Source organism: Novosphingobium sp. 63-713, from assembly GCF_001898925.1.
In the GTDB taxonomy this organism is placed as follows: domain Bacteria; phylum Pseudomonadota; class Alphaproteobacteria; order Sphingomonadales; family Sphingomonadaceae; genus Novosphingobium.
The window spans coordinates 1-172,177 of record NZ_MKVS01000004.1; the positions used below are offsets into that span (position 1 = coordinate 1).

At 63.6% G+C, this 172,177-nt stretch carries 154 protein-coding genes, 2 tRNA genes and 1 pseudogene; 97 read left to right on the plus strand and 60 right to left on the minus strand.

Going from position 1 to position 172,177, the window contains the following annotated elements; genetic code table 11:
• Positions 1-425 precede the first annotated feature (425 nt).
• From BGP00_RS00375 to BGP00_RS00400, 6 genes are all read right to left on the minus strand, one after another.
• Entirely contained in the window at positions 426-1,649 is a 1,224-nt protein-coding gene (locus tag BGP00_RS00375; protein WP_292692550.1) for an integrase arm-type DNA-binding domain-containing protein, read from the minus strand.
• A 187-nt stretch (positions 1,650-1,836) separates the two neighbouring features.
• Positions 1,837-1,911: transfer RNA gene (locus BGP00_RS00380), tRNA-Thr, on the minus strand.
• A 40-nt stretch (positions 1,912-1,951) separates the two neighbouring features.
• Positions 1,952-2,821 (minus strand): hypothetical protein, encoded by an 870-nt coding sequence (locus BGP00_RS00385; protein ID WP_292692553.1) that lies wholly within the window; start codon positions 2,819-2,821, stop codon positions 1,952-1,954.
• Positions 2,818-4,143, minus strand: a complete 1,326-nt coding sequence (locus tag BGP00_RS00390) for a replication-associated recombination protein A (RefSeq protein WP_292692555.1) — start codon at positions 4,141-4,143, stop codon at positions 2,818-2,820. Before BGP00_RS00390 ends, BGP00_RS00385 begins: the two co-directional genes overlap by 4 nt.
• 290 nt (positions 4,144-4,433) lie before the next feature.
• On the minus strand, positions 4,434-5,606 hold the full coding sequence (locus tag BGP00_RS00395) for a glycosyltransferase family 1 protein (protein WP_246869968.1): 1,173 nt from the start codon (positions 5,604-5,606) through the stop codon (positions 4,434-4,436).
• A 252-nt stretch (positions 5,607-5,858) separates the two neighbouring features.
• Entirely contained in the window at positions 5,859-6,299 is a 441-nt protein-coding gene (locus tag BGP00_RS00400; protein WP_168602316.1) for a hypothetical protein, read from the minus strand.
• A 797-nt stretch (positions 6,300-7,096) separates the two neighbouring features.
• On the opposite strand from BGP00_RS00400, the gene BGP00_RS00405 reads away from it, so the two are divergent.
• Positions 7,097-7,495, plus strand: a complete 399-nt coding sequence (locus tag BGP00_RS00405) for a hypothetical protein (protein WP_292692560.1) — start codon at positions 7,097-7,099, stop codon at positions 7,493-7,495.
• A 167-nt stretch (positions 7,496-7,662) separates the two neighbouring features.
• On the opposite strand, the gene typA is transcribed toward BGP00_RS00405, so the two are convergent.
• Positions 7,663-9,489 carry a translational GTPase TypA gene (typA, locus tag BGP00_RS00410; protein WP_274174009.1) on the minus strand — a complete coding sequence of 609 codons (1,827 nt, stop codon included), beginning with the start codon at positions 9,487-9,489 and terminating at the stop codon, positions 7,663-7,665.
• A 335-nt stretch (positions 9,490-9,824) separates the two neighbouring features.
• Between typA and BGP00_RS00415 the strand changes: the two genes are divergently transcribed.
• The 3 genes from BGP00_RS00415 to BGP00_RS00425 all read left to right on the plus strand — a co-directional run bounded on the left by BGP00_RS00415 (position 9,825) and on the right by BGP00_RS00425 (position 13,519).
• Positions 9,825-12,500, plus strand: coding sequence for a TonB-dependent receptor (locus tag BGP00_RS00415; protein WP_292692566.1), 2,676 nt, complete (start codon positions 9,825-9,827; stop codon positions 12,498-12,500).
• Positions 12,501-12,644: 144 nt separating this feature from the next.
• Entirely contained in the window at positions 12,645-13,103 is a 459-nt protein-coding gene (locus tag BGP00_RS00420; protein WP_292692880.1) for a DUF805 domain-containing protein, read from the plus strand.
• 8 nt (positions 13,104-13,111) lie between these two features.
• Complete coding sequence (locus BGP00_RS00425) at positions 13,112-13,519, plus strand: DUF805 domain-containing protein (RefSeq protein ID WP_246869970.1); 408 nt, start codon at positions 13,112-13,114, stop codon at positions 13,517-13,519.
• 8 nt (positions 13,520-13,527) lie between these two features.
• Here BGP00_RS00425 and BGP00_RS00430 read toward each other — a convergent pair whose 3' ends face one another.
• Positions 13,528-16,029, minus strand: a complete 2,502-nt coding sequence (locus BGP00_RS00430) for an FtsX-like permease family protein (RefSeq protein WP_292692570.1) — start codon at positions 16,027-16,029, stop codon at positions 13,528-13,530.
• Positions 16,026-16,769, minus strand: a complete 744-nt coding sequence (locus tag BGP00_RS00435; RefSeq protein ID WP_292692572.1) for an ATP-binding cassette domain-containing protein — start codon at positions 16,767-16,769, stop codon at positions 16,026-16,028. Before BGP00_RS00435 ends, BGP00_RS00430 begins: the two co-directional genes overlap by 4 nt.
• A 62-nt stretch (positions 16,770-16,831) precedes the next feature.
• Here BGP00_RS00435 and BGP00_RS00440 point away from each other — a divergent pair, with 62 nt between their 5' ends.
• The 8 genes from BGP00_RS00440 (at position 16,832) to BGP00_RS00475 (ending at position 24,816) form a co-directional block, all read left to right on the plus strand.
• Complete coding sequence (locus BGP00_RS00440) at positions 16,832-17,518, plus strand: arylesterase (RefSeq protein ID WP_292692575.1); 687 nt, start codon at positions 16,832-16,834, stop codon at positions 17,516-17,518.
• A gap of 80 nt (positions 17,519-17,598) precedes the next feature.
• Positions 17,599-18,462 (plus strand): hypothetical protein, encoded by an 864-nt coding sequence (locus BGP00_RS00445; RefSeq protein ID WP_292692578.1) that lies wholly within the window; start codon positions 17,599-17,601, stop codon positions 18,460-18,462.
• Between the two features lie 246 nt (positions 18,463-18,708).
• Positions 18,709-20,967, plus strand: a complete 2,259-nt coding sequence (locus BGP00_RS00450; RefSeq protein WP_292692581.1) for a hypothetical protein — start codon at positions 18,709-18,711, stop codon at positions 20,965-20,967.
• Positions 20,968-21,065: 98 nt separating this feature from the next.
• Complete coding sequence (locus BGP00_RS00455) at positions 21,066-21,797, plus strand: hypothetical protein (protein WP_292692584.1); 732 nt, start codon at positions 21,066-21,068, stop codon at positions 21,795-21,797.
• Between the two features lie 18 nt (positions 21,798-21,815).
• Positions 21,816-22,232: a hypothetical protein gene (locus BGP00_RS00460; RefSeq protein WP_292692587.1), complete on the plus strand. Its 417-nt coding sequence runs from the start codon at positions 21,816-21,818 to the stop codon at positions 22,230-22,232.
• A gap of 324 nt (positions 22,233-22,556) precedes the next feature.
• Positions 22,557-23,387: a capsule biosynthesis protein gene (locus tag BGP00_RS00465; protein WP_292692591.1), complete on the plus strand. Its 831-nt coding sequence runs from the start codon at positions 22,557-22,559 to the stop codon at positions 23,385-23,387.
• Positions 23,388-23,389: 2 nt separating this feature from the next.
• On the plus strand, positions 23,390-24,172 hold the full coding sequence (locus BGP00_RS00470; protein WP_292692594.1) for an ABC transporter permease: 783 nt from the start codon (positions 23,390-23,392) through the stop codon (positions 24,170-24,172).
• The gene (locus BGP00_RS00475; RefSeq protein ID WP_168602330.1) at positions 24,169-24,816 is read left to right on the plus strand and encodes an ATP-binding cassette domain-containing protein; all 648 of its coding nucleotides are present in this window, start codon (positions 24,169-24,171) and stop codon (positions 24,814-24,816) included. The genes BGP00_RS00470 and BGP00_RS00475 overlap by 4 nt, the downstream gene beginning before the upstream one ends.
• A gap of 6 nt (positions 24,817-24,822) precedes the next feature.
• Here BGP00_RS00475 and BGP00_RS00480 read toward each other — a convergent pair whose 3' ends face one another.
• From BGP00_RS00480 to BGP00_RS00490, 3 genes are read right to left on the minus strand one after another with little or no spacing between them, the layout of a single operon-like run.
• Positions 24,823-26,571, minus strand: a complete 1,749-nt coding sequence (locus BGP00_RS00480; RefSeq protein WP_292922010.1) for a glycosyltransferase family 2 protein — start codon at positions 26,569-26,571, stop codon at positions 24,823-24,825.
• Between the two features lie 14 nt (positions 26,572-26,585).
• Positions 26,586-27,581, minus strand: a complete 996-nt coding sequence (locus BGP00_RS00485) for a hypothetical protein (protein ID WP_292692602.1) — start codon at positions 27,579-27,581, stop codon at positions 26,586-26,588.
• Entirely contained in the window at positions 27,566-28,486 is a 921-nt protein-coding gene (locus BGP00_RS00490; protein ID WP_292692605.1) for a hypothetical protein, read from the minus strand. The genes BGP00_RS00485 and BGP00_RS00490 overlap by 16 nt, the downstream gene beginning before the upstream one ends.
• Here BGP00_RS00490 and BGP00_RS00495 point away from each other — a divergent pair.
• Positions 28,485-29,558, plus strand: a complete 1,074-nt coding sequence (locus BGP00_RS00495) for a polysaccharide biosynthesis/export family protein (protein ID WP_292925675.1) — start codon at positions 28,485-28,487, stop codon at positions 29,556-29,558. The two genes, BGP00_RS00490 and BGP00_RS00495, sit on opposite strands and share 2 nt — an antisense overlap.
• Before the next feature lie 185 nt (positions 29,559-29,743).
• Here BGP00_RS00495 and BGP00_RS00500 read toward each other — a convergent pair whose 3' ends face one another.
• The gene (locus BGP00_RS00500) at positions 29,744-30,217 is read right to left on the minus strand and encodes a hypothetical protein (RefSeq protein ID WP_292692611.1); all 474 of its coding nucleotides are present in this window, start codon (positions 30,215-30,217) and stop codon (positions 29,744-29,746) included.
• Between the two features lie 188 nt (positions 30,218-30,405).
• The gene (locus BGP00_RS00505) at positions 30,406-31,605 is read right to left on the minus strand and encodes a capsular biosynthesis protein (RefSeq protein ID WP_292692614.1); all 1,200 of its coding nucleotides are present in this window, start codon (positions 31,603-31,605) and stop codon (positions 30,406-30,408) included.
• A 687-nt stretch (positions 31,606-32,292) separates the two neighbouring features.
• Here BGP00_RS00505 and BGP00_RS00510 point away from each other — a divergent pair.
• The 5 genes from BGP00_RS00510 (at position 32,293) to BGP00_RS00530 (ending at position 37,523) form a co-directional block, all read left to right on the plus strand.
• Complete coding sequence (locus BGP00_RS00510) at positions 32,293-33,330, plus strand: sugar phosphate nucleotidyltransferase (protein ID WP_292692617.1); 1,038 nt, start codon at positions 32,293-32,295, stop codon at positions 33,328-33,330.
• 37 nt (positions 33,331-33,367) lie between these two features.
• Positions 33,368-34,180 (plus strand): class I mannose-6-phosphate isomerase, encoded by an 813-nt coding sequence (locus BGP00_RS00515; RefSeq protein ID WP_292692882.1) that lies wholly within the window; start codon positions 33,368-33,370, stop codon positions 34,178-34,180.
• A gap of 87 nt (positions 34,181-34,267) precedes the next feature.
• Positions 34,268-35,281: a KpsF/GutQ family sugar-phosphate isomerase gene (locus tag BGP00_RS00520; RefSeq protein ID WP_292692618.1), complete on the plus strand. Its 1,014-nt coding sequence runs from the start codon at positions 34,268-34,270 to the stop codon at positions 35,279-35,281.
• Positions 35,282-35,593: 312 nt separating this feature from the next.
• Positions 35,594-36,712, plus strand: coding sequence for a DNA polymerase III subunit beta (gene dnaN / locus BGP00_RS00525; protein ID WP_292692620.1), 1,119 nt, complete (start codon positions 35,594-35,596; stop codon positions 36,710-36,712).
• Positions 36,713-36,962: 250 nt separating this feature from the next.
• Complete coding sequence (locus tag BGP00_RS00530) at positions 36,963-37,523, plus strand: hypothetical protein (protein ID WP_292692623.1); 561 nt, start codon at positions 36,963-36,965, stop codon at positions 37,521-37,523.
• Between the two features lie 167 nt (positions 37,524-37,690).
• Here the strand turns inward: BGP00_RS00530 and BGP00_RS00535 are convergent, their stop codons facing one another.
• Complete coding sequence (locus tag BGP00_RS00535) at positions 37,691-38,830, minus strand: diguanylate cyclase (RefSeq protein ID WP_168602340.1); 1,140 nt, start codon at positions 38,828-38,830, stop codon at positions 37,691-37,693.
• A 137-nt stretch (positions 38,831-38,967) separates the two neighbouring features.
• Positions 38,968-40,269 carry an FAD-dependent oxidoreductase gene (locus BGP00_RS00540; RefSeq protein ID WP_292692626.1) on the minus strand — a complete coding sequence of 434 codons (1,302 nt, stop codon included), beginning with the start codon at positions 40,267-40,269 and terminating at the stop codon, positions 38,968-38,970.
• A 225-nt stretch (positions 40,270-40,494) separates the two neighbouring features.
• Here BGP00_RS00540 and BGP00_RS00545 point away from each other — a divergent pair, with 225 nt between their 5' ends.
• Positions 40,495-43,218, plus strand: coding sequence for an EAL domain-containing protein (locus BGP00_RS00545; RefSeq protein WP_292692629.1), 2,724 nt, complete (start codon positions 40,495-40,497; stop codon positions 43,216-43,218).
• Positions 43,219-43,466: 248 nt separating this feature from the next.
• Positions 43,467-45,284 carry a translation elongation factor 4 gene (gene lepA, locus BGP00_RS00550; RefSeq protein WP_168602342.1) on the plus strand — a complete coding sequence of 606 codons (1,818 nt, stop codon included), beginning with the start codon at positions 43,467-43,469 and terminating at the stop codon, positions 45,282-45,284.
• Between the two features lie 115 nt (positions 45,285-45,399).
• On the opposite strand, the gene BGP00_RS00555 is transcribed toward lepA, so the two are convergent.
• Positions 45,400-45,720, minus strand: a complete 321-nt coding sequence (locus BGP00_RS00555) for a DUF779 domain-containing protein (protein WP_168602343.1) — start codon at positions 45,718-45,720, stop codon at positions 45,400-45,402.
• Positions 45,721-45,832: 112 nt separating this feature from the next.
• Here BGP00_RS00555 and BGP00_RS00560 point away from each other — a divergent pair, with 112 nt between their 5' ends.
• The 4 genes from BGP00_RS00560 to BGP00_RS00575 all read left to right on the plus strand — a co-directional run bounded on the left by BGP00_RS00560 (position 45,833) and on the right by BGP00_RS00575 (position 50,885).
• A complete protein-coding gene (locus BGP00_RS00560) occupies positions 45,833-47,032 on the plus strand; it encodes a HAMP domain-containing sensor histidine kinase (RefSeq protein WP_292692638.1) in 1,200 nt (399 codons plus the stop codon).
• Positions 47,032-47,709, plus strand: a complete 678-nt coding sequence (locus tag BGP00_RS00565; RefSeq protein ID WP_292692885.1) for a response regulator transcription factor — start codon at positions 47,032-47,034, stop codon at positions 47,707-47,709. The genes BGP00_RS00560 and BGP00_RS00565 overlap by 1 nt, the downstream gene beginning before the upstream one ends.
• A gap of 118 nt (positions 47,710-47,827) precedes the next feature.
• Complete coding sequence (locus tag BGP00_RS00570) at positions 47,828-50,260, plus strand: TonB-dependent receptor (RefSeq protein WP_292692641.1); 2,433 nt, start codon at positions 47,828-47,830, stop codon at positions 50,258-50,260.
• A 109-nt stretch (positions 50,261-50,369) separates the two neighbouring features.
• Positions 50,370-50,885 carry a hypothetical protein gene (locus tag BGP00_RS00575; protein WP_292692644.1) on the plus strand — a complete coding sequence of 172 codons (516 nt, stop codon included), beginning with the start codon at positions 50,370-50,372 and terminating at the stop codon, positions 50,883-50,885.
• A 77-nt stretch (positions 50,886-50,962) separates the two neighbouring features.
• Here the strand turns inward: BGP00_RS00575 and BGP00_RS00580 are convergent, their stop codons facing one another.
• The 3 genes from BGP00_RS00580 to BGP00_RS00590 are packed head-to-tail and all read right to left on the minus strand — an operon-like array spanning position 50,963 to position 52,984.
• The gene (locus tag BGP00_RS00580) at positions 50,963-51,571 is read right to left on the minus strand and encodes a YceI family protein (RefSeq protein ID WP_168602348.1); all 609 of its coding nucleotides are present in this window, start codon (positions 51,569-51,571) and stop codon (positions 50,963-50,965) included.
• Positions 51,572-51,583: 12 nt separating this feature from the next.
• Positions 51,584-52,168: an NAD(P)H-dependent oxidoreductase gene (locus BGP00_RS00585; protein WP_292692648.1), complete on the minus strand. Its 585-nt coding sequence runs from the start codon at positions 52,166-52,168 to the stop codon at positions 51,584-51,586.
• Positions 52,169-52,207: 39 nt separating this feature from the next.
• Entirely contained in the window at positions 52,208-52,984 is a 777-nt protein-coding gene (locus BGP00_RS00590; RefSeq protein ID WP_292692651.1) for a class III extradiol ring-cleavage dioxygenase, read from the minus strand.
• A gap of 113 nt (positions 52,985-53,097) precedes the next feature.
• On the opposite strand from BGP00_RS00590, the gene BGP00_RS00595 reads away from it, so the two are divergent.
• The 4 genes from BGP00_RS00595 (at position 53,098) to BGP00_RS00610 (ending at position 58,020) form a co-directional block, all read left to right on the plus strand.
• On the plus strand, positions 53,098-54,006 hold the full coding sequence (locus tag BGP00_RS00595; protein ID WP_292692654.1) for a LysR family transcriptional regulator: 909 nt from the start codon (positions 53,098-53,100) through the stop codon (positions 54,004-54,006).
• Between the two features lie 96 nt (positions 54,007-54,102).
• On the plus strand, positions 54,103-54,849 hold the full coding sequence (locus BGP00_RS00600) for a FadR/GntR family transcriptional regulator (protein WP_292692657.1): 747 nt from the start codon (positions 54,103-54,105) through the stop codon (positions 54,847-54,849).
• 182 nt (positions 54,850-55,031) lie between these two features.
• Positions 55,032-55,883 (plus strand): p-hydroxycinnamoyl CoA hydratase/lyase, encoded by an 852-nt coding sequence (locus BGP00_RS00605; RefSeq protein ID WP_168602353.1) that lies wholly within the window; start codon positions 55,032-55,034, stop codon positions 55,881-55,883.
• 25 nt (positions 55,884-55,908) lie between these two features.
• On the plus strand, positions 55,909-58,020 hold the full coding sequence (locus tag BGP00_RS00610; protein WP_292692662.1) for an acetate--CoA ligase family protein: 2,112 nt from the start codon (positions 55,909-55,911) through the stop codon (positions 58,018-58,020).
• A 9-nt stretch (positions 58,021-58,029) separates the two neighbouring features.
• Here the strand turns inward: BGP00_RS00610 and BGP00_RS00615 are convergent, their stop codons facing one another.
• Complete coding sequence (locus tag BGP00_RS00615; protein WP_292692665.1) at positions 58,030-58,881, minus strand: helix-turn-helix domain-containing protein; 852 nt, start codon at positions 58,879-58,881, stop codon at positions 58,030-58,032.
• Between the two features lie 125 nt (positions 58,882-59,006).
• Here BGP00_RS00615 and pobA point away from each other — a divergent pair, with 125 nt between their 5' ends.
• The gene (gene pobA, locus BGP00_RS00620) at positions 59,007-60,176 is read left to right on the plus strand and encodes a 4-hydroxybenzoate 3-monooxygenase (protein WP_292692669.1); all 1,170 of its coding nucleotides are present in this window, start codon (positions 59,007-59,009) and stop codon (positions 60,174-60,176) included.
• 33 nt (positions 60,177-60,209) lie between these two features.
• Here pobA and BGP00_RS00625 read toward each other — a convergent pair whose 3' ends face one another.
• The gene (locus tag BGP00_RS00625) at positions 60,210-60,950 is read right to left on the minus strand and encodes a hypothetical protein (RefSeq protein ID WP_292692672.1); all 741 of its coding nucleotides are present in this window, start codon (positions 60,948-60,950) and stop codon (positions 60,210-60,212) included.
• Between the two features lie 196 nt (positions 60,951-61,146).
• Here BGP00_RS00625 and trxB point away from each other — a divergent pair, with 196 nt between their 5' ends.
• Positions 61,147-62,103: a thioredoxin-disulfide reductase gene (trxB, locus tag BGP00_RS00630; RefSeq protein WP_292692675.1), complete on the plus strand. Its 957-nt coding sequence runs from the start codon at positions 61,147-61,149 to the stop codon at positions 62,101-62,103.
• Positions 62,104-62,123: 20 nt separating this feature from the next.
• Here the strand turns inward: trxB and BGP00_RS00635 are convergent, their stop codons facing one another.
• The 4 genes from BGP00_RS00635 to BGP00_RS00650 all read right to left on the minus strand — a co-directional run bounded on the left by BGP00_RS00635 (position 62,124) and on the right by BGP00_RS00650 (position 65,056).
• Entirely contained in the window at positions 62,124-62,906 is a 783-nt protein-coding gene (locus BGP00_RS00635; RefSeq protein ID WP_310013122.1) for a hydrolase 1, exosortase A system-associated, read from the minus strand.
• Positions 62,906-63,598, minus strand: a complete 693-nt coding sequence (locus tag BGP00_RS00640) for a hypothetical protein (protein ID WP_292692681.1) — start codon at positions 63,596-63,598, stop codon at positions 62,906-62,908. The genes BGP00_RS00635 and BGP00_RS00640 overlap by 1 nt, the downstream gene beginning before the upstream one ends.
• Before the next feature lie 54 nt (positions 63,599-63,652).
• Complete coding sequence (locus BGP00_RS00645; protein ID WP_168602361.1) at positions 63,653-63,916, minus strand: acyl carrier protein; 264 nt, start codon at positions 63,914-63,916, stop codon at positions 63,653-63,655.
• Positions 63,917-64,036: 120 nt separating this feature from the next.
• Positions 64,037-65,056: a GNAT family N-acetyltransferase gene (locus BGP00_RS00650; protein WP_292692685.1), complete on the minus strand. Its 1,020-nt coding sequence runs from the start codon at positions 65,054-65,056 to the stop codon at positions 64,037-64,039.
• Positions 65,057-65,082: 26 nt separating this feature from the next.
• On the opposite strand from BGP00_RS00650, the gene BGP00_RS00655 reads away from it, so the two are divergent.
• The 13 genes from BGP00_RS00655 to BGP00_RS00715 all read left to right on the plus strand — a co-directional run bounded on the left by BGP00_RS00655 (position 65,083) and on the right by BGP00_RS00715 (position 82,606).
• On the plus strand, positions 65,083-66,651 hold the full coding sequence (locus tag BGP00_RS00655) for an acyl-CoA ligase (AMP-forming), exosortase A system-associated (protein WP_292692687.1): 1,569 nt from the start codon (positions 65,083-65,085) through the stop codon (positions 66,649-66,651).
• Positions 66,648-67,877: a pyridoxal-dependent decarboxylase, exosortase A system-associated gene (locus tag BGP00_RS00660; RefSeq protein ID WP_292692690.1), complete on the plus strand. Its 1,230-nt coding sequence runs from the start codon at positions 66,648-66,650 to the stop codon at positions 67,875-67,877. The genes BGP00_RS00655 and BGP00_RS00660 overlap by 4 nt, the downstream gene beginning before the upstream one ends.
• Before the next feature lie 305 nt (positions 67,878-68,182).
• A complete protein-coding gene (locus BGP00_RS00665; RefSeq protein ID WP_168602364.1) occupies positions 68,183-68,827 on the plus strand; it encodes an XrtA/PEP-CTERM system exopolysaccharide export protein in 645 nt (214 codons plus the stop codon).
• 15 nt (positions 68,828-68,842) lie between these two features.
• Complete coding sequence (locus BGP00_RS00670) at positions 68,843-70,372, plus strand: XrtA system polysaccharide chain length determinant (RefSeq protein ID WP_292692695.1); 1,530 nt, start codon at positions 68,843-68,845, stop codon at positions 70,370-70,372.
• 10 nt (positions 70,373-70,382) lie between these two features.
• A complete protein-coding gene (locus BGP00_RS00675) occupies positions 70,383-71,483 on the plus strand; it encodes an AAA family ATPase (protein ID WP_292692698.1) in 1,101 nt (366 codons plus the stop codon).
• 15 nt (positions 71,484-71,498) lie between these two features.
• Positions 71,499-73,520: a preprotein translocase subunit YajC gene (locus BGP00_RS00680; RefSeq protein ID WP_292692701.1), complete on the plus strand. Its 2,022-nt coding sequence runs from the start codon at positions 71,499-71,501 to the stop codon at positions 73,518-73,520.
• A 20-nt stretch (positions 73,521-73,540) separates the two neighbouring features.
• A complete protein-coding gene (locus BGP00_RS00685) occupies positions 73,541-74,749 on the plus strand; it encodes an XrtA/PEP-CTERM system-associated ATPase (RefSeq protein ID WP_168602368.1) in 1,209 nt (402 codons plus the stop codon).
• Between the two features lie 40 nt (positions 74,750-74,789).
• The gene (locus BGP00_RS00690) at positions 74,790-75,692 is read left to right on the plus strand and encodes an XrtA system polysaccharide deacetylase (RefSeq protein WP_292692704.1); all 903 of its coding nucleotides are present in this window, start codon (positions 74,790-74,792) and stop codon (positions 75,690-75,692) included.
• Complete coding sequence (locus tag BGP00_RS00695) at positions 75,689-76,768, plus strand: FemAB family XrtA/PEP-CTERM system-associated protein (RefSeq protein WP_292692706.1); 1,080 nt, start codon at positions 75,689-75,691, stop codon at positions 76,766-76,768. Before BGP00_RS00690 ends, BGP00_RS00695 begins: the two co-directional genes overlap by 4 nt.
• 9 nt (positions 76,769-76,777) lie before the next feature.
• A complete protein-coding gene (locus BGP00_RS00700; protein ID WP_292692709.1) occupies positions 76,778-78,013 on the plus strand; it encodes a TIGR03087 family PEP-CTERM/XrtA system glycosyltransferase in 1,236 nt (411 codons plus the stop codon).
• The gene (gene xrtA / locus BGP00_RS00705; RefSeq protein WP_292692711.1) at positions 78,010-79,551 is read left to right on the plus strand and encodes an exosortase A; all 1,542 of its coding nucleotides are present in this window, start codon (positions 78,010-78,012) and stop codon (positions 79,549-79,551) included. The genes BGP00_RS00700 and xrtA overlap by 4 nt, the downstream gene beginning before the upstream one ends.
• Before the next feature lie 11 nt (positions 79,552-79,562).
• Complete coding sequence (locus BGP00_RS00710; RefSeq protein ID WP_292692714.1) at positions 79,563-81,473, plus strand: XrtA/PEP-CTERM system amidotransferase; 1,911 nt, start codon at positions 79,563-79,565, stop codon at positions 81,471-81,473.
• 197 nt (positions 81,474-81,670) lie between these two features.
• Positions 81,671-82,606, plus strand: a complete 936-nt coding sequence (locus tag BGP00_RS00715; protein ID WP_292692716.1) for a crotonase/enoyl-CoA hydratase family protein — start codon at positions 81,671-81,673, stop codon at positions 82,604-82,606.
• A gap of 48 nt (positions 82,607-82,654) precedes the next feature.
• Here BGP00_RS00715 and zapE read toward each other — a convergent pair whose 3' ends face one another.
• The 5 genes from zapE to BGP00_RS00740 form a co-directional block, all read right to left on the minus strand.
• Positions 82,655-83,794 (minus strand): cell division protein ZapE, encoded by a 1,140-nt coding sequence (zapE, locus tag BGP00_RS00720; protein WP_168602372.1) that lies wholly within the window; start codon positions 83,792-83,794, stop codon positions 82,655-82,657.
• Between the two features lie 18 nt (positions 83,795-83,812).
• Positions 83,813-84,220 (minus strand): hypothetical protein, encoded by a 408-nt coding sequence (locus BGP00_RS00725; protein ID WP_168602373.1) that lies wholly within the window; start codon positions 84,218-84,220, stop codon positions 83,813-83,815.
• A 154-nt stretch (positions 84,221-84,374) separates the two neighbouring features.
• The gene (locus BGP00_RS00730; RefSeq protein ID WP_168602374.1) at positions 84,375-85,157 is read right to left on the minus strand and encodes a succinate dehydrogenase iron-sulfur subunit; all 783 of its coding nucleotides are present in this window, start codon (positions 85,155-85,157) and stop codon (positions 84,375-84,377) included.
• 262 nt (positions 85,158-85,419) lie between these two features.
• Positions 85,420-88,206, minus strand: coding sequence for a ribonuclease E/G (locus BGP00_RS00735; protein ID WP_292692719.1), 2,787 nt, complete (start codon positions 88,204-88,206; stop codon positions 85,420-85,422).
• Positions 88,130-88,567 carry a hypothetical protein gene (locus BGP00_RS00740; protein ID WP_292692721.1) on the minus strand — a complete coding sequence of 146 codons (438 nt, stop codon included), beginning with the start codon at positions 88,565-88,567 and terminating at the stop codon, positions 88,130-88,132. Before BGP00_RS00740 ends, BGP00_RS00735 begins: the two co-directional genes overlap by 77 nt.
• Before the next feature lie 483 nt (positions 88,568-89,050).
• Between BGP00_RS00740 and BGP00_RS00745 the strand changes: the two genes are divergently transcribed.
• Together BGP00_RS00745 and BGP00_RS00750 are read left to right on the plus strand one after the other, a co-directional pair.
• Positions 89,051-90,061: an N-acetylmuramoyl-L-alanine amidase gene (locus tag BGP00_RS00745; protein ID WP_292692724.1), complete on the plus strand. Its 1,011-nt coding sequence runs from the start codon at positions 89,051-89,053 to the stop codon at positions 90,059-90,061.
• Between the two features lie 154 nt (positions 90,062-90,215).
• Positions 90,216-92,699, plus strand: a complete 2,484-nt coding sequence (locus tag BGP00_RS00750) for a transglycosylase domain-containing protein (protein ID WP_168602865.1) — start codon at positions 90,216-90,218, stop codon at positions 92,697-92,699.
• 12 nt (positions 92,700-92,711) lie between these two features.
• On the opposite strand, the gene BGP00_RS00755 is transcribed toward BGP00_RS00750, so the two are convergent.
• Together BGP00_RS00755 and BGP00_RS00760 are read right to left on the minus strand one after the other, a co-directional pair.
• Positions 92,712-93,473 carry a metallophosphoesterase family protein gene (locus BGP00_RS00755; protein WP_292692727.1) on the minus strand — a complete coding sequence of 254 codons (762 nt, stop codon included), beginning with the start codon at positions 93,471-93,473 and terminating at the stop codon, positions 92,712-92,714.
• Positions 93,474-93,483: 10 nt separating this feature from the next.
• The gene (locus BGP00_RS00760) at positions 93,484-94,326 is read right to left on the minus strand and encodes an SGNH/GDSL hydrolase family protein (RefSeq protein ID WP_292692730.1); all 843 of its coding nucleotides are present in this window, start codon (positions 94,324-94,326) and stop codon (positions 93,484-93,486) included.
• A gap of 122 nt (positions 94,327-94,448) precedes the next feature.
• Between BGP00_RS00760 and BGP00_RS00765 the strand changes: the two genes are divergently transcribed.
• The 5 genes from BGP00_RS00765 (at position 94,449) to BGP00_RS00785 (ending at position 99,647) form a co-directional block, all read left to right on the plus strand.
• Positions 94,449-95,003, plus strand: coding sequence for a peroxiredoxin (locus tag BGP00_RS00765; RefSeq protein WP_292692889.1), 555 nt, complete (start codon positions 94,449-94,451; stop codon positions 95,001-95,003).
• A gap of 369 nt (positions 95,004-95,372) precedes the next feature.
• Positions 95,373-96,500: a peptide chain release factor 2 gene (prfB, locus tag BGP00_RS00770; RefSeq protein WP_292692732.1), complete on the plus strand. Its 1,128-nt coding sequence runs from the start codon at positions 95,373-95,375 to the stop codon at positions 96,498-96,500.
• A 29-nt stretch (positions 96,501-96,529) separates the two neighbouring features.
• Positions 96,530-97,420 carry a class A beta-lactamase gene (bla, locus tag BGP00_RS00775; RefSeq protein ID WP_292692735.1) on the plus strand — a complete coding sequence of 297 codons (891 nt, stop codon included), beginning with the start codon at positions 96,530-96,532 and terminating at the stop codon, positions 97,418-97,420.
• A 179-nt stretch (positions 97,421-97,599) separates the two neighbouring features.
• Entirely contained in the window at positions 97,600-99,006 is a 1,407-nt protein-coding gene (locus BGP00_RS00780) for a nitronate monooxygenase (RefSeq protein ID WP_168602382.1), read from the plus strand.
• A gap of 146 nt (positions 99,007-99,152) precedes the next feature.
• Entirely contained in the window at positions 99,153-99,647 is a 495-nt protein-coding gene (locus tag BGP00_RS00785) for an SH3 domain-containing protein (RefSeq protein ID WP_292692738.1), read from the plus strand.
• Between the two features lie 307 nt (positions 99,648-99,954).
• On the opposite strand, the gene BGP00_RS00790 is transcribed toward BGP00_RS00785, so the two are convergent.
• Positions 99,955-101,148: an acetyl-CoA C-acyltransferase gene (locus BGP00_RS00790; RefSeq protein WP_292692741.1), complete on the minus strand. Its 1,194-nt coding sequence runs from the start codon at positions 101,146-101,148 to the stop codon at positions 99,955-99,957.
• Positions 101,149-101,457: 309 nt separating this feature from the next.
• On the opposite strand from BGP00_RS00790, the gene BGP00_RS00795 reads away from it, so the two are divergent.
• The 19 genes and pseudogenes from BGP00_RS00795 (at position 101,458) to BGP00_RS00885 (ending at position 119,674) form a co-directional block, all read left to right on the plus strand.
• Positions 101,458-101,844, plus strand: coding sequence for an NADH-quinone oxidoreductase subunit A (locus BGP00_RS00795; protein WP_168602385.1), 387 nt, complete (start codon positions 101,458-101,460; stop codon positions 101,842-101,844).
• Positions 101,841-102,395, plus strand: coding sequence for an NADH-quinone oxidoreductase subunit B family protein (locus BGP00_RS00800; protein WP_168602386.1), 555 nt, complete (start codon positions 101,841-101,843; stop codon positions 102,393-102,395). Before BGP00_RS00795 ends, BGP00_RS00800 begins: the two co-directional genes overlap by 4 nt.
• An 11-nt stretch (positions 102,396-102,406) precedes the next feature.
• A pseudogene (locus BGP00_RS00805) lies at positions 102,407-103,018 on the plus strand (NADH-quinone oxidoreductase subunit C); the annotation flags it as partial.
• 11 nt (positions 103,019-103,029) lie between these two features.
• Positions 103,030-104,244 (plus strand): NADH-quinone oxidoreductase subunit D, encoded by a 1,215-nt coding sequence (locus tag BGP00_RS00810; protein ID WP_168602388.1) that lies wholly within the window; start codon positions 103,030-103,032, stop codon positions 104,242-104,244.
• Positions 104,241-104,591, plus strand: coding sequence for a nuclear transport factor 2 family protein (locus BGP00_RS00815; RefSeq protein WP_292692750.1), 351 nt, complete (start codon positions 104,241-104,243; stop codon positions 104,589-104,591). The genes BGP00_RS00810 and BGP00_RS00815 overlap by 4 nt, the downstream gene beginning before the upstream one ends.
• Entirely contained in the window at positions 104,591-105,259 is a 669-nt protein-coding gene (nuoE, locus tag BGP00_RS00820; protein WP_292692752.1) for an NADH-quinone oxidoreductase subunit NuoE, read from the plus strand. Before BGP00_RS00815 ends, nuoE begins: the two co-directional genes overlap by 1 nt.
• 3 nt (positions 105,260-105,262) lie before the next feature.
• A complete protein-coding gene (nuoF, locus tag BGP00_RS00825) occupies positions 105,263-106,558 on the plus strand; it encodes an NADH-quinone oxidoreductase subunit NuoF (protein ID WP_168602390.1) in 1,296 nt (431 codons plus the stop codon).
• A complete protein-coding gene (gene nuoG, locus BGP00_RS00830) occupies positions 106,558-108,582 on the plus strand; it encodes an NADH-quinone oxidoreductase subunit NuoG (protein ID WP_292692756.1) in 2,025 nt (674 codons plus the stop codon). The genes nuoF and nuoG overlap by 1 nt, the downstream gene beginning before the upstream one ends.
• Positions 108,579-109,625: an NADH-quinone oxidoreductase subunit NuoH gene (nuoH, locus tag BGP00_RS00835; protein ID WP_168602392.1), complete on the plus strand. Its 1,047-nt coding sequence runs from the start codon at positions 108,579-108,581 to the stop codon at positions 109,623-109,625. Before nuoG ends, nuoH begins: the two co-directional genes overlap by 4 nt.
• Positions 109,622-110,107 (plus strand): NADH-quinone oxidoreductase subunit NuoI, encoded by a 486-nt coding sequence (nuoI, locus tag BGP00_RS00840; RefSeq protein WP_168602393.1) that lies wholly within the window; start codon positions 109,622-109,624, stop codon positions 110,105-110,107. Before nuoH ends, nuoI begins: the two co-directional genes overlap by 4 nt.
• A 21-nt stretch (positions 110,108-110,128) precedes the next feature.
• Positions 110,129-110,746 (plus strand): NADH-quinone oxidoreductase subunit J, encoded by a 618-nt coding sequence (locus tag BGP00_RS00845; protein WP_168602394.1) that lies wholly within the window; start codon positions 110,129-110,131, stop codon positions 110,744-110,746.
• Positions 110,747-110,756: 10 nt separating this feature from the next.
• Entirely contained in the window at positions 110,757-111,062 is a 306-nt protein-coding gene (gene nuoK, locus BGP00_RS00850; RefSeq protein ID WP_168602395.1) for an NADH-quinone oxidoreductase subunit NuoK, read from the plus strand.
• 5 nt (positions 111,063-111,067) lie between these two features.
• A complete protein-coding gene (gene nuoL / locus BGP00_RS00855) occupies positions 111,068-113,110 on the plus strand; it encodes an NADH-quinone oxidoreductase subunit L (RefSeq protein ID WP_292692763.1) in 2,043 nt (680 codons plus the stop codon).
• A gap of 28 nt (positions 113,111-113,138) precedes the next feature.
• Positions 113,139-114,683, plus strand: a complete 1,545-nt coding sequence (locus tag BGP00_RS00860) for an NADH-quinone oxidoreductase subunit M (RefSeq protein ID WP_168602397.1) — start codon at positions 113,139-113,141, stop codon at positions 114,681-114,683.
• A complete protein-coding gene (gene nuoN / locus BGP00_RS00865) occupies positions 114,683-116,146 on the plus strand; it encodes an NADH-quinone oxidoreductase subunit NuoN (protein ID WP_292692766.1) in 1,464 nt (487 codons plus the stop codon). Before BGP00_RS00860 ends, nuoN begins: the two co-directional genes overlap by 1 nt.
• A 14-nt stretch (positions 116,147-116,160) precedes the next feature.
• Positions 116,161-116,868, plus strand: a complete 708-nt coding sequence (locus BGP00_RS00870; RefSeq protein ID WP_292692769.1) for a biotin--[acetyl-CoA-carboxylase] ligase — start codon at positions 116,161-116,163, stop codon at positions 116,866-116,868.
• A gap of 25 nt (positions 116,869-116,893) precedes the next feature.
• Complete coding sequence (locus BGP00_RS00875) at positions 116,894-117,673, plus strand: type III pantothenate kinase (protein ID WP_168602400.1); 780 nt, start codon at positions 116,894-116,896, stop codon at positions 117,671-117,673.
• 115 nt (positions 117,674-117,788) lie between these two features.
• On the plus strand, positions 117,789-119,393 hold the full coding sequence (locus BGP00_RS00880) for a ribonuclease J (RefSeq protein ID WP_292692772.1): 1,605 nt from the start codon (positions 117,789-117,791) through the stop codon (positions 119,391-119,393).
• Positions 119,390-119,674 carry a DUF1467 family protein gene (locus BGP00_RS00885; RefSeq protein WP_168602402.1) on the plus strand — a complete coding sequence of 95 codons (285 nt, stop codon included), beginning with the start codon at positions 119,390-119,392 and terminating at the stop codon, positions 119,672-119,674. The genes BGP00_RS00880 and BGP00_RS00885 overlap by 4 nt, the downstream gene beginning before the upstream one ends.
• A gap of 10 nt (positions 119,675-119,684) precedes the next feature.
• Here the strand turns inward: BGP00_RS00885 and BGP00_RS00890 are convergent, their stop codons facing one another.
• Positions 119,685-122,036 (minus strand): ATPase, encoded by a 2,352-nt coding sequence (locus BGP00_RS00890; RefSeq protein ID WP_292692775.1) that lies wholly within the window; start codon positions 122,034-122,036, stop codon positions 119,685-119,687.
• A gap of 71 nt (positions 122,037-122,107) precedes the next feature.
• On the opposite strand from BGP00_RS00890, the gene BGP00_RS00895 reads away from it, so the two are divergent.
• The 4 genes from BGP00_RS00895 to BGP00_RS00910 all read left to right on the plus strand — a co-directional run bounded on the left by BGP00_RS00895 (position 122,108) and on the right by BGP00_RS00910 (position 126,087).
• Positions 122,108-122,410 carry an Hpt domain-containing protein gene (locus BGP00_RS00895; RefSeq protein ID WP_168602404.1) on the plus strand — a complete coding sequence of 101 codons (303 nt, stop codon included), beginning with the start codon at positions 122,108-122,110 and terminating at the stop codon, positions 122,408-122,410.
• Positions 122,411-122,518: 108 nt separating this feature from the next.
• On the plus strand, positions 122,519-123,754 hold the full coding sequence (locus BGP00_RS00900) for a hypothetical protein (RefSeq protein ID WP_292692778.1): 1,236 nt from the start codon (positions 122,519-122,521) through the stop codon (positions 123,752-123,754).
• 36 nt (positions 123,755-123,790) lie between these two features.
• A complete protein-coding gene (locus BGP00_RS00905; protein WP_168602406.1) occupies positions 123,791-124,723 on the plus strand; it encodes a hypothetical protein in 933 nt (310 codons plus the stop codon).
• Entirely contained in the window at positions 124,720-126,087 is a 1,368-nt protein-coding gene (locus tag BGP00_RS00910) for a HAMP domain-containing sensor histidine kinase (RefSeq protein WP_168602407.1), read from the plus strand. Before BGP00_RS00905 ends, BGP00_RS00910 begins: the two co-directional genes overlap by 4 nt.
• Before the next feature lie 306 nt (positions 126,088-126,393).
• On the opposite strand, the gene gltA is transcribed toward BGP00_RS00910, so the two are convergent.
• Together gltA and gltX are read right to left on the minus strand one after the other, a co-directional pair.
• Positions 126,394-127,677 carry a citrate synthase gene (gene gltA / locus BGP00_RS00915; RefSeq protein WP_292692782.1) on the minus strand — a complete coding sequence of 428 codons (1,284 nt, stop codon included), beginning with the start codon at positions 127,675-127,677 and terminating at the stop codon, positions 126,394-126,396.
• Positions 127,678-127,713: 36 nt separating this feature from the next.
• Positions 127,714-129,168: a glutamate--tRNA ligase gene (gene gltX / locus BGP00_RS00920; RefSeq protein WP_292692785.1), complete on the minus strand. Its 1,455-nt coding sequence runs from the start codon at positions 129,166-129,168 to the stop codon at positions 127,714-127,716.
• A gap of 171 nt (positions 129,169-129,339) precedes the next feature.
• Here gltX and BGP00_RS00925 point away from each other — a divergent pair, with 171 nt between their 5' ends.
• The gene (locus BGP00_RS00925; protein ID WP_292692788.1) at positions 129,340-131,442 is read left to right on the plus strand and encodes a ComEC/Rec2 family competence protein; all 2,103 of its coding nucleotides are present in this window, start codon (positions 129,340-129,342) and stop codon (positions 131,440-131,442) included.
• Here BGP00_RS00925 and lexA read toward each other — a convergent pair.
• From lexA to moaC, 3 genes are all read right to left on the minus strand, one after another.
• Positions 131,436-132,119 (minus strand): transcriptional repressor LexA, encoded by a 684-nt coding sequence (gene lexA / locus BGP00_RS00930; protein ID WP_292692791.1) that lies wholly within the window; start codon positions 132,117-132,119, stop codon positions 131,436-131,438. The genes BGP00_RS00925 and lexA overlap by 7 nt on opposite strands.
• Positions 132,120-132,185: 66 nt before the next feature.
• Positions 132,186-133,391 (minus strand): gephyrin-like molybdotransferase Glp, encoded by a 1,206-nt coding sequence (gene glp, locus BGP00_RS00935; RefSeq protein WP_292692794.1) that lies wholly within the window; start codon positions 133,389-133,391, stop codon positions 132,186-132,188.
• Positions 133,388-133,861, minus strand: coding sequence for a cyclic pyranopterin monophosphate synthase MoaC (gene moaC, locus BGP00_RS00940; RefSeq protein ID WP_292692795.1), 474 nt, complete (start codon positions 133,859-133,861; stop codon positions 133,388-133,390). Before moaC ends, glp begins: the two co-directional genes overlap by 4 nt.
• A gap of 92 nt (positions 133,862-133,953) precedes the next feature.
• Here moaC and BGP00_RS00945 point away from each other — a divergent pair, with 92 nt between their 5' ends.
• A complete protein-coding gene (locus BGP00_RS00945; RefSeq protein ID WP_292692798.1) occupies positions 133,954-134,514 on the plus strand; it encodes an ADP-ribose pyrophosphatase in 561 nt (186 codons plus the stop codon).
• On the opposite strand, the gene trpC is transcribed toward BGP00_RS00945, so the two are convergent.
• From trpC to BGP00_RS00970, 5 genes are read right to left on the minus strand one after another with little or no spacing between them, the layout of a single operon-like run.
• Positions 134,511-135,299 (minus strand): indole-3-glycerol phosphate synthase TrpC, encoded by a 789-nt coding sequence (gene trpC / locus BGP00_RS00950; protein WP_292692800.1) that lies wholly within the window; start codon positions 135,297-135,299, stop codon positions 134,511-134,513. The two genes, BGP00_RS00945 and trpC, sit on opposite strands and share 4 nt — an antisense overlap.
• Entirely contained in the window at positions 135,296-136,291 is a 996-nt protein-coding gene (gene trpD, locus BGP00_RS00955; protein ID WP_292692802.1) for an anthranilate phosphoribosyltransferase, read from the minus strand. The genes trpC and trpD overlap by 4 nt, the downstream gene beginning before the upstream one ends.
• A complete protein-coding gene (locus BGP00_RS00960) occupies positions 136,288-136,881 on the minus strand; it encodes an aminodeoxychorismate/anthranilate synthase component II (protein WP_292692805.1) in 594 nt (197 codons plus the stop codon). The genes trpD and BGP00_RS00960 overlap by 4 nt, the downstream gene beginning before the upstream one ends.
• Entirely contained in the window at positions 136,878-138,404 is a 1,527-nt protein-coding gene (locus tag BGP00_RS00965; protein ID WP_292692807.1) for a chorismate-binding protein, read from the minus strand. Before BGP00_RS00965 ends, BGP00_RS00960 begins: the two co-directional genes overlap by 4 nt.
• Before the next feature lie 27 nt (positions 138,405-138,431).
• Positions 138,432-140,357 carry a peptidyl-prolyl cis-trans isomerase gene (locus BGP00_RS00970; protein WP_292692810.1) on the minus strand — a complete coding sequence of 642 codons (1,926 nt, stop codon included), beginning with the start codon at positions 140,355-140,357 and terminating at the stop codon, positions 138,432-138,434.
• 288 nt (positions 140,358-140,645) lie between these two features.
• On the opposite strand from BGP00_RS00970, the gene tpiA reads away from it, so the two are divergent.
• From tpiA to BGP00_RS00985, 3 genes are all read left to right on the plus strand, one after another.
• Entirely contained in the window at positions 140,646-141,398 is a 753-nt protein-coding gene (tpiA, locus tag BGP00_RS00975; protein ID WP_292692813.1) for a triose-phosphate isomerase, read from the plus strand.
• Between the two features lie 139 nt (positions 141,399-141,537).
• Positions 141,538-141,903: a preprotein translocase subunit SecG gene (gene secG, locus BGP00_RS00980; RefSeq protein ID WP_292692815.1), complete on the plus strand. Its 366-nt coding sequence runs from the start codon at positions 141,538-141,540 to the stop codon at positions 141,901-141,903.
• A gap of 178 nt (positions 141,904-142,081) precedes the next feature.
• Complete coding sequence (locus BGP00_RS00985; protein WP_168602422.1) at positions 142,082-143,713, plus strand: CTP synthase; 1,632 nt, start codon at positions 142,082-142,084, stop codon at positions 143,711-143,713.
• A gap of 226 nt (positions 143,714-143,939) precedes the next feature.
• On the opposite strand, the gene BGP00_RS00990 is transcribed toward BGP00_RS00985, so the two are convergent.
• Genes BGP00_RS00990 through pspA form a run of 9 tightly spaced genes read right to left on the minus strand, consistent with a single transcriptional unit; the run spans position 143,940 to position 147,329 of the window.
• Positions 143,940-144,290 carry a YbaN family protein gene (locus tag BGP00_RS00990; RefSeq protein WP_168602423.1) on the minus strand — a complete coding sequence of 117 codons (351 nt, stop codon included), beginning with the start codon at positions 144,288-144,290 and terminating at the stop codon, positions 143,940-143,942.
• A 7-nt stretch (positions 144,291-144,297) separates the two neighbouring features.
• Positions 144,298-144,705, minus strand: coding sequence for a SufE family protein (locus BGP00_RS00995; RefSeq protein ID WP_292692818.1), 408 nt, complete (start codon positions 144,703-144,705; stop codon positions 144,298-144,300).
• 25 nt (positions 144,706-144,730) lie between these two features.
• On the minus strand, positions 144,731-144,964 hold the full coding sequence (locus BGP00_RS01000) for a hypothetical protein (RefSeq protein WP_292692820.1): 234 nt from the start codon (positions 144,962-144,964) through the stop codon (positions 144,731-144,733).
• Positions 144,965-144,994: 30 nt separating this feature from the next.
• Positions 144,995-145,249 (minus strand): hypothetical protein, encoded by a 255-nt coding sequence (locus tag BGP00_RS01005; protein WP_292692822.1) that lies wholly within the window; start codon positions 145,247-145,249, stop codon positions 144,995-144,997.
• A 27-nt stretch (positions 145,250-145,276) separates the two neighbouring features.
• On the minus strand, positions 145,277-145,570 hold the full coding sequence (locus tag BGP00_RS01010; protein WP_292692824.1) for a hypothetical protein: 294 nt from the start codon (positions 145,568-145,570) through the stop codon (positions 145,277-145,279).
• 21 nt (positions 145,571-145,591) lie between these two features.
• The gene (locus tag BGP00_RS01015) at positions 145,592-145,894 is read right to left on the minus strand and encodes a hypothetical protein (protein ID WP_292692826.1); all 303 of its coding nucleotides are present in this window, start codon (positions 145,892-145,894) and stop codon (positions 145,592-145,594) included.
• A 26-nt stretch (positions 145,895-145,920) separates the two neighbouring features.
• Entirely contained in the window at positions 145,921-146,298 is a 378-nt protein-coding gene (gene pspC, locus BGP00_RS01020) for an envelope stress response membrane protein PspC (RefSeq protein ID WP_168602428.1), read from the minus strand.
• Positions 146,295-146,612, minus strand: a complete 318-nt coding sequence (gene pspB, locus BGP00_RS01025) for an envelope stress response membrane protein PspB (protein WP_290006246.1) — start codon at positions 146,610-146,612, stop codon at positions 146,295-146,297. Before pspB ends, pspC begins: the two co-directional genes overlap by 4 nt.
• A 3-nt stretch (positions 146,613-146,615) precedes the next feature.
• A complete protein-coding gene (gene pspA / locus BGP00_RS01030) occupies positions 146,616-147,329 on the minus strand; it encodes a phage shock protein PspA (protein WP_292692892.1) in 714 nt (237 codons plus the stop codon).
• A gap of 375 nt (positions 147,330-147,704) precedes the next feature.
• Between pspA and pspF the strand changes: the two genes are divergently transcribed.
• The 6 genes from pspF (at position 147,705) to infB (ending at position 155,326) form a co-directional block, all read left to right on the plus strand.
• Positions 147,705-148,730: a phage shock protein operon transcriptional activator gene (gene pspF / locus BGP00_RS01035; protein WP_292692831.1), complete on the plus strand. Its 1,026-nt coding sequence runs from the start codon at positions 147,705-147,707 to the stop codon at positions 148,728-148,730.
• A gap of 51 nt (positions 148,731-148,781) precedes the next feature.
• Positions 148,782-149,552, plus strand: a complete 771-nt coding sequence (locus BGP00_RS01040; protein WP_168602431.1) for an AAA family ATPase — start codon at positions 148,782-148,784, stop codon at positions 149,550-149,552.
• A 142-nt stretch (positions 149,553-149,694) separates the two neighbouring features.
• Entirely contained in the window at positions 149,695-150,267 is a 573-nt protein-coding gene (rimP, locus tag BGP00_RS01045) for a ribosome maturation protein RimP (RefSeq protein ID WP_292692835.1), read from the plus strand.
• 2 nt (positions 150,268-150,269) lie between these two features.
• Complete coding sequence (nusA, locus tag BGP00_RS01050) at positions 150,270-151,922, plus strand: transcription termination factor NusA (RefSeq protein ID WP_292692838.1); 1,653 nt, start codon at positions 150,270-150,272, stop codon at positions 151,920-151,922.
• Positions 151,903-152,655 carry a DUF448 domain-containing protein gene (locus tag BGP00_RS01055; RefSeq protein ID WP_292692841.1) on the plus strand — a complete coding sequence of 251 codons (753 nt, stop codon included), beginning with the start codon at positions 151,903-151,905 and terminating at the stop codon, positions 152,653-152,655. The genes nusA and BGP00_RS01055 overlap by 20 nt, the downstream gene beginning before the upstream one ends.
• A 22-nt stretch (positions 152,656-152,677) precedes the next feature.
• Positions 152,678-155,326, plus strand: coding sequence for a translation initiation factor IF-2 (gene infB / locus BGP00_RS01060; RefSeq protein WP_292692844.1), 2,649 nt, complete (start codon positions 152,678-152,680; stop codon positions 155,324-155,326).
• A gap of 183 nt (positions 155,327-155,509) precedes the next feature.
• Here the strand turns inward: infB and BGP00_RS01065 are convergent, their stop codons facing one another.
• Positions 155,510-155,866 carry an RcnB family protein gene (locus BGP00_RS01065; protein WP_290006241.1) on the minus strand — a complete coding sequence of 119 codons (357 nt, stop codon included), beginning with the start codon at positions 155,864-155,866 and terminating at the stop codon, positions 155,510-155,512.
• A 189-nt stretch (positions 155,867-156,055) separates the two neighbouring features.
• Complete coding sequence (locus BGP00_RS01070) at positions 156,056-156,421, minus strand: RcnB family protein (protein WP_292692847.1); 366 nt, start codon at positions 156,419-156,421, stop codon at positions 156,056-156,058.
• 151 nt (positions 156,422-156,572) lie between these two features.
• On the opposite strand from BGP00_RS01070, the gene rbfA reads away from it, so the two are divergent.
• The 6 genes from rbfA (at position 156,573) to pnp (ending at position 162,050) form a co-directional block, all read left to right on the plus strand.
• Positions 156,573-156,995 (plus strand): 30S ribosome-binding factor RbfA, encoded by a 423-nt coding sequence (gene rbfA, locus BGP00_RS01075; RefSeq protein ID WP_168602438.1) that lies wholly within the window; start codon positions 156,573-156,575, stop codon positions 156,993-156,995.
• Between the two features lie 9 nt (positions 156,996-157,004).
• Positions 157,005-157,586, plus strand: coding sequence for a thymidine kinase (locus BGP00_RS01080; RefSeq protein ID WP_292692851.1), 582 nt, complete (start codon positions 157,005-157,007; stop codon positions 157,584-157,586).
• A 5-nt stretch (positions 157,587-157,591) separates the two neighbouring features.
• Positions 157,592-158,266, plus strand: a complete 675-nt coding sequence (locus tag BGP00_RS01085) for a site-2 protease family protein (protein ID WP_168602869.1) — start codon at positions 157,592-157,594, stop codon at positions 158,264-158,266.
• Positions 158,267-158,270: 4 nt separating this feature from the next.
• A complete protein-coding gene (truB, locus tag BGP00_RS01090; RefSeq protein ID WP_168602440.1) occupies positions 158,271-159,188 on the plus strand; it encodes a tRNA pseudouridine(55) synthase TruB in 918 nt (305 codons plus the stop codon).
• Positions 159,189-159,193: 5 nt separating this feature from the next.
• Positions 159,194-159,463 carry a 30S ribosomal protein S15 gene (gene rpsO / locus BGP00_RS01095; RefSeq protein ID WP_168602441.1) on the plus strand — a complete coding sequence of 90 codons (270 nt, stop codon included), beginning with the start codon at positions 159,194-159,196 and terminating at the stop codon, positions 159,461-159,463.
• Positions 159,464-159,743: 280 nt separating this feature from the next.
• Positions 159,744-162,050 carry a polyribonucleotide nucleotidyltransferase gene (gene pnp / locus BGP00_RS01100; RefSeq protein WP_292692857.1) on the plus strand — a complete coding sequence of 769 codons (2,307 nt, stop codon included), beginning with the start codon at positions 159,744-159,746 and terminating at the stop codon, positions 162,048-162,050.
• 80 nt (positions 162,051-162,130) lie between these two features.
• Here pnp and BGP00_RS01105 read toward each other — a convergent pair whose 3' ends face one another.
• From BGP00_RS01105 to BGP00_RS01115, 3 genes are all read right to left on the minus strand, one after another.
• The gene (locus BGP00_RS01105; protein ID WP_292692860.1) at positions 162,131-163,318 is read right to left on the minus strand and encodes a GGDEF domain-containing protein; all 1,188 of its coding nucleotides are present in this window, start codon (positions 163,316-163,318) and stop codon (positions 162,131-162,133) included.
• A gap of 71 nt (positions 163,319-163,389) precedes the next feature.
• Entirely contained in the window at positions 163,390-165,141 is a 1,752-nt protein-coding gene (locus BGP00_RS01110) for a hypothetical protein (RefSeq protein WP_292692863.1), read from the minus strand.
• 107 nt (positions 165,142-165,248) lie between these two features.
• Positions 165,249-165,950 carry a GcrA family cell cycle regulator gene (locus BGP00_RS01115; protein WP_168602445.1) on the minus strand — a complete coding sequence of 234 codons (702 nt, stop codon included), beginning with the start codon at positions 165,948-165,950 and terminating at the stop codon, positions 165,249-165,251.
• Between the two features lie 111 nt (positions 165,951-166,061).
• Here BGP00_RS01115 and BGP00_RS01120 point away from each other — a divergent pair, with 111 nt between their 5' ends.
• Positions 166,062-166,955: an ABC transporter permease gene (locus BGP00_RS01120; RefSeq protein ID WP_292692867.1), complete on the plus strand. Its 894-nt coding sequence runs from the start codon at positions 166,062-166,064 to the stop codon at positions 166,953-166,955.
• A gap of 79 nt (positions 166,956-167,034) precedes the next feature.
• Here BGP00_RS01120 and hspQ read toward each other — a convergent pair whose 3' ends face one another.
• Complete coding sequence (hspQ, locus tag BGP00_RS01125) at positions 167,035-167,415, minus strand: heat shock protein HspQ (RefSeq protein ID WP_168602447.1); 381 nt, start codon at positions 167,413-167,415, stop codon at positions 167,035-167,037.
• Positions 167,416-167,569: 154 nt separating this feature from the next.
• On the opposite strand from hspQ, the gene BGP00_RS01130 reads away from it, so the two are divergent.
• From BGP00_RS01130 to BGP00_RS01155, 6 genes are all read left to right on the plus strand, one after another.
• A tRNA-Ser gene (locus BGP00_RS01130) sits at positions 167,570-167,659 on the plus strand.
• Positions 167,660-167,818: 159 nt separating this feature from the next.
• Positions 167,819-168,118, plus strand: a complete 300-nt coding sequence (locus tag BGP00_RS01135) for an Arm DNA-binding domain-containing protein (protein WP_292692869.1) — start codon at positions 167,819-167,821, stop codon at positions 168,116-168,118.
• Between the two features lie 317 nt (positions 168,119-168,435).
• Positions 168,436-169,287, plus strand: a complete 852-nt coding sequence (gene hpaD, locus BGP00_RS01140; RefSeq protein WP_292692872.1) for a 3,4-dihydroxyphenylacetate 2,3-dioxygenase — start codon at positions 168,436-168,438, stop codon at positions 169,285-169,287.
• A 192-nt stretch (positions 169,288-169,479) separates the two neighbouring features.
• The gene (locus BGP00_RS01145; RefSeq protein ID WP_216662323.1) at positions 169,480-170,403 is read left to right on the plus strand and encodes a LysR family transcriptional regulator; all 924 of its coding nucleotides are present in this window, start codon (positions 169,480-169,482) and stop codon (positions 170,401-170,403) included.
• A gap of 112 nt (positions 170,404-170,515) precedes the next feature.
• Positions 170,516-171,391, plus strand: coding sequence for a TauD/TfdA family dioxygenase (locus tag BGP00_RS01150; protein WP_168602451.1), 876 nt, complete (start codon positions 170,516-170,518; stop codon positions 171,389-171,391).
• Positions 171,388-172,092 (plus strand): SDR family oxidoreductase, encoded by a 705-nt coding sequence (locus BGP00_RS01155; protein WP_292692878.1) that lies wholly within the window; start codon positions 171,388-171,390, stop codon positions 172,090-172,092. Before BGP00_RS01150 ends, BGP00_RS01155 begins: the two co-directional genes overlap by 4 nt.
• Positions 172,093-172,177 lie beyond the last annotated feature (85 nt).

The window sequence follows — 172,177 nt, forward strand, 5'->3', positions numbered from 1 at the left end:
GACAGCCGCATTAAAGGCCGGACACATGGCCGCACCGACCACCAAGTGCACACGCTCACCAAACCCCTTGCCAACGGAGAGCCGTCCACACATGGGCGTGAGAGGGGAGCTGCCTTTTTGATGAGCTTCGGCGCCCAAGCCTGGATTTCATAAGTGACACTGCGGTCGCCACTTCAAACTTGATACATATTGACACATGGCTTCTGTTATTGACGTTGCCGTCGTGAGGTAGCAGGCTTCCCACATCGGCGGCGAGTTCTTTCGGGTAAGCGCAGAACCATGCGCCCCTCAGCCTTCATCGGCTGGCCGCCGAACCATCATCCTTTCTGTTGACGGGGACGCTCCCCCACAACGTGCTCAACGTGGCAGGAGACGTTCCCCCACGTTGGTTTCGTCAGTTTTGTCAGTTACCCCCAAGGGCGTTTTTACCCCGCTGCGCGATCAGGAAAGGCCAACATGTCAGCCCTCTTGCGCAACGTATCCAGATAATCACTCCACCATTGCGCCATTTCCACGCGCTCTTGCCAATGTGCGCCACGATGATAGGCGGCGCGCACGCTGTCTCTGTCGGAATGAGCAAGGGCGCGTTCAATGGCGTCGGGCGACCAATTGCCGCTTTCGTTGAGAAGAGTTGACGCCATCGAGCGGAAACCATGCCCGGTCATGTCATCTTTGGAATAGCCTAGCCGCCGCAAACCGGCGTTGATCGTGTTTTCGCTCATCGGGCGGGCGTTGGTGCGAACGGATGGGAAAACATAGCCCTTCGCGCCGGTAAGGCCCGCCGCCTCGCGCAGCAGCGCCACCGCCTGCCGGGACAAGGGGATTTGATGGGGCTTGCGCATTTTCATCTTTTCGGCAGGGATGATCCAGATTGCCTTGTCCAGATCGATTTCGCTCCATTCTGCCTGCCGCAATTCGCCGGGGCGCACGAAAACATGCGGAGCCAATTGCATGGCCAGCCGCGTTAAGCCGCCGCCTTCATAGCCATCAATGGCGCGTAGCAGTTTGCCAGCGCCTTCGGCATCGGTAATCGCCGCGTAATGCTTGACCTTTGGCGTGGTGATGGCACCGCGCAGATCGCGGGTTGGGTCGGATGTTAGGCGGGCGGTGGCCACGGCATAGCGAAAGATGCGGCTGGCCAATTGCAGCAGGCGGTTTGCCGTCTCGTGTTTGCCCTGTTTCTCAAAGACGCGCAGCACGGCCAGAACGTCCGAGGCGGTGATGTCGCCAATGGGTAAGCGGCCAAGGGCAGGGGCGAGGCGTGAGAGGTAATAGTCCGCCTTGCCGCTGGTGCTGTCTGAAAGCCCCTCGCGCTTGCGCTTTTCGAGATATTCGGCGCCGATTTCAGCAAAGGTGTTTGCCGCTGCAACTTTGGCGCGATGCTTGGCTTGCTGCTTGTCGCGGGCCGGATCAATGCCAGTTGCCAGCGCTTCCTTCGCCTTGTCTCGTTCTTTGCGCGCGTTGGCCAAGCTGATTTCGGGCCATCCGCCCAGCGATAGCAATTTCTCTTTGCCGTTTACCCGGAATTTGACGCGCCAAAGCTTTCCGCCTGCCGGGGTCACATAGAGAAAAAGGCCGCCCGCATCGCCCAGCTTATAGGGTTTATCCTTTGGCTTGGCATTGCGGATTGCGACATCGGTTAGCGCCATGACTGATTCCCCATTCTGGCTGGTGGGGGTATCTTGAGAGGGGGTATATCGAAATGCCCCCAGATGTACCCCCAAAGCAAAGTGGCTGGCTGCGAACGCGGTTGAACGCCTCCGGCCCCTTATGGGGTGAATATGGCTGATTTCTGGGGTTTGTCCAGACGGGAATGAACGTCTGTGAATGGTCCAATGGTGCCGGATGAGGGGATCGAACCCCCGACCTTCGGTTTACAAAACCGCTGCACTACCGCTGTGCTAATCCGGCCCATGACATGCGCCGCCTTGGGCGCGACAGCCCCATAGCCTTAAAGCGCGCCGAAGGTCCAGCCCTCGGTTTGCGCAATTTTGTCATTCATTATCGCGGGGCGCCACAATTCCCCGCGATGGGCATGGCCGCGCAGCCATGCCGCCGTGATCAGGGCGTCGGCGGCGTGGTCGGAGATCATGTCCGGTATGGCACCCGGCCGACAGCCCAGCGCAGCCAGCGCCTGCTCCAGCGCAGCGCCATCGCGGATCTTGCTGGCGCGGGCGCGGCGCCCGGCGGCGATGGCGGCGATGGTGGTATAGATTTCGACCACCACCTTGCCTCCCGCCGCCGCCGCATCCATCGGCCAGACGGCTATATCGCGCGGCAGGCGGTGCAGCAGGCGCATACCCGAAAGCGATCCCTTGCCCACCTGCGCTGCGCCCACGAGGTTGAAATTGCTGGTCGGGCTGCACCCCATCACGGCCTGAGCGGCCTCGGTCACGCGGAAGCGCCCGCGCCCACCGCCGAACAGATCGCCCTCCCGCCCCGCATGACGGCGGAAATGGCGGGCGATTTCGGGGTGGTCGACAAAGCCGGATACGCCCAGATGCGGATCATCGGCGCAGAATGCCTCCACCATCGCCCAAAGACTGCGCGCATCGGGCGGGCTGTCGGCCCAGCCGGGAAAGAAGGCCCCCGCATCGGCAAAGGGCAGTGACTGGCCCAGATCAAAGCCGAAGATCGTTTGCGGCGGCGTCTCATCGACCAGCCATTCCAGCACCTCGCCCCGCGACCAGACATGGCCGGGGCGGACCAGATGGGGCGCATCATCCTCGGCCGCCATCATCGCCACGGCAATGCCGCGATGGCGCTCTCCGGCCGCGCCGGACCAGTCGATGGCGGCAAAATGGGTGAAGCGCGGCGTCACCCGCCCCGCTCACGCCTCTTGCGCTCCCACCATTCCAGACGCTTGAGGATCTCGCGCTCGAAACCGCGCTCGACCGGGCGGTAGAATTGCTGGGGCGCCATGCCTTCGGGCCAGTAATTCGCGCCGGAAAAGGCGTCGGGCGCGTCATGGTCATAGGCGTAATCCGCGCCATAGCCGATGTCCTTCATCAGCTTGGTCGGCGCGTTCAGGATATTGGCTGGCGGCATCAGCGACCCTGTGGCGCGGGCCGAGGCGGCCGCCTCTTTCCAGCCCTTGTAGGCCGCATTCGATTTGGGCGCGCTGGCCAGATAAAGGCACGCCTGTGCGATGGCCAGTTCGCCTTCCGGGCTGCCCAGAAATTCAAAGGCATCCTTGGCGGCAAGGCATTGCTGCAGCGCCATCGGATCGGCCAGACCGATGTCTTCCGAAGCCATGCGGACAAGGCGGCGAAGCAGATACATCGGATCCTCACCCGCCGTCAGCATCCGCGCCAGATAATAAAGCGCGGCCTGCGGATCGGACCCGCGCACAGATTTATGCAGCGCGGAAATCAGATTGTAATGGCCGTCGCGGTCCTTGTCATAAACGGCCACGCGGCGTTGCAGGAATTGCCCCAATTCAGCCTGATCAAGCGGGGCGGCAATCTGCGCGTTGTAAAGCGTTTCGGCCTGACCCAGCAGGAAGCGGCCATCGCCATCCGCGCTGGCGATCAGCGCCTCGCGCGCAGGCGGCGTCAGGGGCAGGGGTACACCCTCGGCCTCCTCGGCGCGGGCCAGCAGATGGGCCAGCGCCTCGGGCGAGAGGCGGTGCAGGATCAATACCTGCGCGCGGCTGAGCAAAGCGGCGTTGAGGGCGAAGGAAGGGTTCTCCGTCGTCGCGCCCACCAGCGTCACCACGCCCTGTTCGACATAGGGCAGGAAGCCGTCCTGCTGCGCCCGGTTGAAACGATGGATCTCGTCCACAAACAGCAGCGTGCGCCGCCCGGACAGCGCCAGCGCGCCCTCGGCCTCGGCAAACATGCGTTTGAGATCCGCCACGCCGGAAAACACCGCGCTGATCGCCGCGTAACGCATGCCCACGGCGGCGGCCAGCAGGCGCGCGATGCTGGTCTTGCCGGTGCCGGGCGGGCCCCACAGGATCATGCTCGACAGGCTGCCCGCCACCACCATCCGCCCGATCGCGCCATTGGGGCCTGTCAGATGCTCCTGCCCGATCACCTCGCTCAATTCGGTCGGGCGCAGGCGTTCGGCCAAGGGAATCGCGCCCGCCGGAATGGCGCGGGGTGTTGGCGCGGGTTCGTCGGCGGCGAAAAGGTCGGGCATGGGGGGGTATGTAGGGAGGAATGAGGGGAAAAGGAAGGTTTGCCCTAGGCAGGTGGAGGAAGATGCCTCCGGCGGGCAAAGGGCGGGGGCCCTTTGCAATCCCGTTATGGGGTGGTGGGTGGTTTGCGGCGTGGTGCAGATGGGATGATGATAAAAGCCTGCGGCGCAAGCAAATGGGCGCCGCAGGCTTTAAAATTTCAAACGCCGCGTCCGACACCAAACGTCGAACCTTTGGCGCAAACGCAGACAGTAACGGGAGCGCGAGGGTCTAGACCCTCGCATCATCCTTCTTACTTCCCAACCCTAGCCTTCTGCCGGATCAACCGCAGATAAGTATCCGCGACAGACTGATTGATCCGATCCCACGAGAAATCCCGGCTGCGCGCCTCGCCTGCCGCGCCATGGGCGGCGCGTAGGGCAGCGTCCTCGATATAGCCGCGCACGGCTTGGGCAAAGGCGTGGACATGGCCGGGGCGGATCAGGCGACCGGAATGGCCGTTGTCGACAAGGCTTTCCGACCCGGTCGCTTCGGCGCAGACCACCGGCAGCGAGCAGGCCATGGCCTCGAGCGTGACATTGCCGAAGGTTTCGGTGATCGAGGGGAAGAACAGGATGTCCATGCTGGCCACCGCGCGGCCAAGGTCGGTCCCGGCCTGATAACCGGCAAAAACGGCGTTGGACGGCAGGCGGTTTTCGAACCATTCGCGCGCCGGTCCGTCGCCCACGATCAGCACCCGGTGCGGCACGCCGCGCGCCACCAGTTGGTCAATGGTGTCGGCAAAGACATCGAGCCCCTTTTCCATGACGAGGCGGCTGAACAGGCCCACGACTACTTCGTGATCCTCGATGCCAAGGCTGCGCCGCCATGCCATGTCGCGGCGCGATGCGTCGAAGATATGGCGGTCAACGCCCCGGCTCCACAGCGAGATGTCGTAATTCATCCGCTGTTCGCGCAGCACCTGCGCCATGGATTCCGAAGGCGCCACCAGCCCGTCGCAGCGGCGATAGAACCGGCGCAGAATGGCCGTCAGGATCGGTTCGACCCAGGCCAGGTTGTAATAGCGCGGATAGGTGTCAAAGCGCGTGTGAACGCTGCCCAGTACGGGCAGGCCGCGCGCGCGCGCCCATGTCACGGCGCGGTGGGCCGAAGGGTCGGGGCTGGAGACATGCACGATATTGGGGGCAAAAGCCTCAAGATCGCGGCGCACCGCGCGGGGCAGGCCGGTGGCCACCCGATATTCGGCGCGGCCGGGAATGGCAAAGCTGGGCAGGCTGATCAGATCGCCTGCCGGTTCGAAAGCGGGCGCATCGACGGTGGGCGAATAGACGCGCACCTGCGCGCCCTGCGCCAGAAGATAGGCGACCAGACGGTTGAGCGCCTTGTTCGCGCCATCGGTGACCATGTTGTAATTGCCGCTGAACAGGGCAACGCGCAGATCACTGGTTTTGGAAGGGAGTGTCATCGAGCGCGCCATAGCGAAGCCTGTACCTTTTGGCGAGAGGCTGCGCGGTGTGGGACAAAAACGGGCGGCCCTAAACAAAAAGGGCGCATGACGGGCGACCATCCCGAAGGAGGCCGAGGATGCCCGTCATGCGCCCCCAAGGTTTACCCCGCCATGCTGCAGAGGATTGCCGGCGAGGTTCTGGGAGAGGATGTCTGGCGGGATGCCGGTTGCGTAAGGGGAAGGTCAGCACCCCGCCAATTCGGTCAGATGTTACCAGCCGCGACGGCCTTCGTAATAGCCGCGGGGGCCTTCATAATAGCCGCGCCGACCGTAATCGTCGCAGGGGCGGCCATCGCGATAGTAGCGGTTGCCGTGATGGTCCCAATAGTAACCATCGCGCCAGGCCCAGCTGCGGTCCACCACATAGACGGGGGCGGGCGCATAGGCCGGGGCATAGGCCACCGGCGGGGGCGCGTAAACCGGCGCATAGACCGGGCGGCGCTGACGGTCGGAGGCAATTGCGGCACCCAGAGCCAGCCCGATCACGCCGCCGATAACACCGGCCGCAACCGCATCGCCGCCGCCACGGCGGCCGCCGTAATAACCGCCCCGGCCATAGGGATCGGCCATCGCGGGCGTTGCGGCAAAACTGGCAAAAGCGCTGGCGGCCAGAGCCACCGCAGTGATCGTCTTTTTCGTGAACTGGCGCATGGTACACCTCTTCTGAACTTTGGGCTTCATGGAAGTTTCCGGGAAACTCCGTGTCGCCGTTGATTCGTTTTCTACGCCTGGTTTGCTGAATGGAATCGGGATGCGCTTTGCAGGCATTGTTCAGGAATAGGCGGCCTGTCGGAAATTTCGGGCGGACCAACTGGATCATAAACGGAGGCGATCGAGCTGGGCGCGCAACCGGGCTTGGATTAGCCCCATGCGCTCGATGTTTATGAAGAGGAAGGCGGTGGTTGGATGAGTTTGCCCCTCCGCTGGCCAATGCGGATGGTTGGGCCGGCCGGCTTGGGCAGATCAGGCCGACGCTTGGGGCGCCCCGCAGATACGAGGGGCAGGAGGGCCGCGTGCTCGTGCGAATGGCCGGGTAGCCGCTTTGCTTCACAGCCCGGCACGGCCTTGCGTGGATCGGAGGAGCCGGGACATCCAGGCTCGCGGATGATGCCCCAACCGGCTTGGGGATTTTAGGTCCCGGTCCGCCGATCCATCGGTCAGGCGCTGTGTGGCGTGGTCCACGGCTTGGGTCACATCCCGCACCACTCGCCCACAAACGCCGGCCTGAAACACCGACCCCACCCTTGCGCACAGGCGGGAGCGGATGGGGAGGGGTTTAAATGAGGTGATGGGGTGTAGGAAAGGGGAATTTAGGCAGGTTTTGAAAAGATGCCTCCGGCGGGCAAAGGGCGGGGGCCCTTTGCAATCCTTTTAATTTTGATTGTTGATGTATTGGGTATTAGATATTCTGGGAACATAAACGTAAAGCGGCGAATAGGAAATTCGAGATGTTTGGTTGGCTTAAAAGAAGGCGCGTCATTGAGCTTCGAAAGCTAATCATCCAGAATTTCAAGGCTGCGACGGATGCAGAGATATTGTTCAGTTGCTTGATGAAAGGGGGTGTTGATTTAACAAATTTTTATCAAGGATGGGCAAGGCAAGCGAATGAATTTGCAGAAAAATTCGCCCATTGCGGAGCACTGTCCAGTCGTGAGCTAGAAGCTGGTTTGGCGACTAATAAGGATTTGAGGCGCCTCTACGGTCTCTATGGTAGGAAAGAGCGTGGATCTTTCGATCAAGTTTATCAGCCGCTTGGGGGGTGGGACTTTTATTTTGAAGGGAACGAAAGCGATTTGCATTACATAGAAGCATATTGGACTGCTGTTAGGGAGGCTGAAAAAAAGTAAACCTCCCACTAGGCTAATCTGTTCCGTTTGGCGCACTCAATAATTATCGGGATTGCAAAGGGCCCCCGCCCTTTGCCCGCCGGAGGCCCATTGAATTCCCTTAACCCAAACAAAAAACCGGAGACTTTCGCCCCCGGCTTTCGTGTTTCAAAACCGATCCGAAAGGATCAATCCTTCTTGCGCGAGGCTTTTTTGCGCTCGTTGGGATCGAGGATCGCCTTGCGGATGCGGATGTTCTTGGGGGTGACTTCGACCATTTCGTCTTCGTCGATATAGGCGATGGCCTGTTCCAGCGTCATCACCTTGGGCGGGGTCAGACGCACGGCGTCGTCCTTGCCGCTGGCGCGGAAGTTGGTGAGGGCCTTCGACTTCATCGGGTTGACTTCGAGGTCTTCGGGCTTGGCGTTTTCGCCGATGATCATGCCTTCATACAGCGCTTCGCCCACGCCCACGAACAGGATGCCGCGTTCTTCGAGCGGGCCCAGAGCATAGGCATTGGCTTCACCGGCGCCGTTCGAGATCAGCACGCCGTTCTTGCGGCCTTCGATCTTGCCCTTGTAGGGGCCATACTTGTCGAACAGGCGGTTCATGATGCCCGTGCCGCGCGTGTCGGACAGGAATTCGCCGTGATAGCCGATCAGCCCGCGCGAGGGCGCGACGAAGCTGATGCGGGTCTTGCCGCCGCCCGAGGGGCGCATGTCGGTCATTTCGGCCTTACGGTTGGCCATCTTTTCGACGACGGTGCCGGCAAATTCCTCGTCTACGTCGATCAGAACGGTTTCGTAGGGTTCGGTGCGGTTGCCGTTTTCATCGGTGCCGAACAGCACGCGCGGGCGGCTGATGCCCAGTTCGAAGCCTTCGCGGCGCATGGTTTCGATCAGCACGCCGAGCTGAAGTTCGCCGCGACCGGCGACTTCGAAGCTGTCCTTGTCGGCCGATTCGGTGATCTTGATGGCCACGTTCGATTCGGCTTCGCGCTCCAGACGGTCGCGGATCATGCGGCTCGTCACCTTGGTGCCTTCGCGGCCGGCCATGGGCGAGTCGTTCACCGCAAAGCGCATCGACAGGGTCGGCGGATCGATCGGCTGGGCCTTGATCGGTTCGCGCACCGTGGTGTCGGCGATGGTGTTGGCCACCGTGGCCACCGACAGACCGGCAAGGCTGATGATGTCGCCGGCGCGGGCTTCTTCAACCGGCACACGGTCCAGACCCTGGAACGAGAGGATCTTGGAGGCGCGACCGGTTTCGATCACATTGCCGTCCATATCCAGCGCGTGGATCGGCTGGTTGACCTTGACCGTGCCCGAGGTGACGCGGCCCGTCAGCACGCGGCCGAGGAAGTTGTCGCGGTCGAGCAGGGTGACGAGGAAGGTGAAGGGTGCGTCAACGTCGAGCGCCGGCGGCGGCACGTGATCGACGATGAGCTGGAACATGGGTTCGAGCGTGCCTTCGCGACGGTTCATGTCATCGCTGGCATAGCCATTGCGGCCCGAGGCATAAAGAACAGGGAAATCAAGCTGTTCGTCATTGGCGTCGAGCGAGACGAAGAGGTCGAACACTTCGTCCAGCACTTCCTGAATACGCTCGTCGGGACGGTCAACCTTGTTGACGACGACGATGGGCTTGAGGCCCAGCGCCAGCGCCTTGCCGGTCACGAACTTGGTCTGCGGCATCGCGCCTTCCGAGCTGTCGACCAGCAGGATCACGCCGTCGACCATCGAGAGGATGCGCTCCACCTCGCCGCCGAAGTCGGCGTGGCCGGGGGTATCGACGATGTTGATGCGGGTGCCGTTCCACTCGATCGAGGTGGGCTTCGCAAGGATGGTGATCCCGCGTTCCTTTTCCAGATCGTTGCTGTCCATCGCGCGTTCTTCGACGCGCTGGTTGTCGCGGAACGTGCCGGACTGGCGGAAGAGCTGGTCGACCAGCGTGGTCTTGCCATGGTCAACGTGGGCGATAATCGCGATATTGCGAAGCGGAAGCGGGCCGGACATCAAAAAGGCTTTCTGCAACAGCGGGCGGCAAGGCCCGTTTTGGGGGTGGCGCTTTGGTTGCGCCGCAACATGCGCGCGCCCCTAGCTTACGCAGCGGCTTTGGGCAAGACTCGACAAGAGGGATGCTGTCGGAAGGCTATTGTCCACTTATGGGAATTTTGCGGCGGTCTTTGCGTTTTTGATAAGAATTTGTGGGATAAACCGAGGCATGGATCGTTAAAGGATTGAGCCTCATGCCGACAAGGCATAACACAGGGCACGATAAAAAGGAAACCGGGGGTACGACAGGCGGGGGGCTTGTTGGCATGCCGGTTCGTGGGAAGGATGAGGTTTTCATGAACCAGACATCTGCATTGCGCGTGCAGGGGGCCTTGCCCGCGCGTAAAGCAAAAACGCCGGTCTCGTTTTCCTCGCGCCGCCGCATGGCGCTGGCGGCGGGCGGGGCCGGGTTCGCTATGGCTCTGGCCGCTCCGGCCATGGCCGCCGACGACCAGGTCAACAATGAGATCGTCGTCACCGCCACCAAGCGCGAGCAGACCTTGCAGCAGGTGCCTGTGGCCGTGACGGTCACCACGGCCGATGTCATCAACCGCGCCAAGATCCGCGACATCAAGGATCTGACCAGCGTGGTGCCATCACTGCGCGTGTCGGAACACCAGTCGAGCGCGCAGACCGATTTCCTGATCCGCGGCTTTGGCAATGGCGCCAACAACGCCGGGATCGAGCCCAGCGTGGGCGTCTTCATCGACGGTGTCTATCGTTCGCGCAGCGCGGCCCAGATCGCCGATTTTCCCGATGTAAAGCGTGTCGAGGTGCTGCGCGGCCCGCAATCGACGCTGTTTGGCAAGAATGCCAGCGCGGGCGTCGTCTCGATCTCCACGATGGAGCCGCAGTTCAAGCCGGGCGGCAGCGCCGAGGTTTCCTATGGCAATTACAATGCCCTGGTGGTCAAGGGCATGTATACAACGCCTTTGAGCGACACGGTGGCTGTGAGCGTTGCGGGCGGATACAATCGCCGCGATGGCTTTGTCCACGATGGCGCCACGGGCGGCAACACCAACAATCGCAACCGCTGGTTTGCGCGCGGGCAATTGCTGTGGGTGCCCGACAACGGGCCGCGCGTGCGGATCATCGCCGATTATTCGCAGATCAACGAAACCTGCTGCGCGGTGGTCAACCTGCTCTCGTCCTCGAGCACGGCGGCGATTCAGGCGGTGGGCGGCAAGGTTAATGCGCCCGCCAATCCCTATAGCGATGTCTATAACAATTTCGCCTCGACCAACCGCATCCGCGACTATGGCTTTTCGGCCCAGATTGACCATGAAATCCATGGGGTAAAGCTGACCTCGATCACCGCCTATCGCCACAACACCAATTACAACAATCAGGACAGCGACTTCACCTCCGCCGACCTGTTGGGGCAAAACAGCGCCAATGTGCGCATCAACACCTTTACCCAGGAATTGCGCGCCACCGCCAAGCTGGGCGAGAAGGTGAACCTGTTGCTGGGCGCCTATTATTTCAATGAGAAGATCAACCAGACCGGCGCGCTGCTCTATGGTTCGCAAATGCGCTCCTATGCCGACCTGCTGATTCGCGGCGCCAGCGCCAACACGCTCAACGTCGCTTCGCTGGAGGGTACTTTCGGCACGCTTCAGGGCAATCCGGCCAAATATACCGGTCAGTTCTTCAAACAGGGCACCGGCTTGTCGGAGGCCTATCATCTTGCCAATGAGGCGATCTCGATCTTTGGCCAGATGGACTGGAAGATCGCGCCGCGCGTGACGCTGACGGGCGGGTTGAACTATACCAAGGACAACAAGCATTACGCCACCGGCGTGGTGTCGAGCGATGTGTTTTCCGGCATCGACCTGAACGCGATGCGCGCGGCGGCCACCAATGCGGGCATTTCGCAGACCATCGGCGGCCTGCTTTCCGTGCCGGGCGGCTTTGCCTCTCCGGCCCAGATCGCCGCTTTTGCCGGCGCCAACCCCACCGCCTATAATTCGGTGGTGACGGGCGTGTCCAACCAGACCGCGCAATTGCTGGCGCTGCGGGCGCTGCAATTCATGCCGCCTTTCCTCAATGTGCCCAATGCGGTTGAGCCGGGACGGACCAATGACGGCAACCTGTCCTTCACCGCGCGCGTGGCCTATGAGGCCAGCAAGCATATGAATTTCTATGCCAGCATCGGCACGGGGTTCAAGGCCAGCTCGATCAACCTGTCGCGCGACAGCCGCCCGGCCTTGAGCGACGCCGCCGCGATTGCGGCCAGCGGCCTTGCCACGACCAATCTGCGCTATGGCGGGCGCTTTGCCCGGCCGGAAAAATCCACCGTCTATGAAGTGGGGATGAAGGCCAACTGGTCGGTGGCGACGCTCAATTTTGCCGCCTTCTATCAGTCGATCAAGGATTTCCAGTCGAACATCTTTACCGGCATCGGTTTCGACCTGCTCAATGCGGACAAGGAATCGGTCTATGGTTTCGAGTTTGAAGGATCGGTGCGCCCCACACCCGAACTGACGCTGGCCGCCGCCGTCACCTATCTGGTGCCCAAATATAACCGCTTCACCAATTCCAGCTTTGGCGACATTTCGGGCGTGACGCCTGCGGGCATCGCGCCGCTTTCCACCACCATGTCGGCCACATGGGACAAGCCGATCGGGGGCGAGCAGCACATCATCCTGCGCGGCAACTGGCATTACGAATCGCCGGTGCAGAATCAGGACGGCATGCCCGGTTTCATCACCAAGAACCCGCTGACCGGGGCGATCATTTCCTATCAGACCGGGCTGGACGCGGCGCGCCCGTTCAAGCGTACCGTGTCCGAAGTGGACGCCTCGGCCACATGGCAGCTTTCGAAGAAATTCGAGCTGAGCGTGTGGGGCCGCAATCTGACCGACAATCGCTATATCACGGTGATCTTTGACAGCCCGGCGCAATCGGGTTCGATCTCGGGCTATGTCAACACGCCGCGCACTTTTGGCGTGGCCGCGCTGGCCAAGTTCTGAACGCCAATAAAAGGGGCCGCGACTTTGGACGCAGCCCCTTTTATTGGGCAGACCTATGGGATAGCCCTTGGCAGCCGGACAGAAATGTGATGCCTTCGGTAAGAATGAGCGTAAGTTCGTACCGGGGGGATATGCATGGAATGGATGTTTTTGCCTTACAGGCGTTATTTTGAATTTTCCGGGCGGTCCAGCCGCAAGGAATATTGGATGTTCGCCCTGTTCATGTTCCTCGTCTATGTCGTTTTGGGCGGAATTATCGCGGCGCAAATGCCCTGGCAGGCCATGCTCGACAACAGGGTTTCAGGCGCTCTGGCCTTTCAGGATATGATGCGCAGTACCAGCGTCCTGGTTTCCGGCGGTCTGCTGGCGCTGTTCGTGCTGGCCAGCCTTATTCCCGCCATTGCCGTGACCGTACGCCGCTTTCACGATCAGAACCTGACCGGCTGGCTGGTGCTGGTGTTTGCCGTTCTTGAACAAGTGCCCTACATTGGCGGGATCCTTCCCATCGTCCAGCTTGTGATGATGGCGCGCAAGGGTACGGTCGGTGCCAACAAATATGGGGCCGATCCGCTCGATCCCACTTATGCGGGTGTGTTTGAATAATGCATTGGATGTTTCTGCCGCTGCGGCGCTATTTCGAGATTTCGGGCCGTTCGCAAAGGCGTGAGTTCTGGCTCTATTTCATCGCCTTGTGGGTGGTGAACGGGGCGATCATGGCGCTGTTTGGTGCGCCGGTGTCCTATACCAACGGCATGAATTTCTATTGGGGCACCCAGACCAGCCTGACGGGCCAGTTCCTTGTCGGCCTGATCGCCCTGTTCACCCTGATCCCCAGCTATACGGTCAGCATCCGGCGGCTGCATGATATTGACCGGTCGGGCTGGTGGCTGCTGGTGTGGCTGGTGCCTTTTGTCGGCTGGTTCGTGCTGCTGATCTTCTTCTGCCTCGACGGTACCTATGGCCGCAACCGCTATGGCGATGATCCACGCGGCCGCGGCATGGCGGATGTGTTCCGTTAAAGCTCTCCCTAAAGCTCCCTGAGCGCCTCGGCCGGGCGGGTGCGCAGCAAAGGCAGCGACCCGCCCAGCGCAAAACCCAGCACCAGCGCCAGCCCGCCCCCCAGCACGCCCAGCACATAGGTCCATGACGGCAGGAAATCGAAGCTGAAAAGCTGAACCACGATCAGCCAGCCAAGCCCCGTGCCCAGCGCCAGCGCGACCAGCGCCAGCAAGCCGGCCAGCACGCCATATTCGGCCAGCAGCAGCCCCAGCAACTGCCGCTGCCCCGCGCCCAGCACGCGCAGGATCGTGTTGTCATAGGCGCGCGAGGCCCGCGCCGCCGCAATCGCGCCCAGCAGCACCGCCACCCCCGCCAGCACCGCGACGCCCGCCGCCGACAGGATCGCCGCGCTCATCTGCCCCAGCAGGCCCCGCGCATCGCGCAGCAGCGGCCCAACCTCGACCACCGAGGCGGTGGGATAGGCCCGCGTCAGCGCCCGCAGCAAGCCATGCTCGCGCTTGTCCGACAGGCTGATCGTGGCGGCCAGCTTGAAGGGCGCGCCCGCCAGCGCATTGGGCGAAAACACCAGCACATAATTGAACCCGAAGGAATCCCAGTCGATCCGCCGCAAGGAGGCCACCTTGGCGGTCCGCTCCACGCCCAGCAGGCCGACTGTCACACTGTCGCCCACTTTCAGCCCGGTCGATTTCGCCAGCTTTTCATCGACCGAAACCAGCGGTTCGCCCTGATAATCGCGCGGCCACCATGCGCCATCGGTGATGACATTGCCCTCGGGCACGTCCTGCGCAAAGGTCAGCCCCCGCTCGCCTTTCAATTGCCATGCGTCCTCGGGGATATCCTTCATATCGGCCACGCGGGTCTGCGCGCCCGCCGGGCCATAGGCCAGAATTGCCCCGCGCAGCGTCGGCACCGTGCGTACCTTGGCCCCCGGCGCAGCCCCGGCCACGGTGGCGCGGAAACCGGCCTCATCGCCCGGTTGCAGGTCGATGGCGAAATAATCGGGCGCCTTTTGCGGCACGCGCGCGGCAATATTGGCGTCCAGACTGGTCTGCACCACGGCCAGCACGACAAAGGCCGTCAACCCAAAGCCCAGCGCCGTCACCAGCCGCGCGGTCTGATTGCCGGGGCGGTGAATATTGCTCAGCGCAAGGCGCAGGATCGGACTGCGCGGGCGGGGCAGATGCGCGGCCATCCGTGCCAGACCCCAGCCCAGCGCGGAAAGCAGCACAAAGGCCCCCGCCGCCCCGCCAAGGAAGATCGCGGTCGTCTTGGCCGACCCATCGCCCAGAAAGGCCAGAGCGATAATCCCGGCCAACCCCGCGCCCACCCAGCGCCAGCTCTGCCGCCCCGAGACAGGGGCGACCCGCGCGCGCAGCAGCGCCATGGCCGGATAGGTCCGCGCCGCCAGCAAAGGCCCGGCCGCAAAGACCAGCGCCACCAGCAGGCCCCACAGCGCGGCGCGCGCCAGCGCCCATGGCGCCAGCACAAAGCCATCCACCACCGGCAAGACGCCCGCCAAGGCTTTCACCACCAAGGGCAGCACCGCCACCCCGGCCATCAGGCCCGCAAAAGCGCCAACCCCCGCCGCCGCCGCAATCTGCAACACATAGATCCGGGCAATATCGCCGCTGGTCGCGCCCATCACTTTGAGCGTCGCGATCACCCCGCGCCGCGCCTCCAGATAGGAGGCGGTGCCCCCGCCAATGCCGATGCCGGCGATCAGCAGCGCGGCCAGTCCCACCAGCACAAGGAAATCGCCCATGCGCGCGATGAAAGTCTCGGTGCCGGGCGAGGCTTTGTCGCGGGTGCGGACATCAAGCCCGTTTTCCGGGAAACGCTTGGTCAGCCCTTCGGCAATTGCGGCGGCATCGCAGGCCCCGGCGCAATCCATGCGCAAACGGCTGCGATACATCGCCCCCGGTGCGGTCAGCCCAGCGCCATCGGGAAAGCCCATGGGCACGATCACCGTCGGCCCCAGCGCGAAACCTTCGCCAAGCCCATCGGGTTCGACCGCGATGATCCCGCCCACGCGCAGGGGCTTGCCCGCGATGGTGAAGCTGTCGCCCGGCTTGATGCCCAGCCTTTCGGCCGCCCCGCGCGCGATCCATGCCGTGCCCGCCGCCGGGGCGCCTACATGCCGCCCATCGGCCAGTTCCAGCCGCCCGACCATCGGCCAGAGCGCATCGACCGCCTTTAACTGGACCGGAGCGGTGGTATCCCCATTCGAGGCCATCGCCTGCAGCCGCTGACCATCGGAAAGGCGGCCGTAGCGGGCCAGCGCGGCGCGTTCCTCGGCGGAAATCGGGCGCTGCCAGACCGTGATCTGCACATCGCCGCCCAGGATCTGGCGTCCCTTGGCGGCCAGCCCCTCATTGATCGCCTTGGTCAGCGAACCGATCGCGGCCAGCGCGCCGACGCCCAGAAACAGGCAGGCGAGCAGCAAGCGAAGCCCGCGAAACCGCGCCGACAATTCCCGCCGCGCAATGCGCCACGCCGAGGCCCAGTTCACGCCATTTCGCCCGACGCGTATTTGTCCGAAGCATAGGTATCGGATGGATATGTGTCTGATTCTATGCGCCCGTCGGCAATACGAATGATCCGCTGCGCCTTTTGCGCCAGCGCCTCGTCATGGGTGATGATGACCAGCGTGGCCCCGGTTTCGGCGCGGCGGTTCAAAATGAGGTCGATGATCGCCGCCCCGGTCGCGCCGTCCAGATTGCCGGTCGGTTCGTCGGCAAAGAGCAGCGCCGGGCGTGGGGCCAGAGCGCGGGCGATCGCCACGCGCTGTTGCTCGCCGCCCGAAAGCTGGGATGGATAATGGTGCAGCCGGTGGCCAAGGCCCACGGCTTTGAGTTCCTCGGCGGCGCGGGGCCCCGCATCGGCCACGCCCGCCAATTCGAGCGCGGTCATCACATTTTCCTGCGCCGTCATGGTGGGCAGCAGGTGAAACGCCTGAAGCACCACCCCGATCCGCCCCCGCCGGGCCAGCGCCAGTTGATCCTCGGACAGGCCCATGAAATCCGCGCCCGCCACGCTCAATTCGCCCCCGCTGGCGCGCTCAAGCCCCGAAAGCACCGCCATCAGCGAGGATTTGCCCGAACCCGACGGGCCGAGCAGCGCAACGACCTGACCATCGGGCACGGTCAGATCGACGCCTTTGAGGATCGAGGTGGCGCCATCGCCGCTCCCCAAAGAGAGAGTGAGGTTGCGGGCGAGGATCGCGCTCTTGCGGTCAGGGGATTGGGTCACGATATGTTTATGGGTGGCCCGGCCGGATTCGGCAAGGAGGGCCCGCACGAAAGGGCAGGTTGATGAGGGCTTTGGGCGGGATGGCGGCGGTTTTGCTGCCGGTTTTGATGCTGGCGGGATGCGGCGGAGACAAGACGCCCACGCCTGTGCCCAGCGCCTCTGCAGCCGCCGCGCCCGCCCCCCAAGGCCCGCCGGTGCGCATCATCGCCCTGGGCGACAGTCTGTTTGCCGGATATGGTCTGCGCCCCGAACAGGCCTATCCGGTGCGGCTGGAGGCGGCGCTGCGCGCGCGCGGGATCAATGCGCAGGTGGTCAATGCCGGGGTTTCGGGCGATACCACGCAGGATGGTCGCGCGCGGCTGGATTTCACGCTGGCGCAGGGGACGCCGCCCGATCTGGTGGTCATCAGCCTTGGCGGCAATGACATGCTGCGCGGGTTGCCGCTGGCCCAGACGAAGGACAATCTGGACGCCATTCTGGCCGAACTGGAAAAGCGCAAGATCAGGACCGTGGTGATGGGCATGTTGGCCGCGCCCAATATGGGGCCGGATTATGCGCGCGAATTCAACGGGATCTTTCCCGCCGTGGCGGCGCGGCATCATGCCGTGCTCGATCCGTTTTTCCTCAAGCCCATCTTTAACCGCGCCGACCTGCAATTGCCCGATCATATCCACCCCACCGACAAGGGCGTCGAGGCGATGGTGAGCGCGACCGTGGACAAAGTGGAGGGCGCTTTGCCCAAGGCTTGATCAGGGCTGGCTGATATCGGCTCCATTTGCGTGGCAATCGTGCTGGCGGGGGGCCGGGTGGCTCTGTCAAGGCAGGCGCCATGATGGAAACAACTCTCGATTGGCCCCGCGTCGGCCTGTTGCCGGTGGTGCGGGCTGCGCAGGCCGCGCTGACGCAGGGGCGCGGCTTTTCACTGGTCCGGCTGGGCGATGGCGAGGGGGCGATGCTGTCCCACGATGCGCCGCATATGGGCGAGGAGATCGCCTTGTGCCTGCGCATCTGGTTTGGCGATCAGGCGATTGACGGTGATGACCGGCGCGCGATGGCGCGCGGGCTGGAACGTGCGATGCGCGAGGCCAATGTGCTGGCCATCCCCCGCCGCGCCCAGTTGCAGATCTCGATGCGCTATCACGAGGTCTTTGCCAATCTGGAGCGGGTGCTGGGCGAGCGGCGGCCGGTGGTTGGCGATATGGCGCTGCATTTCTATCTGCAATGGTCGGGGGCGCTGGGCGCGCTGGTGCGGGGTGCGCGGCGGCTGGTGCTGATCGGATGCCGCGATGTGGCGGGGCAATTTGCCGCGCATTTCGATGTGCCGGTCGTCCAATGGCTGCTGCGCGGAGAGGCGCGGTTTCCGGGTATTGTGGCCGAGCCACATTGGCCCACCGGCTATGCGCGGATGATGGCGCGGATCGAGGGGCTGGGGCCGGGCGATCTGGTGCTGGTGGGCGCGGGCGTGCTGGGCAAGGCCTATGTGGCGGGCGCGGCGCGGCGCGGGGCTGTGGCGATCGACATGGGCAGCGTGTTTGACGGATGGGCCGGGATCATCAGCCGCGAGGGGCGGATCGGCACCGGCGCGGAATTTTCGATTGCCCATCTGGCGCAGGGCGGCCCGGTGGATGAGGCGATGCGCGAGCGGCTGGGCGCCTATCTGGCGGGCACGAATATTGCCGATGGGATGATCTGAAACGCGCCAATTGCTGCGTGAACGGATGGCGCAGGGATGGCGGCAACGTCATGAAAGTAAACGATGGCCGCAATCGAATCGCGGGCGAATGCGTAATCGCCGCCGAAATGGATAGAGCCTTTGTTGCGCGGGGCAAGGCCCGGTTTTAGCCCAAAGACACACGGCGCGAAGGGATGGGAATGGCCCTCCCGGCGCGGCAAGGTTCGGGGCAGGGATCAGGCAATTATGAACATAGCCACGCAAACCATGGGTGAAACAGCGCTGCGGCCTTTGTCGGAGGTGGGCGGCCCGATCCGGCGGCCCGAAGAGGTGCTGCTGCACGGAGGCGCCCGCAAGCCCGGCGCGGAGCAGGGCCACGCGCCCCGGCCGAGCGCGCGGCGCATGGCGCTGCTGGTGCTGGGCATGCATCGTTCGGGGACCAGCGCGCTGACGCGGGTGTTTGCGCTGCTGGGCGCGGGATTGCCCGCCACGCTGCTGGGCGGCAATCCGACCAACCCCGCCGGCCATTGGGAATCGGATGCGGTGCGCGCCTTTAACGATGCCATTTTGGCGCAGGTCGGGAGCGACTGGTTCGACTGGCTGCCGGTGCATGACGGGTGGCCGCGCTCTTTGGGGTATCAGGGCGATGTGGAAAGGGCGCGCGATGTGCTGCGCGCCGAATTTGGCGATGCGCCGCTCTTTGCGCTGAAGGACCCGCGCATGTGCCGCTTGGCGGGCTTCTGGCTGGATGTGCTGGATGGCGAAGGGGTGGAGGCGGCGATAGTCATGCCGTTGCGCAATCCTTTGGAGGTGGCCGATTCACTGGCGCGGCGCGATGGTGTGGATGCGCAGGTCGCGCTGCTGGTGTGGCTGCGCCATGTGCTGGAGGCCGAGGCGGCAACGCGGGGGCGGGCGCGGCTGGTGGTCCGCTATGATCAGGTGCTGGACCAGTGGGCGCATGTGGCCGACCGGGTGGAGCGCGAACTGGGGGTGGTATGGCCGCGGGTGCCGCTGGGCGTGGGCGAGGAGGTTGAGGCTTTTCTCTCGCAGGATCTGCGCCATCATCGCCGGTCGGACCGGGCGGTGGTGGATAATCCGTTGGTGTCGGCATGGGTGCGGCGGGCCTATGGCGTGCTGCTGGGCTGGGCCCAAGGGGGCGAGAGGGCCTGCGACTATGGCGAATTGGATGCGGTGCGCGCAGCTTTGGACGAGGCCGGGCCGGGGTTTGCGCGGCCGCTGCGCCGGATTGCCCAGCAGCAGCGGGCGCTGGAGGAGCTCCAAGCTCAGCGCGCCGGGCTGGAGGCGCGGGTCGAGGCCCTGACCGAGGAATTGGCCCAGCGCGGGCAAGAGCGGCAGGAGGCGGTCGATGGGCTGGCCGAACTGGCGCGGGCCTATCAACTGGCGCAGGCGCGGTTGGACGAAGCGGCGCTGAGCGAAGGGCGCGGGGGCGAGGAGCGCGCCGCGATGGCGGGTGAGATCGAGCATTTGCGCGCGCAGGCCCCTTTGCAGGAGCAGCGCGTGCAGGAGGCGCAGGCCCGCGCGGCGGTGCTGGAGCAGGAGGTTGAGGCCCTGCGCGCCGCATTGGAGGAACATCGGCAACGAATAGGAGAATGCGAAAGCGCGCTGGCCTGGCGGCAGGATGAGGTGGAGCAGGCCCGGACCGCGCTGGAGCAGGAGCGGGAACAGGCCGGCCGTTTGTCCGCCGAGCTGGAGATCGAACAGCAGAGCGGACTGGAGCTGGCCGGGGAATTGGCCGACGTGCAGGCGCTGTTGCACGACCAAGCCGAACAATTGCGCGCCGCACTGGATCAGGTGGGCGCGATGGCCGAAATGCTGACTGCGCTGCGCGGGGATCTGGCCGATCAGGGCGAGGTGCTGGCCGCCGCGCGGGGCGCGCAGGCCGCATGGGCGGAGGAGGCACGCAAGGCCAAAGCTGCAGCGCAGGACCATCAGGCCGAGGCTACCCGCGAAATTACCGAACTGGCTCGGCTGTTGCAGGAGGCTGAGGGTGAGGCTGCGCTCCGGCAGGGCCATTGGCAGGAGAGCGAGCAGAGCCGCGCCGCCATGGCCACCGGCCATGCCGAGGCCGAACAGGCATGGGGCGAGCAGGCGCGCCAGTTGGAAGAGCAGGTGGCCGAACTGGAGCGGGCGCATGGGCGGGCGGTCGAGGATGCACAGGCTTTGCAGGCCGAGAAGGTCCGGTTGGAGCAGCAATTGAGCGAGCGTTTCGGCGAATTGGCCACGATGTCGGGCCTGTTGTCGGCCGAGAGCGAGAAGGCCTTGCGCGGCGCCGCGCAGGTCGAATGGCTGCGCGAAGTATACCGCGTGACTGCGCGGCGGCCGCGCTGGTGGTGGATGATGCCCTGGCGCTGGCAAAGCGCGCGGATGGCGAAAAAAGTGGCCGAGGCGGGGCTGTTTGATGAGCGGGCCTATCTGGCGCGCTATCCCGATGTGGCGGCGCAGGGGCATGATCCGCTGCGCCATTATATCCTGTTCGGCATGGCCGAGGGTCGGGTGAGAGGCTAAAAAAATGGTATTACAAACAATCGTTTAGTCCGAGACGGTTGGGTAATTGCGCCAGTCGGGCCAATTCGATGCGGCATGGTATGCCGACCGCTATGCCGATGTGGCGATGTCGCGCATGGACCCGGCCGAGCATTACCTGTGGATCGGACGACGGCTGGGACGCCGCGCCGGGCCGGGGGCCGAGGGCCGGGCTGGCCGATACGGCGGCGGCGGCCCCGGCGCGGGCGCGGGCCAAGGGCGATCCGGGGTGGAACGATCTGCCGGTGCATCCCGAAAGGCCCAACCGATGGGTGCATAACACTGCCGCCATCGCCCGCAACCGGGCCCAGCCGTTGGCGCCGTTGACGCGCAGTTTCAACCCGCAATCGATGAACATCCATTGGATCATCCCCGATTTCGGCCCCGGTGGGGGCGGGCATATGTCGATCTTTCGCATGGTCCGCTATCTGGAAAGTTTTGGCCATCGCCAGACGATCTGGATCCAGAACCCCAGCGTGCATCAGGGCGAGAAGCAGGCGTGGGAGCATATCCGCGCATGGTATCAGCCGATTGACCGCGTGATTGTGCGCTTTCTGCCCGAGGAGGTGGAGGGGATTTCGGGCGATCTGGTGATTGCCACCGACATGTGGACGACATTTCCCGCCGCGCAGATGAGCCTGATGAAGGAGCGCTTTTATCTGGTGCAGGACTATGAGGCTTTGTTCCACACGCATGGCACGTTCACCTATGTGGCGGACATGACCTATCGCATGGGGTTCAAGGCGGTCTGCGCCGGGGCATGGCTGAAATCCTTGTGCGAGGAGCGCTATGGGCTTTGGACGCGGGCCTAGGAACTGGCCTATGATCCGATGTATTATTATCGGGGCGATAGGGGGGAGCATGACTCGCCGCGCATCGCCTTTTATGCCCGTGTCAGCACGCCGCGCCGCGCGGTCGAACTGGGGCGCGAGGCGCTGCTGATCCTGCATGAGCGGGGGTACGGTTTCGGGTCGATCTGTTCGGTCAGGACGATTTGGGTGCGGCGCTGCCCTATGAGCATGTCAATCATGGGCTGCTGTCCCCTGCGCAATTGGGCGCCTTTATCGCTCGACCGACATCGGCATGGTCTTTTCGGCCAGCAATTATTCGCTGATCCCGATGCCGCCGTGGCGGGCGTGACGCCCGATGTGCTGGCCCATCAGCAGGTGCTGAACCGCGCCGACGTATGCCGACGCTATCGCGGGCAATTCGATCTGGTCGAACAATGGCGGGCCAAATGGTGCTGAGCGCGCCGGGAGACATCATGTGAAAATCCTGAGCACACACCTGAGCACCCAATGGCTCTGGCGTCAGCGCTGGATTGTGCCGATGGTGGTTTTGCCCACGCTGGCCACGGCGGCCTATGAGGGGCTGTTCGCCTCGGACATCTATGTTTCGGAAAGCCGCTTCGTCATCAAGGCCCCGGCGCAGAAATCGGCGCAGGTCTCCTCACTGGCTAATCTGATCCAGACCACTGGCCTTTCGGGCGGGCAGGAGCAGGCCAATGAGGTGATCGATTATATCCGCTCGCGCTCGGCGCTGGCGGCGTTGAACCGGGGCGGGGCGGGGCGGTGGCGGCCATGTATGGGCAGGCGGGGGTGGATGCGCTGGCGCGCTATCCCGGCGTGCTGCACCGTCCAGGCCATGAACGCCTGTTCCGCTATTACAGCACAATGGTCGATGTGGGCATGGACCATGAAACGGGGCTGGTGGTGCTGAAGGTCAAGGCCTTTGCCCCCGGCGATGCCCAGCATCTGAACCAGCAATTGCTGGGGCTGGGCGAGGATCTGGTCAATGTGCTGAACGCGCGGGCCGAGGGCAAGCAGGTGGCCGAGGCCGAGCGCCGTGTGGGTGCCGCTGAGGCAAGGGTGCAAAAGGCGCGGGCCGCGTTGGGCGCCTATCGCAACAGTGAGGCGCTGATCGACCCCGCGCGTCAGGCGCAGGGCGCGCTGGAGGTGGCCAATCGGCTGGTGGCCGAGCAGGCCTCGGTGCAGGCGCAACTGGATCAGATGCGCGAGGCCACGCCGCGCAATCCGGCCATCCCCGCGCTTCAGGAAAGGGTGGCCGCGACCGGCCGCGCCATCGCCGCACAGAACGGTCGCGTGACGGGCACATCGGGCGGGATCGCCTCCAAAATGGCGGGCTATGAACGGCTGGCGCAGGAGCAGGATTTTGCCGCGCAAAACCTCAATGTCGCCAATGCCGCGCTGGAGCAGGCGCGGGTCGAAACGCTGCGTCAGCAATATTACCTTGAACGCGTGGTCGATCCCGCGCTGCCCGATGAACCGGCGCTGCCGCATCGGCTCAAGATCGTGCTGACGGTGCTGGGCGCCTCGCTGTGCCTCTATTTCGTGGCGTGGATGTTCATCGTGGGCATCCTCGAACATGCGCCGGAGGATTGACCATGGCAGCATTGCACCAGGGCTGGGCGATCCAGACGCGGGTGATACAGGCGCTGATCATCCGCGAATTGACGACGCGGTTTGGGCGGGAAAATATCGGCTTTCTCTGGGTAATGGCCGAGCCTTTGCTCTTTGCGGTGCTGGTGGGCCTGCTCTGGCGCTTTGAAAAGGGGCCGCAGGAGCATGGCGTTTCCATCATCGCCTTTGTCGCCACCGGCTATCTGCCGCTGGTGATGTTTCGCAGCACGGTGCAGCGCGCCCTGGGCAGCTTTTCGGCCAATTCCAGCCTGATGTATCACCGACAGGTCAAGATCCTTGACCTCATCCTCGTGCGCTTTTTCGTCGAGATGATCGGGCATATGATGGCCTATTTGTTTATCGCCACGGTGCTTTATGCGCTGGATGAGTTTCCGTGGCCGCATGATCTTGGCTATCTGCTGCTGGGCTGGTCCTATTATGCGCTCTTCACGCTGACGCTGGCCACGATCGTCGCGCCTTTATCCGAAATGTCCGAGGTGCTCGAAAAGGTCATGCCGGTCACGACCTATCTGATGGTGCCCTTTTCCGGCGCGTTTTTCATGGCCGAATGGCTTGCCCCTGATGTGAAGGCGGCGGTGCTGTGGTCGCCGCCGGTCCATGCGATGGAGATGATGCGTTATGGCGTCTTCGGTGATGCGGTCTATCCCCATTTCAGCTTTGTCTACACGCCGGCATGGTGCCTGCCGGTGCTGATGGTGGGGCTGATGCTGTGTCGGCATGTGCGCCGCGTGATGGTGGTCGAATGATCCGCTGTAGTGGCCTCGTAAAGAGCTATTCGGCCGGGCACAGGCGCAAGATCGTGCTGGGCGGGGTGGATCTGGAAATCGGGCGGGGGCAGAAACTGGGCCTGCTGGGGCGCAATGGCGCGGGCAAGACCACGCTGATCAAGTTGATCGGCGGGGTGGAATTGCCCAATGCCGGGCGGATCGAGCGCAAGATGACGGTGTCATGGCCGCTGGGCTTTGGCGGCGGGTTTCAGGGCAGCCTGACCGGCTATGACAATGCCCGCTTCATCGCGCGCATCTATGGCCGCAACTATCGCGATATTCAGGATTTCATCGAGGATTTTACCGAGTTGGGGCGGCAATTGGCGATGCCGGTCAAAACCTATTCCTCGGGGATGCGCGCACGCCTTGCCTTTGCGCTCAGCCTGGCGATCGAATTCGACTGCTATCTGATCGATGAGGTCATCATGGTGGGCGACCAGAATTTTCAGCGCAAATGCCACGAGGAAATCTTTGTCAAACGGGCCGACCGCGCGCTGATCCTGGCATCGCACAGCGTTGATTTCATCCGCCAATATTGCGACATGGCGCTGTTGATCGACAAGGGCGAGGCCAGCGTCAAAGGCGATATTGACGAGGCCATCGCGCTTTATTCCAATCTGTGATCGGGGCTATAGCGCGATGCGATAGGTTTCCGACGTGGGGTCCAGTGCGGGATGGTGCAGGGGGTCGGCATAGGTGGCCGTACCCCAGCGCTCCTGCAACAGCGCCAATTCGCGCTGATAGCGCTCGACCTGTGTGGCATGGGTGTCGCGCGCGCGGCTTTTGCTCTCATGGTGGACCAGCACCGCGCGCGGTTCATAGATATTGTGATAGCCCGCCGCCTGCAATTTCAGGCACAGATCAACATCGTTGAAGGCGACGGCAAAACCATCCTCGTCCAACCCGCCCACCTGACGGAACAGCGCCTTGCTTACCAGCATGCAGGCCCCCGTTACCGCCGAGACGCGATGCGGCACATGCGCGCGGGCGAAATAGCCCGGTTCGGCATTGGGCTGAAACCGATGGGCATGGCCCGCCGCCTTGCCCAGCCCGATTACCACCCCGGCATGTTGAATCGTGCCGTCGGGATAGAGCAACTTGGCCCCCACCGCGCCAACGCCGGGGCGCACCACCTGGCGCACCATTGTCGAGAGCCAGTTTTCATCTGTGATCTCAATATCGTTATTGAGCAGGCAGAGATATTCGCCCCGCGCCTCGCGCGCGCCCAGATTGTTGAGCGCGGACCAGCTGAAGGGCCTGTCATCCCGGATCACCCGCACGCGCGGATTGCCCGAGACGCGGGCAAAATAATCCAGCGTTTCGGCCTCGACGCTGCCATTGTCGATGATCAGGATCTCGATATTGCGGTATCGCGTGGCGTTCAGCACCCCGGTCACGCATTTGCGCAAAAGCCGGACATGGTCGCGCGTGGGGATGATGATGGAAACCAGCGGCTGCATCTCCGGCATCGGCCAATCGACCGCCACGGTGCCATGGGCGCCGATCCGCGTCGATGCGCCCATGGGCGCGACATGATGCGCGACCGCGGCCGCTCTGGCGGCCAGAGCATCGGGATCATTCGCCCCGGCATTCTGGCGATGGGCAATCACGCGGGGCACATGGACGACCTCGGTCTGGGCCGTCATGTGGATCAGCATGGCATAAAGCCCTGCCGCCGAGAGCGCCGGATGGATCGGCGGCATCGCCAGCGCATCCTCTCGCCGGATCAGACAGGCCCCCGACAGGTAATCATGCGCCAGAAACAGATCGGGGTTCCATCGCGGCTTGAACCACGGATGGCTGCGCAATCCCTTGCGGTTGATCCGATCCTCGTCGCCATAGAACACGCCTGCTTCGGGATTGGCCGCCACCGCCCGCGCCAAATGATAGAGCGCATCGGGCGCCAGCAGCGTATCGGCGCCCAGCGGCAGGATGTAATCGCCTGTTGCGCATTCAATGCCCTGAATCAATGCCTTGGCCGGATTATCCGTCCTCCCGGGCACCAGCGTCAGGCGCGGTACCACCGGCGGGCGGGTCGGCATCGCCGCACGCGATTGGGCCAGCACCATTTCCCATTCGCCATAGGTCTGCGCTTCCAGCGAGGCGAGGCGGCGTTCGACATCGGCGCTTGTTTCGCCCGGCGCCTGATACAGGATGACCGACAGGCGCGGGCGCACCGGCCACTCGGGCCAGTCCTGCGCGGCCTTGGCCACCATTTCCGGGCGCCGTTCGACCAGGGCGATCCAGTCGCGATAGGCATTGGGTCCTTGTTTCAGACAGGCGCGCAATCTGTTTCGCGCGCGCGCTTTTCTGCCGGTCAGACGCCAATAAAGCGCTTCTGCAGCAAGTTTTGGCCTACGCAGGGCCGTGTGAAACAAGATCCTGTAAAAATTCACCATTGCTCTATGGGTAAAATCCTTATCCACATCTCTTGTTGCACTGCAAAAGGATGGACGCAAGGCTGGCTTTTGCTAAAACTTGGCCTCATCCATTGCAATTCATCGCGCCGATGGATGCATTGGGCGATGATTTCGCCCCAATCCTCCGGTCGGTCGGGCGCCAACAGCACGCCTTCGCGCCCCTGCGCCGGGGGCCAGCCCTGCGGATACAGGGCCACCGCGCCCAGAATCGCATGTTCGGTCAACTTGCTGGCCGAACGCGCGCGGTCAAAGGCGGTTTGCGCCAGCGGATAAAGCGCCAGATGAAATCTGTTGCGCGCCATCCAGCGTTGGTATTCGGGCCATGTCATCGGTTCGATCCGCCGGGCGCGGGCGTGGCGTTCCAGTCCTTCGTCGATGGTGCGCGGCGAAAAATAGGTAAAGGTTACAGGCTCATGCCGGTCCAGCAGGTCGCGCATGATGGGGGTTATGGCCATCAGGGCGCCGCGATGGCTGGCGCTGCCCAACTGGACGATATGCAAGGACGCCCCGCGCGACAGCGGAGCGAAATGCGCGCCATCGGCCGCCGCCTGTCGCCACACGGGATCGATCCGCGCAACCGGCCCGGCCCGTTCCTGCGCCAGCATATCCGAGGCCGCCAGCACAATATCGGCCCGTGCCAGCAGGTCGCGGTGAAACTGCCGCTCGAACCGGGCCAGCCGCGCGCGATAGCCATCGGGCAGCAGCGGACACACCGCGCCCGCCGCCACATCATCGTCGATCACATAGATCATCGGCCCGCGCCAATCGAGCGCCGCGCGCATCACATCGGGCGTATCATGGCGGATCAGCACAAATGCATCGCCCGCGACAAAAGCATTGGCCCCCACCGCCCGGATCGGGTTTTTACGCGCGCGCCGGCGCAGGCCAAAACGCGGCCGTACCCATGACGCCATGGTGTTGAGAAAATAGAGGTCGGTGGACGGCAGGCGGTTCACAGCCCCAGCCATCGGGCGCGCTGTTTGCGGGCATAATCAATCGCCCGCTCAACCGGCCAGACCGCCCCGCCGCAGGGATCGACATAGCGCGCCGCCTCGATCATCGCGGCATGGACCAGATCCTCGATGGCCGCCGCGCGCCGCCGCGCCGGGGCGGGCATGGCGTCCCGAGTCAGGCCCCATCCGGCGTAAAAAGGCATCCCGAAACAATGCACCGCCCGCCCATGCATCAAGGCCTCAAACCCGATCAGCGAGGTGACTGTATAGACCGCCGAAGCGCCCCGGATCAGCCGGACGGGATGGCATCCATAATCGATGACCCGGATGCGTGGATGGTCCAACGCCGCCTTTCTCAGCCAACCCGTCTTGCGATGGGTGCGCACATCGGGATGAACTTTGACCAGCACATCGTGGTCGGGCCAGTCCTGCAGCGCGGATTGCAGCATGGCGGCAAAACACGGCCCATCGCCCAGCCCCATCGCTACCGATAGATCGCCATGGCATTGATCTACAACCAGAATATAACGGTCGGGCAGGGGGCCGTCATATTCGCGCGCATGGTTATATTTGGACAGGCCGCTGCCCCGCCACAAAGCGATCAGCGCGCGCGCGCGGCGGGCCTGATCCGGCGCGGCTCCGCGTGCGGTGGCGGCCTCGATCCGGCTGGGGTGCGAGGCATCATAATAGCAGCCCAGATCATCGACGATCAACGAGAGCGGCGGATCATCGCGCCCTACCGAGCGCAGAAAACCGTCCTCCAGCAAGGCAAAGGGCCGCCGCAGCCATTGTGCCGCCATTTCCGCCCGCCGTCCCGAAGGCTTGCGCCCCCATCCCACCATGGCGCGGCCATGATCGGCCAGAAAGGCATCGAGATGGGAAATGCGGCCAATCGCAAGATTGGTGGCGGTCATGCCCATGATGCTGGGCGCCTGCGCGACCCTGCCGGTCAGCGGGCCGACCGGGGGGCAGGTGATGGCGCCGCAGGCCGGGCCGAATTTTCGCATTGTCGCGGTGGATTCGCTGGCCGCCTTGCCGGTGGCCCCGGTTCTGAGCGGTCCGGCGGCGGGGGAGGATGATGGCGCGGCCGCGCCCATCGACATGATCGGGCCGGGCGATATGCTCGATATCCAGATCTATGAGGCGGGCGTCAGCCTGTTTGCGAGCACGCGCCCCATCGCGGCGGCGGGCGGCAATGGCGCGGCGCAGGCTGAGCGCCTGCCCGCGATGCGCGTGGATGACAAAGGGCAGATTTTTGTGCCCTTTGTCGGGCGGATGCGCGCGGGTGGGCTGACATCGACGCAACTGGCCCATGCGATCCGGGCCGAATTGAAGGATCTGTCGCAAAATCCGCAGGTGGTGGTGGGCATCGCCCAATCGGTGACCAACAGCGTCATTCTGGGCGGTGAAGTGGCGCGGCCCGGTCGGCTGGTGCTGACCACGAACCGGGAAACCCTGCCCGAGGTGATCGCTCTGTCGGGGGGCTATCGGGGGGAGGCCAAGGATCTGGCGGTGCAGGTGACGCGCGGGGCGCAATTGCGCGAATTCCGTTTGGCCGATGCCGTGCAGGGCGCGGCGCGCGACTGGCGCATCCGCCCCGGCGATCAGATCGAACTGATCAAAAAACCGCAGACCTTTGCCGTGCTGGGCGCGGCGGGGCGGGTGGAGCAACTGCCCTTTGCCGCCCCTTCGGTCAGTTTGGCCGAGGCGCTGTCGGCGGCGGGAGGGCCGAACCCCAATCTTGGCGATGCCAAGGCGGTGTTCATCTTCCGCTTTGACGCAGGGGACGCGCCCACCGTCTATCACATCAACATGATGAACCCCGGCAGCGTCTTTCTGGCCCAGCGCTTTGCCATGCGCGACAAGGACGTGCTCTATATCGGCAATGCCGCCGCCAATCAGCCGGGCAAGTTGATCCAGTTGTTCAGCCAGTTGTTCAGCCCGATCATTGCTGTGCAGGGGGCTTTGGTGAACACCGGGGTGGTGAGGTAGGGCGTTGGGTTTGCGGGGGTTGGGGTTTTGTATTTTGCCTCCGGCGGGCAAAGGGCGGGTACCCCTTGCAATCCCGGTACTGTCGGCGTTGCGCGGGATGGGCGGCGTGGCGTTTGGCACGACGGGCCGGTTGTGAAGGCTGCTGCGCGGTGGGGATGGGGCGCAAGGTTGGGGAGAGCGAACCTTTATCTTTGAGTTTGCACTTGTGAGATGATGATAAATGGACCGTTGGTATAATGACAGTATCCCATCACCATAATTGCCCCCGGCCACGCCGTTTCGCATTTCTTTATTACGCCTGAAACGACGACCGGCCTTGCTCGCTTTGGTGCAGTGTAAAGTAACCGCTTGCTGGCATAAACACCCAGTCGGTTCTGCGCAAATTCGCCCCTGAAATTTGAACCTTCGCTGTTTGCGGCCTCCCTTGAGCGAAAAATCGCTCGTCGTATCCAATATCCGGTCACAGCCACGCACTTACCGGCGAAGATATCGGGTTTCTGCATAGCATCATCGAAACTGATCGTAGTTGCATTTGCCAAATTGCATTTAGCAGTGTCCAGCGAGACGGTCGTAACTATTCCATCATCCATGGCCTGCGGCGGCGGTGCTGAAGCACTTTGGGCGACGAGAAGTCCAAACGCGATAAATGATTGCAGCATGCACCCTGCTTGCGCCTGTTAACGACTATCCGCAACCGTGCCGTCTACGGAATGCCGCTTTTCAAACCGCCAAACGGCATCATTGAGAACCTCGCCCTTAAACTCCCGGTCTCCCACAAACCACAGTGTGGATAATATCGGGATCGTTAAGGGCCCCCGCCCTTAACCCGCCGGAGGCAAAGCAAACTTCACCCCACCAACCGCTCCACCGCATTGGCGATCAGGATCCGCGTGGCTGATTCGCTGGCCAGTCCGCCGCGCACAAGGCAATGGCGGTGCAGCACGCGGCAGAAGGCGTCATAGAGCGCTTCATCGGGCGGCATGGGGGCGGCCCAGAATTGCGCCAGCGGTTGCTCATCGGTGATGCCGGGAATGGCATAGACCGCGCGGCCCAGCGCCTTGACCGGGATGCCGCCTGCCAAGGCAAAGGTAGCCGAGGTGGAATTGACCACGACCATCGCCCGCGCGCCCTGCGCCAGCGTGTTCAAATCGCCGCCCGCCAGATGGATCAGCCGATCACCCAGCCCCAGCGCCCGCGCCCGGTCGCGCACATAGGCCCCCCATCCGCCCAGCGTGGCATCGAGCGGGTGCTCCTTGATGACAAGGCTGGTTTCGTGCGGGGCGTGGGCGGCAAAGCTGGCCAGCACATAATCGGCGGCCTGACGCATCGAGGAAAAGGGGGAGTGAACGCGGATCTGGTAATCGGATGAGAGTTGCAGCGGAAAGAGGAAATAGCTACGTCCTTCCAGTCGCTCCAACGTCACTTCTGCCTTGGCCGCTTGACGCCCACGCATCAGATATTTGGCGATCCAGCCCAGCCCCTCCATGACGATCGAGCCGGGCCGATGCGAGCGATAGAAGGGATAGCGCAGCGTCACCGCGCCCAGCAGCATATGGCCGAAATAGCCCCATGTGTCGCGCGCCCGCCGCCCCAGCGAGGCGCCGATGGGCGGCATGGGCGCGGGGCCGGGCAATCCGCGCGCGGCGGCCAATATGTCCTGCGGTCTGTGCGGCAGGGGGGAGTGGCCATTGACACCTTCGCGCTCCAGCGTCAGCCAATTCGGACGGATATAGCCTTCCTCGAACACATGGACCCGCACACCGTTCAGGCGCGCCATCTGATGGGCCGTCATATGCATTGACCTGCAATCGCCGAAGAGCACCAGATCGGTTATACCGCTGCGGCGCAAATAGCGGTCGATGAACAGCGGCCAGCCTTCCTGGGTGCCGCGATAAGGGGAGGCGCGATGCGTGCCGGAACGATCGGCGACCGGGCCGGGCCAGTCATGCTCATCGCCGCCGTTCAGATTGATGCGGCGCACTTCCTGACCCTTCTGAGCAAGAGTTTGGGCCAGTTGAAAAAAGAAGGTGCCGGGAGGGCCTTGCAAAAACAGGAAGCGCCGGACCGGAGCGGGCATGGGCAGGACCGGGCGCGCCCATCTGATCTCCGCTGGTAGGGGCGTCGGCTGCAGCCCCGGCGCCGCTCCGCGCCAAGAGGCAGTATCAGGTCCGGCCGGGGCGATGAGGCGGAAGACGCCGAGATCCTGCATGGGCATCCCATTGTGAACAGTAGTTAATGAGAAGAGAATTATAAGCCGTTATTTTCATTAGCTATGGATCCGCAAATTACGCTGGATACCTAGTGCTTTCCATTAGTAACTCCTCCGTATTGGAACTAATGGGAGCGAAGGTGCAGTTTAGGTGTTCCACAATGAATTGGTGCCAAATTGGATTGTAGTGTAAAAAATAATAACCACCGATGGGTGGGCGCTGAGGCTTGGTTCAGGCAATATCCCGACGCTGCCCGCGAACTGACGCTACGCTTGCGGACTGAATGAAGAGCCCTGTTGCGATTGTCTCAGCGCCTATACATCTGAACAGTCCAGCGATTAGGCAGAAATGGTCGGTCCCGCGTCTTCGCATGAAAACACGCCCGCCGGTGCAAAAATCTCTTCGGTTTTGTGGCGCTGTGCGAAATGCAATAAATTGGGAACATCATCAATATGGGTGGATTTACGCGCTTTGGTGTGGCACTCGCCATGCCAATTCTCTTGATTCAGCGGTGGAAGGGCAACATGCAGAAGATTACCCCGGTTATCCTGTGCGGTGGTAGTGGAACCCGTTTGTGGCCGCGCAGCCGCGCTGTAAAACCAAAGCCGTTCCTGCCGCTCGTGGGTGATGTGACCCTGTTCGAGCAAGGCATTGCGCGGGCCAGCGATCGCACCATTTTCGAAGCACCCATGGTGGTGACGGGAACCAGGCATCTCGACCATGTGGAAAGCCAGCTGGACGGGGCCCCGGATGCGCAGATTCTGGTCGAACCTTCGGCGCGCAACACGGCGGCGGCGATTGCGCTGGCCGCTTTGCGGATGGAGCCTGATGCGGTGATGCTGGTTTGTCCCAGCGATCACCATATCGGTGATTCTGCCGGTTTTGTCGCCGCCGCTCAGGCCGCCGGGCGACTGGCTCAGGAGGGCTGGCTTGTCGCTTTTGGGATTGTCGCCACGGCCCCGGAAACCGGATTTGGTTATGTGAAGCGTGGCGAGGCCATCGGCAGCGACGGGTTCAGGGTCGACCGTTTTGTCGAGAAGCCCAATTTGGAGCGCGCGATCGAATTCCTCGCCGAGGGTTCCTATGCATGGAACGGCGGCATTTTTGCGATGCGCGCGGGCGATTTCCTCAAGGAACTGGGCACCCATCGCCCCGCCATTCTCGAAGGCGTGGCGCAGGCGGTGGCGGGCGGCGTGACCGATGGTCAGCGCTTCCACCCCGACGCGGCCATTTTCAACGCGGTGGAAAGCGATTCGATCGACTATGCCGTGATGGAAAAGACCGAACGTGCAGCCGTGGTTCCGGCCAATATGGCCTGGTCCGACATCGGCAACTGGCACGCCCTGTGGGAGGCGCGCGAGAAGGACGAGGCGGGCAACAGCGTTATCGGCGAGGCGGAACTTGTCGGCTGCCGCAACGTTCTGGTGGAAAGCGACGGGCCGAAGGTTTCGGTGGTCGGTCTTGAAGGCGTCATGGTGGTGGTCGATGGCAGCGACGTGCTGGTAACGAGTGTGCCGGGCGTTCAGAAGGTGGGCAAATTGCTGGGCGCGGTGAACCAGTAATCGGGCGGTCATGACGCAGGAGGCGGTTTTGAGCGAGATGCTGTTGCCTGTCAGGCAGGTGGAAAAGCCATGGGGCTGTGATGTTCTGCCGCGGCCTTTTGAGGCGCCCGATGGTAAGCGCATCGGGGAAATCTGGTTCGAGCCTCCGGCGCAGATCCCTGAATTGCTGGTGAAATATATCTTCACCAGCGACAAGCTCTCGGTTCAGGTCCACCCCAGCGACAGCCAGACGATGGCCAAGGGGCTGGGCCGCCAGGGCAAGGAGGAATGCTGGCTGGTCATCGACGCTCAGGATGACGCGCGGCTGGGCATCGGTTTTGACCGGGCGGTGGATACCGAAACGTTGCGGGCGGCCGCGCTTGATGGGCGGATCGAGGATATGCTGGTCTGGCACAAGGTCCGGCCGGGCGATTTCTTTTATATTCCGGCCAACACCGTCCATGCCATCGGCGCTGGCGTCAGTGTGATCGAGATCCAGCAGAACAGCGACATCACCTATCGCCTGTTCGACTATGGCCGCCCGCGTGAACTGCACCTGGATGAAGGTCTGGCTGTCTCGCTGGGTGAGGTTTACGATCTGGCCCGCTGGCACAAGCGCTTGCCCGAAACGGGCACGGTGGCGCTGGTGGACGGGCCTTATTTCCGGCTCGACCGGGTCAATGGTGTGGCCGATCAGGACCTTCTGGCGCGCTATCCAGAGGGGCCGCTGCTGGTGATCCCGGTGGAGGGGCTGGTGATGGTCAAGGGTCAGCCGGTGCCGGCCGGAGCCTGCGCGAAAACGGCCGGTTTGGATGAAATTAGCTGGGAAAGCGATGCGCTTTGGCTCGTCGCCAAGCCGCTCCGGGCGTAAACCCATAGGTCTGAAGGGCGGGAGGAACCGCCCGGCGCTCTGGCCCTGATGAGGGGCCGGGCGCTGCCCAAAGGGTTGCCGGACCGCATGAATCACCCCGCCATTGCCCATTCCATGCCCAGCGCCGCCCAGATCGCGACGATCCGGGGGCGTGGCCGCGCGATCATTGCGCATGAGGCGGAGGCCCTGCGCCATCTGGGCGATGGGTTGGACGACAGTTTTGCGCGGGCATGCTGGCTGATCGCGGGCGCGCGGCGGCGGCTGGTGGTGTCGGGCATGGGCAAATCGGGCCATATCGGGCGCAAGATCGCCGCCTCCTTTTCCGCCACCGGCACGGCGGCGCTGTTTCTGCATCCGGCCGAGGCTTCGCATGGCGATCTGGGCATGATGATGGCGGGCGACGTGTTGCTGGTGCTGTCGAATTCGGGCAATACGGCCGAATTGGGGCCTGTGCTGCGCCATGCGCGGGCGTTGGGGGTGGCGATCATCGGCATGGTGGCGCGCTCGCGCTCTATGGTGGGTGATATGGCCGATGTGCTGCTCCTGCTGCCTGACCGGCCCGAGGCCTGCGAGGACAGTTTTGCGCCGACCACATCGACGGTGATGCAATTGGCGCTGGGCGATGCGCTGGCGCTCTCGGTCATGGACGCGCGCGGGGTGAGCCGCAGGCAGATCCGCGCGCTGCATCCCGGCGGCGCGATCGGTCAGCGCTTGACCCCGGTGGGTGAGGTGATGAGCCGCGCCGGATTGCCGCTGGTTTCGCCCGATGCGCCGATGCGCGACGTGGTGCCGGTGATCACCGACCATCGCTTTGGGCTGGCCGGGGTGGTGGACGCGGCGGGGCGGCTGATGGGGGTGATTTCCGATGGCGACCTGCGGCGGCATTTCAGCGCGCTGGGCAAGGTCAGCGCAGGCGAGGTGATGACGCGCGATCCGCGCTCGCTCTGCCCCGATATGGTGGCCGTGGATGCGCTGCAATGGATGAACGAGGCCAAGATCACCGCCGCGTTTGTCGTCGCGCCCATGGCCGAGGGTGGAGAGATGCCGGTCGGCATTGTCCATATGCATGATCTCTTGCCGATGGGGCTGGAGCCGGCCTGACGCACCGGGGCGGCGGGTGTTGAGGGCAAGGCGTCCGGCCATAAGGGTTATTTCGGGCCGATGGGCGCGGCGCGGGGGCGGCAAAATCGGCCCTAAAACCGCCAAACCTGCAAAACCCCCGGATTTATCCCCAGAATCGCTGCACCTTTGCGATGAAACTCTTGCTGCGCGCCGATGGTGCGTTAGGAAGGTGATCCGAATTGGCGGATGTTTGGACGAATCCGCGCTTTCCCGCCGGTTCGGGCCGGTTTTACGCTTGGGGCCTGTCATCACATACTGGCGGCCTCCACACAGTTTGGGAACAGAAACGCCATGAAAGCCACGATCGAACGCGCGACCTTGCTGCGTTGTTTGAGCCATGTGCAATCGGTGGTGGAACGGCGCAATACCATCCCCATCCTTTCCAACGTGCTGATCGAGGCCAGCGGCACCGGTTCGGTCCGCCTGATGGCCACCGACCTTGATCTTCAGGTCGTCGAGCATCTGCCCGCCGTCAGCGTCGAGGCGCCCGGTGCGATCACGGTTTCGGCGCATCTGCTGTTCGACATCGCGCGCAAGCTGCCCGATGGGGCGCAGGTCTCGCTTCAGACCGCCGACAACCGCCTTGTGATCAAGGCCGGGCGCAGCCGGTTCCAACTGCCGACCCTGCCGCGTGACGATTTCCCCGTCATCATCGAGGGCGATCTGCCCACCAGCTTTGAGGTGCCCGCCGCCACGCTGGCGCAATTGATCGACCGCACGCGCTTTGCCATCAGCACCGAGGAAACGCGTTACTATCTCAACGGCATTTTCCTCCATGTCTCCGAGGAAGAACTGAAGGCGGCCGCCACCGATGGCCACCGTCTGGCACGCTTTACGCTGGCCAAGCCGGAAGGCGCGGACGGCATGCCCGACGTCATCGTGCCGCGCAAATGCGTGGGCGAATTGCGCAAGCTGCTCGACGAACATGCGGACAGCAACGTCAGCATCGACCTGTCGGCCAGCAAGATCCGTTTCTCGCTGGGCGGGGAAGAGGGCGTGGTGCTGACCAGCAAGCTGATCGACGGCACGTTCCCCGATTACAATCGCGTGATCCCGACCGGCAATGACAAGCTGCTGCGTCTGGACCCCAAGAGCTTCTATGAGGCGGTGGACCGCGTGGCCACGATCGCTACGGAAAAGACCCGCGCGGTGAAAATGGCGCTGGAAACCGACCGCGTGACGCTCTCGGTGACTTCGCCGGACAATGGCACGGCGGCTGAAGAACTGCCCGCCGATTACGGTTCGACCGGGTTCGAGATTGGTTTTAACGCGACCTATCTGAAAGACATCCTGAACCAGATCGATGGCGACAATGTCGAACTCCATCTGGCCGATGCCGGCGCGCCGACCCTGATCCGTCAGAGCGACAAGAGCCCCGCGCTCTATGTGCTGATGCCGATGCGGGTGTGATCGGCTCGGGCGATTGAGCAAAGGGGCGGGGGCTTTCGGGCTTTCCCGCCCTTTTGTATTGGGGTTTTGGTGCCTCCGGCGGGCAAAGGGCGGGGGCCCTTTGCAATCCCGATACTGATTTGGGTTTGTCGGTGGCGGAGTGTTTGGGCCGGGGGTGACAAGCCGCTTCGCGGGAAGGACAGGAGACCGTCGGGGAACGACGCCATGGCTGAGGTTTCTTGAACCTGAGCTCATATGCTATCGCACGGGGATGAATGATATAAGTGGAATACCTTTTAAGGAAGTTTTTGATCTGGCGAAAATGCCAGATCGCTGGCGCGTATTTTCTCTTTTTATAATTACAATCCCGGCGCTTGCGCTGGCATTAGCAATTGCGCCGAGAAGATTTCACGATTTCCTTGATCGAATTCCGCTTCAAGGAATAACGGGGTTACCAAGAAGAATTTTTGCACTTTTCGTGTTTACTTTTAGCAGCCTCATTCTTTGGGGTGCAGGGTACGATCACTTTCGCCAAGTGGAAAATGATCTCGCATTGGAACGGTCTGGTAACCTGAGTTTGGTTGAAGGCTGTTTGCAAAGCTTCCATCCGATGCCCGCCGACGGGCATGAAAATGAGCGCATCCTCGTCAATGGCAAAGCTTTTTCTTATTCAGATTTTGATGAGTCCACGCCCGGCTTCAACAACACATTGTCACACGGTGGTCCGATTCACGCTGATAGCGCAGTACGAATCCATTACGTTGGGAACACAATCGTCAAATTGGCTGTTCGGGACCATGCATGTCGGCCCGCTCCAGATTTGCTTCGCTAGGTATCCGCTCCCCTGCTCCTTCCCAACAGAACCCTGCCGCGCAGCGGCCTTCAAAACCTGCGCTTCCCCAAGCCACTATGTTGCCAACCTCACGCCGTCCCATTAACGGGATTGCAAAGGGACGAGTCCCTTTGCCCGCCGGAGGCAAACTTTTCTCCTAAATCCTTTTAAAACCGCCAAATCCTTTGCGGCACCTCACGCGGCGCAGCACGCTTGCGGGAGGCTTTGTCGGCATAGAGGCGGCAGTCGGCGGACTGGATGAGCGCGGCGGCATCGGCGCCTTCGAGGGGCGCGATGGCGGTGCCGAAGCTGGCGCCGATGGGGACGATGATGCCGTTCCACACGATGGGCAGCGAGAGGCCCGCACGCACCGCCGCGACCTCGCCCAGCGCGAGTTGCTGGCCGCGCGAAATGTCGTAGAGCATGGCGAATTCATCGCCGCCCAGTCGCGCCACACACAGTGCCCGCGCGCCGAGGCGCTGCATCCGGTGGGCCACTTCGGCCAGGATGGCGTCGCCCGCCAGATGGCCGTGGGTGTCATTGGCCTGTTTCAGTCCGTCCAGATCGGCCAGCACCAGCATCATCGGCCGGTCCCGCATCAGCCGGTCCTCCAGCATCCGCATAAAGGCGAGGCGGTTGTCCAGCCCGGTGAGCGGGTCGGTCAGCGAGGCGCGGATCGCCTGATGCTGCTGGGTCAGCATGGCCAGCGTTTCGTTGAATTTGGCCAGCACGACATGGATCTGCATCACCGTCATCAGCACCAGCATCAGCGCCAGCGCCCGCATGCCCAGCGAATCATAAAGCGCCAGTTTCAGCGCAATCGGGGCGATCGCGCTCACCATGCCCGCAATGGCCGCGCGCGGCACGCCCAGCAGGCACGAGGCGCTGGTCAGCGCGGCGATGGCGATGAAAACCGGCGCGACCATGCAATATTGGTGAGAGGCATGGGTAAAGGCATTGGCGGCCCAAATCCCGGCGATCAGCCCGACCGGCGCGCTCATCATGCTGGCGCGGCGCAGGTGGCGATAGATCTGGGCGCGCGGAAGCGGGGCCGCGGCGCGATTGCGGCGGCGGTTGCGGATCAGGACATAGAGGCAGGTGGCCGAAATCAGCCCGGCGGGTCCCCATTGCTGCCACAGGGGCAAATTGCCGCGCAGCGCCAGCGCCGTGGCCAGCGAGTGGATCCCCAGCAGCAGGCACAGCCAGGGCAAATGGGCGCTGACCCGCTGATACTGCAGGCGCACCATGGCCCCGGCCACGCGCGGCGGCACGGGGGCGGTAAAAGGCGAAAACAGGCGGCGGCGCATCTTGTGCCATCGCCTGCGCGGGGAGGGGTTTGACAAATCCCGCTTTGGATCAACCGGCAATTAGTCACTCCCCGCTTAGCTCTGCTGACGCGAGAACTAAGTGGAAATGACTAATTCAGGGTTAAGCTAACAAGTTTTTAATGCTTACCGGCGGCGGCAAGCATTTGATCGAAGGCTACGAATTTCTCACGCGGGGCGCCATCGCGGGCGCGGGCGACTTCGGCTTCGTCAATCTTTCGCCAATCGCGGAAAGTTACGAAATCAACCCCGCGCGCGGCGGCCAAAGCCTCGAAACCGGCGCGGCCCTGTTTGTCGCCGGGGGTGGGGAAATCCTCCGCAATGCGATCGACGATGGCGAAGCCGTCCGGGCGATTGGTGCCGATCGTGCCCGAAGGCCCGCGCCGCGCCCAACCGACGCAATAAAGGCCGGGCAGGATGCGCCCCTCCTCATTGGCAAAGCGCCCGGCGGCAGTGTCATAGGGCACGCCCTCGATGGGATTGGTGCGATAGCCGATGGCCGCAATCACCAGATCGGCGGGGACCTGATAGGTCTCGCCTGTGCCCACCGCGCGGCCATCGACCAGCGCGGTGCGTTCGACCTCGACCGCGCGCACCGAGCCATCGCCGATCAGCGCGCGCGGGGCAGCAAAAAAGTCGAAGTCGATGGTGAAGGGTTTGTCTGCACCCCCATCGGCGGCAAAGGCGCGCAGGTGCTGAACCGATTTGCGCATGCCCGGATCGAGCGCAGCGTCCTCGGCTTCGGGCGGCAGGTCGGCGGGATCGACGCGCGGGCGGGCGCGCTCCAGATTGCCCAACTCGCCCAGTTCCTTGGGGGTCATCGCAATCTGATGCGGGCCGCGGCGGCCCAGGATCGTGACCGAGGCGATGCCCGAGCCTTTCAGCGCATCAAGCGCATGGGCGACAATATCGGCGCCCTCAAACTCCTGCGGCACCTTGGCCAGAATCCGCGCAATATCGAGCGCGACGTTGCCGTTGCCGATCACCACCGCATGGGCTCCGGCAAAATCGGGGGCCAGATCGGCGAAGTGGGGGTGGCCGTTATACCAGCCCACGAAGGCTGCGCTGCCAAACACATTGCCCAGATCATCGCCCGGTATGCCCAGCGCGCGATCCGACGGCGCGCCCGTGGCCAGCACCACCGCGTCATACAATTCCTGCAATTCGGCAATCGAGACATCGCGCCCCACCGCCACCTTGCCGATGAAGCGCACATTGGGGGCCTGCGCCACCGCGTCATAGCGTTTTGCAACGCCCTTGATCGATTGATGGTCGGGGGCCACCCCGCTGCGGATCAGGCCAAAGGGCACCGGCTGAAGATCGAATATATCGACATGCACCTCCTCGCCCCAGCGCTTGAGCGCGGCTTCGGCGGTGTAATATCCGGCCGGGCCGGAACCGATGATGGCAAGATGCAGCATGGGTCTGATGCACTCCCTTTTATGGCGCCTTGTTGCGCCTCCTTTTTGTGCGGGCCCGTTCGGCTTGCGGGCGTTCTCGCGTTGATTCTTATCACATACCTGTTTGCTTGCCGTTGCAAGCCCCGATGGGCGCGCGGCTCCGCAGATGTCCTTAACGCGATTTAAAAGCATTTCGGGCATTTCGGGTGCCATGACTTCACCAATTCCCACAGGGGCACATCAGGCGTGACCAAGTCCAATCGGGCGCAAGCCCTGCTGCGAAAAGCCGAAACGCCAGCGCCCGCTCCGGCCATGGAGCGCCGCCGCGCCGCCGCCGCGCCCGAGCCCGAGTCGGCCCCTGTTGATGTCACGCATCTGCGCCGCAAAAGTGATCCCGTGCGCCGTGAAAGCGAGCCCTATCTGGGCTATTTCCTGATTTCCGAAGGCTGGTCGATGACCGCGATCGCGATGGGCATCGCGGCCATGATGCTTTGGCTCAATCAGTTTCGGATGCCGGGGCCGGTGGTGCTCGGCCTGCTGGGCGCGGCGGTGGCGATAGTGGCGGCCGCGCGCCTGTTCGTTTCGTTTGAACGCACCAGTCGCCGCCCGCTGGCGCTGCGCGTGGCCGCGATGGTGGCGGGGGTGGTCGTGCCCATGCTGCTTTACGGCGCGGGTCTGGCCATGTGGTTCGCATCGGGCATGTTGTCCGAACCGGTGCTGCTGATCGGCGCGATGGTGGTGGTTGGGCTGGTGATGGCGGTCACGCTGTCGGGGCGGCTGTTTACGATGGTGGCGGCCAAGCTGGCGCTGTGGACGCCGATCGCGCTGGCGCTGGGCTCGGTCTATACGCTGGTGACGCTGGTGCTGGGCGGGGCGATCGGGCTGGTGGCGGCGCTGCGCCAATTGGGCATCGACCGCGCCGGGCAAGCCGAACAGCGCGAGATGCGCCACGCCCAGATGCGCGCCGAGGAATTGCTGAACGAGTTTGAAAAGACCGGGCAGGGCTGGTTCTGGGAAACCGACCGCAAGGGGGCGCTGACCTATGTTTCGCCCAATATCATCGCCTTGCTGGGCCGCGAGGAGGGCGATCTGATCGGCCGCCCGCTGACCGACCTGTTCGTGATGCAGGAGCAGGAGCAGGTGGGCGAGCGCACCTTGCTGTTCCACCTTAACGCGCGTTCGGGCTTTAACGATCTGGCGCTGCGCGCGGCCAAGGATGGGGATGAGCAATGGTGGGCGGTCAATGGTCGCCCGGTCTATGATGCTTTCAACAATTTCCTGGGCTTTCGTGGCGCGGGCAGCGATCTGACCGAAAAGCGGCGCAGCGAGCAACATGCCACGCGCCTTGCCCATTTCGATTCGCTGACCGGGCTGGCCAACCGGTTCCAGATGAGCCAGACGCTGGAAAAGATCCTGTCGGCGCCCAAGGTTGATCATCGCGATTGCGCGGTGTTCCTGCTCGATCTGGACAGGTTCAAGCAGGTCAATGACACGATGGGCCATCCGGCGGGCGACGCGCTGCTCAAACAGGTGTCGCAGCGTTTGCAGCGCACCGTGGGCGAGGCGGGCCGGGTGGGGCGTCTGGGCGGGGATGAATTCAAGGTCATCCTGCCGGGCCGCATTGCGCGTGACAAGCTGGCCACGCTGGCCACCAGCATCATCGAGAACCTGTCGCAGCCCTATTCGATCGACGGCGCGCGGGTGGTGATCGGGGCCAGCATCGGCATCGCCATGGCCCCCGATGACGGCGTGACCAGCGAGGCGATCATCCGCAACGCCGACCTTGCGCTCTATGCCGCCAAAGATCGCGGGCGCGGCGTCTATCACTTCTATGACGAGGAACTGCATTCCGACGCCGAGGAGCGCCGCCAGCTTGAGCATGACCTGCGCGACGCCTTGGCGCATGGCGGGCTGGAGCTGTATTATCAGCCCTCGGTCGCGCTGAGCCAGCAGAAGATCACCGGGTTCGAGGCGCTGCTGCGCTGGAACCATCCCACGCTGGGCCGCCTGTCGCCCGCCAAATTCGTCGAGGTGGCCGAGGATACGGGCCTTATCACCCAGATCGGCGAATGGGCTTTGCGCACGGCCTGCCATGATCTGGCGCGCTGGCCCGAGCATGTGCGGGTGGCGGTTAATGTCTCGCCTTTGCAATTTGCAAATCCGGCGCTGCCCATGATCATCACGAATGCGCTGGCAGCCGCCGGCGTCGATCCGGCGCGGCTGGAGCTGGAAATCACCGAAAGCGTGTTTTTGAACGACAGCGCCAATACGGATGCGATGTTCACCGCGCTCAAGCGGATCGGCGTGCGTCTGGCGCTCGATGATTTCGGTACCGGCTATTCCTCGCTGGGCTACCTGAAAAAAGCGCCCTTCGACAAGATCAAGATCGACCAGAGCTTTGTGCGCGGCGCGACCATGCCGGGCAGCCGCAATGGCGCGATCATCGCCTCGATCGTCAGCCTTGCCGATGCGCTGGGCATGGAGACGACGGCGGAAGGCGTGGAGACGCTCGACGAACTCGATCTGGTGCGCGAACTGGGCTGCAGCCATGTGCAGGGCTATATCTTCTCCAAGCCCCTGCCGCGCGACGAGGCCGACATGCGGCTGAGCGCGGGCGGCATCATCGAGGCGAGAGGCCCGCGTTCGGCCCGCGCCCCGCGCCGCACGATGCTGCGCAAGGTGATGCTGACCGCGCAGGGCCGCCGCTATCCCGCCACGATCCGCAATATTTCGGAAAATGGCGCGATGTTCGAAGGGCTGACCGATGTGCCGATGGGCATGGAAATGTTGATCGAACTGTCCGACGATCTGGCGGTGGGGGCCACGGTGCGCTGGAGCCGCTATGGCCGCACGGGTGTTGCCTTTGCCGAGCCGGTGGCCTTTGAGGGCAGCGGCGCGATCATCCGCGCCAGCCTGTTCGGCCCGCAGGACCGCGACGGCGAGGCGCCGACCTATCGGCAGGTGGGGTAGGAGGTTAGGGGAACCGCCTTGTACGGTTCCCTCCGGCGTCGGCTCTCTCCCCCGGCCCTGTTACCCTATGGGGTATGCTGTTGGGCGGCAGGTCCGGGGGAGAGGGCCGGTGCCGGGGCAAATCGCGCAGGCGATTTGCCAACCATCATAACGTGACAGGGCGGGCCGGTGCTGCTAACGGCTGCGATTCTATGTGGGGTGGGGATTTACCGCCCTTTTGGCCCGCGCCCTTTTGATAAAGACATTTCATGACCGACCAGTCCAAGATCCGCAATTTCTCCATTATTGCTCATATTGACCATGGCAAAAGCACGCTGGCCGACCGGCTGATCCAGTTCACCGGCGGGCTGACCGAGCGCGAGATGAGCGCGCAGGTGCTGGACAATATGGACATCGAGAAAGAGCGCGGGATCACCATCAAGGCCCAGACCGTCCGCCTGAATTACAAGGCGCATGACGGCGAGGTCTATGAGCTGAACCTGATGGACACGCCGGGCCATGTGGACTTTGCCTATGAGGTCAGCCGGTCTTTGGCAGCCTGCGAGGGCGCGCTGCTGGTGGTCGATGCGGCGCAGGGGGTTGAAGCTCAGACGCTGGCCAACGTCTATCAGTCGATCGAGCATGACCACGAGATCGTGCCCGTCATCAACAAGATCGACCTGCCCGCCGCCGAGCCGGAAAAGGTCAAGGCCGAGATCGAGGAAGTGATCGGTCTGGACGCCAGCGAGGCGGTTCTGGCATCGGCGAAGTCGGGCATCGGCATTGAGGAAATCCTTGAGGCCGTGGTCAAGAAGATCCCCGCGCCCAAGGGCGACCGCTCCAAGCCGCTCAAGGCGATGCTGGTCGACTCCTGGTATGACCCCTATCTGGGCGTGGTCATTCTGGTGCGCGTGATCGACGGCGTCATCAACAAGGGCCTGAACGTCAAGTTCATGCAGGGCGGCACCGAACACCTGATCGACCGCGTGGGCTGTTTCACGCCCAAGCGCGAGGAACTGGCCGAACTGGGGCCGGGCGAGATCGGCTTTGTCACCGCGCAGATCAAGGAAGTTGAGCTGGCCAAGGTCGGTGACACGATCACCACGGTCAAGGGCGGCGCGACCGAGGCCCTGCCGGGTTATAAGGAAGTGCAGCCGGTGGTGTTCTGCGGGTTGTTCCCGGTGGACGCGGCCGATTTTGAAAAGCTGCGCGAGAGCATTGCCAAGCTGCGGTTGAACGATGCATCGTTCAGCTTTGAAATGGAAACATCGGCGGCGCTGGGTTTTGGCTATCGCTGCGGTTTCCTTGGCCTGTTGCACCTTGAAATCATTCAGGAGCGCCTGAGCCGCGAGTATGACCTCGACCTCATCACGACCAGCCCTTCGGTGGTCTATCGCATCCAGTTGCGCGCCAGCCGCACCGACGATGCAGGCGAGATCATGCTGCACAATCCCGCCGACTATCCCGATCCCAGCCGGATCGAACAGATCGACGAGCCGTGGATCAAGGCGACCATCTACACGCCCGACGAATATCTGGGCAGCATTTTGAAGCTGTGTCAGGACCGTCGCGGCATTCAGACCGGCCTGACCTATGTCGGCGGGCGCGCGCAGGTGAATTACGAGCTGCCGCTCAACGAAGTGGTGTTCGATTTCTATGACCGGTTGAAGTCGATTTCGCGCGGCTATGCGTCCTTCGACTATGAACAGATCGGCCTGCGCGAGGGCGATCTGGTCAAGATGGGCATCCTGGTCAACAACGAGCCGGTCGATGCGCTCTCGATGATCGTCCACCGCAGCGTGGCCGAGGAGCGCGGGCGCCATATGTGTGAGCGTCTGAAAGACCTGATCCCGCGCCACCTGTTCAAGATCCCGATTCAGGCGGCCATCGGCGGCAAGGTCATCGCCCGCGAAACCATCGCGGCCATGCGCAAGGACGTGACCGCCAAGTGCTATGGCGGCGACATCAGCCGCAAAAAGAAGCTGCTCGACAAGCAGAAGAAGGGCAAGGCCCGGATGCGCGAGTATGGCAATGTACAGATCCCGCAGGAAGCGTTCATCGCTGCGCTGCGGATGGGCGAGGAATAAGGGTTTAGGGGGCCTCCGGCGGGCAAAGGGCGGGGGCCCTTTGCAATCCCTTCATGGGGTTGCATGTTAAAGGCGCGGTGGCTTTCTGGCGATTTTTTGAAGCCGCTTCGCGGGTTCAGCCTCTCAGCACAAACCTTGTGCCATCGCCTATATCGAGCGAAAAGCCCACCGTCCGGCCCGGTTCCACATCCAGCGCCAGCGAGACCGGACATTGCTCGGCCTCATCGCTCATGCGGTAGAGCGGCACCCCGTCACACATCCCTTGCAACTGATCGCGCTGGCCCAGGATGATGTCCCCCTCGGCCAGACACAAAGGCGTGCCTGCGTCGCAGCAGCCCCCCGTCACATGCAGCACCAGCCGTCCATGCTCGGCACGCAGCCGGTCGAGAGCGGCATGGGCGGCGGGGGTGATCGGGATCTGGCGCGTGCTGGTCATCGCACACCTATGCCATGGCCGCCCCCTCTCTGGCGAATGGGACTTTGGCACAAGGGGGGCTTGCGACGATGGGCGGGGCATGAGAACCCAAAGTATGCCCGAACCTGCCCCCATGTCCCGTCCCATGCCCATCGCGCGCGGCTTTGTCGGATGGCTGGTGATGGCGGCGGCGCTGGCGGCGTTGATGGCGGGCTTTGTGCTCAGCCTTCGCAGCGCGGCGCGGCAGTTCGAAATCGCTCTGCTGGCCGAGCGGCAGGCGGGTCTGATCGCGGGCCTGTCGGGCCAGCCTCTGGCGAAAATCCCGCCGCGTCTGGCCGAATATCGCGCCTTGGTGGCGCAGGAAAGCGCGCTGGGTTCGCCCGCGCACAGCGACGAGCTGGCCCGCATCAACCGGCTGCCCGCCATGGGCGACACCGCCCGGCGCGAGGCCCTGTTGGCCACGATGATGGCGGGCGAGCGCGCCGAAGTCGCCGCCGCCCGCGCCGCGCTTGATCACAGCCGCCGCCGGATGCTCGTGCTGGGCGGGTTGTTGACGCTGCTGGCGCTGGCCTCGGCGGGGGCGGGGTTGTGGCGGCTGGTCTGGGCCAATCGGGCGCTGGAGCGCGAAGTGGCCGCCCGCAGCGCGCAATTGCAGGCCGTGGACCGCTCGCGCCGCCTGTTCTTTGCCAAGGCCAGCCACGAATTGCGCACCCCGGTTGCCGCGATGCGCTCGCTGGCCGAGGTGACGCTGGCCGCCGAGGGCGATTGCCCGGCCGCGCTGCAGGATGTGGTGGCGCAGGCGCAATTCCTCTCGCATCGCATCGACGAAATGCTCAGCCTTGCCAGCGCCGAAGAAGGCAAACCGGTGCTGACGCTCGCCCCTTGCGACCTGCGCGACATCGTTGCCGGGGCGCTGTCGGCGGCGGGGCCTTTTGCGCGGCTGGTCGAGGTTGATCTGGCCTATGATCCGCCCGCCGATCCCATGCGTGTGCGGGCTGACGGTCGCTGGTTGGGTCAGGCGCTGCTGGCCATCATCGACAACGGGCTGAAAATCTCCGACCCCGGCGCGGCGCTGGAAATTGCGCTTGTCCGCGATGGCGCCCATGCCATCGTGTTGATCGCCGATCATGGCCCCGGCATGGGCGAGGCCGATTTGCCTTTGATATTCGAGGCCTATTATCAAAGCGAGGAAGGGCGCCATCGCGGCGGCACCGGGCTTGGCCTTGCCCTTGCGCGATGGGTGGCCGATCAGCATGGCGGCGCGATCCGCGCGGAAAACCGGCCGACGGGCGGCGCGCGCATCGTCCTGAGCCTGCCCATGGAGGAGGCGTGATGATCCTGATCGTCGAGGATGACGTGACCATTGGCCGCACGCTGGCGCAGGGGCTGACAGCGGCGGGGCTGGCTGCGCGCTGGCTGCGGCGGGGGGCGGAGGTCGCCCCGCTGGTGGCGCAGGGCGGGGTGGAGGCGCTGGTGCTCGATCTTGGCCTGCCCGATGGCGATGGGCTGGATGTTTGCCGCGCGCTCCGGGCTGATGGGCATCGGCTGCCGGTGCTGATGCTGACCGCGCGGGGCGGGCTGGATGATCGGCTCGATGGCTTTGCGGCCGGTGCTGATGACTATCTTGCCAAGCCCTTTGCCTTTGCCGAATTGCTGGCCCGCGTGCGGGTGATGGTGCGCCACGCGCAACAGCGCCGCCCCGATCCGCTGGTGCTGGGCGTGCTGGAGGTCGACCCCCTGGCGGGCGAGGCGCGATGGGCGGGGCAAAGGCTGGATCTGGAGCCGAAGGGCATTCTCGTACTGGCGCAATTGCTGCGCGCGCGCGGCGGCGTGGTGACGCGCCGGGCGCTGATGGATGCGGTGTGGGGCGATGCGGCGGTGACGGATAATGCGCTGGACGTGGTGCTCTCCTCGCTGCGCAAAAGGCTGGCGCAGGCCGCCCCCGAAGTGCAGGTGCGCACCGTGCGAGGAACGGGTGTGACGATAGAAATCCCTGAAAATAAGCCGTAATTTCGGCCTCCTTATACCTTTGCCAGTCTGAGGCCTTTCTAAGGTTTTCCCGGCGCAACCTCTGATAGCCAGAACCCGTCAGGCGACCCGGCCAAAGGGCGCATACAGGGAGAGGCATATGCAGGGGCGTTTTGCGTTGATGGTTGCGGCTATGGTCATGCCCGCTGTGGCACAGGCCGAAGATGCGGCCATTGTCGTCAGCGCCAGCACGCCTTTGTCGGGCGCGGCGGACAATGGGCGGGTGCTGATCGACGCCAAGGCTTTGCGCGCGATGCAGGCGTTGAGCGTCAGCGATGCGCTGGCGCGGCAGACGCCGGGCGTGGTCATCAACGAGGCGCAGGGCAATCCGCTGCAAAGCGACCTGTCGTTTCGCGGCTATACCGCCTCGCCGCTGCTGGGCACGCCGCAGGGCATCGCGGTCTATGTCGACGGCGTGCGCGCCAACCAGCCCTTTGGCGAGGTGGTGAGCTGGGATCTGCTCCCCTCGGCGGCGATGGAACAGGTGACGCTGGTCGAGGGCGCCGCGCCGCAATTCGGGCGCAACGCTCTGGGCGGGGCACTCAGCATCCGCACCAAGGATGGACGCAGCGCGCCGGGCATTGCGGCCTCGGTGGCGGGCGGCTCCTATGGGCGGCTGCGCGGCAGCATCGAGGCAGGCGGCAAGGCCGACAATGGTCTGCACTGGTATGGCGCGCTGGAAGGGTTTCAGGAGGATGGCTGGCGCTATGCCTCGGCCAGCAAGGCGTGGAAGGGCTTTGCCAAGGCGGGCTGGGAAGGGGCAAATAGCGGAGTCAGTCTGAGCTTCAACCGCGCGCAATCCGACCTCAACGGCAACGGCCTGCAGGACTATCGCCTGCTCGCCCGCGACTGGCGCAGCGTCTATACCTCGCCCGACAACACCCGCAATATCGCCAGCAAGATCACCCTGTCGGGCCATCATCGCCTGTCGGAAAATCTCACCCTCTCGGCCAATGCCTTCTGGCGCAGCATCGTGACGCGCAGCATCAATGGCGACATGAACGAGGGCGCGCTGGGCGAGAGCCTGTATCAGCCCAATGCCGCCGAGCGCGCGGCGCTGACGGGGGCGGGCTATACCGGTTTCCCCATCAGCGGCGAGACGCAGGCCAACACGGCGTTTCCCAAATGGCGCTGCATCGCCAATGCCCTGCTCAATGATGAGCCCAACGAGAAGTGCAACGGGTTGCTGACGCGCTCCTCGACGCGCCAGCAAGAATGGGGCGGGGCGGTGGAACTGGCCTGGACCGGCATGGGGCAGCATCTGACCGTGGGGGCCGGCTATGCGCAGGCGCGGGCGCGGTTTATCCAGAACAGCCAGTTTGGTTACTTGTTGTCCGATCATTCGGTGGTGGCCGTGTCGGGGCCGGGGGCCTTTGCCGATGGCACGCAGAACAGCGAGAATGCCTTTGACGCCCGCGTCGATCTGCATAGCCGGATTTCCAGCCTTGGCCTCTATGCCGCCGATGTGCTGACGCTGGGGTCGCGGGTGACGGTGACGCTGGCGGGGCGGTATGACCGCACGCAATTGCATAATCGGGATCAGATCACGCCGGGCGGCGGCACGGGGTCGCTTGACGCCGATCCGGTGTTCCAGCGCTTCAACCCCTCGGCCATGGTCGATTGGCACGTGGCCCATGGCCTGACCATCACCGCGCAGGCGGGCGAGAGTTCGCGCGCGCCCTCGGCGGTGGAGCTGGGCTGTTCGGACCCGGCCAGCCCCTGTCGCCTGCCCAATGCGATGGCGGGCGATCCGCCGCTGCGGCAGGTGGTGGCGCGCAGCCTCTCGCTGGGCGCGCGGATCGAGCGCAAGGCGTGGAACCTGCGCCTGACCGCGTTTCGCAGCGATAATCACGATGATATTCAATTCATTGCGGGCGGGGCTTCGGGCTTCGGCTATTTCGCCAATGTCGGCACCACGCGGCGGCAGGGCATCGAGGCCAGCGGCGCGGTGCATTGGGGGCGCTGGCAGGTGGGGGCCAGCTATACGTTGCTCGACGCCACCTATCGCACCCCGCTGACGCTGAACGGCGGATCGAACAGCAGCAATGACGCCGCGGCCCCCGGTTTCGATGGCGAGATCGCCGTGCGCCCCGGCGACCGTCTGCCGCTCCTGCCGCGCCATCTGTTCAAGGCGCAGGCGGGTTTTGACGCGGCCTCATGGCTGAGCGTCCGGGCGGAAATGGTGGCGGCCGGCGGCGTCTATGCACGGGGGAATGAGAACAATCTGCACCAGCCCGACGGCACCTATTATCTGGGCGCGGGCAAAACCGATGCCTATGCGGTGGTCAATACCTCGGTCGAGATCAGGCCGCGCAAGGGTGTGATCTTTACCGCCGGGGTCAGCAATCTGATGAACGCCCATTACGCCACGGCGGCGCAGTTGGGGGCCAGCGGGTTTGACACGAACGGAGCCTTTGTCGCCCGCCCGTTCAGCGGCCCGGTGATCGGCGGCGAGCGGCCTTTGGTGCACAGCACATTCCTTGCCCCCGCCGCGCCGCGCCGGTTCGAGGTGGGGCTGCGGGTGCAGCTGTGATTAACCGTTTCGGTTAAAATCCTGTCCTACACGGTCGAGGCGCTGATAACTCTGCCGGGCCGGGCGATTCGCATAATGCGATGACGCCCGGTCTTTGGGAGTTGTTCTCATGGGTCTTAACACGCTGTTTTTGAGCATGGAGGGGGCCTTGCGCTGGTTGCGCGGGCTGGCCCGCTGGCTGGACGGTTCGGCCTTGCGGCTTTGGGCGGGGTTGGCGCTGGTCGCGATCGGTGCGGCGGGGTGGCAATATCATCGCGCCGCGCATTGGGCCGCCACCGTCCGCGCCACCCAATCCGCTTGGGATGTCGAGCGCAAGGCCGCCGCCGCCGCCAAAACCGCCGCCGAAACCCGCTACAGGAGCCTTGCCGATGATGCCGATGCCCGACATGCCGCCGCGCTGGCGCAGGGGGATGCTCGCCTTGCTGCCTATATTGCCGCTCACCGCCTGCGCCCATCCGCGCCCGATCCAGCCCGCGTCGCCACAGATCACCCTGCCGCAATTCCTGAAGGCTCCGCCGCCAATCCCGTCCTGGCGAGCATCACCGAGGCCGACCTGAAAATCTGCGATGCCGATTATGTTTATGCGCAGGCCGCCCATGACTGGGCCAATGGCCTGAACCCGTAATACGACAAACCCCCGCCCGGCAGCGCCGGACGGGGGTTCACGCAACCCTCGGGGGGCAAGGGTTGTGCGGGCAGCTCTTACTTGGCCTTTTCAAAGGCCGCGCTGATGCGCAGGGTCACTTCATCGCCGATCAGCGGGATGTAGGTCTTCACGCCAAAATCGCTGCGCTTGAGCGCGGCGGTGGCGTTAAAGCCCACCGTATAGCCCTTGCTCAGCGGGTTCACGCCGCTGGCCAGAAACGCGGCCTTCAGCACCACCGGGCGGGTCACGCCGTGGAACGTCAGGTTGCCCGCGATATTGGCGGTGCGCGGGCCGGTGGGCGTCACGCCGGTCGAGGTGAAGCGGATTTCGGGATATTTGCCCGCATCCAGCCATGCTTCGCTCTTCAGCTCGCCGTCCAGTGTGGCATTGGTGGTCGAGATGCTGCTGACCGGGATGGTGATGTCCACCTTGGCCGCGGCGGGCGCCTTGGGGTCAAGCACCAGCGAGCCGGTGACGCCGGTCAGATCGCCGTACCAATCGGAAAAGCCCATATGGCTGACGGTGAACTGCACGCGGGTGTGGGTGGTTTCGACCGCGTAATTGCCCGCCTGCACGGCGGCAGGGGCGGGGTTGGCCACCGGCGACTGCGCATAGGCGGCAACCGGGGCAACGATCAGGGCGGCGGCGATCAAAGAACGAAACATGGCGATGGTTCCTTACAAAGCGCTGATTTCGGCAACCGCGCCCGAGATGGCTTCGGCTGCGGCTTCGGGGCCAAAGGCCAGACCTTCGGCGGTGACGACGGTGACATCATCGACGCCCACAAAGCTGAGCAGGCTCTTGGTGTGGGGCACGGCGAAGGGGAAGCCGGTGGCGTCGTCATACTTGCCGGCGCGGGCCTGGGCCAGAATGGCCTTCTTGCCCTTGACCAGACCTTCGGGGCCCTTTTCGGTGTACTGGAACGTGGTGCCGGCGCGGCTGACGTAATCGAACCATGCCTTGAGCGTCGAGGGCATGCCGAAGTTATAGACCGGCACGCCGATCACGATGATGTCGGCGGCAAAGACTTCGCCGATGATTTCATCCTGAAGCGCGCGGGCGGCGGCGAACTGGTCGCCTTCGGGGGCCTGACGGCCGATCCCGGCCAGCGAGGCGGAGTCGACATGGGGCACCGGATTGGCGTCGAGGTCGCGCTCAACCACATTGGCTTCGGGGTGGGCGGCCAGATAGGCGTTGATCAGCTTGTTGCTGACCGAGGCTTCGCCAGTGGCGGCCGAACGGATGACAAGAACATTAGCCATGGGAATTCTCCTGTACGGGGGAAATGAGAGGGGAAGGTTTCAGTCGAAGCGGTAGGCATCCATGCGCAGGATGCCCAGATCGGTGGATTGGTGAATGCGGGTCGGCTTTGCCCCTTCGCCCGCCGCGCCCAGCGCGACAAACAGCGGCAGCAGATGCTCGTCGGTGGGATGGTTTTCCACCGCATAGGGGGCAAGGCGGCGATAGGAGACCAGATCGCAGGTCCGCCCGTTCATCAGCGCCTCGTGCATCCAGTCGGCGAAGGACGTCACCCATTCCGGGCTGGGTCCATCACCCAGATGGCGGCTGATGGCGCGCAGATTGTGGGTAAAGCTGCCCGAGGCCAGCACGAGGACATTCTCTTTGCGCAAGGCGTTCAGCGCCCGGCCCAGTTGCACATGATGGCCCGGCCCGAGGCGGCTCTGGATCGAGAGCTGCACCACCGGAATGGTATGTTCGGGCCACATCAGCAGCAGCGGCGTCCATGCGCCATGATCCAGCCCGCGCCGCGTGTCGATCCCGGCGCGCAGGCCCGCATCGCCCAGCAGATCCACCACCCGCGCGGCCAGATCGGGCGATCCGGGGGCGGGATAGTTCAGCGCATAGAGCGCGGGCGGAAAGCCGTAGAAATCGTGGATCGTCTCGTTGCTTTCCACCGCATTGACGGTGGGCACATCGGTTTCCCAATGGGCCGAGATCACCACGATGGCGTCCGGGCGTTCCAGCTGGCCGCCAAGGCCCGCGATGAAATGGCGCGCCGGGTGGTCCTGCAGCGCCAGCATCGGCGAACCGTGTGAGAGATAGAGGGTGGGCTGCATCGGTTTTCTCCGTGCCGAGGCTTGCTCGGCGTTGAGAGCTAAATAGGCTAATGACTTTTGCATTCCAATTGGCCAATATTGCAGATCATCCATGCGAAAACGGATAGGTGTCTATGGATTGGGATGACGTTCGCAGCTTTCTGGCCATTGCCCGCACGCGCAGCCTGTCGGGCGCCGCGCGCGAACTGGGCGTGCGCCAGTCCACCATGAGCCGCCGGTTGGAGGCGATGGAAGCGCGCAACGGCGCCCGCCTGTTGCAGCGGACCACCAATGGTTATGAGCTGACCGCGCTGGGCGAGGCGGTGCTGGGCAATGCCGAGCGGATGGAGGCCGAGGCCATCGCGGTCGAGCGCATGGTGCAGGGGCGCGACGTGGCGCTCTCGGGCGTGGTGCGGCTGACCACGGTGGAGGTCCTGTCGAACCTGCTGCTGCCCGGCGCGGTGCGGGCTTTGCAGGCGCGCTATCCGGCGATCACGCTGGACGTGCTGACCGACAGCCGCTCGCTCAGCCTGTCCAAGCGCGAGGCCGACATTGCCATCCGCATGACCCGGTTTGACAGCCATGACGTCATCACCCGCCGCATGACGACCGCCTCGAGCGCGCTTTACGCCAGCCCCGATTATCTGGCCGAGCATGGACAGGATCTGGCCAGCCCGGACCAGGCGATCATCACCGTGCTGGAGGATCACGCCCATCAGCCCGAGGCGCGCTGGCTGGCTGAAATGCTGCCCCATGCGCGCGTGGCCATGCGCAACAACAGCCGCGATGGGCAACTGGCCGCGGCGCGGGCGGGGATCGGCGTGGTCTGTCTGCCTTGTTATCTGGCCGATCGTGATCCGGGGGTGGTGCGGCTGGATGCGGGGCTGGGGCCGTCGCGCGAAGTGTGGCTGGGGGTTCATGCCGATTTGCGCCACATGCCGCGCATAAGGGCGGTGATCGATGCGCTCAACGATGCCTTTGCGGCCGAGAAAGACCTGTTTTCCGGCGAGGCGCCGAACAGGCCGCAGAGCGGGAAAGCCTGAGGTAAAACCCCGTTCTTTGTGCGCAGCATTGTACGGCAGGCGTTGCGCCCCGGCCCCGGCGGGCTTACACAAAAGGTTCAGGGAGATTTTGTCATAATGTCATCTACAGCCACGCCGCCACCCGCCACCAGATCGCGCAAGCGCAAAGGGGGCGAGGGGCTGCGCATCCATCAGGCCATCGCGCGCAAGCTGGGCATCGCCATCCTCAACAGCACGCATGAGCCCGGCTCGTCGCTGGGCGGAGAGATCGAGGCGTCCGAGCGTCTGGGCGTATCGCGCACGGCCTATCGCGAGGCGATCCGCATCCTGATCGCCAAGGGGCTGATCGAGAGCCGGCCCAAGGCGGGGACGCATGTGTTGCCCCGGCGACGGTGGAACCTGCTGGATCCCGACATTCTGGCGTGGATGTTTTCGGAAAAACCGGATCGCGATTTCGTGCGTGACCTGTTCGAACTGCGCGGGATCATTGAGCCTGAGGCGGCGGCGCTGGCGGCCGAGCGGCGCCATGACGGCCATCTGGCCGGAATGCGTCAGGCGCTTGACGGGATGCGCGTCCATGGCCTTGCCTGCGGCGAGGGACAGGCGGCGGATCAGGATTTCCACTCCACCATGCTGGAGGCGGCGGGCAATGATGCGCTGACCTCGCTGATCGGATCGGTGGGGGCGGCGGTGCGCTGGACCACGCATTTCAAGCAGAGCAATTCGCCCGCGCCGCGCAATTCATTGCCCGAGCATGAGGCGGTGCATCAGGCCATTGCGGCGGGCGACCCGGATGGCGCGCGCCGCGCGATGCGGGTGCTGCTGGAATATGCCCGTTCGGACGTGGTGGACAGCATAGCCTGAATTTTCAAAGCGGCGATGGCGGCCCTGCGCGGCCCGCTCCGGCATGGGGCCGGGGCGGGCCGTTTTGCGCTCGCGTTTGAGAGGCCTTGCAGAGCGGCTTGACGCGCTCGGGATAAATGTTATGAATAATAGCATACGCCGTCCCAAGCGGGAGGCACCGTCCATTCGGAGAGGAGCTTGTCATGACCGAGCAGACCATTGAACGCGCAGAAGAAGATACCGTTGCGGTCCACATCGAGAATCGCATCGCCTGGGTGAAGTACAACCGCCCCGAGAAGCGCAATTGCATGAGCCCCAAGCTGAACCGTCAGATGACGCGCGTGCTTGAAGATCTGGAATTCCGCGAAGACGTGGGCGTGGTCGTGCTGACGGGCGAAGGCTCGGCTTTCTCGGCGGGCATGGACCTTCAGGAATATTTCCGCGAAAACGAACAGAAGGGCCTGTGGGCCACCCGCAAGGCGCAGCGCGAAGCCTATAACTGGTGGGAACGTCTGCGCTGGTATGAAAAGCCGACCATCGGCATGATCAACGGCTGGTGCTTTGGCGGCGCCTATGGTCCGCTCTATGCGGTCGACATCGCCATCGCCTCGGACGATGCCAAGTTCGGCCTTTCGGAAATCAACTGGGGCATCCTGCCCGGCGGCGGCGCGTCCAAGGTGGCGCAGGAACTGATGCCTCTGCGCAAGGCGATGTATCATGCGATGATGGGCGAGAACCTGACCGGCAAGCAGGCCGAAGCGCAGGGTCTGGTGACCGAAAGCGTGCCGCATGACCAGCTCAAGGCCCGCGTGATCGAGATCGCCGAAGCGCTGCTCAAGAAGGACGCCAACGCGCTGCGCGCCACGAAGTGGGCGATGCGCCGCATGGTCGAAATGACCTATGACAATGCCGAAGACTATCTGATCCGCGCGCAGGAAGCGCTGAACGGCTTTGGCGGTCTGGAAGGGCGCAAGGAAGCGACCAAGCAGTTCCTTGACGACAAGACCTTCAAGCCGGGTCTGGGCACGTTCGACATCACCAAGATCAACAAGTAATCATCCTCCGGAGAGGGCAGTAAAGATGGCAAGACTGGAACGGGCGAGCATTGCTCGCCTGCTCAAGCCGCGCAGTGTTGCGGTGGTGGGCGCAAGCGACAAGCCGGGCGCTCTGGGCGCAACGCTGATCAGCAATCTGGACCGTGCCGGATATGCGGGCGCGATTTACCCGATCAATCCCAACCGGGAAAAGATCGGGGAGCGCGCCTGCCTGCCCTCGGTGGATGCTTTGCCCGATGGCGTGGATGTGGCGGTGCTCGCCATTCCCCGCGCCTTCGTGCTGGATACGATCAAGGGCCTTGCCGCGCGCGGCGTGGGCAGCGCGATCATTTTTGCCGCCGGTTTTGCCGAGGATGGCGAAGCGGGCATGGCCGAACAGGCCGAGATCGGGCGCATTGCGGCCGAATCCGGCATGGTGATCGAAGGGCCGAACTGCCTTGGCATGGTCAACCATGTCGATGGCGTGCCGCTGACCTTTGTGGAAACGGCGATTGTGCCGCCCGCCGGACGTCGTTCGGTCTCGGTGGTATCGCAGTCGGGCGCGATGGCGGCGGTGCTGTGCACCACTTTGCTGGCGCGCGAACTGGCCTGCTCCTATTCGGTTTCCACCGGCAACGAGGCGGCTTCGGGCGTGGAGGATTATCTCGACTGGCTGGTCGATGATGCCGATACGCAGGTGATCGCGATGATCGTCGAGCAGTTCCGCGATCCGGCCCGCTTCATCGCGGCGGCGGACCGCGCGCGCGCGGCGGGCAAGCCCATTGTCCTGCTGCACCCCGGCAAGTCCTCGGCGGCGCGCGAAAGCGCGGCCACGCATACCGGCGCCATGGCGGGCGATTACAAGCTGATGCGCGCCAAGGTGGAACGTACCGGCGTGATCTTTGCCGAAACGCTTCAGGAACTGGGCGATATTGCCGAGATCCTGATCCGCTGTGCGGGGATGAGCCACCCTTCGGCCGCCGTGCTGGGCGAGAGCGGCGCGTTCAAGGCGCTGACCCTCGATCTGGCCGAGGAACTGGGTCTGCCGCTGGCCGATCTGCATGATGAGGACAGTCCGGAACTGCGCGCTGCCTTGCCGCCTTTCGTGCCGGTGTCGAACCCGCTCGACATTACCGCGCAGGGCTTGTCGCAGCCGGTGATCTATACGCAGTCCTTGGGCGCGCTGATGGATGATGCGCGCGTGGGCGCGGTCGTGGCCGGCATCATCCAGTCCGATCCGATCACGGCCAAGATCAAGGTGCCTGCGATTGTTGCCGCTCTCGACGGGCGCGAGATCACCAAGCCGCTGGTCTTTGCGGGCCTCGATGAAGGCGCGGATATGCCCGCGCATTACATCGCGGATCTGCGCGCTCGCGGCATTCCCTGGTTCCCCACCACCGAGCGGGCTTTCCGCGCTCTGGCCGCGCTGACGCGGCGGGCGGCGCTGGATCTGACCAATGCGGCCCCGGATGCGCTGTCGGTGGCGGGTCTGGGTGACTATGCAGGCGTGGTGGCCGAATATCAGGCCAAGGCGCTGCTTGGTCCGCTGGGCATCAGCTTCCCCACGGGTCAGTTCGCGGCGGATGCCGAAGCTGCTGTGGCTGCGGCCGAAGCCGTGGGCTATCCGGTGGCGATGAAGGCGCAGGCGGCTGCTCTGGGCCACAAGTCGGACGCTGGCGGAGTGATGCTCAATCTGGCGGATGCTGACGCTGTGCTTGCGGCTTTCCCCAAGATGATGGCCAATGTCGCGGCCTATGATGCCTCGATCAATCTCGACGGCGTGCTGATCGAGAAGATGGGCAAGCGCGGTCTGGAAATGATCGTGGGCGCCAAGAATGATCCTGAATGGGGTCCGGTGGTGCTGGCCGGTTTTGGTGGGGTGACGGCGGAAATTCTGGCCGACGTGGCACTGATTACGCCCGACCTGTCGGAAGACGCCATTGTCGATAAGCTCTATGGGCTGAAGCAGGCCGCTTTGCTCAAGGGCTATCGCGGTTCGCCTGCGCTGGACGTGGCGGCGCTGGCCAAGCTGATCCGTCAGATCAGCGCGGTCTTGCTGGCCGAACCGTCCATTCTGGAAATGGACCTCAACCCGGTCATCCTGCATCCCGCTGGCGAGGGCGTTGTGGCGCTCGATGCGCTGATGCTGGTAAAGTAAACGGTGAACTCAGGCGGAGTGATCTCGCTCCGCCTGAGGCCGCTGGCCCATCACGCGCAGGTAAAAGCGCGAGAAATAGGACGGGTCGGCAAAGCCCAATTCCTGCGCGATCTGGGTGATGGTCGCATTGGTATAGCGCAGCAGGCGCTGCGCCTCGACGCCCAGACGGCGATGGATGACCTCCAGCGGGCTGCCCCCCAGACGGGCATGGCACAGGCGCCCCAGCGTTCGCGGTGTGCAGCCGATATGATCGGCGTAAAAATCCAGACCGCGATGTTCGCGCAGATGCACCTCGACCAGATGGCGGAATTGCGCGAGGCGGCGGTCATCCACGCTCTCGGCGCTCAATTCCGGGTCGGGCAGGCTTCGCGCCAAAGCCTCGGCCATGGCGAGGAAGAGATGACCGTCCTGCCATTCCTGCGCCAGAGCGTTCATTTCCCCGGCCAGCAGGCCCACACGCCGCGCCGCGCTTTCGCCCATCGTGCCATGGCCGCCCTTGGCCAATAATCGTTGCAGCGGATCATCCGCCCCCTGCGCGCGGCCTGCAAAATCGAGCGAGAGCGTCAGCACATGGCCATGGGTGCCGGGGCTGAAGCGAAAGCCATGCACGCTGCCCGCGGGCAGCACGACATAAGCGGGCGGCACCAGTGCGAAACGCGCGCCATCCAGCGTCACCTCGGCTTGGCCTGCGCTAACGATAAGTACCTGAATGCCGCGTTCATGGCGATGGGGCGAGATTTCCCAGTCATGCAGGCTGGATCGTTCGGCAATCGTCTCGATATGGGCAAAACCGGCGGGCGAGGGCGTATTGCTCTCGCCAAACAGGCCATAGACGGGAATGGCAGGGGATGTGTCGCGCATGTCCGAAAAGTGCCAATAGAATGACCGACCCATCCCTTTCCGCATGGCTGCGCCAATGTCAATGTCCGCGCCAATCGGCCTGCCCCCGCAACGTAGGCTGTAGGTGGAATTAGGGAGATAAATCCATGAAAACTCAGGTCGCCATCATTGGCGCCGGGCCTGCGGGTCTGCTGCTGGGCCATTTGCTGAAATCCGAAGGCGTCGATTGCGTGGTGCTCGAACGCCAGACCGGCGATTATGTGCTGGGCCGCATCCGTGCGGGCGTGCTGGAACAGATCACCGTTGGCCTGATGGAGCGCCTTGGTCTGGACGCGCGCCTCAAGGCCGAGGGGCTGGTTGAGGAAGGCTTCAATCTGGCCGATGGCGAACGCCTGATCCGCATTGATGTGGCGAACCTGACCGGCAAGACCGTGGTGGTTTACGGCCAGACCGAGATCACCAAGGACCTGATGGATGCCGCCCCCTCGCGCGGGCTGGAGGTGATCTATCAGGCGGGCGACGTTGCGCTGCATGACATCGAATCCGAAGCGCCCTATGTCACCTATACCAAGGAAGGGGCCGAGCATCGCATCGACGCGCGCTTTATCGTGGGCTGCGACGGTTTCCACGGCCCCAGCCGCAAGGCGATTCCCGCCAGCGTCGCGCGCGAGTTCGAGCGGGTCTATCCTTTCGGCTGGCTGGGCATTCTGGCCGATGTGCCGCCCTGCAACCATGAGCTGATCTATGCCAACCATGAGCGCGGCTTTGCGCTGGCCTCGATGCGTTCGCATACGCGCAGCCGCTATTATGTCGACGTGCCGCTGACCGAAAAGATCGAGGATTGGTCGGATGATCGTGTGTGGGACGAGCTGGCGATCCGCCTTGGCCCGGATGCGGCGGCCAATATCACGCGCGGGCCCAGCATCGAAAAGAGCATCGCCCCGCTGCGCTCCTATGTGTTCGAACCGATGCGCCATGGCAGCCTGCTGCTCTGCGGGGATGCCGCCCATATCGTGCCGCCCACCGGGGCCAAGGGGCTCAACCTTGCCGCATCCGACGTGCATTATGCCGCCGAGGCGCTGGTCGGCTTCTTCCGCCGCGCCGACAATGATGCGGTGATCGGCTATTCCGCCAAGGCGCTGGCCCGCGTTTGGAAGTCGGAGCGTTTCAGCTGGTCGCTGACCAAGCTGATGCACCGCTTGCCCGAGGACGGCCCGTTCGAACGCGCGATGCAGGTGGCCGAGCTCGACTATATCGCCACCAGCAAGGCGGCCCAGACCAGCATTGCCGAAAATTACGTCGGCCTGCCTGTATAATACCCGTGGGGCGGAGGGGAAACCTTCCGCCCCTTACAGTTTCCAGTTGAAGTTCAGATTGACATAGGTCCGGTTCGGCTGGTTCGCGCTGCCCGGCCCCAGGCGCATGTCATAGCCGGTTTCGGCCGAGAGCGACTTGTCCTTGCCCAGCAGTTTGAGCCGGGCCACCGCGCCCGCATCATGCCGGGCCAGAGGCGCGAAATTGTCGAATGTCCCCAGATCGCCCCGCGCCACCATACCCAGCGCCAGCGCTGAATTGAGCCGATAAAACGCGCTGGAATTATAGGAAAGATGCATGGGGTTGGGGTTGGCCAGCGACTTGTTGCCCTTCACATCGACCTGCAGATCGACCGGGCCGGACATATGGCGCAGCTTCACATTGGTGGCCATATTGCGTGCATCGGCAAAGCGCTGCTCGATGCCCACGGCCAGCAGGCGGGGATCGCCCAGCTTGTACGTGCCCAGATCCTGAAACTTGACGCCCGGATCGGGGAACATGTCGTTCTTGCCATGCTTGGCGCCGTTGACCACGATGGCGCGGCCATTCACGGTTCCGCCCCAACTGTCGGGCGAAAATCCGGTATATTGCCCCGTGGCCGCAATGTTCATGGCCAGCGCCGCATCCATCGCCCGTTCCAGTTCCGGTCCGGTTTCATCGGCAATGGCCATGGCCGTTTCCTCGACCGAGGTTTCCTCGCGCATGTCGATGCTGCCCTGCAGCGCCTCGGGCCAGCGGACAGGCATATCCTGCGCACACGCGGGGGCGGCGGACATCAGGGCGCAAAGGCCAGAGATGAGAGGGCGAATGATCATGGCCGGTTCTAAACTGCGTGAACAAAATCCAGACTTGGCCGCACTATAGCGAATATTGGGCCAAGGAACAGAGCGCCATACTGGCTTTCCTTGCAACTCCTGCCTATCTCGGCGCGGTTAGGAAAGTGAGAATCGCATGGCAACGCATACTACTCGGATGCTCATCATTGGTTCCGGCCCGGCCGGGCTGACCGCGGCGATCTATGGCGCGCGGGCGGGTTTGAACCCTATCGTGGTGCAGGGGCTTCAGCCCGGCGGGCAATTGACCATCACCACCGACGTTGAAAACTATCCCGGTTTCCGTGAAGCGGTGCAGGGCCCCTGGCTGGTGCAGGAAATGCAGGCGCAGGCCGAGCATGTGGGCACGCGGATGATGTGGGACACGATTGTCGATATCGACCTGTCGGGGCCTCCTTTCCGCGCCATCGGCGATTCGGGCGATGTCTATGAAGGCGACACGCTGGTCATCTGCACCGGGGCGCAGGCCAAGTGGCTGGGCACAAAGGGCGAGCAGGAATTTTCGGGCAAGGGCGTTTCGGCCTGCGCCACCTGCGACGGCTTCTTCTATCGCGGCAAGAAGGTCGTGGTGATCGGCGGCGGCAATACGGCGGTCGAGGAAGCGCTTTACCTCACCAACCATTCGCAGGACGTGACGCTGATCCACCGCCGCGATTCTTTGCGCGCGGAAAAGATCCTGCAGGACCGCCTGTTTGCACATCCTAACATCAAGGTGTTGTGGAACAAGGAAGTCGAGGAATTTGTTGGCGATGGCGCCATCGGCGGGGCGGGCCTGACGGGTCTGGCGCTGGTCGATACGGTCACGGGCGAAAAGTCGGTCGAACCGGCGCAGGGGGCTTTTGTGGCTATCGGCCATGCGCCCGCCACCGAATTGTTCAAGGGCAAGCTGGAGCTGGACGAAAGCGGCTATATCGTGGTCCAGCCCGGCACGCCCAAGACCGCGATCCCCGGCGTGTTTGCGGCTGGCGACGTGATGGACCACACCTATCGTCAGGCCGTGACGGCGGCGGGCACGGGCTGCATGGCGGCGCTGGATGCGGAACGCTTCGTCGGCGCGCTGGATTTTGCCGCGCAGGCAGCCAAGGCGGACGCCTGATCGTAAAAGGGGCGGCGGGTTTACGCGCCGCCCTTTAGCGCCCCGATGATCTGCGCCATCAGCCATTCGCGCGCATGGGGTTCGACAAAGGAATGGCTGGCCCCATCGCAGCGGGCGATCCGCGCATCCTTGCCGTCCCACACCCCCGCAAAGGCCTGCGCGGTCGAATCGTTGCCCGCCAGCAGCAGTCGCACCGGACCGGTAAACGCGCCCAGCCCATCGCGCATTTGCTGCACCAGAGGCGCAGGCGGCGGCGCGGGCCGCGCCAGACGCAGCAGCGAGCCGAGCAGGCTGGCCAGCGAAACTTTCCCCGTCAGCAAGCGCATCAGCGCATCACTATTGACCAAACGCTTGCGATAATGCGCGCGCAGGGCCTGCACCGAGGGGCCTGCATTCTCTTCCTCAAACGTCCAGGGGTTGGACAGCACCAGCGCATCCACCCCCGCGCCCGAGGACAGCATCAGCGCGCTGGCCGCATCGCAATTGCCCAGCGCGATCACGCGGGTCATGGACGGCACCGCCGCGCGAAACGCCGCAATCGCCGCCGCCAGATCGGGCGCGGAAGACTGGAACCCGCCATTGGCCCCCTCGCTGTCGCCCACGCCGCGCCGGTCGAAACGGAATGCGGCATAGCCTTGCGCCACCGCGCCCTCGGCAATGCGGGCATGGCTGCCCCATGCGCCGCTGCGGATTTCATTGCCGCCCGAAACGATCAGCAGGCCGGTGGTGGGCGCCGCATCGGGCAGGTCGAGCGTGGCGAAGAGCATGGCGCCCTCGCAAGGAAAGCTCAGCATCTGCCGCATCACGCCGTCTCCTTCTGCGCCAGAGCGACGGCGATGATCGCGGCCAGAGCATCGGCTTGGCCTGCATCCTCGCCCGGTTCGGGGCGCAGCCACAATCCGGGGCCGCCCAGCCCGTCCTGCGTGATGGTCTGAACGGCGGGGTCCTCGCGCGCGACCAAACCACCAAATTCCGCGATAAAATCGGCCCCCAGGCGATATCCGGCCAGTTCCAGCCCATGCACCCGTCCGGCTTCGAGCAGACTGTCCTGCGTTTCGCTGCGCCCCGCCTCACGCGCGGCAAGGATGCGCGCGCGCAGCATCTGGCGCAACTGGCTGGCCCCGGCCACCGGCGCGTAATACCATCCCGGCACCCCGCGCGGCGCGGCCAGCGCTCCGCCTCGGATGGTTAGCATATGGCTGGCCGTGAAATGGCGCGCGGCCCCTTCCATCGCCACCTGCCAGTCGCCGGGCGTTTGGGCCTCCAGCGGCAGGATGCTTTCGTTAAACCCCGGCAGATCGGGCAAGACGCAGGCGATCCCGCTGGCCGCCAGCCGCCGCATCACCTCGACGGTAAAGCGGCGCAGCTTGTTGCCCTCGTCAAACAGCGCCGGAACGATCAGCAGACAGGCCTTGGCCGCGCCTTCGGGGCGCAGCGTCAAAACCCATTCCTCCACCGTTCCGCCGCCCGGCAGCGGGCAGGGCCATTGGGTCATTTCTCGCAACCGAACAGTTCCTTATATGGGTTCAGGCCGCGCCGGTTCTTCGTTTCAGGTCGCGCTCCGGCGCTCCGTCACGAAATTCAGCAGCGAGCCGTAATCGGCCAGCATGTCGCCATCGACATCCTCATCCTCGACGATGATGCCCAGACGGTCCTCGATCTCCGTCAGCAGCCCGGCCACCGCCATCGAATCCAGTTCGGGCAGATGGCCAAACAGGCCGGTTTGCGCCGTAAAAGCCTCGGCCTGGCCCGGTTTCAGCCCCAGCACATCGCGCAGGATGGCGCGGAGCAGTTGGTCGGTGTCGTCTTGCATGAGAGTCCTGTAGGTTTAATTCACCATGCCCCGGTAGCCGCCCTGTGGGTTTGCCTCAAGCCTTGGCTGCATAGCGGCATTTGGTTTCCAAATTATCGACGCCGAATTATTTGGGTTAAATCATCTGGGCCTATCAAACCACCGACGCAGCAGCGATTTGGCGATCGCCCCCCACTGGCCGGGGCGCAGCGGGTGATAGGCGGTGATTCGGTAGCGCGGGCGGGATTCCTCCATCCAGTCGCGTTTGTAGGGATCATCGCCCGTGCCAAAATCGACGGTATGCACATGGTCGCCGTCGATCACCCGTTCAAACAGCGCCGCCGAGAGGCTGGTGCCCGGCGAGATCGGCTTGGCCGCCTCGATATAGGCCAGCTTGTGAATATAGGCGGTGCCGTTTTCGACGGTCCACATCTGGGCGGCAACGGGCTGGTTCACCCCCTCGATCTCGCCATGGGCCACACCCATGCGCAAACGGCCCGCTGCGCCTTCTTCCTGCGCGAAACGGCGCAAGAGGGCAGGCGAACCTTCCTCCGGCTTCCAGCTTTGCGCATAGATGGCCTCGTAATCATCCCATGCGGCATCGGAAAAGGCGTCATAGAGGGTGATCGAAACCTTCTTGGCCTTGCGCTTCAACGTGGTGCGCAAAGGGCCGGGGCGGGCGGCGAGATAGTCCGCATAGGACCGCCCGTTCAGGCGCAGAAAGTGATTGGTGTCGCAAGGCGCGCCCTCGACAAACCAGCCCGCGCGGGCAAAGGCAGCCTCCAGCAGGCCGGCCTCGCCATCCTCATCGGGCACTGGCCAGAGCGTGACCCGCCCCGTGCGCCCCTTCAGATCACGCGCCAGCGCCGTAAGCAGCCCCAGCCCATCGGCCTCCGCCGAGACGCGGGGCCGCACCGTAAAGGCATACCAATTGGCCAGCGGCCCCAAACCATCCATGCGATGCGCCAGCGGCAGTACTGCGACATTATCCCCATCCCGCGCCACACCCAGCATCGGGCGCACCCCGCCCAGTTCGGCAAGGCCCGCAAACCATTCCAGCCGGTCAAAAGGGCCGGGCGCAACAGGGGCACGCAGCAGCGCGCCCAGCGCATAATCGCCTTGCAGTTCGTTAAGGTTAGCGTGATAGCTGAGCCGGGTCACAAGCCTGTCCGAAATCGGGAAAATCCATGGTACAGCACAGTATTCCGCTCGAAACCGCTCCTTTGCCGCTGGACCATCTGGCGATCCGGGGCAGGGATGAGGCTCCGGCTCTCGTGCTGCGCGAAGGTGTTCTTAGCTATAAGGATTTAACAGAGCGTGTCGGTGCGATGGCGGCATGGCTGGCGGCGCGTGCGGAGCCGGGCGCGCGCATCGCCACATGGGCGGCCAAGGGCGAACTGACTTGCCTGATGCCTCTGGCGGCGGCGCGGGCGGGGATGGTGCATGTGCCGATCAATCCGCTGCTCAAGCGGGCGCAGGTGGCGCATATTCTGGCCGACAGCGGGGCGGCGCTGCTGATCGCCACGCCCGCGCGGCTGGCTTCGCTGGAGGCGGCCGATGCGGATTGCCCGACCATGGGCGAGGGCGAGGCGATTGAGGAGAGCCGTGGTTTCGATCCGCTGGGGCCTTCGCAGGGCGATCCCGATGATCTGGCCGCGATCCTTTATACCAGTGGTTCGACGGGGCGACCCAAGGGGGTGATGCTGTCCCACGCCAATATGTGGCTGGGGGCGCAGAGTGTGGCGGCCTATCTGGAGCTGCGCGAGGATGACCGGGCGCTCGCCGTGCTGCCTTTGAGTTTCGATTATGGGCAGAACCAGTTGCTCTCGCACTGGTATGCCGGGGCCAGCGCGGTGCCGCTCGATTATCTGATGCCGCGCGATGTGGTGAAGGCCATCGATCGCCATGATGTGACCACGCTGGCCTGCGTCCCGCCGCTCTGGGTGCAATTGACCGAGCAGGAATGGCCCGCGCATGTGGCCGCCAAATTGCGGCGGCTGACCAACAGCGGGGGGGCGTTGACGGTCGATCTGGTGCACCGCCTGCGGGGGATATTTCCCGATGCGCGCCTGTTCGCCATGTATGGATTGACCGAGGCGTTTCGTTCGACCTTCCTCGATCCCGCGCTGATCGACGCAAATCCCACCAGCATGGGGCGCGCGATCCCTCATGCCGAAATCCTGGTGGTGCGCGATGATGGCGCCATCGCCGGGGATGATGAGGAAGGCGAGCTGGTCCATTGCGGCCCGCTGGTGGCCAAGGGCTATTGGCAGGATGAGGTGCGCACCGCAGAGCGCTATAAGCCCGCACCAGAAGCCAGCACCTATGGCGGCATGGCGGTGTGGAGCGGCGACAGGGTGCGGCGCGATGCGGCGGGCCTGCTTTATTTCGTGGGGCGGCGCGATGCGATGATCAAATCCGCGGGCAACCGCATCAGTCCCCAGGAGATCGAGGATGCCGCCGTCGCCACCGGATTGGTGGCCGAGGCGGTGGCGCTGGGCCTGCCCGATGATCGGCTGGGCCATGCGGTCTGTCTGGTGGTGCGCGCTGTGCCGGGCGTGCAAAACCCGGCCGAGGAATTGCCCCGAAGGTTGAAAGCCGATCTGCCCAATTTCATGCAGCCTTCGGTGATCCACTGGAAGGAGGCCATGCCCATCAGCCCCAATGGCAAATTGGACCGCACAGGATTGTATCAGGAAATGCTGGAATGGAAGATTGCCGTCGATCAGGCCACCTCGCGGGAGCGTGATGCATGAAGCCTTTGGGGCCGATTCCGGCGGGTTTTGCCGGGCGTGACGGGGTTTTGACGATTGACGGGGCCAAGGTCACCGAACTGATCGCGCAGAGCGGGGGGGCAACGCCGCTCTTCATCTATTCGGGCGCCATGCTGCGCGCGCGGGTGGCGGATCTGCGCGCGGCGATGCCGGACCGGCTGGCCATCCATTATGCGATGAAGGCCAATCCCTTTGCGCCCCTGCTGCGGCTGATGAGCGGGCTGGTCGATGGGTTCGACATTGCCAGCGGCGGCGAGTTGGGCATGGCGCTCGAGGCGGGGCTGGACCCTGAGAGGATCAGCTTTGCCGGGCCGGGCAAGCGCGACATGGAATTGCAGGCTGCAATCATGCGCGGGGTCACGCTCAATCTGGAATCCGAAGGCGAGGCGGAGCGCGCGCTGAAGATCGCCGAGCGAATCGGCAAGACTCCCAGGCTGGCGATACGGGTAAATCCCGATTTCGGCCTTGCGGGCAGCGGTATGAAGATGGGCGGCGGGGCCAAGCCCTTTGGCGTGGATGCCGAGCGCGTGCCCGAACTGGCCCGGCGAATCGTTGCGGCAGGGGCGCAGTGGCGAGGATTTCATATCTTCGCCGGGTCGCAATCGCTCTATACCGATGCGATCATCGAGACACAGGCCCAGACCATCAAACTGGCCGCCCGGCTGGCCGAGGAGGCGGGCGTTGGCCTGCCGCATTGCAATCTGGGCGGGGGCATGGGCATTCCCTATTTCCCCGGCGACACGCCTGTCGATGCGGAGCGTGTGGGCGAGGCATTGGCGCACGAATTTGAACAGATGCCTGACGTTCTGGCCGAAACTCAGTTCTGCATCGAACTGGGCCGTTATCTGGTGGGCGAGGCGGGAGTTTACTTGACCCGTATTGTCGATCGCAAGATCAGTCATGGCGAAGTCTATCTGGTGACGGATGGCGGATTGCATCACCAACTGGCCGCCAGCGGCAATTTCGGCACGGTCGTGCGGCGCAACTATCCCGTTGCCATCGCCACGAAATTCGGCGCCGAATCGGTTGAAGAGGCCAGCGTCGTGGGCTGTCTTTGCACCCCGCTTGACCGGCTGGCCGACAAGGCGGGCTTTCCCCATGCCGATGTGGGCGATCTGGTCGCGGTGTTCTGCGCGGGCGCCTATGGGGCCAGCGCCAGCCCTTCGGCCTTCCTCGGACAGGGCCCGGCGCGCGAGATGATGGTATAGGGTTTATTGCCTAGTCGCGACGGCTTCGCCTTTACCAATATGGCTTTACTTTGCCTGACGCGCATCGGGCAAAGTTTTGCGCAAGACGCGCCAAGACGCCGCAAGAATCCCGGCTGTTAAGAAGTTTCCGGCAATTGTCCCTATCTGGGACCACTATCCAAAAAGGCCGGATTTGGCCGATTGCGTGCCGCAATGGCTAACCGGATCTTTACCCTTCTTGCCCATACCGCACCTTGAACTGCCGTACCTTCCATCAGGAATGCATCCTGTTGGGCAACCGGACGGCGCCGTCGAGGAAAAGGACCATGTCGAGCAAGAGTTTTGCAACGCTGCTTGGCGGAGCTGCGCTGGCCAGCGTCGCCATGGCGGGCTGCGCCGACGCTAGAACCGCCCCGCGTTTGCCCTCCGCCAACTTTGTCGCGCTTCAGGAAGGGCCGGGCGAGGATTACGTGATCGGGCCGATGGACGAACTGACCGTGTTCGTCTGGCGCAACCCCGAACTGGGCGCGCGCGTCCAGGTCCGCCCCGATGGCCGCATCACCACGCCGCTGATCGCCGACCTGCCCGCCACGGGCAAGACGCCCAGCATGCTGGCGCAGGACATCCAGCTTCAGCTCAGCCAGTATATTCAGGACCCGCTGGTCTCGGTGATCGTCAACCGCTTTGCCGGCACGTTCTCTGAACAGATCCGCATCGTCGGCGCCACCGGGCGCCCCGCCTCGATCCCCTATCGCGCGAACATGACCATTCTGGACGCGATGATTGCGGTGGGCGGGATGAATGAATTTGCGGCCGGCAACCGTTCGAAGCTGGTTCGCTTCGACAAGGCCACCGGCAAGCAGAAGGAATTTTCGCTGCGCTTGGGCGACCTTTTCAAGAAGGGCGATTCCAAGGCCAACGTGATGCTGATGCCGGGCGATGTGATCATCATCCCCGAAAGCATCTTCTAAGCAGGGGGCCATCCGATGAATACGCTTCTGGAAGATTTCCGGGCCACGTTGCACAGTATCTGGCAACGCCGCTGGCTTGCGCTCGCTGTGGCGTGGGTGGTGTGCGTTCTGGGCTGGCTGGGTGTTTCGATGGTGCCCAACACCTATGAATCGCGCGCGCGCATCTTTGTCCAGCTCTACGATCCGCTGGCTGCGCAGGTCGGCATCAACGACACCGACCGCAAGGCCGCCATCGACAAGGTGCGCGATTCGCTGACCGGCACGCTCAATCTGGAGCGCGTGATCCGCTCGACCCGTCTGGGCGAGAACATCACCACGCGCAAGCAGATGGACGGCGCCGTGGCGGGCCTTGGCAAGGCGATCAAGATCAACGCCGATCAGGAAAACCTGTTCACCATCACGGCGCGTTCGTCTTCGATGCGCTATTCCGATGGCGAAAACGCCCGCCTGTCGCGCGATGTCGTCCAGAAGCTGATCGACATTTTCCGTGAGGAAAACCAGAACGGCGGGCAGGGCGAAATGAAGCAGACGCTTCAGTTCCTCGACCAGCAGCTGGCCAACCGTCAGGGCGAGCTTCAGGCTGCCGAACAGCGCCGTCTGGCCTTTGAATCGCAGCATCCCGAACTGGCGCAGGGCGGCGTTTCGCTGATCCAGCGTCTGGAACAGAGCCGCGCTTCGATCCGTGGCCTCGACGCCGACATTGCCGCCGCGCAAAGCTCGCTTGCCGCCATTCAGGCGCAGGTGGCCAGCACGCCCCAGACCGTGGCCGTTTCCGGCCCCACCGGCGGCCTGCGCGGTCAGCTGGCTCAGGTCCAGTCGGATCTGGCGATGATGCGCGCTCGCGGGCTGACGGAAAACCACCCCGACGTGATCACCGCGCGCAACCAGATCGTCTCGCTGCGCCAGCAGATCAAGGCGGAAGGCAATTCGGGCGTCGCCTCGGGCACGCCGAACCCGGCCTACAGCTCGCTCGAATCGATCCGCGCCGAACGTCAGGCCAACCTGCAATCGCTGCAGGCCCGCCGCACTGCCGCCGAAGGCGAGATCGCCCAGATCACCTCGCAGCAGTTCACCAATCCTGAACTGATGCAGGAAGCCCAGAACATCAGCCGCGACTATGACGTGCTGAAGAGTCAGTATGACAAGATGCTGACCGACCGCGAAAACCTGCGCCTCAAGGGCCAGGTCGTCTCGGCCCGCGGCACGGCCAAGGTTGATGTGCTCGATCCGCCGGTTCTGCCTCGCGCGCCCACCGCGCCCAATCGTCCGCTGTTGCTGCTGATCGTTCTGGCAGGTGGCATTGTGGCCGGGATTGGCGTGGCTTTCGCCACCGGTGAGCTTCAGTCGAGCTTCTCGACCACGAGCAAGCTGGAGCGTTCGACGGGTCTGCCGGTGCTGGGCGCCATTTCCCAGACGCTGACCGCCGAAGGGGCGGCCAGCAAGGCGCGCCGCACCCGCAACTTCTACGCTGCATCGGCGGCTCTGGGCGGTGTGTTTGCCCTGCTGCTGGCGATGGAATTCATCCAGCGCGGCACGATCGCCTGAGGAGGATGACATGAACGAACCTCTCAAGAATCAGGACTTTCCGCAAAAGCCGGAAGAATCGCACAGCTCGCTGATCCAGCGCGCGATGCAGGCCTTCGATCGCGGCCAGTTCGTGCCGCCTTCGGGTCCGGCCGATCTGCTGCCCCCCTCGCTGACGCCGCAGGCGCCGCAAGGGATCGCCGCCGCCCAGCCGCAGGCCTATGCGCCGGTCAACCCGAAAGCACCGGTCAATCCGCAGGCTTATGCCCCGGCACCGATCGTGGCCCCGGTCGCCTCGCCGCCGCAGTATGGCGGGCAGACCTATGGCGAGCCGGGCGCCCATGCCACCCAATTTGCGCCCCAGCAGCCTGCCCATGCGCCCGCTGCTCCGGCGCAAGCCTTTCACCGCATCAACCACCAGCGCCTCGCTCTGGAAGGTTTCGCGGTGCCGGGCGGCGCGGCCAATGCGCAGGTCGAGGAATTCCGCATCGTCAAGCGTCAGCTTCTCGAACAGGTCGAGGATCTGCGCCGTCAGGGCGCAGGCGTCGAGGCCCAGGCGATCCTGGTGACTTCGGCTCTGCCCGAGGAAGGCAAGACCTTCGTGGCGATCAACCTTGCCATGTCGATCGCGGCGGAAAAGGACAGCGAAGTCGTGCTGGTCGATCTCGACATGGCGCGTTCGTCGGTGCTCTCCACGCTGGGCCTGCCTTCGGGTCCGGGCCTGGTCGATGCGATTGCCGATCCGCGCATCGATGTGCGTGATCTGGTCATCAAGACCGATCTGGGCGGGCTTTCGGTGCTGCCGGGCGGCCGCCCGACGGCGTCGGACTCCGAATATCTGGCCTCGGCCCGCGCCAAGGCGGTGCTGGCCCGGCTGGTCGAAGGACACCCGAATCGCGTGGTCGTGTTTGACACGCCGCCGGTTCTGGCCGCAGCCTTGGCGGTCGAGGTCGCCAAGCTGTCGGCCCAGACCGTGCTGGTGGTGAAGGCCGAAAAGACCTCGGGCAGCGCGGTGCAGGATGCCGCAGGGCTGCTCTCGGCGGGCTGTCCCAATGTGCAGGCGCTGCTCAACGGGGTGCAGTTCAGCCCCAGCGGCCGTCGCTTCGGCACCTATCACAACTATCGCGGGTAATTGATCATGCGGGCGATGCCTCATCGGATTTCTGTTCTGGCGCTGGGCGCGGTGCTGGCGGCTTTGCCGCAGGTGGCCGCCGCCCAGCCCCGCCAGACCGCCGCTCAGACACAGGGTCTGAACGATGCGGCGATGCAGGCCATCGCCCCCAATCTTGCCGACAACACCATCCAGACCACCGACAACAGCCGCGACAATGGCGCGCAGGGCGTGGTCCAGCAGGATCAGGCGATCGGGGCCAATCCCTATACGCCCTTCTCCTATGACAATGACGTGACCTATACGCAGGCCGATGGTTTGCGCACCAGCAACACCAACCGGCGCGAAACCCCGGCCGACCGCGCGGGCCGCTATTACGGCGCGGCCTACAGCAGCGGCGATCTGGCCTCGGCGGCCTATTCGGACGACGATTACAATTCCACGCGCGGCAAGACCACGATGAAGCCGCGCCGCCTTGGCGTGTTTGATCAGGGCACGGTGGACAAGCGCCGTCTGGCGATCCGCCCCTATATCGAGGCCGCGCAGGTGGTGCAGGCCAATCTGGGTTCGCGCAGCGGCCTTGCCTATAATGACGATGTCGTCACCTATTCGACCTTGGCGGCGGGCGCCGACGCCACGATCAACGGGCGCAACAATCAGGGCGTGATTTCCGCGCGTTACGAGCGCCGCTTTACCTGGAACCGCAAGAGCAACACCGATGGCGTGACGGGCATCGCGCGTATGTCCTCCTCCATCGTCCCCAATGCGCTGCGCGTCGATTACGGCGGCTTTGCCAACCGCACTTATGTGACCGAAACCGGCGCGGCCTTTGGGTCGAGCGCGGTGGGCGCGGATTCGCTGACGCAGGTTTACTCGGTCTATGCCGGGCCGACGCTGGCCACGCAAAAGGGCGATGTGGCCGTGACCGCGCATTATCATGCCGGTTACACCGCGCTCAATTCGCAGGGCAATGTGACGGCCAACGGCGTTTCGGCGGGCGTGGACCGGCTCGACCATTCGACGGTGCAGGAAGGCCGCTTTGCCATCGGCAACCGTCCGGGCGAGGGGCTTCCCGTCGGCCTTGGCGTGGATGCGGGCATCTATCAGGAAGACGTCTCGAACCTGACCCAGCGGGTCAGCGACAAGCACGCGCGCGCCTCGATCACCATCCCCGTGGCCGATGACGTTTCGCTGGTGGGCGGCGCGGGCTATGAGCATGTGCGGGTTTCGGCGCGCAACGCCAAATTCGACAGCGCGGGCAATGTGGTGGTCGACGCCAATGGCCGCTATGTCACCGATTACTCGCAGGGCCGCCAGATCGCCTTCGACACCGAGGGCCTGATCTGGGACGCGGGCGTTGTCTGGCGCCCCAGCCGCCGCACCAACATGGAATTCCATGTGGGCGAGCGTTATGGCCGTCTGGGCGGCTATGGCTTCATCAATTATCAGCCCGACGATCATTCCAGCTTCAATCTGGTGGTCTATCAGGGCGTGACGGGCTTTGGCGGGGCGCTGACCAACTCTCTCTTCAACCTGCCCACGCAATTTTCGACCGTGCGCGATGCGATCACCGGCAATCTGTCGAGCTGTGTTGCGGCGGCCACCTCGGGCAACTGCCTTGCCGGGTCGATCGGTTCGGTCAATTCCACGGTCTATCGCGGCAATGGCTTTTCGGCCGGTTATTCGTTTGACCACAGCCGCCTGCGCGGCGGTATCGGCTTTGGCTATGAGCGCCGCCAGTACATCACCGCGCCCAACACCATTCTGGCCAATATCAACGGCAAGGTGGACCAGTATTACTGGGTCTCGACCTATCTGGGCTATCACGTGACGCCCCGTTCGACCTTTGGCGCCACGCTGGACGGGTATAAGTATATCAGCGGCCTCAACACTGCGCAGGGCGACATCAACGCCATTCGCGCCGTGGGCCTTTATCAGTATTACATGTCGCGCCACCTGACGGCGACCGCATCCTTGGCTCTGGACGGGATCACCCGCGAAAAGGCCGATGACCTGTGGAGCACGGCGGCCGCGCTTGGTATGCGTTACACCTTCTGATCCCATTGGGGAGAGCAAGAATGTTCGATAATTTCTATGGTTTCACCGGGCGTCCGTTTCAGCTCACCCCGGACCCGGCCTTTTATTTCGAGAGCCTGACCCATCGCAAGGCTTTGTCCTATCTGGGCTATGGCCTGGCGCAGGGCGAAGGCTTCATCGTCATCACCGGCGAGGTAGGCGCGGGCAAATCGACGCTGGTGGCCCATCTGATGGCCACCATCGACCGCAACCGCCTGACTGCCGCGCAAATCGTCACCAGCCGTCTGGACAGCGGCGAGCTGGTGCATGTTGTGGCGCAGGCCTTCGGGCTGAGCGTGCCGGGGCAGGACAAGGCCAGCGCGCTGGGCGCGATCGAGAAATTCCTGCATGACGAGGCGCGCGCGGGCCGCCGCTGCCTGCTGGTGGTGGACGAATCGCAGAACCTTGCGCTGGGCGCGCTCGAAGAATTGCGGATGCTCTCGAACTTCCAGCTTGGCAGCCATCCGCTGCTCCAGATCCTGCTGCTGGGCCAGCCCGAATTCCGTGAAAGCCTGCAGGGCCACCCCGGCCTTGAGCAATTGCGCCAGCGCGTGATCGCGGCCCACCATCTCGACGCGATGGAGCCGGGCGAAATGGAGCCCTATATCATGCACCGGCTGCGTCTGGTGGGGTGGAACGGCAATCCGACCTTCGATGCGCGCGTCTTTGACGAGCTTTACACCGCAACGGCCGGTGTGCCCCGCCGGATCAACCAGATCGTCAACCGCCTGCTGATCCTTGGCGCGGTCGAACAGCGCCAGCATCTTGACGGCGTGATGCTGGCGCAGGTGCTGGCCGAGCTGACGGCCGATGGCGGTCTGCAGATCGCCCCCGCGCCCAGCCAGCCCACGCCCGCCACCGCCGCCGCGCAGGGTCTGACGCTGCCCACCACGCCGCAGCCCAATGCAGCGCAGGCCACCGCCCCGGCCCAATTCGCCGCCGAAGGGCTGACCCAGCTTCAGGCCGCTTTGGCCCAGCGCGACGGCCAGATTGCCGAGTTGCAGCAGGCCGTGATCGAACTGGCCAATCAGGGCGACACGTCGGGGCTGGAAGGCGCGGATGCCGCGCATAAGGCCGCCATCGAGGTGATGCAGGAACGTCTGGCCAAGCTGGAAAGCCGGTTGATCGAGCAGGACCGCACGATCCGCCACACGTTGACCATGCTGATCGAATGGATCGAGCGCGACGAGGCGCAGCGCGTCGCTGCCTGATCCACTGCGCAAGATTTCATCAGGGCCGGGAGACAGATGTATGGTGGCCGAAATGCCGCTGGTAAAGGGGCCTGCCAAGACCGGGCTGCTCAACGGCTTTTCGGTCGATGTTGAGGATTGGTTTCAGGTCGGCGCTTTTGAAAAGGTGATCGACCCGGCCGATTGGGACAGTCTGGCCTGCCGGGTCGATGTGAACACCAACCGCCTGCTCGATATGTGCGCGGAACTGGGGGTCAAAGCCACGTTCTTCACATTGGGCTGGGTGGCCGCGCGCCATCCGGCGCTGATGCGGCGGATTGTGGAGCAGGGGCATGAACTGGCCAGCCATGGTTGGGCCCATGCCCGCGTGTTCTCGATGGATGCCGCCGGTTTTGCCCGCGACATTGGCGATGCGCGCAAGGCGCTGGAGGATGCAGGCGGCGCGCGGGTCATCGGCTATCGCGCGCCCAGCTTCTCCATCGACACCCGCACCCCATGGGCGCATGAAATCCTTGGCGAACAAGGCTATCTCTATTCCAGCAGCGTGGCCCCCATCGCCCATGACCATTATGGCTGGCGCGAGGCACCGCGTTTCGCGTTCCGCCCGGTGGCCGGGGCCGATCTGATCGAAATCCCCGTCACGACCGTCGAGGCGATGGGGCGGCGCATGGCGGCGGGCGGCGGCGGTTTCTTCCGCGTGCTGCCCTATGCCTTCAGCCAATGGGCGATGCGCCGCGTCAATATCCAGGACGAGCGCCCGATCATCTTCTACTTCCACCCCTGGGAAGTCGACACACAGCAACCGCGTGTTGCCCATGCTCCGCTGAAAAGTCGTCTGCGTCATTATACAAATATTGACGGGATGGAGGCTAAACTACGGCGAATGCTCAAAGAATTCGCATGGGGGCGTATGGATAACGTGGCGGCAACCGAGGTTTTACGCTTGGTGGAGTTCGAGCGGTGAACGCGCCTTTTCGCCTTGATATGGACCTGCGCGTGGGGTTGGCCGATCTGGGCGACCCGGACGTGGCGCGCTCGATTGAGGCCTTCGTGGCCGCCCATCCCGAGGCGACGCCTTTCCACCGTCCGGCATGGCTTCATGCCGTGGCGCGCGGCACGGGCAATGAGGCGCTGGCGCTGGTGCTGACCCGCTGCGGCGTGGTCGAGGGCTATCTGCCGTTGACGCAGGTGCATTCGCCGATCTTTGACCGGGTGCTGGCGTCGAGCGGCTTTGCTGTGGGCGGGGGCGTGCTGGTCGCGCCCGAGGTTGATCCCGCGCCCTTGTTCGCGGCCGTTGAGGAACTGGCGCTGCGCCAATCCAGCCCCAGCGTCGAATTACGCGGCGGTTCTTTGCCCGATGGGCGCGAAGGCTGGGCGATCAAGCGCGAAAGCCATTGCGGCTTCATCCGCCCGCTGGCCGAGAGCGACGAGGCCGAACTCACCGCCATCCCGCGCAAACAGCGCGCCGAGGTGCGCAAGAGCCTTGCCGGTGATTTGACCGTGGAAACCGGCACCGGCCCGGCGGATCGCGCCGCTCATTACGCCACCTATGCGCAAAGCGTGCGCAATCTGGGCACGCCGGTGTTTCCGCGCGCGCTCTTCGATGCGGTGCTGGACCTGTTTGGCGATGATGCCGATATTCTGACCATCCGCCACGATGGCGCCCCGGTGGCCAGTGTGCTGTCGGTCTATCACAAGGGCGCGGTCATGCCCTATTGGGGCGGGGGCACGTGGGATGCGCGGCGGCTGCGCGCCAATGATCGCATGTATTACGAACTGATGCTGCACGCCCGTCGCCGGGGATGCAGCCATTTCGATTTCGGGCGCAGCAAGACGGGCAGCGGCGCCTATGATTTCAAGCGTAACTGGGGCTTTGATCCACAGCCGCTTTCCTATGGCGTATGGACCGCGCCCGGCGCGCCCAAGCGCGATGCCGATCCCACCAGCGCCACCCATTCGCGCCGGATCGATCTATGGAAGAAGCTGCCCTTGCCGGTGGCCAATCTGATCGGGCCGTGGATCGCCCGTGGGCTGGGATAGGGGGCTGGGATGAGCACGGAAATCCTGTTTCTTTCGCATCGGATTCCTTTCCCGCCCAACCGGGGCGACAAGATCCGCTCGCATCATATCCTGCGCCGTCTGGCGCGGATGGCGCCGGTGCATGTGGGCTGTTTTGCCGACGATCATGCCGATCTGGCCGAAGAGGTGGAACTGGCCTCGCTGTCCCATTCCTATCGGCTGGTGCGCCGGTCAAAGCCTCTGGTGCTGGCCGGATTTCAGGCGTTGAAGCAGGGCAAGCCGATCAGCCTGACCGCGTTTCGCGACGATAGTATGGCGCGCTATGTCCGCGACATGCTGGCCAGCGGGCGGATCGGCACGATCTATGTCTTTTCGAGCCAGATGGGCCAATATGTGCCCGATGATTTCGCGGGCCGCGTCATCATGGATTTTGTCGATGTCGATTCGGCCAAATTCGACGCCTATGCGGCAAAGTCGCGCGGGCCGATGGGCTGGGTCCATGGCCGCGAGGGGCGACTGCTGGCCGCCGAGGAGGCGCGCCTTGCCCTGCGCGCCGATTACAATCTGCTGATCAGCCGGGCCGAGGCGGACCTGTTTGCACAGAGGTTGGGCGCGCTGGCGCGTCAGGTGCGGATCGAGGTGTTGGGCAATGGCATCGATTCGGAATATTTCGATCCTTTGGGCGTCGGACCGGAATGCCAGATGGCCGCTGTGCCGGGCCCGCGCCTGATCTTTACCGGCCAGATGGATTATCAGCCCAATGTCGCCGCCGTGATCCGCGTGGCGCGCCAGATCCTGCCGCAGGTGCGCCGTCGCCACCCGGACGCCAGTTTCCACATCGTGGGCCGCAATCCGACCGATGCGGTCAAGGCGCTGGACAATCTGGCGGGCGTCTATGTCTGGGGCCGGGTGGATGACATTCGCCCCTGGCTCAAGGCGGCGGATATAGCGCTTGTGCCGCTCGACATCGCGCGCGGGGTTCAGAACAAGGTGCTTGAGGCCATGGCGATGGAATTGCCGGTGGTGCTGACCTCTGCGGCGGCCAATGGCATTAACGCGGTGGCGGGGCACCATTTTGCCGTGGCCGACAGCGACGAAGGGCTGGTGGGACTGGTCAACGGTCTGGCCGACAGGCCGCATGTGGGCAAGGCGATGGGCATCGACGCGCGCCGCCTTGTGGTCGAACGGGCCAGTTGGCAAAGCACGCTGGCGCCGCTGGCCGATATGCTTTCGGCCCCGGTGCGCAAGTGGCGCGATGCGGCGTGAGCCTTGGCCTTTCTGAACGTGCCCGCCCGTCATGGGCGGTGGATCAGGCATGGCGCGGCGCGTTGGCAAGGCTGGCGCTGGTCTGGGTCGGGCTGATCGCGCTGTTCTGGCGCGATTGGGCCGCGATGGGGCATCAATGGTGGAATTCCTCCACCTATAATCACATTCTGATGGTGCCGGCCATTCTGGGCTGGCTGGTGGCGCAAAGGCTGCCTGATCTGTTTGCCTTGCCGGTGGGCCTGTGGCGGGGCGGGCTGGGGCTGATGGGGGGGGCGCTGCTGCTCTGGGCGCTGGGCGCGTTGGCCAGTGTGGCGCAGATCACGCAGATCGCGGCGGTGGCGATGCTGATGGCGGCGGTGCCTTTGGTGCTTGGGCCGAGGGCGGCGCTGGGGCTGCTGTTTCCGCTGGCCTATATGGGCTTTCTGGTGCCGTTTGGCGATGAGGCCATTCCGCTGCTCCAGACGATTACCGCCAAGATCACCATCGCGCTTGTCCACATCAGCGGCATTCCGGCGCGGATCGACGGCGTGTTCATCGCCACGCCTGCGGGCCTGTTCGAGGTGGCCGAGGCCTGTTCGGGGGTGAAGTTCCTGATCGCCATGATCGCCTTTGGCGCGCTGGCGGCGCATGTGTGCTTCATCTCGTGGCGGCGAAGGGCGGCGTTCATTGCGCTGTGCGTGGCCGCGCCTATTCTGGCCAATGGCGTGCGGGCGTGGGGCACGGTCTATGTCGCGCAATATTACGGCGCGGCCGTGGCGGGCGGGGTCGATCATATCATTTATGGCTGGTTTTTCTTTGCGGCCGTGATTGCCGGGGTGATCGCGCTGGGCTGGCGGTTTTTCGACCGGGCGGCGGGGGCGCCGATGCTGGACGTGGGCGCGGTGATGGCGCTGCGTTTGCCTGCGGGGCGGGGGATGTCGGTGGGGGCGTGCTTTGGCGCGCTGGCGGTGATGGTGCTGGCGGCGCAGGGCTGGGTGATGGCGGCGGATCGTTTGGCCGCGCCTATGCCCGCGCGTATTGCCCTGCCCGAGGTGGCGGGCTGGCACCGGGTCGATTATGCTCCGCGCCATGCGTGGGAGCCGCGCGCGGGCGGGGCCGATCATCGCCTGCTGGGCCGCTATGCCGATGCGCAGGGTCATGAGGTGGACGTGTTCTTCGCGCTTTATGCCTCGCAGAGGCCGGGCAAGAAGGCGGGCGGCTTTGGCGAAGGGGCGCTGCGCCCCGAAACCGGATGGTCATGGCAGGCGCCGGGGCCGGATGTGCCGGGTGCCCACAGCGACCGCCTGCTGGCCGGTGGCCCGACCGAGAGGCTGGCCCAGACCAGCTACAAGACCGGCGATCTGGTGACGGGCAGCAATGCGCGGCTGAAACTGGCCAATATCATGGACCGGCTGCTGCTGCGCCGCCGCGCGACGATGCTGCTGATCCTCTCGGCCGAGGAGGGCGGGGCGTATCGCGCCGCCGATTCGCTGGCTGCGTTCCGGGCCAGCGTCGGGCCGATCGGCGGCTGGATGGACGCGGCGGCCAAGGGTTTGTAAGGGGTTCTCATATGTGTGGTTTTGCTGGAATCTTTCACCTTGAGACCCCCAAGCCGGTCGATCCGGCGCGGGTTGAGCGGATGTGCGATGCCATTGCCCATCGCGGGCCGGATGGCTTTGGCGTGTGGACCGCGCCGGGGATCGGCATGGGGCATCGCCGCCTCTCGATCATCGACATCGAGGGCAGCCCCCAGCCGATGGCCAGCACCGATGGCCGCGCGATGCTGCTCTTCAACGGTGAGATCTACAATTACCGCGAATTGCGCGCCGAACTGGCGGCGCAGGGCGCAGTGTTTCATACCGATGGCGACAGCGAGGTGATCCTTGCCGCCTATCAGCGCTGGGGCGCCGATTGCGTGTCGCGTCTGTCGGGCATGTTTGCCTTTGCCATCTATGACCTCGATCAGCGCTCGCTGCTGCTGGTGCGCGACCGATTGGGGGTCAAGCCGCTGTTTCTGGCCGAACTGTCGGATGGCAGTTTGATTTTCGGGTCGGAGTTGAAAGCGCTGATGGCGCATCCCGCGCTGCGGCGCGAGATCGACCCGTTGGCGGTCGAGGATTATCTGGCCTGGGGCTATGTGCCGGATCATCGCTCGATGCTGCGCGGCGTGGAGAAATTGCCCGCAGGCCATCTGATGATCCTGAAGCATGGCACCCCCAAACCGGCCCCGCGTCAATGGTGGGATGTCAGCTTTGCCGAGCGGCGCAAGGGCAGCGCGGCGGATCTGTCGGCCGAACTGATCCATCTGATGCGCGATGCCGTGACCAGCCGGATGGTGGCCGATGTGCCGCTGGGCGCGTTTCTGTCGGGCGGGGTCGATTCCTCCTCGGTGGTCGCCCTGATGGCCGAGGCCAGCCATTCGCCGGTCAAGACCTGCTCGATCGGGTTCGACGTCAAGGCGCTGGACGAAAGCGATTATGCGCGGCGGATCGCCGAGCAATTCGGCACCGACCATCAAAGTCGCATCGTTTCGCCCAATGACTTCGAGGCGGTCGATCATCTGACCGCGATGTTCGACGAACCCTTTGCCGATGCCAGCGCCCTGCCGACATGGCGTGTGTGTCAGTTGGCGCGCGAGACGGTGACGGTCGCGCTCTCGGGCGACGGGGCGGATGAGGCCTTTGCCGGGTACCGTCGCCATGTGTTTCAGCATGGTGAGGACCGGGTGAGGGGGATGCTCCCCGATGGACTGCGCCGGGGCCTGTTCGGCACACTGGGGGGGATTTACCCCAAGGCGGACTGGGCGCCGCGTCCCCTGCGGGCGAAAACCACGCTGCTCAACCTCGCGCGGTCCAGCGAGGAGGCCTATACGGACGCGATCAGCGTGACGGGGCCAGCCCTGCGCGACCGGCTCTATACCGAGGAATACCGGCGGTTGCGGGGCGATTACCGCGCGGAGCAGGCCTTTCTGGACTGTATGGCCCGCGCACCTGCGCGATCGGGGCTGGACCGGGCGCAATATGCCGATCTCAAATTCTGGTTGCCGGGTGACATCCTGACCAAGGTGGACCGGGCCAGCATGGCGGTCAGCCTTGAGGCACGCGAGCCGCTGCTGGATCACCGGCTGATTGAATTTGCCGCCGGGTTGCCCGAAGCGATGCGCGTCAAGGGCGGGCAGGGCAAATGGCTGCTCAAGGATTCGATGCGACGCTATCTGCCCGATGACATCCTGTTTCGGCCCAAACAGGGATTCGTCACCCCCATCGCGCAATGGCTGCGCGGGCCTTTGGCGGGCGAAGCGCGAAAAATCGCTGCGCAGGCCAAAGACGGCGGAGGAGCGCTGGGGCGAACAGGTTGGTTAAATCCCATTAACCTCAATGAAATCGCGGAAGCGCATATTTCCGGGGTTTCTGACCATTCGCGCCTCTTGTGGCAGTTGCTGATGCTCGACAGGTCGCTTGTCCATCTGGGAATTGCCTGATACGCTTTGCAATCGGCACAGGGATCAATCCGGGAAAATTGTCCCATTTTGATACATTGCGATGCAAAAAGTCTTTGCAATCCGTGGTTTAGCGTGCCTAAACTTTACCCGGTACTAGAGAGCGGAAATGACGCAATCGCGCGGCATTTTTCGTGATCGGAAAGGGTCGTGACGAGATGGACCGGATGACCGGTGAAATGGGAAATTTGCCTCCCTATGGGGACAAGGGGGGCAATCATGGCATCTTCTTTCCGCAAGAAGATGCTGCCCAGGCGGCCAGAAACCGGCTTGCCGTTCCCGAAGCGCTGACCGATCTTGAACAACTCGACGTCCTGTATGACGATGCGGCCGGGACGATCTGGACCTTTATGCGCCCCAACGGGCGGCCCAGCTTTACCCCGGCGTTGCTGCGCGATTTCGAAAACTGGCAGGATCTGATTGCGGCCAATTTCGGGCCTGACAAGATCCCCTTGCGCTATCTGGTGCTGGGCAGCCGGACGCCGGGCGTGTTCGGCTTTGGCGGCGATCTCGAGCTGTTTCAGAGCCTGATCCGGGCGCAGGACCGCGAAGGGCTGGCCGCCTATGGCCATCGCTGTGTGGCCATTCTGGACCGCAACCGGCGCGCGCTGGATCTGCCGATTGTCACGATCGGGCTGGTTCAGGGGCAGGCGCTGGGCGGCGGTTTCGAGGCTGTGCTGTCCTTCGATTATCTGGTGGCGGAAAAGGGCGCGAGTTTTGGCCTGCCCGAGGTGATGTTCGGCCTGTTTCCCGGCATGGGCGCCCATGCGATCCTGTCGCGCAAGCTGGGCACCGCGGCGGCGCAGCGCATCATTCTGTCCAACCGTACCTACACCGCGCAGGAAATGTATGATCTGGGCGTCGTCACGCATCTGGCCGAAAGGGGCGAGGGCGTGGCCTATGTGCAGGATTTCATCGCCAAGAATCAGCGCCGCCATGGCGGGCTGGTGGCGGCGCAAAAGGCGATCCGGCGCGCGGCTCCGCTCGAACTGCAGGAATTGAACGATATCGTCGACCTGTGGGCCGAGGCCGCGCTGGGCCTGTCGGAAAGCGATCTCAAGCTGATGTCGCGTCTGGCCGGGGCGCAATCGCGCAACCATTCGGCGGTGGCATAAGGATCAAAGGGGGCGCTTTTACCGGGCGCCCCTTTATTCTTCCCGCCTTTATTCTTCGCCATGCCCCTTGGCCATGTAATCCTGGCTCTGCATTTCGGTCAGGCGGCTGATCGTACGGTCGAATTCAAAGCTGCCGGTGTCGGTGTCCTTGTCGCCCGCATCATAAAGCCGGTCGAGCGGCGCGTCCGCCGTCACGAACAATTTGACCTTATGCTCATAAAGCGCGTCGATCAGCGTGACGAAACGCGCCGCCTCGTTGCGCGTATCCTTGCCGAGCCGCGGAATGCCCACCAGAATCACCGTGTGATAGGCCCGCGCCACCGCCAGATAATCAGCCGCCCCGCGCGCATCGCCGCACAGCTTTTTAAAGCTGAACACCGCCACGCCCTTCAGGCTTTTGGGCACATGCAGGATGCGCCCGCCGCCCACATCCAGATCTGCCGAGGGCACATGGCGCGCATCCTCGGGCGGAAAGTCGGTCAGACGGAAGAACACTTCGCGCACCCGCTCGGTCGCGGGCAGGCCCAGCGGACAATGCCAACTGCGGATACCGGCCAGACGTTCGAGCCGGTAATCGACCGGGCCATTGAGCGTCAGCACATCCAGTTCGTTCTCGATCAGTGCGATGAAGGGCAGGAAATGCTCGCGGTTGAGCCCGTTCTTATACAGTTCAGACGGCGCACGATTGCTGGTGGTGACCAGCGTCAGATTGTGATCGTGGATGAGAGCCGTGAACAACCGGCTCATAATCATCGCATCGGCCGAATTGTTGACGACCATCTCGTCAAAGGCCAGCACGCGCAGCCCCTCGGCAATGCGCGCGGCGACCTGGGGGATCGGGTCGCCCGTTTCGCCCTGACGCACATCGCGCATGATGGCGTGGACTTCCTGCATAAAGGCATGGAAATGCACGCGCCGCTTTTCTGTAATGTTCAGCGTGTCGTGAAACAGGTCCATCAGCATGGACTTGCCGCGCCCGACCCCGCCCCACATATAGACGCCGCGCGCGCGCACCGGTTTGCGCCCCAGCAGGCGACCGAAGAAACCGCCGCCCGCAGGCGCCGCCTCCAGTTCCTGTTGCAGCCTGTTCAACCGTTCTGCGGCGGCCGCCTGTTCCCGATCGACGCGTAATTCATGGGTATGGATCAGCGCCCGATAGCGTTCGATCACAGTCGCAGGATTGGCCATCGTAGCGTCTTTGAACTCTCAATCGCAGGTGATGCGGGCCAGAATATCGCCATCGCCATCGACCCGCGTGGTCAAGGGCATCGAGCGATAGATACCGCCGTCACGCTTCATTTCCGGGCCGTTGCCCTGCCAGTGCAGTTTGCGGCCCGCGTCGGTCGTTTCCGCATAGGCGTAAAGCGGGATATCTTCAATCTGGGTCAGCTTCTCGCCGGTGGGCGCGCGCAGATACGAGCTTTCGCGCGGGTTGAAATAATACCAGCCCTGATCGTGCAGCCCCTTGTGATCGGTATAATCCAGCAGGACGCGCAGCGGGCGCGGACAGGCGTTCTGGACAAAGATCTGACGCCGCGCCTGCGCAGAGGCTTGCTGCGCGCCGCCGACGATGGCGGCAAAAGCGATAAGGCTGGCAAGGGTGGTGCGGAGCATCGTATTTTCCCGAGGATCAAGCGCAGATTGCGATCATTTACGTGTCGCTAACCTATTCATACGGGGGGCATCAAGAGTTTGCGCGGAAATCGGATGCAAAAAAGCACCGCCGGGCGGGACCCGGGCGGTGCTTTTTGCGTTCTGGGCGCCGGCCTCAGACGTGGCGCTCGGCCTGCATCTTCTTGATTTCGGCAATGGCGCGGGCGGGCGAGAGGCCCTTGGGGCACACATTGGCGCAGTTCATGATCGTGTGGCAGCGATACAGACGGAACGGATCTTCCAGCTCGTCCAGACGCTCACCGGTGAATTCGTCGCGGCTGTCGGCCAGCCAGCGATAGGCCTGAAGCAGGATCGCCGGGCCGAGGAACTTGTCGCTGTTCCACCAGTAGCTCGGGCACGAGGTCGAGCAGCAGGCGCACAGGATGCACTCATACAGACCGTCGAGCTTTTCGCGCTGTTCGGGGCTCTGCAGACGCTCCTTGCCCGAAGGCGTGGTCGAAACGGTCTGCAGCCAGGGGCGGATCGAGGCATATTGCGCATAGAAATGCGTAAAGTCAGGAACGAGGTCCTTGATCACTTCCATATGCGGCAACGGCGTGATGCGCACATTGCCCGAAAGGTCTTCGATCGCGGTGGTGCAGGCAAGGCCGTTGCGGCCATTGATGTTCATCGCACAGGAACCGCAGATGCCTTCACGGCACGAACGGCGGAAGGTCAGCGTCGAGTCCATCTCGTTCTTGATCTTGAGCAGCGCGTCCAGAACCATCGGACCGCAAGCGTCGAGATCGATCTCGAACGTGTCATAGCGAGGGTTTTCGCCGCTGTCGGGATCATAGCGATACACGGTGAATTTCTTCACCTTGGTCGCGCCCTCTGCCTTATGGACGATGCCATTCTTGCTGATCTTGCTATTGGCGGGGAGGGAGAACTGGGCCATTTTCCGCTGCTTCCATCTCTGAACACGATTCTGTTAGGGGCGTACAGCCCCCGCTCCGTAGGGCGCGCATAGCCGCCTGCTTGCCCGCCTGTCTAGTGTCTTGTCGGGCAGGAGCAAGCAGAGATTTTTGCACTGCGGCGAAAGTCGCAGGTTTTGTGCCCGATCGGCCGCTGTCGCAGGCCTATGTAAAAAGCCGGGGAGCGCTGGGCCCCCCGGCTTGATACTCTGGCAAAGGCCCGAAGGCCGTCACCCTTTCAGAGGCTTATTCGCCAAAGGTACGCTGCCACCAGCCGCGACGGGGCGAGGCGGAAGCGTCGTCCTCGGCCGCAGGGGTGGCTTCGGTCGGTGTCTCGACCGGGGCTGCCTCAACGGCAACCTCAGCCGGGGCGGCTTCGACCGGGGCTTCCACCGGCGCGGCATCGGCCTTCTTGCGGCGAACGCGCTTGGGCTTGGCCGGGGCTTCCTCGGCGACCGGTTCGGCCGGAGCGACCTCCACTACGGCCTCCACCGGCGCGGCATCGGCCTTCTTGCGGCGAACGCGCTTGGGCTTGGCCGGGGCTTCCTCAGCCACAGGTTCGGCCGGAGCAGCTTCAGCCGGAGCGGCCTCCACAACGGCTTCGACCGGCGCGGCATCGACCTTCTTGCGGCGGACGCGCTTGGGCTTGGCCGGGACTTCCTCGGCCACAGGCTCAGCCGGAGCAGCTTCCACCGGAGCGGCCTCGACCGGGGCGGCAACCGCTTCGATTACCGGCTCGGCGACAGCTTCGACCGCCGGAGCGGCATCGGCTTCGTCTTCGCCCGCTTCGGCCTGTTCCTCACTGGTGCCTTCTTCGCCTTCGCCACGGTTGCGGCTGCGGCGGCGCTTGCGACGGCGGCGCTTGCGCGGACCTTCCTCGCCCGCTTCGGCGCTTTCGGATTGCGCCTCGGTGTCGCCCTCGGCTTCCTCGGCCTCGTCGCCTTCCTCGCCCTCAACCGGCTCGGCGCCTTCGTTCACGCCCTCCTCGGCGGTGCCATCCTCGCGGCGGTCGCGGCCACGGCCACGGCGACGCTTGCGGCGCTTACGGCGACCATCGGCGCTTTCGCCGCCGTTTTCGGCTTCGGCTTCCTCGGCCTCTTCCTCGATCTCGTCCTCAAAGTCCTCCTCGGGCAGGTCCTCGAGGTCTTCCTCCAGCACCAGCGGCTCGAACTTGGGCACGAATTCGTTGCGCGGACCCGACGAGACGACGCGCATCTTGGCGCCTTCATTCTCGCCTTCGGGGATCACTTCGACCGAGACGCCATAGCGATGCTCGATCTCGCCCAGGTCAATGCGCTTGGCATTGAGCAGGTAGATCGAGGCTTCCTGGCTGGCGAACAGGGTGATGATCGTACCCTTGCCCTTGGCCGCCTCTTCCTCGATCAGGCGCAGCGCCGACAGGCCCGCAGACCCGGCGGTACGCACCAGACCCGTGCCGTCGCAATGCGGGCACGAACGGGTGGTGGCCTCCAGCACGCCCGTGCGCAGGCGCTGGCGGCTCATTTCCATCAGGCCGAAGGACGAAATGCGGCCCACCTGGATGCGCGCGCGGTCGTTCTTCAACGCCTCCTTCATGGCCTTCTCGACCTTGCGGACGTTCGAGCCATATTCCATGTCGATGAAGTCGATGACGACCAGACCGGCCATGTCGCGCAGGCGCAACTGGCGGGCGATCTCGCGCGCGGCCTCAAGGTTGGTGGCAACGGCGGTCTGCTCGATGCCATGCTCCTTGGTGGAACGGCCCGAGTTGATGTCGATCGAGACCAGTGCTTCGGTCGGGTTGATGACGATATAGCCGCCCGACTTCAACTGAACCACCGGATCATACATCGCGGTCAACTGATCCTCGGCGCCAAAGCGCTGGAACAGGGGAACCGGATCGGCATAATGCTTCACCCGGCGCGCATGGCTGGGCATCAGCAGCTTCATGAAATCACGCGCCGCGCGATAGCCATCGTCGCCCTCGACGATCACTTCCTCGATATCGCGGTTATAGATGTCGCGGATCGCGCGCTTGATAAGGTCGCTGTCCGAATGGATCAGCGCGGGCGCGGCGGATTTCAGCGTGTTCTCGCGGATATCGTCCCACAGGCGGGCCAGATAGTCGAAGTCGCGCTTGATTTCGGTCTTGGTGCGCTGAAGGCCCGCCGTGCGCACGATGCAGCCCATGCTCTTGGGCAGGTCCATTTCGGCGATGATGGTCTTCAACCGCTTGCGGTCGGCAAAGCTGCTGATCTTGCGCGAAATCCCGCCGCCATGGCTGGAATTGGGCATCAGCACGCAATAGCGGCCCGCCAGGCTGAGATAGGTGGTGAGAGCCGCACCCTTGTTGCCGCGCTCTTCCTTCACGACCTGAACCAGCAGCACCTGACGACGATGGATCACGTCCTGAATCTTGTAGCGGCGGCGCAGAGCCATACGCTTGGCGCGCAGTTCTTCGGCTTCCTTGGCGTGGGTGGCATTGCGCCCGCCCTGACGGCGCCCGCGACGGCCGCGACGCTCGCCGCCTTCTTCGCTTTCCGATGCTTCTTCGGCTTCATGATCGCCGTCGAAGCCGTCTTCGATATGACCGGCCTCGATCGTGGCCACGCTGCCCTTTTCCGACGTGTCCACCTCGATCAGCGAACCGGCGTCCTCGACGCTGCCGCCCGCGAAATCGTCGGCCAGACCTTCGCCCAGATCGTCGTCGCCGACGAAATCTTCCTCACCCTCGGCCACCGCGCGCAGGGCGGCTTCTTCCTCGGCATGGGCGGCCTCTTCGGCCAGCAATGCCTCGCGGTCTTCCTTGGGGATCTGGTAATAATCGGGGTGGATTTCGGAAAAGGCGAGGAAGCCGTGGCGGTTGCCCCCGAAATCGACAAAAGCGGCCTGAAGCGACGGCTCGACGCGCGTCACCTTGGCCAGATAGATATTACCCTTGATCTGCTTGTGATCGGCAGAATCAAAGTCGAATTCTTCAATACGGTTGCCCTTGAGCACCGCCACCCGGGTTTCTTCCGAGTGGCGCGCATCGATCAGCATGCGCGTTGACATTATGATTTCTCCAGCCGCGCGCGGTCCGGGCTGTGCCCAGCGGCGAAAGGCCCGGCAATTGGGCGCGGCAATTGTTGTGGTGTTCGCACGGCGTGGCATATGGCTTTGTTGGGGCCATGGCCGTCTGCGCGAGGATCGACAGACCTGGCGCGTTCATCGCGCGCCGGGCATGAGTGGAAAGGCCGGAGGCGCCATCAGGGCCGCCGGCGTTTTTCGTGTCTGCAAGGCAGGGGAGGCGCCGCGAAATGCTGCGCGCGGCGATGGCATGATGCTTCATCGAAACGCAACCCATTGCTTCCGGATAGGAAATCTCGGGTTGTTTTCTGGAATGCGACCAAATTGTCGTGAAGCGATCGGCCATCGACAAGTCTTCCGCCCACGCCGCAAAGCCGCCTTGCGGCTGCGGATTCTGGGACGGAACACAACTCATCATACCTGCATCAACCTGTACGTCCGGCCAGAAAACACGACCGGGGCCAAGGGCAGGTTTTATCGCGCTTCCCTTTTGCTTGGCCCGGCCATAATGGCGGGCGGCGATGCCTTGGGGTGGACACGCCTGCGTACCTGTCTGGTTTGTGCGGGCGGGCCCTGAAAAAGGCAGGGGCGCGGGGAATAGACTGCCCCCGGTCTTTCCCTGCTAGCACCCCTTGTCTTTCCGGGCAAGTTCCATGCGATGCGTGATTCTACCCTTTTTTTGGCGGCCCCCATGCGATTAACACCAACGCGTCGTTAACCCCATTGCGCCCATAAGGGGCAGCGCTTACCAAAGATTACGCTTTCGCCCCGATGGACCCCATAGCCCCACGCAATGCCCCAAGCCCCGTCCGATCCTGTTGCCGCACTCATGGATCTTTCCTTGCCGGATCACGGGCCGGGGCCGGATGAGGCGCCCCGGCGCGGGCTGGGGCTGGGCCTGCTGATCTTTGCGCTGTTCGCGCCGCTGCTTCTGCTGGTCGCGATGCTCCTGATGGACGGCTGGATGGGTGCGCCGGGTTTTACCCGCGATTATGTGGTGCGTTTTGATCTGCCTCCGGCGGGCGCATTGGCGGCCTTGCCCGAAATCGCCGGGCCCAGCGATCCTCATAGCCCTTTGGTGGTGATTGACGCCGGGCATGGCGGGCATGATCCGGGCGCGCATGGCGAGCATCAGGCGGAAAAGGAGTTGACCCTCTCGCTGGCTCTGGCGCTGCGCCAGCGTTTGCTGGAGGTGGGCGGCATACGCGTGGCCATGACCCGGATGGATGATCGCTATCTGTTGCTGGAGGAGCGTTCGGACATTGCGCGGCGGATGAAGGCGGACCTGTTTATCTCGATCCACGCCGACAGCGCCGATACGCCCGGCGCCCATGGCGCGACCGTTTACACTTTGTCCGACCGGGGCAGCAGTCAGGAGGCCGAACATCTGGCCGCAGCGGAAAATCGCGCCGATACGGTCAACGGCGTGTCGCTGGCCAGTACCAGCAGTTCGGTTTCGGCCATTCTGGTCGATCTTTCGCAGCGCCATGCGGCGGAAATGTCGACCAACCTTGCCCGGCTGATCCTGCGCGAGGGGCAGGGGGGCGAGAGCGGCGCGCGAATCGATTTCCGCGAACGCGCGCTGCAATCGGCGGCCTTTGTTGTGCTCAAATCGCCCGATGTGCCCTCGGTGCTGTATGAGGCGGGCTATATCTCCAATGCCGAGGATGCGGCGCGCCTTTCCTCGCCCGCCGGGCGGCGCGATTTCGCCCATGCCACCGCGCAGGCGATCCGCGTTTACTTTGCCCGCCAGCGTGAAACGCCAACACAGAGTGAAACGCCAACGCCGGGCGAAACAGCGATCCAGCGCGAAGCCCCCGGAGCGCTTGCAACACCTTAACCGCTGGCAAAACCCTGCCCGCCCATGCTAGGGGCGCAAGTCTATGGCGCCCAGCGATCCTTCCCAGCCCGGTTCTGATCCGAACAATTCGCCCGATCAGAATGAAAACTCCCACCTGCGTATCCGCCGTCAGGCGGGTGGCGCATGGCGCCGGATGCTGGCGCGGCCATTGGCTTTTCTGGGGCCGATAACGGGGCGCTTTGGCGCATGGCTGCGCGCGCGCTGGCAAAGCGGGCGGCTGTTTCGCATCGGCGCGCTGGTGCTGGGGCTGGGCCTGGCTTTCTGGGTGCTGCTCTATGTGACGGTTCTGCGCACGCTGCCCTCGGCGGATACTTTGCTGACCTATCAGCCGCCGCTGCCCACGATGGTGCGCGGCAATGACGGCGGCATCGTCTATTCCTATGCCCGCGAGCGGCGCGTCCAATTGCGCTATGTCGATTTCCCCAAGCAATTGGTGAATGCGTTCCTCTCGGCCGAGGACAAGAACTTCTTCCATCACGGCGGGGTCGATTTCATCGGTCTGGGGCAGGCGGTGGTCGATTACGCGCTGAAATATGGCAGCGGTGAGCGCGCGCGCGGCGGCTCGACCATCACGCAGCAGGTGGCCAAGAACATCCTGATCGGCGATGAATATTCGGTCAGCCGCAAGCTCAAGGAAATGATCGTCGCCTTCCGCATCGAGGGCGTGCTGAACAAGCAGCAGATCCTTGAACTTTATCTCAACGAAATCCCGCTGGGCCGCCAGAGCTTTGGCGTGCAGGCCGCCGCGCGCGCCTATTTCGGCAAGGATGTGGACAAGCTGGAGCTGCATGAGGCCGCTTTCCTCGCCATCCTGCCCAAGGCGCCCGAAGTCTATGGCCGCGCCAAATTCGCCGACAAGGCCATCGCGCGCCGCAACTGGGTTCTGGACCAGATGGTCAAGAACGGCGCGGTCGATGCCGGTGCCGCCGCCAATGCCAAGGCGCAGCCGCTCGGCCTGATCCAGCGCCGGGTGGAAACCTATGATCCTTCGGTCGGCTATTTCGTCGAGGAAGTGCGCCGCCAGTTGATCGCCAAATATGGCGAGAATGCCGAGGACGGCCCCAACAGCGTCTACGCGGGCGGGCTGTGGGTGCGCACTTCGCTCGATTCCGAGCTTCAGAAGGCGGCGCAGGAATCCCTGCGTGGGGGCCTGCTGCGTTATTCGGCGGGCAAGGGATGGCATGGGCCGATCGCCCATATCGACCTCGACCCCGAACATTGGCAGAGCCAGTTGATCGGATTGAACAAGACGATTGCGTACAAGGACTGGCGTGTCGGCGTAGTCCTGCGCCGGGGCGGGAATGGCCAGATCGGCTTTACCGACGGCAGCACGGCGGCGCTGACGGGCCTGCTCGATCCGGTGCGGGTGGGCGATGTCGTGACCGCTGCGCCGGTTGGCGGCGGGGTCTATGGCCTGCGCCTGCTGCCCGGCGTCGGCGGCGGCATGATGGTGGAGCAGCCCGGCACGGGCCGCGTGCTGGCCGTGGCGGGCGGGTTTGATGATGGGCTCGACGCCTTCAACCGCGCCACGCAGGCCCAGCGCCAGCCCGGTTCGACCATCAAGCCCTTCGTCTATGCCACTGGCCTCGACAATGGCATGACACCCGCCAGCATGGTCGCGGACCAACCCTTCTGTGTCTATCAGGGCGCCAATCTGGGCGAAAAATGCTTCCGCAACTTTGACAGCCGGGGCATGGGCGGCATCCATACGATGCGCTGGGGCCTGGAACAGTCGCGCAACCTGATGACGGTTCACATCGCCAATGATGTGGGCATGGACAAGGTGGTCAAGACCTTTGCCAATATGGGCATCGGCAAATATCCGCCCTATTTCGGCTTTGCGCTGGGCGCGGGCGAAACCACTGTGGCCCAGATGGTCAATGCCTATTCGGCGCTGGCCTCGAACGGGGTGCAGCATGACCAGACCTTTGTGGACTTCATTCAGGATCGCAACGGCAAGGTCGTCTGGCGCGCGGATGAGCGGGCCTGCAATGGCTGCAACATGCCCGATTGGGATGGCAAGCCGATGCCGCGTTTTGCCCCGCGCGGGCATCAGGTGATGGATGCGCGCACCGCCTATCAGACTGTCCATATGCTCGAAGGCGTGGTCCAGCGCGGCACGGCGGTGACGCTGCGCGATCTGGGTCTGCCGCTGTTTGGCAAGACGGGCACGACCACCGGGCCGACCAATGTGTGGTTTGTGGGCGGATCGCCCAAGATCGTTGGCGGCGTCTATATCGGCTATGACCAGCCCAAATCGCTGGGCGGCTATGCGCAAGGGGGGACCTATGCCGCGCCGATCTTCAAGCAATTCGTGCAATTGACCAAGACGCGCTGGGACCACACGCCCTTTGTCGCGCCGCCGGGCATCCGCATGATGAAGATCAGCCGCGCCACCGGTCAGCGCGTGTTCGGCGGCACGCCGGGCGATGATCCCAAGGCGGAAGTCATCTGGGAGGCCTTCAAGCCCGAGACCGAGCCGCAGCGTGTGGGCCGTCAGGAACAGGTCGCGGCCAAGCGCAGCGAATTGCTCGACGCGATCCGGCGCGGGTTTGATGCCTTGGGCGGGCGCGTGTTCCAGCGCGGCGATGGCGAGGATATGGTGGTCGAGCAGTAAGCCCGGCCGCCATCAGCCCATCTTGCCGGTCCGCAGGGCCTGCGCCCATCCGGCGCGGCCCATCGCCTCGGCCCGCCGCGCCGCGCTTTCATGGTCATAGGCCACCGCGTGCAGCGTGACATGCCAGCGCCCATCGACAAATTCGGCGCTCAGATAGCGGGCGTCGGGCGTGCCGGTTTCGACCACATGCCATGATGGCACATCATCCTCATAGGCGGGCAGGCCGACGCTGCCCGCATTGGCGATCTGGCGTCCATCGGGCAGCGCCACCACCCGCGGCATATGCGTATGGCCGCAAAGCGTCAGCGCATGATGGCTGGCGTGGGGCAGGATCTCCTCATGCGTCGATTCGCGCATCCGCCCGCGACTGCCCTTGCGGCGGCGGTGGAGCCAGTAGGTGTCGTCGCTGTCGGGCGTGGCGTGGCACAACAGGACGTTGCCTGACGAGTTGGGGTCGGGCCATTCCATAGTTCCGGGCAGGGCGGCCATCCATGCGCGGATGTCATCATCAATGGCGGCATGGGCGGCGGCATCGGTCGGGCCCATCTCGGCCGGGTCGATGGTCAGCAATTGCCGCTCATGATTGCCCGCCAGCGTGGGCCAGTTCAGCGCCATCAGCCTTTGCGCCGTTTCGCGCGGCCAGAGCGGGCCGGAGAGGGAATCGCCCAGATTGACGATCTGCGTGATCCCGCGCGCGGCAATGTCGGCCATCACGGCCTCAAGCGCGGGCAGGTTGCCGTGAATATCGGAAACGGCGGCGAAATGCAGGCTCATCTGGCGCGCCCTAACGCGCCTTCCACGCCGCCTCGATCAGCGCAGCGTCGGCGGCCATCCCGGCCTGATTGGGGTGATAATTGACCCCGTCCTTCTTGGCCAGATCGGGGCTGGCGCCGTTCGACCACGGCGCCGCGCCGCAAATGCCGTGATCCGCCGAGGCGCGATCAAGCGGCACTGTGCGGGCAAAGGCGCGATAGGGGCGTACGGCGGCCTCGGTGATGGCGCTGAGCGTGGCGGGAATCGGGCGAATCTGTTCGACCGCTTCATCCGACAGGCCGGTGGCGGGGCAATTGCCCTTGGCGGGCATCAGCGAGAAATATTGCACGATCAGCACGCGGGCCTTGGGCGAGCGCTGGTGGATGGTGGCGATCATCCGGTCCATATCGGCGGCCAGTTTCGCCTTGGCCTCCTGCGTCAGCGGGGCGAAGGGCGTGCAGCCGCCGCCGAAATAGCGCGCGCGCTCCGCTTCGCTCAGCGAGGGGCAGCGCAATTTGCCGATGGCGGTCATATAGCCCAGATCATTGCCGCCGATCGTCACCGTCACCAGCCGGGTATCGGCATCCAGCGCATCGACCTGCGCGGGCAATTCATTCCACGGCCCCAGAATATGCGCGGTGGTCGCCCCGCTGCATGAAACATCCTTCAATTCCAGCCCGGCCTTTTGCGCGAAAATATGTGCGGCATTGCTGGCCGAACGGGCGCAGCGGTTGGCGGGCGTGTCGGCGCTCTGGCCGATGTTGGGGCCTGCGGCATAGGAGCTGCCCATGGCGACATAGGGCGCGCCCGCAAAGGCCGCGGCAGGCAGCAGGGCAGGGACGAGCGAGAGCGCGAGCAGGGCGGGGTTTTTCATGGGAGGCAGGATTTGCCGATTATCGCCCCGCTGGCAAGAGAGCGGCTGCGTTTCGCCCAACGTGTCCGTTCGTTCAGGTCTCTGGACAGAAGGGGGCAACAGGCACATTCTGCGCATCCATGATGAACCCCCGTCACCTCTTCGCCCCTGCGCTGGCCGCTGTTGCCGCTGGCGCCCTGTTGTCCACCCCGGCGCAGGCCGAACTGGCGGTGGGAGCCGCCGCGCCCGCCTTTGTCACGCAAGGGGCCAAGGCCGGCAAACCCTTCACGTTCGACCTGAAACAGGCGCTGAAGAAGGGGCCGGTCGTGGTCTATTTCTATCCCAAGGCTTTCACCAAGGGGTGTACGCTGGAGGCCCATGCCTTTGCCGAGGCGAGTGATGATTTTGCCAAGGCGGGCGCGATGGTGATCGGTATGTCGGCCGATGATCTGCCCACGCTGGAAAAGTTTTCGACGATGGAATGCCGCGACAAGTTCCCCGTGGCGATTGCCGATGCCGGTATCATCAAGAAATATGACGTTGCGCTTTCCATCCTCGGCATCTCGGCGTCGGTGACCAAACGGACTTCCTATGTGATCGGCACGGATGGCAGGATCAAGCTGGCCTTCACCGACATGGACTACAAGGATCACGTCTCCAAGACGCTGGCCGCCGTGCAGGGGCTGGCCAGGCATTGAGGCAGGAGTCTGGCGAGGGGGTTAACACCTGCCCGCCCGGCCATCCCGTTTTGAGACTTTTGCATTGTGCGAATGGGCGTGGCGCCCATCCTTGGGCATGAGGGTTTTGCGCCTGATTCCGGGCGTTTGATTCACCCGCATGGCCAAGGAGGTGTGCGATGATGCAAACTGTGTTGAACAATCTGACACTGCGCACCTCGGCGATTTCCCTGCTGATGCTGGCCCCCCTGATAATGCGGGGCGGGCATTGATCGGGGCGGTCGGGGTGGCTGCGCCGAATAACGCAGGGAAGCCCTGTCGCTTTCCCTTTACTTTCCCCTCAATCCGGCTAACGCGCCGTGGTTTGGATAAAAGACAAGGGTAAAGACCATGCGTGCCGAAGGGCAGGCCCATATTGACCGGATCGAAGCAGCTTTGGCGCTGGTCCGCAAGTTTCTCGACTGGGAGCGTGCGCTACGCCGCTTTGACGAGCTGAACGCGCGCGTCGAGGACCCCAAGCTTTGGGACAATCCCAAGGAAGCCGAAGCGGTGATGAAGGAACGTCGCCGCCTTGAAGCCAGCATCGGCGCGGTCAACGAGATCAGCGCGGAAATGCGCGACGCGATCGAGTTCATCGAGCTGGGCGAGATGGAGGATGATGAGGCCACCGTTGAGGAAGGTCTCTCGACTCTGGCCGCTCTGGCCGAACGCGCGGATCGCGACAAGGTGCAGGCGCTGTTGGCGGGGGAAGCCGACGGCATGGACACCTATATCGAAATCCACGCGGGCGCGGGCGGCACCGAATCGCAGGACTGGGCCTCGATGCTGCTGCGCATGTACACGCGCTGGGCGGAAAAGCGGGGCTTCAAGGTCGATCTGATCGAGTTTCAGGCGGGCGACACGGCGGGCATCAAGAGCGCGACCATCCTGTGCAAGGGTGAGAACGCCTATGGTTATGCCAAGACCGAGAGCGGCGTGCATCGCCTCGTCCGCATCAGCCCCTATGACAGCAGCGCGCGGCGGCATACCTCGTTCAGCTCGGTCTGGGTCTATCCGGTGATCGACGACAGCTTTACCATCGACATCAATCCTTCGGATCTCAAGATCGACACGTACCGGGCTTCTGGTGCCGGTGGTCAGCACGTGAACACCACCGATTCGGCCGTGCGTATCACCCACGTGCCCAGCGGCATCATCGTGGCGTCTCAGATCGACCGCAGCCAGCACAAGAACCGCGAAACCGCGATGAACATGCTGAAGGCGCGTTTGTACGAGGCCGAAATGCAGCGCCGCGAAGAAGCGGCCAATGCCGAACATGCCTCGAAGAGCGACATCGGATGGGGTCACCAGATCCGCTCCTACGTGTTGCAGCCCTATCAGATGGTGAAGGATCTGCGCACCGGCGTGACCAGTCCGACGCCCGCCGATGTGCTGGACGGCGATCTGGACGCCTTCATGGCCGCCGCCCTGTCGCAGCGCGTGACGGGCGAAAAGGTCAATGTCGAGGACGTGGACTGATGATCCCGATGCTGGGGCGCCGGCATTTTATGAGTGGCGCTCTGGCGGCGGGGGCATTGGTCGGTGCGCGCGCGGGCGCGTCGTCGCCCTTGTCCCGGCAATGGGGCCTTCATCTCGGGCGCGATATTGAGCGGCAATATGGCGGGCGTCTGGGCTTTGCTGTGGCCTTCTCGTCGGGCGGTATCGTCAATTGGCGCGGACATGAGCGTTTTGCATTTTGCTCATCCTTCAAACTGAGCCTCGCCGCGCTGGTGCTGACCGGAGCGGAAAAGGGCGAGTGGCGGCTGGATGAGAAGCTGCCTTTCGGCAAAGGCGAGGTTCTCTTCAATTCGCCCGCCTTGCAGGCACGGTTGGGGCTGGGCAGCATCTCGATGGCAGAGGCCGCCGAGGCGGTGCAGAAGCAGTCCGACAATGGCGCGGCCAATCTGCTGATGCGCCGGATGGGCGGTTTCGACCGGGTTAACCGGTTCTGGCGGGGCCTTGGCGATATGGTCAGCAGGCTGGACGACTACGAAACCGCGCTCAATCGCGTGCCTCCGGGCAGCTTGCGCAACACCACCACGCCTGAGGCCATGGCGGACAATCTGTTCAGGATGTTCAGGCAAGGGGCCTTGTCGCCCGCCGTTGTCACCCGGCTGAAAGACTGGATGCACGATACGACCACCGGGGCGAAGCGCCTGCGCGCGGGCCTGCCTGGTAACTGGTGGGCCGGGGACAAGACGGGGACCGGCCTTCCGGCCGATATCCCCGGCACCTATGTCGATCTGGCCTGGGTGGAACCGCCCGATTTGGCGCCATTTGCGATTGCGGCCTTTTATCAGCCGCCAAAGCCCACGCCCGACGGCGATTCGAATGCCGAAACGGTGCTGGCGCAGGTCGGTCAAAACATTGCCCAGACCATTGTGCTGCAAGGAAAATGAGGCAGAATGCAGACGAGCTATGCTGATTTTAGTCGCATGCTTGGCCGAAAGGTTTATGAACGCTATTTGAACAATTGGAAGATCCGGTCGCCCCGATTGGATCTTCCGGGGCCGCAGAGGGGAGGGAGGGTGCTTCTCTTTCTGTGGTGTGTCGGGGTTTGTGGTGAAAGTTACAGGCAATGAGTTTCAAGGGTTTGCAGCCGATCCTTTATGGTGGTCGTGAGGTTTGGCCGCTGGTGGAAGGCGGCAAGGGTGTGGCGGCGACCAACCATGCCAGCTCGGGCGCATGGGCGGCCGCAGGCGGCATTGGCACCGTCAGCGCGGTTAACGCCGACAGCTATGACCCCGAAGGCAAGATCATTCCCCAGGTCTATCATGAGCTGACCCGACAGGGGCGGCATGAGGAATTGATCCGCTATGCCATTGATGGCGCTGTGGAACAGGTGAAGCGTGCCTATGACATCGCCTCGGGCCGCGGCGCGATCAACATCAACGTCCTGTGGGAAATGGGCGGGGCGCAGCAGGTTCTCGAAGGCGTGCTCGAACGCACCAAGGGGCTGGTGACGGGCGTGACCTGCGGGGCGGGCATGCCTTACAAGCTCTCGGAGATCGCGGCGCGGTTCAACGTGCATTACCTGCCCATCGTCTCCTCGGGCCGCGCGTTCCGCGCGCTGTGGAAGCGGGCCTATCACAAGGTGGCCGAACTGATGGCGGCGGTGGTCTATGAAGACCCCTGGCTGGCGGGCGGGCACAATGGTCTGTCGAACGCGGAAGACCCGACCAAGCCTCAAGATCCTTATCCCCGCGTTAAACAACTTCGCGAAACCATGCGCGCCGAGGGCGTGCCGGACAGCGTTCCCATCGTGATGGCGGGCGGCGTGTGGTTCCTGCGCGAATGGGAAAACTGGATTGATAATCCGGAGCTTGGCGCGATCCTGTTCCAGTTCGGCACGCGTCCGCTGCTGACCGAGGAAAGCCCGATTCCGCAGGCGTGGAAGGACCATCTGCGCACCATCGAGCCGGGTGATGTGCTGTTGCACAAGTTCTCGCCCACGGGTTTCTATTCCTCGGCGGTCAAAAATCCCTTCCTGATGAGCCTGGTTGCGCGCAGCGAGCGCCAGATCCCCTATTCCAAGGTCGAAGCGGGCGATCATACGGTACAGCTCGACGTTGGCGTCAAGGGCAAGAATTTCTGGGTCACGCCTTGCGACCGGGCCCGTGCGCATCAGTGGGTGAACGAAGGCTTTGTCGAGGCGCTGCGCACGCCCGACGACACGGTGATCTTTGTCTCCAAGGCCGAGCGGGAGGAAATCCGCAAGGATCAGGCCGATTGCATGGGCTGTCTGTCGCATTGCGGTTTTTCCAGCTGGAAGGACCATGACGACTGGACCACGGGCCGCATGGCTGACCCGCGCAGCTTCTGCATCCAGAAGAGCCTGCAGAACATTGCCCATGGCGGCGACATCAACGAAAACCTGATGTTTGCGGGCCATGCTGCCTATCGGTTCAAGCAGGACCCGTTCTATTCGAACAACTTCACCCCCACGGTGAAGCAGTTGGTGGATCGCATCCTGACCGGCGATTGATCGGCGGGTTTCAGAACCCAATCGAAATTGGCCCGGTCATGTTCAGGCGTGACCGGGCTTTTTCTTGGCCTCTTATGCCCGGCCTTGCGGCGGATCGCATAGGGTGGCGCTTGCCGCATCGGTGGCAAGGTGGCTATAGTTGAGCCATGTTGGATGAATTCTGGAATAAGTTTGGGCGGGCCGGCCTGCTGGCGGGCCTGATGATCGCCGCGCTTGCGGCCAATCCAGCGGGGGCCGAAACGCCGCAATTCCCGGCATGGCGGTCGCTGCGCGATCCGGTGGTCAATATGCGCACCGGACCGGGCGAGGATTATGCGATCCGCTTCGTCTATCGCCGTCAGTTCCTGCCGATCAAGGTGCTGCGCGTGTTTCAGGGCTGGTATCTGGTCGAAGACCCCGATGGCGCCCGCGGCTGGATGATGATGCGGTTTCTCAACAAGACGCCCACCGCGCTGATCCGTGGCAAGGGGCCGGTGGAAATGCACGCTGGGCCAGGCGAGGGCACGCCGCTGTTGTGGAAACTGGCGCCGGGGCTGGTTGGACGCTTGGGCGGGTGCAAGGATGGTTGGTGCCAGATTGATGTCGAGCGGCATGTGGGCTTTGTGCCTGAGGGGCGTTTGTGGGGGGCGGGGAAGCCTTAAAATTATGCGAGGGTCTAGACCCTCGCGCTCCCGTTACTGTCTGCGTTGTGTAAAGGGTTCGGCGTCAGGTGTCGGACGCGCCGTTTGAGTTTTGAAAGCCTGCGGCGCGGTAAGATTTGCGTTCACCGCGCCGCAGGCTTTATTCGCATTCTACAAAAGCGGAACCCGCGATTATTTCACCACCCCATTAATGGGATTGCAAAGGGACGAGTCCCTTTGCCCGCCGGAGGCACCCAAAAACCCCAAACAAAAAAGAAGCGCCCCAACGTCCCCGTCAGAGCGCTCCTTTTAAACAAATGCCGGTGAATTAAACCAGTTCAACCGCCACAGCCGTACCTTCACCGCCGCCGATGCAGAGCGCGGCCACGCCCTTCTTCAGCCCGCGCGCCTTGAGCGCCGCGATCAGCGTGACGAGGATGCGCGCGCCCGAGCAGCCGATCGGGTGGCCCAGGGCGGTTGCGCCGCCGTTGACGTTGACCTTGGCGTGATCGAGGCCGAGGTCGTGGATCGCGAACATGGCCACGCAGGCAAAGGCTTCGTTGACTTCGAACAGGTCGACATCGGCAACGGTCCAGCCCGCCTGATCCAGCGCCTTCTGGATCGCGCCGACCGGGGCTGTGGTGAACAGCTTGGGGTCATGCGCGTGGGCGGCAACGGCCTTGACGATGGCGACGGGCTTGGCGCCCTTGGCATCGGCCACGCTCTGGCGGGTCAGCACCATGGCCGCCGCGCCGTCCGAGATCGAGGAGGACGAGGCCGCCGTGATCGTGCCGTCCTTGGCAAAGGCGGGCTTGAGGGCAGGGATCTTGTCCGGGCGGCCCTTGCCGGGGGCTTCGTCGGTGTCGACCACGACTTCGCCGCTGCGGGTCTTGATCGTCACGGGGGCGATTTCATCGGCAAAACGACCTTCTGCGACAGCCGCCTTGGCGCGGGCCAACGATTCGATCGAATAGGCGTCCATGCCCTCGCGCGTCAGGCCGTAATCATTGGCGGTGACCTGCGCAAAGCTGCCCATGGCGGCGCCTTCATAGGCGTCTTCGAGGCCGTCGAGGAACATGTGGTCATAGGCGGTGTCATGGCCGATGCGCGCGCCCGAGCGGTGCTTTTTGAGCAGATACGGCGCGTTGGTCATGCTTTCCATGCCGCCCGCGATGACGAAATCGACGCTGCCCGCCGCCAGCGCCTCAGAAGCCATGATGACCGTCTGCATGCCCGATCCGCAGACCTTGTTGACGGTGGTGGCCTGAACCGACTTGGGCAGACCGGCCTTGATCACAGCCTGACGGGCAGGGGCCTGGCCAAGCCCTGCGGGGAGGACGCAGCCCATATAGGCGCGTTCGAATTCCTCACCAGCGATGCCGGAGCGCTCGACGGCGGCCTTGACGGCGGTGGCGCCAAGTTCGGTGGCGGAAACTTCGGAGAGGCTGCCCTGCATCGCGCCCATCGGGGTGCGGGCGTAGGAAAGAATGACGATCGGATCAGCAGCGGAAATCTGTGCCATGAAACTTGGACCCTCCGGTATGTAAGGCGCAGGTTGCGCCTGATGCTGCGAGGCGCATAGGCGCCTGAGGTTACAGGCGTGCGTGCCTGTTGAATCAAGAGATAGTGTCGCCATGCAGCAAAGGCAATCAGGGATAGGTCTATGGCCCGAAGTGGCGCAAATAGGTGAAAAATGCGCTATTGAGAAGCACTTGCAGATATTCTCGCAGGTTCTTTTCGCTCCTGCACAGTTTGAGGCTTCAGGACACTTGCACACCCCGGAAAGGGGGACTAGGGCCGCCAAAGCTCAACTTAATCTGCGAGTCAGCTCTTGATCGACCTGTCGCACTACCTGTCGAACTACCTTCCCATCCTGATCTTTCTCGGGATCGCGCTTGGTCTGTCTTCGGCCTTCGTCATTTTGCCCATTCTCGTGTCGCGCCTTACGGGTTCGTACAAGCCGGATGCTGACAAGCTTTCGGAATATGAATGCGGCTTCCCCGCCTTTGAAGAACCGCGCAGCCAGTTTGACGTGCGTTTCTATCTCGTGGCGATCCTCTTCATCATCTTCGATCTCGAAGCAGCTTTCCTGTTTCCCTGGGCGGTCAGCCTGAAGGAAACCGGCTGGGCTGGCTGGCTGACGATGATGGTGTTTCTTGCCGAACTCGTGATCGGCTTTGCCTATGCGTGGAAGAAGGGAGCGTTGGACTGGGAATGAGTACAAATCCCTCCTTTGAACCGATCATGGCGGCTAACGGCAAGTTGGTCGCCCCCGATCAGGGTTTCTTTAACGACCTGTCGAACGAAGTGTCCGACAAGGGCTTTCTGGTAACCAGCACCGAGGAACTGTTTCAGTGGGCCCGTACCGGCTCGCTGTGGTGGATGACCTTTGGCCTGGCTTGCTGCGCCGTGGAAATGATCCACGTCAATATGCCGCGATATGACATGGAGCGCTTTGGTGCTGCTCCGCGCGCATCGCCGCGTCAGTCGGACGTGATGATCGTGGCCGGCACGCTGTGCAACAAGATGGCCCCGGCGCTGCGCAAGGTCTATGACCAGATGTCGAACCCGAAGTATGTGATCTCGATGGGGTCATGTGCGAATGGTGGCGGCTATTACCACTATTCCTATTCGGTGGTGCGCGGATGCGATCGCATCGTGCCGGTCGACATTTATGTGCCCGGTTGCCCGCCGACCGCCGAAGCCTTGCTCTATGGCATCATGCAGTTGCAGCGGAAGATCCGCCGCGTCGGCACCATCGAGCGTTGAGGGAGGGACGAATGGCTGTTCTGCATTCCGCCCCCAAGTGGAGCTCGAACGAGGGCGTTCTCGACAAGCTGGTAGCCGCTTTGGCCCACCGCGTCGCGGCGTCCAAGGAAGAGCATGGCGAAATCGTCATCACGGTGACGCGCGAGCACGTCGAGGATGCGTTGCGCATCCTGCGCGACAAGCATGAATATCAGCAACTGGTGGAAATCGCCGGCGCCGACTATCCGAGCCGCCCCGAGCGGTTTGAAGTCGTCTACATGCTGCTCTCGCTGACGCAGAATCACCGCATCATCGTCAAGACCACCACCGATGAGGTTGCTCCGGTTCCCACCGTGACGACGCTCTGGCCGGTGGCTGGCTGGCTCGAACGCGAAGTGTTCGACCTGTATGGCGTGGTCTTTGCGGGCAATGCGGACCTGCGCCGCATCCTGACCGACTATGGCTTTGAAGGGCATCCCTTCCGCAAGGACTTCCCGCTGACGGGCTATCAGGAACTGCGCTACTCGAACGAAGAGAAGCGTGTGGTTTATGAGCCGGTGCGTCTGGCGCAGGATCTGCGTCAGTTCGACTTCACTTCGCCGTGGGAAGGTGCAGACTATGTGCTGCCGGGCGACGAGAAAGCTGGGGAAGGCAAATGAGCGGTCTGATCCTCGAAGAATCGCCGACCACCGGCGATGAGATCATCACCAATTACACCATCAACTTCGGCCCTCAGCACCCCGCCGCCCACGGCGTGTTGCGCATGGTCACCGAGTTGGACGGTGAAATCGTCACGCGTATCGACCCGCATATCGGCCTGCTGCATCGCGGCACCGAAAAGCTGATCGAATACAAGACCTATCTACAGGCGCTGCCCTATTTCGACCGGCTGGACTATTGTTCGCCGCTCGGCATGGAGCATTCCTATGTTCTGGCGGTGGAAAAGCTGCTGAACCTGGAAGTGCCCGAGCGTGCCAAGTGGCTGCGCACGATGTTTGCGGAAATCACGCGTATCTGCAACCACATGCTGAACATCGGCTCGCACGTCATGGACGTGGGCGCGATGACGCCGAACCTGTGGCTGTTCGAAATCCGCGAGGATTGCCTCAACTTCTTCGAGCGCGCTTCCGGCGCGCGTATGCACTCGGCATGGTTCCGCCCCGGCGGCGTCCATCAGGATGTGCCGCAGAAGTTGATCGACGACATCAGCGTCTGGCTCGACAAGCGTCTGCCCGAACTGTTCGAAGACGCGATGAGCCTGGTGTGCGACAACCGCATCTTCAAGCAGCGCAACGTCGATATCGCCACGGTCAGCAAGGAAGACGCGCTGGCATGGGGCTTTTCCGGCCCGATGATCCGCGGCAGCGGCATTGCCTGGGATCTGCGCAAGTCGCAGCCCTATGATGCCTACGATCAGGTCGATTTCGAAGTGCCCGTGGGCACGCGAGGCGACTGCTATGATCGCTTCATGGTTCGCGTCGAAGAAGTGCGCCAGTCGGCCCGCATCATCCGCCAGTGCATCGAAAAGATGCCTGCCGGGCCGGTGCTGAGCAGCGACCGCAAGGTGGCTCCGCCCAAGCGCGCCGAGATGAAGCAGGACATGGAAAGCCTGATCCATCACTTCAAGCTCTACACCGAAGGCTTCCACGTTCCGGCGGGCGAAGTCTATGTGGCGACCGAAAGCCCCAAGGGCGAATTCGGCGTCTATCTGGTGTCGGACGGCTCGAACAAGCCCTATCGCTGCAAGATCCGCCCGACGGCTTTCTCGCACCTTCAGGCGATGGACTTCATGACCAAGGGGCACATGCTGCCCGATATCACCGCCATCCTTGGCGCGATGGATATCGTGTTCGGGGAGTGCGACCGGTGAGCCATATCGCAACCGCCGAGGCGATGATCGCGGCCTATAACGCGCAGGATGCCGACCTTTACGTGTCCTATATGACCGATGATGCCTGCGAAGCGGGCTATCGCGGCGCTGTGGTGCGCGAAGGCAAGGAAGGCACCCGCACGGGTCTGGCCGCGGCTTTCGCCAAGTGGCCGCAGAACCATGCCGAGATCCGCGAAAAGCAGACCATCGGCAATTATGTGCTGTTCCGCGAATATGTCACGCGCGGCCCGGCCAGTGATGGTTCGGAATTGGTCGAGCCGTTCGAAGTCATCGCCGTCTATTCGTTCGAGGGCGACAAGTGCTCTCGCGTGGAGTTCATCCGCTAATGGCTGATCGTCATATCTACCCCGATAGCCCTGAGCTGCGCGCGCGCTGGGGCAATTTCGCCTGGACCGAGGCCAATGCGGCCAAGGCCAAGGAAATCGTCGCGCGCTATCCCGAAGGGCGTCAGCGCTCGGCCTCGATGCCGCTGCTCGATCTGGCGCAGCGTCAGGTGGGCGCGGAAACGAACACGCAGGGCTGGTTGCCGATCCCGGTGATGGAATATGTCGCGAATTATCTCGACATGCCGATCATCCGCGTGGTCGAAGTCGCCACCTTCTACACCATGTATAATCTGGTTCCGGTCGGAAAGTTCCATGTGCAGGTCTGCGGCACCACGCCCTGCATGCTGCGCGGCAGCGACGACCTGATCTCGGTGTGCAAGGCCAAGAAGATGCCGACCGGCGGCGTTTCGGAGGATGGTCTCTGGACCTTCACCGAGGTGGAATGCATGGGCAATTGCTCGTCGGCGCCGATGGTGCAGATCAATGACGACAATTACGAAGACCTGACCGCCGAGCGTTTCGAGGGCATTCTGGATGCTCTTGCGCGCGGCGAAAGCCCCAAGACGGGCACGCAGGAACCGGGCCGCCACACGGTGGAGCCGGTGGGCGCGCTTTCGTCGCTGACCGCCATGGTCAATGAAAATCACGATTATCGGGGGGAGTGGTAAGTCATGGCCCTTCAGGACAAGGATCGTATCTTCACCAATCTCTACGGTTATCAACCGTGGAATTTGGCGGCGGCACGCGCTCGCGGCGATTGGGACAACACCAAGGCGCTGATGGAGCGTGGTCGCGACGCGATCATTCAGGAAATCAAGGATTCCGGCCTTCGCGGTCGTGGCGGTGCGGGCTTCCCCACCGGCATGAAGTGGAGCTTCATGCCCAAGGAAAGCAAGGACGGTCGTCCCAGCTTCCTGGTTATCAACGCCGACGAATCCGAACCTGGTTCGTGCAAGGACCGCGAAATCATCCGTCACGATCCGCACAAGCTGATCGAAGGCGCGCTGGTGGCCGGTTTTGCGATGGGAGCCCGTGCGGCCTACATCTATATTCGCGGCGAATATATCCGCGAAGCCGAAACGCTGTTTGCTGCTGTTGCCGAGGCCTATGACGCCGGGCTGGTGGGCAAGAACGCCAGCGGTTCGGGCTATGATTTCGACGTCTTCGTCCATCGCGGCGCGGGCGCCTATATCTGCGGCGAAGAAACCGCGATGATCGAATCGATCGAAGGCAAGAAGGGCCAGCCCCGTCTCAAGCCTCCGTTCCCCGCCGGTGCCGGTCTCTATGGCTGCCCCACCACGGTGAACAATGTCGAATCCATCGCTGTTGCTCCCACCATCCTGCGTCGCGGCGCGGGCTGGTTCGCTTCGTTCGGGCGTGAGAACAACAAGGGCACCAAGCTCTTCCAGATCTCGGGCCATGTGAACAAGCCCTGCGTGGTCGAAGAAGAGATGTCGATCCCGTTCAGCGAGCTGATCGAGAAGCATTGCGGCGGCATTCGCGGCGGCAAGGACAACCTGCTGGCGGTCATCCCCGGCGGTTCGTCGGTGCCTTTGGTGCCGGCCGATCAGATCTGGGACGCGCCGATGGACTTTGACGGTCTGCGCGCGGTCGGATCGGGTCTGGGCACCGCGGCGGTGATCGTCATGGACAAGTCGACCGACATCGTGCGCGCGATCAGCCGCCTTTCGTACTTCTACAAGCACGAAAGCTGCGGCCAGTGCACGCCGTGCCGCGAAGGCACCGGCTGGATGTGGCGCGTGATGGAGCGTCTGCGCAAGGGCGATGCCGATGTGCAGGAAATCGACATGCTCTGGAACGTCACCAAGCAGGTTGAAGGTCACACGATCTGCGCGCTGGGTGATGCGGCGGCTTGGCCAATCCAGGGCCTGATCCGTCATTTCCGCCCCGAAATTGAGCGTCGCATTGCCGAAAAGGGCGGTGCGCTGCGGGAGGCCGCTGAGTAATGCCTAAGGTCAAAGTTGACGGCGTGGAACTTGAGGTGCCGGCCGGCGCCACTGTTCTGCAAGCCTGCGAAATGGCGGGGAAGGAAATTCCGCGCTTCTGTTATCACGAACGTCTGAGCATTGCGGGTAACTGCCGCATGTGCCTGGTCGAGGTGAAGCCCGGGCCGCCCAAGCCGCAGGCTTCCTGCGCGCTTCCGGCCAGCGAAGGCCAGGAAATCCGCACCGACAGCGAGATGGTCAAGAAGGCGCGTGAAGGGGTGATGGAGTTCCTCCTCATCAACCACCCGCTCGACTGCCCGATCTGCGATCAGGGCGGCGAATGCGACCTTCAGGACCAGAGCGTGGCCTATGGCCGCGGTTCTTCGCGTTACCACGAGCACAAGCGCGCGGTGACCGAGAAGTATATGGGTCCGCTGATCAAGACGGTAATGACGCGCTGTATCCAGTGCACGCGCTGCGTCCGTTTCAGCGAGGAAATCGCGGGTGTGGATGAAATCGGCGCGCTGTATCGCGGCGAGAACATGCAGATCAGCACCTATCTGGAAAAGGCTTCGACGCATGAGCTGTCGGCCAATGTGATCGATCTGTGCCCGGTCGGCGCGCTGACTTCGCGTCCCTACGCGTTCGAAGCCCGTCCTTGGGAACTCAAGAAGACGATCTCGATCGACGTTTCGGACGCTATCGGCTCGAACATCCGCGTCGATGCGCGCGGCCGCGAAGCCATGCGCATCCTGCCGCGCGTCAATGATGACGTGAACGAGGAATGGCTGTCCGACAAGGGCCGCTACATGGTCGATGGCCTGTCCAAGCGCCGTCTCGACCGTCCGTTCATCCGTCTCGACGGTAAGCTCAAGGCGGTGTCGTGGGACGAGGCGCTTGCCGCTGTCGCTAGAATCGCGCCGGGCAATTCGATTGCGGCGGTCGCGGGCGATCTGGTCGATGTCGAAACCATGTATGCGGCCAAGAAGCTGCTGTCGGGCCTCGGTTCGTCGGTCCTCGAAGGGCGTCAGACGGGTCTGGCTTACAGCACGGCCAATCTGGCGGCGGTGAATTTCAATTCGGGCCTGGCCGGGATTGAAAGCGCTGATGCCATCCTGATCGTGGGCAGCCATGTTCGCTGGGAAGCCGCGGTGCTCAACGCCCGTCTGCGCAAGGCGGTCAAGCATGGCGCCAAGGTGTTCATCATCGGCCCCGAATGGGAAACGACCTATCCGGCCGAATTCCTGGGCTCCGACGCTTCGGTGCTGAATGCGCTCCCCGCGCATGTCTGGTCCGCTTTGCAGGGCGCCAAGCGTCCCGCGCTGATCATCGGCGGGGCAGGGCTGGCCAAGGGCGCGCTCGAAGCGGGTCTTGCGATCAGCCAGCAGCTTGGGCTGGTGCGTACGCTGGAAGACGGTTCGGTGTGGAACGGTTTCAACGTTTTGCACATGGCGGCTTCGCGCATGGGCGGCCTGCTGCTAGGTTATGCGCAGAAGGGTGGCATCAATGATGTCGCCGCTGCCAAGCCCAAGCTGCTGCTTTCGCTGGGCGCGGATGAGGTGGATTACACCAAGTTTGCCGACAGCATGATCGTCTATGTCGGCCATCATGGCGACAAGGGCGCGCATGCCGCTGACGTGATCCTGCCGGCTTCGGCTTTCACCGAAAAGGCGGGCATTTACGTCAACACCGAAGGTCGCGTGCAGTTTGCCGAAAAGGCTGTGTTCGCGCCGGGGGATGCGCGGGAAGACTGGGCGATCCTGCGCGCGATTGCGCAGGTGCTGAACGTGAACGTCGGCTTTGACAGCTTCGACGAACTCCGCTCGGCGCTGTTTGCCGAATATCCGGCGCTGCTGGTTGATGGTGGTCTGATCGATTTCGGCCCGCTGCCCACCGGCGTTTCGGGTTCGGCCGCTGGCGAAATCGCCTATCCGATCAAGGATTTCTATCTGACGAACCCGATTGCGCGGGCGAGTGAGACGCTGGCGCGTTGCTCGGCCGAACTGCTGCACGGGTCGCAACCCCAAGCGGAGGCTGCGGAATGACCGCCTTCTTCCAATCGCTTGGCCTGCCGTTTGGAGCGGCATGGCTGATTTCCACCATTGCGGGGATCCTGCTGATCGCGCTGCCGCTGATGCTCAGCGTGGCGATGATCATCTATGTCGACCGTAAGATCTGGGCGGCCATGGCGCTGCGTCGCGGTCCGAACGTTGTCGGCCCGCTGGGTCTGCTTCAGTCGTTTGCCGACGGTCTGAAGGTTTTCCTGCAGGAAACCATCGTTCCGACCGCCGCCAACAAGGGCATCTTCCTGATCGGCCCGGTGGTTACCTTCACGGTGACGCTGTTGGCCTGGGCGGTGATCCCGTTCAACTCGGGCGCGATCCTGGCCGACATCAATGTGGGCCTGCTCTATGTTCTGGCGATTTCGTCGCTGGGCGTTTACGGCACGATCATGGCGGGTTGGGCTTCGAACTCGAAATACCCGTTTTTCAGTGCGATGCGCGCCTCGGCTCAGATGATTTCCTATGAAGTCTCGATCGGCTTCATCCTCATCTGCGTGGTGCTGTGGGCGGGCTCGTTCAATCTGGGCACGATTGTTTCGGCGCAGAAGGGCCATGTGTTCGGCATTCTGAACGGCTTTGGTTTCAACCCGTTGCTGTTCCCTATGTGGGTGCTGTTCCTGATCTCGGGCATGGCGGAAACCCAGCGCGCTCCGTTTGACCTTTGCGAAGCGGAGTCGGAACTCGTCGCCGGTTATCAGACCGAATATTCCTCGATGGCCTTCGCGCTGTTCTGGCTCGGCGAATATGGCAACGTGCTCCTGATGTGCGCATTGAATGCCACGCTGTTCTGGGGCGGTTATCTGCCGCCGCTGGATATTCCGGTGCTTTACATGGTACCGGGCGTGATCTGGCTGCTGCTCAAGATCTTCTTCTTCTTCTTTGTGTTCAGCTGGGTGAAGGCCACCGTGCCGCGCTATCGCTATGACCAGCTGATGCGTCTGGGCTGGAAAATCTTCCTGCCGCTCTCGCTGCTGTTCGTTTTCCTCGTCAGCGGTTACCTCATGGCTACGGGACATTTTGCATGAGCGTCGCCCATCTCATCAAGAGTTTCACCCTCTGGGAGTTCGTGAAGGCTCACGCCCTGACCTTGAAGTATTTCTTCAAGGAAAAGGCGACCATCAACTATCCCTATGAGAAGAACCCGCTTTCGCCCCGTTTCCGTGGTGAACATGCGCTGCGCCGCTATCCCAACGGGGAAGAGCGCTGCATCGCGTGCAAATTGTGCGAGGCGATCTGCCCCGCGCAGGCCATCACCATCGAGGCCGAACCGCGCGATGACGGCAGCCGCCGCACCACGCGTTATGATATCGACATGACCAAGTGCATCTTCTGCGGTTTTTGCCAGGAAGCATGCCCGGTCGACGCCATCGTCGAAGGGCCGAATTTCGAATACGCGACCGAAACGCGTGCCGAACTGCTCTATGACAAGAACAAGCTGTTGGCGAACGGGGACAAGTGGGAGCGGGCGATTGCCGCGAACCTTGAAGCCGATGCGCCCTACCGTTAAGGCGCGGGCCGGAGACAAGAGATGATCCAAACGCTTGCCTTTTATCTGTTCGCCGCGCTGGTGATTGCCTCGGCCGTGATGACCATCACGGCGCGCAATCCGGTGCATTCCGTGCTTTGGCTGATCCTGGCCTTCTTCAACGCCGCAGGTCTGATGATCCTGATCGGTGCCGAGTTCATCGCGATGCTTCTGGTCATCGTGTATGTCGGCGCGGTGGCGGTGCTGTTCCTCTTTGTGGTTATGATGCTCGACATCGACTTTGCCACGCTGCGGGCCGGTTTCGTGAAGAATTTCCCGCTGGGTCTGGCGATTGCCGGCATTCTGCTGGCTGAACTGCTGTTTGGTCTTGGCGCTCATTCGGCCGGTGGCCTCGTGTTGGGCACGCCCGACGCGGCGACGGCTCCTGCGGCCAATGTGCCCAATATTCAGGCGATCGGCGCAGTGCTCTATGGGCACTACCTGTTCCTGTTCGAAGCGGCGGGTGTCGTGCTGCTGGTGGCCATGATCGGCGCCATCGTGCTGACCCATCGCCAGCGCAATGACGTGCGTCCGCAGAATATCTCCGAACAGGTCAAGCGCCGTCCGGAAGATGCCACCATCAACACCCGTCCCGAAGTGGGCGGCGGCGTGAAGCTGTAAGGGGGCGGCCATGATCGGTATTGAACATTATATCGTTGTCAGCTCGATCCTCTTCGGGCTGGGCGTGCTGGGCATCGTGCTCAACCGCAAGAACATCATCATCGTGTTGATGGCCATCGAGCTTATTCTGCTCTCGGTGAACATCAACCTCGTGGCCTTCAGCGCCTTCCTGCATGACCTGGCCGGTCAGATCTTCGCGATGTTCGTGTTGACCGTGGCCGCGGGTGAAGCAGCCGTGGGCCTGGCCATCCTCGTGATCTACTTCCGCAGCCGCGGCACGATTGCGGTGGACGACGCCAACCGGATGAAGGGGTAAGACCTGTGCATTCGATCCTCTTCATTGTTTTCCTGCCGTTGCTGGCCTCGGTTATCGCCGGGCTTGGCAACAAGGCGCTGGGCAAGTTCCCGGCCAAGGTGGTGACGACGGGCGGGCTTTTCGCTGCCTGTCTGCTCTCCTGGCCGATCTTCATCAGCTTTCTGACCGGCCATGCCGAAGCCACCGTCGTTCCTGTGCTCAAGTGGGTGCAGTCGGGCGATCTCAGCTTTAACTGGGAATTGCGCGTCGACACGCTTACGGCGGTGATGCTGGTGGTGATCACCAGCGTCTCGGCGCTGGTCCACCTTTATAGCTGGGGCTATATGGACGAAGAGCCGGATCAGCCGCGCTTCTTCTCCTATCTCTCGCTCTTCACCTTCGCCATGCTCATGCTGGTGACCGCGAACAATCTGGTTCAGATGTTCTTCGGCTGGGAAGGCGTGGGTCTGGCTTCGTACCTGCTGATCGGTTTCTGGTTCCGCAAGCCTTCGGCCGGTGCGGCCGCGATCAAGGCTTTCGTGGTCAACCGCGTGGGTGACCTTGGCTTCATGCTGGGCATTTTCGGCGTGTTTCTGGTGTTCGGCACGGTGTCGATCCCCGAGATCCTCGCCAATGTTCCCAACCATGCGGGCAGCACGATCGGCTTCCTTGGCCACCGTTTTGACACGCTGACGATCATTTCGATCCTGCTGTTCATCGGTGCGATGGGCAAGTCGGCGCAGCTCGGCCTCCACACCTGGTTGCCGGACGCGATGGAAGGCCCGACGCCTGTGTCGGCGCTGATCCACGCGGCCACCATGGTGACCGCAGGCGTGTTCATGACTTGCCGCCTTTCGCCGCTGTTCTCGGCCAGCCCCGATGCGATGACGTTTGTCACCGTCGTTGGCGCGGCCACCTGCTTCTTTGCCGCCACCATCGGCACGACGCAGTGGGATATCAAGCGCGTGATCGCCTACTCGACCTGTTCGCAGCTGGGCTATATGTTCTTTGCGGCTGGTTCGGGCGCTTTCGGCGCTGCCATGTTCCACCTGTTCACGCACGCCTTCTTCAAGGCCCTGCTGTTCCTTGGCGCCGGTTCGGTGATCCATGCGATGCATCACGAGCAGGACATGCGCTATTATGGCGCGCTGCGTAAGAAGATCCCGCTCACCTATTGGGCGATGATGGCCGGTACGCTGGCGATCACCGGCGTGGGTATTGTCGATGTGTTCGGTTTCGCGGGCTTCTATTCGAAGGACTCGATCCTCGAAGCCGCCTATGGTTCGGGCACCGGCGTTGGCCACTTTGCCTTCTTCATGGGCATCACGGCCGCGTTGCTGACCTCGTTCTATTCGTGGCGTCTGGTGTTCCTGACCTTCTTCGGCAAGGCCCGCTGGTCGCAGTCGGAGCATATCCAGCACGCGGTTCACGACGATCACGGCCATGGCCACGATCACGCGCATGGCCACGACCATCACCATGGTCACGCCCATGACGATGACGGCACCGCCGGTTATCACCCGCATGAAAGCCCGCTGGTGATGCTGCTCCCGCTCATTATCCTGAGCATGGGCGCGATCTTTGCCGGTTTCGTCTTCAACCATGCCTTCATCTCCGAAGGCGACGGTGAATTCTGGAAGGGCAGCCTCGTGTTCTCCGAACACCTGATCCACCACATGCACGAAGTGCCGGTGTGGGTTAAGTGGGCTCCGTTTGGCGTGATGGTGACCGGCCTGCTGGGCGCGATCTACGCTTACATCATCAATCCCGGCTTCCCGGCGGCCTTTGTCCGCGCGATCAAGCCGATCCACACTTTCGTTTACAACAAGTGGTTCTTTGACGAGCTCTACAACTTCCTGTTCGTCCGTCCTGCCTTCGCGCTGGGCCGGTTGTTCTGGAAGGCTGGCGATGTCGGCTTCATTGACCGCTTTGGCCCCAATGGTGCGGCCTGGGTTGTGGTTCAGGGCACGGGTCTGGCCCGTCGTCTCCAATCTGGTCTGCTCACCAGCTATGCGCTGTGGATGCTGATCGGCCTGGTGGCTGCGGTCAGCTGGGTTCTCACTCGATAAAGGCGGGCAGCGAAAAGGTTTTATGGCAATGACCGGTTTTCCCATCCTTTCGCTGATGCTGGCGGTGCCAGCGGTTGCGGCTGTGGCGGCTTTGTTCGCCTCGGCCGGGGCCGCGCGCACCATCGCGTTGGTGGCGACGTTGATCGACCTGGCGCTGGGCCTCGATCTCTGGGCCAATTACCAGATCGGCGGGCCCCAGTGGCAATTCGTCGAACACGCCCAATTGTTCAGCGGTTTCAGCTGGGCGCTTGGCATTGACGGCATCGCACTGGTGCTGATCGTCCTGTCCGTCTTCCTGATGCCGATCTGTATCGGCGCCAGCTGGGACGCGATCGAGAAGCGCGTGCCAGAATATATGGCCGCGTTCCTGTTCATGGAAACGCTGATGATCGGCGTCTTCGCAGCGCAGGATCTCTTCCTGTTCTACATCCTGTTTGAGGCAGGCCTGATCCCGATGTATCTCATCATCGGCATCTGGGGCGGCGCGGATCGTATCTACGCCAGCTACAAGTTCTTCCTCTATACGCTGCTTGGCTCGGTGCTGATGCTGATCGCCATGCTGTGGATCGTGAACCTGACGGGCACCACCTCGATCCCCGTGCTGATGGAATATAACTTCCCGGTGCAGGCGCAGTATCTGCTGTGGCTGGCCTTCTTCGCCTCGTTTGCGGTGAAGATGCCGATGTGGCCGGTGCACACCTGGCTTCCCGATGCGCACGTTCAGGCGCCGACCGCTGGTTCGGTTATTCTGGCAGGCGTGCTGCTCAAGATGGGCGGCTATGGTTTCATCCGTTTCAGCCTGCCCTTCTTCCCCGAAGCCAGTGCCTATTTCGCGCCGCTGGTGTGGGGCCTCTCGATCGTCGCCGTGGTTTATACCTCGCTGGTCGCGCTGGTTCAGTCGGATATGAAGAAGCTGATTGCTTATTCGTCGGTGGCGCATATGGCCATCGTGACGCTGGGTCTGTTCGCTTTCAACCGTCAGGGCCTTGAAGGTTCGATGGTGGTGATGCTGGCCCACGGTCTGGTGTCGGGCGCGCTCTTCCTCTGCGTCGGCGTGATCTATGATCGCCTGCACACTCGCGAGATCAACCGCTACGGCGGCATCGCGATCAACATGCCGCATTATGCGCTGTTCTTCATGTTCTTCACCATGGCTTCGGTGGGTCTGCCCGCCACCGCCAACTTCGTGGGTGAATTCCTGTCGCTGCAGGGTATCTACAAGGCTTCGAGCTGGACCGCGCTGATCGCGGGCACGGGCATCATTCTGGGTGCGGCCTATATGCTGTATCTCTATCGCCGGGTTGCCTTTGGCGAGCAGAAGAATGCCGATGCCGCCGCGATGCCCGATCTGACGGCCCGCGAATATCTGCTGCTGACGCCGCTGGTGATCGCGACACTGTGGATGGGCATCTATCCCGAAAGCTTCATCGCGCCGATCCGCGCCGACATCGCCCATCTTGACGCCCGCCTTGCCGCGGCCCGTCCGGCCGGCGATGCGCAGGTGACGCCGGGCCATCCTGTGGCTGAAACTCATGAAAGCGCCGAGCATAGCGGCGAAGGGAGTGAAAAGTAATGAACTGGGCATCTTCCCTTCGCCTGGTGGCTGCTGAGGAATTCCTCAGCGTCTCCGGGCTGGTGCTCCTGCTGGTCTGCGCGTGGGCGGGTGATAAATCCGCCCGTCTGGTGACCTGGCTGGCGGTCGCGGCTCTGGTCGTGGCGGGCGTGCTTGTCGCGCCTGCTCTGTTCGGCGGCGTGTTCGGTGCCGAGGCTTCGGCCTTTTATGGCCAGTATGCGGCGGACAGCTTCTCCTCCTTTGCCAAGCTGTTGATTTACAGTGCTGCGGGTGTATCGCTGCTGGTGGCGCCCGGCTTCTTTGAGCGTCAGGGCGGCTATCGCGCCGAATATCCGGTGCTGGCGCTGTTTGCGGCGCTGGGCATGGGCCTGATGGTCTCGGCCACCGACATGCTCACGCTCTATGTCGGCCTCGAAATGAACTCGCTGGCGGCCTATGTGCTGGCGGCCATGTCGCGCTCGGATGATCGTTCGCCCGAAGCGGGGCTGAAATATTTCGTGCTGGGTTCGCTGGCCTCGGGCATCCTGCTCTTCGGCATCAGCCTGACCTATGGCTTCGCCGGCAGCACGAGCTTTGACGCCATCCACACCGCGCTGGTTGGCAAGATGTCGACCGGATCGCTCTTCGGTCTGGTGTTCATTCTTGTCGGCCTGTCTTTCAAGATCAGCGCCGTGCCGTTCCACATGTGGACGCCTGACGTCTATGAAGGCGCGCCAACCCCGGTGACCACCTTCTTCGCCACCGCGCCCAAGGTTGCCGCTCTGGCTCTGACCATGCGCGTGACGCTGTTTGCCTTTGGTATGCAGGCCGCCGCATGGCAGCAGATCATTGTCGCCATCTCGCTGCTCTCGATTGTCGTGGGCGCGCTGGGCGCTATCGGTCAGGGCAATATCAAGCGCCTGATGGCCTATTCGTCGATCAACAACGTGGGCTTCATGCTGATCGGTCTGGCCGCTGCCACGCCGGGCGGCGCGGCTTCGATGCTGGTTTACCTGTCGATCTATGTCGTGATGTCGATCGGCGGTTTCGTGGCGATCCTGTCGCTGCGCGATGCCGAGGGCAATGCGGTGGAAAAGATCGCTGATCTTGCCGGTCTGTCGCGCAGCAAGCCGGGGCTGGCCTTTGTGCTGGCAATGGTGATGTTTAGTCTGGCCGGCATCCCGCCGCTCTTCGGCTTCTGGGGCAAGTTTGTGGTCTTCCAGTCGGCGGTCGCCGCCGGTCTGGTCCCGCTTGCAACGGTGGGCATCGCGGCTTCGGTGATCGGTGCTTTCTACTACCTCAAGGTGGTCAAGGTGCTGTATTTCGACGAACCGGCGGACAAGGTTGTGGGTTCGGTGGATGGCGTTCACGCGGTTCTGCTCTATGGCAGCGCCATCGTGATCTCGCCCATCGGTTATCTGTTCACCGGTTGGCTGGGCGGTCTGGCCCAGTCGGCGGCGGCGGCGCTGTTCCACGCGGCCTGAGAAACTGTGCTTTGATGGAAATCATCGGCCTGACCGGCTCGACCAATGCTGACCTTGCGCAAAGGCTGACATCGGGCGAGCCGGTTGCTGAAGGGCATTGGCTGATCGCCGACCGCCAGAACGCGGGGCGGGGGCGCTTGGGCCGGGTCTGGAATGACGGGCTTGGCAATTTCATGGGCTCGACTGTGGTGCGTATCGATGCGCATCAACCGCCTGCTCCCAGCCTCGCGCTGGTGGCAGGCGTTGCCGTTCAGGCCTGTGTTGCCGATCTGGTGCCTCCGCCGCGCTGCGCCTTGCTGAAATGGCCCAATGATGTGCTGGTAGGGCAGGCCAAGGTGGCCGGGATCCTGCTCGAGGCGGTGGCCGGGTTTGTGATTGTTGGCATCGGAGTCAACTTGGCCAGCGCACCGCAATTGCCTGATCGTGAGACGGCGGCGCTCAGCGACTATGGCCCGGCGCCTGATCGCGATGCCTTCGCCATGAGGCTGGCGGCGCGGTTCGCGCAGGAACTGGCGCATTGGCGGCAGTTCGGTCTTTCCGCGCTGGTTCAGCGCTGGCAGGCTGCCGCCCATCCTATCGGCACCCCTTTGCTGGTCCGCGAGGCCGACGGGCAGGTGGTCAGCGGCAATTTTTGCGGGCTAAGCGAGGATGGGGCCTTGCGGTTACAGCTTTCGGGCGGCACGGTCCAAACCATTCACGCAGGCGACGTCGAACTCGCCTGATATAAGACAAGCGGAGAGAGGCGGCATGCTGCTGGCCATTGATGTGGGCAATACCAATGTCGTCTTTGCGCTCTATGACGGGCGCGAGATGAAGACGCGTTGGCGCATTGCTACCGATCCGCGCCGCACGGCCGATGAATTTGCGGTCTGGCTGCTGCAACTGATGACGATCGAGGGATATACCCGCGATCAGATTGGGGGCATGATCGTATCGACCGTGGTGCCGCGCGCGCTGCATAATCTTCAGGTGCTGGCCACCAAATATTTCGACACCGAACTGCTGGTCGCGGGCGTGGGCAAGGCTGATTACGGCATTGATGTTGATGTGGATTCGCCCAAATCTCTGGGTGCGGACCGCGCTGTCAATGCGATTGGCGCGCATGAGAAATTCCCCGGCGATCTGATCGTCGTCGATTTTGGCACCGCCACCACCATTGACCATATCGACGGGCGAGGGGCCTATAAGGGCGGGATCATCGCGCCCGGCATCAACCTCTCGCTTGATGCGCTGGTGGGCAATACGGCGAAATTGCCGCGTATCGCAATTGCCGTGCCGGAAAAGCCCGGCGTCATCGGGACGAATACCGAGGACCAGATGCTGATCGGCGTCTATTGGGGCTATGTCGCGATGATCGAGGGGCTGATCGCGCGGATGCGGGCCCAGATTGCGCGGCCGGTCACGGTGATCGCCACCGGGGGGCTGGCCGTTTTGTTTGATCATCAGCCCGGATTGTTTGACGTGGTCGAACACGACCTCACCCTTAACGGCCTGGCGCTGCTCGCCGAACGCTCGGCTACACGATAAACTGGCACACGATAAACGGAGAAGTACGATAGCGCGCAAGTCTGACAACAAGGATCCGTTCACGCCCGGCAAGGAATTGCTGTTTTGCGCGCTGGGCGGGTCGGGCGAGATTGGCATGAATGTCAATCTCTACGGCGCGCATGGCAAGTGGCTGATGGTCGATCTGGGCATGACCTTTGCCGGGAATGAATATCCGGGCAGCGAACTGGTCTTTGCCGATCTGGCCTTTATCGAGGAGCGGCGCGAGGATCTGGTCGGCATTGTGCTGACCCATGCGCATGAGGATCATATCGGCGCAGTGCCCTATTTCGCCGCCGATCTGGATGTGCCGCTTTATGTCACGCCATTTACCGCGAAACTGGTGGCGGCAAAGCTCGCCGAGGCGGGGATCGAGCGCGACGTTGAACTGAACGTCATCGACCATTTCGACCAGTTTGAGCTGGGACCTTTCGGCATCCGCTATGTGCCGCTGGCGCACTCGATTGCCGAGGGCCACGCGCTGCTGATCGACACGCCCTATGGCCGGGTGTTCCATACCGGCGACTGGAAGCTGGATGATGAACCGATCATCGGCACGCCCGCCACGCCCGCGCAATTGACCGCGATTGGCGATGAGGGCGTGCTGGCGCTGGTCTGCGACAGCACCAATGTGTTCAATCCCGCGCCTTCGGGCAGCGAGGGCGAAGTGGCCCGCGCGATGAAAGAGGAAGTGGCCCGCCACAAGGGCAAGCGCGTGCTGGTCACGACCTTTGCCAGCAATGTCGCGCGCCTGCACACGCTGGGCGAGGTGGCCAAGGCGACCAACCGGCGGCTTTGTGTCTCGGGCCGCTCGCTTGATCGGATCATTCAGGCGGCGGAAGGGTGCGGCTATCTGGGCAAATTGCCCGATATCATCGACCCGGAAACCGCGATGAGCCTGCCGCGCGGGCAGGTGCTGATCGTGGCCACCGGCGGGCAGGGCGAACCGCGCGCCGCCTTGGCACGCATTGCCGAGGGCAATCATCCGATCAAGCTGGAGTCGGGCGATGTGGTGCTGTTTTCCAGCCGCCAGATCCCCGGCAATGAGATCGCCATCGGGCGCATCCAGAACCAGTTGGCGGGCGATGGCATCACCGTCGTCACCGACCGTCAGGCCGATATCCACGTGTCCGGCCATCCGGGGCGGCCCGAGCTGGAGGCCATCTATAGCTGGTTGCGTCCCCAGATCCTGATGCCCGTGCATGGCGAAATGCGCCACATGCGCGAGCAGGCCAAGGTCGGCAAGGAAAGCGGCATTCCCACGCAGGTGGTGCAGAAGAACGGCGATCTGGTGCGTCTGGCGCCGGGCCGTCCGGGCAAATTTGCCGAGGTGCCGAACGGGCGTCTTGTGCTGGATGGCGACATTATCGCGCCCGCCGATGGCGAGGCTGTGGCGATGCGCCGCCGCCTGGCCTGGCATGGCGTGCTGATGGTGGCGGTTTCGGGCAGGGGCAAGCATCAGGATTACCACGTTCAGGTGGCGGGTCTGGGCCTGCCGCTGGTCGAGGATTATGATGCCTTTGTGGCCGAGGCGCAGAATGATGTGATCGAGGCGCTGGGCAAGCTGCGCGGACCGGACAAGCGCAATGAAAGCGCGATGGCCGAGGCGGCGCGTCTGGCAGCGCGGCGGGCGGCTGGGCGCTGGTGCGGCAAGAAGCCGCAGGTCAAGGTGATGATGATGGTGGAGGGGCTGGATCGGTGAAACCGGCCTCCATCCTTGCCATCTATCTGCTTTTCTGGGTCATTTCGGCCTTTTTGGTGCTGCCCTTCGGCATCCGCACGCCCGACGAGACGGGCGAGGAAATGGTCAAGGGGCAGGCCACCAGCGCGCCGGGCAATTTCCGCCCCGGCCGCGTGGCGGTCCGCGCAACACTGGTTTCGGCCATCCTGTTCGCGCTGTTTTACGCCAATTATGTCTATGATTGGGTGCGGATCGAGGATCTCGCACCCTTTCATATGCCTGCCTCGCTCGAAAAGGACTAGGCGCGTATCTCTAGGCTCTCAGGCGCTCGATAGCCTGTGCCAGCGCGACATAGAGCTTGCCCATATCCGAGGACAGCAGCGTCACCGTGATCGCGTGGCCATCGCGCGTCGAGAGCAGATGACGCAGCATCGCCTCGAAATCATGGATATAGCGGTTCACATGGGCCTGAAATGCGCCGTCATTCTCATAAAGATGCAGCACATGGCGCGCATCGCCCGTATCGAGCAGGCGCACCGCGCGGCGGGTGAAAATGCCCCGGTCGCCGCGCAGATAGGCTGCCCATGCGGTGTCGGCCACTTCGGTGTCCAGCGCGCGCGTAATGTCCACAGCCTTGGATTGCAGCGTGTCGGTGATGATGGCCATCCGGCGTGAGAAATCGCCGTCCATGCGGTCTTCGGCCTTGTCGCGCGCCTCGGCCACGCGGGTTTCGAGATGGGCGATCACGCTTTCCACCTCGCGCAGTTGATCGCGCAATTGATGCGCCGCCTCTCGGCTGATGCCCAACGCATGGGCTGCGGCCTGCTCCAACTGTCCGGTGATCTCGCTGGCCTTCAAGCGCATCGCGCGTTCCAGCGCCGCACCGCTTTCATTCGACAATTGATCGGCCAGCGCAGTGACATGCGCCGCGCCCTGACTTTCGATCAGGGCGAGGGTTTGCACCACGCTGCCGCCCAATTGGCGGATAGCCTCGCCCAATTCGCCCTGCGCGTCGCTGGCGATGCGCTGGGCCTCGCTCTCCACCTGCGCCAGATGGTCGCGCAGCAGGCCGACGGCCGTATCCTGCGCGCTCAGTGCATGGCCCACGCCCAAGGCCACACCCTGCGCCTGATCCATCCGCTGGGCCAGCATTTCGCCCTGCGCGCCCGCCTCGACCACAATGCCGCGCAAAGCCTGGATCCGCGCCTCAAACCCGGCCAATTGTTCCTCGCTCTGCGCCAGAGCGGGGGGCAGCGTCTCACGGCTGTGCAGCGCCGAGGATTGGATCAGTTCGAGCAGGCGCACACTCGATGCTGTCAGCTTTTCTAGACTCCTGTCGGTCTCGCCCAGACGCCGTTCCAGCCCTTCAATCCGCTGCTCCATCGCGCCCGACACCGCCACATCGGCTGCGGCAATCGCCTCCAGCCGCGCCTCGGCCTGCGCCAGACGCAGGCTTGTGGCCTCGCTCATCACGCCCAGCTTGCCCGCGCGCTCAATGGCGGCATCATGGCGCTGCGCCAATTCGCGGTCGATGCGCGACAGATCATTGGTCAGGCGCGCCGTCGCCGCCTGCCAGTCGCCCAGCGCCACGGCCTCGTTCTCGCGCAGCGAACGGCCGATCGTCGCCGCCTCATCGCGAAGGGCCGACAGGCGAGCGCGCAGCGAGGTCAGCGCTTCAGCCTCATCCTGATCCAGCCGGGCGCGGGTGGCGGCGATTTCATCGCCCATCGCGGCCGCGCGCCGCTGCAGCGTGTCGCGCGCCTCGACCTCATGCCGCTCCAGATCCAGCGCAAAGCCCGTCGAGCGAGCCTCCAGCGCGTCGAAGCGCCCGGTGATCACCGCGTCCAACTGCTGCGTCCGGCTCTCCAGCGCAGCCAGCCCGCTCTCGATCCGCTCGCGCAGGGCCGTCACCTGCAATTCGCTCGACTGGCCAAAATCCTGCAAACGTTCCAGACCTTTGACCATGTCCTGAAGATGGGCATGGGCGATCCGTCCGGCATTGCCGATATTGCTGGTCACATCCTTGGCCGCATTGGTGATGACGGGCAGATGGACGCGCAATTGTTCCATATTGTTCAGCGCGGCGGCGCTGACATTGCCGATCACCTCGACCTGCGCGGCATTGTCGCGCACCAGCGAATCGATGCGCCCGGCGCTTTGGCCGATACGATCAACGGCGGTGCGGCCCAGCGCATCCAGCTCACGTGTCTGTGCCGCCAGAAATTCGCGCGCCAGACTCAATTCGCGGTTCAGCGAGGTCAGCCGATCCTCCAGCGCCTGCGATTCGCGGCGCAGCAGCGCGGCGGCATCGCCAAAACGGCCAGCCTCGCGGCGGCTCGAGCGCTGCACGATCAGATAGACCAGCGCGATCAGCAGCACCGGCGGCGACCATCGCAGCGCCAGCGCGCTCCACGCCTCAGGCGTGCGCGCCGTCGCTATGGCCACGGCCTGACCAGCGGCAAACAGCGCGCTCCAACCCGCCGCCAAAACCAGCGCCACCACGGGAGGCAGCCATTCGGGCATCCGGCGCGGCGCAGGCCCGCCCTCATCCCAGCCGGCCTCTTCCTCGCCTCCTGTCAGCGCGTCTAAGGGTATACCCTTATTCACTTCTTCCTCGGAAGATAGCTGGGCCTCGATGCTGTAGATGGGTGTTCCGCTCGCCATCCTTCCTTGATAGCGCACAAGCCGCGTTTGGGGAAACACTGCTTTAACTTCTGCGGCGTAGTGTGCATCCCATGGCTTATGAAGCAGGTGCCCTTGACGCGACCCTCGCCGCCGCCGCCGGCGACGATCCGGTATTGATGCGCGAATTGCGCGCGAGCTTTCATGAAAGCCTCGCGCGACAGATCGACCTGCTGCGCCGGGCGCGCTGTGATGGCAATTGGGAAGTTGCCGCGATGCGCCTGAAAGGGCTTGCCGCCAGTTTTCAGGTCTGGCCGCTGATCGCTCTGGCCGATCAGGCGCTGGATGGCGCGCCGGGCGATCCGGTGGTGCTGCGCCAGTTGCAGGCTTTTCTGGATGAATTTCCGCTTGGTTGACCCTGCCGCGCGCATTCGGGTGTCGGTTGCGTATCGCTGCTTGGCATAATCGTTGGCCTTGATTACAACCCGCCCGGTTCGGCCAGATTGGCATTTCCGGAGAATGTTTTGCGCGTTGCGCTTTTATCCCTGATCGCGCCCGTCACTGGCGATAGTGGCGGGGCAGGTGGCGTCCCCGGCGGCGCGTCTCCCATTGCGCCGCGCGGATTGATGCGGCTGGGCGGGCATACGCTGGCGCGGCATCAATTGGCCATTGCGCTTTCTTTGGGATGTGACCGGGTGATCGTGGTGGCGCCGGGCGGGCTCGATGGGCTGCTGCCTTTGCAACATGCCGCCGAAAGCGCAGGGGCGCTGTTCCACCGCGTCACCGGCGCGCATGGCATTATGGGGCTGGTCAGCGCGCAGGACGAGGTGATCGCTCTGGGCGATGGCGTGTTGGCATGGCCGGATCTGGCGCAGGAGTTGCTGGCGACGCCTACCGTGCTGGTGCAGCCGGTCGAACAGGGGGTGGCCGCCGGTTTCGAGCGGCTCGATTTCAACTATGCCTCGGCCGGGGCGATGCGCTTTCCCGGCCGTCTGGTCGAGCGTTTGTCCGAATTGCCGGGCGACGTTGAACCCTTCGCCTGCCTTCAGCGAATCGCCTTGCAGGGCGGTGTGCCCCAGCGTTCGGTGCCCGACGAGGTGATCGCGCAGGGGCGGTGGAATCTGCTCCACAACGAACGCGAAATTCAGGCGGTAGAGCCGGACTGGATCAGTCATCATTTGTTCGAGGATGGCCCGCTGCAACCCTCTGAATGGCTTGCGGGACAGGTGGTGCGTCTGGCCGGACCTGCCTTGCTTGAGGCCGGGTCGGGCGGAACGGTGGTGGCCATGGCGGCGGGCGTGCTGGCCGCGCTGGGGCTGGTGGCGGGGGGCTTTGGTGCCTTGACCCTGGGGCTGATGCTGGTGGCGCTGGCGTGGCTGGGCTTTGCCTGCGCCTCGATGTTTGGCCGTTTTGAGCGGCGTTCGCTGCGTTTGCCCCGGCCGCGTATGGCTCCTGCGGTCACCTATCGCTGGATTGTCGATGGCGTTTTGCTCGCTCTGCTGGGGCTGGCCCATGGCGAACGAGGCTATGTCGCGGGCCTGTTTGCGCCGCTGATGCTGCTGGGGCTGATCCGGCTGGTGCCGGCGGTGGTGGCGAGTCGCAAGGCGGCGTGGATGGAGGACCGGGCGCTGCTGGCGCTGGTCCTTTCGCTGCTCTCGCTTCTCGGTTTGTTGCGTAATGGGGTGGCGGTTTTGGCGGTTGCGCTGCTGCTGGGCGGCATAATTATGGCCGGAAGGCAAAATCGGCTAACGCCAACTTAACTCCCTGTCCACTATAGTGGGCACATGACCGACCGTATGTCTGAAGCTCCTGGCAGGGATTCGAGTGATTCCTCGCTGCGCCTGCAACTGGCGCGGGGCGATGCTGTGGTGGGGTCGGTGGTGCCGGTTTTGCGGCATTTGCTGGTCTGCGGCGATCAGGGCCTGTTTGGCGACGATGTGCTGGCGCGGCTGCGCGCGATGCTCGACGATCTGGCGAATCAGCTGGAATATGCGCTGGTCGATGCGGGCGGGCGCGGCGGCATTATTGACATGCTGATGGAGCAATTGCCCGAGGTTCCCGGCCTGCTGGCGCATCTTCACGCGCTGGCGCTGGAATGGCAAATGACGCAGCGTCTGGCCGACCGGCTGGGGGTCGATCCGGTGGTTTCGCCTTTGTTGCAGGCGCTTATTGCATCGAGCGAGGCAGAAACATCGGCGCGTGGCATGAAATTGCTGGCCGCGCAGGCCCGTTTTGCCCAAAATCAGCGGCGGATGCAGTTGCCCCTGAGCGAGCTGCCCGCCGAATTGCTGCATGGCGTTCTGGTCGCGCTGCATGTTGCCGTCGAGGATGATGGCGAGGCTGCCGCCCGCGCCGCTCAGGCTTTGCGCGAACATTATGATGAGGCGTCGACTCGCCTTGGCCTGTTGGCGCGGCTGGTGGCAGCAATGGGCGCAGGGTCGGTGGCGGCGTTGGCTCTGGCACATGGCGGGGTGGCGATGTTCGCCTCTGCGCTGGCTTTGGCGGGCGATGGAGTCCGCGAATCGGTCCTGCTTTCGATGCGTGACGGGCAACAGGCGCGTTTGTCGGTGTCGCTGCGCGCGGGCGGGGCGAAACTGGGCGTGATTGAAGAAAATCTGCTCATCCTCCATCCGCAGACGATCCGCCCCGACGGTTTGGCGCGGCTCAGCGTTGAGCGCGCGGGCGAATTGCTTGTCGAGGCGGCGCAGGCTTTGGGGCGGCTTGCATGAGCGCGCCGGAGCGCATTCAGGTTGAGGCGCAAAGCGATGGTGAGGATCGGCTGCTAAGGGCGGACGAACCGCTTTCGGCGCTGCAGATCCGCTGTGGGGGAACGATTCCGGGCGCGATTGCCGTGCCGGAACTGCGCGAACTGGTCAGCAAGGCGCGAGGCTTTGGCCTGAAACTGGCGCGGCCGATCATCGCGCAGGATGGACAGGAAACCATCCGCGCATGGATCGAAGTGACCCCGCAGGAGGGCGGTTGCCTGATCATCCTGCGCCATTGGCAGGCGAGCAGTCTGCCGCCCGAACCGGCTGATCTGGCCAACCGGCGGCGTGTGGAAATTGACAGGGCACTGGCCGAATTGACCGCGCGGCTCGATCCGGGCCAGCGTCTGATGACGGTCGATGCTTCGGCCGGTGATCTGGCGCAGGTGGCGCAGGCGATGCGCGGCGGGCTGGGGCGGCCATGGACCGATTTTGTCGAATTGCCCGGCAGCGGGTTGCGCCAGCCTTTGCATTGGCGTCTGCTGGATGGTGCGGCTGTCGTGGTGCCCGGATCGCAGCGCGTGTGGCGCGCGACGATCCTGCCGCAAACCGGACCGGAGGGTGAAACGCTCGGTTTCGACCTGTGCCTGACCAGCGATCAGCCATTGCCGGAACCGGTCGAACCAGCGGCTCCTGCTCCCAGCCCGCCAAGCAAGGCCAGTTCGGTGATCGGCCGGGAAATGGCGCCTGTTCTGCGCCAGCCCATCGCGCGGATCATCGCCAATGCCGAAACCATCCGCACCCGCCGCGCGGGTCCGCTGACCGAGGAATATGCCGGTTATGCGGGCGATATCGCGGCGGCGGGGCAGCATCTGCTGACGTTGATCGAGGATCTTTCCGATATGGAGATCATCGAGGCGGAAGGTTTTGCCCCCGCGGCGGACCGCATTGACCTGGCCGATGTGGCGCGGCGGGCGGCGGGGATTCTGGGCGTGCGGGCGCGGGAAAAGAACATCACCATCCATGCGCCGGACGAAACCATGCATCTGGGCGCGGTGGGCGAATTTCGCCGGGTGCTTCAGGTGCTGCTCAATCTGATCGGCAATGCCATCCGCTACAGTCCGGAAAACTCGGCCATCTCGGTGCTGCTGACCGCTGGCGCGGGGCGCGCGCGGATCACCATCGCGGATCAGGGGCCGGGCCTTTCGCCGCAGGACGCCGCCCGCGTGTTCGACAAGTTCGAACGGCTGGGGCGCAGCGGGGATGGGGGCTCCGGACTGGGGCTCTATATCTCGCGGCGTCTAGCGCGGGCGATGGGGGGCGAATTGAGCGTTGAGGGGCATGAAGGGCAGGGCGCGCGGTTTGTACTGGAATTGCCGCAGGGGTAGGGGAAGAGTGCCTCCGGCGGGCAAAGGGCGGGGGCCCTTTGCAATCCCGTTAATTTGGGGTGGGTTTGAGGCCATTGTGCCATAATCATTAAAGCCTGCGGCGCAGTCAGAGGGCGCCGCAGGCTTTAATGATTCTACGCCGCGTCCGACACCCGGCGTTAAATCCGTGGCGCAACGCCGACAGTAATGGGAGCGCGAGGGTCTAGACCCTCGCATTCAACCCCTTTCTCAATACCCAAACCCCAAACAAAAACGCGGGGGAAAGTTTCCCTTCCCCCGCGTTCCTGAATAGTCGAGCCTTAAGGCTTAACGCTGGCCAACGGGCACGTAATCGCGCTGCGTCGGGCCGGTGTAGAGCTGGCGCGGGCGGCCGATCTTCTGGCTGGGATCTTCGATCATTTCATTCCACTGAGCCACCCAGCCCACGGTGCGCGCCAGAGCGAAAAGCACAGTGAACATGGTGGTGGGGAAGCCGATGGCCGACAGGATGATGCCCGAATAGAAGTCGACGTTGGGGAACAGCTTCTTTTCGATGAAGTAGGGATCGTTCAGGGCGATCTCTTCAAGGCGCAGCGCGGTTTCGAACAGCGGATTCTGAACGTTGAGTGCTTCGAACACTTCGCGCACGGTCTTCTGCATCACGGTCGCGCGCGGGTCGCGGTTCTTGTACACGCGGTGACCAAAGCCCATCAGACGGAACGGATCGTTCTTGTCCTTGGCGCGCTCGATATAGTGCGGGATCTTGTCGGGCGTGCCGATTTCGCGCAGCATATTGAGGCAGGCTTCGTTCGCGCCGCCATGGGCCGGACCCCACAGGCAGGCGATGCCGGCGGCAACGCAGGCAAACGGGTTGGCGCCCGACGAACCGGCGAGGCGCACGGTCGAGGTCGAAGCATTCTGTTCGTGGTCGGCGTGCAGGATGAAGATGCGGTCCATCGCCTTTTCGACGGCGGGCACAACTTCATATTCTTCGGCCGGAACGCCAAAGGTCATGCGCAGGAAGTTGCCGGCATAGGACAGCTTGTTGTCGGGATAGACAAAGGGCTGACCCACCGAATACTTGTAGGCCATGGCGGCAATCGTCGGGATCTTGGCGATCAGGCGGTGGGCCGAAATGCGGCGCTGCACCGGATCGGAGATGTCCGTGCTGTCATGATAGAAGGCCGAGAGCGCGCCGACCACGCCGACCATGATGGCCATCGGGTGGGCGTCGCGGCGGAAGCCTTTGAAGAAGCTGGAAAGCTGCTCATGCACCATCGTGTGGCGCGTGATCGTGCGCGTAAAGCCGTCCAGTTCGGCGGCGCTGGGCAGTTCGCCGTTCAGCAGGAGGTAGCAGACCTCCATGAAGGACGAATTTTCGGCCAGCTGACCGATCGGATAGCCGCGATGCAGCAGCACACCCTCGTCGCCGTCGATATAGGTCAGCGCGCTTTCGCACGATGCCGTCGAAGTGAAGCCGGGGTCATAGGTGAATGCGCCAGTCTGGGCATAGAGCTTGCGGATGTCGATAACATCCGGACCCACGCTGCCCTTCAGGATCGGAGATTCAACTTCCTTGCCCTCGACGATGAACTTTGCCGTATCACCCACCGCAACACTCCTTGTACTTTGGCTCTAAATATGGGCTCAAATGTTTGTGGTTTCCATTTGCTCCGCGATGCGCGCGAGGCTTTCCTCTCGCCCAAGTAGGATCAAAACGTCGAAAATGCCCGGAGACGTGGTTTGCCCGGTCAGCGCCGCGCGAAGCGGTTGCGCCAGTTTACCAAGACCGAGCCCAAGCTCGCCGGCCAGTGATTTGACCGTGGCCTCCAGGGCCTCGATTGTCCAGTGCGTTTCCTGCAACAGCGTTGCGTGTATTTTTTGGAGAATGGCGCGCGCTTCTTCGGTCAGCAGCGCGGCGGCCTTTTCCTCCAGCGCCAACGGGCGCGACACGAACAGGAAGCGCGCGGCGCCTGCCAACTCATTGAGATCCTTGGCGCGAACCTTGAGCACCGGCATGGCGCGGGCCAGCAGGCCGAGGTCAACCGGCAGATCGGTGATCCGCGCAGCCACCAGTTCGGCCAGACGCGCATCATCGGCTTCGCGCAGGTAATGGCCATTGAGATTGGCCAGCTTGGCAAAGTCGAAACGCGAGGCGCCCTTGTTCACATCCTTGATGTCGAACCATTCGATGGCCTGCGCGATCGAGATGATTTCCTCATCCCCATGACCCCAGCCAAGCCGCATCAGATAGTTGAGCACGGCCTCGGGCAGCAGACCCATGTCGTCGCGATAGGCATCCACGCCCAGCGCGCCGTGGCGCTTGGACAGTTTCGCCCCGTCCGCGCCATGGATCAGCGGGATATGGCCATATTCGGGATCGGGCCAATTGCCTTCGATGGCATCCATCGCGCGGATGATCACCAACTGGCGGAAGGCGTTGTTGATATGGTCGTCGCCGCGGATCACATGGGTCACACCCATATCGTGATCGTCCACCACCACGGCCAGCATATAGGTCGGCGTACCGTCAGAGCGCAGGATGATGAAATCATCCAGCTCGACATTCTGCACCGTGATGCTGCCCTGCACCAGATCGTCGATCACGGTCGCGCCCTCGCGCGGCGCCTTCATGCGCACCACATAGGGCTGACCCTCGGGCCATTGATCGGGCGTGGCGTCGCGCCAGGGCGACTGGATGCGGAACGGGCGCTTTTCGGCCTGCGCCGCCTCGCGCATTGCGGTCAGTTCTTCCTGCGTCAGATAGCAGCGATAGGCATAGCCCGCGCCCAGCAGTTTATGCGCCACCTCGGCATGGCGGGGCGAGCGTTCGAACTGCATCACCGCAGGCTGATCGCCATCAAGGCCCAGCCAGCGCAGACCGTCAAAGATCGCGTCAATGGCGGCATCGGTCGAACGCGCGCGGTCGGTATCCTCGATACGCAGCAGATATTGGCCGCCGGTCGCACGGGCATAGAGCCAGTTGAACAGAGCCGTGCGCGCGCCGCCAATATGCAGAAAACCTGTGGGAGAAGGCGCAAAACGGGTGACAACAGGGCGTTTGCCGGTGCTATTGCTGCCAGCCAACCCCGAACTTGTCATTCCCTTGTCCTTTCTGTCCTATAAGGGCCCATGGTTCCAGCGACCCACAGCAACACACAATCGGCAGAGCGTCCCGCCTCTTTGGGGGGGGATAGCGCTGCAACGCAACATGGCCCTTGGCGCAGCCGCGCGCGCTTGGCAAGTTTTGCTTTGGTCTTAGAGCATTTTCTGTTGAACGCTGGGCCGACCCTTGCGCCATGGCTGGCGGTGGGCATGGCGGCGGGTGTGGCGGGGTGGTTTGTTCTGGCTGACGTCAGGCAATGGATATATCTGATAACATTATGTTTATTGGCGGCGGCTGCGGCCAGTCTGGTTCTGCGCCGGAGTGGCGATTTGGTGTGCCTGCCTCGGGCGATTTTGTCGCTCTCTTTGTCGGTCGCGCTGGGTTGCGGTCTGGTCTGGGGCAAGTCGACCTTGGTCGGCGCGCCCGCGATTCCCGGCCCGTTGGTGCTCGATCTGCGCGCCGTGGTGCTCGAGCGACAGGAATTGACCGCCCAGTCGCGGATTCTGCTGGTGGTTGGCCTGCGCCTGCCGGGCGCGGATCGGGCGATCAAGGCACGGATCTCTTTGAAGTCCAATGAGTTGGCGCCGGGCGCGCGCGAAGGCGCGGTGATCCGGCTGCGCGCGCGGCTGTTTCCCCCGGCCCCGCCACGTCTGCCGGGGGGCTATGACTTTGCCCGTGCGGCGTGGTTTGACGGTCTGGTCGCCACGGGCAGCGCTTTGGGGCCAGTTCAGGTCGAGTCGCAGGGTACCGAGTCGGGCCTTGCGCCGTGGCGCCATGCGCTGGCGGCTCATGTGCGCGCGGCGCTGCCGGGATCGGCGGGCGGCATGGCGGCGGCCTTTGCCAGCGGCGAGCGCGGAGGCATCACACCTGCCGACGAGGCAGCGATGCGCGACGCGGGCCTGACGCATCTCCTGTCCGTCTCCGGTCTGCATGTCAGCGCAGTGGTGGCTGCGACCTATTTTCTCGCGCTGCGCCTGCTGGCCCTGTGGCCATGGCTGGTGTTACGGGTCCGCCTCCCCGTGCTGGCCAGCGGGATGGGCGGGCTGGCGGCGGTCGGCTACACGCTGCTGACCGGGGCGGAGGTGCCGACGGTGCGTTCCTGCCTTGGCGCGCTGCTGGCTCTGGCGGCGATGGCGGCGGGGCGGCGGCCCTTTTCGGTGCGTTTGCTGGCGCTGGCGGCCGGTTTCGTCATGCTGCTCTGGCCCGAGGCGGTGGTAGGGCCGAGTTTCCAGATGAGTTTCGGCTCGGTGCTGGCGATTGTGGCCCTGCATGAGGCGGCGCCGGTACGGGCCTTTCTCGCCCGGCGTCCTGAAGGCTGGTGGATCCGGCTGGGGCGCGATCTGGCGATGCTGTTGCTGACCGGGCTGGTGATCGAACTGGCCCTCATGCCGGTGGCCTTTTTCCATTTCCATCGTGCGGGCATTTATGGCTCGCTGGCCAATCTGGTCGCCATCCCATTGACCACCTTTGTCTCCATGCCGTTGATCGGGGCGGGCTTGGCCTTTGATCTGGTCGGGGCGGGGGCGCCCTTCTGGCATCTGTGCGGCTGGTCGCTTGATCTGCTGCTGGCGCTGGCGCGATGGGTGGCGGCGCGGCCCGATGCGGTGGCGCAATTGCCGGTGATGGGCGGCTGGGCCTATGGTTTGATAGTGCTGGGGATGCTGTGGCTGGCGCTTTGGCGGGGCAATGTGCGGCTCTTCGGGCTGGTTCCGGCGGTGGTGGGATGTCTGTGGCTGGCGCTATTGACGCCGCCCGATATGGTCATCACCGGCGATGGGCACCAATTCGGCATGATCGACCCGCAAAGCCGACAATTGCTGATATTGGGACAGGGCCGCTCCACCTATGCCCGCGACATGATGCAGGAGGCGATGGGCGCCAGCGGCGAGGCCATGCCTATCGAGCAATGGCGCGACGCGGAATGCAACGAGAGCTTTTGCCGCATCACCATCCGGCAAGGAGGCCGTGACTGGCGCATTCTGGCCGCGCGGGGCGGCGGTATGGTGGAGGAGCGGGCGATGGCGGCGGCCTGCGCCTATGTCGATATTGTCGTATCGCGGGTGGCGCTTTCGCCTTCGTGCCGCCCCCGCTTGCTGAGGGCCGATGAGCCTTTGCTCTATCGCACCGGCGGCCTCGCGCTTTATCTGGCGCAGGGGCGGATCGTCACCGTGGCGCAAAGTCAGGGCCAGCATCCATGGTGGCGCGCGCCCAGTCTGAAACCGCAGGAGGGAGCCATCGAGCCCCCTCCCGTCACATTGCTGGATCAGTGATAGCGGCGGAGCAATCCGGCCAGCTTGCCCTGCACCTGAACCTCGCCGGGCTGATAATATTGCGGATCATAGGCCGCATTGGCCGGATCGAGCCGCACCATGCCGCGTTCACGCCGCAGATATTTGAGCGTCGCTTCCTCGCCGCGCACCAGCGCGACCACGATCTCGCCCTCACGCGCGATATCGGTCTTGCGGATCAGCGCCAGATCGCCGTCAAGAATGCCCGCCTCGACCATGGAATCGCCCGACACCTCAAGCGCATAGTGATCGCCCGCGCCCAGCAGCGCAGCAGGCACCGGCAGCATTGTCTGCCCTTCCATTGCCTCGATCGGCACGCCCGCCGCGATCCGCCCATGCAGGGGGATTTCAATCACATCATTGGCGGGCGCGGGCGCTGCGGACCTGGCCAGTTCAACCGGCTTTTTCGGCGCGGCAGGCTTGGTCCCGACCGGGGGCGTAACATCCTCAGGCTGGCGCAAAACCTCCAGCGCGCGGGCGCGGTTGGGCAGGCGGCGGATAAAGCCGCGCTCCTCCAACGCGGAGATCAGCCGATGCACCCCCGATTTCGACTTCAGATCCAGCGCTTCCTTCATTTCCTCAAAGCTGGGCGAGACGCCGGACTCTTCGAGGCTGGATTGGATGAAGCGCAGCAATTCGTGCTGTTTGCGGGTGAGCATAGAAACCTCCCAACGGGGGTGTTGCGTGAACAATTGCGGAACAATTACGCAACCATTACCCTTTCGTCAAGCGCTTCCGCCATTTTCGATCAAATGGATGCGCACCGCGTCGCCCGCCGCCATCGCGGGAGCATGGGCGTCATGTTCGATCAGGCAATTGCTGGCCGCCATTGCTGCAAGAGCCGAGGAATCGCGCATCGGGCGCGGCATCACATCGCGACCGTCCCACCATCCGCGAATGAACTCGCGCCGGTCCGCGCCCGGCCCCAGAGGCTCGGTCAAATGCGCCATTGCCGTGCGGGGCAGGGGATCGCCCGCGCCCTGCATCGCGCGCAGCAGCGGCAGCAGGAACAGATGGGCGGTGACAAAACTCGACACCGGATTGCCGGGCAGTCCGATCACCACATGCTTCCCTCGCGTGGCCACCAGCAAGGGTTTGCCGGGCCGGATCGCAACCTTCCAGAAATCGACCTGCGCGCCCCAGCGGGCCAGCGCAGGCTGGATCAGGTCATGATCGCCCACCGAGGCCCCGCCGCTGGTGACGATCACATCGGCATCGCCCGCGCGCGCCAGCGCCGCGTCCAACGCGTCCAGATCATCGGCCACCGGCCCCAGACGCAGCACTTCCCCGGCCAGCCCGGCCACCATCGCCCCCAGCATCGCGCCATTGCTGGCGGGCAGGCGGTCGGGCGGGCAGGGCAGGCCCGGCGCGATTAGCTCATCCCCGCTGTCGAGGATCGCCAGACGCGGGCGCTGCCGCACGCAGAGCGCGCCATGCCCCGCCGCAATCGCCAGCGCCAGTTGTGCCGCACCGATCCGCGTACCTGCGGGCAGAACCATGTCGCCGTCGCGGAAATCCAGACCCTTGCGGCGGATGTGGCGCCCCTCCGGCTTGGGCGGGGTTCCGGTCAGGGTGAGGTGATTGCCTTCGCGCGCGGTGTCTTCCTGACACAGCACCACGCCCGCGCCCTCGGGCACCAGCGCACCGGTGGAAATGCGCACCGCCTGTCCGGGTTGAACCGCGCCCGCAAAGGGATGGCCCGCCGCGCTTTCGCCCACAATATCCCACGGTCCCGCCAGATCGCCCGGCGCCAGCGCATAGCCATCCATCGCCGACAGATCAGCGGCAGGTTGCGTGCGGCGGGCCAGCAGCGGCGCGGCCAGATAGCAGCCCAGCGCGGCCTCAATGGGCGTCTCCTGCGCCTGCGTCAGGCCGGCCAGCGCCAGGACGCGCGCCTGCGCCTCGTCCAGCGGCAGGGGCGCGCGGCTCATCTTTCCGCTTTCCAGTGGCCCGATTTGCCGCCGCGCTTTTCGATCAGTCGCACTTCCTCGATCACCATGCCCTTGTCGATGGCCTTGGCCATGTCGTAAATGGTCAGGAGCGCAAGGGAAACAGCAGTCAATACCTCCATTTCCACCCCGGTTTTGCCGGTCAGGCTGGCCGTGGCCGTGGCCCGGATCGCGCCTTCCTCAATGGCAAAATCGACGCTCACGCTGTGCAGCGGCAGGGGGTGGCACAAAGGGATCAGGTCGGCGGTTTTCTTCGCCGCCATGATCCCGGCGATGCGGGCTGCCGCCAGAACGTCGCCCTTGGGCACATCGCCGTCGCGGATCGCGCTGAGCGCCGCCGCGCTCATGCGGATGCGGCCAGCGGCAATCGCCACGCGCGCGGTTTCGGCCTTGGCGCCGACATCGACCATGCGTGCATGGCCCTGGGCATCGAGATGGGTCAATTCGCTCATGCTTCTCTCTTGCCAAAGCGGAGGCATCAGGCAACGAAGAAATGTGCGATCTGGCGTAAGCCTGCTTCAAGATTTTGAGGGAATAGGGAAATATGGCCGAAATTATTGCCCGGCAGCTGATCTACGATGGCTGGTATCGCTTTTCCCGGCTGGAATTGCGGATGCCCGACGGCACCGTGGCCGAACGGCACCTGATCGACAATGGTCAGGCGGTGGCGGTGCTCCCCTTTGACCGGGCGCGGCGGGTGGCGATGCTGATCACCCAGCCGCGCGCGGCGGTGTTGGATGCGGGCCATCCGCCCTTGCTGGAGGCGATTGCGGGCGGGCTCGATGGGGCCAGCCCGGAGGAGCGCATTCATGAGGAGGCGATGGAGGAGGGCGGCATTCGCCTTTCCGCGCTCGAACCGCTAGCCAATATCTGGCCCATTCCGCCGGTTTCGACCGAGCGGGTGATGCTCTATCTGGCCGAATATACTGCGGCCGATCGGGTGGGCGCAGGCGGCGGGGCCGATGGCGAGGATGAGCATATCAGCGTGGTCGAAATCAGCCTTGACGTCCTGCGCGACCGGGTGATGGCCGGCACGCTGGAGGACGCCAAGACGCTGATTTTGGCGCAGGCCCTGATGCTGCGCCATCCTGAACTCTGGGCTTAAAGACCCAGCAGGGCCTTTGTCGCCGCCGTCACGTCGGCCTGCCGCATCAGGCTTTCCCCGACAAGGAAAGTCCGCGCCCCGCAAGGGGCCAGACGCAGCAGGTCGGCATGGGTGTTGATCCCGCTCTCGGCCACCAGCAACGTGCCCTCGGGCGCCAGCGGAGCGAGGCGCTCGGTGGTGGCGATGTCGGTCTTGAAGGTCTTGAGGTTGCGGTTGTTCACCCCGATCAGGCGCGAGCGCAGATTGGCGGCGCGCGCCATCTCTTCCTCATCATGCACCTCGACCAGAACCGACATCGCCCGCTCGATGGCTGCCTGTTCGATCTCGGCCATCTGGGCGTCCGACAGCGCGGCCACGATGATGAGGATCGCATCGGCCCCAATCGCGCGGGCCTCGGCCACCTGCCAAGGATCGACCATGAAATCCTTGCGCAGGACCGGCAGATCGCAGGCCGCGCGCGCGGCGATCAGGTAATCCTCATGCCCCTGAAAATAGGGCGCATCGGTCAGGATCGAAAGACAGGCCGCGCCGCCCGCTTGATAGGCGCGGGCATGGGCTGGCGGATCGAAATCGGCGCGGATCAATCCCTTGGACGGGCTGGCCTTCTTGATCTCGGCAATCAGCGCGAAGCCACCCGCAGCCTTTGCGCGCAGCGCCGCCTCAAACCCGCGCGTGGGGGTCTGTTCGCTGGCGCGCGCGTCAAGGTCGGCCAAACTTGCCAAAGGCTTGCGCGCGGCAACCTCTTGGCGCTTGGTGTCGCAGATTTCTGTCAATTTGTCGGTCATTCGCAAGCCTTGATCCAGCAATCGAGCAGCCCCTTGGCCAGCCCCTTGTCAATGGCCTCTGCGGCCTCTTCGGCGCCCTCGCGCCAGTTCGAAACCTCGCCCGCGACCATCAGCGCGCCAGCAGCATTGAGCAGCACCGCGTCGCGGTAGGCCCCATGCTCGCCCATCAGCAGGCGGTGCAAAGCATCGGCATTATAGGCCGGATCGCCGCCCTTGATCGCTTCAACCGGATATTCGGGCAGGCCAGCGTCGGCAGGAACCACGCGCTTCATCGCCACCCCATCGCCGCGCACGTCGGCCACTTCATTGCCGCCTGCAAGGCTCAGTTCGTCCAACCCCTCATCGCCCGAAATGACAAAGCTGCGCTCGGTGCCAAGGCGGCGGATCGCTTCGGCATAGATCGGCACATAGGCCGGGCGCGCGATGCCCACCAGTTGATGGCGCACATTGGCCGGATTGGCCAGCGGCCCCATCAGGTTGAAGATCGTGCGCGTGCCCAGCGCCCGCCGGATCGGGGCGATATGTTTGAGGCTGGGATGATGCGCCTGCGCAAACAGAAACGCGATGCCGATCTCGCCCAGCGTGCTTTCCGCGCGCTCTCCGGCATGGGCCAGATTAAGGCCCAAAGCCTCCAGCGTATCGGCCGCGCCCGCCTTGGATGATGCCGCCCGGTTGCCATGCTTGGCCACCGGCACGCCGCAGGCCGCGACCACCAGCGATACGGCGGTGGAGACGTTGAGCGTATGATGCCCATCGCCGCCGGTGCCGCACACGTCAATCGCTCCCTCGGGCGCATGGACCGCGATCATCCGCGCACGCATGGCCCGCGCCGCGCCCGCGATCTCGCTCGACGTTTCACCGCGCGCCGAAAGGGCGACGAGAAAATCGGCAATCGCTTCGTCGGACACCTGCCGGTCAAGGATCGCGCCGAAAATGCTCTGCGCCTCACCCTCGTCAAAGGGATGGGCCGAGACTTCGGGCAGGGCGTTCATGCGGGCATACGGGCATCAATCCCGCACAGTTTCAGGTAATTGGCCAGCATCGCATGGCCATGCTGCGTGGCGATGCTCTCGGGGTGAAACTGCACCCCGTGGATCGGCAGGCTGACATGGCGGAAGCCCATTACATGCCCATCGTCGCTGCGCGCATTCACATGCAGGCAGGCCGGAATGTCGGTCACGATCAGCGAGTGATAACGCGTGGCGATGAAGGGCGAGGGGATGCCCTCGAACAGGCCGCTGTTGTCATGCGTCACCGGGCTGGTCTTGCCATGCATCAGGCCGCCGCGCTGCACCGTGCCGCCGAAATATTGCCCGATGGACTGATGGCCAAGGCACACGCCCAGCAAGGGCTTGCCGCTATCGGCCGCCGCGCCCACCAGATCTAGGCTGATCCCGGCCTCGTTCGGCGTGCAGGGGCCGGGCGAAAGCAGGAAGCCTGCCGCGCCGCTGTCAATCGCCTGCGCGGCGGTCAGCGCGTCATTGCGCACCACTTCGACCTCAGCGCCCAGTTCCATGATGTAATGGACCAGATTCCAAGTGAAGCTGTCGTAATTGTCGATGACGAGGATTTTATTATTCATTGCCCAAACCCCGCTTCCTGCGCCACGCGCACCGCCTCACGGGCGGCGGCAAAGAGGGCGCCGGATTTATGTTCGCATTCGCGCTGTTCATAGACCGGATCGCTGTCGGCCACGATGCCCGCGCCCGCCTGCACGTGCAACACGCCATCCTTGAGGATGCCGGTGCGCAGCACGATGCAGCTGTCCAGATTGCCGTCCGGCCCGAAATAGCCGACGCCGCCCGCATAGGCGCCGCGCGTTTCGCCTTCCAGTCCGGCGATGATCTCGCAGGCCCGGACCTTGGGCGCACCGCTGACGGTGCCTGCCGGGAAACCGGCGAACACAGCGTCAATCGCATCGGCGCGGTTGGTGTCCAATTCGCCCACCACGTTCGAGACGATATGCATCACATGGCTGTAACGCTCGATCGTATAGCTTTCGGTGACCTTGACCGTGCCCTTGGCGGCCACACGGCCCACATCGTTGCGGCCCAGATCGAGCAGCATCAGATGCTCGGCGCGCTCTTTCTGATCCTCCAGCAGGCTGATCTCATTGGCTTTGTCCTCGGCCGGGGTCTTGCCGCGCGGGCGCGTGCCCGCGATGGGGCGGATAGTCACCTCGCCATCGCGCACCCGCACCAGAATTTCCGGGCTGGACCCAACCACGGCAAAACCGGGCAGGTCGAGGAAATAGAGGAAGGGCGAGGGATTGACCCGGCGCAGCGAGCGATAAAGCGAGAGCGGCGGCAGAGTAAAAGGCGCGGTGAAACGCTGCGCCAGCACGACCTGAAAAATGTCGCCCGCCTCGATAAATTGCTTGGCGCGTTCGACCATCTCGCCATAGCGGCCCGGCGCCATCACCGGGGTCGGCATCGGCATGGGCATGTCGGGCGCGGCGCGCACAGGTTCGGGCGCGGGCGCAGCCAGCGCGCGCAGGGCCTCATCGATCCGCTCCTGTGCCACTTCCAGCGCAGCTTCGGGCGCGCGATCCGAAGGCCAGACCGGCGCAACGGCAAACAATTCATCGCCCAGCCGGTCGAACACAAGGATCACCGTGGGGCGGACAAACAGCATGTCGGGCAATTCCAGCGCGCTTTGCGGCGCGCGGGGCAGTTTTTCGACAAGGCCAAAGGTTTCATAGCCGAAATAGCCCACGATACAGGCCAGCGCGGGAGGCAGCGCGGCGGGCACATCCATCCGGCAGCTTTCGACCAGCTTGCGTAATTCGCCCAGCGCGTCGCCTGCCAGAGGCTCAAACGCCTCGCGGTCCTGCGCCCAGACGCGGTTGATTTCGGCGGCATGGCCGGTGGCGCGGAACACCAGATCGGGGGCCAGACCCAGCAGGCTGTACCGCCCCCGCACCTCGCCGCCCTCGACCGATTCGAGCAGGAAATCGCCCCGCTCGCCCGCGAACAGCTTTACCGCCGCGCCCACGGGTGTCTCAGTGTCCGCAATGACGCGACGCCACACCAGCGCCGGATTCCCGCCAGACAGCAAGGAAAGGGCGGCGTCCCAGTTTTCTGGGCGATGGGTGTTGTCGGTCATTGGTCTTTCGCTTTTTGGGATTGAACGTCAGTTGCCGCCGGCCAGCGTGGCGGCGACGGTCTTGATGGCGCTTTCGTTGCGCTCCACCTTGACTTCGGTGCGGATCGCGCGGCGCAGGCTTTCGGCCTGTTCGCGCGCGGCCAGATTGTTGAGCTCGCCCTTGACCTGCCCGACCAGCGGATCATTGGCGGCCACGGTGCCCGGCGTGATGGTTTTCAGCTGAACAGCCATAAAGCCCTTGTTGCCCGCAATCGGGATCAGCTTGGTCGTGCCGGGCGCCATGCCGAAGAACATGGCCACCGCAGGCGGGATCTGCCCACCGCGCGACATGATTTCCTCGCGGCCCAGATTCATCTGCTGAACCGGGGGCAGGGCTACGCCCAGCTTGGCCACTTCGGCGGCCAGATCGGCGCCCTTCTTGCCTGCTGCCAGCAGCTTCATCGCGGCGGCGCGCGCGGCGACCGAGCCCTTTTCAAGCTGGATGTCGGCCATCACCTGCGCGCTGATCTGGTCAAGCGGGGCAGGGGCGGCGGGCACGATCTTGGTCACGTCAAAGATCACAAAGCTCTTGCCCGCGACCAGTTCGCTGATCTGGGGCTGGCCCTCGTGGTCCATGCCAAAGGCGGCGGGCAGAATCGAGGCCAGTTCGGCCGGAAGCCCCATGCCAGCGGGCGTCTTGGCCGTCAGCAGCGGGGTTTCGGCCATGGTCAGGCCCAGTTCCTTGGCGGTATCGGACAGCGCGCCGCCCTTGCCGAAATCATCGTTCACCTTCTCGGTGAGAGCGGCCAGCGCTGCCTTGCGCTTTTCCTCGGTCAGGGCGGCGGTGATCTCGCCCTTCACCTGTTCCAGCGTGCGCGCAGGTTTGGCGTCGACGGCATCCACGCGCACCAGCGCCCAGCCCAGCGCGCCCTTGACCGGGCCAGCGATGGCCCCGGCCTTGGCGGCATAGGCGGCCTCGGCCACGGCGGCGCTGCTCTTGATCGTCAGGTCGGCCTTGCTGACCGCGCCCAGCGAGGCGACCGAAAGGCCCTTGGCCTTGGCGGCGGCCTCAAGGCTTTCGCCCTTGGCCACGGCGGCGGCAATGTCCTTGGCCATGCTCTCGCTGATGACGATGACCTGCGACACCTTGCGGGTCTCGCTGGCGCCATACTGGGCGGCATTGGCCTTAAATCGGGCGGCCACTTCGGCATCACTGGGGGCCGAGGACTGCTTGATGACCGATTCGTCGAAGCGGGCGTAACGAATCACGCGGCGTTCCGGCACGGTGTAGGCGGCCTTGTGGTTGTTGTACCACGCGGTCACTTCGGCCTGCGTGGGCAGGCCCTTGGGCGCGAAGGCGGCCGAGGGCAGCATGGCGGCCGAACCTGCGCGATGTTCCTTGAGCAGCGAGGCATATTGCACCACCGCGCTCTGGGGCAGGGCGGCGCCGAATTGCGCCGGGGCCAGCAACTGGCGCGAGACCAGATCGCGCGCGAAACTGTCGCGCACATCGGCATCGTTCATCTGGCGCTGGGCCAGAACCGAGAGATAGGCGTTCTGGTCGAACTTGCCGCCTGCGCCCTGAAACGCCGGGATCTTGGCGAGTTCGCTGTCGACCAGACGCTTGCCCGCAACGATGCCGACCTTGCGGCCAAAGGCCATCTGGGCCTCGCCGTCGATCATCTGGTCCAGCACCAGATCGAGCCCGCCTTCGGCCAGAAAGCTCTTCATGGTGACGCCGGGCTGCTGCTGGCGGGTGATTTCCACGGCCTGCTGCATCTGCTTGGTCAATTGCGCGGTGCCGATGGCGGTGCCGTCGACCTTGGCTACGCGGTCACCCCCGGTGATGCTGCCCGATGAGATCATGTTCGACACATCGCCTGCGGCAAACGCCATGGCCAGCATCACGATCAACCCCAGCGCGGCGAACACGCCCACCGAGGAGTGGAAGAACTTGCGGAACACTTGCAGCATCAAACCAACCCGTCACCGCGGCCCCGCCCAAAAGGCGCGCGCCGTCAAAACCATCAGCAGGCGGCTTTAGGCGGCTTGGCCGAATCCCGCAAGCGGCGCCATCGCGCAAATTTGTGGTGCCTTTATGCTGCGTTTGCGTCTTTTCGGTGGGTTGTCGACCACGCGCCTTTTGACAAGCGGCGCCTCCTTGCCCTAGGCGCGCATACGCATGCTGGGGAGGCGTGATGCGGCGCGGCCTGTTGCGGGCCGTGCTTTGGCTCCCCGCGATTTAGGAAGGACAAAGGGATCATGGCTTTGCGGCCCTATATCGTCGGCAACTGGAAGATGAACGGCCTGCGCGCCACGCTGGCCGAGGCGCGCGCGATCGACCGCGTGGCGGCCCGCCATCCGGCGGTGGACGTGGGCATCGCCCCGCCCTTCACGCTGGTCCATGCGATGGCCGAGGAAGCTCAGGCGATGGCCGTGGGCGGTCAGGACGTCCATGCCAAGCCCAGCGGCGCCTATACCGGCGACATTTCCGCGCCCATGCTTGAAGATGCCGGTGCGCGCTTCACCATCGTGGGCCACAGCGAGCGTCGCAGCCTGCATGGCGAGAGCAATGCCGATGTGCAGGCCAAGGCGCTTGCCGCCCGCGCGGCGGGGCTGGGCGTGATCCTGTGCGTGGGCGAAACGGAGGCCGAGCGCGACGCCGGGCAGGCCGAAGCGGTGGTTTCGGGCCAGCTTCACGGCTCGTTGCCCAAGGAAGGCGCCGAGGGGCTGGCCGTGGCTTATGAGCCGGTCTGGGCCATCGGCACGGGTCGCGTGCCTTCGGTGGAGGATGTGGCCGCGATGCACCAGGCAATCCGGGCCGATCTGGTCGCCATCTACGGCGATGCGGGCAAGGGCGTGCGTATCCTTTACGGCGGCTCGGTCAATGCGAGCAATGCCTCGGAATTGCTGGGCGTGGCCGATGTCGGCGGCGCGCTGGTCGGCGGGGCCAGTCTGACGGCGGAGAGCTTTGCCGCGATCATCAATGCCGCCGCGATGCTCATCGAAGGCTGAGGTTCGGCGTCCGGATCAAGGCCCAGGTTGGGGGTGGGGTGGAAGCACCCCCTTGCAACTGGGCTCATGCGCGCCTAGATGCGCGCCATTCCATTCATGCGGTGGCCTTTGCTGGCTGCCATGTCGAGAGTCGCGCTTCATGTTCATCTTCCTTATTGTGCTTCAGGCCATTGTCGCGGCCATGCTGGTCGTGGTGATCCTGATTCAGAAGTCGGAAGGCGGCGGTCTGGGCGTTGGCGGCAGCCCTTCGGGTTTCATGTCGGCGCGCGGCGCGGCGGACTTTCTGACGCGCAGCACGGGCGTTCTGGCTGCGATCTTTGTCGGCCTCTCGATTGTGCTGGCGGCTCTGGCCGTGGCCAGCGCGTCGAGCCAGAAGGTCGATACCTCGCTTGATCGCAGCGTTTCGGCCCCGGCTGCGGCGCCTGCCGCTCCTGCGGCTCCGCTTCCTGCCGCTCCTGCGGCTCCGCTTCCTGCCGATCCGCTGGCCGGCGCGGCCAAGAAGTAATTCGGTGTTTTTGTGTCAGCCACCCTGCCGCACGCGCGGTGGGGTGGTTGGCGTTTGGGCATTCCGCCGTCTGCGGCGCGTTTTTGGCGCGTCCATGAACAGGACTGTGGATTGCTTGCTCGTTGGCGCGCATTGCGCGCTTGGATTGATGGTTCAAAAAAGGTAAGGCGCAATCCCCATGGCGCGGTATATTTTCATCACCGGCGGCGTGGTCTCCTCGCTGGGCAAGGGTCTTATGGCGGCTTCACTGGCCGCCTTGTTGCAGGCACGCGGCTTCAAGGTCCGCATCCGCAAGTTCGACCCCTATCTCAACGTCGACCCCGGCACCATGAGCCCGTATCAGCATGGCGAAGTCTATGTGACTGACGATGGTGCAGAGACGGACCTCGATCTGGGGCATTATGAACGCTTTACCGGCGTTTCGGCGCGCAAGAGCGACAATATCACCTCGGGCCGCATCTATCAGACGATCATCGCCAAGGAACGCCGCGGCGACTATCTGGGCGCGACGGTGCAGGTGATCCCGCATGTGACCGATGCGATCAAGGATTTCGCGCAGGCCGACACCGAGGATCTGGATTTCGTGCTGTGCGAAATCGGCGGCACGGTGGGCGACATCGAGGGCCTGCCCTTCATCGAGGCGATCCGTCAGCTTCGCAACGAACTGGGGCGCGAGCAGACCTGCTTTGCCCATGTCACGCTGGTGCCCTACATCGCGGCGGCGGGTGAGCTCAAGACCAAGCCGACTCAGCACTCGGTGCGCGAGCTGACTTCGTATGGCATCCAGCCTGACGTGCTGCTGTGCCGTTGCGAACAGGAATTGCCCGAGAACGAGCGCAGCAAGATCGCGCTCTTCTGCAACGTGCGCAAGGAAGCGGTGATCCCGGCTCTGGACGCGCCCAATATCTATGCCGTGCCGCTGCAATATCACGCCGAAGGGCTGGACAATGCGGTGCTGCACCACTTTGGCCTGACCGCGCCCGAGCCAAAGCTCGACCAGTGGCAGGCGCTGACCAAGACCTATGCCGCCCCCGAGGGCGAAGTGACCATCGGTGTGGTGGGCAAATATGTCGTGCTTCAGGATGCGTATAAGTCGCTGAATGAAGCGCTGGTGCATGGTGGCATTGCCAACAAGGTCAAGGTCAACATCAAGTGGATCGACGCCGAAATCTTTGAAAAGGACGAGGAAGAGATCGTCTCGACGCTCGAACCGCTGCACGGCATCCTTGTGCCCGGCGGTTTTGGCGAGCGCGGCACCGAGGGCAAGATCTCGGCGGTCCGTTTTGCCCGCGAACGCAAGGTGCCGTTCTTCGGCATCTGCCTTGGCATGCAGATGGCCTGCATCGAAGGCGCGCGCAACACGGCGGGGATCGCGGACGCTTCCTCGACCGAATTTGGCGAAACCAAGGAGCCGGTCGTCGGCATCATCACCGAATGGATGAGCGAAGAGGGGCTGCAACAGCGCACCGCCGAAACCGATCTGGGCGGCACGATGCGCCTTGGTGCCTATGAAGCCAAGCTGGCGGGCAACAGCCATGTCGCGGCGATCTATGGCAGCGAGACGATCAGCGAACGCCACCGCCACCGTTACGAAGTGAACTCGCACTATCGCGAGGCGCTGGAGCAGGGCGGGCTGGTGTTCTCGGGCATGTCGCCCGATGGCCTGCTGCCCGAAATCGTCGAGCGGCCGGACCATCCGTGGTTCGTGGGCGTGCAGTTCCACCCCGAACTCAAGAGCCGTCCGTTCGAGCCGCATCCGCTGTTTGCCGGGTTTATCGGCGCGGCGTTGCGTCAGGCGCGGTTGGTTTAAGGGTTTAAAAGAGGGCCTCCGGCGGGCAAAGGGCGGGGGCCCTTTGCAATCCCGTTAATGGGGTGTGGTTCGAGGTCTTGTGTGATTATAATTAAAGCCTGCGGCGCCTTCTAACGGCGCCGCAGGCTTTAATTTTGAAACGTTGCGTCCGATACACAACGCTGAACCCTTAGCGCAACGCAGACAGTAACGGGAGCGCGAGGGTCTAGACCCTCGCATCATCCTTCTATTCCGCTCTTGTCCAGATCCAAGTCCCCGACAGAACCATCACCCCAGCGGGAATCAACACCCACGGCCACCCCGCCGTAAACGCGGTAATCCCCACCGACACCGCCATAGCGATCAGCGCGGCTTTCTTCGCCCGGCGCGGGATCGCCCGCCGCTCGCGCCATTGGCGCAGGGGCGGGCCATAGGTGGGATGATCGAGCAGACGCTGCTCCCACGCGGGGTTGGAGCGGGCAAAGCAGAACAGCGCCAGCAGCAGGAAGGGCACCGTGGGCAAGAGCGGCAGAAATGCCCCCACAATACCAAGGCCGACAAAGAACAGGCCGCCCGCTTGATAAAGGTGGCGGCGCATGCCCGGTTCAGCCCGCTGCGAGCCGTGATGCGTGATCCTTGATCAGCGCGATCATGTTGGGCACGCCCTGTGTCCGATTGCTGGAAAGCTGGTTTTTCAGATCAAACGGAGCGAGCGCCTCGGCAATGTCCATCGCGACCACTTCCTCGGCGGGCTTGCCCTGCACCGCCGAGAGAACCAGCGCGATGATGCCCTTGGTGATCGCCGCGTTCGAATCGGCCAGGAATTGCAGCCGGTCGCCCTGTTCCACCGGATAGACCCAGACGCTGGCCGAACATCCGCGCACCAGCGTGGCGTCGGTTTTCAACGCGTCGGGCATGGGGTCCAGTTCGCGGCCCAGTTCGATCAACAGGCGGTAACGTTCGTCGGCTTCGAGGAATTCATATTCCTCGGCAATATCGGAAAGGCTGCGCATGGGGATGCGATAGCGCCCAAGGGGCTTATAAATCAACCCCGGCGGCGATGGCTTCCAGCTTGCGGATGCGTTCTTTCAGGTCTGCGATCTCGATGCGATGGGTGGCCGAAGGCTGGGCGGGCTGATCGGCCTTGCTCACCAGATCAAGTTCGCGATGCTTGAGCGCCAGCCATCCCGACCATCCGCGCAGCAGGGCGATGCTGAGCATGGCGATGGCGGTCAGGGCGGAGACCAGTTCGGGCAGGGTCAGGCTGTCCATGGGAAATCCTCCGGTTTAACGATCGCAGGTTCAACGATCACGCAGGGCTTCGATTTCGGCCGAGAGCCGATCCGCGCTGCGCCCCTCCAGCGAGGAGGAAGTGGCGATGCGTTCCAGTACGCGGATGCGCTCGCGCAGGGCCTCGACCTCGGCATCTTGGGCGGCGGGGCGTGCCTCGCCATAGGACATCGCGGCCATCTTGCGGCGGTGGCGCAGGACGATGGCGGTCAGGATGATGCCGGTCCACATCAGGGGGGCAAGGCTATGAATGAAATCATGCAACATGGCTTCAAACCCTTTTATCGGCCCCTCTTATCGACGGAGCGATTCAATTTCATCGGCCAGATCGCGGGCCTTGCGGTCCTCGGTGGCGATGCGTTCGAGCACCTTGATGCGTTCGCGCAATTCCGCGACCTCGCTTTTCAGGCGCTGGTTCTGGAGATCGGTTTCGGCATCGCGGTCGGCGTGTTCGATGATGGTCTGCTTGCCCTTGTCATCGATGGTCACGCGGCGTGCGCGGCCCGACCGGCTGTAGAGGCCCGCCTGAAACACTTTGGCGACCGAGGTGACGATGACAATGAGAACAATGGCTTCCCAGAAGTTCATGGCAGTCGCTCCGAAGAGGGATCAGTTGAGCGGATCGCGGCGGCGGTCTTGAATATGGCCTTCGACCGCCTTTGTGTCGCGCAGGGCCTCGATTTGCGCGGCAATGTCATAGCCCTTGTCGGTGACGATACGCTCCAGCACGCGCACCCGGTCTTCCAGTTCCTGCGTCTTGGCGGCGTATTGGGCGGCGCGTTCGGCCGTGTCATCGGCGGTGGCGCGGATGTGCATTTCGGCGATGCGCGTTTTGTGTCTGGTCCAGATCGCCACGATCGGGATCGAAAGCGCGACAATCGGAATGAACGCGCCAATAGTGCCAGCGGACATGGAATTTCCCCCTAAATGCTGTGCTTTCAGCGCAGCTTTTCGATTTCTTCGGACAGGCGCGGGTTGGAGGAGACATAGTAGTCCTCCACCGCAGCCAGACGGCGGTCCAGATCGCGGAACTTGGCGCGGACCTCGCGGGTGGTGCGGCCCGGCGACTGGCGCACACCCTGCCAGAAACGCTGCTCCTCGCGGTCGGTATAGAGCGCGCGGGGCTTGTCGGGCGCCAGAAAGCCGATGCCGAAATAGATCACCCAGGCGGTGCCCCCGCTCATCGAGAGCAGGACCAGCGTGGCGATCCGCACCCAGAGCACGTCAATTCCGGTATAATCGGCAATCCCGGCGCAAACGCCCATGAACTTGCCATTGGCCTTGTCACGGTAAAAACGGGTGTGGATCGGGTTCATCGAAAGCTCCTGTCGGCAGAGCGGGCGCGCAAGCGGTCAATGTCTTTGGCGATTTCGCGCAGCGGTTGGTTGTCGATTTCGCGGTTGGGCATTTGGGCGGCGGGGCGGAAATCGGGGTGATCGGAGGCGACGAGGCGCTCGACCGTATCCATCCGTTCATCCAGCCGCCGGGCCAGTTGGTAAAGCTCCTCCAGCAGCGCTTCGTCATCCGATGTCAGCGTGGCGGAAGTTTTCCATTTGGTGACATAATGCAGGATGATCCACGGCAGGCCGATGAAAAGCGCGCAAATGGCCACCAAAGGCACGATATCCATGGCTTAGCCCTCCTTCTTCAAGGCGCGCTTCATAGCCTCAAGCTCCTCGTCCACCTTGTCGCCCGAGGCGAGGGCGGCGATCTCGTCGGCAAGGCTGGGCTTGGCATTGTCGGCCAGACCCAGCGCATCGGCGCGCCCTTCGGCATAATCGACGCGGCGTTCGAGTGCATCAAAGCGCGCCATCGCCTCGTCCACCCGCTCGCTGGCCAGCAGCGTGCGCAGTTTCACGCGGTTCTCCGCGCTTTCCAGACGGGCGGCAATCGCGGTCTGGCGGCTGCGGGCTTCGCGCAGGCGGGTCTGGAGCTTTTCGATGTCGGCCTCAAAGGCGCGCAGCGAATCGTCCAGCACCGAGACTTCGGATTGCAGCTGGTCGGCCATGTCCGATGCCTTGCGCTTTTCCACCAATGCGGCGCGGGCCAGATCCTCGCGGCCCTTGGACAGGGCCAGTTGCGCCTTTTCGCCCCAGTCGGCCTGCAGCCGGTCGAGCTTGGCGATATGGCGGCGCATCTCCTTTTGATCAGCGATGGTGCGGGCGGCCGACGCGCGCACTTCGACCAGCGTTTCCTCCATTTCGAGGATGATCATGCGGATCATCTTGGAAGGATCCTCGGCCTTTTCCAGAAGATCGGAGAAATTGGCGGCGATAATGTCGCGGGTGCGGCTGAAAATGCCCATGCGGCTTGCTCCCGAAGGTGGATTGGATTGCAGTTTCTCGATTTCCCGTTCTAGCCTGTTGTGGCCGCGCGAGAAATCCTGAAGCGAAAAAAACCGGGCCGGAGGGGGAGTGTGGCGATCACGCAGGGGCGTTGCGCGATCATCGCCCGACGGACGGGCGAATGGCCCCTCCGGCCCGACTTTCGCCGCACCCATGGGAATGCGCATCGAGTGTGTCGGCGATGCGCCCGCCATGCCGGGGGTTTCGGCATGAGGGATGGGTTCGAGAGGCGAAAGTTTGGTCATGCCGGATATATCGCAAAGCCCGTGCCAATTTGCGGATGGCGCGAAAATTGGGGGTTTTGCGCTGCGCCGCCGCTTGACGGGATTTGTGTGTTTTGCCAAACTTCGGGAAATTTCACCAAGGATAGGCAATTCATGGCGCTATCTCCCCACCATGCTCCGCGCGATGTGCAATTTATCGGCCAGTCGGGCGCTTTCCTCGATGCGGTCGAGCGCGCCAGTCGCGCCGCGCCGCTGCGCCGCCCGGTGCTGGTGATTGGCGAGCGGGGGACCGGCAAGGAGCTGATTGCCGAGCGTCTCCACCGCCTGTCCTCACGCTGGGACGAGCCATTGGTGACGCTGAACTGTGCGGCCATGCCCGAAACGCTGATCGAGGCGGAATTGTTCGGGCATGAGGCTGGGGCCTTTACGGGGGCGACGCGGGCGCGGGCGGGACGCTTTGAGGAAGCCGATCGCGGCACGCTTTTCCTCGATGAACTGGGCACGCTGAGCATGGGCGCGCAGGAGCGCCTGCTGCGCGCGGTGGAATATGGCGAGGTGACGCGGATCGGGGCCTCTCGGCCTTTGCGCGTGGATGTGCGTATCGTGGCGGCCACCAATGAGGATCTGCCCCGCATGGCGCGCGAGGGGCGGTTTCGCGCCGACTTGCTCGACCGTTTGAGCTTTGAGGTTATCACCCTGCCGCCGCTGCGCGCTCGCGAGGGCGACATTTCGGTGCTGGCCGAATATTTCGGGCGGCGCATGGCCAGCGAGATGGGTTGGGACCGCTGGCCGGGGTTCAGCGGGGCGGCGGCGGCGGCGCTGGAAAAATACCACTGGCCGGGCAATGTGCGCGAGCTTCGCAATGTGATCGAGCGGGCGGTCTATCGCAGCGACAGTCCGGAAATGCCGATTGCCGAAATCACCTTTGATCCCTTCGATTCGCCATGGAAGCCGACCCAATCGCTGCGCGCCGCCGATCATGAGGCCGCGCCCGCGCCGGTGATGGCGGGCGATCTGGCTGGGGTGTCGGACCTGCGCGGGGCGGTCGATGCGCATGAAAAGGCCATTGTCGAAGCCGCCCTTGCCCGCCACCGCTATAACCAGCGCCAGACCGCCAAGGCGCTGGGCCTGACCTATGACCAGTTGCGCCACACGATGCGGAAACATCATCTGCTTTGACTTGGGCGGCGCGAGGCCTAAGTTGCGCGCAAATCTGAGAAAGGCGGGCGCATGGGCAAGGTGATCGCGGTTTACAGCATGAAGGGCGGGGTGGGAAAATCCTCGCTGGCGGTCAATCTGGCACATGGCTTTGCGGTGTCGGGCAAAAGGACGCTGATCTGGGATATTGATGCGCAGGGGGCGGTGGCTTTCCTGCTGGGGCAGTCGGGCGCAGCGGCCAAGGCGAAGAAGATTTTTGCTCGCGATGCCGATCCCGCCGATGCGATCGTGCCGACCAACTGGCCCGAACTGGACCTGATCGCGGCGGACCTGTCGCTGCGCCATCTGGAAAGCGATCTGGCCGATGACAAGCCCAAGCGGTTGAAGAAATTGCTGGAGAGTCTCTCGCCCGATTATGATCGGATTGTGGTGGATTGCCCGCCAGGTCTGGGCGGGATTTCGGATCAGATTTTCCGCGCCGCCGATTTGCTGGTGGTGCCTTTGCTGCCTGCGCCGCTGGCGATGCGGACTTTGGAGCAGGTGAAGGAGCATCTGGAGGCCGAGCGCGGCGGCAAGGCGCCGGGCATTCTGCCGGTTCTCTCGATGGTGGACCGGCGCAAGGCGATGCACCGCGACATTCTGGCCCAGCATCCTGACTGGCCCGCGATTCCCCATGCCAGCGTGATCGAGCAGATGGGGCAAAAACAGGCGCCTCTGGCCGAATTTGCGGGCAAAAGCGCGGCCATGCCGGCGGTGGAAAATGTTCTGGCGCGGGTGGAGCTGATGCTGGGCAGCGGGGTCTGGCTGACGCAGGCGACGGATGAGGGGTGGGTGAAGGAGTAATTGCCGACCACCCCCTTGCATTCCGTTCCAAACAGGCGTAATGGCCCGATCAATCCCGACATTGTGAAGCAAAGCGGGGCTGGCGCCGGAAGGGGCCGGCGCGAAACTGCTTGCTATTCTGTCGTTCAATACAGGAACTTACATGGCCAATATCGCGCGTATTACCGAGATTGTCGAACCAGAGGTGAAGGCCTTGGGCTTGGATCTTGTGCGCGTGATTCTGTTTGGCAAGTCGGACGTGGGCGATGAGGAGCATACGCTTCAGATCATGGCCGAGCGCCCCGAAACCGGGCAATTGGTGATCGGTGATTGCGTCGCGCTCTCGCACCGCATTTCGGACAAGATCGACGCGCTGGAAGAAGCGGGCGAGACGCTGATCGAGGAGGCCTATCGCCTTGAGGTCAGCTCGCCCGGTATCGACCGTCCGCTGACCCGGATCAAGGATTTCACGGCGTGGATCGGCCATGAGGCCAAGGTCAATCTGACCGTGCCCGTCGATGGCAACCGCAAGAGCATTGTGGGTAATCTTCTCTCGGTCGAGGGCGAGGTGATCGCGCTGGACGACAAGAAGTCGGGCCGCGTTACTTTCCCCTTTGCCGATATTCATTCCGCCAAGCTGGTGTTGACCGATCGCTTGCTGGCCGCAACCAAACCCATTGATCCCGATGAAGATTTCGACGAGATCGACGAAGAAACCGAAACGCAGGAAGACTGATTATGGCCAGTGCGATTTCCGCCAACCGCGCCGAACTGCTCGCGATTGCGACAGCCGTTGCCACCGAGAAGATGATCGACAAGGCGATCGTTATCGAGGCGATGGAAGAGGCCATTCAGAAGTCGGCCCGCAACCGCTATGGCGCCGAAAACGATATTCGCGCCAAGCTGGACCCGCGCACCGGCGATCTGCGCCTGTGGCGCGTGGTGGAAGTGGTCGAGCATGTCGATGACTACTTCAAGCAGGTTGACCTGAAGGCGGCGGAAAAGCTGCAGAAGGACGCCAAGATCGGTGACTTCATCGTCGATCCGCTGCCCCCGGTGGATCTGGGCCGCATTGACGCGCAGAGCGCCAAGCAGGTCATCTTCCAGAAGGTGCGCGATGCCGAGCGCGACCGTCAGTATGCCGAGTTCAAGGACCGCGCGGGCGAAATCGTCACGGGCGTCATCAAGTCGGTCGAATTCGGCCATGTGATCGTCAACCTTGGCCGCGCCGAAGGCGTGATCCGCCGCGATCAGCAGATCCCGCGCGAAACCGCCCGCGTGGGCGAGCGCGTCCGTGCGCTGATCCTCAAGGTCGAGCGTCAGAACCGCGGCCCGCAGATTTTCCTGAGCCGCGCGCATCCCGATTTCATGAAGCGCCTGTTCGCTCAGGAAGTGCCTGAAATCTACGACAACATCATCGAGATCAAGGCCGCCGCCCGCGATCCGGGTTCGCGCGCTAAGATCGGCGTGATCAGCCGCGATTCCAGCATCGACCCGGTCGGCGCCTGCGTCGGCATGAAGGGCAGCCGCGTGCAGGCCGTCGTGCAGGAAATGCAGGGCGAAAAGATCGACATCATCCCCTGGAGCGAAGACACCGCCACTTTCGTGGTGAACGCGCTTCAGCCCGCGACCGTGTCGCGCGTGGTGATCGACGAGGAAGAGGGCCGTATCGAGGTCGTGGTTCCCGACGATCAGCTGTCGCTGGCCATCGGTCGCCGCGGTCAGAACGTGCGTCTGGCCAGCCAGTTGACTGGCCGTCAGATCGACATCATGACCGAGGCCGAGGCGAGCGAAAAGCGTCAGAAGGAATTCGCCGAAAAGTCCAAGCTGTTCGAAGAAGAGCTGGATGTCGATGAAACCCTCTCGCAGTTGCTGGTGGCCGAAGGCTTCAGCGAGCTGGAAGAAGTGGCCTATATCGAAATCGCCGAACTGGCGCAGATCGAAGGCTTTGACGAAGAGCTGGCCGAAGAGCTCCAGAACCGCGCACAGGAAGCGCTCGACCGCCGCGAAGAGGCCGCCCGTCAGGAGCGCCGCGCTCTGGGCGTCGAGGATGCGCTGGCCGAACTGCCGCATCTCAACGAAACCATGCTGGTGACGCTGGGCAAGGCGGGGATCAAGACGCTCGACGATCTGGCCGATCTGGCCACCGACGAGCTGATCGCCAAGAAGCGCGCCAATGACCAGCGCCGCCGCAATGAAAAGCGCGACGACAAGCGTGATGAAAAGCGCGAGGAAGTCAGCCGTGGCGGCGTTCTGGGCGAATATGGCCTGAGCGAAGAACAGGGCAATGAGATCATCATGGCCGCCCGCGCCCACTGGTTCACCGATGAACCCGAAGTTGGTGCGCCGGAAGTAGACGGGGGAGCCGCCGATGCGGATTCCTCGCAATGAGCGCGTAAGCTCCGACATTGCTGACGCCGGGCCGGAAAGGAAATGCATCCTTTCCGGCGAGGTGGCCCCGCGCGATGCGCTGATCCGTCTGGCGATTTCGCCCGATGGACCTGATGGGGTCGCCTTTGTCGCGCCTGATGCTCTGGCCAAGGCGCCGGGGCGCGGGGCGTGGATTGGCGTGCGCAAGGATGAACTGGTGCAGGCCATGGCCAAGGGGCGTCTGAAGGGCGCTCTGGCACGGGCCTACAAGGGCGCGAAGATTGCCATTCCCGATGACCTGCCCGAAAGGATCGAGGCCGCGTTGACGCGGGCCTTTACCGACCGGCTAGGTCTGGAAATGCGCAGCGGGCGCCTGTTGGTAGGTTCCGACCGCATCGCTGAAAATGCGCGCATGGGGCGGGTCGTATGGCTGGCCCATGCGGCGGATGCGGGCGACGATGGCAATCGCAAGCTGGACCAGGCTTGGCGCGTGGGCAGGGAAACCGAAGGCAGCGGTGAGAAGGGTGATACCTTGCCACTGGACCGGGCGGCCCTGTCTGTGGCATTGGGCCGCGACAATGTCGTGCATCTGGCGTTGACCGACCGGGCATCGGCCGAAAGGCTGGCCCCCTTGCTCGCGCGCCTGAATCACTATCTTGCCAAAGATAATCAAGGCTTTGGTGGCGATGCCGCCGAACCGGACGCACATCATGATGACGCTGACGACTGCGAGTCGCCGGCTGAGACGAATTGAGACTGAAGGGCTGTTTGAACCGATGACCGATAGCAATGACAAACCGACACTGGGCCGCAAGCCGCTGGGGCTGAAGCGCTCGGTGGAAGCGGGCGAAGTCAAGCAGACCTTCAGCCACGGCCGCACCAACAAGGTGGTGGTTGAAGTCAAACGCCGCAAGGTGATCCCGGGCAAGCCGGGCGAGGGCGGGCAGGGCGCTGAAGCGCCTGCGGCCGCTCCCGCCCCTGCGCCCGCGCCCGTGGCCCAGCCGGTGCGCCCGCCGCTGCCGCCTGTGCGCCCTGCGCCCGTGGCCGCAAGCCGCGAAACGCGTCAGGAAATGCAGGCCCGCCTGCTGCGTGAAGCAGAAGAGGCCCGCTTGGCCGCCAGCGAAGCGGCAACGCGCCGTGAGCAGGAAGAAAAGGCCCGCCAGATCGAGGAAGAGCGCCGCCGCGCCGAGGAAAACCGCCGCGCTGCCGAAGCGGCCGCTGCGCCCGCGCCGGTGGTTGAGGAAGCGCCCAAGGTTGAGGAGGCGCCTGCTCCGGCTGCTCCTGTGGTTGAGGCTGCGCCTGCGCCCGCTGCTCCTGTGGTTGAGGCTGCGCCTGCGCCCGCTCCTGCCGCTCCGGTTCAGGTTGAGGCTCCGAAGGCCGCGCCGGTGGAAGAAAAGCCCGCTGCCCCTGCGCCGCGCCGCTTTACCCCGGTGCAGTCGCCTGCGCCCGCGCCGCGTCGCCCCGAGGCTGCCGCGCCTGCTGCCAAGAAGCCCGCACCCAGCCGCGACCGCAAGGCCGCCGATGAGCGTCGTGGCGGCAAGCTGACCGTCAACCGCGCGCTGAACGAGGACGAGGGCGCCCGCGCCCGTTCGCTGGCCGCGCTCAAGCGCGCCCGCGAAAAGGAACGCCGCGCCCACTTTGGCGGTCAGTATCAGCAGCGTGAAAAGCAGGTGCGCGATGTGATCGTGCCCGAGGCGATCACGGTGCAGGAACTGGCCAACCGTATGGCCGAAAAGGCCGCGGATCTGGTCAAGTCGCTCTTCAAGATGGGCATGGTGGTGACGCTCAACCACACCATCGATCAGGACACGGCGGAGCTGCTGGTCGAAGAATTCGGCCACAACATCCAGCGCGTTTCGGAAAGCGACGTTGACATCGACACGACCGTTGACGTGGACGCTGATGAAACGCTCAAGACCCGTCCGCCCGTCGTGGCGATCATGGGCCACGTTGACCATGGCAAGACCTCGCTGCTCGACGCGCTGCGCGGGACGGACGTGGTGCGCGGCGAAGCGGGCGGCATCACCCAGCATATCGGCGCCTATCAGATCAAGACCAAGGGTGGCGATCTGGTGACGTTCCTTGATACGCCGGGCCACGAGGCTTTCACCGAAATGCGTATGCGCGGTGCCAATGTCACTGACATCGTCATTCTGGTGGTGGCCGGTGATGACGGGCTGATGCCGCAGACGATCGAGGCGATCAACCACACCAAGGCGGCCGGCGTGCCGATGATCGTGGCGATCACCAAGAGCGACAAGCCCGAATTCAACCCGCAGAAGATCCGCGAACGCCTGCTCGAACATGAAATCATCGTCGAGCAGATGTCGGGTGACGTTCAGGACGTGGAAGTTTCGGCCAAGACCGGCGCGGGCCTTCAGGACCTGATCGACAAGATCCTGCTGCAGGCCGAACTGATGGAGCTGAAGGCGAACCCGGATCGCGCGGCCGAAGCCACCGTGATCGAGGCCAAGCTCGACAAGGGCAAGGGGCCGCTGGCCACCGTGCTTATCAACCGCGGCACGCTCAAGGTCGGCGACATCTTCGTGGTCGGCACCCAGTCGGGCCGCGTGCGCGCCATGCTGGACGACAAGGGCCGTCAGGTGAAGCAGGCTCCGCCCTCGCTGCCGGTTGAGGTTCTGGGCCTTGGCGGCGTGCCGATGGCGGGCGATACGCTGACCGTGGTGGAAAGCGAAGCGCGTGCCCGCGAAGTGGCGGCCTTCCGTCAGGAGCAGGCCACCGCCAAGCGCACGACTTCGGCGCCCTCTAGCCTTGAAAACATGTTCTCGGCTCTGGCCGCCAAGCAGTCGGTGATCGAATATCCGATTCTGGTGAAGGCGGACGTGCAGGGTTCGGTCGAAGCCATCGTCAATGCGCTCAACCGCCTGTCGAATGACGAGATCAAGCTCAAGGTTCTGGCCAGCGGCGTGGGTGCGATCACCGAAAGCGACGTCAATCTGGCGGCGGCTTCGGGTGCGCCGATCGTGGGCTTCAACGTCCGTCCCAATGCCAAGGCGCGCGAGATCATCGAACGCTTCAAGGTGCGGATGAAGTATTTCGACGTGATCTATCACCTGACCGATGACATCGCCAAGGAAATGGCGGGCGTCTGGGGTCCGGAGCGGATCGAAACCGTGGTGGGCCGCGCCGAGGTCAAGGAAGTGTTCCCGGCGGGCAAGCACAACAAGGCCGCCGGTCTGCTGGTCGTCGAGGGCTATATCAAGAAGGGTCTCCACACCCGTCTTACCCGCAACGACGTCATCGTCTCCAAGACCACCGTGGCCTCGCTGCGCCGGTTCAAGGACGATGTGGCCGAGGTTCGCGCCGGTTTGGAATGCGGCGTGGTGCTCGAGGCGACCAACGATGTGAAGGCGGGCGATATGCTCGAAGTCTTCGAAGTCGAGATGCGCGAGCGCACGCTCTGATCCTTTGACGGATCGATGAAGAAAAGGGCGGCTTCCCTATCCGGGATGCCGCCCTTTTCCGTGTCTGAGGCCCGCCCGGCCGGTGGGAAAGGGGGCAAGGGGGAACGGCCCCTGCCATGTTTCCATTATCGGGCCAAAGCGGGTTCAGGGTCGGGCGATGCGCAAGGCACCGCCCTGAGAGGCTTAACGGATGGCGCCGACGATCACGCTGGCCACGATGCCGGTGGTGATGGCCACCAGCACGGCGTCATTGCCGCTGCGCACCCATTGATATCCGCGCGGGGGCGGGCCAAGGCGGCGATAGCGGTGGTAATCGACCACGGCATAATTGGGCGCCCGGCGGCGGTCGAAACGCTCGCCCTTGCGGAACTGGACAAAGGCGGAGGGGCCGTGACCTTGCGGGCCGCGATAGTCATGGCCGCCCCGGTTGTCGGGCCCGCGATGATCGCCCGGGCCGTCATGCCTGCCCGGCTGCGCCAGAGCGGGCGCCGAGGGGGCCAGCAGGGCTGCGGCCAGCACCAGCGCGATGGGGGTCTTCATATTGCTTCTCCTTCAGGAAGAGTTGAACTCTTCAATGTCCCTTTCTTACAATGGCCTAATGCGCGGGAACCTGAACGGTGCCGGTCATTCTTGTGTTAAATTGTCGCATGGCCGACCGAAGATGACACAAGGAAAAGGCCCGCCTTGACGATGCAAGGCGGGCCGCATTGGACGAAACAGGCGGGATGATCAACGCATGGCGCCCACGATAACGCTGGCGACGATGCCGCTGGTGATGCCGATCAGCAGGGCGTCGTTGCCGCTACGCACCCAGCGATAGCCGCGCGGGGGCGGGCGCAGGCGGTGCCAGCGGCGATAGTCGTTGATGATGACATAATTGGGGGCGCGTTCGGCATAGAAGCGTTCGCCGCGACGGAACTGGCGCCAACCGGGCTGGGGCGCCCAGCCGTGGCCGCCGTGCCATTGGGGGCCGCGACCGCCGTGGCGGCCATGGTCCCAATGCCCCCGCCCGCCGCGCCCATGATCGGGGTCGGCCGAGGCAACCGTGGGGGCAAGAATCAGCGCGCAAAGCGCCAGTCCGATAATTTTACGCATTCATTCCTCCTTGAAGGCGTTGAAATCGACGGCTGAGCTCCGATTTCAATACCGCTCAGAGCACAGAAGTCATTGCCAAGCGATGCGTTCCGTGAGCAAAGCAAATTTACGACAGGCCGGGACGATCCGGCGACAGAATTGACGAGACATTATGGCACGCCACCAAACTTCCACCCCCGAGAACCGCTCGGTCCGCCTGCTCAAGGTGGGCGAGCAGGTGCGGCATGTGATTTCCGACCTGTTGACGCGCCAGATGGTGCATGACGACGTGCTGACCGCCCATTCGGTCAGCGTCACCGAGGTCCGCATGAGCCCGGATCTGCGCCATGCCACGGTCTTTGTGAAACCCCTTCTGGGCCAGGATGAGGAGATCGTGCTCAAGGCCCTGCGCACGAACATCGCCTTTTTCCAGAAAGAGGTCGCGGGCAAGCTGAAGCTGAAATATGCGGCCAAGATCAAGTTTCTGCCCGATGAAAGCTTTGACGAGGCGAGCCGGATTGACGCGCTGCTGGCCGATCCGCGCGTGCGGCGCGATATCGGTGAGCATGGGGATGAGCAGGGGGACGGCGAGTAAGCCTGTCCGATGGCCAAGCTCTATTTCTACTATGCCAGCATGAATGCGGGCAAATCGACCACGCTGCTCCAGGCCGATTTCAACTATCGCGAACGCGGCATGGCCACGATGCTGTGGACGGCGGCGCTGGACCATCGCGGGGGCGATCATGCGATCGAGAGCCGGATCGGGCTGGCGGCGGATGCGCATCGGTTTGGCGCACAGACGGATATTCACGGCGCGGTGATGGCCGCGCATGGCGAAACGCCGCTCTCCTGCGTGCTGATCGACGAGGCGCAGTTCCTTTCCGCCGAGCAGGTGTGGCAAGCCGCGCGCATTGCCGACGAGGGCGGAATTCCGGTGCTGTGCTATGGCTTACGCACCGATTTTCAGGGCGAATTGTTTCCCGGATCGGCGGCCTTGCTGGGCATTGCCGATGCTTTGGTGGAATTGAAGGCGGTTTGTCATTGCGGGCGCAAGGCGACGATGAACCTGCGCGTGGACGCGGCGGGCCATGCGGTGATCGAGGGTGCGCAGACCGAGATCGGCGGGAATGACCGCTATGTGGCGCTTTGCAGGCGGCATTTCACGCAGGCGCGGCGCGCGGGCTGATGGATATGCTGCCCGTCCTGCGCTTTGCCGGGCTGATCGTGCCTTTGGTGGTCGCCATCGTGTTTCACGAGGTGGCGCATGGGCTGGCGGCGCGCGCATTGGGCGATCCTACGGCGGACGAGGCCAAAAGGCTGAGCCTCAATCCGCTGCGCCATGTTGATTTGGTAGGCACGATCCTGCTGCCGGGGATGCTCGCTCTGGCCAAATTGCCGGTGTTCGGCTGGGCCAAACCGGTCCCGGTCAACAAATGGCGGCTGCGCAATCCGCGCGTGGGCATGATGATCGTGGCGGCGGCGGGGCCGGTTTCGAACATCGTGATGGCGGTGCTGGGCGCGCTGCTGCTGGGCGCGATGGCGCATCTGCCGCAGGCGATGGGCGTGCAGGTAGCGGCCGAGATGCTGCTGACCTTTATCCAGATCAATCTGTTTTTGGCGCTGTTCAACCTGCTGCCGATCCCTCCCTTTGATGGTTCGCATATTGTGGAGGGGCTTCTGCCCCAAAAGGCGGCGGTGTTTTATGCGCGCTTTCGCCGTCTGGGCTTTGCGCTGGTGCTGGTTCTGCTGGTGGTCTTGCCGCAACTGGTGCCGGGTTTCGATCTGGTGGACCGTTGGGTGGGGCCGCCGTTTGACTGGGCCTATCGACAGGTCCTCACGCTCGCGCGTCTGGTGATGGGAGAATAGGGCGATGAGCGTCCATGGCTGGATCATTCTGGACAAACCGCTGGAGCTGGGCAGCACGCAGGCCGTCAGCGCGGTCAAGCGCAACCTGCGCGCGGCGGGTTATAACATGAAGCTGAAGGGCGGGATCAAGGTGGGCCATGGCGGCACGCTGGATCCGCTGGCCAGCGGGATATTGCCCATCGCGCTGGGCGAGGCGACGAAATTGACGGGGCGGATGCTGGATGCGTCCAAGACCTATGATTTCACGGTGAAGTTCGGCGAGGAGACCGAGACGCTCGACCTCGAGGGCAAGGTTGTGGCCACCAGCGATGTGCGCCCCATTGCGGCGGAAATCGCGGCGGTTCTGCCGTCCTTCACCGGGCCGATCGAACAGGTGCCGCCCGCCTATTCGGCGCTGATGATCGACGGGGTGCGCGCCTATGACCGCGCGCGCCGGGGCGAGGCGGTGGATATGCCCACGCGCGCGGTCACGATCCATGCGCTCGACCTGATCGACGCCGGCGAGGACTGGGCGACCCTGCGCGCCCATGTGTCGAAGGGCACCTATATCCGCAGCCTGGCGCGCGACATCGCGTTGGCGCTGGGCACGCGCGGGTCGGTAACGATGCTGCGGCGGCTCTCGGCGGGGCCGTTTACGCTGGATCACGCGATTTCGCTGGACTCCTTGAACGAAATCGGTCAGGGGGCGCCGCTTGGAACTAAACTTCTGCCGCTTGAGGCAGGGCTGGTCGACATCCCGGCTCTATCCCTCTCGCCCGAACAGGCAGGGGCGGTCCGTCAGGGCCGCGTTCTTTTCGGGCAGCCCTATCCCGATGGGCTTTATCTGGCGCGGCTGGGCGATGTGCCCGTCGCGTTGATGAGGCTCGAAGGGGGCTCGGCCAAGGTCGAGCGGGGGTTCAACCTTTCGGATGTCGCGGAGTAGAGATTATGACGATTACCGCTGAAAAGAAGCAGGAACTGATCGCTGACAACGCCCAGCACGCCGGCGACACCGGTTCGCCCGAAGTGCAGGTTGCGATCCTGACCACGCGCATTGTCAACCTCACCGAACACTTCAAGACCCACGCGAAGGACAACCACTCGCGTCGCGGTCTGCTTCAGCTGGTCAACAAGCGTCGCACGCTGCTGGCCTATCTGAAGAAGAAGGATGTGGCGCGTTACAACGCTCTCATCGCCAAGCTGGGCCTGCGTAAGTAAGCCAGGTTTGTCGAAGCGCCCCAACCGGGGCGTTTCGTTTTTAGGCAAAGGCGGTTGCCGATGGATCGGCGCCGCCTTTTCCGCTATACAGCGCCCGATTTGTTGAACACGCCCCGCTTCGGGGCGGTTTGCATATCGGGAGCATGACTGATTTTGGGGCTTTTCCCGCAATTCGGCGGGGGCCTTGGGGCATGATCAAAAGCCCTGCACCGCACCGGGACGGCTATCCCGGCAGCAAACCCTGCATGGCAATAGGGCCATGTGGGCTGAAGGATAAGAAATGTTCGACGTTAAGACCGTATCGCTGGAGTGGGGCGGAAAGACCCTCACCCTCGAAACCGGCCGTATTGCCCGTCAGGCCGACGGCGCTGTTCTGGCCACCTATGGCGAAACCGTGGTGCTTTGCGCCGTGACCGCCGCCAAGTCGGTGAAGGAAGGCCAGGACTTCTTCCCGCTGACCGTCCACTATCAGGAAAAGTTTTCGGCTGCAGGCCGTATTCCCGGTGGTTTCTTCAAGCGCGAGCGCGGCGCGACGGAAAAGGAAACGCTGGTTTCCCGTCTGATCGACCGTCCGGTCCGCCCGCTGTTCCCCGAAGGTTTCTATAACGAAATCAACGTCATCGCTCAGGTGATGAGCTATGACGGCGAAACCGAACCCGATATCGTCGCGATGATCGCCGCCTCGGCCGCGCTGACCATTTCGGGCGTGCCTTTCATGGGCCCCATCGGCGCTGCGCGCGTGGGCTTCAAGGATGGCGAATACCAGCTCAACCCGTCGATGGCGCAGGTGGCTGAAGGCCGTCTCGACCTCGTTGTTGCGGCCACCGGCAATGCCGTGATGATGGTCGAATCGGAAGCCAAGGAGCTGTCCGAGGAAGAAATGCTGGGCGCCGTGATGTTTGCCCACGCCGAAAGCCGCAAGGTCGTCAATGCGATCATCGAGCTGGCCGAAAAGGCCGCCAAGGAGCCTTGGGAAGTCGACCTGTCGGACAACACCGCCGACATGAAGGCCAAGCTCAAGAAGCTGGTCGGCAAGGACATCGCTGCTGCCTATAAGCTGACCGACAAGTCGGCCCGCTCGAACGCGCTGAATGAAGTTCGCGCTAAGGCCAAGGCCGCTTTCGTCGACGAAACGCCCCAGACACAGATGGTCGCCATCAAGGTGACCAAGAAGCTGGAAGCCGAAATCGTGCGCACCGCCATCCTCAAGGACGGCAAGCGTATCGACGGGCGCACCACCACGCAGATCCGCCCGATCGAATCGATGGTCGGCTTCCTGCCCCGCACCCATGGTTCGGCGCTGTTCACGCGCGGTGAAACGCAGTCGATCTGCACCACCACGCTGGGCACCAAGGACGCCGAGCAGATGATCGACGGTCTCGATGGCCTGTCGTATCAGAACTTCATGCTGCACTACAACTTCCCCCCCTATTCGGTGGGTGAAGTGGGCCGCTTTGGCGCCCCCGGTCGCCGCGAAGTGGGCCACGGCAAGCTGGCATGGCGCGCGCTGCACCCGGTGCTGCCCTCGAAGGAAGACTTCCCCTACACGATCCGCGTTCTCTCGGACATTACCGAGTCGAACGGTTCCTCCTCGATGGCCACCGTCTGCGGCGGTTCGCTCTCGATGATGGACGCCGGTGTGCCGCTGGCGCGCCCGGTTTCGGGCATCGCGATGGGCCTGATCCTTGAAGGCGACGATTTCACCGTGCTGTCCGACATTCTGGGTGACGAAGATCACCTGGGCGATATGGACTTCAAGGTGGCCGGCACCTCCGAAGGCATCACCACGATGCAGATGGACATCAAGGTCGCGGGCATCACGCAGGAAATCATGGCGCAGGCTCTGGCTCAGGCCAAGGAAGGCCGCGCGCATATCCTGGGCGAAATGCTCAAGGCGCTGGGCGAAGCGCGCACCGAACTGTCGGCACACGCTCCGCGCATCGAGACCATCAGCATCGACAAGTCGAAGATCCGTGACGTCATCGGCACGGGCGGCAAGGTGATCCGCGAGATCGTGGCCACCACAGGCGCCAAGGTCGACATTGACGATGAAGGCGTGATCAAGATCTCGTCGAGCGATCTGGGGCAGATCGAGGCCGCCAAGGCCTGGATCCTGGGCATTGTGGAAGAGGCCGAAGTCGGCAAGATCTACAAGGGCAAGGTCGTCAACATCGTCGATTTCGGCGCTTTCGTGAACTTCATGGGCGGCAAGGACGGTCTCGTCCACGTGTCGGAAATGAAGAACGAGCGCGTGGAAAAGCCGACCGATGTGGTGAAGGAAGGCCAGGAAGTCTTCGTCAAGGTTCTCGAAATCGACAACCGTGGCAAGGTCCGCCTCTCGATGCGCGTCGTCGATCAGGAAACCGGCGCCGAGCTGGAAGACACCCGTCCGCCCCGCGAACCGCGCGAACCGCGCGCTGATCGTGGTGACCGCGGCGGCGATCGCCGTCCGCGCGGCGGCGACCGCGACCGTGGGCCGCGCCGTGAAGGCGGCCGCGATGGTGGCCGTGACCGTGGTCCCCGTCGTGACCGTGAAGAGGGTGGCAACCCCGATCACATGCCGGCTTTCCTGAAGTCGGAAGACTGATCCAAAAATAGGGAGGGCGTTTCGCGCTCTCCCTTGGGATCAAGGAAAAGGCCCGCCTCCAGCGATGGAGGCGGGCCTTTCTATTTGCCGGCGGGTTTGCTGCGCGCCCGTTCCTCGGGCGTCGGTTCGGCGACGATCACGCGGTTGCGGCCCTCGGCCTTGGCGCGATACAGGGCGCGGTCGGCGGCCCGCAGCGCGGCGCGCGAATCGGCAAAGGAAAACACATCGGCAATCCCGGCCGAAAAGGTGACCTTGCCGATGGGCATATCGGTGGCGCGGTTGACCATCCGCCGCTCGGCCAGCGCGGCGCGGGCATCGTCGAGCAATTCCCATGCCTGATGCAGCGAACGCCCGCGCAGCAGGACGACGAATTCCTCGCCTCCATGGCGGGCGACATGGCAGCGGTCATCGGAAATCCGCGTCAACGCCGAGGCGACATTGCGCAGCACCCGGTCGCCTGCCTCATGGCCATGCTCGTCATTGATGCGCTTGAAATTGTCGATATCGCAAAAGGCCACCGCCAGTTGATCGCCCGCATCGCGCGCGCTGGCAAATTCGCTGGCAAAGCGATGCTCAAAGGCGCGCCGGTTGGGCAGGCCGGTCAGGTGGTCTTCCTCGGCGCTGCGGCGGGCCTGTTCGAGGCTGCGGCGCAGGGCGCGCGTTTCCAGCATGGAGCGCGCCATATCCTTTTCCAGACTGGCGGTGCGCTCAAGCATGGTGCGTGCGATGGAAACCAGTTCCTGCACGAGTTCTCCCGTATCGGCGGGCGCACTGGCGGGCTTCATTTCCTCCAGCCCGTCGACATGGGCCGAAAGGGCATCGCCATATTCGCTGGCCGCCGTTTTTGCGGCGGTGCTGGTGCGGTCAAAAGCCTCGATGTTTGATTCCAGCCGGTTCATCAGCCGGTTAAGAAACTCGCTCTGGTCCCCGCCATTCTCGCGCAGGATCAGTTCGATCCATTCCAGCGTCAGGGCCTGGCGTGACTGGATGCGCTGATCGATGCTGCGCGTTATCGAACCGTCGCCGCCGGTCAGGTAATTATGGGCCACGCCCAGCGTGATCGGGTTGATTTCCAGATCATGGGCCAGAAGAAAATCGGCGATATCGGTCAGCAACTGGCTGCGGGCCAGACGGCGCGGATCCAGCACGACCGACGTATCGCGGCCCTCATCCTCCTGCGGCATATCCTCTTCGCGCCCGGCGCCCCTCAGCCAGCCAAGCAGCCCTTTGGACGGGTGCCGCGAAAGATTCGGATCATGCGAGGTCATCGGCGCATTCTAGCCCAGGCCTATGGAAAGCCTGTTGCCGCTTTGCACCGGATTTTTACGCAGTTTGCAGATTAAGGCTTGGCGGGCGGGGGATTGTCCTGAAACACCGTGGCGCCGGGGGGCAGTTTCGACCAGTCGGCGGGAGTGACGCAGCAATAATTGCCGCTGCGATGGGCGATGTTTTGCAGAAAAGGCGGCAGTCGCTTGCAGCGCATCAGGATGCCGTCGCTGTTCTGCGCGGCCAGATAGGCCACCGGATCATTGATCGAGCCGCGGAAATGCGGGGGCAGCACGGCCAGTTCGTGATCGGGCATCCGGCTCTGCATATAGGCGAAATAGGTGACATCATCGAGCAGCAGATGCCGCGCCTCACGGGGCATGGGCAGGTTGCATTGCCGGGCCGCGCCCATGATATCCTTATACGAGGCGTGATAGCCGAAAACCGGCACCGACCAGGGATGCGAGGGCAACCAGTCACGTCGCTGGGCATCATCGATCAGGCGCGGGCCGTACAGGCCCGACACCAGCACAATCGACAGCAGCATCAGCGGCCCGATCGCCAGCGCCAGCGTGCTGGTCCAACGGCGCAGGCCCTCCCAGCGATGGGGGCTGGCCATGGCCAGAATGATCGCCAGCATCAGCAGTGGCAGGACAAAGCTGGATTCGTAAGGGTTGCGGTCATACTGGCTGACGCACCAGATCGACACCGCGCCCAGCAGCATCAGCGCGATCACCGGCTCGGGCGGGATGACCTTCTCTCGCCACATATTGCGTACACCGCCCACAAAGCTGATGATCGCGGCCAGCAGGGCGGTGGCCCAGATGATCGTCATGCCCCCGCGCCAGCCACTCATTTCGTCATCGCTGACCATGCCCACGGGCAGCCACATCGAGCGTGGGCTGACCGAGGGCGCAGCCTTGTCGATATAGGCGGAGAGCTTGTAGTTCTGCAGAACCTTGAGGACCAGCTGCGTCTTGCCGATCACGCCAATGTCGAGCTGTCCGGCAAGGTTGTTGCGGGCATGCATCTTGGCGATGACGGGATCGGCGGGGCATTCCACGCGGTTGATCCAATATTTCGCCGCGCTGCCCGTGGCCAGCAGCAGCAGCACAATGGCCACCCCCCGCGCAAACAGCGCCCGCCGCCCGCGACTGGCAAAGATGATGCAGGCGGCAAATGCAGGCACCACCAGCACCGCCTTGAAATGATAGGACATGGCGATGAGCGCCAGCGCCAGAATGGTCAGCGAGCGGCGCCATGCCGTGCCGGGGCTGGCGGTGGCGTTGGTATAGGCGATGCCGTTGAACGGCGCGAACAGATTGCCCGGCGAGCGCCAGCCCGCGCTGGCGATCAGCACGGCGGCCGTGGCGGCCAGAAAGATCGGCTGTTCCGGGCGGCTCCACACCAGAAGCAGCGGCATCACGCCCAGCCCCATCAGAGCCGAGGCGATGATGGCCAGCGAATGGCGTTCATCCGAACTGCGCCCGATCTGTTTGACCAGACGCAGCACCATGATGATGAACACAATCGCATAGCCCACGCCCGAAACGCGCACGAACAGCGGATCGGGAAAGCGCGTGTTGAAAAAGGCCGAATACCATCGCACCGGCCACATGAAAAAGGGCGGCACGGCCAGCGTATTGGGCCCGCAATTTTCCGAATAGAGCTTGTCCAGCCCATCGAGCCAGGCTCGTTCCTGAAGCCGCCAGCCGATTTCGTCGGAATAGATCGGCAGAAACATCCCCGCGACCAGCGCGATCAGCAATCCTGCCACCACCACACGGCGCAGATTGGGAAACAGTCTGGTGTGATCGAGAGTCATGAAAACGGTGCGCGCCCCAAAAATTGCGGTTTTGATGTGGCCAAATGCAACAAGGCGCGCAAGTGGCCGATCATGCCACTTGCGCGCCCTGGCTGTTCAAAGGGAACTTATCGCACGCGCGGATTGCCGAAAGGCAGCGGCGGCGGGGGGCGGCGATGGCCGCGCGGCAATTGCGCCTGATAGGCGCGGCCGCAATGTTCGACGCAATAGGGGAAGCCGGGGTTCACCTTCTCGCCGCAGAAATGGAAATCCGGTTCGCCCGGATGGCCCATCGGCCAGCGGCAGATACGGTCGTTCAGATCCAGCAGGCTGGTCTTGTCGGCAATATCGGCGCTGGGCTTGGCGGGCACGAGGCGGCGCGGCGGGGCGGGGGGAATGGGGGCCTGCTGCTCACCCGGACCCTGACGCAGAAAACCGCCGGGGCCGACCGAGACAATGCGCGGGGCAGGCGGAGCGGCCGGAGCATCGCCCGAAGGCGCGGCAGGCGCAGCAGCGACAGGCGCGGGCGGCGGGGCCACAGGGGCGGCGGGCGCCGGGCGCGGAGCGGGCGCCGCAGCGCGGGGCGCGGGCGCTTCGACAGGGGCGGGGCGGGGCGGCGGCGGCGCGGCCTGAACCGGGGCGGGCGCGGCTTCCTCGTGGCGATCATTCGACTTGACCGGGCTGGGGCGGGCCTTGAGCCCGAGACGGTGCGCCTTGCCGATCACGGCATTGCGCGACACGCCGCCCAATTCCTCAGCGATCTGGCTGGCGGTGGCGCCGCCTTCCCACATGCGGGTCAGTTTGTCGATGCGTTCTTCGGTCCAGCTCATGCGTGCCTTGCTGCCTTTTGTCCTGAAATCTTCCGCTCGCCCTAATGTGGGGTGATTGAAAGCGCGGTGCAAGTCTTGCCAGCCCGCGCGCTACCCGATAGTCGGGCAAGCATGGCCGATCAACCCCGCAATGCCGCCCAGACCGCCGCTATCACCGATGATTCGCCGGTTCGCCCCCGTTTAAGGCAATTTCCTGTGCAGGGAGAGCCGCTGATCCATGGCATCAACCGCCTTGGGCTGTGGACTCTCTACATGAAGGAGGTGCGCCGCTTCATGAAAGTGCAGACCCAGACCATCTGGGCACCGGCGGTGACGACTCTGCTGTTTCTGGTGATTTTCACCGTGGCGATGGGGCGCGGGGGGCGGATCGTGCTGGGGGTGAATTTTGCCACCTTCGTCGCGCCGGGCCTGATCATGATGGGCATGATGAACAATGCGTTCCAGAATGCCTCGTTCAGCTTCCTTGCGGGCAAGATCCAGGGGACCATCGTCGACTTCCTGACGCCGCCCCTGACGGCGGCTGAATTGATGGCCGGGATGATCGCCGGGGCGATGACGCGCGGTATTCTGGTCGGGCTGGCGCTGGCGGGGGCGATGCTGCTGTGGCCGGGGGTGACGCTGAGCGTGGCGCATCCCTGGGCGGTGGTCTGGTTCGGGTTGATGGGCACGATGCTGCTCTCGCTGATCGGGCTGCTCTCGTCGGTCTGGGCGGAGAAGTTCGATCATAACGCCGCCGTGACCAATTTCGTGGTGCAGCCCTTGGCGCTGCTCTCGGGTACGTTTTACGTTATCGACAACCTGGCCCCCGCGTTTCAGTCGGTCAGCCGGGTCAATCCGTTCTTCTATGTGATTTCCGGCTTCCGCTTCGGCTTTCTGGGGCAAAGCGACATTGGCGCGACCAATCAGGCGGTGCTGCATGGCGCGCTGGGTCTGGCGGCGCTCAATGCCATGATCGGCGTGGTGACCTATCTGGTGCTGAAATCGGGGTGGAAGCTCAAGGGCTGATTCTTTCGGCCAAACCGGGCAACAAAAAACCCGCCGGGGCGATCCTCGGCGGGTTTTTGTTTCCGTGGCGGGTCTGACCTCAGTGGCTCAACCCGGCGCGCAGCCTGTAGCGCGCCCCGTCAAACGGCTCGAACACCTGCGGCAGGGCAGGGTGTTCGACCGGATCGCCGCCTGTGTCGCGGATCAGGTTTTGCTGACTGACATAGGCGATATAGCTGTCCTCCTCGCTCTCGGCAAAGAGGTGGTAGTAGGGCTGGTCGCGGTCGGGGCGCAGCTCTTGCGGAATGGATTCGTACCATTCCTCGCTGTTGGCGAACACAGGATCGACATCGAACACCACACCGCGAAAATCATGGTCGCGGTGGCGTACAACATCGCCGATCGCAAAGCGGGCCTGGGCGGCGCGAGGTACGTCAATCCGACGTCCGGCCTGGGGAGAGAAGAAACTCGTTCTGTCCATGATGGGAAATATAGGCCTGTTGCAGCGCAAAACAAGGCGCGCATCAGAAAATCCACAGCCATGTGAAATTAGGGCTTGGCAAGGTATGATTCGTTGGCTAGAGGGCGGCTCCCGACCGGGACGAAGCCCTTGCGGTTTCATCCAAAACCTCTGCGGAGAGGTGGCAGAGTGGTCGAATGCACCGCACTCGAAATGCGGCATACTCGTGAGGGTATCCAGGGTTCGAATCCCTGCCTCTCCGCCACTTACCCCTCCAGAGGGGTGCGCAACAGTCCACTCGGATTGACGTTTTCTCTTCAAAATCGACACTTAACGGCCTGAGGCGACCATAACGGTCCATACGCCTCCACTCATGGCGTGGGTTCGATTCGTGGTCTCGGCGTTTGGAAAACGTGGTTCGGCGATGACTATGTTGAGCGACGCAAAAATCCGCGCGGCAAAACCCCGCGACAAGGCCTGCAAGCTTGCCGACAGCCATGGGCTTTACCCTCTGGTGAGGCCGAACGGCTCCAAACTGTGGAAGTGGAATTACGCCTTCGATGGCGTGCGGAAAACGATGGCCTTCGGGAGTTACCCGGCGGTCAGTCTTGCTGCTGCGCGCGGCAAGCGCGACGGCGCACGTGCACAACTTGATGAGGGCAGGGACCCTTCCTCGATCAGGAAGTTGATAAAGGGGGCGGCCACTCACTATCTTCACCATTGAGATAGTGTTGTCCTGCCGAAAGTCTTCTATTTGGAGCGTTGGATAGTCAGGCGCCGGGCCTCATGGAATGCGTTCTGGCCATAATCTGAGCTTAGGCTGTTGGACTTGACCGTTTTGACAAATGGTAAGCTTGGGGCGACAACCTCGGCCAACAGTTCAGCCCGATCGCAGGCCCTGATATGGCAATGGAGGTTGCTATGCGGTGTCGATTCTCCTGACGGCCGGGGAATTATAAAAATAATCTAACTTTTGATCCATATTAAAAACATTTGCCACACAATATGTCATCACGCCTTCACTTTGTGGAGGAGCTTAAGATGGGCAAAATTGTTTACGCGGCCAAGATCACTCACATCCCGCGCATGATCCTGTCGGAGCAGCCCGGGCCGCTGCATGGGTGTCGCGACGACGCCGTCGAGGGGTTGCGCGAGGTTGGGCGCCGGATTCTCGATGCGGGGGCGGAAACGCTGATTGTGCTTGATACGCACTGGCTCAGCAATGCGGGCTATCATGTCAACTGTGCGTCACGCTTTGATGGCGTCTATTCGAGCAGTGAGTTTCCGACTCAGTTGAAGGATCTGGAATATCACGCGCCCGGTGATCCTGAACTGGGCCATGCCATCGCGGCTGCTGCCTCGGCCGCCGGGGTGCCTACCTTTGCGCATGAAAACAAGGCGATGTGGCTTGAATATGGCACGCTTGTGCCTTTGCACTTTATGAATACCGGCGACAGATTGAAGGTCGTCTCCATGTCGGGCTGGCTGGCCTGGGCGTCCATCGACGAGAGCCGGAAGGTCGGGGCCGCCTTGCGCGCCGCCATCGAGGCTTCGGATCGCAAGGTGGCGGTGCTGGCCAGTGGTTCGCTGTCGCACCGCATTCACGACAATGCGGTCGTGCTCGATCACCCCTATGAGATCAGTGACGAATTCAACCGCCAGTGCGATCTGCGCGCGCTTGATCTGTGGACGCAGGGGCGCTGGAAGGAGTTTGCGGGGATGCTGCCGACCTATGCGCGCGCTTGCAGCGGCGAGGGTTGGATGCATGATACGGCGATGCTGATGGGGGCGCTGGGCTGGGATGCCTATCAAGGTTGCGCCGAGGTGATCGTCCCCTATTTCATTGCTTCGGGCACCGGGCAGGTGATTGCCCAGTTCCCGATCGCGGCCTGATATCCTGATCACTGGTTTCCATCGCGGGGTCGTCCTGTTTGTTTTGCATATCTTTGCAAAAGATGATATTGTTAAGTATCAACAATAAATGACGGCAGGCATGGCTGGCGGCTCGGTCATGCTCGACCTTCGCGGTGTGAGATTGGGGGGAGGATGGCGGACATAACTGAGGTTAATGCAAATATCGATTTGATGCAGTTGCGTTACTTCGTGGCCGTCGTCGACGCGGGCAGTATTTCCAAGGCATCGCGCCTGTGCAACATCGCGCAACCGGCACTGTCGAAGCGCATTGCCAATCTTGAATTTGCTATGCGTGTGCCTCTGCTGCATCGCGGACATACGGGGATACGGGCGACCGAGCAGGGGCTTTTGCTGTATCAGGCGGCGCAGCGTGTTCTGCATGATATGGCCAAGGTGATAGATCAGGTCCACTCCGCCGAAGACAATCCGGTCGGCGAGGTAAGGGTGGGTTGCGTCAACAGTCTGACGCGCATGATCGGCCCCGCGCTGGCCAGGCGTGTGCGTGAGGCCTATCCCAATGTCAGGCTCTCGTTTGTGGCAGGCCAAAGCGGCGATCTGTATCGAGCGCTGTGCGATGGATTGCTCGATCTGGGGCTGTTGGTGCATGACAAGGAAATTGGCAGCCTGGACATCGATCTCCTGCTGACCGAGGAACTCTTCCTTGTCGCCAGCCCCGACCTGCCCGGCCTGCCGCCTGAAGATGTGATCGCGCCCGAACAATTGTCAGGTCTGCCTTTTGTCTTTCCCACGGCGCGGTCTTTTGCCAGCGGGCGTTATCTGCTCGAATATCTGCGCCATCGCGGCATCCATCTCAACATTCAGGCCGAAATCGACGGCGAGGCCATTCGCGATCTTATTGCGGGCTCGTTTGGGGCCTGCATCCTGCCCGCCAGCTTCGTTGAAAGCGACATCGCCAGTGGGCGCGTATGCCTGAAACGTCTGCGCGACTTGCCGCTGCGCCGTGATCTGGCCCTGTGTTCTGCCAATGATCGTCCGCGCACTCTTGCGGCCCGGGTGCTGGCCCGCGAACTCAAACAGATGCTGACGGAGGAGCTGATGCGCACGGCCTGGCGGCATGTGCGGATCGCGGGCTGAAGCATGCCATAGATTTCGCGCATACCCCCATCACCATACAGGATTAGAACTGCGCCGACCTATGTGTGAAGGAGTTCACACCAACAAGAATTCACATGCGGAGAGATCAGACATGTCGATCACCTTTGAGCAGGTGGGCAGGACATTTGCGGGGAAAGCCGAAGGGATTGCGCTGTCACCACCATGCGATGCCGGCACAATCCAGACCATCCTTGCGGCGCTCGACCGCTTCGGGGTGGTGGTGCTGGCCGGCCAGAAAATGACGCCTGATGAGCAAATCGCCTTCAGCGAGCAATTGGGGCCGCTGGAAAACTCCGATGAAGGCAATCCGAAATATCGCAAGCTGCGCGAGGACATGAAATACACCGACCAGCGCGTGTCGGAAATTTCCAATCTGGTGGATGGCGCGACCATTCTTGGCGCCACCGACATGCGCCGGATTTTCCAATATGCGAACCAGTTCTGGCATGCCGACAGCACGTTCCGCCCGGTGCGCGCCCGATACACCTTCCTTCAGGCGATCCTGGTGCCGCGGGATGGCGGCGATACCGAATTCGCCGATATGGCAACGGCGTGCGAAGAGCTGCCTCAGGCGCTGCGCGAGGAGGCCGAAGGGCTGATCGGCATTCACAGCCCGCGCACCATCATGGACCATCTGGGCGCCACGCGGCCCGATCAGGGCGGGTTCTTCAGCGAACTGCCCGATCAACCGCGCCCGATCATCGAAACGCACCCCGGTTCCGGCCGTCAGGTTTTGAACATCGGTTCGCACCTCTCCCATATCGAGGGGATGCCGATGCCGGAAGGGCGGGCGTTGATCGCGGCGCTGCGCGAACATGCGTGCGATCCGCGCTATCGCTATCGTCACCGCTGGACGCCGGGTGATCTTGTCATCTGGGACAACCGCTCGACCCTGCACCGCGCATGTCGTTACCGTGAGAATGATCAGCCGCGCCAACTGGTGCGCACCTTGGTGGAAGACAGATGAAACTGGGTCTGGAAGGGCGCCGCGCGCTGGTGACGGGCGGGTCGGCGGGGGTCGGGCTGGGCATCGCCCGGGCGCTGGCCGAAGAAGGTGTGGAACTGGTGTTGGCAGGGCGCCGCGCCGATGCGTTGGAGCGCGCGGCGGCTGAACTGGGCGGGGCGCAGACCGTCGCCATCGATCTGACCCGGCCCGATACAGCCAAAGCGCTGGCCGAGGCAGCGGGGGCGGTCGATATTCTCGTCAATTGTGCCGGTGCCTCGGCGCCGCTGGGCATCGACGGGTCGGAGGAGGACTGGCAGGCGAGTTACCAGATCCGCGGCATCGGGCGACGCCAATTGATCGAGGCCTGCCTGCCGCATATGCGGGCGCAGAAATACGGGCGCATCTTCATGATCGGCGGCGGTTTCGAGGTGCAGCAGGTGGTCAACGCCGCCTCGGTCTTCAACGCGGCCAGCACGGTCTATGGCAAGAGCCTGAGCCACATGGTAGCGGCGGACGGGGTGACCGTGAACACCATCGCTTTGGGCTTTATCGTCAGCGAGCAGGGGCCTGCGCCCGTGCCGGTGTCCGCCATTCCTGCGGGCCATTATGGCGATCCTGCCGATGTGGGCGCGCTGGTGGCCTTTCTGGCCAGTCCGCGTGCCCGTTACATCACCGGCGAAGTTATCGCTGTCGATGGCGGCTTCCACCGCTTCGCATTCTAGCACTACTTTGGCAGAAAAGTGATTTCAGCGCCCTGTAGCGTGCAGCCGCAATGTGGACAATGGAGCGATTGCGACTGATGTAGGC

Coding starts and splice junctions, on each gene's coding strand:
- BGP00_RS00375 (WP_292692550.1), bottom strand. CDS start 1,649: ATGGCGCTAACCGATGTCGCAATCCGCAATGCCAAGCCAAAGGATAAA.
- BGP00_RS00390 (WP_292692555.1), bottom strand. CDS start 4,143: ATGCCCGACCTTTTCGCCGCCGACGAACCCGCGCCAACACCCCGCGCC.
- BGP00_RS00395 (WP_246869968.1), bottom strand. CDS start 5,606: ATGACACTCCCTTCCAAAACCAGTGATCTGCGCGTTGCCCTGTTCAGC.
- BGP00_RS00400 (WP_168602316.1), bottom strand. CDS start 6,299: ATGCGCCAGTTCACGAAAAAGACGATCACTGCGGTGGCTCTGGCCGCC.
- BGP00_RS00405 (WP_292692560.1), top strand. CDS start 7,097: ATGTTTGGTTGGCTTAAAAGAAGGCGCGTCATTGAGCTTCGAAAGCTA.
- typA (WP_274174009.1), bottom strand. CDS start 9,489: ATGTCCGGCCCGCTTCCGCTTCGCAATATCGCGATTATCGCCCACGTT.
- BGP00_RS00415 (WP_292692566.1), top strand. CDS start 9,825: ATGAACCAGACATCTGCATTGCGCGTGCAGGGGGCCTTGCCCGCGCGT.
- BGP00_RS00420 (WP_292692880.1), top strand. CDS start 12,645: ATGTTTTTGCCTTACAGGCGTTATTTTGAATTTTCCGGGCGGTCCAGC.
- BGP00_RS00425 (WP_246869970.1), top strand. CDS start 13,112: ATGTTTCTGCCGCTGCGGCGCTATTTCGAGATTTCGGGCCGTTCGCAA.
- BGP00_RS00440 (WP_292692575.1), top strand. CDS start 16,832: ATGAGGGCTTTGGGCGGGATGGCGGCGGTTTTGCTGCCGGTTTTGATG.
- BGP00_RS00445 (WP_292692578.1), top strand. CDS start 17,599: ATGATGGAAACAACTCTCGATTGGCCCCGCGTCGGCCTGTTGCCGGTG.
- BGP00_RS00450 (WP_292692581.1), top strand. CDS start 18,709: ATGGGTGAAACAGCGCTGCGGCCTTTGTCGGAGGTGGGCGGCCCGATC.
- BGP00_RS00455 (WP_292692584.1), top strand. CDS start 21,066: ATGTGGCGATGTCGCGCATGGACCCGGCCGAGCATTACCTGTGGATCG.
- BGP00_RS00460 (WP_292692587.1), top strand. CDS start 21,816: ATGTATTATTATCGGGGCGATAGGGGGGAGCATGACTCGCCGCGCATC.
- BGP00_RS00470 (WP_292692594.1), top strand. CDS start 23,390: ATGGCAGCATTGCACCAGGGCTGGGCGATCCAGACGCGGGTGATACAG.
- BGP00_RS00475 (WP_168602330.1), top strand. CDS start 24,169: ATGATCCGCTGTAGTGGCCTCGTAAAGAGCTATTCGGCCGGGCACAGG.
- BGP00_RS00485 (WP_292692602.1), bottom strand. CDS start 27,581: ATGGCTGGGGCTGTGAACCGCCTGCCGTCCACCGACCTCTATTTTCTC.
- BGP00_RS00495 (WP_292925675.1), top strand. CDS start 28,485: ATGATGCTGGGCGCCTGCGCGACCCTGCCGGTCAGCGGGCCGACCGGG.
- BGP00_RS00490 (WP_292692605.1), bottom strand. CDS start 28,486: ATGGGCATGACCGCCACCAATCTTGCGATTGGCCGCATTTCCCATCTC.
- BGP00_RS00500 (WP_292692611.1), bottom strand. CDS start 30,217: ATGCTGCAATCATTTATCGCGTTTGGACTTCTCGTCGCCCAAAGTGCT.
- BGP00_RS00510 (WP_292692617.1), top strand. CDS start 32,293: ATGCAGAAGATTACCCCGGTTATCCTGTGCGGTGGTAGTGGAACCCGT.
- BGP00_RS00515 (WP_292692882.1), top strand. CDS start 33,368: ATGCTGTTGCCTGTCAGGCAGGTGGAAAAGCCATGGGGCTGTGATGTT.
- BGP00_RS00520 (WP_292692618.1), top strand. CDS start 34,268: ATGAATCACCCCGCCATTGCCCATTCCATGCCCAGCGCCGCCCAGATC.
- dnaN (WP_292692620.1), top strand. CDS start 35,594: ATGAAAGCCACGATCGAACGCGCGACCTTGCTGCGTTGTTTGAGCCAT.
- BGP00_RS00530 (WP_292692623.1), top strand. CDS start 36,963: ATGAATGATATAAGTGGAATACCTTTTAAGGAAGTTTTTGATCTGGCG.
- BGP00_RS00535 (WP_168602340.1), bottom strand. CDS start 38,830: ATGCGCCGCCGCCTGTTTTCGCCTTTTACCGCCCCCGTGCCGCCGCGC.
- BGP00_RS00540 (WP_292692626.1), bottom strand. CDS start 40,269: ATGCTGCATCTTGCCATCATCGGTTCCGGCCCGGCCGGATATTACACC.
- lepA (WP_168602342.1), top strand. CDS start 43,467: ATGACCGACCAGTCCAAGATCCGCAATTTCTCCATTATTGCTCATATT.
- BGP00_RS00555 (WP_168602343.1), bottom strand. CDS start 45,720: ATGACCAGCACGCGCCAGATCCCGATCACCCCCGCCGCCCATGCCGCT.
- BGP00_RS00560 (WP_292692638.1), top strand. CDS start 45,833: ATGTCCCGTCCCATGCCCATCGCGCGCGGCTTTGTCGGATGGCTGGTG.
- BGP00_RS00565 (WP_292692885.1), top strand. CDS start 47,032: ATGATCCTGATCGTCGAGGATGACGTGACCATTGGCCGCACGCTGGCG.
- BGP00_RS00570 (WP_292692641.1), top strand. CDS start 47,828: ATGCAGGGGCGTTTTGCGTTGATGGTTGCGGCTATGGTCATGCCCGCT.
- BGP00_RS00575 (WP_292692644.1), top strand. CDS start 50,370: ATGGGTCTTAACACGCTGTTTTTGAGCATGGAGGGGGCCTTGCGCTGG.
- BGP00_RS00580 (WP_168602348.1), bottom strand. CDS start 51,571: ATGTTTCGTTCTTTGATCGCCGCCGCCCTGATCGTTGCCCCGGTTGCC.
- BGP00_RS00585 (WP_292692648.1), bottom strand. CDS start 52,168: ATGGCTAATGTTCTTGTCATCCGTTCGGCCGCCACTGGCGAAGCCTCG.
- BGP00_RS00590 (WP_292692651.1), bottom strand. CDS start 52,984: ATGCAGCCCACCCTCTATCTCTCACACGGTTCGCCGATGCTGGCGCTG.
- BGP00_RS00595 (WP_292692654.1), top strand. CDS start 53,098: ATGGATTGGGATGACGTTCGCAGCTTTCTGGCCATTGCCCGCACGCGC.
- BGP00_RS00600 (WP_292692657.1), top strand. CDS start 54,103: ATGTCATCTACAGCCACGCCGCCACCCGCCACCAGATCGCGCAAGCGC.
- BGP00_RS00605 (WP_168602353.1), top strand. CDS start 55,032: ATGACCGAGCAGACCATTGAACGCGCAGAAGAAGATACCGTTGCGGTC.
- BGP00_RS00610 (WP_292692662.1), top strand. CDS start 55,909: ATGGCAAGACTGGAACGGGCGAGCATTGCTCGCCTGCTCAAGCCGCGC.
- BGP00_RS00615 (WP_292692665.1), bottom strand. CDS start 58,881: ATGCGCGACACATCCCCTGCCATTCCCGTCTATGGCCTGTTTGGCGAG.
- pobA (WP_292692669.1), top strand. CDS start 59,007: ATGAAAACTCAGGTCGCCATCATTGGCGCCGGGCCTGCGGGTCTGCTG.
- BGP00_RS00625 (WP_292692672.1), bottom strand. CDS start 60,950: ATGTCCGCCGCCCCCGCGTGTGCGCAGGATATGCCTGTCCGCTGGCCC.
- trxB (WP_292692675.1), top strand. CDS start 61,147: ATGCTCATCATTGGTTCCGGCCCGGCCGGGCTGACCGCGGCGATCTAT.
- BGP00_RS00635 (WP_310013122.1), bottom strand. CDS start 62,906: ATGCGGCAGATGCTGAGCTTTCCTTGCGAGGGCGCCATGCTCTTCGCC.
- BGP00_RS00640 (WP_292692681.1), bottom strand. CDS start 63,598: ATGACCCAATGGCCCTGCCCGCTGCCGGGCGGCGGAACGGTGGAGGAA.
- BGP00_RS00645 (WP_168602361.1), bottom strand. CDS start 63,916: ATGCAAGACGACACCGACCAACTGCTCCGCGCCATCCTGCGCGATGTG.
- BGP00_RS00655 (WP_292692687.1), top strand. CDS start 65,083: ATGGTACAGCACAGTATTCCGCTCGAAACCGCTCCTTTGCCGCTGGAC.
- BGP00_RS00660 (WP_292692690.1), top strand. CDS start 66,648: ATGAAGCCTTTGGGGCCGATTCCGGCGGGTTTTGCCGGGCGTGACGGG.
- BGP00_RS00665 (WP_168602364.1), top strand. CDS start 68,183: ATGTCGAGCAAGAGTTTTGCAACGCTGCTTGGCGGAGCTGCGCTGGCC.
- BGP00_RS00670 (WP_292692695.1), top strand. CDS start 68,843: ATGAATACGCTTCTGGAAGATTTCCGGGCCACGTTGCACAGTATCTGG.
- BGP00_RS00675 (WP_292692698.1), top strand. CDS start 70,383: ATGAACGAACCTCTCAAGAATCAGGACTTTCCGCAAAAGCCGGAAGAA.
- BGP00_RS00680 (WP_292692701.1), top strand. CDS start 71,499: ATGCCTCATCGGATTTCTGTTCTGGCGCTGGGCGCGGTGCTGGCGGCT.
- BGP00_RS00685 (WP_168602368.1), top strand. CDS start 73,541: ATGTTCGATAATTTCTATGGTTTCACCGGGCGTCCGTTTCAGCTCACC.
- BGP00_RS00690 (WP_292692704.1), top strand. CDS start 74,790: ATGGTGGCCGAAATGCCGCTGGTAAAGGGGCCTGCCAAGACCGGGCTG.
- BGP00_RS00700 (WP_292692709.1), top strand. CDS start 76,778: ATGAGCACGGAAATCCTGTTTCTTTCGCATCGGATTCCTTTCCCGCCC.
- BGP00_RS00710 (WP_292692714.1), top strand. CDS start 79,563: ATGTGTGGTTTTGCTGGAATCTTTCACCTTGAGACCCCCAAGCCGGTC.
- BGP00_RS00715 (WP_292692716.1), top strand. CDS start 81,671: ATGGGAAATTTGCCTCCCTATGGGGACAAGGGGGGCAATCATGGCATC.
- zapE (WP_168602372.1), bottom strand. CDS start 83,794: ATGGCCAATCCTGCGACTGTGATCGAACGCTATCGGGCGCTGATCCAT.
- BGP00_RS00725 (WP_168602373.1), bottom strand. CDS start 84,220: ATGCTCCGCACCACCCTTGCCAGCCTTATCGCTTTTGCCGCCATCGTC.
- BGP00_RS00730 (WP_168602374.1), bottom strand. CDS start 85,157: ATGGCCCAGTTCTCCCTCCCCGCCAATAGCAAGATCAGCAAGAATGGC.
- BGP00_RS00735 (WP_292692719.1), bottom strand. CDS start 88,206: ATGTCAACGCGCATGCTGATCGATGCGCGCCACTCGGAAGAAACCCGG.
- BGP00_RS00740 (WP_292692721.1), bottom strand. CDS start 88,567: ATGGCCGATCGCTTCACGACAATTTGGTCGCATTCCAGAAAACAACCC.
- BGP00_RS00745 (WP_292692724.1), top strand. CDS start 89,051: ATGGATCTTTCCTTGCCGGATCACGGGCCGGGGCCGGATGAGGCGCCC.
- BGP00_RS00750 (WP_168602865.1), top strand. CDS start 90,216: ATGCTGGCGCGGCCATTGGCTTTTCTGGGGCCGATAACGGGGCGCTTT.
- BGP00_RS00755 (WP_292692727.1), bottom strand. CDS start 93,473: ATGAGCCTGCATTTCGCCGCCGTTTCCGATATTCACGGCAACCTGCCC.
- BGP00_RS00760 (WP_292692730.1), bottom strand. CDS start 94,326: ATGAAAAACCCCGCCCTGCTCGCGCTCTCGCTCGTCCCTGCCCTGCTG.
- BGP00_RS00765 (WP_292692889.1), top strand. CDS start 94,449: ATGAACCCCCGTCACCTCTTCGCCCCTGCGCTGGCCGCTGTTGCCGCT.
- prfB (WP_292692732.1), top strand. CDS start 95,373: ATGCGTGCCGAAGGGCAGGCCCATATTGACCGGATCGAAGCAGCTTTG.
- bla (WP_292692735.1), top strand. CDS start 96,530: ATGAGTGGCGCTCTGGCGGCGGGGGCATTGGTCGGTGCGCGCGCGGGC.
- BGP00_RS00780 (WP_168602382.1), top strand. CDS start 97,600: ATGAGTTTCAAGGGTTTGCAGCCGATCCTTTATGGTGGTCGTGAGGTT.
- BGP00_RS00785 (WP_292692738.1), top strand. CDS start 99,153: ATGTTGGATGAATTCTGGAATAAGTTTGGGCGGGCCGGCCTGCTGGCG.
- BGP00_RS00790 (WP_292692741.1), bottom strand. CDS start 101,148: ATGGCACAGATTTCCGCTGCTGATCCGATCGTCATTCTTTCCTACGCC.
- BGP00_RS00800 (WP_168602386.1), top strand. CDS start 101,841: ATGAGTACAAATCCCTCCTTTGAACCGATCATGGCGGCTAACGGCAAG.
- BGP00_RS00810 (WP_168602388.1), top strand. CDS start 103,030: ATGAGCGGTCTGATCCTCGAAGAATCGCCGACCACCGGCGATGAGATC.
- nuoE (WP_292692752.1), top strand. CDS start 104,591: ATGGCTGATCGTCATATCTACCCCGATAGCCCTGAGCTGCGCGCGCGC.
- nuoF (WP_168602390.1), top strand. CDS start 105,263: ATGGCCCTTCAGGACAAGGATCGTATCTTCACCAATCTCTACGGTTAT.
- nuoG (WP_292692756.1), top strand. CDS start 106,558: ATGCCTAAGGTCAAAGTTGACGGCGTGGAACTTGAGGTGCCGGCCGGC.
- nuoH (WP_168602392.1), top strand. CDS start 108,579: ATGACCGCCTTCTTCCAATCGCTTGGCCTGCCGTTTGGAGCGGCATGG.
- nuoI (WP_168602393.1), top strand. CDS start 109,622: ATGAGCGTCGCCCATCTCATCAAGAGTTTCACCCTCTGGGAGTTCGTG.
- BGP00_RS00845 (WP_168602394.1), top strand. CDS start 110,129: ATGATCCAAACGCTTGCCTTTTATCTGTTCGCCGCGCTGGTGATTGCC.
- nuoK (WP_168602395.1), top strand. CDS start 110,757: ATGATCGGTATTGAACATTATATCGTTGTCAGCTCGATCCTCTTCGGG.
- BGP00_RS00860 (WP_168602397.1), top strand. CDS start 113,139: ATGACCGGTTTTCCCATCCTTTCGCTGATGCTGGCGGTGCCAGCGGTT.
- nuoN (WP_292692766.1), top strand. CDS start 114,683: ATGAACTGGGCATCTTCCCTTCGCCTGGTGGCTGCTGAGGAATTCCTC.
- BGP00_RS00870 (WP_292692769.1), top strand. CDS start 116,161: ATGGAAATCATCGGCCTGACCGGCTCGACCAATGCTGACCTTGCGCAA.
- BGP00_RS00875 (WP_168602400.1), top strand. CDS start 116,894: ATGCTGCTGGCCATTGATGTGGGCAATACCAATGTCGTCTTTGCGCTC.
- BGP00_RS00880 (WP_292692772.1), top strand. CDS start 117,789: ATGAATGTCAATCTCTACGGCGCGCATGGCAAGTGGCTGATGGTCGAT.
- BGP00_RS00890 (WP_292692775.1), bottom strand. CDS start 122,036: ATGGCGAGCGGAACACCCATCTACAGCATCGAGGCCCAGCTATCTTCC.
- BGP00_RS00895 (WP_168602404.1), top strand. CDS start 122,108: ATGGCTTATGAAGCAGGTGCCCTTGACGCGACCCTCGCCGCCGCCGCC.
- BGP00_RS00905 (WP_168602406.1), top strand. CDS start 123,791: ATGTCTGAAGCTCCTGGCAGGGATTCGAGTGATTCCTCGCTGCGCCTG.
- BGP00_RS00910 (WP_168602407.1), top strand. CDS start 124,720: ATGAGCGCGCCGGAGCGCATTCAGGTTGAGGCGCAAAGCGATGGTGAG.
- gltX (WP_292692785.1), bottom strand. CDS start 129,168: ATGACAAGTTCGGGGTTGGCTGGCAGCAATAGCACCGGCAAACGCCCT.
- lexA (WP_292692791.1), bottom strand. CDS start 132,119: ATGCTCACCCGCAAACAGCACGAATTGCTGCGCTTCATCCAATCCAGC.
- glp (WP_292692794.1), bottom strand. CDS start 133,391: ATGAGCCGCGCGCCCCTGCCGCTGGACGAGGCGCAGGCGCGCGTCCTG.
- moaC (WP_292692795.1), bottom strand. CDS start 133,861: ATGAGCGAATTGACCCATCTCGATGCCCAGGGCCATGCACGCATGGTC.
- BGP00_RS00945 (WP_292692798.1), top strand. CDS start 133,954: ATGGCCGAAATTATTGCCCGGCAGCTGATCTACGATGGCTGGTATCGC.
- trpC (WP_292692800.1), bottom strand. CDS start 135,299: ATGACCGACAAATTGACAGAAATCTGCGACACCAAGCGCCAAGAGGTT.
- trpD (WP_292692802.1), bottom strand. CDS start 136,291: ATGAACGCCCTGCCCGAAGTCTCGGCCCATCCCTTTGACGAGGGTGAG.
- BGP00_RS00960 (WP_292692805.1), bottom strand. CDS start 136,881: ATGAATAATAAAATCCTCGTCATCGACAATTACGACAGCTTCACTTGG.
- BGP00_RS00965 (WP_292692807.1), bottom strand. CDS start 138,404: ATGACCGACAACACCCATCGCCCAGAAAACTGGGACGCCGCCCTTTCC.
- BGP00_RS00970 (WP_292692810.1), bottom strand. CDS start 140,357: ATGCTGCAAGTGTTCCGCAAGTTCTTCCACTCCTCGGTGGGCGTGTTC.
- tpiA (WP_292692813.1), top strand. CDS start 140,646: ATGGCTTTGCGGCCCTATATCGTCGGCAACTGGAAGATGAACGGCCTG.
- secG (WP_292692815.1), top strand. CDS start 141,538: ATGTTCATCTTCCTTATTGTGCTTCAGGCCATTGTCGCGGCCATGCTG.
- BGP00_RS00985 (WP_168602422.1), top strand. CDS start 142,082: ATGGCGCGGTATATTTTCATCACCGGCGGCGTGGTCTCCTCGCTGGGC.
- BGP00_RS00990 (WP_168602423.1), bottom strand. CDS start 144,290: ATGCGCCGCCACCTTTATCAAGCGGGCGGCCTGTTCTTTGTCGGCCTT.
- BGP00_RS00995 (WP_292692818.1), bottom strand. CDS start 144,705: ATGCGCAGCCTTTCCGATATTGCCGAGGAATATGAATTCCTCGAAGCC.
- BGP00_RS01000 (WP_292692820.1), bottom strand. CDS start 144,964: ATGGACAGCCTGACCCTGCCCGAACTGGTCTCCGCCCTGACCGCCATC.
- BGP00_RS01005 (WP_292692822.1), bottom strand. CDS start 145,249: ATGTTGCATGATTTCATTCATAGCCTTGCCCCCCTGATGTGGACCGGC.
- BGP00_RS01010 (WP_292692824.1), bottom strand. CDS start 145,570: ATGAACTTCTGGGAAGCCATTGTTCTCATTGTCATCGTCACCTCGGTC.
- BGP00_RS01015 (WP_292692826.1), bottom strand. CDS start 145,894: ATGTCCGCTGGCACTATTGGCGCGTTCATTCCGATTGTCGCGCTTTCG.
- pspC (WP_168602428.1), bottom strand. CDS start 146,298: ATGAACCCGATCCACACCCGTTTTTACCGTGACAAGGCCAATGGCAAG.
- pspB (WP_290006246.1), bottom strand. CDS start 146,612: ATGGATATCGTGCCTTTGGTGGCCATTTGCGCGCTTTTCATCGGCCTG.
- pspF (WP_292692831.1), top strand. CDS start 147,705: ATGGCGCTATCTCCCCACCATGCTCCGCGCGATGTGCAATTTATCGGC.
- BGP00_RS01040 (WP_168602431.1), top strand. CDS start 148,782: ATGGGCAAGGTGATCGCGGTTTACAGCATGAAGGGCGGGGTGGGAAAA.
- rimP (WP_292692835.1), top strand. CDS start 149,695: ATGGCCAATATCGCGCGTATTACCGAGATTGTCGAACCAGAGGTGAAG.
- nusA (WP_292692838.1), top strand. CDS start 150,270: ATGGCCAGTGCGATTTCCGCCAACCGCGCCGAACTGCTCGCGATTGCG.
- BGP00_RS01055 (WP_292692841.1), top strand. CDS start 151,903: ATGCGGATTCCTCGCAATGAGCGCGTAAGCTCCGACATTGCTGACGCC.
- infB (WP_292692844.1), top strand. CDS start 152,678: ATGACCGATAGCAATGACAAACCGACACTGGGCCGCAAGCCGCTGGGG.
- BGP00_RS01065 (WP_290006241.1), bottom strand. CDS start 155,866: ATGAAGACCCCCATCGCGCTGGTGCTGGCCGCAGCCCTGCTGGCCCCC.
- BGP00_RS01070 (WP_292692847.1), bottom strand. CDS start 156,421: ATGCGTAAAATTATCGGACTGGCGCTTTGCGCGCTGATTCTTGCCCCC.
- rbfA (WP_168602438.1), top strand. CDS start 156,573: ATGGCACGCCACCAAACTTCCACCCCCGAGAACCGCTCGGTCCGCCTG.
- BGP00_RS01080 (WP_292692851.1), top strand. CDS start 157,005: ATGGCCAAGCTCTATTTCTACTATGCCAGCATGAATGCGGGCAAATCG.
- BGP00_RS01085 (WP_168602869.1), top strand. CDS start 157,592: ATGCTGCCCGTCCTGCGCTTTGCCGGGCTGATCGTGCCTTTGGTGGTC.
- truB (WP_168602440.1), top strand. CDS start 158,271: ATGAGCGTCCATGGCTGGATCATTCTGGACAAACCGCTGGAGCTGGGC.
- rpsO (WP_168602441.1), top strand. CDS start 159,194: ATGACGATTACCGCTGAAAAGAAGCAGGAACTGATCGCTGACAACGCC.
- pnp (WP_292692857.1), top strand. CDS start 159,744: ATGTTCGACGTTAAGACCGTATCGCTGGAGTGGGGCGGAAAGACCCTC.
- BGP00_RS01105 (WP_292692860.1), bottom strand. CDS start 163,318: ATGACCTCGCATGATCCGAATCTTTCGCGGCACCCGTCCAAAGGGCTG.
- BGP00_RS01110 (WP_292692863.1), bottom strand. CDS start 165,141: ATGACTCTCGATCACACCAGACTGTTTCCCAATCTGCGCCGTGTGGTG.
- BGP00_RS01115 (WP_168602445.1), bottom strand. CDS start 165,950: ATGAGCTGGACCGAAGAACGCATCGACAAACTGACCCGCATGTGGGAA.
- BGP00_RS01120 (WP_292692867.1), top strand. CDS start 166,062: ATGGCCGATCAACCCCGCAATGCCGCCCAGACCGCCGCTATCACCGAT.
- hspQ (WP_168602447.1), bottom strand. CDS start 167,415: ATGGACAGAACGAGTTTCTTCTCTCCCCAGGCCGGACGTCGGATTGAC.
- BGP00_RS01135 (WP_292692869.1), top strand. CDS start 167,819: ATGACTATGTTGAGCGACGCAAAAATCCGCGCGGCAAAACCCCGCGAC.
- hpaD (WP_292692872.1), top strand. CDS start 168,436: ATGGGCAAAATTGTTTACGCGGCCAAGATCACTCACATCCCGCGCATG.
- BGP00_RS01145 (WP_216662323.1), top strand. CDS start 169,480: ATGCAGTTGCGTTACTTCGTGGCCGTCGTCGACGCGGGCAGTATTTCC.
- BGP00_RS01150 (WP_168602451.1), top strand. CDS start 170,516: ATGTCGATCACCTTTGAGCAGGTGGGCAGGACATTTGCGGGGAAAGCC.
- BGP00_RS01155 (WP_292692878.1), top strand. CDS start 171,388: ATGAAACTGGGTCTGGAAGGGCGCCGCGCGCTGGTGACGGGCGGGTCG.